Origin of the sequence: Streptomyces sp. NBC_01171, assembly GCF_045039805.1 — a bacterium.
GTDB lineage: Bacteria > Actinomycetota > Actinomycetes > Streptomycetales > Streptomycetaceae > Streptomyces.
The window spans coordinates 514946-740246 of sequence record NZ_CP108609.1 but is presented as its reverse complement, the minus strand read 5'-3'; the positions used below and the strand labels follow the sequence as shown (position 1 = coordinate 740246).

Below are 225301 nucleotides of genomic sequence, written 5' to 3'. Positions count from 1 at the left end.
CACGGCATCGACCCGGAGCGGCCGTACGTGCTGTTCGTCGGCCGCATCACCCGGCAGAAGGGCGTCCCCCAACTGCTGCGCGCCGTACGGGAGATCGACCCCCGAGCCCAGGTCGTGCTCTGCGCGGGCGCCCCCGACACCCCGGAGATCGACCGGGAGTTCCGGGACCGCTTCCAGGAACTCAGCGCCGTCCGGGCCGGGGTCTTCTGGATCCCGCAGATGCTGCCGCGCGCCGAGGTCGTCCAACTCCTCACCCACGCGGCCGTGTTCGTGTGCCCCTCGGTCTACGAGCCGCTCGGCATCGTCAACCTGGAGGCCATGGCCTGTGGCACCCCGGTCGTCGCCTCCCGCGTGGGGGGCATCCCCGAGGTCGTCGACGACGGCCGCACCGGACTGCTCGTCGACACCGACGGCGACTTCGAGGGGAACCTCGCCCGCGCGCTCGACTCCGTGCTCGCCGACCCGGTGGCCGCGCGGCGGATGGGGGAGGCCGGACGGGCCCGCGCCGTGGGGGAGTTCGGCTGGGACGCGGTGGCCCGGCGCACGGCGGGACTGTACGAGGAGATCCGCAAGCAGGCTTAGCCGGGCCCCTGCCAGGGCATCAGTGGGTTCAACCAAGGGGAGGGGAGGCGCCATGCGCCGAGGAGGTCCTTCGGTTCTCGGGATCGTGCTGGCCGGCGGTGAGGGCAAGCGGCTGATGCCGCTCACCACGGACCGGGCCAAACCCGCGGTCACCTTCGGCGGCACCTACCGGCTGGTCGACTTCGTGCTGTCCAACCTGGTCAACGCCGACGTGCTGCGCATCTGCGTGCTCACCCAGTACAAGTCGCACTCGCTGGACCGGCACATCACCACCACCTGGCGGATGTCCAGCCTGCTCGGCAACTACGTCACCCCCGTCCCCGCCCAGCAGCGCCTCGGCCCGCGCTGGTACCTCGGCAGCGCCGACGCCATCCTCCAGTCGCTCAACCTGGTCCACGACGAACAGCCCGAGTACGTCGCGGTGTTCGGCGCCGACCACGTCTACCGCATGGACCCCCGGCAGATGCTTCGCCAGCACATCGAGGGCGGCGCGGGCGTCACCGTCGCCGGTATCCGGGTGCCCCGCGCGGAGTCCTCGTCGTTCGGCGTGATCACGCCGGGCTCGGACGGCCGCATGGTGCAGCGCTTCCTGGAGAAGCCCACCGACCCGCCCGGCCTGCCGGACGACCCGAACAGCGTCTTCGCCTCCATGGGCAACTACGTCTTCACCACCAAGGTCCTCATCGAGGCCCTCCAGCGGGACGCCGAGGACGAGCAGTCCGCCCACGACATGGGCGGCTCGATCCTCCCCCAGCTCACCGGCCGCGGCGAGGCCCAGCTCTACGACTTCCACGACAACCACGTCCCCGGCGAGACCACCCGCGACCAGGGCTACTGGCGGGACGTCGGCACCCTCGACGCCTACTACGAGTCGCACATGGACCTGATCGCCGAGCGGCCCGCGTTCAACCTGTACAACACCCAGTGGCCGATCTACACCCACTCGGGCCAGCTCTCCCCGGCCCGGTTCAGCGCGGGAGGCATCGCCAGCGATTCCATCGTCAGCGCCGGCTGCCTCATCCGCGGCCAGGTCAGCCGCTCGGTGCTCTCGCCCGGCGTGCGCGTCGACCCCGGCGCCGTCGTCCAGGGCTCGGTGCTGCACGACAACGTGCGCGTCGGCCGGGGCGCGGTGGTGCGGGGTGCGGTGCTGGACAAGAACGTGGAGGTCCCGCCCGGCGCGACCATCGGGGTCAACCCGGACCGCGACGCCGAGCTGTACACCGTGTCCCAGGGCGGGGTGATCGCCCTGGGCAAGGGCCAACTCGTCACCTGACCCACCGCCGGAAACCGGCAGACCCCGCGACGCGCCGCCCTCGAACCGTCCCGGATGCCCGAGTTCACGCCGTTCGCCCCGCACGATGCAGGCAACGACGTCGAACCAGCGGAGGTCATCCGACATGAGAGGGACCCGGCGCACCCGGCTGTGCCTGGCCGGGGTGATGGCAGCGTCCGCGCTGGCCGCCACCCCCGCCCGCGCCGCCGAACCGTCCGACGGCCACCTCACCGATCTGGTCAACCCGTTCATCGGGACCCAGAACGAGGGCAACACCTTCCCCGGCGCCGCCGTGCCGTTCGGCATGGTGCAGCTCTCCCCGGACACCGGGCACAGAACGGGCTACGACCACACCCAGGACCACATCCGCGGCTTCTCCCTGCTCCATGTCTCCGGCGTCGGCTGCCCCATCGGCGGCGACCTCCCCGTCCTGCCCACCACCGGCGAGGTCACCGCCACCGACAACGCCCGCTACGCCGCCGCCTTCTCCCACGACGACGAGGAGGCGAGCCCCGGCTACTACCGCGTCGGCCTCGGCACCGGCATCCGCGCCGAACTCACCGCCACCGCCCGCACCGGCGTCCAGCGCTACACCTTCCCGGCCACGAAGCAGGCCAACGTCCTGCTCAACGCCGCCCAGTCGCTGCACAAACCGGGCGGCGCCGAGGTCGAGGTCCTCGACGACCGCACCGTACGCACGAAGATCTCCGGCCACGGCTTCTGCCGGGACACCGGCCCGTACACCGTGTACACCGTCACCCGGTTCAGCCGCCCCTTCACCGCGTACGGCGCCTGGGACTCCGGCGCGGTCACCGCCGGGGCGCGGACCGGGACGGGCGGGGCGTACGTCCGGTTCGACACCACCGAGGACCGTACGGTCGAGGCGACCACGGCGCTGTCGTACGTCGACGCGCGCGGTGCCGCCGCCAACCTGCGTGCCGAGGGCGGGACTTCGTTCGACACCGTACGTCGGCGGGCCCGCGAGGAGTGGGAGAAGCGGCTCTCGACCGTCCGGGCGCGTGGCGGGGACCCGGCGCTGCGCCGGACCTTCTACTCCTCGCTGTACCGCTCGTTCCTCGCGCCCAACATCGGCAGCGACGCCGACGGCCGCTACCTGGGCTGGGATCAGAAGCCGCACCGCGCGCGGGGCTTCACCTACTACCAGAACTGGTCCCTGTGGGACACCTACCGCACCCAGGCCCAGCTCCTCGCCCTGCTCGCCCCGCACGAGGCCCGCGACATGGCGCGCTCGGTGGTCCGGATCGACGAGGACGGCGGCTGGCTGCCCAAGTGGGGATACGGACCCGCCGAGACCAACATCATGACCGGCGACCCGGTGACCCCCTTCCTCACCACCGCCTTCCACCTCGGCCTGCTGAAGGGATTCGAGGACCGGGCCTACCAAGCCCTGAAGAAGAACGCCGACGGCGTGCCGCCCGCCACGTATCCGGGCGTCGGCCGGGAGGCCAACGCCGAGTACCTGGCCCACGGCTTCGCGCCCTACGTCAAGGGCCGCCCGTACGCCAAGGCCGGTGACTCCGACTACCACTTCGGCGCCTCCGTCACCCTGGAGTACGCCCTCTCCGACGCCATGCTCGCCCAGATGGCCCGCGCCCTCGGCCACCCGGACGACGCCGCCCGCTACGCCGCCCGGTCCCGGAACTACCGCAACCTCTTCGACCCCACGACCGGCTTCTTCCGCGCCCGCGACGCCTCCGGCGCCTTCACCGGACCGGCCGACCCGGCCAAGAGTGTGGGCTTCCACGAGGGCACGTCCTGGCAGTACCAGTGGCTGGTGCCGCAGGACCTGCCCCGTCTGATCGGCCTGATCGGCGGCAAGGAGGCGGCAGAACGGCGCCTGGACGCCTTCTTCGCCTACGACCGGCTCCTCGCCGACCCCGAGACGACGGCCCGCCAGGTGTGGGTGCACGGCAACGCGTACGACTACTACGGCGCCGACAAGTACAACCCGCAGAACGAGCCCGACCTGATCGCGCCCTACACCTACCTCTCCACCGGCCAGCCCTGGAAGACCACCGACGTGGTGCACGCGGCGCTGACCCTGTTCACCGACACCCCGGCCGGCATGACCGGCAACGACGACCTCGGCACCATGTCCGCCTGGAACGTGCTGTCGTCCATCGGTGTCTTCCCGGTCCAGCCCGGCTACGCCACCTGGGGCCTGTCCACCCCCGTCTTCGACCGCATCGACCTCACCCTGGACCGCCGCTACTGGCCCACCGGCGCCCTCACCGTCACCGCCCCCGGCACCTCGGCGGCCGACCGCTACATCCAGGGCGTCCGCACCGACCGCACCGCGCACGACCGCACCTACCTGACCACCCGCGCCCTGCGCTCGCTGCGGACGCTCGCGTTCACGGTCGGCCCGCGCCCGTCCGAGTGGGGTACGGCACCCGAGGCGGCGCCCCCGGCACTGAAGTGACCTCCGGGTCTGCCGAGTCCCGCCCTTTTCGGAGGGCGGGACTTTATCCGTTGTTAACTGTACGTAACCTGATCGCACTTGACCGTAATCAGGGTTCGGGGATTGACTCGGGGAAAAGCCCACCCGTCGACGACGCGAGGCACGCCCTTGACTTCCGATCTGCTCGCCCCTCTCGACCTCGCCTTCTGGAACATGGAGTCCGCCCGGCACCCCATGCACCTCGGCGCGCTCGGCGTCTTCGCCACCCAGTCACCCACCGCCGGAGCGCACGCCGCCGACCTGCTCGCCTCCCGCGCCGCCGCCGTCCCCGGCCTGCGCATGCGCATCCGCGACGTCTGGCAGCCCCTCGCCTTCGGCGGCGCCACCCGCGAGCCCGTCCCGGACTTCGACCCCCTGGACCACGTACGGCTGCACGCCCCCACCGACGACTTCCACGGCATGGCGGGACGGCTCATGCAGCGCCCGCTGCGACGCGGGCGGCCGCCGTGGGAGGCGCACGTACTGCCCGGCGCGGACGGCGTGTCCTTCGCCGTGCTGTTCAAGTTCCACCACGCCCTCGCCGACGGCCTGCGCGCCCTGAAGCTGGCCGCCTCCCTGCTCGACCCCGTCGACCTGCCCGACCCTGCCCCGCGCCCCGCCGAGCAGCGGCCCGGCCTGCTCTCCGAGGTGCGCGCGCTGCCCGGCCGCGTCCCCGACCTGCTCAAGGGCGCCGTCTCCGACCTGGGCCGGGCCCTGGACATCGGCGCCTCGCTGGCCCGCTCCACCCTCGGCATGAGCCCCGCCCCGGCCCTGACCTCCGCCCCCAGCGGCACCCGCCGCACCGCCGGGGCCGTGCTCGACATCGACGACGTGCACCGGGTCCGCAAGAGCGCCGGGGGCACGGTCAACGACGTACTGATCGCGGTCGTCGCCGGCGCCCTGCGCCGCTGGCTGGACCAGCGCGGCGACGGCAGCGAGGGCGTCGCCCCGCGCGCCCTCATCCCGGTCTCCCGGCGCCGCCCGCGCACCGCCCAGCCGCAGGGCAACCGGCTCTCCGGGTACCTGATGCGGCTTCCGGTCGCCGACCCCGACCCGCTGGCCCGGCTGGAGACGGTGCGCACCGCCATGGTCCGGAACAAGGACGCGGGCGCGGACCGGGGCGCCGGTGCCGTCGCCCTGCTCGCGGACCACGTCCCGGCGCTCGGGCACCGGCTCGGCGGGCCGCTGGTCGGACAGGCGGCGCGGCTCTGGTTCGACATCCTCGTCACCAGCGTCCCGCTGCCCGGCATCGGCCTGAAGCTCGGCGGTCACGAGCTGGCCGAGGTCTTCCCGCTCGCCCCGCTCGCCCCCGGCCAGTCCCTCGCGGTGGCGATCTCCACCTACCGGGGACGCGTCCACTACGGGCTGGTGGCCGACGCCCGCGCGGTGCCCGACCTCGACGTCCTGGCCCGCGCGCTCACCGCCGAGATGGAGACCCTGCTCACAGCCTGCGAGGTCTGACCTCGGCCGTTCCCGGCCCCGGGCCGCCCGCCGCCGGCGCGGGTTTGGTCCAGGGGCCGGGCGCTCCGTAAAATTCCCCGGCCGACAGCGGGTGCGCCCATGCCCCCGCGCGGGTGATCAGGGAAGCGGCAGCGCGATGACGGTGACAGAGGACGGCGCGGCGTCCACGGACGCGGTGTCCACGGACGAGATGGGCGAGCTGGTCTGGGGGCCGGGGATCGACCCGGAGCGCCTGGCCGTCTGCCTGAGCGTGCTGGAGGAGCTGGACCGGATCGACGTCGACCACCCCGACGCCATCCAGGTCCGCCGGGCCACCTCGCACATCTACCGCACGGTCAAGCAGCGCCGCCGCCAGGAGCGCCGGGCCGCCAAGACCGCGCACGACCGTACGGTCACCGAGGCCACCGCCACCGGCTCCGCCGAGCGCATCGACGACGAGACCGAGGGCATCCTGCCCACCTCCAAGATCGAGGCCGGCCGGATCGCGGGCATACTCCAGCGCCCCCGCTCCTGCTACATCTGCAAGCAGCGGTACACCGAGGTCGACTACTTCTACCACCAGCTCTGCCAGGGCTGCGCCACCGAGAACCGCGCCCGCCGCGAGGCCCGCGCCGACCTCACCGGCAAGCGTGCCCTGCTCACCGGCGGCCGCGCCAAGATCGGCATGTACATCGCGCTCATGCTGCTGCGCGACGGCGCCCACACCACGATCACCACCCGGTTCCCCAAGGACGCCATCCGCCGCTTCAAGGCGATGGAGGACTCCGCGGACTGGCTGCACCGCCTGGAGGTCGTCGGCATCGACCTGCGCGACCCGGCCCAGGCCGTCGCCCTCGCGGACCGGGTCGCCGAGGCCGGCCCGCTGGACATCCTGATCAACAACGCGACGCAGACCGTACGCCGGCTCCCCTCCGCCTACGCCGCGCTGGTCGACGGCGAGAGCGCCCCGCTGCCCGCCGGCGAGCTGCCCGCCCACCAGGTCATCGGCGCCTTCAACTCCGGCGCGGTCGACGGTCTGGCCGCCCTGCCCGTCGGCACCAGTGGACTGGAGGCCCAGAAGGTCGCCGACCTGGCCCTGGTCGCCGGCAACGCCAGCGTCGCCCGGCACCTGGACGGCACCGCGATCGACGCGGGCGGCCTGCTGCCCGACGTGGTCGACACCAACACCTGGGTGCAGTCCATCGAGCAGATCTCCCCGGTGGAGCTGCTGGAGACCCAGCTCTGCAACTACACGGCGCCGTTCATCCTGATCAGCAAGCTCCGCCCGGCCATGGCCGCCGCCGCGAAGCAGGCCGCCAAGGGGCGCGCGTACGTCGTGAACGTCTCCGCCATGGAGGGCGTGTTCGCCCGTGGCTACAAGGGCGCCGGCCACCCCAACACCAACGCGGCCAAGGCCGCGATGAACATGGTGACCCGGACCAGCGGCCAGGAGATGTTCGACACCGACCGCATTCTGATGACCTCGGTCGACACCGGCTGGATCACCGACGAGCGCCCGCACTACGACAAGCTCCGCCTGGCCGAGGCGGGCTTCCACGCCCCGCTGGACCTGGTCGACGGCGCCGCCCGCGTGTACGACCCGATCGTGCGCGGCGAGCACGGTGAGGACCTGTACGGCGTCTTCATGAAGGACTACGCGCCCGGCAAGTGGTGACGTAACCCGCCCTCCCGTACCTGACGGCGCGGCACCGGACCTCTCGGTCCGGTGCCGCGCCGTCGTATGACGGGGCATCGGCCGGGCACACGGACAACTAGGCCGAGTGGGTGAACCGACGGCCCCCGCAGGGGATGCGCTTTGCGGTAAACGGCCCCATATTAAGGGGGATTGAGGGGCTGCGGGCGGGCGGAAGTTACGTCTTGTTTGCATTCCCTATCGAGCGCGGGTCCGCTCATTTGGTTAATCTGGAGGTCCGGGACGCCCCCCAGGGTGATCCGACACATAAGGAGTGCGCGGTGACACCGGAGAAGACGACCAGCGAACAGGGCCCCGACGAACGCACGGAGCGACCCCGCCGCAGGCCCGGAGAACTCGGCAGCCTGGACGTGTGGGCCCGCTCCGCCCCGATCCGCCTGGCGGGCTACGAGGACGACCTCGCCGAGCCCCACATCCTGCCCAGCGTGGACTGATCCCCTTCCGCACCCCGCGATCGTCGGGCGCATGGGCGTGACAGACTCACGCCCATGCTCATCAGAGAAGCCGGGGCCGGTGACTGGCCCCGGATCTGGCCCGTCTGGCACCACATCGTCGCCGCAGGTGACACCTACACCTGGGACCCCGGCACCCCCGAGGAAGCCGCCCGCGCCCTCTGGATGAGCCCCGCCAAACGGGTGTACGTGGCCGAGGACGCCGACGGCACCCTGCTCGGCTCGGCCTACCTCACCCCGAACTACGGCGGACCCGCCGCGCACGTGGCCAACGCCGGCTTCATGGTCGACCCCGACCGGGCCGGACGGGGTGTCGGCCGGGCGCTCGCCGAGCACCTCCTCGCCGAGGCGAAGGCCCAGGGGTACCGCGCGATGGTCTTCAACGCCGTCGTCGAGACCAACCCCGCCGTCCGCCTCTGGACCTCCCTGGGCTTCACCATCCTCGGCACGGTCCCGGACGCCTTCGACCATCCCCGCGACGGGCGGGTCGGGCTGCACATCATGCACAAGGCGCTTTAGCTCAGCGGCGCCGTACGCGCCCAGGGGCGCAGTCGTTCCAGGTCCTCCGCCACCGCCAGCAGGTCCGCCTCCGTGCCCGGGCGGCCCACCAGTTGCACCGCGGCCGGGGCGCCGGTCGGCAGTGCGCCGAAGGGGACCGACATCGCGGGCCAGCCGGTGAGGTTCCAGACCGGGGTGAAGGGTGAACTGGCCGTGTTAACCGCTACGTTGGCGAGCCAGCTCCGCTCGTGCCAGGGCGCGGCGGCGGGGGAGCGGCGGGCCAGGGCCGGGGTGAGCAGCACGTCGTACTCGGTGAGGAACGGCAGCAGGCGGGCGCGGAGCCGGTCGCGGGCGTCGCCGGTGCGCACCGAGCGGACGAAGCGCCGGCCGATGGCCGCGTGCGTGCGGGTGCGCGGGGCCAGCCGGGCCGGGTCCAGCTCGGCCGAGTCCACCGCCGTACCGGCCGTCCAGTGCCGCAGCGCGGTCAGGCCGAGGTCGAGGGGGTAGGGCGGCTCGGCGCGCCGTACCGTGTGTCCGGCGCCGTTGAGCAGGCCCGCCGCCTCCCGGACCGCCGTGCGGAACGGCTCGCTCACGCTCACCCCGGCCAGCGGGCTGCGTACGGCCGCCGCGATGCGCCGGGGCGTGCGCTCCCCGGGCGCCGGGAAGGCGGTCTCCGCGAGGACCGCGAGCATCAGCCGCAGGTCCTCCACGGTGGTGGCCAGTGGACCGTTTTCCGACATGCCGAACCAGTCGCCGTGGCCGATGCCTGCCGGGACCACGCCGTGGCCCGGCTTCAGCGTCACCAGACCGCAGGCGGCCGCCGGGATGCGCAGCGACCCCATGCCGTCGTTGCCGAGCGCCAGCGGGACCAGGCCCGCCGCGACCGCCGCCGCGCTGCCCCCGGACGAACCGCCCGCCGTACGGGTGAGGTCCCACGGGCTGCGGGCCGTGCCGTGGACGCCCTCGGTGGTGCCGAACACGCACAGCTCGGGGACGTTCGTCAGACCGACCACCACCGCGCCCGCCGCGCGCAGCCGGGCCACGGTCACATGGTCGTCGGCGGCCGGGGTGTCCGGGGTCGCGGCCGAGCCGTTGCGGGTGGACTCGCCGCGTACGCCGAGGTTGTCCTTCACCGCCACCGGCACACCGGCCAGGGGGAGTTCGGCCAGGTCCGGGCGGGCGCCGACCTCGTCCGCCTCCGCCAGGGCCGCCTCAGCGCGCACGGTGCGGAACGCGCCGACCCGCCCGTCCAGCTCCGCGATCCGCGCGAGATGCTCCGCCACCACCTCCCGTGGGGTGACCCGCTTCTCGCGGACGGCGGCGGCGATCTCGGCGGCCGTACGGCCGACCCACGTACTCACGTGCACTCCTCGGGGACTTAAGGGCGCGCGGAGGGCGCGCACGGCAGCACTGTGCCCGCTCCCGCGCCCCACGTCGAGAGGGGTGCCGGGGCGGATCAGCGGGTCGTGCCGAGCCGGGTCGGGCGCAGGAAGTCCCGTACGTAGGTCCGCTCCCAGCAGGCGCCCGTCTCGCGCAGCTCGCGCCAGGTGGTGAAGCGGTAGCGGAAGAGACGGGCCCGGATGAAGCGGGGCGGGGCGCCGGGCGGGAAGGGGGAGCGGCGCAGCAGGCGCAGGGTGTCGCGGTCGTCCTCCAGCAGCTTCTCCACCAGCTTGCCGAACCAGTCCCCGGCGTAGGCGGGCGACAGCGCGGCGAACCACATCAGCCAGTCCAGCCGCAGATGGTAGGGGGCGAACTGGCGCGGCCAGCGGCGGGGGTCGCCGGGCTTGCCGTGGAACTCGTACGCGCGCCAGTGTCCGTCCTCGCTCGGGCGCTCGTCGTCGGTGCCCTCGATCACCACCTCGTAGCGGACCCGGCTGACGCTGCCGAACGCGCCGTAGGTGTTGACCAGGCGCAGCGGGTCGAAGGAGCGGTTCATCACCTGGCGCCGGGAGACCATGTTCAGCACCGGGCGGGAGCTGAGGGCGAGCAGGACCACGCCGACGGCCAGCACCAGCACCTCGTACCAGAGCGGCGCGGCGGGCACGGCGGGCGCGTCGGTGGGGAGCCGGAGCGCGGACAGGGCGAGCACGATGGTGATCCAGTTCAGCCAGGAGAAGTTCCCGGAGAGTACGAGCCACAACTGAGTCACGATCATCAGGGCGGCCGCTGCCGAGGCGATCGGCTGCGGGGTGAACAGCAGCACCGGGACGACGAGTTGGGTGACGTGGTTGGCGGCCACCTCCACCCGGTGCAGCGGCTTGGGCAGATGGTGGAAGAACCAGCTCAGCGGGCCCGGCATCGGCTGGGTCTCGTGGTGGTAGTCCAGACAGGTCAGCTTCCGCCAGCAGGTGTCCCCACGCAGCTTGATCAGGCCCGCGCCGAACTCCACCCGGAACAGCACCCAGCGCAGCAGGAACAGCACCACCACGGGCGGAGCCACCTCGTCGTTGCCGAGGAACGCCGCGAGGAAGCCGACCTCCAGCAGCAGGGTCTCCCAGCCGAACGCGTACCAGGTCTGCCCCACGTTCACGATCGACAGGTACAGCGCCCACGGCACCAGCCACAGCGGAATCCCGGCCCACAGCGGCAGCAGCGAGTCCGCCCCCGCCAGCAGTGCCGCCGACACCGCGCAGCCCGCCCAGGCGCAGCCGGCGAAGAACCGGTCCGAGTAGTACGCGTGGAACAGGCTCGGCGACTCCCTGAAGGGCACCCGCGCGAGGTAGCGCGGCACCGGCAGCAGCCCGCGCTCGCCCAGCAGCGGCCGGAACTGGCGTACCGCCGCCAGGAACGCCACCAGATAGAGCGCGGCCAGCCCGCGCTGGAACACCAGTCGGCTCAGCCAGTAGTCGGGGGCGGTGAACCACTCCATCGCGCTCGCGCTCCTGCCTCCACGGCGGCCGCCCGGCCGGGGCCGTTCCCCACCCGACGCATCCGCCCGACCTTCCGTGTACCGCGCCGCCCGGCCCGCATAACCCGTACGGGCCGGGCGGGCACACCCTGCCACGCCCCACTCGAAGATTCGGACATTTGCTGGCAAGGTGGGCCCATGGCTGATCGGGGTGCGAGTGCCCTGTCACTCCCGGAGAACCGGCCCGCCGCCCCGGACACGATCCTGGCGCTCAACCACATGGGCAGCTTCGACTGGGACCTGGACGCGGGCCTGTTCCACATGGACGCCCGCGCCCACGAGATCTTCGACCTGAGCCCCGACGAATACGACGGCCGGGCGACCTCCCTGGCCGTCCGGGTCCCCCCGCCGGACGCGGCCAAGCTGGACGCGGCGGTCGCCCGCGCCATCAAGGACGGCAGCGAGACCTACGGCGCCTACTTCCGCGTCCGCCGCCGCGACGGCACCGTCCGCTGGGCGCACAGCCAGGGCGCCATCCAGCGCGACGGCTCCGGCCGCCCGCGCCGGGTCGTCGGCCTCGTCCGTGACGCCACCCAGGAACTCGCCGCCAGCCCCGCCCGCGCTCCGCGCACCGCGCAGGAGGAGGCGTTCCGCCAGCAGACCAGCGTCGTGGAGGCCGTCTCCGCCGCGCTCGCCCACGCCCGCAGCGTCCAGGACGTCATCGACGCCCTGAAGGACACCCACGGCATCCGCCACCTCGGCGCGGCCAGCGTCGTCATCGGACTGGTGGAGGCCGGCCGCATCCGGCTGGTCGCGGAGGGCCCCACCGAGAGCTTCGTGCCCGGCACCCGCGTCACCCGGATCGACGAGCCCTACCCGATGAGCGAGGTCGTGCGCACCCTCGTCCCCCGCTTCATCGAGTCGCCCGAGGAGTTCGCCGAGGAGTACCCGATCCTCTGGCCGCACATCACCGAGCTGCACATCACCTCCGCCGCCTACCTCCCGCTGATCGCCCAGGGCCGCCCCCTCGGCGCCATGGGCCTGCTCTACAGCGACCGGCGCGGCTTCTCCGCCGAGGAACGCGCCGTCCTGGTCGCCCTCGGCAGCAGCATCGCCCAGAGCCTCCAGCGCGCCATGCTCTACGAGCAGGAGAAAGACCTCGCCCAGGGCCTCCAGCAGGCGATGCTGCCCCGCACCATCCCCAGCGTCCGGGGCGCCGACGTGGCCGTGCGCTACCGCGCCGCCGCCCTCGGCCGGGACATCGGCGGCGACTGGTACGACCTGATCCCGCTGCCCGGCGGCCGGGTCGGCGCCGTCATCGGGGACGTCCAGGGCCACGACACCCACGCCGCCGCCGTCATGGGCCAGCTCCGCATCGTGCTGCGCGCCTACGCCGCCGAGGGGCACACCCCGGCCACCGTGATGGCCCGCGCCTCCGTCTTCCTCGACGAACTGGACACCGACCGCTTCGCCACCTGCCTCTACGCCCAGGCGGACCTCTCCACCGGCGTCGTTCAGATCGTCCGCGCCGGCCACCTCGACCCCCTGCTCCGGGACGCTGACGGCACCACCCGGCGCATCGACGTCGAGGGCGGGCTGCCACTCGGCCTCTCCGCCGAGTTCGGCCGTCTGGAGTACCCCGTCGCCACCCTGGAGCTGGACCCCGGCCACACCCTGCTGCTGTGCACCGACGGCCTGGTCGAGCAGCCCGGCGCCGACCTGGACGACGGCATGCGGGACCTCGCGGAACTCTTCGCCGCCGGCCCGGACGACGTACGCGAACTCGCCGGGCGCCTGATCGCCATGGCCGAGGAACGTGGCGGCGAGGACGACGTGGCGCTGCTCCTGCTGCGCCGCCGGGAGCCGGAGGAACCCCGAGCGCGCGGCCGGCTCCGCCAGCACGTCGCCCCCGGCGACCCCGACGCCCTCGCCCGCGCCCGGCATCTCATCGGTGCCGAGGTGCGCGCCTGGGGCGCCGGGGAGAGGGCCGACGAGATCGAACTCGTCGCCGACGAGCTGATCACCAACGCGCTGATGCACACCGAGGGCTCCGCGATCGTCACCCTGCGCCTGCTGACGGGCGGCGAGCGGCGGCTGCGCGTCGAGGTGGAGGACTCCTCCAGCGCGCTGCCCCGCCGCCGCGAACCGCAGGACGACGGCGTCTCGGGGCGCGGACTGCTCCTGGTCGACATGCTGGCCGACGCCTGGGGCGTGGAGGCGCGCGGCGGCGGCAAGGCCGTGTGGTGCGAGTTCCGGATCAACCCGGACGGCTGACCGCCGACTGTCACCGCCGGCCGCCGGTGGCACTCTGGACACATGCCGGAACTGCCCGAGGTAGAAGCGCTGAAGGACTTCCTCACCGAGCACCTGGCCGGGCGCCGGGTGACCCGCGTGCAGCCGCTCGCCATCAGCGTGCTGAAGACCTACGACCCGCCGGTCACCGCCCTGGAGGGCACCCGGATCACGGCCGTGCGCCGGTACGGGAAGTTCCTGGACCTCGAGAGCGACGGCGGCCTGCACCTCGTCACCCACCTGGCCCGCGCGGGCTGGCTGCACTGGCGGGACACCGTGCCGGACACCCCGCCGCGCCCCGGCAAGGGCCCGCTGGCGCTGCGGGTGACGCTGGAGGGCGGCGAGGGCTTCGACCTGACCGAGGCCGGTACGCAGAAGCGGCTCGCGGTGTACGTGGTGAGCGACCCGGCCGAGGTGCCGGGGATCGCCCGACTGGGCCCCGATCCGCTCGCCGACGACTTCGACGAGGAGCGCTTCGCGGGACTGCTCAAGGCCGAGCGGCGCCAGCTCAAGGGCGCGCTGCGGGACCAGTCGCTGATCGCGGGGGTCGGTAACGCCTACAGCGACGAGATCCTGCACGCGGCGAAGATGTCCCCGTTCAAGCTGGCCGCCTCCCTCACCCCCGAGGAGACCACCCGCCTCTACACCGCGCTGCGTACCACCCTCACCGAGGCGGTCGATCGGTCGCGGGGGATCGCGGCGGGGCGGCTGAAGGCGGAGAAGAGGAGCGGCCTGCGCGTCCACGGCCGTACCGGCGAGCCCTGCCCGGTGTGCGGGGACACCATCCGCGAGGTCTCCTTCAGCGACTCCTCGCTCCAGTACTGCCCCACCTGCCAGACCGGCGGCAAACCGCTCGCCGACCGCAGGCTGTCCCGCCTGCTGAAGTGAGCCGCGCCGGTCAGTGCGCGGGGAGGGTCACCAGCCGCTCGCCCTGGTCCGTGCGTACCTCGTAGTGGTCGATGTCGTCCGGTTCGAGCGAGGAGCCGGCCGTGGTCTCGGTGGTGCCCTCGTCGTGCGCGCCGACACTCCAGCCGCCGGCCACCTGCTCCGAGCCGTCCCGGCCGACCACGATCAGCCGGCAGGAGTGCGGACCGGCGCTGTCCCGCACCTCCAGACGCAGCCCGCTGCCCCAGCGCTCGCCCTCGGTGGTGACCCGCGCCCACACGCCGGTGCCCGGATCGGTCGCCGCCGTGACCCGGGACGCGGGCTGCCCGTGCCCGGCGAAGGCCATCACCGCGGGCCCGGCCACCGCGAGCACCACCGAGGCGGCGAGCCCGTAGAGGACTCTTCGCCGCCGGGCGCGGTGGCGTACGGTGATCTCGCCGAGCAGCCGGTCCAGCATCCGGGGGCCGGGCTGGGCCAGCGCGGGCACGAAGGCGGGCGTGGCCTCCCGGTACAGCATCAACTGCCGTGCCGTAGGGCCGAATTCGGTCGCGTCGGTCGCGCACCGGGGGCACTCGGCGAGGTGGTCCTCGAAGCGGAAGGTCTCCGCCTCGTCCAGCACGCCGAGCGCGTACGCGCCGACGGCGCGATGCCTTTCCAGGGACCTCATGCCGAATCCTCGTGCCTATGGGTGCGGGTGGGGTTACGCGGTGCACCCATTGGTACGCACCGGCCGCCGGAATCACTCAAGCCGCACGCAGAATCCCGATGGGGATTCGGAGCGGCCGGGGCCCCGGATTGGTCCGAGTTCCAAGTGGCCGGAAAACGTGCCGGGTTCGGTGTCGGAGACCGGCTCAGAACAGATGGATGGCCAGGTGCCCCAGCGGCAGGCCGAGCCGCCAGGCCGGGGTCCACACCTTCGGCCCGTCGTCCTCGCCCCAGGGCGCGCCGCCGCCCGGCACCGCGTCCAGGTCGGGCGCGAGCAGCTCGGTCTCCTCCAGCCAGCGCCAGGCGTCCCCCGCGAGCGCCAGGTCCGGGTCGGGAGTGCCGGACGCGGCCGCCTGTGCCGTCAGTTCGGCCATCCGGCCGCCGATCCACTCCCGCCACGGCTGGTCGTACGCCGTCAGCGACAGCCAGGTCTCCAACTGCGAGATGACCCGGACCCCGGAGAGTTCCCCCTCGGTGTCGGACAGGAAGACGGTGAGTGCCAGCGCGTCCCGGCCCGCCCGGAACTCGAAGGACGTCGGCGGCATCAGATCGCCGGTGCGCAGCAGTTCGTCGGCGATGTACTCGGCGTACAACCAGGCCATCGGGACGGTGAGTTCACCGCCGCCGGCGCCGCTCGTGCTCTCGTGACCTCTGTGGAGCATCCCTGCCTGCCTTCCTCCGGTGCGTGCGCGTCGCCCGAACCCGGCCCCCCGCCCGGAACACGGATGAGGACAGCTCATGGCCCCGACGGGGGTCACGGCAAGGCGCTTTACCGAGGCTTGACCAGGCGTCCCGTTTCACCGCAGGTCAGTCGCGTATCCCGGAAGAACCTGGCGCAGGGCACGCAGTGCGTAGTACGCGCGGGACTTCACGGTACCGGGTGGAATGCCCAGGATCTCCGCGGCCTCCGCCACGCTGGCCCCGCGGAAATACACGAGTACCAGCACGTCACGGTGGTGCGGAGTGAGTGTCTTCACAGCCTCGCGCACATCGAGGGCGGCGGCGGCCCGCTCGGCGTGGTCGGCGGTGACGCGCGCGTTCTCCGGCACCTCGTCCACCACCTCGGGCGGCCGGGCCCGCCGCGCCCGCCGGGCGTCTATGGCCAGGCGCCGGGCGACGGTCAGCAGCCAGGGGCGGGCCGAGGCGAAGTTCTCGGCGCGCAGCGCCTCGGGGTGCTGCCAGGCCCGTACGAGGGTCTCCTGCACCAGATCCTCGGCGCGCTGCCGGTCCCCGTCGCTCAGCCGCAGCAGCAGCGCGAAGAGGGGCCGCCCGTGCTCCCGCGTCAGCGCGGCGAGTTCATGCTCGGCGGTCGTCGTCCCTGGGGCAGTGGTCCCGGCCGTCATGGCCGTATGGCAGCGCAGCCCGCCCCCCGGCGACACCCCGTGCGCACGCCGGTGCGACGGGCGGTCGCCAGGGCTCGGTGAACGGTCGGACGAACGGTCACCGAGAGGGCCGGGCAGCACCGGATGGGCTAGGGGCTGTTTGCGCGGCGGGCCAGCTTCATACCCATATGCCCGTCAGAGCTTGTCTGTCCATACGACAAGTCCCCTCCGACAACCCTGGGGTGAGTTGATGATCGGACGCAGGCACCAGGTGGCCCTCGCGCTGACCGCCGTGCTCGCGGCGGTGGCCGCCTGCCAGCATCAGGACCGGGCCGGGTCCGGCTCCGGACAGCCCGCGCCGGGCGCCGGGAAGGGCTTCACGCTCGTCGCCGCCGGTGGCGTCCAGCCGTACGCGTCCGCCGCCGAGCGGGCGGGCTTCGACGCCTCCGGCGCCGGGCACGACTTCCGCCCCATGCTCGCGGGGGCCCGCCCGGCCGTCTCCGGCGCCGACCTGGCGCTGTGTCACCTGGAGCCGGTCCAGGGCGCCGACGGCGACCCGGCCGTCACCGCCCTGCCCCCGCTGGCCCAGGGCCTCGCGACCACCGGCTACGACAGTTGCTCCACCGCCTCGCCGCAGGCCGACGGCGCGGGGGTCACCCGCACCCTGAACGCCCTCGACCAGGCCGGCGTACGGCACGCCGGGACCTCCCGCACCGACACCGAGGCCCGCACCGTCACCCTGCTGCGCGCGGGCACCGCCAAGGTCGCCCACCTGTCGTACGCCTACGACACCACCGGGCAGTCCGGGGCGGTGGACCCGGCCGACGCGGCCCGGATCGCCGCCGCCGCGCGGGCCGCCCGGAAGGCGGGCGCCGACGTGGTCGTGCTCTCCGTCAACTGGGGCTCCGCCTGGCAGGACGCCCCCGACACCGGCCAGGTCACCCTCGCCAAGCAGCTCACGGCCGCCAAGACCGCCGGGCGCCCCGACATCGACCTCGTCCTCGGCACCCACGCCCATGTGCCCCAGCCGTACGAGAAGGTCAACGGCACCTGGGTGGTCTACGGCATGGGCGACCAGATCGCGGACGGGGGCGCGGGCTCGGGGGAGTGGCGCGGCAACGAGTCCACCCTCGCCCGCTTCACCTTCGCCCCGCCCGCCAAACCCGGCGCCCGCTGGGAGGTGCGCCGCGCCGAGTTCCTGCCCCAGGTGTACGACCTCGACGCCGGCCGCGCCATCGACGTGAACCGCGCCATCGCCGCGGGCGCCGACCTCGCCGCCACCCGCGACCGGGTACGGAACACCGTACTGAGCCGTGGCGCGGCGAAGGCCGGCCTCACCATGGGGCAGTGATCACTCGGCGGGCGTCCGCCGGGCCAGTACCGAGTGCCGGTAGGAGTAACCGAAGTAGATGACACAGCCGATCACGAACCAGACGGCGAACCGCACCCAGGTCTGCCACTCCAGGAAGGTGACCAGCCAGAGCGAGAACAGCGCGCCGAGCGCCGGCACGAACGGCATCAGCGGGGTACGGAAGCCGCGCGGCAGGTCCGGCTGCCGGTAGCGCAGCACGATCACCGCGACGCACACCACCACGAACGCCAGCAGGATGCCGATGTTGGTCAGCTCGGCCGCCTGGCCGATCGGCACGAACCCGGCGATGGCGGCCGCCCCGACGCCCACGATCCAGGTCACCCGGGTCGGCACGTGCCGGGTGGGGTGCGTCTTGGCGAACCAGCGCGGAAGCAGCCCGTCGCGGGCCATCGAGAACCAGACACGGGTGACGCCCAGCATGAAGGTGAACATCACGGTGAGGATGCCGATGATCGCGCCCACCGCGATCACGTCGGCCAGCCCGCCCAGACCCACCGACTTGAAGGCCGAGGAGAACCCGCTCTCCGGGTCGATGTCCTTGTAGTTCTGCATGCCGGTCAGCACCAGGCAGGCCGCCACGTACAGCACCATGGAGATGATCAGTGAGTAGATGATCGCCTTCGGCATGTGCCGCTGGGCGTCCTTGGACTCCTCGGCCGCCGTCGACATCGCGTCGTAGCCGAACACCGCGAAGAACACGGTGGCCGCGCCGGTGAAGGCGCCGCTGATGCCGAAGGGGAAGAAAGGGTGGTAGTTCGCGGTGTTGATGTGGAAGAAGCCCACCGCGATCACCAGCAGTACCACCAGGACCTTCAGCACCACCACGAACGTCTCGAACCGGGCCGCGCTGCGCATGCCCAGGTTCAGCAGCCAGGCGATCAGCAGACACAGGATCGCCGCGAACAGGTCGACCCGGTGCCCCGTGCCGGTGCCGGGCGCGCCCAGCATCCACGCGGGAAGGTTCGCGCCCGCCTCCTCCACCAGGAAGCTGAAGTAGCCGGAGATGCCGATGGCGACCACCGCCACGATCGCGGTGTACTCCAGCAGCAGGTCCCAGCCGATGAACCAGCCCACGAACTCGCCCAGCACCGCGTACCCGTAGGTGTACGCCGACCCCGCCTTCGGGATCATGCCCGCGAACTCGGCGTACGACAGCGCCGCGCAGGCGCTGGCGAAACCGGCGATCAGGAACGACACCAGCACCGCGGGCCCGGCCGTGCCATTGGCGACCGTGCCGGCGAGCGTGAAGATGCCCGCGCCGATGATGCCGCCCACCCCGATCGCGGTGAGCTGCCACAGGCCGAGCGAACGGTCGAGACCGCCCTCGGCCGCCTCGGACTCCTCGATGTGTTCAATGGGTTTGCGACGGAGAATCCCCTCACCCGAACGGATCTTGGCCACACGCCTCACCTCTTCCCCGACGGCAAACGGCTGACGGCGGATCATGATGGCTCAGGGTCAGCCCGTTCGGAAGGCGCCACGCACGAGGCTCAGGTCGCGGCCCAGCCCGGGACCCAGGTGCCGGAGGCGCGCGGGGCCTCGGACCCGCCCGTCAGATGTGCGCGCAGGGCGGCCAGGGCCGGGTGGGCGTTGGCCCGGTCCCAGATCAGGGAGTGCGGATAGACCGGTGTCGGCCCGCTGACCGGAATCCGCCGCAGATCGTGCCCGGCGGGCCACGCGAGCCGGGGATGCTCGCCCATGAAGGTCGCCAGCTCCGGTGACTTCGCGATCCGGTCCAGCATCGCGGCGCTGCCGAAGTTGGGGCCGGCCGAGTCGATGGTGAGCCCGAACTCCGCCGCCAGCGAGGCGTAGTACGCGGCCCACTCGACGCCCTCCACGATGCTAGGCATCCAGATCCGGTGCCCGGCCAGTTCGGCGGGGGTCACCGAGTCCGCGTCGGCGAGGGCGTGCCCCGGCCCGGTGAGCAGATGCAGCGGCTCGTCCAGCACGTGGGCGCTCGCCAGGCTCTCGGGCAGCCGCCGCCCCGGCATGCCGACCGCGCGGAAGGTCGCGTCGACCCGGCCCGCCTGCACGGCGGCGACGGCGGTGTCCGCGTCGAACAGCGTGACCACGTCCAGCTCCACCCCCGGATGCGCCTCGTGGAAGCCGCGCAGCAGGACGGCCGGGGCGACCCGGGGGCCGATCACGTCCACCCGGAGCGCCCTGCGGCCGGGCCGGACCGAGGCGGCCGCCCGCTCCTCGGCCAGCAGCAGCGCCCGCGCGTGCGGCAGGAACGCCCGCCCGTCCAGCGTCGGCTCGGCGCCCCGCGCGGTCCGGGTGAACAGCCGCACCCCGAGGTCTCGCTCCAGCGCCGCGATCCGCTTGGAGACGGCCTGCTGGGTGACGGCGAGCACGGCGGCCGCCTCCTGGAACTGCCCCGCGTCCGCCACGGCGACGAAGGTGCGTACGGCCTTGAGATCCATGGCCGACAGGGTAGCCGCACAACCGTTGGTTGTGCCGAGGGAGGGTTTGGTTGTTTGCTCCCGTCGTCACCCGGCCGATTTCATGACTTAGGTCAACGGGAGGTTGTGCATGAGGCTGGGATCGCGGTTCGGGTGGCTGTGGGCGGCGTACGCCGTGAGCGCGGCCGGTACCTGGCTGGCGTTCGACGCCTTCGCGCTGATCGCGCTCCTCGTGCTGCACGCGGGCCCCGCCCAGGTGGCTCTGCTGGCGTCCGCCGGACCGGCGGTGGGCGCGGTGCTCGCGGTGCCGCTCGGGCCCTGGATGGAGTTCCGCCGCAAGCGCCCCGTCATGATCATGGCGGACCTGGTCCGGTGCGCCGCCCTGCTCGCCGTCCCCGCCGCCCATTTCCTCGGAGTGCTCGGCTTCGGCCAACTGCTGCTCGTCTCCATGGTCGTGGCGGCCGCCGACCTCACCTTCACCGCGGCCTCCGGCGCCCACCTCAAGAGCCTCGTACCGCGTGCCGGGCTGCTCACCGCCACCAGCAGGTTCGAGTCCACCACCTGGACCGCCACCGTGCTCGGACCCCCGCTCGGCGGCGCCGCCCTCGGCCTGTTCGGGCCGGTGGTGACGGTCGCCGCCAACGCCCTCAGCTTCCTGCTGTCCGCGCTCGGCATCCGCGCCATCAAGGGCACTGAGACCGCCCCGGCACGGCCGCCCCGCGACCCCGCACGCCCACCCGCCTCCGACCTCCTCGACGGCTGGCGGCATTTGCTCACCAGCCCCGAGCTGCGCCCGCTGTTCCTCAACACCGTCCTGGTGAACGGCCTGATCATGGCCCAGGCCCCGCCGCTGGCCGTCCTGATGCTCGGCCCGCTCGGCTTCGCGCCCTGGCAGTACGGCCTCGCCTTCGCCGTGCCCTGCCTCGGCGGACTGCTCGGCTCCCGGCTCGCCCGCCCGCTCGCCGCCCGGTACGGCAGGCGCCGCGTGCTGCTCACCTCGGGCGTACTGCGGGCCTGGTGGCCGGTGGGGCTGGCCCTCGTCCGGCCCGGCGTGCCCGGCCTGGTGCTCGTCATGGCGGTCGAGCTGGGTCTGATCACCTGCGCGGGCGTGTTCAACCCGGTGCTCGCCGCCGAGCGGCTGGAGCGCACCCCGGACGACCGGGTGGCCCGTACGCTCTCCGCCTGGTCGGTCTCCACCAAGACCGGTACGGCCGCGCTGACCGCGCTGTGGGGGCTGCTGGCCTCGCTCACCGGCCCGCGCACCGCCATCGCCGCGGCCGGGGTGCTGCTCCTGGCGACCGCGCCGATGCTGCGCTCCTTGGCTACGGGACGACCGTCACCGGCCAGCGCCCAGCCTTCACCAGCCGGACCGCCACCGACCCGATGATCCGGTGCCCGGCCTGCTCCGAGGCGCCCACCACCACCGCGTCCGCCTTCAGCTCGTCGGCCGCCTGCACCAGGCCGTTGAACGGATCGCCGCGGAAGGTGTGGAACTCCCAGCGCACCTCGAATATCCCCTTCACCCGCTCCGCCGCCTCTCTGATCTGCGCGATCAGGTCCTCGGCGATCTCGTCGGTGGCCTGCGCCACCGGCACCCCGAGCGCAGCCCCGGCCGCCAGCACCGGCTGCACGTACACCACCGCCAGCAGCGCCCTCTGCCTTCGGGCCAGACCGCCCGCGTAGGCGGCCGCCCGGAGCGAGGAGTCGGAGCCGTCCACGCCGACGACGATGACCTTGGGACCGTCCGTACCCCGCTCGAACCGGTGCCGCTCGTGCTCTGCCTGCTGTTCCGTCACGGCGGTGAGGCTATCGGAAGCCGCCGTTCCGTCCAGTGGACGGGCGGGAGTGCCGTCCGGATCGCGTCGCCACTCGGCCAACCGGGTGGATCGGACCCGCCGCACCGGTGTCGGTGCGGTGCGGCGCGGGGCCGGCGGGCGACTGATGGTTCATGGAGAAGGATCAGTTGTTCACACGGCGCCGGATGCTCCTCGGCTCCGCCGCCGTCCTCAGCGCCGCGGGCGTCGGGGGAGCCCTCATGTCGGGCGGCGGCGACCGGGCCGCCCGCACCACCGCCGGCCTCGCCGGGCCCCAGGCCCGCCAGGCCCTCAAGCCCTCCGCGTTCCGCCTCCAGCCCCTCATCGGCTCCGGCACCCCGCACACCGCCCCCGGCAAGCTGAAGGTGCGTCACCAGCCCATCCTGCGCCTCACCGGCAAGGGGCGGAACATGATGCTCACCTTCGACGACGGCCCCCACCCCGACTACACCCCGCACATCCTGGACACCCTCGCCAAGTACGACGTACGCGCGATGTTCTTCGTGTGCGGGGAGATGGCCGTCGACAACAAGGAACTCCTGGCCCGGATGGCCGAGGAGGGACATGTGGTCGGCAACCACACCTGGACCCACCCGCTGCTCACCGAGATGGCCCGGGGCGACATCCGCGACGAGATCGAGCGCACCAGCGACGTCATCGAGGACGCCTACGGGGAGCGCCCGCAGTGGTTCCGCGCCCCCTACGGTGCCTGGAACCGGGCCACCTTCCAGCTCGGCGCCGAGATGGGCATGGAGCCGATGGCCTGGACCGTCGACACCACCGACTGGATGACCCCCGGCACCGGCACCGTCGTCAAGCGGGTGGAGCGCGGAGCCGCCCCCGGCGTCGTCATCCTCTCCCACGACGCCGGGGGCGACCGGACGCAGAGCGTCCGCGCGATCCGCGAGTACCTGCCCTATCTGCTCGACCACGGCTACCACCTCACCGTCCCGCCCCGCCGCATGACCTGAGACGCGGTACGCCCCCTGGTCGCGGTGGCTCAGGCCCCCGTGACCAGGCGGGCGAAGACGACCACGTTGCCGTCGTAGCCGTTCTGCTTGGAGAAGCCGCCGCCACAGGTGATCACCCGCAGCTCCGGGGTGCCCTTGGAGCCGTAGACGCGGTCGCCGGGGAACTTGCTCTTCTCGAAGACCTCCACCCCGTACACCTCGAACACCGCGGTCCGGCCGTCCTGCCGGGCCACCTCGATCCGGTCGCCCTTCTTCAGCGCACCGAGCCCGTAGAAGACGGCCGGCCCCTGGGTGTTGTCGACATGGCCGACGATCACCGAGGTGCCCTTCTCGCCGGGGGAGACCGCGCCGGTGAACCAGCCCGCCAGGTTGGGGTCCTCGGGCGGGGGCGCGCCGACCCAGCCCTCCGCGTCGAGGCCCACCGGGGTCACCGGGGCGTCGACCTGGATCGCCGGGATACGGACCCGGTCCGCGGGCGAGAACGACAGGCCGACGGGGGCCGACACGGGCGCGGTGGCGCTCGGCGAGGACCGTACGTCGGAGGCCGGGGCGGCGGCCGCGGCGGGCTGCGGCGGGCCCACGTCGAACTCGCCGGACCCGTTCCGGATCAGCGCCACACCGGTCAGCAGCACGAGCGCCAGCACGCCCCAGGGGGCGCGTCTCCTGCGCCGCTCCTCCCGTTCGCTCCACTCCGCCAGATCGGACGCAGACATTCGCCATCCCCTCTCGACGCGGCTGTCACCACGTCCGTCGCGCATGGGAAAACGCTAAGTCCCGCGCGGGCGGGCGGCGACGGGGCTGCGGGCGAACGGGTGGCCGCCCGGCATTCCGGTGCGCCATCCGAGTTGCAGAGCGGAGAATATTTCTGACGGGCCGTGACCTGCGGCGATAACCAATTGTGTGGTTGTCGGACGGAAGGGGTCCTCACCAGGATGGAGCATTCTCGACATGCGGGCGTGTTCCTTGCGCCTGAGGGTTTTGTCGGGAGGTGCTTTCTCGCCGATCGCCCGGGGACCGGCCCCGGCGTGCCTCTCGCGGAGGAACACATGCGTAACCAGCGTGCCCTGGCGGCCACGTGCGCCGCGATCGCCGTTCTCGGTCTCGCCGCCCCCGTCGCCGTCGCGGACGGCATGGGCAACGGGAACGGCACCAGCACCGTCACGGGCGTCATCCCGAACACCGGCGTCTTCAACGGGAACGGCAACTTCAACGGCAACTTCAACAACGGCAACGGGAACTTCGGGAACGGGAACGGCAACGGCAACTTCAACGGAAACGGCAACTTCAACAACAACGGGAACTTCGGGAACGGGAACGGCAACCGGGGCAACGGCAATTTCGGGAACGGGAACGGTCACGGCAACGAGAACTTCGGGAACGGCAACGGCCGGGGCAACGACAACTTCGGGAACGGCAACGGTCACGGCAACGAGAACTTCGGGAACGGCAACGGCCGGGGCAACGACAACTTCGGGAACGGCAACGGTCACGGCAACGAAAACTTCGGGAACGGCAACGGCCGGGGCAACGACAACTTCGGGAACGGCAACGGCAACGGGAACTTCAACGGCAACGGCAACTTTGGAAACGGCAACGGCGGTCACGGCGGCGGCAACAACGACGGCAACCTCCGCAACATCGTCGCCACCCCCAGCGTGCTCCCCGCCGGCGGCCGGCTGACCATCACCGTCGAGGGCTGCCGCGGCGGCACCGTCTCCTCGCGCGCCTTCCGCTCCGTCCGGCTGAACTCGAACGGCAACAACAACTCCCGCGTCGTCGTCACCATCGACCGCAACGCCCGCCCCGGCCGCTACGACATCACCGTCGACTGCGGCGGCCGTACCCTGACCCGTCCGAACGCCTTCACCGTGATCGGCGGTGTCAACGGCGGCCTCGGCGGCAGCATCACCAGCGGCGCGAGCCCCGCGGACGTGGCCATCGGCGGCGGACTCGTCGCCTCCGCCGCGCTCGGCGGCGGTGCCGTCTGGCTGCGCCGGCGCAACGAGAAGCGCGCCTGAGCCCCGCCCGCGTCCTCGCCGGCGCGGGACACGCCTCCACGGGCCCTCGCCCCACCCCTCGCCGGGCGGGACGAGGGCCTCGGGCATGCTCTAGGCGTGCGGGAACAGGGTGAGGAACGGCTCCGCCGTCACCGCGATGCCCCGGCTGAAGGGGGCGTCGAAGTCCCAGATCAGGAACAGCATGAACGCGATGGTGGCCGAGAACAGCCCGGCGAGGACCAGTTCCCGCGCGGTGCGCCGGATCTGGAGGGCGAACACCATGCCCACCGTGATCACCGCGCCGGCCAGCAGCCCCCACCACACCACGGGCGGCATGGTCGCGCCGGTGGAGTCGGCGCGCGCGTTGCGCGCCTGGTCGGCCGCGGCCACCTGGTCCACCAGCGGCTGGTACGCCTGCGCCTCGAAGTCGTTGCGCGGCTGGTAGTCCGTCACGTCCTGCCGCACCCGGTCCAGCAGCCGCGCCCCCTGCGCGGTGACCTCTCCCTTGTCCGTCATCGACTTCCACTCGGTGTCCACGACGTACGAGACATACGCGTCGACGTCCGCGCGGACCTGGTCACGCACGTCCGCCGGGTACACCCGGACGCGCTCGAAGACCTCGTGGAGTGCCTGCGCCTCGGCCTGGACGGTGTCCCCGGCCGCGCTGCGCGCCTCCCAGACGCCCGCGATGGCCAGGCCCAGCACGATGGCGTACACCACCCCGATCCACATGGTCATGTACTCGATGACGTCGGGCGTCTCGCTGGGGTCCTCGTCCTCCGGGGCCCGCCGGTGCCGGACCAGGGTGATGAGCACGACCACGGCACAGGCGCCCAGCATGGCCAGGACGAGAACGAGCCAATCCGACAACGGATACCTCCAGGGGTGGGTGCGGCCGCGTCACCGCGGGCGCAGCGCCGCGACGGCGACGATCGCGGGGATGGTGACGAGCAGGACGTAGCGGACCGGCGAGGTGTGGGAGCGGGCGATGTGCCGGGTGGGACGGGCGTGGTACGCCGGGAAGCTCACCGGGGTCACGGTCGGCCGGGGGGCGGGCTTCGGCGGTTTCGGTGCCGGCCGGGGTGGCGCGGGTGCGGGTGCCGGGGCGGGCGGGAGCGGTGGTGTCGGGGCCGGGCGCGGTGCCGGTGGGGGCGGCGTCGGCCGGACGGGGGGCTTGGGGGCGGGCGGCGTCGGTCGCGGCTGCGGCTTCGGTGGCTGTGGCTTCGGCGGCGGGGGAGGAGCGGGGGTCGGTGTGGGAGTCGGCGTCGGTGTCGGGGTGGGCGTAGGCGGCGGCGGGGGTGTCGGGGTGGGCGTAGGGGTTGGGGCAGGGGTCGGCGTGGGCGTCGGCGGGCACGGCGGCGGGGGTGGCGGATGACAGGGCGGGGGGCCCGGGTGGTGGCTTCCTGCCACCGCCACGGCCACCGTTCCGTCCGGGCCCGTGGAGGCGTAGGCGCAGGCGTCGGCCGACGCCGTGCCGACCGGGCAGCCGACCATGCTCCATACCACCGCGAGCAGCGCCAACGCCCTGGTGGCGACCGCGCATCGGGTTGCTTGGGGACCTTGCACGAGCGAGATCATGCGGGCCGCGCGCCGCCCCCGTGACCATTCGTACGGCGATTGGTCCGAAGGAGGGACAACGCGCCCCACCTGGTTTGACGCGCCGAGCAACCTGGCTGTGGCGATGGGTACACCCGTACGCACCGCCACCCCCTCGGCGCACCGCGTCGAATCCGCCGAAAGTTTTTCGCCGCCCCGTTGAACGCTCCGCCCCCCGCGCCCCGTACCCATGGCCGTGCGGTGCCTCAGTGGCGTCGCAACAAACTGGTGAAAATGGGGAGTTGAGGATGAAGACCTCCTGGCGGACCGCCGCACTGGTGGCCACGGCCGCTTCGGTGCTGGCGCTGACGACGGCGTGCGGTCAGGACAACGTCACGCCTCCGGCGGCGGCGGCCCAGAACGTGGGAGCGTCGGCCAGCGCCGCCGGTATCGGCACCGGACTCGGCTCGGGCAACGGCTACGGCGCCGACGGTGCCCAGAGCAGCGCCTCCCCGACCCCCGCCGCCCCCGCGGGCAAGCTGACGGTGGCCACCAACCCGCAGCTCGGCAACGTGCTCACCGACGGGTCCGGCCTCACCCTGTACCGCTTCGACAAGGACACGGCCGAGCCGCCGAAGACCAATTGCGACGGCGACTGCGCCACCACCTGGCCCCCGGTCCCCGCCGACGACGCCAACGCCGGTGCCGGTATCGACAAGGCCATGCTCGGCGAGGTCACCCGCGCCGACGGCACCAAGCAGCTCACCATCGGGGGCTGGCCCGCGTACCGCTACGCCAAGGACCTCAACTCCGGCGACGTCAACGGCCAGGGTGTGGGCGGCAAGTGGTTCGCGCTCGCCCCCAACGGCAAGAAGGCGTCGCTGGCCTCGCTGCCCGGCCTCTCCGTCCGCAAGGACCCCAAGCTCGGTGACATCGTCGTCGACAAGAACGGCCGCACGGTCTACCGCTTCCTCAAGGACAAGGCGTGGCCCAAGTCCGTCTCCAACTGCACCGGGGCGTGCCTGGAGAAGTGGCCGGCGGTCGCGCCGGTGAGCGCCGACGACACCCAGGGCGTGAAGAAGAAGGGCCTGATGCCCTTCACCCGCCCCGACGGCGTGAAGCAGATGTCGGTCAACTGCTGGCCCATCTACACCTTCACCGGCGACAAGGCGCCCGGTGACACCAACGGCCAGGGTGTGGGCGGCACTTGGTACGCCGTCTCACCCGAGGGCAAGCCGATCGGCGCGCCCGCCCAGTAGCGGTCACCGCCCGGCGCAGGGCCCGTACCGTCCGTGTCACGCGGAGGGGACGGGCCCTCCCGTATGCCTCCGGGCGGTCACCCAGCGGGGTCGGACGGGTACTTCCCGCAGGCGGTGACCGGGAACGGATGGTCAATTTCCGTTTCGGGTCGCCCCTTTGGCGGGCGATCAGTAGCCTCAGCTCGAACACCGGCTCGCCCGTCCCTGTCGCCTACGCCTTGGAGTGATACATGGAGCGCCCCGCCTGGGCCCCCCGGAGCATCGACATCTCGGTGCCGAGCGTCTCGCGCATGTACGACTACTACCTGGGCGGATCGCACAACTTCGAGGTCGACCGGGAAGCGGCCCGCAAGGCGATGGAGTTCCTCCCCGGCCTGCCCAAGATCATGCAGGCCAACCGGGCGTTCCTGCGCCGGGCCGTGCGCTTCGCCGCCGAGCAGGGCATCGACCAGTACCTCGACGTCGGCTCGGGCATCCCCACCTTCGGCAACGTCCACGAGATAGCCCAGGCCGCCCGGCCCGGCGCCCGGGTCGTCTACGTCGACCACGATCCCGTCGCCGTCGCGCACAGCCAGGCGGTGCTCGCGGGCAACGAGGACGCCGGTGTCGTCGCCGCCGATCTGCGCAAGCCGCGGGAGATCCTCACCAGCCCCGAGGTGGCCCGCCTGATCGACCTCGACCGGCCGGCGGCCCTGCTGCTCGTGGCCGTCCTGCACTTCCTGGAGGACGCCGACGAACCCCACCGCGCGGTGGCCGAACTGCGCGCCGCGCTCGCGCCGGGCAGCCTGCTGATCCTCACCCACGCCTCCTTCGAGGGCATCCCGCTGCCCGAGGAGCGCGCCGAGGGCGCGGTGGACGTGTACCGGGACATCCGCAATCCGCTGGTGATGCGGTCGCGGGACGAGATCGCCCGCTTCTTCGACGGCTTCGAGCTGCTCGACCCCGGACTGGTCCATCTCCCGGACTGGCGCCCGGAGTCCGCACCGGAGGACGAGGACGACTTCGCGTTCGCCGGGTTCGCCGGCGTGGGGCGTACGGCGTGAGCGCGGAGCCGGACGGCCCGGAGGGCAGAGTGCGGCGGCTGACGACGATCTGGAGCCGGGCCGTCTACCCCGTCACCTCCACGTCGCTCACCCGCGCCGAGTTCGAGGAGCGGCTGCTCCCCCTCGCCCACCGCCTCAGCCGGGCGCTCAGGGCCAGAAGCTTCGACGCCGGGGAGGCGAGGGCAGTCGGTGCCGCGCTTGTCGAGGCGCACGGCACCGACCCCGAGGTGCTCGCCCGCACCCTGGACTGCGTCGACGCCTACCTCGTCCTGTACTGCGGTGACGACAGCCCGCAGGACCAACTCCGCATGCGTTCCTCGCGGTTGCAGCACGCCATGGCCGCCGGGTACGCCCAGGCGCTGCGCGAGCGCACCCGCGCCGAGCAGGAGTCCATCGCACAGGCCGCGCTCCGCGCCCAGGGCGTGGTCGCCGAGGCCCTGCACGCCAGCGAGGCCCGCTTCCGCGCGGTGTTCGAGGGCGCGGCGATCGGCATCGGCATCGCGGATCTCGACGGCAACGTCCTCCAGGTCAACGGCGCCCTCCAGCGCATGTTCGGCATCTCCGAGGCCACGATGCGCGGCCGGAAGGTCCGGGACTGGACCCACCCCGAGGACGCGCCCCAGACCTGGCGGCTGTACGAGGAACTCGTCCGCGGCGAACGCGACCACTACCACGTGGAGAAGGCGTTCAACCGGACCGACGGCACCGCCCTGTGGACCAACCTCACGGTCTCCTTGCTCCGCGACGCCGACGGCACCCCGCAGTACCAACTGGCGCTGATGGAGGACACCACCGAGCGTCGGCTGCTCCACCTCCGGCTGCGCTACGAGGCCACGCACGACGCCCTCACCGGGCTGCCCAACCGGACCCTGTTCTTCGAGCGGCTGGAGAAGGCGCTCGCGGCGGGTGAGGGGCAGCGCTTCGGCCTGTGCTACCTCGACCTCGACGGCTTCAAGGCGATCAACGACAGCCTCGGCCACGCGGCCGGCGACCGGCTGCTGGTGGAGGTCGCTGACCGGCTCCAGTCCTGCACCACCGCGGCCGGTGAGATGGTCGCGCGGCTGGGCGGCGACGAGTTCGTGGCCCTCACCACCGGCCGCGACACCGAGCGCGGGGTGGAGGAGCTGGCGGAACGCATCACCAACGCCCTGCTCACCCCGATCGGCATCGACGGCCGCGACCTCCTGGTGCGCGGCAGCCTCGGCATCGTGGAGGGCCCGGCGGGCGAGCGTACGGCGGCGGAGGTGCTGCGCAGCGCCGACATCACGATGTACCGGGCCAAGTCGGCGGGCGGCAACCGGGCCGAGCTGGCCGACCCGGAGGCGGACGCCCGCGCGATCACCCGTCACGGGCTCACCACCGCGCTGCCGAGCGCGCTGGAACGCGGCGAGTTCTTCATCGAGTACCAGCCGCTGGTCCACCTCGGCGACGGCACCGTGAGCGGCGCGGAGGCCCTGGTCCGCTGGCTGCACCCGCAGCACGGGGTGCTCGGCCCGGACCGCTTCATCCCGCTCGCCGAGCACACCGGGCTGATCGTCCCGCTGGGCCGGTGGGTCCTTGAGGAATCGATCCGGCAGGCCCGTGCCTGGCGGGAGAAACAGGACGGGAACACGGCGAGCCCGCTGCGGATCAACGTCAACCTCTCCCCCTGCCAGCTCACCCACCCCGGCCTGGTGCAGGACACCGTCGACATCCTGGAGCGGGCCGGGGTCACCCCGGACGCGCTGTGCCTGGAGGTCACCGAGTCCGCGCTGATCGGCGCCGACGACGGCCTGCTGAAGCCGCTGCGTCGGCTGGCCGAGATGGGCGTCGACATAGCCCTGGACGACTTCGGCACCGGCTACTCCAACCTCGCCAACCTCCGCCGCCTCCCGGTCAGCGTCCTCAAACTGGACCGCTCCTTCACCCAGGGCATGCAGCGGTACCCGGCCGACCCGGTCGACCTCAAGATCGTGGAGGGCATCGTCTCCCTCGCCCACAGCCTCGATCTCGCGGTCACCGTCGAGGGCGTGGAAACCAGCGCCCAGGCGGAACAACTCCGCCTCCTCGGCTGCGACACGGCCCAGGGCTGGTACTACGCCCGCCCGGGCCCACCGGAACAGCTCCACTCGCTGGCTCTGGCGGACGCGACGGGCTGAGCGGTCGTGGAGCCGGAAGGGCCACCCGGCTCCACGACCGGCCGGAACGTCAGCTCGGGGTGTGGATCGAGAAGACCACGCGCTTGCCCGCAGTGCTGTTCGCCCGCTCGTTGAGGCCCCACAGCCTCCCCGCCAGTGGGGACCACGACAGGTTCTGGGTCAGCGGCGGCGCCTCCGTAAGCACATGCGGCGCCTCGCCGGGCTTCGCCCGGTGGACGCAGTACGGGACGTCGGCATTGGTGCCGCCCGCGTAATCGGGGCACTCGCCGCTGAAGTAGTAGTAGGTGCCGTCCGTCGCGGCGCCCTGCACCTTCCAGACCGGCACCCGGTAGGCGGCGGTGGCCGTCACGGTGCCCGTGCTGTTGTCGGCCGTGTCCGTCTCCAGCAGCCCGTTGGAGGAGAGCGGCCAGCGGACGACCGGGCGGCCGCCGGTGGCGTTGAACTCGGAGGTGACCAGGCCGTCCGCACCGGTGCGGTCCAGGCTCAGCGAGGTCAGGCAGGGGTTGGTGTCCGTGCACGCGTCGCCCGGCCGGCCGTTGTCGTACATGCCGATCATGGGCAGCGCGTAGTTGAAGTACCGCGCGGAGGACGCGCCGTCCTGGATGCCGACCGACGCCGAGGTGTTGCCGCTCATCTTCCACAGGTGCCGCAGGTCGTAGACCTGGATCTGGTGGCCGGTCGCCAGGAACAGCTTGTTGCCGTACCAGGAGATGCCGTCCGCGTGTCCGCCGGGGGCGGGGGACGCCGGGGAGGTGGGGTTGCCGACCGCCCGGAAGTTCGCCGAACCGCCGCTGCCGTACGGGTCGACCAGCATGATGTGGTTGTACGTGGTGGGGGCGCCGGGGCTGTTGTCCACCACTGTGATGCGGGCGAAGGTGTTGTCCGAGAAGTGCCAGGAGGCGATGTAGACGTAGTGGCCGCGCCAGGTGCCGGCCGGCGAGGCGTCGTGGGAACCGGTGAGGCCCTGGGGCGTCCAGTCGGCGGAGGTGTCGTCGCCGTTGTCCCAGCAGAAGCCGTCGGGGGAGTAGGACGAGTTCAGGTTGGTCGGGTGGCACAGGCCCCGGCTGCCCGTATGTCCGCTGCCGGTCAGTAGCGGGCCCAGCGCGTCCTGGTCCGGGTCGTAGTAGCTGGTGACGGCGCCGCCCGCCTCGATGGCGTCGATGGCGGTCCAGCGGCTCTGGAAGTCACCCGCCGTCAGCTTCATAACCGACGCGTTCATGGGGGCCAACGGTGTGGCGGCGGCGGCCGGTTGGGGGTTGGTGAGGAGCAGGGCCAGGGCCCCGCACACGGAGGCGCAGGCCAGGGAGGTTCTGCCGGACCATATCCGGCGCAGCCTTCTCAGAAGCAACATCGGCCGAGTTTAACGGCGTTGGTCACCGCTCCAGCAGCATCCGCTGGAGCTCCCGAGCCCCCCGAGGCGGTGCCACATCGCTGCGGTGGGCCAGGGCGATGGTCCGGGACAGGCCGGGCCGGGCCAGCGGGGTGACCCGGAGGCCCCGGCCCGCGCGGGTCGCCACCATGCGGGGTACGACGGCGACACCGAGACCGGCGCGTACGAAGCCGAGGACCGCGTCCATTTCGCCGCCCTCTACGGCGAACTCGGGCTCGAACCCGGCGGAGCGGCAGGCGTTCACGGTCAGTTCGCGGAGGTCGTAGCCGTAGCGGAACATCACCAGGCGCTCGTTCTCCAGGTCGGCGATCTCCACGGAGCGCCGGCCGCCGCCGGGGGCGGGGGCCTCGGGGGAGGACACCACCACCAAGTCCTCCCGCAGCAGCTCCACCGTTGTCAGCGCGGGCGCCGGCGCGGGCAGGGGGAGGACGACCAGTGCCAGGTCGAGGGCGCCGCGGGCCAGCTCGCGGACCAGGTCCCGCGAGCCGCTCTCCTGGACCAGGAGCTGGATGCCCGGATAGCGGTCGTGGAAGGCGCGCAGCACGTCCGGCAGCAGGCCCGTACAGAGACTCGGGGTGGCGCCGAGGCGGACCCGGCCGCGCCGGAGCTGGACCAGTTCCTGCACCTCGTGCCGGGCGGTGTCCGCGTCCGCGAGGATGCGGCGGGCCAGCGGGAGCAGCGCCTCGCCCGCGTCGGTCAGCGCGATGTTGCCCCGCGCCCGGACGAACAGATCCGCGCCCAGCTCCCGCTCAAGCGCCCGGATCTGCTGGGAGAGCGAGGGCTGCGCGACATGGACCCGCTCGGCGGCACGGGTGAAGTGCCGGGTCTCGGCCACGGCCACGAAGTACTGGAGCTGCTGGAACTGCACTCCTCCAGCATAGCGAGAGGCTATGGAAACCAGCCGAACCATGTCTTGGACCGATCGGCCCGCCGGTCGTAACGTCCTGTCCATGGCTCTGGCAACGCGGACGGACCGACGGCCGTCGATGGCGCGCACGGTCTGGGACAGCTCCGTCGGCAAGAAGACCGTGATGGCCGTCAGCGGCATCGTGATGCTGCTGTACCTGGTCGCGCACATGATCGGGAACCTGAAGATCTACTTCGGGGCCGGCGAGTTCAACAGCTACGCCCACTGGCTGCGCACGGTCGGCGAGCCGTTCATGCACTACGAGTGGACGCTCTGGCTCATCCGGGTCGTCCTGGTCGTGGCCGTGGTCGCCCACGCCACCGCCGCCTACCAGCTCAGTCGCCGTGACATCAAGGCCCGGCCCAGCAAGTACGTGCACAAGAAGGCGCGCACCAGCTACGCCACCCGGACCATGCGCTGGGGCGGGATCATCCTCGGCCTCTTCATCGTCTGGCACCTCCTGGACCTGACCACCGGCACCGCACACCCCGGCGGCTTCCAGGAGGGCCACCCGTACCAGAACGTGGTGGACACGTTCTCCACCTGGTACGGCAACGTCGTCTACATCGTGGCGATGCTCGCCCTCGGCCTGCACATCCGGCACGGCTTCTGGAGCGCCGCCCAGACCCTCGGCGCCGGCGGCCGGACCCGCGACCGGGTCCTGAAGGCCGCCGCCAACGTCCTCGCGCTGCTGCTCACGGCCGGTTTCATCGCCGTACCCGTGGGCGTCATGACCGGAGTGGTGAGCTGACCATGACCTACACCGACTACACGACCGGCGACCCGGTCGCCGACACCAAGGCCCCTTCCGGCCCGGTCCACGAGCGCTGGGACACCCGCCGCTTCGAGGCCAAGCTGGTCAACCCGGCCAACCGGCGCAAGCACACCGTCATCGTCGTCGGCACCGGTCTCGCGGGCGGCTCCGCGGGCGCCACGCTCGCCGAACAGGGCTACCACGTCGTCCAGTTCTGCTACCAGGACTCACCGCGCCGCGCCCACTCCATCGCGGCGCAGGGCGGCATCAACGCGGCGAAGAACTACCGCAACGACGGCGACTCCGTGCACCGGCTGTTCTACGACACCGTCAAGGGCGGCGACTTCCGCGCCCGCGAGTCCAACGTGCACCGCCTCGCGCAGATCTCCGTCGAGATCATCGACCAGTGCGTGGCCCAGGGCGTGCCCTTCGCCCGTGAGTACGGCGGTCTGCTGGACACCCGCTCCTTCGGCGGCGTCCAGGTGTCCCGCACCTTCTACGCCCGTGGCCAGACCGGTCAGCAGTTGCTCCTCGGCGCCTACCAGGCGCTGTCCCGGCAGATCGCGGCGGGGACCGTGGAGATGCACCCGCGTACCGAGATGCTCGACCTGATCGTGGTCGACGGCCGGGCGCGCGGCATCGTCGCCCGCGATCTGATCACCGGGAAGATCGACACCTACTTCGCGGACGCCGTGGTCCTGGCGAGCGGCGGCTACGGCAACGTCTTCTACCTGTCGACCAACGCCATGAACTCCAACGCGACCGCCATCTGGCGGGCGCACCGGCGCGGCGCGCTGTTCGCCAACCCCTGCTTCACCCAGATCCACCCCACCTGCATCCCGCGCACCGGCGACCACCAGTCCAAGCTGACGCTGATGAGCGAGTCGCTGCGCAACGACGGCCGTATCTGGGTGCCCAAGGCGAAGGGCGACACCCGTCCGCCGAAGGAGATCCCCGAGGACGAGCGGGACTACTACCTGGAGCGGATCTACCCCTCCTTCGGCAACCTGGTCCCGCGCGACATCGCCTCCCGCGCCGCCAAGAACGTCTGCGACGAAGGACGCGGTGTCGGTCCCGGCGGCCAGGGCGTCTACCTGGACTTCGCCGACGCCGTCGCCCGCATGGGCCGCAAGGCGGTCGAGGCGAAGTACGGCAACCTCTTCGACATGTACCAGCGGATCACCGACGAGGACCCGTACGAGGTGCCGATGCGGATCTACCCCGCCGTGCACTACACGATGGGCGGTCTCTGGGTCGACTACGACCTCCAGACCACCGTCCCCGGTCTCTTCGCCATCGGTGAGGCCAACTTCTCCGACCACGGCGCCAACCGGCTCGGCGCGTCCGCGCTGATGCAGGGCCTGGCCGACGGCTACTTCGTACTGCCGGCCACTCTCAACGACTACCTGGCCCGCCACCCGCACCAGGAGCCGCTGACCGACGAACGCCCCGAGGTGCAGGAGGTGCTGGCCGAGACCGAGGACCGGGTCAACCTGCTCCTCGCCGTCGACGGCGACCGCACCCCCGACTCCTTCCACCGTGAACTCGGCGAGCTGATGTGGGAGTTCTGCGGCATGGCCCGCAACGCCGAGGGCCTGCGCAAGGCGCTCGCCGAAATCCCCCGCATCCGCGAGGAGTTCTGGCGCCGGATCAAGGTGCCCGGCACCGGCGAGGAGTTCAACCAGTCGCTGGAGAAGGCGAACCGCATCGTCGACTACCTCGAACTGGCCGAGCTGATGTGTCTCGACGCCCTGCACCGCGCCGAGTCCTGCGGCGGCCACTTCCGCGAGGAGTCCCAGACGCCGGACGGCGAAGCGGCCCGTCGCGACGACGAGTTCGGCTACGCGGCCGCCTGGGAGTTCACCGCCACCGGCGAGGCCCCCGTCCTGCACAAGGAAGACCTGGTCTTCGAGTACGTCCACCCCACCCAGCGGAGCTACGCATGAGGCTCACCCTGCGCGTCTGGCGCCAGCGGAACGCCGACACCGACGGCGCCATGTCCACCTACGAGGTGGACAGCATCTCGCCCGACATGTCCTTCCTGGAGATGCTGGACGTCCTGAACGAACGGCTCATCCTGGAGGGCGAGGACCCCGTCGCCTTCGACCACGACTGCCGCGAGGGCATCTGCGGCGCGTGCAGCCTCGTCATCAACGGCGACGCCCACGGCCCCGAGCGCACCACCACCTGCCAGTTGCACATGCGGTCCTTCAAGGACGGCGACACCATCGACATCGAGCCCTGGCGGGCCGCCGCCTTCCCGGTCATCAAGGACCTGGTGGTGGACCGGTCCGCCTTCGACCGGATCATCCAGGCCGGCGGCTATGTCACCGCCCCCACGGGCGCCGCCCCGGAGGCCCACGCGACACCGGTGCCGAAGCCCGACGCCGACTTCGCCTTCGAGCACGCGGAGTGCATCGGTTGCGGGGCCTGCGTGGCCGCCTGCCCCAACGGTGCCGCGATGCTCTTCACCTCGGCCAAGGTCAACCACCTGAACGTCCTCCCGCAGGGCGCGCCCGAGCGGGAGACCCGGGTGCTGGACATGGTGGCCCAGATGGACGCGGAGGGCTTCGGCGGCTGCACCCTGGCCGGTGAATGCGCCACCGCCTGCCCCAAGGGCATCCCGCTCTTCTCCATCACCGGCATGAACAAGGAGTGGCTGCGCGCGACCCGCAAGGCGGGCAAGCGCTAGGGACACAGCAGACGTTCGCCGAAGGGGGCGGACGGGCGGGGCCGGGAGTGGTGCTCATCCCCGGCCCCGTCTGGTGTATCCGCCGGGGGGTCAGATGCGGCGGACCGTGTGCAGGGACGTGGCGTAGGTGCCGGTGCCGTCCAGGAGGGAGGCGCCGCCCAGGTCGGACATGGTGGGACCGTCGACCGTCTTCCGGCTGGACAGGAACCGGCGCTTGCCGTCGGCGTCCAGGCCGAGGTAGATCCCGACATGGTCCACGGTGACCGTCGGGTGGTCGTCGCCGGAGTCGGCGTTGAACAGCACCAGGTCACCGGGCTGGAGCAGCGCGGCGGCGGGCGGCGCGGTGCCGTCCGTCCGGTCGACGACGACACCCGGCGCGTAGTCGACGATGTCACGCGACTTGCGCGGTATCCGCGCCCCCGAGGTGTCCGCGCCGGCCGCCAGCGGTACGCCCATGTGGTAGCCGTACACCATCCGCGTGTAGCCGGAGCAGTCGAGGTTGCCGACCTGCTTGCTGGACGGGCCGGTGTAGGCGCCGTCGGGGAAGGTCCAGCCCACGTTCATGTACTCGTGGAAGTCGGCGCCCTCGTAGCGGTAGCCCTGCGGGTCCAGATAGCCGTAACCGGCCTCGCCCAGCACCTGCTTGCCCCGCGCGGGGCCGTCCCCGGCGGTGACCGCCGGGGCGCCGCCGAGGAACATCGCGGCGTACGCGAGCACGTCCGGCGCGGTCGACCCGGCCCAGTCGCGCACCGTGCGCTCCAGGTCGGCCGTCCAGGTGCCGTCGAAGGGCTCCGGCAGCACGCGCACCCAGTCGCCGTGGGTGACGGTCGGCGGGATGTCCCAGTTCGCCGCGTCGACCTCGAAGCGGCTCACCTGGAGTCTGACCGGCAGGTTCGTGCAGCCCTGGTTGGCGAGCGCCCGCAGGCCCACCCGGCCCGCGCCGAAGGCCGCGTCCGTGACGTCCACCGCCCAGCCGGACGGCTCGGCCGTGCTCGTACGCCATGCCTTGACCCTGATCCGGCTGCCCTCCCGGCGCACCCGGATCGTCCAGTCGGTGCCCGCCGGGACGCCGGTGGCGAGGGTGGCGGCCGTGGCGAGCTGGGTGACCGTGTCGGCGACCTCCTTCTCGACGCGCAGCTCCACCGCGCCGCTGGTCAGGAAGGAGAGCCGGGCCCGGTAGTTGTTGTGGGTGTCCTGGTAGCCGAAGGAGAGCGCGTAGGAGCACGCCTGGCCGGTGGGCACCTTGTCGAAGCGGGCGGTGGCGCGCACGTCCACGTCGGTGATCCGGTCGTCCCGCAACGTCGCGTGGCGGCTGGCGTAGTCCGTGGTCAGCGCGATGACACCGGTGCCGGGCACTACCGAGTAGTCGGTGTCGGCCGGGCCGAGCGTGGACCAGCTTCCGCCGCCCGGCGAGGTCCCCCAGTACGAGCGGTCGGCGGCCGGGAGCGAGGTGTCCGGCAGGGTGCGCCCGAAGTCGTCCACGAAGGGCCGCTTGTTCTCGGCGAAGGTTCTTCGCGGGCCCGGCACCAGCACGGTCCGCGCGCCCCGGGTGAGCAGGGCGACCCGTCTGCCGCCGCTGGTTATCTCGGTCCGGGCCGGGGTGCCCGGCAGCACGGTGGCGGTGAGCGGCGCGGCGAGGGTCACCTGGGAGAAGTAGGAGGCGTCCAGCGGCGGCAGGGTCACCGAGGAGCGTGCCGAGGTCAGTCCGGCCGGGGCGGGCAGCGGGTCCACGGGGGCCGGGAGGGCGTCGGCCCGCGCGGGGGTGGTGGTCAGGGCACCCAGCGGCAGGGAGGCGGCGGTGACGGCGAAGGCGGCCAGCAGGCCGCGGCGTGAAGTGTGGATCATGCGACGCATGATCCCGCATCCGGGCGCGCACGCGACCGCGTCCGGCTCGGATCTGCTCCGAACCGGACGCGGACGTACGCCTGGTGGGAGTTCCGCCCGGCATCGCGCCGTGCGGGCCGCCCGCGCGGGTCCTAGGAATGCGGCGGGTTGTCGCGGTGCTGCTGGGAGCCGAACTGGTCCCTCAGCTTGTCCTGAGCGGTGTCGACCTGGGACTGGTGCTTGTTGCCGGTCCGCTGGTCGAGGTAGTCGCCACCCCTGTCGATGCCCTTGTCGGTCATGTCTTCGTGACCCTTGAGCATTCCCTTGATCTTGTCCATAAAGGACATGGCAGCCCTCCTGGTCGCTTGAGGCTTCCCCTCCCAGGGTCACCGGCCCGGCCCGGCTTCGCATCTTGAGCGCCGGGCGGGAGTCACGCCCGTCCTACAGTGGGCCTGTGGCACACAGCATCGAACGCCCGGTGACCGTCTTCGACCTCGACAACACCCTTGCGGAGACCGCGCACCGGCAGCACTTCCTGGAGCAGCGCCCGCGGGACTGGGACGGCTTCTTCGCCGCCGCGCCCCTCGACCCGCCGCTCGTCGAAGGCGTGGCGATGGCCCGGACCGCCGCCCGCACCTGCGACATCGTGTACCTCACCGGCCGCCCCGAGCGGTGCCGCCGGGACACCCTCGACTGGCTCGCCCTCCACCAACTCCCCGAGGGCGAGCTGCACATGCGGCCCAGCCAGGACCGCAGGCCCGCCCGGACCACCAAGCTGGAGATCCTGCGCAGGCTCGCGCGCCGTCGTGAGGTGCTGGTCGTGGTGGACGACGACGAGCTGGTCTGCGACGCGGCCGAGCGGGCCGGCTTCGCCGTCGTACGGGCCCGCTGGGCCGCGTCCTCGGCCGCGCTGGAGGAGGCCCAGGAGCAGGAGGGCCGGACCTGAGCCGGCGGTGCCGGTCAGACGTCTTCCAGGCGGAAGCCCACCTTCAGGCACACCTGGTACTTCTCGATCCGCCCGTTCTCGATCTGCCCCCGGACCTGGGTGACCTCGAACCAGTCCAGGTTGCGCAGGGTCTGGTCGGCGCGGCCGATGGCGTTGCGAATGGCCTGGTCGACACCGTCGTTGGAGGTGCCGACGATCTCGCTGACCCGGTAGGTGTGGTTCGACATGGGCGGGTGCTCCTCTTCGCCGTACGGCAGGGTGACGGCGCCCGGCTGCCCCGAGATGACCGGTTTGTCGCGCCGTAATCCACCGTGCCGCATCCCCGCCCGGCGCGCGAGACATCGGCCGCCGGGCGGGGAAGGCAGGATCATCCGCTGCTGTCCGCTCAGCGCGCCACGCTGAGCGACAGCGCGAAGCGGTCCTCGGAGTCGGTCCACCAGTGGGTCAACTCCAGGCCCGCCTTCTCCAGTTCGGCGCCGACACCCTCCCGGCGGAACTTCGCCGAGACCTCGGTGCGCAACTCCTCACCGGCCGCGAAGTCCACGACCATGCCGAGCGCCGGGATCTTCACCGTCTGCGCGGTACGCGAGCGCAGCCGCATCTCGATCCACTCCCGCTCCGGGTCCCAGCGGGCCACATGGTCGAACGCGTCCGGGTCGAAGTCGGCGCCCAGCTCGCGGTCGACCACGCTGAGCACGTTCTTGTTGAACGCGGCCGTCACCCCGGACGCGTCGTCGTACGCCCGGACCAGCACCGCCTCGTCCTTCACCAGGTCGGTGCCGAGCAGCAGCCCGTCGCCCGGCGCCAGCATGGCGCGCACGGTCGCCAGGAACTCGGACCGCTCGGCGGGCAGCAGGTTGCCCAGCGTGCCGCCGAGGAAGGCGACCAGCCGGGGACCGGGAGTCTTCGGCAGCGTCATCGGCGCGGTGAAGTCCGCGATCAGCGCGTGCACCGCGAGACCGGGCCGCTCCTCGGTGAGCGCCCGCCCTGCCTGCACCAGCGCGCTCTCGCTGACGTCGACGGGGACGTACGCCTCCAGCGAGGTCAGGGCGTCGATGAGATGGCGGGTCTTGGCGGAGGAGCCCGACCCCAGCTCGATCAGGGTGCGGGCGCCGCTGGCCGCGGCGATCTCACCGGAGCGGGTCTGGAGGATCTCCCGCTCGGCACGGGTCGGGTAGTACTCGGGCAGCTCCGTGATCCGCTCGAACAGTTCGCTGCCGCGCGCGTCGTAGAACCACTTGGGCGGCAGGGTCTTGGGATCGGCGGACAGGCCCTCGAGGACGTCGGCGCGCAACGCGGCGTCGGTCGCGTCCTCGGGGAGGGTGCGGGTCACGTGCAGGCTCACGTGCAGGGCTCCTTCGGGGGCATGGACACGAGGTCCTCGACGGGGTCGAGCCGCACCTCGGTACGGCTCGCGGTGACCACGGTGCGGTCGGGGACCTCCCGCCACAGCGGTTCGTCGTCGTACGGCTCGGAGGCGACGATCACGGCACGTCCCGGTTCCGCGCGGTACCAGAGGCTGTCGCCCCAGGTGGTCGCGGTGACGGTCTCGCCGTCGGTCAGCAGCAGGTTGAGACGGGAGGCGGGCGCGGCCTCGGCCAGTTGGCGGACCGTCGCGGCGAGGGCGTGTTCCGGCGCCTCGCCCGACCTGAGCCGGTGCAGGACCAGCGCCCAGACGAACGCCGAGTCGGTGCGCGCCTGGAGCGACAGCACATCGACCGGGGGCAGCAGGGAGACCAGCGGGGCGGCCGAGTCGGGCCAGCCGGCGACCGCCCCGTTGTGGCTGAACAGCCACCGCCCCGAGGCGAACGGCGCCGCCGCTGCCTCGGCGTCCGCCCCCGTCAGCGTGGCGTCGCGCACGGCGGCCAGTACCGCGCCCGAGCGGACCACGCGGGCCAGGTCCAGCAGCGACTGGTCCGCCCAGATCGGCCCGGAGCGCCGGTAGCGGGCCGGCACCGGGTCGCCGTCCGCGTACCAGCCGACCCCGAAGCCGTCGGCGTTCACCGTGCCGTTGCGCTGGCGCCGGGGCGCCCAGGACTGCCGGTACAGGCTGTGCGGCGGGTCCAGCAGCAGGTGCTTCAGCGGCTGCTCGGGGCCCAGATAGGCCAGGTGGCGGCACATCAGGCGGACTCCGAGCGGGCGGTGCGGAACCCGGCGAAGATCTGCCGCCTGATCGGATAGTCCCAGTTGCGGAACGTGCCCCGGCAGGCCACCGCGTCCACGGCGAACGAACCGCCGCGCATCACCTTGTACTCCGGGCCGAAGAACACCTCCGAGTACTCCCGGTACGGGAACGCGGCGAACCCCGGATACGGCTCGAGGTCGCTCGACGTCCACTCCCAGACGTCCCCGATCAACTGCCGTACCCCGAGCGGTGATGCACCGGCCGGGTAGCTGCCGACGGGGGCGGGGGAGAGGTGCCGTTGGCCCAGGTTGGCGTGCTCCGGGCCCGGGTCGGCGTCGCCCCACGGGTAGCGGGTGGAGCGGCCGGTGACCGGGTCGTGCCGGGCCGCCTTCTCCCACTCCGCCTCGGTGGGCAACCTGCGCCCGGCCCAGCGGGCGTACGCGTCCGCCTCGTACCAGCACACGTGCAGCACCGGTTCCTCGGGCGGCACCACCTCGGTGACCCCGAACCGGCGCCGCAGCCACTGGCCGCCCTCCCGGCGCCAGTACAGCGGCGCCTTGAGGGAGTTGCGGCGTACGTGCGCCCAGCCCTCCGGGGTCCACCAGCGCTCGGTGTCGTAGCCGCCGTCCGCGATGAACGCCTGGTAGGCCGCGTTCGTCACCGGCACCGTGTCGATCCAGTACGGCGCCACCTCCCGTACGTGCGCCGGGCGTTCGTTGTCCAGCGCCCAGGGCTCGGTGGAGGTGCCCATGGTGAACGGGCCGCCCGGCACCAGGACTTCCGCCGGGCCGGTGTAGGGCGGCACCGGTTCGTGGCCGGGCGCGGTCAGTGCGGCCGGCCCGGTGCGGAGCTGATGGGTGATCAGCATCGTCTCGTCGTGCTGCTGCTCGTGCTGGGCGATCATCCCGAAGGCGAACCCGGCCTCGGTGAGCCGGTTGCCGCCCTGGAAGTCGGCACCCTCCAGCAGGTCCAGCGCCCGCCCGCGCACCTCGGCCGCGTACTTCCGCGCCTCCTCGGGCGGGAGCAGTGGCAGCGAGGGGCGTTCGGAGCGCGGATGCTCGAAGGCGTCGTACAACACGTCGATGTCGGGCCGCATCGCCTCCCGGCCGCCGACGTTGCGCAGCAGCCACAGCTCCTCCTGGTTGCCGATGTGCGCGAGATCCCACACCAGGGGCGACATCAGCGGAGAGTGCTGGGCGGTGAGGTCCGGGTCCTCGACACAGCTCGTCAGCAGGGTGGTGCGGTCGCGGGCGGTGACCAGCGAGGCGAGCAGCCGTTCGCGCAGCGTCTCGGTGCCGGCCGCCGTCGTCCCGCTCTCCTGGGCGGTCATGAGCGGATGTCCTTCCTCGCGTGGGCGCGCGGGTCCGTGGCGCCGGCGCCGGCCAGCAGGTCGTCGGCCGGGCAGCGGCCCCGCAGGACGTAACGGTCCAGATACCCCGCCACCGCGTCCGACACCTCGGACGTGGCACCGAGCCGGGGCAGCGCCGCCAGCGCCGCCGTGAAGCAGGCGGTGGCGGCCTCCCGCAGCCCCGGATCGGCGAGGCCGAGCCGGGCCGCGTCCGACCACAGCGGGTTGTGCGGGGCGGGCCGGTCCAGCGCGCGCTCGGTCAGCGGCTTCACCGCCCGGTGCGCGGCCTCCGCCGCCTCCGGGTCGTCGAAGAGGGCCGCCGTCACCGCGAGCGGCACGATCCAGCCGTCGTCACCGGGCTGCGCGTCGATCATCCGCAGCTCCAGATGACCGCGCGGCCGCACCGGCGGGAACAGCGTGGTCAGGTGGTAGTCGAGATCCGCCCGGCTGGGCGGGCGGGGGGTCCGCGACCGGGTCCACTCGCGGAAGGTCAGCTCCTCCGGCACGTCCCAGGGGCCCTCGTCGCGGCGGACGCACATCACCGGGGAGTCCAGCACGTGCCGGGCCCAGTCGGCCCGTGGTTCGCCGTCGGTCGGGGGAGCCCCGGCCCGGCCGGGGCCGATCTCCATCCAGTGGAGCTGCCGGGTGGAGCGCCAGCCGGTGGGCCGGCGTGATGTCAGCGGGGAGTTGGCGAACGCGGCCACCAGGACCGCGCCGAGCTGGTGGGCCAGCCACCAGCGCCGTTCGTAGCCCAGCGGGCCCGGCTCCTCGTACCCGGCGTCCACGCAGACCTGCACGGAGGCCGAGGAGCACATCATGTGGCGGCCGGCCCGGCCGGTGTGGTCCAGGCACGCCTCCATGGCGTCGTAGCGGGGTTCGTGGAGGAAGCGGCGGGGCTCCTGCCAGGGATCGTGGCCCACACCGAGGAGGGCCAGACCGTGCCCGGCGAGGACCTTGCGGACCGCGGTCAGGTCGGCGGAGACGGAGGTGACGCACTCCGTCAGGGAGGCGGCGGGCAGCGAGCTGAGCTCCAACTGGCCGCCGGGCTCGACCGTGAGCGGTGAGTCCAGGGGGACGGTGCGCACGGCCGCGTGGGCCGCTTCGAGCCGTTCGGGCGGTACGGGGAGCCAGGGCCGCTCCGGGTCACGGACCAGCCACTCCACCTCCACCCCGAGGGTGCGGGGCGGGCCGGTCTTGAAGCAGATGCCCCGGATCAGGGCGTCCACCTCGGCCTCGGTGACCGCCGCGCGGTGCCGGGTGCAGTCGTGTTTCGTGCAGTGGTGCTCCGTACAGTCACCACTCGGTGCGTCAGACATGTCGGGTTTCTCCTGGGATTCCAGCGTGCCGACGGAGCCCGGCCAGGGGTGTACCGGGCAGAGACGCGTTCCACCCAAGACCCTCGCACCGAATCACACAAGAGCGCCCGATGGGACGTCCGGGATCGTTCATCTCCGTCTCCTCGCGCGTTTCCTCCCGTACCGGGTGACCGGTTCCGGGCGCCTTCGCGGCACCCCACCAGCATTACCCCCGGGGCGCGTGGGGGCGCGGTGGGGAGAGCGCCGGTCGGTGGCGGTTCGGGCAGCTCAGGAGGGGTCGGGCGGTCGGGGCGGGTCTGCTCCGACCGGGTGAGTGTGCAGAAGGCCCGCCCCGGCGGGGGCGGGCCTTCTGCGGCGGTCAGGTCCAGCCGTAGCGCTCGTACAGCCGCTGCCGGACCAGGTTGAAGCGCATCCGGTCCAGCGCGCACGCCTCCCGGCGCATGCCGTCGTCGTGCAGCCGCAGCACCCGCTCCACGGAGACCCAGGAGTCGCGGCCGGTGCGGTCCCAGGGGCCCTGGCCTATCGCCACCCACTCCCGCTCGCCGTCGTGCTCCTTGCTGGACAACTGGACGGCGAGGAAGGTGCCGGTGGCCTCCCGGGCGACGACCAGCACCGGGCGGTCCTTGCCCCGGCCGTCGTTCTCCTCGAACGGCACCCAGGTCCAGACGATCTCGCCCGGATCGGGGTCGCCGTCACGCTCGGGCGTGTACTCGGTGCGCACCGGGCCGACGCGGCGCGGGTCCGCCTGGGTGGTGGCGTGGGGGCCGAAGCGGCCGGGAACGTTCTCATCGCTGTACGTGCTCACGCCGTGCACCCTAATGGCCGGCCAACGGCCCTCCGGACCTCGGGGTTTGCTCCGCTCGGTCGGTGAGCAGCCGCTCCAGCCAGCCCAGTTGGGCGGCGCGAGCGGCCTTCGAGACGGCCGCCTCGGGCGCGAAGGCGTCGAAGCCGTGGAAGCCGCCCGGCCAGACGTGGAGTTCGGCCACCCCGCCGCTCCGCCAGATCCGGGAGGCGTACTCCACCACCTCGTCCCGGAACGTCTCCGCCGACCCCACGTCGAGGAAGGCGGGGGGCAGCCCGGACAGATCCGTGGCGCGGGCCGGGGCTGCGTACGGGGAGACGTCCGGGCCGCCCCGGCGCTCGCTCAGCAGGGCGTTCCAGCCGGTCTCGTTGGCGGTGCGGTCCCAGACGCCGACGCCCGCCATCTGGTGGCTGGAGGGAGTGTCGTTGCGGTCGTCCAGCATCGGGTACCTGAGCAACTGGCCGAGCACGGGCGGCCCTTGGCGGTCCCGCAGCATCAGGGCCACGGCGGCCGCCAGACCGCCGCCCGCGCTGGCGCCCGCGAGGACGATGCGCTCCGGGTCGCCGCCCAGCTCCTTCGCGTGCTCCGCCGTCCACAGCAGTCCGGCGTACACGTCCTCCACCGGCGCCGGATGCGGATGCTCGGGGGCGAGCCGGTACTCCACGGAGACGACCACCGCGCCGCCCAGGTCCAGCGCGAGGGACAGGGCCGCGTCCACGCCCGCGCGGTTGGTGCCGAGGATCATGCCGCCGCCGTGCACGTAGTAGATCACCGGCAGCCGGGCACCGGGCGCGGCGTCGGCGGGGCGGCAGATGTACAGGGAGACGTCCGGCGCGCCCGGCGGGCCCGGCACCTCGCGGTCCTCGACCTCGAAGGCGCCGTCCATGGTGAGGTCCAGCGAGCCGAACACCTCCATGGCCGCGTCCTCCCGGGCCGCCTCGATCCCGTCCGGGGTCAGGCCCGGCTCCATCACGTCCTTGAGCGGTTCCAGAGCGGCGGCGAGTTCCGGGTCGAACGGAGGCGGATCCATGGTCATGATCGTGCCCCTTCCCTCGCTCGCGGGCGATTCACTCCTTCAGGATCGGTCCGCGGGCGTTCCGGCGCAGGTTCCCGGCGCGTCCTTGTGCCCCGCTTGACTTCGAGAGCACTCCAATTCGTAGCGTTCCGGGCATGAGCACTCCTGCACAGCACAAGATCGGTTCGGGTTTCGGCGCGGACAGCACCGCCGACGAGGTCCTGCGGGGCATCGACCTCACGGGCAAGCTGGCGATCGTGACCGGCGGCTACTCGGGGCTCGGCCTGGAGACCACCCGCGCGCTGGCCAAGGCCGGCGCCCATGCCGTCGTCCCGGCCCGGCGTCCCGAGGTGGCCCGACAGGAGCTGGCCGGGATCGAGAACGTGGAGGTGGACGAGCTGGACCTCGGCGACCTGGACAGCGTGCGCGACTTCGCCGAGCGGTTCCTGGCCTCCGGCCGCACCATCGACTTCCTCATCGACAACGCCGGGATCATGGCCTGCCCGGAAACCCGGGTCGGACCCGGCTGGGAGACGCAGTTCGCCACCAACCACCTCGGCCACTACGCCCTCGCCAACCGGCTCTGGCCGGCGCTCGCGGCCGGTGACGGCGCCCGTGTCGTCTCGGTGTCCTCGCGCGGCCACCACCTCTCCCCGATCCGCTGGGAAGACGTCCAGTGGACCGAGGGCTACGACAAGTGGCAGGCGTACGGGCAGGCCAAGACGGCCAACGCGCTGTTCGCCCTCCAGCTCGACACCCTGGGCCGGGACGCCGGTGTCCGGGCCTTCTCCCTCCACCCCGGCGGCATCATGACCCCGCTCCAGCGGCACCTGCCCAAGGAGGAGATGGTCGAGCGCGGCTGGATCGACGAGCAGGGCAACCCGCTGAACCCGGCCGGCTTCAAGACCCCGGAGCAGGGCGCCGCCACCCAGGTCTGGGCCGCGACCTCCCCCCAGCTCGACGGCCTGGGCGGCCTGTACCTGGAGGACTGCGACATCGCGGAGCCCGCCCCCGAGGACGGCGCCTGGACCGGCGTCAAGGACTGGGCGACCGACCCGGAGCAGGCGGCCCGCCTGTGGACCCTGTCGGCTGAGCTGACGGGTGTGGACGCGTTCGCGAAGTAGGTTCCGCGCACGCGCCGAGGGCCGGAGTCCGGTGGACTCCGGCCCTCGGCGCTGCGAAGGTCAGGCGGCGATGACGTCGCCCACGGTGCCGTGGAGGCGGGTGACGACCTCGGTGAGCTGGCCGGCGACCTCGGCGTCGTCGGACGGGTGGGTCTCGGCGAAGCGGGTCAGGGAGCCGGGGATGGAGAGCTTGATGTCCTCGATCACCTTGCCGCCCGCGATGCCCACGGCCTTGCGGGTGTCGTCCTGCGCCCACACGCCACCGTACTGGCCGAAGGCGGTGCCGATGACGGCGACGGGCTTGCCACCGAAGGCGCCGGCGCCGTACGGGCGGGACAGCCAGTCGATGGCGTTCTTCAGCACGGCCGGCATCGTGCCGTTGTACTCGGGGGAGAAGACGAGGAACGCGTCGGCGGCCTGGGCGGCGGCACGCAGCTCGGCGGCGGCGGCCGGGACCTGGCCCTCGACGTCGGTGTCCTCGTTGTAGAACGGCACGTCGGCCAGACCCTCGTAGATCACGACCTCGGCGCCCTCGGGGGCGAGCTTGGCGGCCGCCTCGGCGAGCTGGCGGTTGTGCGAACCGGCGCGGAGGCTGCCGACGAGCGCGAGGATGCGAACGGACATGAGGTACTCCAAGGGGTGGTGAAACACGCTGGAAACGATCCGGACCGGGGTCCGTTTAATTTTCTACCACCCTAACCGGACCGGGGTCCAGTTTTGTTCCCCATGCTTTACGCTGTCTTCATGTCCAGCGCTCTGCCGCCCTGCCCGCAGCCTCAGGAGCCCGTCGACACACCCCGTTTGCTGGAGGTCGGCACGGGCCCCGAGGAGCCGTGCCTGCGCGCCGACGCCGCCCGCAACCGGGCCCGGCTGCTGGAGGCCGCCACCCGGCTGATCGCCGAGCACGGGGTGGCCGGGGTGACCATGGAGGCCGTCGCCACCGCGGCCAAGGTCGGCAAGGGCACCGTCTTCCGCCGCTTCGGCGACCGCACCGGACTCCTCACCGCCCTCCTGGACCACTCCTCCGCCCGGCTCCAGGCCGACTTCCTCGCCGGCCCGCCTCCGCTGGGCCCCGGCGCACCCCCGCGCGAGCGGCTGCACGCCTTCGGCGTCGCCGTGCTCCACCTCTGCGCCGACCAGCTCGACCTGCAACTGGCCGCGCTGCCCGAGCCCACCCGGCGCCACCTGCACCCCTCGACCCAGGCCATGCGCGCCCACCTGCTTGTCCTGCTGCGGCAGTTGCTGCCCGGCGAGGACTGCGAACTCCTCGCCCCGGTCCTGCTCGCCTACCTCGACCCGGCCCTCATCCACCACCTGACCCGCCAGCTCGGCATGCCGATGGCACGGCTGGAAGCGGGCTGGTGCGATCTGGTCGACCGGATCACCGGTGCCCCGCCCACGGCTCGTGTCCCCCGAACATCGCCGACAGCCGCTCCGGCGCGTCCGGCTGGAACAGCATCCCGCCCATGAGGGCCGAGTCCGCGGCCGAGTGCTCGGCGCGCGGGAACATCCGCTCCTCGTAGGCGGCGAGCGCGGCCTCGGTGTCGCCGGGGTGGGCGAGGAGCGCGCGGGCCAGGTCGGCGCCGTCGATCAGTGCCAGGTTGGCGCCCTCGCCGGCGAACGGGGACATCAGGTGGGCCGCGTCGCCGAGCAGGGTGACGCCCGGCGTGCGCGGCCAGCGGTGGCCGACCGGGAGGGCGTGGATGCGGCGGGGCACCAGCGGGCCGTCCGCGTCCGCCACCAGGGCGCGGAGGCTCTCCGCCCAGCCGTCGAACTCCTTGAGGACCGCCCGCGCGGCCGCCTCGGTGTCCGTGAAGTCGATGCCGTCCAGCCACTCCTCCGGGGACTCGACGGCCGCGTACACGTGCAGGCTGCCGTCCGGCTCCCGGTGGGCGAGGAAGCCCCGGCCGTCGCCGAGGGCGAACAGCATTCCGCCGCCGACCACTTCGGCGCTCACCGGGTGCCGGGTGTCGGCCGAGACGAGGTCGGCCTCGACGAAGGACATCCCGGTGTAGGCGGGGACCGCGTCCGACAGCAGCGGACGTATCCGCGACCAGGCGCCGTCCGCGCCGATGAGCAGATCCGTGGTGAAGGCGGTGCCGTCGGCGAGCGTCACCTCGTGCCGCCCGCCGTCCAGCGCACGTGCGCCGGTCACCTTGGCGCCCCAGCGGATGAGCCCCTCGGGCAGTGACTCCAGCAGCAGCGCGCGCAGTTCGCCCCGGTCGATCTCGGGGCGGCCGCCCGTGCCGTCGTCCGCCTGCGACCAGTGCGGCGCGGCGTACCGGTCGAGGACGCGGGTGGCCTGGCCGCCCGCGTGGACCCGTGCGAGGAAGGCCTCGTGCAGTCCGGCCGCGCGCAGCGCCTCCTGCCCGGTGTCGTCGTGGATGTCGAGCATCCCGCCCTGCGTGCGCGCGGCTGCCGAGGGGTCGAGGTCGAACACCGCCGCCTCGACGCCGTGCGCGTACAGCACCCGCGCGAGCGTGAGCCCGCCCAGTCCGGCGCCGATGACGGCTATCGGATGGTGGGGGAGCGGGGTGGTGGTTTCGGTCATGGCAGTCTCCTGGTGGCTCATTCGGGTACGGCGGTCCGCTCGATGCCGTTGATCAAGGTCTGGAAGGCCCACGAGAGCCGGTTCTCGGGCGTGCCCGAGAGCAGCAGGCCGGCGCTGCCCGCGATGTGCGGGTGGGTCCGGTCGGACACCTCGCGCAGGACGCCGATCAGGTTCCGCCAGTCGTCCGCCGGCTCCTCGCCGGCGTGCTCCGCGGCGGTCGCGGTGGCGTGCTGGAGCAGCAGGTCCACGCCCCAGGCCGCCCGCTCGCGCGGCACCCCGCCCTCGGCGAGCAGGCCGAGCAGGGTCTCGATCAGGTTCAGGTAGTGCGGCCCGCTCGGCCGCGCGGTCAGCGCGGAGCGCGCCAGCTCGGGGTGGGCCAGCAGCATCGCCGTACAGGACGTGAGCACCTGCTCCAGGCGCTCGCGCCAGGTGCCTTCGGCGGGGACGGGCGGGAGGGTGCCGAGCAGTTCGTCCAGGACGGCCGCGTGCAGCTCGTGGGTGTTACGGACGTAGACGTAGAGCGAGGCGGGGCCGGTGTCGAGTTCCTGCGCCAGCCGCCGCATGGTGACCTTGCGCAGCCCCTCGGCGCGCAGGACCGCCAGCGCGGCGGCCACGATGCCCTCCCGGGTGAGGGCGGGCTTGGCGGGACGCTCCCTGCGGGAGCCGGGGGGAGGTGGTGTCATGGCCCGACAGTAACGAACATGTTCGCTTCGAACAAGTTCGTGGCGAACATGTTCGTCATGGATCTCGTGCATCCCGCTTTCGTCCGGTCCTGTACGACCTCGCCCCGCCCGAAGCCGACCCCGCCGCCTCTGCCAGGATGCGCTCTGTCATGGTGCAGATACCGAACACGCCCACGAGCGCCGACGTCGCCCGCCTGGCGGGCGTCTCGCGCGCGACCGTGTCCTACGTCCTCAACGACACCGACGCCGTACGGATCAGCGAGCCCACCCGCCGCCGCGTCCACGCCGCCGCCCGCGAACTCGGGTACGTGCCGCACGCCGCCGCCCGCACCCTGCGCGCCGGACACAGCCGGATGGTTCTGATGCCCGCCCCGGCCGTCTCGATGGGCCCCCTCCACCACCGCTTCCTCGGTGAACTCCAGGCCGCCCTCGGCCGGCTCGACTACACCGTCGTCCAGCACGGCGCCCTCGGCCAGGGCGACGAAGCCGCCCGCGCCTGGGCCGAGTTACGCCCCGTCGCCGTCCTCGCCCCCGGTTCCGGGCTCGGGCCGCACGGTGTCGCGGTGCTCAAGCGGGCCGGGGCCCGCGCCGTGGTGACCCTCGGCCCCGCGCGCGTCGAGGGCGCGCACGCCCTGCTGATGGACCACACGGTCGTCGGCCACCGCGCCGGTGCCCACCTCTACGACCGGGGGCGCCGCCGCATCGGCGTGATCCTCCCCGAGGAACCCGGCCTGGAGTTCTTCTCCCACCCCCGCCTCACCGGCGTCCGCCGCGCCCTCACCGGCACCGACGCGACCGTGACCGGGCTGCCCCTCGCGTACACGGAACGGGCGGCCAGTGAACTGGCCGCCCGTCTGCCCGAGTTGAACCTCGATGCCGTCTTCGCCTACAACGACGAGTACGCGATGCTCCTGATGCGCGCCCTGAAGGACGCGAGTCTGCGCGTCCCGCAGGACATCGCCGTGGTCGGCGCCGACGACCTGATGCTCGGCCGCCTGCTACGGCCCCGGCTCAGCACCGTCCGCCTCGAACTGCCCTCCGGTCGCGAACTCGCCGAACTGGTCGACCACGCCGTACGCCACCCCGGCGCCGAACCCGCGGTCCGCACCGTGCTGGACGCCACGCTGATCCACCGGGCGTCGAGTTGACTCACTCGCCGCCGGGCTGCTGACCCTGGCCCTGGCTCTCCTGGGCCGCGATGTCCTTGCGGACCTCGTTCATGTCCAGCTTGCGGGCCTGGTCGATGACGTCCGTGAGCGCGGGCTCGGGCAGCGCGCCTGGCTGCGCGAAGATCGCCACCTGGTCGCGGACGATCATCAGCGTGGGAATCGACTGGATGCCGAACGCCTGCGCCAGCTCCGGCTGGGCCTCGGTGTCGACCTTGGCGAACACCAGGTCGGGGTTCGCCTCGGCCGCCTTCTCGTACACCGGTGCGAACTGCTTGCACGGTCCGCACCAGTCCGCCCAGAAATCGATGAGGACGAACTCGTTGTCCGCCACCGTCTGGTCGAAGTTCTCCTTGGTCAGCTCCACGGTGCCGCTCATGGTGTGATCCCTCTTCCTGGTGTGGAGGTAGTGCCACCGGCGGAAACATGCCCGCCAGGGTGCCTATTCCGGGCCGTAGTGCCCCGTCTTCCCCGCATCGGTCCCCTACAGCTTCCTCTCAAGGAAACCTTTCGGCATTCCCGCGCCCCGGACCCCGCGTGTGGCCCCCGGGAGGCCCACGCACCACACTGGCCGCATGACGGAAACGGAAACCATCGCGTACGACGTCGTGGTGCTCGGGGCCGGGCCCGTGGGGGAGAACGCCGCCGACCGCACCCACGCGGCCGGGCTCAGCACCGCGATCGTGGAGAGCGAGCTGGTGGGCGGCGAGTGCTCGTACTGGGCCTGCATGCCCAGCAAGGCGCTGCTCAGGCCGGTCATCGCCCAGGCCGACGCCCGCCGCCTCCCCGGCCTCGCCCCCGCCAACCAAGGCCCCCTCGACGCCACGGCGGTGCTCGCCCGCCGCGACGACTTCGCCTCGCACTGGAAGGACGACGGCCAGGCCGCGTGGCTGGACAGCGCCGGCGTCGCCCTCCACCGGGGCCACGGCCGCCTCGCCGGGCCCCGCACGGTCACGGTCACCGCCGAGGACGGCACGGTCACCACGCTCACCGCCCGGCAGGCGGTCGTCGTCGCCACCGGCACCCGTGCCCAGCTCCCCGACCTGCCCGGGCTCGACGAAGTGCGGCCCTGGACCAGCCGGGAGGCGACCAGCGCGCAGACGGTGCCGGGCCGGCTGATCGTGGTCGGCGGCGGCGTCGTCGCCACCGAGATGGCCACCGCCTGGCAGGCGCTCGGCTCGCGGGTCACGTTGCTGGTCCGGGGCAAGGGCCTGCTCAGCCGGATGGAGCCGTTCGCCGGGGAACTGGTCGCGCAGGCGCTCACCGAGGCGGGCGTGGACGTGCGCACCGGCACCTCCGTCGAGTCCGTCAGCCGCGAGAACGGCACCGTCGTGGCCGTCACCGGCGACGGCGAGCGCATCGAGGCCGACGAGATCCTCTTCGCCACCGGCCGCGCCCCGCAGACCGACGACATCGGCCTGGACACCGTCGGCTTCGAACCCGGCTCCTGGCTGGAGGTGGACGACACCCTCCAGGTCCCAGGCACCGACTGGCTCTACGCGGTCGGCGACGTCAACCACCGGGCGCTCCTCACTCACCAGGGCAAGTACCAGGCCAGGATCGCGGGCGCCGTCATCACAGGCCGCGCCTCCGGCACCCCGCTGGACGACGCCCCCTGGGGGCCCCACGCGGCGACCGCCGACCACTACGCCGTACCCCAGGTCGTCTTCACCGACCCCGAGGCCGCCGCCGTCGGGCTCTCCCTCGCTGAGGCGGAGCAGGCCGGGCACCGAGTCCGGGCGGTCGACGTCGACTTCGGCTCGGTCGCGGGGGCGAGCCTGTACGGCGACGGCTACAAGGGGCGGGCCCGCATGGTGGTCGACCTGGACGAGGAGATCCTGCGCGGGGTCACCTTCGTCGGGCCGGGGGTCGGGGAACTCGTCCAGTCGGCGACCGTCGCCGTCGCCGGGCAGGTACCGCTGGACCGGCTGTGGCACGTGGTGCCGGCGTTCCCGACGCTCAGCGAGGTGTGGCTGCGGCTGCTGGAGACTTACCGGGACAACTGAGCTTGCTTTCAGGGGAGTTCGAAGCCCAGTGCCTCGGCCGCGGCCTCCGGTGAGGGCTGCGCCCAGCGGGCCGCCACCGCCTCGTTGGTCGACAGCGAGCGGAGTTCGGCGCGGTCGAGGTACAGGGTGCCGTCGAGATGGTCCGTCTCGTGCTGCACGATCCGGGCGGGCCATCCGGCGACCACCTCGTCCAGTTCCCGCCCGTGCTCGTCCTGCCCGCGCAGCCGGACGCGCGCGGGCCGGGTCACCACGGCCTGCCAGCCGGGCACGCTCAGGCAGCCCTCGAAGAAGGACGCGCTCGCGGCGCCCTCCGCCTCGTAAACGGGGTTGACCAGCACCCGGAAGGGCTGGGGCACCCGGCCCCGGACCGTCGCGATCTCCTCCGGCACCGGTGCCGGGTCCTCGATCACGGCGATCCGCAGTCCCACCCCGACCTGCGGCGCGGCGAGCCCCACACCGGGGGCCGCGTGCATGGTGTCGCGCAGGGCCGCCACGAAGCGGGCCAGCAGCTCGGGCGGGAGCTGGCCGTCGTACGGCTCGGCCGGGTGGCGCAGCACCGGGTGTCCGGCCGCGACGATGGGCAACGGGCCGCCCGCCGCGAGGAGTTCGGCCACCCGCTCGGCCAGGGGGGCGTGATCACTGACAGGTGTCATCGCGCCAGGATGCCACGCCGTCCTGCACGGAAGAGGGGCGCGCCGCACCAACGGCCGGTGCGAAACCGGCCGTTCATACGGCGCGCCCCAACGGGATCATTCCCGCGGGAAATCACCCGCCAGAGCGGCGGCGATCCGCAGATGCGGCGCGGCCTCCTCGTGCCGGGACTGGCGTTCCAGCGTGCGGCCCAGCATCAGCCGGGCGTAGTGCTCCACCGGGTCCCGCTCCACGATGATCCGCAGTTCCGCCTCGGCGCGGTTGAGCTGGGCGGAGTGGTAGTAGGCGCGGGCCAGCAGCAGCCGGGGCGCGGTCTGCTCCGGGACCTCCTCGACCAGCCCGGTGAGCACACGGGCGGCGTTCGTGTACTCCTTGGCGTCGAAGAACATCCCCGCCCGCTCCCAGCGCTCGGCGGCGGTGCCGTGGTCGTAGTACGTGGTGTCCACCTGAGACCTCCTTCGGTGGGTACAGCGCCTCGGGGTTGTTGAATATTCCACCAAAGTTGGGGGTGTCGCCGGAGGCTCCCGCAGAGGCAAGATCGTCGGTGTCCCGCTTGTCCACCGGACCCGGAAGGAACGAACGAGATCATGCGCGTCATCGTGGCCCACGGCCCGCTGGAGGCGATCGGATGACCGGCGCCGATGCCCCCGTACTGGTGCACACCATCGGCCGGGCCGCGCACCTCACGCTGAACCGGCCGGGGGCCCTCAACGCCCTGAACCACACCATGGTCCGGCTCATGGACGAAGCGCTCACCGAGTGGGAGCGGGACCCGACCGTGAAGACGGTGGTCGTCACGGGGGCGGGGGAGCGGGGTCTGTGCGCCGGCGGTGACATCCGTGCCGTCCACGACGACGCCCGCGACGGCGACGGCACCGCTTCGGCGGAGTTCTGGCGCGACGAGTACCGGCTCAACGCCCGGATCGCCCGCTATCCCAAGGCGTACGTGGCCGTGATGGACGGGATCGTGATGGGTGGCGGGGTGGGCATCTCCGCGCACGGCAGCGTCCGGATCGTCACCGAGCGGTCCCGGATCGCCATGCCCGAGACCGGCATCGGCTTCGTGCCCGACGTGGGCGGCACCTACCTCCTGTCACGGGCTCCCGGCGAACTGGGCACCCACCTCGCGCTCACCGGCGCGCAGACCGGGGCGGGGGACGCGCTGCTGTGCGGGCTGGCCGACCATTACGTACCGTCCGCCGCGATCCCGGACCTCGTGGCCGACCTCGACGCACTCGACGTGGAGGAAGCGCTCGCCCGGCACGGCCGTCCGGCGCCGGAGGGCGAGCTGGCGGCCCAGCGGGAGTGGATCGACTCCTGCTACGCCGCCGACACGGTCGAGGAGATCATCGCCAGGCTGCGGGAACACGGCTCACCCGACGCGAAGGCGGCCGCCGACACCCTGCTGACCAGGTCACCCACCGCGCTGAAGATCACCCTGGCCGCCCTCCGCCGCGCCCGCCGGCTCGGGTCCCTGGAGGAGGTTCTCGACCAGGAGTACCGCGTCTCCTGCGCGGCCCTGTCCACCCCCGACCTGGTCGAGGGCGTCCGGGCCCAGATCATCGACAAGGACCGTTCACCGCGCTGGTCGCCCGCGACCCTGGCGGAGGTCTCCGAGGTGGAGCGGTTCTTCGCCCCGCTGGGCGAGCGGGAACTCGGACTGGGGGAGGCCCCTCACTCCGGGTGAGCCACCGCCTTCTTCTGGAGTTCCACCGCCGTCAGCAGGCCGAGGCCCGGCTCGGCCTTCCGCAGGGCCCGCAGGGCGGCCATCGAGGCGATGTCACCGGTGAAGCCGGTGTCGGCCAGCCGGGCGCGGACCCAGCGGGCGCACAGCTCGTCCTCGGAGGCGGCGGCGGTGGACTCCACGAGCGCGACGGCCCGCTCCAAGCCCGGCCGCTCCTCCGGCGGCGCGTCCGCCAGCGCTTGGCGCACCGCCGCCAGCATCGCGTCCGAGTCCTTGAGCGGCAGCACGAAGGCCCGGCCCCTGGTGAGTCCCGAGATTCCCGTCATACGGCCGATCGTGGCGGTCATGTGCCGGTGCTGCCAAGGGACTTGAGGAGAGTCTGAGACTAGGCCCCGGCCTCGGCGGCCAGGTGCTCGGTGTAGAAGGGCACGGCTTCGGCGACGGCCTGGTCCACGAACTTCGGGACGTCGTAGAAGTCCATGTGGGTGCCGCCCTCGACGATGCGGAGCTGCTTGGGGCCGCGGGCGCGGCCGTGGAGTTCGGTGGACATCCACAGGGAGCCGGCGTCGCTGCCCGCCACGATCAGGATCGGCTGGGTGAGGAGGTCCTCGACCATGTGGAAGGCGTCGAAGGTGAAGATGCGCGAGACGCTCTTGGTGAAGAGGAACTTGTTCTTGGCGTTGGGGTGCTGAGCGCGCGGGGTGAGGTAGTAGTCGTGCGCCTCGACCAGGTCGCGGGGGGTGTTCTCGTCCGGCTCGGCCGGGACGTAGGGCAGGTAGGCCGGGTCGGCGCCCTGTGCGGCCTCGGCGGTGCGCTGCTGGGCGAGGGCCTTCAGGGTGGGGACGGCGGCCGCGTCGGAGTCGGTGCCGTACCAGCCGCGGCGGAAGGAGGTGCCGATGTTGACGGCGCTGACGGTGGTGAGGGCCTTGATGCGGTAGTCGGTCATCGCGGCGTTGACGGCGTAGCCGCCGCCCGCGCAGACGCCGAGGGCGCCGATGCGCTCGGGGTCGACGTAGGGAAGGGACTGGAGGTGGTCGACGGCCGCGCGTACGTCCTCGACGCGGGCGTAGGGGTCCTCCAGGTGGTGCGGCTCGCCGCCGCTGTCGCCCTGGAAGGAGGCGTCGAAGGCGAGGGCGACGAAGCCCCGCTCGGCCAGCTTGCCCGCGTACAGGCCGGCGGTCTGTTCTTTGACGCCGCCGCCGGGGTGGACGGCGACGACGGCCGGGTAGCTGCCCTCGGGGTCGAAACCGGCGGGGAGGTAGAGGTTGCCCGCCATGGTGACGGGGCCGTTGGGGAAGGTGATGGCTTCCACGGATCACTCCAGATGTGTACTGCTCAGCCGGTCGGTCCGGCCGATGTCTCCACCCTGCGGGCTCGCGCGCGTGCGTGGCAGATGCTGCTTGTCGGGGGTACTGGCAGCCTCTCCATACCGGCCCGCGCCGGGCTTAGCCTCGAAGCATGGAGACCGCCAAGGAGATCAAGGACTTCCTGACCACCCGCCGTGCGAAGATCACCCCCGACCAGGTGGGCCTTCCCGTGGTGGGCCGCCGTCGGGTGCCCGGTCTGCGCCGTGAGGAGGTCGCCCTGCTGGCCGGAGTGAGCGCCGAGTACTACGTGCAGATCGAGCGCGGCCAGGTCGCCGGCGTCTCCGATGAGGTCCTGCGCGCCGTCGCCGGCGCGCTGCGGCTGGACGAGGTGGAGACCGCCCACCTCTTCGACCTCGCCCACGCGGCCGGGAAGGCGGGCCGCAAGCAGACCCGCACCCCCCGCCGCCAGGTCCCCGAACCCCTCCAGGCGCTCATCGACGCCATGGTCACCGCCCCCGCCATCGTGCAGAACGGCCACCTCGACATCGTCGCCGCCAACCCGCTCGGCCGCGCTCTGTACGGGGCCGTGTACGAGCACCAGCCCGAGCCGCCGAACCTGGCCCGGTTCATCTTCCTCGCCGATCGGGCCGAGGAGACCTTCCCCGCCTGGGAGAAGGCCGCCGACGACGCCGTGGCCCTGCTGCGGGTCGCCGCCGCCAAGGCGCCGTACGCGAAGGCCATCACCAGCCTGGTGGGTGAACTCGCCACCCGCAGCGCCGAGTTCCGCACCCGCTGGGCCGCGCACGACGTACGGGCCCATCGCAGCGGCACCAAGAAGTTCCGGCACCCGGCCGTCGGCGACCTCACCCTGCGCTTCGAAGCCCTCGACGCGGCCGGGGCCTCCGGGCTCTCCGTCATCGGCTACACCGCCGAACCCGGCTCACCCTCCCACGAGGCCCTGACGCTGCTGGCGAGCTGGGCCGCCACGGAGCGGGTCAGGGCCTCGGTGGACGAATAGCCCGCCGGGTCAGCTCGCGTGGACCGACTCCACGCGGAAGAGGCGGGGCTGGACGTGGGTGGCGATGGTGGCCGCCTTGTCCATGTGCACCCTCGCCTCGGGGTCGGCCAGCATCGCGCGGTAGTGCTCCTCGGTCTCCCACTGGGCGTAGTTGACGACGCTCTCGCCGTCCAGGGAGGCGTGGAAGTTGGCGCAGATGAAGCCCGGCTGGTGCTTCATCGTCTCCTCCGTGGCGCGGGAGAGGAGGTCGATCAGCTCGACCTGTCGGTCCGGGGTGACGGTGAACACGTTGATGAGCGTGGCCACCGGGCGCGTGGTGTCGAAGTGTGCGGTGAGGGTCATGCCGGAAGGCTCCCCGGTACGGCATGCCCGGGTCGCTCACACCCCACCGGATTCGCCCGTTCTCCGTACACTGGCCCGCATGGCATGCCGCATCAGTGAGCTGGTCATCGACGCCGCCGACCCCGAGCGGCTCGCCGCGTTCTGGAGCGACGTACTGGGCTACGTGGAACTCGGCCGTGAGGACGACGGCAGCATCGAGATCGGCCCGCCCGGCGCCGGCTTCGGCGGCCCGCAGCCCACCCTCGTCCTCAGCCCCACCACCGACCCCCGCCCCACCAAACTCCGCCTCCACATCGACGTCAGCCCCACCGACCGTGACCAGCCCGCCGAACTCGACCGCCTCCTCGCCCTCGGCGCCCGCCCGGCCGACATCGGCCAGACCGGCGAGGAGAACTGGCACGTCCTGCTCGACCCGGAGGACAACGAGTTCTGCCTGCTGCGCAGGCGGTTGAATCCGGCGTAGCCGCGGCCGGAGAGGGCTACTGCGTCTGCTCCACGCGGTCCTGTGTCGACTCCCGCTCCTGCGGAGTCCGCTGCTCACGGGACAGCCTGCTCGGCCACCACACGGCCGGGCCGATGTCGCGGACCAGGGCGGGGACCAGGAGGGAGCGGACGACGAGGGTGTCGAGGAGGACGCCGAAGGCGACGATGAAGGCGATCTGGACGAGGAACGCCAGCGGGATGACGATCAGCGCGGCGAAGGTCGCGGCGAGGACGACGCCGGCCGAGGTGATGACGCCGCCCGTGGCGATCAGGCCGCGCAGGATGCCCTCGCGGGTGCCGTGGCGGACGGTCTCCTCGCGGACGCGGGACATCAGGAAGATGTTGTAGTCCACCCCGAGCGCGACCAGGAACACGAACCCGTACAGCGGCACCGACGCGTCCGTGCCGGAGAAGCCGAAGCCGTGCCGGAAGACCAGGCCCGCGATGCCCAGCGTGGCCAGGTAGTTGAGCGCGACCGTCGCCACCAGCAGCACCGGCAGCAGCAGGGAGCGCAGCAGCGCGACGAGGATCACCAGGATGATCAGCAGGACGACGGGGACGATCAGGTTCCGGTCGTGCTCGGCGGTGCGCTCGGTGTCGTACTGCTGGGCGCTGTAACCCCCCACCAGCGAACCGGGGTCCAGCGTGTGCAGCCGGTCGCGCAGCCGCTCGACGGTCGCCTTGGCGGCGTCACTGTCGGGCGCGTCGGTCAGGGTCGCGTCGATGCGTACCCGCCCGTCCACCACCCGAGGGGCACCGCCCGGCTTGCCGCTGGCGCTCAGCGCGGCGGCCGAGGCGACGCCGGGCGTCTTCGCCGCCGCCGCGGTCACCTCCGCGCCCTTGGCCGCGTCCGCGATGACGACCGCGGGCTGCCCGGAGCCGCCGGGGAAGTGCCGGCCGAGCGTTTGCTGCGCGGAGACGGACGGGGCGTCGTTGACGAAGAGTTCGTCCAGCGGGACACCCTTCGACTTGAGCGCCGGGAAGAAGGCCGCGCCCACGACGAGCACGACACAGGTCGCCAGCCACACCTTCCGGGGACTGCTGTCGACCCGGTGCGCCACCCGGCGCCACAGCCCGTGGCCGCCCGTCGCCGCGTCGGCAGGACGGGGCTTGGCCGGCCAGAACGCGGCATGGCCCAGCAGGGCGAGCACCGCGGGCAGGAAGGTGAGCGTCGACAGCACCGCGCACCCGATGCCGATCGCGCCGACCGGGCCCAGCGCGCGATTGTTCGTCAGGTCGCTGAGCAGCAGCGCGAGCAGCCCCAGCGCGACGGTGGCCGCGCTGGCGGTGATCGCGCCGAACGCACCGCGCAGCGCGCCCCAGGCCGCCTCCGCCCGCTGGGCGCCCCGCGCCAGCTCCTCGCGGAAGCGGGCGGTGAGCAGCAGGGCGTAGTCGGTGGCCGCGCCGATCACCAGGATCGAGAGGATGCCCTGTACCTGCCCGTCCACCCGTACGACACCGTGGTCGGCGAGGACGTACACGATCGCGCAGGCGATGCCGAGGGCGAACACCGAGCTGAGGATGACGACGAACGGCAGCAGCACGCTGCGGTACACCAGCAGCAGGATCACCAGCACCGCCGCCAGCGCCACGCCCAGTAGGATGCCGTCGATACCGCCGAACGCGTGAGTGAGGTCGGCCTGGGTGGCGGCCGGACCGGCGACCTGCGCGCGCGTGCCGTCGACCCCCGCCGCCGTCCGCTCGACCCGGTCCACCACTTCGGTGACCCGCTTGCCCAGCTCGGGACTGAGCGGGACCACACCCTCCAGTGCGGCCCCGTCCTTCGAGGGGAGTGCGGGGGACGGCCGGCCCACCACACCGTCGGTGCCGGCGAGTGACGCCAACGCCCGCGTGGCCGCCTCGCGCTGGGCCGGGGTGATCCTGCCGCCGTCCTCGCCGGTCCAGACCACCACGGCCGGGAGCGTCTCCTGCCGCTCGAAGGTCTTCTGGAGGGCGACGGCCTTGGTGGACTCCGCGCTGCGCGGCAGGAACGCGGTCTGGTCGTTGGTCGACACCTCGCCCAGCTTGCCCGCGTAGGAGCCGAAGGCGCCGCCGAGGCCGAGCCAGACGAGCACGAGGACGAGGGGGACCAGCCAGCGGACCGGTCGGCGTACGGAGGTCATGCGCTCCCCAGGGAGGAGTGGGCGGATGCCGGGCAAGGTAGCTCAACTATAAAGTATCTCAATGATCGAGGTACTTGGAGATCATATCCTTGGTGACATGCAGCCCGAACGCCCGGAGGAGCGTCCTCCCAGCGACCTCCAGGGATACGCCGTCCTCCTGCGCACCCTGAACAGCGAGATAAACCGCATCGCCCACGCCTTCGCCCAGGCGCACGGCCTCCACGCCACGGACGTCCACGCGCTCGCCGCGATCATGGACGCCTCGGCCCTGGACGGCGAGCCCATGACTCCTTCCCGGCTGCGCGAGCGCCTGAACCTCACCTCGGGCGCCGTATCGGCGTGTCTGGACCGCCTGGAACGGGCCGGCCACATCAACCGCGCCCGCGACAGCGCCGACCGCAGGGTGGTCCACCTGCACTACAACCCCGGCGCCCGCACCCTCGCCCGCCAGTACTTCAGCCCCCTCGCCCGCGGCACCGAGGCGGCCCGCCGCCGCTTCACCCCGGAACAGCTCGAGACCGTCGCCGAGTTCCTCCAGGCCCTGAACCACGAACTCGCCGCCGAGCGCCGAGATCCGCCTCGGGCGCGTTCCGCGAGGTGAAGTAGGGTGACCGCGCGGAAGGGGTGGGAGTGGTGCGGGAGCGGGTCACCATGGCGGACGTCGCGCGTGCGGCCGGAGTCTCCTCCGCCACGGTGTCGTACGTGCTGTCCGGCAAGCGCGCCGTCGCCCCCGAGACCCGTACGGCCGTCGAGGCGGCCATCGCCGAGCTGGGCTTCGTCGTCAACACGGCCGCCCGCAGCCTGCGTACGGGGCGTTCCAGCCTGGTCGCGCTGATCGTGCCGGACATCGCCAACCCGTTCTTCGCCCAGCTCGCGGCCACCCTCCAGGAGGAGCTGCGCGGGCTCGGCCTGCATGTCGTCGTCTGCGACACCCGGGCCCGCCGCGAGGAGGAGCGGGCGTTGCTCGCGGAGGCGGTGCAGCAGCGCTTCGCCGGGGTGGTGATCACGCCGTTCCGGCTGCTGCCGAAGGACCTCGGCGTGCTGACCGAGGCGGGCATGCCGGCCGTGGTCAGCGCGGACGTGCCCTTCGGTGCCGTGGACCAGGTGGCCCCCGACGCACGGGCCGCGACCCGGCAGGCACTGGAGCTGGTGACAGCCGCCCGGCGCCGCCGCATCGCGATGATCGCGGGCCCCCGCGACGCCACCGGCGGCGACCCCCGGCTGGAACTGCTCCGGGCGCTGGCCCGCCAGTACGGCACCGCCCTGCCCGGCGACCTCGTGGTGCGCGGCGAGCACACCCGCGAGGCCGGGGCCGAGGGCTTCGCCGAGCTGATGGATCGCCGTTACCGCCCCGACGCGGTGTTCTGCGCCAACGACGTGATCGCGGTCGGCGCCCTGGACAAGGCCCGTGAACTGGGCATCGACATCCCCGGCGAGGTCGCGCTCGTCGGCCACGACGACGCCGCCTTCGCCTCCCTGGTCCGGCCCCGCCTCACCACGATCCGCTACCCGGCCGAGGAGGTCGGCCGCGCCGCCGCCCGGCTGCTCCGCGAGCGGCTGGACGGCCGCACCGCCCACCGCACGGTGCGGGTGAAGGCGGAGTTCGTGGCCCGCGCTTCGGTCTGAGTCATCGCGCATCAGCGGTTGTCGTGTGGGGTGTTGCGTAATCGATTCCGCCTGTCGGTTCCAACTGGCTTGCTGCGCACAGTAATGGCAGGTCAGCGCGTGTTTCTACAGCAGATTCCATGTCCACGGGGCGATCTCGACGCCGGTCAATTCCCGCAAGGCTGTTGACTTTTGGGGATTCCTGTCGTGAAGGTTGCGCCCACCAAGTCCCCGGAGCGCGACCCTCGGCGCAAGGAGCCCCCTCATGGTGATGCCCGTTCGCACGTCCACCGCAAGACGATGCCTGGCCGGTGCGGCGGTCCTGGCGCTCACGGCGGTGGCCGGCTGCGGAGGCGGGGGCGGTGAGGACGACGGTTCGGCCGGCTCCTCCTGCAAGCCCGCCTCCGGCAAGGTCACCCTCCAGTACTGGTCCTGGGTGCCCGGCATGGACCAGGCGGTGCGCGTCTGGAACGCCGAACACCCCGACGTACAGGTGAAGCTGCGCACGACCCCGGCAGGGAACGCGGGCACCTACCAGAACCTGTCCAACGCGCTGAAGGCGCACAAGGCCCCCGACCTCGGCCAGATCGAGTACGACTCGCTGGCCAGCTTCCGCCTCAAGGGCGGCCTGAAGAACATCCAGTCCTGCCCTCAAGTCGCCCAGGCACAGCCCAGGTTCGTCGACTGGACCTGGTCTCAGGTCGACTTCGGCGCCCACGGCAGGGACGGCGTCTGGGCGATACCCCAGGACACCGGCCCCATGGCGCTGTACTACCGCAAGGACATCTTCGACAAGCTCCACCTGAAGGCCCCCACCACCTGGGCGGAGTACGAGTCCGACGCCCGCGTCATCCAGAAGGCGGGCAAGTTCATCACCCACTTCTCGCAGACCGACCCGAACTGGTTCACCGGCCTGCTGTGGCAGAACAAGGCCACCCTGTTCGAGCGCGAGGGCGACGCCTGGAAGGTCACCGTCGACCGGCCGGAAAGCCGCCAAGTGGCCGACTACTGGCAGAAGCTCATCGACGACAAGCTCGTCGCCACCGACCTTCAGGGCTTCTCGCCCGCGCTGTACAAGGCGTGGAACTCCGGCGAGGTGGTCACCTGGATCAGCGCCGCGTGGGGCTACAGCACCATCCGCGACAACGCCGCCTCCACGAAGGGCAAGTGGGCGGTGGCCCCCATGCCGCAGTGGAAGGAGGGTGACCAGCGGGCCGGCAACTGGGGCGGCTCCACCACCGCCGTCCTCTCCGGCAGCAAGCACCCCGCCGAAGCCGCCGAGTTCGCGCTCTGGCTGAACACCGACCCCGAGGCGCTGGAGATCCTCAACCGGTCCGGCGGCCTCTACCCCGCGGCCAAGGCCGGACTGACCCTGCCCGCGTTGCAGAAGCCCGTCGGCTTCTACGGCGACCAGAAGATCTTCGACGTCTTCAAGCAGGCGTCCGCCGAGGTGGACACGGACTTCACCTGGGGTCCCACGATGACCGACACCTACCGCTTCCTCAGCGACGGCACCTCGGACGTCACCGCGGGCAAGGGCACCCTCGGTGACGTACTGAAGCGGACCGCGGCCGACAGCGCCGACTCCCTGCGCAAGCAGTCCCTCGATGTCACGCGCTGACCGGCCGGCGCGCCGGACCCTCGCCCCGTACGGCTTCCTCGCCCCCTTCTTCGTGCCCTTCGTCCTGTTCACCCTGCTGCCGGTCGGGTACGCCTTCTGGCAGAGCCTGCACAAAACCGCGCGCACCGGCGGCACCTTCGGCCGCACCCACTCGGTGTTCTCCGGCTTCGAGCAGTACGCCGACGTCGTCCGGCAGCCGTACTTCGCCGACAGCGTCCTCAGGGTCGGTCTCTTCGCCCTCGTGCAGATCCCGGTGATGCTGCTGTTCGCCCTGGTGCTCGCCCTCCTGCTGGACTCGGCCGTGGCCCGCCTGAAGCGGTTCTTCCGGCTGGTGTACTTCGTCCCGTACGGCATTCCGGGCGTCGTCGCCGCGCTGATGTGGGCCTACCTGTACGACCCGAGGCTGTCCTCGATCACCGCCCTGCTGGACTCGGCGGGCATCCGGGCCGACCTGCTGGGGCCCCGCCTGGTGCTCTGGTCCATCGGCAACGTCGTCACCTGGACCTACACCGGCTACAACATGCTCATCCTGTACTCCGCGCTCCAGGCGCTCCCCGCCGACATCGAGGAGGCGGCCCGTGTCGACGGGGCGAACGGCTGGACCACCGCGCTGCGCATCAAGGTCCCGCTGATCCGCCCGGCGCTCGTCCTCACCGGGGTGTTCTCCATCATCGGCACCCTGCAACTCTTCACCGAGCCCCAGGTGTTCCGGTCCATCTCCACCAGCGTGACCAGCACCTACACCCCCAACCTCGCCGCCTACTCCCTCACCGCCGGGGACGACTACGGCGGAGCCGCCGCGCTCTCCGTACTGCTCGCCACGGTCACGTTCGCGCTGTCCTTCGCGTTCCTGCGCCTCACCACCAGGAGGCGGGGATGAGCCTGCTGACCCGTACCGACGGCGCCCACGCGACCCGCAGCGGTCGCGCCTCCACGGCGGCGGTCGTCGCCTTCATGACCCTGGCCGCCTGCTACATGCTGCTCCCGGTGTACTGGCTGCTGGTCTCCGCGACCAAGAGCCAGGGCGACCTCGTCGACACCCCCGGACTGCGGCCCGCGCACTGGCACTTCGGCGCCAACCTGGCCGCGCTCTTCCATCAGCAGGACGGCGTCTTCGCGCGCTGGCTGCTCAACAGCCTGCTGTACGCGGGCGCGGGAGCCGCCGTCGCCACCGCGCTGTCGGCGGCCGCCGGGTACGCCCTGGCCAAATACCGTTTTGCCGGGCGCGAGTTGCTGTTCTCGGTGATCCTCGGCGGGGTCCTCGTACCGGCGACCGCCCTCGCGCTGCCGCTGTTCCTGATGTTCGCCGAGGTGGACGCCACCAACACGTTCTGGTCGGTGTTCCTGCCGAGCGTCGTCAGCCCCTTCGGCGTCTATCTGTCCCGCGTCTTCGCCGCCGCGTCCGTGCCGGACGAGGTGATCGAGGCCGCGCGGATGGACGGCGCGGGGGAGCTGCGCATCTTCACCGGCATCGGGTTGCGCATGATGTCGCCCGCGCTGGTGACCGTGTTCCTGTTCCAGTTCGTCGTCATCTGGAACAACTTCCTGCTGCCCCTGGTCATGCTCCAGGACGACGACCTCTATCCCGTCACCCTCGGTCTGTACACCTGGCAGACGCAGACCAGCCGCCTGCCCGTCCTGCAGACCCTCACCATCGTGGGAGCCCTGGTCTCCGTCGTGCCCATCGTCCTCACCTTCCTCCTCCTCCAGCGCTACTGGCGTGCCGGACTCTCCGCCGGGGCGGTGAAGTCATGACCCACCCCCTCACCGCGCTCAACCACCGCCTGGGCGGCATCGGTCACGGCGGCGACTACAACCCCGAACAGTGGCCCCGCGAGGTCTGGCGCGAGGACGTCCGCCTCATGCGGGAGGCGGGCGTGAACCTCGTGACCGTGGGCGTCTTCTCCTGGTCCCGCATCGAGCCGCGCCCCGGCGTGTACGACTGGGAGCTGCTGGACGAGGTGCTGGACCTGCTGCACGCCCACGGCATCGCCGTCGATCTGGCCACCCCGACCGCAGCGCCCCCGCCCTGGTTCGCCAGGCTGCACCCCGACGCCCTGCCGGTCACCGCCTCCGGCACCCGGCTCGTCCACGGCAGCCGGCAGGTCTTCTGCCCCAGCAGCCCGGCCTACGCCGAGGCCGCCGACGCCCTGGTCACCGCGCTGGCCACGCGGTACGCCGGTCATCCCGCCGTCGCGCTGTGGCACGTCCACAACGAGTGGGGCAACCACAACGCCCTCTGCTACTGCGACACCAGCGCGGCCGCCTTCCGCACCTGGCTCGAGGAGCGTTACGCCACCCTGGACGCCCTCAACTCGGCTTGGGGCACTGACTTCTGGAGCCAGCGCTACGGCGCCTGGGACGAGATCGACCCGCCCCGCGACACCACCGCCTTCCGCAATCCGGGCCAGGAACTCGACTTCCGCCGCTTCTCCTCCGACGCCCTCCTCGCCCGGCACCGCGCGGAGACGGCCCTGCTCAAGCGGCTCGCCCCCGCCATCCCTGTGACCACCAACCTCATGGGGACCCTGGAGAAGAAGGTCGACGGGTACGCCTTCGCCCCCGAGTGCGACCTCGTCTCCGTGGACCACTACCTCACCGCCGCCGACCCCGAGGGCCACATCGACCTCGCCCTCAACGCCGACCTCGCCCGGGGCATGGCCGGAGGCGCCCCCTGGCTGCTCATGGAGCACTCGGCCTCCGCCGTCAACTGGCAGCCGGTCAACGTGGCGAAGCGGCCCGGCGAACTGCGCCGCAACAGCCTCACCCACCTGGCCAGGGGCGCCGACGGCATCATGTTCTTCCAGTGGCGGCAGTCCACTGCCGGCGCCGAGAAGTGGCACTCCGCGATGCTCCCGCACGGCGGCACCGACACCCGGATCTGGCACGAGGTCCGCGCCCTCGGCGCCGAGCTGTCCGCGCTAGCGGAGGTGGCCGGGACCCGTGTGCGGGGGGAGGTGGCGTTGCTCTTCGACTGGCCCACCTGGTGGGCCCTGGAACTGGAGGCCCGCCCCTCCGGCCGCCTGCGCTACCTGGACGCCGTCCGCGACTGGTACACGGCCCTGTGGTCGCTCAACCTCACGTGCGACGTGCTCCCACCGGGCGCCGACCTGACGCCGTACCGCGCCGTCGTCGCCCCGAACCTGTATCTGCTCTCCGACCAGGACGCCGCCAACCTGGAGGGATACGTCCGCCGGGGCGGCCATCTGGCGGTCGGTTGCTTCAGCGGGGTGGTCGACACCCAGGACCGGGTACGGGCCGGCGGGTACCCGGGTGCCCTGCGCGACGTACTCGGGCTGCGCGTCGACGAGTACCTCCCGCTCCGGCCGGACGAGACCGCCCGGCTGGACGACGGCACCCTCGCGCACGACTGGGCCGAACGCGTCGAGCCACGCGGCTGCTCCGCCGTGCTCCGCTTCACGGACGAACCCGGAGGCGGACCGGCCGCCGGGGGCCTGGCCGTCACCCGCCACGAACACGGCCGGGGCAGCGCGCGGTACGTCGCCACGCGACCCTCGGCCCGCACCCTGCGCGAGCTGATGCGGACCCTGGCCGGGGAGGCGGGCGTTCGTCCCGTCGCCGCCGAGGGAGTCGAGGCGGTGCGCCGCACCGGCCCGCAGGGCAGCTATCTGTTCGTGATCAACCACACCGCCGACGACGTGACGGTCCCGGTGCGCGGCACTGGCCTGCTGGACGCCGAGGTCACCGACTCCGGCGCCCTGGTCCCCGCCGGGGGAGTGGTCGTCGTCCGCGAACACGACTGACGGAGTGCTGTCCATGACACTGCCCGTGGAGTACGACGAGCCCAGTGGCACCGTCGTCCTGCGTACCGAGGCCACCTGCTACGTCCTGCGGGTGGACCGCTCGCGGGGTGCCGTGCTGCACGTCCACTGGGGTGCGCATCTGCCCCTGGAGGACGCGGCCGGGCTGCCCGTGCGGAGCGAACCCGACAACAGCTTCGCCGGGCCCTTCGACGGGGTGGAGGAGTATCCCGTCGAGGGCGGCGCCCGGTTCGGGGTGCCCGCGCTGGAGGTCCGGTTCGCCGAGGGGCAGAGTCCCGTCGAGCCCGAGGTCACCGGGGTGCGGATCGTCAGGGCGGGGCATGTGATGGTCGCGTTGCGGGACCGGGTGCGGCCGCTGGCGTGGGAGACCCACTACCGGGTGCCGCCCGGCGGTGATGTCATCGAACGCTGGACGGAGTTCGAGCACACCGGTGCCACCGGCTCGCTGCTCCTCGTACGCCATGCCGCCGCCCACTGGCCGCTGCCCCGGCGGCAGCGCTGGCGGATGTCGGCCGTGCACGGCGGCTGGTCTGACGAGCACCGGCTCGTCCGTACCGAGGCGGCGGTGGGTGAGACCACGCTGACCAGCAGACGCGGCCACACCGGCCACCAGGCCAACCCGTGGGTGGCGCTGGACACCGGCGCCGCCGAGGAGGAGCACGGGGAGGTGTGGGCCACCGCCCTTGCCACCAGCGGCAGTTGGCGTCTCACCGTGCAGCGGACGGCGGCCGGGGAGGTGGGCGTGGTCCTGGGGGAGGGCCACGAAGGGGTCGAGATCGCCCTGGCCCCCGGCCGCCGGCACGTCACGCCGGTCAGCGTGGCCGTGCACTCCACGGGCGGCTTCGGCGCCGTCAGCCGTGCCTTCCACACCTACGTCCGGCGCCATGTCCTGCCTCGTCCCGAGGAGTTGCGGCCCGTCCTCTACAACTCCTGGGAGGCGACCGGGTTCGAGACGTGCGAGGAGGGCCAACTGAGCCTGGCCCGGCGGGCGGCCGACCTCGGGGTGGAGCTGTTCGTGGTGGACGACGGCTGGTTCGGCACTCGCGACGACGACCGGTCCGGCCTCGGCGACTGGACCCCGCACCCGCGGCGCTTCCGGCGCGGACTGCGCCCCCTCGCCGACGAGGTGCACCGGCTGGGCATGGCGTTCGGGCTCTGGGTGGAGCCCGAAATGACCAACGCCGACAGCGACTTGTACTGCCGGCACCCCGAGTACGTACTGCATCTGCCCGACCGCACCGCCACCGCACTGCGCCACCAGCTCGTACTGGACTTCTCCCGCCAGGAGGTGACCGAGTGGGCGTACGGCTGGCTGCGCCGGGTCGTCGCCGAGAACACCGTCGACTTCCTCAAGTGGGACTTCAACCGGTCCTTCACCGAGGCGGGCGCGCGGGGCGGCGGGCCGGACGCGCGGCGGGTGCACATCGAGCACGCGCGCGGCGTGCACCGGGTGCTCGACCGGCTGCGCGCCGCGTTCCCGCGGCTGCGGATCGAGTCGTGCGCGGGCGGCGGCGGCCGGACCGACCTCGGCATGCTCGCCCGTACCGACCAGGTGTGGGCCTCCGACAACACCGACGCCGTCGGGCGGCTCGCCATCCAGCACGGCTTCAGCCAGGTCTACCCGGCCCGCGTCATGTCCGCCTGGGTCACCGACAGCCCCAACCCGCTGACCGGCCGCCGGGTACCGCTGGCCTTCCGCTTCCACTCGGCGATGGCGGGCGTCCTGGGCGTCGGCGGCGACCTGGACCGGTGGACACCCGCCGAACTCGCCGAGGCCACCCGGCTGATCGAGGTCTACAAGGACATCCGCCCGCTGGTGCAGCACGGCCACCAGTACCGGCTGCTCGCACCGGGAGACGGTGCCCTGACCGCCGTCCAGTACGTCGGTCCCGACACCGACCGGACGGCCGTGCTGGTGTGGCGGCCCAGCGCCTCCTTCGGCCCGGCGCACCCACCGCTCCGGCTGCGGGGCCTGGACCCCGGCGCCCGTTACCGGGACGAGGACACCGCCGCGGAATGGTCGGGGGCGACCCTCACGGGCTTCGGCCTGCCCCTCCCCGCCCTGCCGGGCGGCGACTGCGCGAGCGCGCTGGTGCGTCTGCGCAGGGTCGCGTAGCCCGGTCAGCGGCCGGGGGGCGGTCCCATGGGGCCGGGCGCGTGCGACCCGGCGCCGGGCAGACCTGTGCCTGGGGGCATCACCCGTGCCAGGTCGCGGTGTATGCGGTCGGCTTCGCCCCGCACCTCGGCGGGGACGTCACCACGCTCGGCGACGAGACGGCTGAAGATGGGGGTGTCGGTGAACATGACGGAGTCTGCTCTTTCCAGTGGGTCGCCGGGTGGTGGGGGGAGCGACGGGACGGGTGACGGTCACCTGCCGTGGCCGGACCGTCAGCGGGCCGAAAGACGGCGGTCCCGAGGAACGCCCGGCCAGGAACGGGCACACGACACCTTAAGGGGCGGTACCGACAACGCGCGTCCGGGGACCCGGTCCAACTGGTCAGCTTAGATGATCATGTCTTCCGTTTTCGAGGGTAGACGCCGCCGACAAGTCCGAAAGTCGTCGAATACGGAGTAGTCGTGCCGACACCGCACCTTTCCCCACAGCCCGGCGCGTCCGGAGCCGTGCATCTGGCCGCGTCCTGGCCGAACTGGCTGGAGGCGCACACCACGGCACTGGTCGAGGTCCCCCTGCGCATCGCCCTCATCGTCGTCGTCCTGGCGGTGATCCGCTGGGTCGCCAAGCGCGCCATCACCCGCGTCGTCCAGCACATCCTGCAACCCTCCGGCGACGACCACGAGTCCCGCCCGCCGCGCCGCGCCGGACGCGGGGCCGCCGTCCTGCTGCGCGACCGCGCCCGCTCCTCCCAGCGCCGCGAACAGCGCGCCCGCACCATCGGCTCGGTGCTCAGCAGCGGCGTCACCATCGTCCTGGCCCTGCTGGGTACGGCCATGATCCTCGACCAGGTCGGCATCGCCCTCGGGCCGCTGCTGGCCAGTGCCGGAGTCGTCGGCCTCGCCATCGGTTTCGGCGCGCAGAGCCTGGTCGCCGACTACCTCTCCGGCCTGCTCATCATGGTCGAGGACCAGTACGGCGTCGGTGACACCGTCGACCTCGGCGAGGCCGTCGGCGAGGTCGAGCACATCGGCCTGCGCCTGACCCACGTCCGTGACCTCAACGGCGGCCTGTGGCACATCCGCAACGGTGAGGTCCTCCGCGTCCGCAACGACAGCCAGGACTGGGCCCGCGCCGTCCTGGACGTCGCCGTCGCCTACGACGCCAACCTCGACACCGTCTACCAGGTGCTGGAGGACGCCGGCCGCAGCCTGCGCCAGGACCCGGCCTTCTCCGCCGTACTGCTGGAGGACCCCAGCGTGTGGGGTGTGCAGTCGCTGGACGCGGACGGTGTCGTCGTCCGCCTCGCGGTGAAGACCATCCCGCTCCAGCAGTGGGGCGTCACCCGCGAGCTGCGCCGCCGCGTCAAGGACGCGCTGGACGCGGCCGGGATCGACATCCCGTTCCCGCAGCGCACCATCTGGCTGCGCAACGAGGACCCCGAGACGCAGCTCGCCGCCCGTTGAATCTCCGCGCACGACGAGGGGCCCGGCCTTCGGAAGGCCGGGCCCCTCGTCATGTCACGCGGTCTGCATGTCACGCGGTCTGCGCGTGTGGTCCGCCTACCAGCGGTACCAGCGGCCGCGACGGCCACCGCTGCCCGCGGGGCGCACGAAGAAGCCGACCAGCCACACGATCAGGACGATCACCGCTATCCACCACAGCGCCTTCAGGGCGAAGCCCGCGCCGAAGAGGATGAGAGCCAGCAGAAGAACCAGAAGCAAAGGAACCATTGTCATAACCTCCTGACCGCCGATTGCCCCTGACTAGCGAATACACGCACACAAATACCAAGTTATTCACACGTCTTGGAGGGCATGTGGACCTGTTGCGGCGCAGGTCGGCGCGGCGGCGGTGCTCCGTTCGGTGCCGCGCGGACGCGGAGGAGGCTGACAGGGCCGGTGAAGAGGGATTCTCCGCGTGCGCGGGGGTATCCGCCCTGCATGAACATCGCTGCTGAATTCCTCGCCGCATCCAGCAAGGGCGCGCTCTGGCTCCTGGTCGTGGGCGTGATCGTCGCCGTGATCCTGCTGGGCGGGTTCCTGCTGGGCAGCCGCCGGGCGCGCTCGCGCCGCATGTCCACGCAGCCGCCCGGCGCCGACGCCCGCCGTGGCCCGCAGGACCAGTCGGGCGTCGGCTGGCAGACCCCGGAGGACAACCCGGAGAACCACTCCCACCGCCGCCCCTGACGGCTCACCCCGCGTGCTGCCGCTCCAGCTCCCGCTTGAGGTTGGTCAGGGTCTTGCGGATGTTGCGGGTCTGGAAGTCGGGGAAGGTGCTGCCCGAGGTGACGATCCGGTCGAAGACGCCGGCCACGAAGTCGGGCCAGGTGCGGCGGTCGTCGGTCCAGATCTCGGTGACGCGGGTGCCCGCGCCCTCCGGCTCGAATCGGTACTCCCAGGTGGCGATCGGGCCGCGCAGGCGCGGGCGGCCCACGCCGATCGCGTGGACCCGGAAGGCGAAGCGACGGCCCGGCTCGGCCGCCGTGACCGTGCACCGGGTCACCCAGCGGAAGCGTCCGCGCTTGTTCCGCCCGACGAAACTGGTGCCCACCTCGGCCGGGCCCGCCGCCGAGCCGGGGGCGGTGCCCAGGTTCTCCGGGCTCCAGCGGCCCATGTCACCGGGGTCGCTCACCGCCCGGTAGGCGGCGTCCGGCGCGACGTCGATGACGATGCTGTCGCTCACACTCAACACACGGGCCACTGAGCTGCCTCCTACCGCGGACATGTAGCTACTGCCGGGTAGGAATCATGGCACGGCCGTCCGCTCCGGTCAGTCCCCGAGGGTTGCCAGGGCGGCGGCGACCCGGTCACACACCTCCGGCGGGGTCGAGGCGTGCGGGGAGAACCTCAGCGAGTCCGCGCGCACCGTCGGCGTGACGCCCTCGGCGTGCAGCGCCTTCGCGACGAGCGCCGGGTCGCGGTCCGGCACCGTGAAGGAGAGGATGCCCGCGCGCCGGGCCGGGTCGGTGGGGGAGAGGACCCGGCCGCCGTGCCCCCGGACGATCTCGGTGAGTTCGCCGACCCGCTCGGTGATGGCACCCTCGATCGAGCCCACGGTGTGCCGCTCGACGAGGTCCAGCGCGGCCGCGAACGCGGCTGCCGTCACCGGGCTCAGATTGGTGACGGACCAGCGGCCCGCATCCGGGGCGGGCGGGTGTTCCGCGCCGTCGAAGAGGCCGACCTCCGCCACGCCCGTCCAGCCGGTCAGGACCGGTTCCAGTGTCTCCAGCGCGCGGTCCGAGAGGGTGGCGAAACCCGTCGCCCACCCGGCGCGCAACCACTTCTGGCCGCCGGCCACCACCACGTCCGCCGCGCCCCACGGCAGCTCGGCCGCGCCGAACGCCTGGATGGCGTCCACGACCAGGAGCCGGTCCGGCCCGATCGCCTCGCGCAGTCCGGCCAGATCCGCCCGGAACCCGGTGCGGAAGTCCACCGCGCTCACCGAGAGCGCCACGACGTCCTCGGTCAGCGCGGCCCGCACCAGCTCGGGGGTCACCCCGCCGCCGGGTGCGGGGTCGAGCCAGCGGGGCGTGACCCGGCCGAGGCCGGCGGTGCGGCGCCACGGGTAGTGGTTGGCGGGGAAGTCGGTGCGGGGTACGAGGACCGTGCCCTCCCGGATGCCGAGGGCGGCGTGGAAGAGGCCGGTGGACGCGTTCGGCAGCAGCACGGTGTGCCGGGCGTCGGTCCCCGCCAGGCGGGCGGCGGTGTCCCGCGCGGTCCCCTCCGCCCCCATCAGACCGTCCACCGTGGTGTGGTCGGCACGGGCGGACTCCGTCAGGGCCCGCGCGGTGGCGTCCACCGCGTCCCGCGACGGCGGCCCGAACCGCGCGAAGTCGAGATACCCGGCGGGTGTGTCGAAGTGAGCTGCGTAGGAAGTGAGCACGGGCTCATCCTCCCGGCACGGGACGGGCCGGGCACCCCCGCCCTGGGGATGCCCGGCCCGTCCGTCCGCTCAGTGCCCGGCGGATTCCTCGGGCCGCGCCTGGCGCGGCAGGAGGAAGGCGAGCAGGAACGTCAGGACGAGCATCCCGTCCACGATCCACAGCACGGTCTTCATGACGGAGCCGAAGCCGCCCTTGAAGGCCGACGTGGCAGTGGACTGCAGCGCGGCCGGTATTCGGACACCGGCCTGCGGCGAGGTGATGACCGAACGGGTGTCGTTCTCCAGCGTGGTGCAGGAGGCCGGGGTCGCGGCCGGGTCCTTGGCGACCGCACGGTCCGAGGCGCAGGTCCGCAGGTCCGCCACGACGCGGTCCTGGGCGGCGGGCGCGACATGCGCGGCGGTCAACTGCCTGCGCAGGCCGTCGGATTGGTGGTCGACGGCGGTGGCGATGCCGCCGCCCAGCAGGCCGAAGAAGACGGTGCCGAGGATGGCCACGCCGAAGGCGCCGCCGAGCTGCTGGACCGCCGTCATGGTGCCGGACGCCGAACCCGTCTCGTGCTGCTCGACGCTGGCCAGCACGATGTCGAAGAAGGGTGCCATCAGCAGGCCCATCCCGATGCCCGTGACCAGCAGCGAGGGCAGGAGCTGCCAGGGGCCGACACCGCTGCCCGCGAGGTCCAGGGTCAGCCACACCGCGAACACACCGGCCGCCATGACCAGCGCGCCGCCCTGGAGCACCGCACGGCCGAACCGGGTCACCGCCTGGGCGAGCCCGAAACCGACGATCATGCCGCCCGACCAGGGCACCATCACCAGGCCCGCCTTGAGCGGCGAGTAGCCGAGACCGATCTGGGTGTACAGGTTGAAGACCAGCATGAAGCCCTGCATGGCCGAGAAGAAGACCAGGCCGAGGATCATGCCGCCGCTGAAGCCGCGCTTGCGGAACAGGCTGATGACCACCAGCGGGTCCAGGCCCGCCCGGCTGTGCCGTGCCTCGTACACCGCGAAGGCGGCGAAGACGACGACCGAGGCGGCCATCATCACGAAGGTCCACGCCGGCCAGTCGTACTCACGGCCCTGTACCAGCGGGAAGATGAGCAGCAGCGCGGCCAGGGAGACCAGGAGCATGCCGGGGATGTCGAGGCGCGGCTTGCTCTCGGAGCGGGTCTTGGGCAGGTAGCGCACGGCACCCAGCAGGGCGGCTGCACCCAGCGGCAGGTTGATGAGGAAGATCATGCGCCAGCCGGTACCGAAGTAGTCCGCGTCCACGAGCCAGCCCGCGAGGATCGGCCCGGAGACCGCGGACAGGCCCATGACCGGGCCGAACATGCCGAACGCCTTCTGCGACTCCTTCGGCGGGAACATCTCCTTGATCATGCCGAGGCCCTGCGGCAGCATCACCGCGCCGAACAGCCCCTGTATGACACGGGCGCCGATCAGCATCGCGGGGGACACCGAGACCGCGCAGAGCAACGAGCCCACGGTGAAGCCGGCGGCGCCGACCAGGAACATGTTGCGGCGGCCGTGGATGTCGCCGAGGCGGCCGCCGGTGACCAGGCCGACGGCCATCGAGAGCGTGTACGCGGCGGCGAGCCACTGGAGGGTGGAGGCGCCGCCGCCGAGGTCGGCGCGCATGGACGGGCCGGCGATGTTCGTGACCACGGCGTCCAGGAGGTCCATCACCTCGGCCGCGAGGATCACGAAGAGCGCAGCCCAGCGCCACCGATACGGCGCTGGTGAGTCAGTGGGCGTCTCGGCGGACGCGACACCGGTGGTGGACATCGATAACTCCTCGCGGAAGGGGCCGGAGCCGGAGAACACTGTTCACCGTAGCAGAACAGTGCTCACCCGGAGAACGCTGTTCATCAAGATATAGCGCAAGCATGTTGTGAGGACAAGATATATCGCGTTGGCCGTGCCGGAGTGCCCTGTGGGCAAGTGCTCCGGGAGCGAGCGCCCCGCGAACACGCCCCGCTCACCAGTCGTGAACACTGTTCTCCGGCGCCCTAGACTGTTCCCATGAGCGACGCGGCCGCCGGCAACTCCGCACCCCCTCCGCCGTCCCCCTGGGAACGCGAGCGTCCCGCCCGCCCGCAGACGGCACCCCAGCGCACCCCGCTGTCGCGCGAGCGGATCGTCGAGGCCGCCTTCGCCGTGCTGGACCGCCAGGGGCTCGACGGGCTCTCGATGCGCCGGGTGGCGGCCGAACTGGGCGTCACCGTCTCCGCGCTCTACGCCTACGTCAGCTCCAAGGACGACCTGCTGGAGCTGATGTACACCCGCCTGTTCGACGGGTTCCAGATGCCCGCGCCCGACCCCGAGCGGTGGCGCGAGCAGGTCCGGGACTACGCGCGCGCCGGACGAAAGCGCCTGCTCTCCCACCGGGACGTCGCCCGGATCTCCATGGCCCACGTCCCCTTCACGGCCGAACTGCTGCCACACGTCGAGGGGTTGCTCGCCATATTCCGCACGGCCGGACTGCCGGACCGGATCGCGGCGGAGGCCGGGGACCTCATCTCCACCTACATCGACGGCTTCGTGCTGGAGGAGGGCATGTGGCAGGACCGGGCCGCCGCCCGGCCCGACGACGGCGACTCCTCACTGGCCCGCCCCGACTGGCGCGAGATGGCCGGCGAGATGCAGAACTACTTCGCGTCCCTGCCCCCGGCGGACTTCCCTCACCTGCGCGCACTCGCCGACGTGATGGTGACCGACTCCTCCGACGAGCGGTTCGACATCGGCCTGGAGATCATCCTGCGCGGTCTGGCGAGTTATCTGCCGGACAAGGCGCCGGACGCCTGAATCAGCGTCCGCCCGCTGCCCGGGCCTTCGACGTGTCGCCGAACGGCAGCGCCCCACCGCTGAGGTGCGCCCGGATGCCGTCCCGCTCCACCGTGATCCGCTCGATACGGATGTCACCCGGCGTCTTCGGCAGCGCGAACGACAGATTGAGCTGATCCGCGAGCTGGGGCTCGGTGACACCCCGTACCGCCCCCATCAGCTTGGGGTCGACGCCGAGCTTCGCCGGCAGGTCGGGCTGGTCGGCGACCACGTCGAACAGGTTGACCTTCATCAGCTTGCCCACGAACCCCGGCGTGCCGGTGAGCCGCTCCAGGGCCGGCTCGCTGCGCATCGCGTCGCGGATCTGCGACCGGTCGATCCCGGCACGCTCCGCGATCACCGGGACGGCCAGCATGGCGCGCACCTTGTCCCGCTGCTCGGCGACGGCGCGCGCCGCCTTCGGGGTGAGCTGGAGCCCTCCGTTCCGGCCGGGCCGGAAGACGGCCACGTCCCCGATGTCGAGCCGCATACGGCTGATGTCGGTCGACACCCCGCGGTCGCCGGACCGCCCGATGCGCGCCTCCGCATGCAGGCCGAGACGCTGGCCGCCGATCGGCACCTGCCCGTCCGCCTTGATCGCGCCGGGGCCCAGCTTGCTGAACTCCACTTGCGAGGCGCCCAGTTCACGGTCGAGATCCTCGAAGGAGAGCAGTACGTCACCGTCGACGGAGTGGACGGTGCCGCCCTTGAGGTGGGAGGGGAGTTCGCCGTCGAGCCGCACGTCGTGTGCCGTGGCGTGGACCCGGGCCAGGGACACCCGGTCGGCGGCGAGGTCGGGGACGGTGACGTGCGCGGTGTCGATCCGCTTGTCCAGCACCTGGGTGAGGAAAGGGAAGCCGTCGATCTCCACCTGCGGCGCGGCCTCCAGATGCAGCGACTTCTGCAACTGGTCCTCGGTCTTCCGCTCCGCGAAGAGCACCGCGAACCGGTCTCCCAGCACCAGGAAGGCCAGCGCGACGGCGACCGCGATCCCGGCCTTCACCAGGCGCCGCAGGTTCTTGAACCGCCGGGCGCGCTTCCGCCCGCGCCCGCGGCGACCGGCGGGCTGCCCGGCACCTTCCAGGTGGGGATCGACTTCCCCGTAGGGGTCGGCCCAGCCCCCTGACGCGCCGTCGGATACGGCGTGTTCCTGGTCGTTCGTCGAGCGGTGGGACGCCATGCGAGTGGAGGAGGCCATCACGCCACCCAAACACGTCACCGCAGGTCGGACGCAAGTTCAGCCCCTCGGGCGCGACGGTTCTCACACGGTGGTGACGGGGACACGTGGCGCGAGTGAAGAAGCGTGGCCGATCATGTGGCGACCGTGTGCGCGGGTCCGGTGCGAGGAATCGGGCCGTCCGCCGGGCACGATGCCGGTGAGCTGAGGGACCATGGAGGCAGAGCAGTGTTCCGCCTCCGGCTGCGAAGGAGGTCACCATGGCAGCCGACCCGCCCTTCGAGCCGCCCATCGGGCCTGTCCTGACGGTCTCGGCCGCCGACGTCCGGCTGCCCGAGCTGATCCTGGCCGGGGACATCGGCGCCGAAGCCCTGCGCGATCTGGAGGAGGTCCTCGGCGCGCCGCCGCTCCACACGGCCACCGCCTGGACCGTCGACATGAGCCAGGTGACCCGCATCGACCTGGCCTGCGCCTACGCTCTCCTGCGCGGAGCGACCCTGCGCCCGGAACCCGCCGCCCTCACCATCCGCGGCCCACGCCGGGCCGTCCAGCGCATCCTCCGCAACGCGGGGCTCGACGTGGTGGCCGTGATCGAGGAGTAGGGCGCCCTACGCCGGTCCCTCCGCGACCTCCGCCGGCTTCCCGTCGGTGATCCGTACCAGCTACGGGAACGTCGCCCGGAACACCGTGGGCGGCGTCCCGGCGCCCGCCCAGAGGTGCTCGTACTCGGCCACCGGTCGCGTCGATCAGGGTGCGTACCGGCTGCGGATGGCCCGCCGGGGCCACGCCGCCCACATCCTGGCCGGTGGCCGTGAGGACGAACACCGGGTCCGCGCGCCGGATTCTCGTGCGGGCCACGCCCACCCGGCCGGTGACACGGCGGGTGTCCACGCGGTGGGCGCCGCTGGTGAGGACGAGCAGCGCGTCGCCGTCGACGGAGAAGAGCAGGCTGCTGGCGATCGCGGCCACCGGACAGCCGAGCTGGGCCGCCGCAGTGGCCGCGGTGGGGGCCGGGGCCGTGAGCTCGACTTCTCATCGGCGTCGCCGGGGGTCGGCCGCTCCTCGGCGAGGATCGGCCAGACCACGCTGTCCTGCCGTGCGCCCCGGTGGGGGTAGCGGCGGCGCAGCGTGCCCTCGTGGGTCATGCCGAGGCGGCGCGCGGCGGCGATGCTGCGGGTGTCGCCCGCCGCGACCCACCACTCCACGCGGCACATCCCGCGCTCGCTGAACGCCTACGCCCGGCTGCGTTCCTCGCTTCGCCCGCACCTGGAAGCCGCGCGCGAGCGGGGCGAACTCCCCGCGCACGCCGGCCCGGAACAACTCGCGGCCGCCGCCGTCGCGTTCACCCACGGCCTTGTCGTGCAGGCTCTTTTCGATCCCGGGCGGTTCCCTGAGGATGCTCAAGTCGCCATGCCGTACGGCTTCTTGGCGTCCCTCGCCGCGTCCTGAACCGGTCCCTTCCAGTAGCACCGTCGTTCGATTCGATCGCTCACGCATATGTGCGAGACCCACGGGCAACCGAAGCGGAAGGCGTAGAGGACAGGTGAAGGACCTCCTCGTAGACCCCCGTTCGGAGGAGGGGATCGTGGACAGAACAGACAGCAAGAGCGAGAAGAGCGGTCAGGATTCGGACGAGCGCATGGACCTGCCGACCGTGATGCGGCAGGCGAGCGCACAGCTCTCCGGGCTGCTCCAGCGTGAAGTGGGCGCGGTCTCCGCCGTGAAGGCCACCGACGACGGCTGGGTGGCGGACGTCGAGGTCGTGGAGGTGGAGAAGGTGCCGGACACCATGAGTGTCATGGCGTCCTACCGCGTCGAACTCGACAAGCAGGGACGGCTCATGGCCTACGAGCGCGTACGCCGTTACGCCCGGGGTCAGATCGACCGCCGGTGAATCAGTGGGCAGCCGCAGCGAATCGAGCCGCGCGGCGCCCTGAACGGATCAACGGAAAGAAGCCAGCATGACACTCGTACAGCAGTCCAGCACCCAGTCCGGCGGAAGCGGCGGCGGTGGCGGAAATCTCTACGACGTCCTCGAACTCATCCTGGACCGAGGGCTCGTGATCGACGCGTTCGTGCGCGTCTCCCTCGTCGGCATCGAGATACTCAAGATCGACGTCCGGGTGGTCGTCGCCAGTGTCGACACCTACCTGCGCTTCGCCGAGGCGTGCAACCGGCTGGACCTTGAGTCGGGGCGCAAGGCGCCGGCCCAGCTCACCGACATCGTCGGCGACACCGTGGAGAGCGGGGCCAAGGGGAAGTCGAAAGGAGCACTGACCGGAGCCGTCGAGGCGTTCACCGAGTCGCTCGGGAGCAAGCGCGACGACTCCGAAGAGGAAGAGCCGCAGCCGCGTAAGCGCGCGCCGCGCAAGTCCACGTCCAGCCGGCAGTCCAGCCAGAACCGCGGGGAGTAATCCGTGCCCACCTACGTCTACGGCATCACCGGAGCCGACCACCCGCTGCACCTGGAGGAGGTCTTCGGCGTCGGCGAGTCCCCGGCACCGCTGCGCACCGTCCGCACCGGCGACCTCACGGCCGTCGTCAGCGACGCGCCGGAGGGCCTGCGGGCCAAGCGCCGCGATGTGCAGGCCCACCAGCGCGTGCTGGAGGTCCTGATGGGCGACGGCGCGACCCTCCCCATGCGCTTCGGCCTGCTCGCCCCCGACGACGAGCAGGTGGCGAGCGCGCTGGACGCCGAGGGCGACCGCTACCGCGCCCGCCTCCAGGAGCTGGACGGTCACGTCGAGTACCACCTGAAGGTCGCCCGCGACGAGGACGACCTGCTGCGCGAGATCGTGGCCGAGTCCGAACAGGTCCGTGAGCTGCGCGAGCGCACGCGGGACCAGTCCGGCGCGCACGACGAGCGGGTCGCGCTCGGCGAGCTGATCTCCCACGAGGTGTCCGCCCGCAGCAGTGCGGAGGCCGAGGACCTCGCCCAGCGGCTCTCGCCCGCGGCCACCCGCCTCTCGGCGGGCGAGCCCAGCTCGACGCACTTCCTGAACGTGTCCTTCCTCGTCCCCGAGGACGGGGTGGAGAGCTTCGTCCAGGCCGTGGAGCGCGAGTCGGACCAGCGCGGCGACGCGTACACCTTCACCCTCACCGGGCCGCTGCCGCCGTACAGCTTCGTCTGAACGGCGCCTCGCCCGGCCGACGACGGAAGGGAGCACCGGAATGGGACTCATCACCGGCATCGTGACCTTTCCCCTCGCCCCCGTGCGCGGATCGCTCTGGGTCATCGACCAGGTGCTCACCGCGGCGGAGGAGGAGTACTACGACCCGGAACCCGTCCGGCGCGAACTGGCCGAACTCGAACGGGCGTTGACCAGCGGCCAGATCTCCGACGAGGAGTACGACCGCCGCGAGGACGAACTGCTGGACAGGCTGGACGAGATCGACGCCCACCGGCGAGGGAACGGAGGAAGCCGCTGACCGGACCGCGCAATCGACGACCCGCAGAGACTGAGGTGCTCAACGAATGACGAAGAACGCCAAGATAGCCGCCGCCCTGGTGGGCGGATACGTACTGGGGCGGACCAAGAAGGCCAAGATGGCCATCGGGCTGGGCATGTTCCTGGCCGGCAAGAAGCTCGACCTCGACCCGAGGCGCATCGGCACGCTGCTCGCCGAGTCGCCCGCCCTCGCCGGTCTCAACGCCCAGGTCCGCAAGGAGCTGGTGGAGACCACGAAGGCCGCGGCCACCGAGGCGCTGACCAAGCGCGCCACCGGCCTCGCCGACTCGCTCGCCGACTCCATCTCCCAGCGCACCAAGGCGCTGGACGGCCCGCAGAACGACGAGGCCGAGGACGAGGAAGGTGAAGAGGAGGAGAAGCCCGCCAAGCAGCAGCGCTCCTCCGCCTCCGAGGGCACTCGCCGCAAGACCGCGACCGCCCGCAAGCGCACCAGCGCCGCGAAGTCGGCCGCCTCCTCCTCCCGCTCGGGCGCCTCCCGGGCCGGCGGGGCCGCCAAGAAGCGGGCCTCCTCCGCCACGCGCAAGAGCGGCGGTAACGGCAATGGCTGATTCCGCGCTGAGCAAGGCCAAGGACGAGGTCGTCCACAACGAGTCGACCGACCGCCTGAAGGAAGCGCTGGGCAACTATCTGCGCGCCCGCGCCGAGCACACCGTCAGCCAGCTCGGTCACAAGCTCGGCGAGAGCGTCACCAAGCTCGGCCAGCCGGGCGAGGGCGGCCCGCTCAAGAGCCTCTCCAAGGGCGGGCAGGCGCTGGCCGACGGCAAGTCACCGGCGCAGGCGGCCATGTCGGCCGGCGTCTCCCACCTGAAGGACACCGTGAAGGACAAGGTCAAGGGTCTGTTCGGCAAGGGGCGCAAGTCCGGCGGCGGCAAGTCCAAGAGCGTGACCATCGTCGAGGACATCGAAGTCGGCGTGCCGGTGCGCGAGGCGTACGACCAGTGGACCCAGTTCCAGGAGTTCTCCACCTTCGCCAAGGGCGTGGTGAGCGTCGAGAAGGCGGACGACACCTCCAGCAACTGGAAGGTGAAGGTCGCCAAGTCCACCCGCAGTTGGAAGGCGAACGTCACCGAGCAGGTGCCGGACGAGCGGATCACCTGGACGACCGAGGGCGCCAAGGGCACCGTCAAGGGGGTCGTCACCTTCCACGCGATCACCGACAACCTCACCAAGGTGCTGCTGGTCCTCGAGTACTTCCCCAAGGGGCTGTTCGAGAAGACGGGCAACATCTGGCGCGCCCAGGGCCGCCGGGCCCGGCTCGACCTCAAGCTCTACCGCAAGTTCATCATGATGCGCGGCGAGGCGACCGACGGCTGGCGCGGCGAGATCCGCGACGGCGAGGTGGTCGTCAGCCACGACGACGCCATCGAACAGGAAGAGGCGGAACAGGGCGAGGAGCAGCAGGACGAGCCGCGCGCCGAGGAAGAGGGCGACGAGGGCGAGCCCACCGACGCGGCCGACGCCGACGCCGACGCCGACGAGGACGACCTCGAGGACTCCGAGGACGACGAGTTCACCGACGAGGCCGGCGAGGACGGCGAGCCCGCCGAGGACGGCGAGGACGAGTACCTCGACGAGGCCGAGGAGGACGTCGAGCCCGAGGACGCCGAGGAGTACGAGGCGGAGGCCGACGCGCCGGAGGACGAGGAGTCCTACGACGAGCCCGAGGAAGAGCCCGAGGCTGACGAAGAGACGGCCCCCCGGTCCTCGCGGCGCCGGCGCACCGCCGACGCCAGGGCCTGATCCGGGAACCAGCCGAAAGACAGGGTTGAGAACGTGTCCGATTCACTCGCCGGTCGAATGCCGGCCCCTCCGCGCACCGCGCCGTCCTACGCAGGGCAGGGAAGCAGCGCCAATCTGGCCGACATTCTGGAGAGGGTCCTCGACAAGGGAATTGTGATCGCGGGGGACATCCAGATCAATCTGCTCGACATAGAGTTGCTGACCATCAAACTCCGCCTGCTCGTCGCATCCGTCGACAAGGCGAAGGAAATGGGCATCGACTGGTGGGAGCACGATCCCTCGCTCTCCTCCCGCGCGCAGCCGTCCGCCACCGCCCCCGCCGCGTCCGACCCGGCGCTGAGCGAGGAGAACGAGCGGCTGCGGGCCGAGATCGCCCGACTGCGCGCCGCCGCCGAGCTGCCCGCCGGCCACACGGCCGACGGGGACGCCCGGCCGGAGTCCGCGGAACGGGAGACCGGCCGTGAGTGAAACGGAGATGGAGTACGTGTACGCCGTCGGCCTCGGGGACCTGGCCCTCGACGGGACGGCCCCGGTCACCGGGGTCGACGGCGGCACCGTACGCACGGTCGGTGGCGGCCGGGGGCTCACCGCGCTGGTGTCCGCCGTCCCCGCCGACCGGTTCGCCGAGGAGCACCTCGCACCCCAACTGGAGGACCTGGAACGGCTGGAGGCGATCGCACGGGCCCACCACGCCGTGGTGGACACCGCCTTCGCCACCGCCACGGTCCTCCCGATGCGTCTGGCCACGGTCTACCGCGACCAGGCGCGCGTGGCCGCCATGCTCGACGAGCAGCACCCCTACTTCGAGGAGCTGCTGCGCGCCCTGGACGGCCATGTCGAACTCGGGCTGAAGGTGTACGCCGAGCCCCGGGCCGCCGCGCCCGCCGAGGAGCCCGAGCCGGCGGGCACGAGCCCCGGCCGCGCCTATCTGCAACGCCGCCGCGCCGAGCGCCGTCGCGCCCAGGACACCTACGGCGCCGCCCGCGACACCGCGGAGCAGGCGGCCCAGGTGGCCTCGGCGCTGGCCTCAGCCCGTGCCGTCCACCGCCCCCAGCAGGGCGAATGGTCGGCCGGGCGGGGCGAGAACGTGGCCAACGAGGCGTATCTGGTGCCCCGGCGGGACGTGGAGCGGTTCCGTACCGAGCTGGGCGCGCTCGCCTCGGACATCCCCGGTGTCACCATCGAGGTGACCGGGCCCTGGGCGCCGTACTCCTTCGCGGGCGGGATCACGAGTTGAGCATGCGGCCCGCGAACGGACAGGGCGCCGAGCCGGTCGCCCAGCCGCCCGTCGCCCTGATCGACCTGCTGGACCGGCTGCTGAACGGCGGGGCGGTGCTCACCGGCGACATCGTGCTGAGCATCGCCGATGTCGACCTGGTGCACATCAACCTGCGCGCGGTCATCCGCTCGATCACCGGGGACGCGCCGGGGCCCGCCATCATGCCGCCGCGTGCCCGCACCGATGAGCACCTATGAGCACCGAGGAGTGCTGAGGGAGTCCTGATGACGCCGGAAACACCCGCGAACGCGCTGGCCGCCCATATGCGGACGGACCCCGACACGGTGGAACGGGATCTGATGAAGCTGGTGCTCACCATTGTCGAATTGCTGCGCCAGCTCATGGAGCGCACCGCCATTCACCGGGTGGACCAGGGAGATCTCGACGACGACCAGGAAGAACGCATCGGTATGACGCTGATGATTCTCCAGGATCGTATGGAAGAACTGTGTGAGCGATACAACCTGACAATGGACGAACTGAATCTGGATCTCGGGCCGTTGGGATCGTTGCTGCCTCGAGACCTGTGAATGCGAAAACCTTGTTTTGCCGCCGGGGGAAAGGACAGTAGGGCACTATGACTGACGACAAAAAGAACACCCGGAGCACCACCGCGGCGAGCGCCAAGAAGGCCGCCTCCTCCCGCACCGCCACGGCGCGGGCGACGGCCGACAACGCCAAGGAGCAGGCGCAGGAGGCCAAGAAGTCGACGGTCTCCACCGCCCAGTCGGTCGGTGACACCACCCAGCGTGTGAGCCGCGCGGCCGTCGCCGGTCTGCAGACCGGCCAGCAGGCCGTCGCGGCCAACACCGCCAAGGCCGTCGAGGCCGCGGGCACCGCGTGGACGGTCATCAAGCACCGTAAGGCGGTCGCCGCCGCGGCCGCGGCCGGTGTGGCGGGGGTCGCCGGAGCGGCCTTCGCGATAGGCCGCTCGACGGCCAAGCCCCAGATGGGCCCGCTGACCCGGCTGGCGCGAGGCCGGATCTGAGCACACGCGCTCCGCGAGAGCAGCGACACCCACGGCGACCTCCCCCGCGTCCCCAAGACGCGCGGGAGGTGCTCGTGTGTCCGGGGTGCTTTCTGTGACGAACCGCACCTCGTGGGCGAAGGCGCAGGCAGATACGGGTGCGGTGGCCGACCGTGTGCGAACGTCACAGGCGGCGGGCCGGGGGCGGGGTGCGGGTCTGCCACGATGGTCGGGCCGCAGGCCGGGCAGGTTCCCCTGGTGACCCCCGCCACGGCAGCCGACAGTTCCGGCGGAACGACCGCGCAGGCCGACGAGGGCCCGCGGCTCCGCCGCCTCCGCCGAGACCCGCGCGCGTCACCGCGACCGGGCCTGTCCCATCGGGTACGCCACTATGTCCTCCTCCTCCGCCGGTGCCCCCCGCCCGCGCGCGCTCACCGACGACTCCTCGCCCTGGCGTTCCCTGAAGTACCGCAGCATGCGGTGGTGGTCCGTCGCCCATCTCGTCTCCAACACCGGCACCTGGATGCAGCTCACGGTGCAGAACCTGCTGGTGCTCCAGATAACCGGCTCGGCCGCGGCGACCGGTCTGTCCATGTCCGTACAGGCGGCCCCCGGCCTGCTGATGGGCCTGGCGGGCGGCACGTTCGTCGACCGGTGGCCGCGCAAGCTGACCGCCGCCGTCAGCCAGGCGCTCCTAGGCGTCGTCGCCTTCGTCACGGCCTTCCTCGTCGTCACGCACCGGCTCGATCTCCCCGCGCTGATGGCGCTGGCCGCGGTGACCGGTCTCGTCGCCACCGTCGACGGACCGGCCTGTGCGCTGCTCGGCAACGACCTCGTCCGCGCCGAGGACGTGCCTTCCGCCATCGGCGTGGGCTCCCTCGTGCACAGCGCCGGACGGCTCGCGGGCGCGGCGCTGGCCGGAGTGACCGTCGGCCTGCTCGGGACGGCCGCCGCCTACGCGGCCAACGCGCTGTCCTTCCTGTTCGTCGCGGCCGTGATCCCCTTCCTGCGACCCCTGCGCCAGACGGAGCCCGCCGCCCCGGACCGTGCGTCCAAGAACGCGCCGGACATGAGCGCCCGGCAAGGGCTGCTGTTCTTCGCGCGCCGCCCGCGCCTGGTCGCCCTCGCGGGCATCACCGGGATCAGCGCGGTGTTCGGCCGCAACTACGCCCTCACCCTGGCGGTCCTGGTCACCGGGCCGCTCGCCGGCGGGGCCGGGTCGTTCGGCACGGTCTCCACGGTGCTCGCCGCCGGAGGCATCGTCGGCGCGGTGCTGGGCGCCCGGCTGCGCAAGCCGTCGGTCCGGCTGGTCGGCCTGCTCGCGGCGGCCGGGGGTCTGCTGCAGGTGGTGGCCGGACTCGCGCCGTCCCTCGCGGTGCTGCTGGTGCTCGTGCTGCCCATGGCCGTCGTCGAGTCGGTCTCGGACACCGCCGGGACGACCGTCCTCCAGACCGACCCGCCGCCCCACCTGCGGGGCCGTGTGCTCGGAGTCTGGAACACCGTGTCCACCCTCTGGGGGCTGGCGGGTCCGCCCGTGCTGGGCCTCCTGATGCAGCACGCCGGGGCACGGGGTGCGCTGGTCGCGGGCGGGCTGCTCATCGCCGCCACGGTCGGCGCGGGCCACCTGCTGCGCGGCCGGTGGAGCACCGCGCCGGTGCCGTCGGCCAAGGACCGGGCCGCGGTCCTCGTCACCGCCGCCTGAGGGTCATGCCTCGCCGGTGCGGCGCACGCACTCGGTGACCACCGCGCGGAGGCTGTCCGTGCGGGCCAGGATCGCGCGCTGGGCCATCGCGCCGTTGCCGTGCTTCAGCAGGCCCGCGAGGGTGTCCTGGACGCCCTTGGTGTCGCCGTGGTCGTCCAGGGCGTCGCGTACGTGGTCGAACAATGCGCGCACCACCGTCTCCGCCGGGGCGGGGCGCATGGTCAGGGGGTGCAGCAGGCGCTCCTCCAGGCCGAAGCGGGCGGCCTGCCAGGCGGCGAGCCGGACCAGGGAGGTGCCGAGCCGGGCCGGGGGTTCGCCCGCCTGCCACGCGCGGGCGGCCGTCTCCACGAGGGCGCGGCACAGCAGGGCCAGCAGGACCGTGGTGTCCGGGTCCAGACAGACGTCGGCGACCCGGATCTCGACCGTGGGGTACTGGGCGGAGAGCCGGGCGTCGAAGTAGATCATCCCGGCGTCCCGCAGCACCCCGGTGCCGACCATGTCCCGTACCTGCTCGTGGTACCGGTCGGCTGAGCCGAAGACGTCCGTCGGCCCGGCCGAGGGCCACCGGCCCCACATCTGGCTGCGGTAGCTGTTGTAGGAGCTGTCCTGACCCTGCCAGAAGGGGGAGTTGGCGCTCAGGGCGAGCAGGACGGGCAGCCAGGGGCGGATGCGGTCCAGTACGGCCACGCCCTCCTCGTCGGAGTCCACCGAGACGTGCACATGACACCCGCAGGTGAGCTGGTCCGACAGGGTCAGCCCGAAGCGGTCGGCCATCCAGTGGTACCGCGGGTCGGGGGTCAGGGTCGGGCTGACCGGCAGGGGAGAGGTGGCGAGGGCGGCGACCGCCGCTCCCGTACGCCCGGCAAGCCGTCCCGCCTCGGCGCGGCACCGGCGGATCTCGGCCGCGAGTTCGTCGGCCCGGGTCTGCGGGGCGGTGGCGAACTCCACCTGCTGGCGCTGCAGCTCCGACTCGAAGACCTGCTCCTCGTCCGCCCCGGCTGCCTTGCCGGCCTGCGCCAGCACCGCCGCGGCGACGGCCCGCGGCTCGCCGCTCTCCGCATCCACCAGGAGGAGCTCCTCCTCCACTCCCACACTGCGCACCCGGGCCGTCCTCCCTCTCCGGTCCGGGGACCGGCTTCTTCACTGTGTCCCATAAGTCAGTCGTCGCCCGAGCCTGGTTCGGCCATCCTGCGATGGGCCTCGGCCTTGAGCTTGTCGGGGACCACCTTGGCGGCCATTCCCTGCGCCTTCGTCCTGGCGGATCCCGCGATTACTTTGTCCTTGCCCTCGAAAAGGGCGTCCAGTCCCTCACGCGCGACTTCGGCGGGGTCGTCCTTCTCCTGTCGGCCGACCTGCGTGTCGTCCATGTCGGCGCGGTGGAAGAACTCGGTCTCGGTAGGCCCCGGCATCAGCGCGGTCAGGGTGACACCGGTGTCCTTCAGCTCGCTCTGCAACGCCTGGGTGAAGGACTGCACGAACGACTTCGACGCGTTGTACACCGCCTGGAAGGTGCCGGGCATCGTGGAGGCGATGGACGAGGTGACGAGGATGCGGCCCCGGCCGCGGGCCACCATCTCGCGCACCACCCGCTTGCCGAGGTGCACGGTCGAGCGCACATTGAGGTCGACGATCTCCAGCTCGTCCTCCAGGTCGGTCTCGGCGAAGGGGCCGCCCTGGCCCACGCCCGCGTTGAGCACCGCGACATCGAGGGGACGGCCCGTCGCGGTGACCGCCGTCCACAGCTCCTCCGCCTGGTCGTAGTGGCGCAGGTCGGCCCGGACCGGCTCCACCGACGCCCCGGTCTCCGCCCGGATGTCCTGGGTCGCCTGCCGCAGCCGGGTGTCGTTCTCGGCGTTGACGATCAGGTCATAGCCGCGCTCGCCCAACTGCTTGGCCAGCTCGAAGCCGATTCCGCTGGACGCGCCCGTGACCAGGGCGAGAGGCTTCAGATCGTTCATGGCCGGGTCTCTTCCTGTAAGAGGTCTGTTGTAAAGGGTCGGTGCGGGCGCGCCCCGCGTACCTCCCGCAGTTCCCATATCGGCCGGTCCTGAACGGCCCGAGGGCACGACGACCCCATTCGAGCGCGTTTCCGTGGTCCCGTCGGGGGGACTCGCTGTCCATGCGGTCCAGGCGCCGCTGCCGGAGGGGCTGGTCCCCGACGAGTTGGAGGACGCCGCGTGGGTGGCCCTGACGCCGCTCCTCATGGTCGCCGGCCGGGGTCTCGGTGGAGGCGCTGGAGCAGACGGTCACCAGGGCGGCCGGGCTGTCCGCGGAACCCCTGGCGCTGTTCTCCGAGAGCGTCAGCCACGCATGGGTGGGCGCGACCCGGCCCCTGCGATCCCCGGCCCCACCGAACCCCCGACAAGGAGACCGGACATGAGCGAGCAGACCCCGTCCCAGGCAGAGGGCGAGCGGGAACCGGACCCGGAGACCGAAGGCGGTCCCCGCCGCGCCGTCCACCCCGACGTGCCGCGCACCACGCCCTCGCAGGCCGAGGGTGAACGGCTGCCGGAGGACGACGAGTAGCCCCTCGGCTACCGGAGCGCGTGTACCGCCGCCGCGAACACCGGCGGCATCCGGGACGCCACCGGCACGATGAGCCGGGCGGTCCCCGGACGGCTGCTCGCGGCCAGCAACGCCCTGGTCAGCAGGCGGTGGCGGCGCGTGACCAGCGTCCACTCCCGCTCGTACCGCTCCGGCCGCCCCGCCGCGACACACCGGACGGCGGCCTCGGCCGTCGCCAGGGCGAGCGCGATGCCCTCGCCGGTGAGCGCGTCCACATAGCCCGCCGCGTCCCCGACGAGCAGCACCCGGCCCGCGACCCTGCGCCGCACCCGCTGGAGCAGCGGCCCGGCACCGCGTACCTCGGTCGCCGGAGCCCCGCTCAGCGCCGCGGTGAGTGCCGGGAAACCTGCCAGATGCTCGTCGTAACCGCGCCGGACCCGGCTCAGCACCGCGACCCCCACCAGGCCGTCGGCGACCGGGGTCACGTACGCCTCGCCGTGGCCGGACCAGTGGACCTCCACGAAGTCCGTCCACGGGGCGACGCGGTAGTGGCGGCGCAGTCCGTACCGGCCCCGCGTGCCGCCGGGCAGCTCCAGGCCGAGGCGGCGGCGGACGGGGGAGTGCAGGCCGTCGGCGGCGATCAGCCAGCGTGCCGTGATCCCGGCGGCGGTGACGCTGTCCCGCGTCTGGCGCACCTCGCCGACCTTGCCGGGCTCGATCCGTACGCCGAGGCCGAGGGCGCGCTCGTGCAGCGCGTGGTGGAGGGTGGTACGGCGGACGCCCAGCCCCGGCCGGTCGCGGAAGGGGGCTTCGGCGCGGCGGGCGCCGTCCACGTAGCGGATGCCGCGCAGCTCCCGGCCCGCCGGCTCCACGCCGAGTGCCCTGAGCGAGGCGACCCCGCCGGGCATGACGCCCTCGCCGCACGCCTTGTCCACGGGCGCGGTGCGGGGCTCGACCACCACGGCGGTCAGCCCGGCCAGCCTCGCCTGCACGGCAGCCGCGAGACCGGCCGGGCCGCCCCCGGCCACCAGGACGTCGATCACGCCGGAACCGGAGCGTCGGCGGCGGCCAGCGCCTGGTTCTCGCACCGGATGCGCACGGTGAGCACGGCGGCGTTCAGCACCGTGAAGGCGACGGCGGTCACCCAGGCGGTGTGCACCAGCGGCAGCGCCACCCCCTCGGCCACCACGGCCACGTAGTTCGGGTGCCGCAGCCATCGGTACGGCCCCCGCGCCACCAGCGGCAGACCCGGTACGACGATCACCCGGGTGTTCCAGCGCGGCCCGAGTGTCCCGATGCACCACCACCGCAACGCCTGCGCGCCCACCAACAGGGCCAGCATCGGCCAGCCCAGCGCGGGCACGAACGGCCGCCCACCGAGCCACACCTCGAGCGGGCAGCCGACCAGCAGACCCACGTGCAGGGCGACCATCGCCGGATAGTGTCCGTCGCCCGCGACGATCGCCCGACGGGCCCTGCTCCACCGCTCGTTGCGGCGGGCCACGACGAGTTCGGCGACCCGCTCACCCGCGACGGCGGCCACCAGCAGCGCGTACCAGATCATGTGTCCTCCTGTCGGGCTCACCAGCTCAGCAGCACCAACTCGCAGGCCAGCCCCGGCCCCACGGCCAGCAGCAGGCCCGGAGTGCCGGGTGGTGGACGGCGTTCGGCGAGGGTGTCGCGCAGGACGTGGAGCACGGAGGACGAGGAGAGGTTGCCCACCTCGGCCAAGTGGCGCCAACTCAAAGCGAGTTCCTCGGCGGGCAGGTCGAGCGCCTCGGTGACGGCGTCCAGGATGCGGGGGCCGCCGGGGTGGCACACCCAGGCCGTCACGTCCTGCGGCTTCAGACCGTGGACGCCGAGGAACTCCCGTACGTCGTGGGCCAGACGGTGCCGAAGCACCTGCGGGATGCCCGGATCGAGGACGACCTTGAAGCCCGAGTCCCCGATGTCCCAGCCCAGGGCGCCGCCCGCGTCCGGGTACAGACGGCTGCGGGCGTCCACGATCACCGGGCCGGTGAACGGGTCCGCGCGGTCGGCCCCGCAGGCCACCACGGCGGTCGCGCCGTCGCCGAAGAGGCCGGTGGCGACCAGGTTGGCCGTCGAGGCGTCGCCGCGCTGGAAGGTGAGCGAGCACAGCTCGACCGACAGCAGCACCCCCACCTGGTCGGGCCGCCCCAGCAGGAAGTCGTGCACGCGAGCCAGTCCCGCCGCGCCCCCGGCACAGCCCAGCCCGAACAACGGCACCCTCCGCACGTCCGGACGCAGCCCCAGGCGGCCCGCCACCCGCGCGTCGACCGACGGGACGGCGACCCCGGTGACCGAGGTGAAGACCAGCAGGTCCACGTCGGCCGCCGACAGCCCGGCCGTGCGCAGCGCGTCCCGGATCACCCTGGTGCCCAGGTCGGTGGCGGTGGCGATGAAGAGGTCGTTGGCGGCGCCGAAGCCGTCCAGCGTCTCGTACCGGTCGAGCGGCAGTGTCATGTGGCGGGCGCGGACCCCGGCGTTGCGGTGCAGCCGGTCCAGCACCTGGCGGTCGGCTCCCTCGGGCAGACAGGCACGGGCCACCATGTCGGTGATCTCGGCCTGGGCGAAGCGGTACGGCGCGAGGGCACCGTGCACGGCGGCGATCCGTGTCATGAGGCTCCCGTACGTCGACCGATCAGGGTGGACTCAGCAGCCCTTCCCGGGACGGCCCGCCCGGCACCAGAGATCGCCCGTCCGGCCGTTCCGGATCGTGACGCGCCGGGCGGGCCCCTACGATCGCCGGGTGGTGACCCCCGAGCAGTCGACGATCCCGGCCCGCAAGGTCTCCGCCCTGGCCGGGTCCTGCCATCCCGGCCCGCTGGTGGTGGTCACCGCCCTGACGGCGGCGCTGGCGGTGACGGCCGGTCAGGAACCGGGCCGCTGCCTGCTCACCACCGGCGCCGTGCTGACCGGGCAGCTCTCCATCGGCTGGTGCAACGACGCCTTCGACGCCCGCCGGGACATCGCCACGGGCCGCCGGGGCAAGCCCGTCGCGGACGGTCTGGTCGAGGCCCGGGAGGTGTGGACGGCCGCGTGTGCCGCGCTGGCCCTGTGCGTGCCGCTCTCCTTCGCCTGCGGGTGGGCGGCGGGCGCCGCGCATCTGGCCGCCGTCGCGGCCGCGTGGGCGTACGACCTGCGGCTCAAGGCCACCCGCTGGTCCTGGGCGCCGTACGCGGTTGCCTTCGCCGCGCTGCCGGCGTTCGTCACGCTGGGTCTGCCGGGGCGGCCGTGGCCCGCCTGGTGGGTGCTGGCCGCCGGGGCGCTGCTGGGCGTCGGCGCCCACCTCGGCAATGTGCTCCCGGACATCCGGGGCGACCTGGCGACCGGTGTACGGGGCTGGCCGCAGCGGCTGGGCCCCGATCGGGTACGGCTGCTGCTGCCGGTGCCCCTGGTCACCGCGTCCGCCCTGCTGGCGCTCGGCCCCGCCGGGCCGCCCGGCGCCCGGCAGGTGGCCGCGCTGGCCGGGGCCGGGCTGATCGCGGTGGCCGGGACGGTGCTGGGCCGCCGCCGCGAGCGGGCCGCGTTCGTCGCGGCGGTCGCCGTGGCGGTGCTGGACGTGGCGCTGCTGCTGGGCGGCGGCGGCCTCGGAACCGGGGCATCCTGAGAGCGGGGAAGCCGCATCCGAGCGGCACCTCAGGACCGAAGTACCCCATGTGTCGCCCGGTGCCAGGGGCGGCATCGCCGCAGGAGGTGAACCATGCCCGACTCCTTGCCGCCGCCCGGCGAGACCCCGCCTGTCGAGGGATCGACCGCCGAGGCCCATCCCGAGCGGCCGGACGGCGGTCCCTTCGAGCACCCCCGGATCTGGCTGGCCCTCATCCTCGTCGGCTGCGCGCTCGTCGCCGCGTACTTCCTCGTCAGGATGATCGACCTGTGAGAGCCGCTCACTTCAGGCCGCTGAGCATGATCCCCCGGACGTAGTGCCGCTGGAGGAGCAGGAAGAGCACCAGGACCGGCAGGATGCTCAGGACCAGGCCCGCCATCACGATCGGCATCGTGCGCGTCGGGTCGACATAGTCCTGGAGCATCTGGATGCCGACCGGCAGCGTCATCACGTCCGGGTTGGCGGTCGACACCAGCAGCGCCCAGATGTACTCGTTCCACGCGTCCACGAACGTCAGCAGTCCCAGCGTCACCATGACCGGCTTGGTCTGCGGCACCACGATCCGCCACCACACCGCGAACTCTCCGGCACCGTCGATCCGCGCGGCCTCCAGCACCTCGTCCGGAATCGAGACCATGAACTGGCGCATCAGGAAGATCCCGAAGCCGTTGACCAGGAACGGCATCGCCAGCGCCACGATGCTCACGGTCAGCCCCGCACCGCCGCGGCCCAGCAGGTCGTTGCCGCCCGCCAGCGGCCAGTGCACCAGGATCAGGAAGTGCGGGATGAAGAAGAGGAACGGCGGGAACATCATCGTCGACAGCACCAGCCGGAAGATGAAGTCCCGCCCGGGGAAGCGGAGTTTGGCGAGCGCGTAACCCGCGAGCGACGACGTCAGCAGTACCGACACGTTGATCAGGGTCGTGGCGACGACGCTGTTGCGGAACAGCACCGGCAGATCGAGCTGGTCGACCGCCGCCCGGTAGTTGGACAGGTCGAACGCCTCGGGCAGGAACCGGTACGGCAGCGTGCCCGACTCACCCGGCCCCTTGAACGAGGTCATCACCATGTCGAGGAACGGCACCACGGTGAGCACGGCGCCCGTCACGACCAGCAGGTACGACAGCCACGGGAAACGGCGGCGGATCACGCGTCCTCCCCCTTGCGCCGGAAGACCCACAACTGCGCCAGGGTGACAAGAAGGATCACCACGAACAGCACGAAGGCGGCGGCACTCGCGGTGCCCCAGTCGCCGTAGGAGAACGCCTGGCGGTACATCTCCAGCGCGGCCACATTGGTCGCGTCACCGGGACCGCCCTTGGTCATCACGATGATCAGCGCGAACGACTGGAGCCCGGTGATGAACTGGGTGACGCACACGAACAGCAACGCCGGCCGGAGCAGCGGCAGCGTGATACGCAGGAAGACGGTCACCGGACCGGCGCCGTCCAGCGCGGCCGCCTCGTAGTACGACTCCGGGATGGACTTCAGTCCGGCGGTCAGGATGAGGATCGCCGTGCCGACCGACGCCCACGCCTGGACGACCACCACCGCGGGCAGCGCCGTGTCCGGGTCCTGGAGGAACGCCACCGAATCGAGCCCGACGGCGTTCAGGGCGCCGTTGACCAGGCCGCCCGGCTCGTACATGTACTTCCACACATTGCCGACGGCGACCACGGTCGTCACGATCGGCAGCAGGTACAGGGTGCGCCAGAGCCCCTGGAAGCGCAGGTTGTCGATGCAGGTGGCGACCAGCACCGAGCCCGCCAGCGCCAGGGCCACCGTGCCCAGCGCGAACAGCAGCGTGTTGGTGAGGATCGGGGTCAGGAACGTCGAGCCGTCGGCGAAGAGGCTCGTGAAGTTGTCCAGGCCGACCGGCTGGATGTCGCCGAGGTCGAACCCGGCCCAGCGGGACATCGACAGCAGCAGGGCGAAGCCGAGCGGCAGGATCAGGAAGACGGCGAAGAACAGCAGCACCGGCGCCAGGAACAGATAGGCGACGACCGCCTGATGACGCCGGGCCCGGGCGCGGGGCTCCACGGCCGTCCGGGCCGGGTCGGCGGAGCGCGGGCGCGGTGGCCGCGCGGTCGTCTCCGGGGTCAGGGCGTTCACCATGAGCGCGACACCTCCTGGTCGACCTGGCGGCGGATGGTGCGCAGCGACTCCTCCACCGACTGCTGGCCGGTCCACAGCGCCTCGACGTTCTTGCGCAGCAGCGACTTCGCCTGCTGCGCGCCCGGCACGTTCGGCTCCGGCACCGCGTACCCCAACGCGTCGAGAAACGGACGCAGGTTGGGATCGCCGCCCTTGCCGAGCAGCGTCCGCATGTCGTCGGCGCGACCCGTCAGCGAGCCCACCGACACCTGGAGGGCGCTCATCCGGGTCACCCTCGCCCCTTTGCCCACACTCACCCGGTCGGTGTTGAGCCAGCGCAGGAACTCCCATGCCTCGCGCGGGTGTCGACTGGAGGCGTTGACGCCCAGCATGAAGCCGGTGGCGAGCGTGGCTCGCTCGTCGCCCAGCTCCGGGACGGGCACCGGAGCCACGGCCACCTCGCGATAGGCGTCGCCCATCTGGGACTTCAGGCTGCCGGTCCACCATCCGGCGCTGATCACCATGGCCACCTGCCCGGACTGGAACGCCTTGTAGACATTGACACCGGGCTCGCTCGCCCCTCTGCTGACGAGACGGTGCTCCAGATCCAGCACGGCCCGCCCGGCCGGCGAGTCGATGGCGGTGCGCCTGCCGTCCTCGGACACGAAGGTGCCCCCGGCCGCGTTGAGGAGGGCGAGGGTCTGGCCGACGGTGGTGGAGTCGTCGTAGGTGGAGAGACCGAAGCCCTGGACCAGGGTGTTGCCGTACCGGTCGCGCCGGGTGGTGCGGTACGCGGTGTCCTCCAACTCCCGCCAGGTGCGCGGGGGGTGAGTGATGCCGGCTTCGCGGAGCAGGCGCTTGTTGTAGTAAAGGGCGTATGTCTGCGCCTCGGTGGGATAGCCGTAGACCTTGCCGCCGACCGACGCCGAGCCGACCGCCGCCGGGCCGTAGCCGCGGGTGATCTCCGCCGCGTCCTCGCGCGGGGCGGGGCGCAGGACACCGGCGCGGACGAGCTGGCCGTTCCACAGGCAGTACGGCTGGAGGATGTCGGCGCCCTGGCCGGCCGCCTGCCGGACCATGAACGTGGTCAGCAGGTCGTTGAACTCCACCGCCTTGGTGCGCACCTTCACGCGGTCGTGCGTGGCGTTCCACTCGTCCACCGGCCCCTGGAGAGCCGCCTTCAGCTCACCGCTCGCGTAGTGGGAGAGGAGGGTGAGGACGATCGGGTCGCCGGGCCGCCCGGTGCCCTGGTGCGGCGCGGCGCAGCCCGCGGCGAGCAGGGTCGCGGGGAGCGCCAGCGCGAAGCGGCGGCGGCTCAGCCCGCGCCGTGCGCCGGTCACCGCGCCGCCTCCCGGCGCAGCACACGGAACACCCGCGTCGTGCCGAACCCGGCCCGGCGGTACAGACGGGCCGCCGAGGACTGGTGATCGGTCCACAGGAACCACGCCGACCCAGCGCCCAGCGCCCGCATCCGCTCCAGGACCAGGTGCAGCAGTACGTTGCCGAGCCCGGTCCCGCGCATTTCGTCCAGCACCCCGAACGGGCCGAACCGCTCGACGACCGACTCGTACGCGCCGTGCATCGCCCAGCCCACCAGACGGCCCGAGGGGTCCCGTGCGACCACGATCCGGTCCAGCGGGGCGCCGTTCAGCAGGCACTCCCGGATCGCGCGCGCCCAGTCCGGGACGAAGTGGACGGCGGCGAGGGCGAGGAGTCCGGGCAGCTCGTCGTCGGCCGGGGTGCCGAACCGGTAGCCGAGCGCGGTCAGTTCGGCGATCCGGCGTCCGACCTCCGCCGGGAAGGCGTAGTCGGTCAGAGAGCGGTCCATCGCCACCGCCTCGTCCACGGTGCGGAAGCCCAGGGACGTAAGCAGCCCGGCCGCCTCCGGGTACGTCTCGGCGTCAAGACCGGGGAGGAAGTAGTTCGGGGTGTACGGGGCGAAGTCGACGCGGGTGCGGCCGTGGGCGAGCAGCCAGTCCAGGGCGTCGGTCAGCAGCTCGCGGCCCACACCGCGCCCGCGGGCGGCCGGGTCGACGAAGAAGAAGGGGAGCCAGCCCTGCTCCGGTTCCAGGTCGGTGCCGGACATCGGGATCAGTCGGCGTACCGCGTAGGCCGCGCCGACGAGGCGCCCGTCCTCCACGGCGACCCGGAGCCCGGCCGGGTCGAAGTTGGCGTCGAGCAGCACCAGCGAGCGGAAGCGGCCCGCGGTGACCGGGTCGGCGGGCGCGCTCCGGCACCACGCCGCCACCAGCGGCGGACCATCACCCGCCCGGAACCCGCGGATCACGGTCCGGGCTCTCGTCGTGGGATCGGTCATCGACGTCCTTCCATGCGCGGTCGCGGCCTTCAGGGATAGAGCAGTACGTCCTCACCGGCCCACCGGCCGGGCGGTACGGGCGGCTCGCACAGTGGCAGCGGGTCCTCGCCCGCGTCGACCGTCCGCCGCAGTCGGTCGGAGCCCCACAGGCGGTCGATGAAGTCGCCGGACCAGGCGAAGTCGTCCGGGTACAGCCGCCGCAGCGTGCCGAGCATGGCGACGGCGGTGCGCACGGGGGCGAACGCCTCGCGGTCCGTGACGTGGAGCTGGACCCCGCGCAGGGGGCGTCCGGCATGCTTGTCGAAGGTCGGCACGTAGCGCACCTCCCTGAAGTGCACCCCGGGTAGGTCGAGTTCGGCGAGCGTGGGCGCGAAGCGGGCGTCGATGTACGGTGCGCCGACGATCTCGAAGGGCTGGGTGGTGCCCCGGCCCTCGGAGACGTTGGTCCCCTCGAACAGGCAGGTGCCGGGGTAGACGACGGCAGTGGCGTACGTCGGCATGTTGGGGGAGGGCGCGATCCAGGGGAGACCGGTGGCCTCCGCGTCCATCTCCCGCCGCCACCCGGCCGCCTTGATCACCGTCAAGTCGACCTGCCGGCCGGCGACCTCGGCCACGGCCGACCTGTTGAGACACCAGGCGAGTTCCCCGCAGGTGAGCCCGTGCCGGATCGGCACCGGCGCCCGTCCGACGAAGCTCGCGAACGCCGGGTCGAGCAGCGGGCCCTCGCTTACGAGGCCGCCGAGGGGGTTGGGCCGGTCGGCCACCACGAACCGCACGCCCGTGCGCGCGGCCGAGACCATCAGGTCGAACATCGTCCATACATAGGTGTAGAAGCGCGCCCCGACGTCCTGGAGGTCGTACACCAGCGCGTCCACGCCACTGTTGATCAGCAGCTTGTCCAGCCGATCAACGTCGCACCGGTACGTGTCGTAGATCGGCAGGCCGGTGGCCGGATCGACCTCGTCCGCCTCGCTGCCACCCGCCTGGGCGGTGCCGTACAGCCCGTGCTCGGGGCCGAACAGCGCGGCCAGGTTCACACCCGCCTCCATCAACGCGGGCGCCGTCGGGCGCAGGTCGGGGAGCACGCAGGTGTGGTTGGTCACCAGCCCGAGCCGGCCGGGCCCGGCGAGTCCCGGCACCGCGCACAGCCGGGCGATCCCGGTCGTCATCTTGAAGCGGTCGTCCGCACTACTCATTCTTCGCCCCTTATCGGAAATTCTCTTGAATGTCCTGGAATTGGGCAATGCTGCGGACACTACCTCTCGGCGGGGGCGGGTCCCGGGCGGCGACGTTCGGCCGCCGGAGTGGAAACCCGTTCGATCCGCCACTCGCCGCCTGGCCGGGCTCTGTTCGACTGATCGGCCCATGTCCTGATCATTTGGTTGGCTGAAAAAGGCTCCCTTCCCTGGGGGTTGACGCGTCGCTGAGGGTTTGCGGGCGTTACCTCGGGGGCGGTGCATCCGGCGCGCATGGGACTTTTCCGGACCCGGTACCAGGCAGGAAGCCGGTTCTGTCCGCTATCACGGCCCGTCGTCCGGATGGTTGCTTCGCGACGACTTCAGGTCCATGGGGCCAGGAGGGGCCAATCGGAACTTGGCCCACCGCGGTGTGACTAGCATGTGGGCGTAACCGGCTGGAAGATCGCCTTCCTCCGAGGCGGCCGCTTCCGGACGCGCGATCGAGGCGTTCGGTCGCCGATTCTTCTGCTCGCAGACCGAGGGACCGCGGAATGTCAGTTCCTGCACCGTCCGTTCAACACCGCTCGACGGCCGTTCAGCGCAGCTCGTGGGCGGTGCCCGCGGCCGTGGTGGCGGTGACCGCCGTCGCGGCCGCCGTCGTGGTCGGGGCGGCGCCGTCCGGCACCCGCAGATGGACCCTGCTCGTGGCGGGGGCGGGCTGGGCGTGCGTCGCCGTGGCGGTGCTCGTCGGACACCTCCTCGTCCGCCGGGCCAGGCTCGCCGCCGCCGGCCAGGCCGCAGAGAACGACCGGCTCCGGGCGCAGGCGCAGCAAACGGCCGCGCAGACCGGCCACTTGGTCAACGTGACGCTGCCCTCCCTGCACAACCTGGTGCTGACCGGCAGCGGCGCCGCCGACGCGCTCGCGGGCGTGTCGATGCCCAACGACCAGAACCTGCGCCGGCTCGCCCAGCTCTCCGCCGGCGCCCTGGAGGAGGCCGTGGGCCGCGCGGCCGCCGCCGACGAGGAGTCCCGGCAGACCCAGGACGCGCTCGACGAGGTGCTGGCCGAGGTGGACCGGCTCGGCCGGGAGACGCTGCCCGCCGCCGTCGCCCGGCTCGCCGAGGGCCGTTCGGCGGACACCGTCCTCGGTGAACTCGCCCTGCCCCGAGTGCCCTTGATGCACGACCTGAGCGAGCTGTTCGTACGCGAACTGGCACGCAGCGAGCGACGCGCGGGCGGTGCCCGGATCGCCTCCACCAAGGCGCTCAGCCGGGTCCAGGCCAAGGCCGTCAGCATGCTCGCCGACCTGCGGGAGATGCAGGACGAGCACGACGGCAAGATGCTCGGCGACCTGATGCGGCTGGACCACAAGACCTCCCAGCTCGTACTGATCGCCGACCGGCTGGCGCTGCTCATGGGCGGCAAGACCAGCCGCACCTGGAACAAGCCGATCCGGATGGAGAGCATCCTCCGGGGCGCCATCGGCCGTATCGCCGCCTACCAGCGGGTCCGGCTGCACTTCACCTCCCAGGCCGCCATCTCCGGATTCGCCGCCGAAGGCGTGATGCACCTCCTCGCGGAACTGATCGACAACGCGGCCAACTTCTCCCCGCCCACCGACGAGGTCCACGTCTACGTCGAGGAGCACCGGGCCGGGATCGTCGTCACCGTCGAGGACAGCGGACTGACCATGTCCGAGGCGGCGATGCGGCACGCCGAGGGCGCGGTGGCCGGCAGCATGGCCGACCTCGCCTCCCTCCAGGGCACCCGGCTGGGCCTCGCCGTGGTCGGACTGCTCGCGCTCAAGTACCGCATCAACGTCAGCTACCGCCCCTCCTCGCGCGGCGGCACCGGCGTCGTCGTCCTGCTGCCCCGGCACCTCATCGCGCAGCAGCGCGATCCGTGGCCCGCGCAGCGGGAGGCGGCCCAGGCGGCCACCGTCCGGCCGGTCCCGGCGCCCGAAGCTCCCGCCCCCGCCCCGGCCCCCGTCATCGAGGCCCCTGTGGTCGAGGCGCCCGTACGCCCCGAGCCGCCCGTGATCGTGCCGGAAGCGCCCGAGCAGACCCGGCACGAGCCGCCCGCCGCCACCCCCAACGGGCTCCCCGTCCGCAAACCCGGCCGCACCATGAGCGACGCCGAGCGGGCCCAGCGCCCCGCCGGCGAGCCCACCCCGCCCCGCAAGCGGCCCGTGCACGACGTCGGCTCCCGCTTCGGCGCCTTCCACCGCTCGCGCAAGCCCTCGGGCGACACCCTGGGCGGCCGCCCCGACCCCGAGCCGCCCACCGCCGGGTAACCCCCGCCCCCACCCCAAGCCCCGCCGGGCCCGCGCCCGGCAGCCACGCCCCCCTCGTGCCCATGAGATTGGAGGAACGGGCCGGTGGCCGATCAGCCGGACACCACCGTCCCATCACCCATCATGCAGACCACCGACAACAGCCTCGTCTGGCTGCTGCAGAACCTGCTGGAGCAGACGCCCGGTGCCCGGCACGCCCTGGTCCTGTCGCGCGACGGCCTCAAGCTGTGCTGGACCCCCGACCTCGCCGCGGATCAGGCCGACCAGCTCGCCGCGATCTGCTCCGGCCTCCAGGCCCTGTCCCACGGCGCCTCCGTCGAGTTCGGGGACGGCTCCGGCGGAGTGCTCCACGCCATGACCGCCTTCCACGGCGGCCTGCTGTGCATCGTCGGCGCCGGTGAGGGCGCGCACCTCGCGGTCGTCGCCACAGAGGACGCCGACCCCGGCCGCCTCGGCGAGGAGATGACCGGGCTGGTCGACAAGATCGGCGAGCATCTGCGGGCCGCGCCCCGGCAGCCGTTCCAGGGGAGTACCCCGTCGTGACCCGCAAGCCGGTGGACACCGGTGCCCCCGACCGGCTGTACACGGTCACGAACGGGCGCAGCAGCGTCGACGACACCCTGGACCTGGTCACACTCATCGTCGCGGAGTGCCAGCCGACCACGGGCATGCAGTCGGAGCACACCCGCATCCTGACCCTGTGCCGGCACCCCACCTCGGTGGTGGAGATCTCCGCCGAGCTGGAACTGCCGATCACGGTCGTCCGCATCCTGCTGGCCGACCTGCTCGACACCGGCCGGATCACCGCACGCCACCCACCCGTGAACCCCTCGCTCCCCGATCCCGCCCTTCTCAAGGAAGTGCTCCATGGGCTCCGCAATCTCTGAGCTGCCCGCCCACCGCACGCCACTGGCCGACGCGGCGGAAACCGGTCTGAAGATCGTCGTCGTGGGCGGCTTCGGCGTCGGCAAGACCACGCTGGTCCGCTCCGTGAGCGAGATCCGGCCGCTGAACACCGAGGAGGTGATGACGGAGGCCGGCGTCGGCATCGACGAGACCAACGGCGTCGCCGCGAAGTCGACCACCACCGTCGCCTTCGACTTCGGCCGGATCAGCCTCAACGACACCATGGTGCTGTACCTGTTCGGCGCGCCGGGCCAGAAGCGCTTCTGGTTCCTGTGGGACCGGCTCTTCTCCGGCACCCTCGGCGCCGTCGTCCTCGTGGACACCCGCCGGATGGACGACTCCTGGTACGCGATAGACCGGCTGGAACACCACGGCACGCCCTTCGTGGTGGCCGTCAACCGGTTCGACGACGACGCGAGCCACCACTCCCTGGACGAGATCCGGCAGGCCCTCGCGCTGCCCGATCACGTGCCGATGCTCGACTGCGACGCGCGGGTCCGGCAGTCGGGCAAGGACGTGCTGATCACTCTCGTGGACCATGTGTACACGCTGGCCACGGCCCAGGAGGCGACCCCGTGACCGACCCCGGCCCCTTCTCCGCGCACCCGGTACCGCCGCCCGGCTGCCCCGCCCACGCCGACGCGGTGCGCCTGGCGGGCCTGGAGTACCAGCAGACGCCGTCGCAGATGTACCGGGCGCTGCGCCGCGAGCACGGCGCGGTCGCGCCCGTCCTGCTGGACGGCGACATCCCGGCCTGGCTGGTGCTCGGCTACCACGAGGTCGCCCAGGTCACCAGCCACGACGAGCTGTTCGCCCGGGACTCGCGGCGCTGGAACCAGTGGGACAACATCCCCCCGGACTGGCCGCTGATGCCCTTCGTCGGCTACCAGCCCTCGGTGCTGTTCACCGAGGGGGAGGAGCACCGGCGCCGGGCCGGGGTGATCACCGAGGCGCTGTCCGGGGTGGACCAGTTCGAGCTGGCCCGCGACTGTGAGCTGATCGCCGACGAGCTGATCGCCCGGTTCGCCGGCAGCGGCCAGGCCGAGCTGATGACGTCGTACGCGCACGCGCTGCCTATGCGGGCCGTGGTGCAGATGTGCGGTATGCCGATCTCCGGCGCCGACACCCAGCAGCTCGTCGACGACCTGCGGATCTCCCTGGACGCGGCCGAGGGCGACGACCCGGTGGCGGCCTACGGGCGTGTGGGCGAGCGGCTGGTGCGGCTGGTCCAGGACAAGCGGGCCGCCCCCGGCAAGGACGTCACCTCGCGGATGGTGCTGCACCCGGCGGGGCTCAGCGACGAGGAGATCGTCCAGGACCTGATCTCGGTCATCGCCGCCGCGCAGCAGCCCACCGCCAACTGGATCTGCAACGCGCTGCGGCTGCTGCTCACCGACGAGCGGTTCGAACTCAGCGTGTCCGGCGGCCGGGTCAGCGTGGGCGAGGCGCTGAACGAGGTGCTCTGGCTCGACACGCCCACCCAGAACTTCATCGGCCGCTGGGCGGCACGGGACACCCAGCTCGGCGGCCGTCAGATCCGGGCCGGCGACTGCCTGGTCCTCGGACTGGCCGCCGCCAACACCGACCCGGGACTCTGGCCCGAGGGACATGTCGGCGCGGAGAACGCCGCGCACCTGTCGTTCAGCAACGGCGAGCACCGGTGCCCGTACCCGGCTCCGCTGCTCGCGGACGTCATGGCGCGCACCGCCGTGGAGACGCTGCTGGAGCGGCTGCCCGACCTGGTGCTCGCGGTGGACCCGCACACGCTGACCTGGCGCTCGTCCATCTGGATGCGGGGGCTGACCACCCTGCCGGTCCGGTTCACCCCGGTCGACGGATAGCCGCCGTCCCGCTGGGCCCCCGGGGGAAGGGCCCAGCGGCACGGCGCGGGTCAGGCGGAGGTGGGGCTGAACCGCACCGGCAGGGCCTGGGGGCCGCGGGTGAACACGCCCTGCTCGACCGGGTCGAAGCCGTCGGCGAAGCGAAGGTCAGGCATGGCGTCCAGCAGTTGGGCGACGCCGATCTCGACCTCGGCCTTGGCGAGCAGCGCGCCCACGCAGAAGTGCCGGCCCAGCGCGAACGCCAGGTGGTCGGCGGCCGCGGAGAAGGCGTTGGTGGCGGTGAGGTCCTCGCGGAAGATGTCGAAGCGGTCGGGCTCGCCGTAGCGGTTCTCGTCCCGGTTGGCCGAGCCGATCAGGCAGGTGACGGTGACCCCGGCCGGGATGGTGCCGCCGCTGAGCTTCACCTCGGTCGCGGACTGTCGCATGATCATGTGCACCGGTGGGGTGAAGCGCAGGGTCTCCGCGAACGCCCGCGGGATCAGACCGTGGTCGGCCCGGACGGCGGCGAGCTGGTCGGGGTGGCTCAGCAGGTTGGCGAAGATGCTGGCGATCGCCTTGTCCGTGGTCTCACCGCCGGCGGCGAGCAGCAGGCTGCAGAACGCTTTGATGTCCTCGTCGCTCATCCGCACCCCGTCGACCTCGGCGGCGCACAGCACCGACAGCAGGTCGTCGCCGAGGTTCTCGCGGCGCTCGCGGATGATCGGCAGCATGTACTCCGCGAACTCCACGCGGGTGCGCTCGCCGGCCGCGGCCACCTCCTGGTCGCCGGACAGGTTGCCGAGGAAGGCGATGACGGCGGTGTACCAGCGGTGGAAGCGGGCGTGGTCGGCCTTGTCCAGGCCCAGCATGTCCGCGATCACATTGACCGGGAACCGGGTCGCGTAGTCGGTGACCAGGTCGGCGGAGCCGGAGTGCCGGAAGGCGTCGATCAGTTCGCGCGAGTTGCGCTCGATGACGGGCAGGAACTTCTCCTGGAGGTCCCGGCCGCGGAAGGCGGGGGCGACCAGGGCCCGGCGTACGGCGTGCTCACGGCCGCTGAGCTGGAGGATCGTCTTGCCGTGGACCGGCTCGATCTGCCAGTCGTAGTTGTCGGTGGTGAACTCGCCGTCCTTGTCCTTGAAGACGCGTTCGACGTCTTCGTAGCGCGAGATGATGTAACTCTGCGTGGCCTCGTGCCAGATGAGGGGCGCGCTCTCCCGCATCAGCCGGTAGGCCGGGTAGGGGTCCGCCGCGAACTCGGGCGAGAGGATGTCGGGTATCTGTGCCGCAGTGGTCATGATGCTCCGTCGGGACCGGGAATGACGTGTTCCGTAAGGTTATTGATCATTCGTCAGCCATGACAGCCCCCAATGGCTTCGAGTGGGGCACAGTGCTCGCCTTGGGCGGATACCGGCCGTCCCGCAAGCGGGGTGTGCGGTCGGTTCTTCGGCCCTGGTGTCCTGATCTGGTCGGTCCGGTGGGGTGCCGGGGGCGAAAACGGGGCGCACGGTCGGCGCACGGGTGCGTGGTGCGGAGTCATGCGCGCTCAAGTGAGGGCGTGGCGGCACATGCGCCGGACCGGCCGGATCGGTACAGGTCATATGCGGGTGAACCGCCGTACTCCGGGCACCCATTGGCCAGATGCTGGATGTTGAATGCCGTCAGGCATATGCCAAAGGCAGCACAGGCGATTATTGCGCGCTCTATTACTCATCGGTAGTCGATCGAACGAGTACCTCCGATCGTGGACTTTCCCTTAGTGTGATGAGTGTGAATGCACAGGGTCCGGGCAGTCTGGTTCCGACCGGCCGCACGGGAACTGTCATCTCGGGGGATGGAGCGATCCGCTCCTTCGTTCGGTCTGACGCACTGTTCGGATCGGGCAAGCAGTCCGAGGGCCGCGGAAACGGAATGCGTGGCGGCTCGGGAAAAAACAAGCTGATGTACGTACTGCCAAGGGGGGCGTCGTGGTCAATCCTTTCGACGATGAATCGGGCAAGTTCCTGGTGCTCGTGAACGAAGAGGGCCAGCACTCGCTCTGGCCGGCGACGCTCGCCGTGCCGGGGGGCTGGCGGGTCGAGGGTCCGGAGGGGTCGCGCCAGGAGTGCCTGGACGCGATCGAGGCCCAGTGGACCGACATGCGGCCCGCCAGCCTGGTGCGGGCGATGGCGGCCGACGGATAGGTCGACCCGCAGCCCCGGCCTGGCCGGGGTGTCATGCCTGGTCGTACGGTATTTCGCCGCCATGTGACCCCCTGGGCGCCGCTCTCGCCCCGGGAGGTCCTCGCGTCGGCGCGCCGGACGGCCGTCAACGCCGGCGAGACGCTCGCGCTGGTTCCCGTTCCCGCTCGCGGAGGTCCTGGCGGCCCACCCGGCCGCAGGGTCGACGCGCGTGGATGCGGCGGGCACTCGTGCGCCGGTAAGCGGAAGTGCGGATGGGCGCGACCGTGTTCGACGTCTCGGAGCCGCACTTTCTTCTTTTCACCGTCACAGGAACGTCATGGGGCGAAGCGCTGTGCGCGTGTTCTTTTACCCCGGCTTTCCTTACCGTCCCCGGAACCTCTCCCCAAAGGTTGATCCCGCATGCGTGAAAACCGCTCGGCCGCGTTCGCAGTGACGCCCGAAGAACCGTTCGAACTGACCGCCGCCCAGCAGGGTGTGTGGTATGGGCAACTGGTCGATCCGGACAGTCCCAAATACAACATCGGGGAATGCCTGGAGATCCGCGGCGGCCTCGACGAGGGTTTATTCGCCGCCGCGGTGGACCACGCGATGTACCTCCACGACAGCTTTCACCTGGAGTTCGTCACTGACGGTGAAACGATTCGCCAGCGGGTGGTGCGCCCCGGACCGGACGCCCCGAGCCGGCTCCATCGGGCCGACCTGAGCGGCGCGGACGACCCGGCCGCCGAGGCCGAGCGGTACATGGCCGACGACATGGCCACCGTCGACCAACTGAACGCCCCTCGACACCACTTCGCGTTGCTGCGGCTCAGCCCCACGCTGCACTACTGGTACATCCGCTACCACCACATCGCCGTCGACGGCCTCAGCGGCGCCCTCTTCGCCCGCACCGTCGCCGACCTCTACACCCGCGCGGCACGGGGCGAGAGCACGGACGAGATCACCGCCGCGCCCCTGCGCGACCTGGTGGACGAGGAGGCCGCCTACCGTGCCTCCGGGCGCACCGAGGCCGACCGCGCCTACTGGACCGGCCGGTTCACCACCCCGGCCGGGGACGGCCTCGACGCCGAGACCCGCGCCGCCGCCCCGCTCGTCCGCCGCCGCACCGACGCCCCCGCCCCGCCCGCCGCCTCCGCCGCGCCGGTGGAGCTGCACTCCGGCGCCACCCTCCCCGTCACCGTGCTGGACGAGCTGCGCCGCCTGGCCGGGGACAGCCGCACCACCTGGACCGCCGTCCTCGTCAGCGCGGTCGCCGCCTACGTCGCCCGGGTCACCGGGACGCAGGACGTCCGGGTCGGCCTCGCCTCCCACGGCCGGCACGCGGGGCTGCGCCACATCATGGGCATGACCTCCAACATCCTGCCGCTGCGGCTGGCGGTCACCCCGGACATGACGGTCGGCGCCCTCGTCCGTGCCGTCGCCGCAGAGATGCGCGGCGCCATGCGCCACCGCCGCTTCTCCCGCGAACAGCTCGCCCGCGAGCTGAACATGGCCGAAGACGGGGCCCGTCTCACCGATGTCGTCGTCAACATCATGGGCTTCGAGTACGGCCTCGACTTCGGCGGCAGCACCGCCACCTCCCGGCTGCTGTCCATCGGCCCGGTGGACGACGTGTCCCTCTTCGTCTCCGAACGCTCCGAGGGACAGGGGCCGTTGATCGGTTTCGACACCAACCCGGAGCTGTACCACCCGGACGACGTCCGGCTGCACCAGCACGCCGTCGTCTCCTTCCTGACGGCCCTGGCCGGGGCGGACGCCGATACCCCGCTCGCCGACATCCAGTTGCTCGACGACACCGCCGCCGCCGACGTACTCGCGCAGGGGCGCGGGACCGAACTGCCCGCCGGGGACACCGCTCTCCCGCAGGCGTTCGCCGCGCAGGTCCGCCGTACCCCGGACGCCCCGGCCGTCGTCGCCGGTGCGCACACGCTCACCTACCGCGAGCTGGCGGAGGCGGCGGCCGAGCTGTCCGGCGCGCTGAGCGGCTGGGGCGTCGGTGCGGAGGACGGCGTCGGGGTGCTGGCGGACCGCTCGGCGGCCGTGGTGACGGCCACGCTGGGCGCGGTCGGCGCCGGTGCCGCGTACGTACCGATGGACGCCGCGTGGCCCGCCGACCGGCTGGACCGCGTCGCCGGGACCGCCCGGGTCCGCGCCCTGGTCGTGGACGCGGCCAACGCCGGCACGGACTGGGTCAGGGAGCGGGCCACCACCCTCCCCGTCCTCGTCGTGGACGAGCGCGGCGGCCTCCTGCGCGGCGCCCCGGAGCGGCCGGGCACACCGCGCGCGGTGAAACGGGGTGACCGCCTCGCCTATGTGATGTTCACCTCCGGCTCCACCGGCCTCCCCAAGGGCGTCGGCGTCACGCACGGCGACGTGCTCGCGCTGGCCGCCGACTCCGCCTGGCGGGACGGCGTCTCGGACGCGGTGCTGATGCACTCCGCGTACGTCTTCGACGCCTCCACCTTCGAGATCTGGGCGCCGCTGCTCAACGGCGGCCGGGTGGTCGTCGCACCGCCCGGCGGCCTGGAGTCGCGCGTCCTTGCGGAGATGACGGAGCGGTACGGGGTCACCTCGCTGTTCCTGACGACCTCGCTGTTCAACCTCGTCGCCGAGACCGACCCGGCCGCCTTCGCCGGGCTCCGCCTGGTCGCCACCGGTGGCGAGGCCGCCGCGCCCGGCCTGACCCAGCGGGTCGCCGAGGCCGCCCCCGGCACCCGGGTGCTGAACGTGTACGGCCCCACCGAGACCACCACCTTCGCCACCCGCCACCAGGTCACCGCCGGCACGACCGGCGTGCCCCCGATCGGCCGCCCCCTGGACGGCATGAACGCCTACGTCCTCGACGACCGCCTGCGCCCGGTGCCGCCCGGCGTGGTGGGCGAGCTGTACGTCAGCGGCCGGGGCGTCGCCCGTGGCTACCTGGGCCGCGCCCAGCTCACCGCCACCCGCTTCGTGGCCGACCCGTACGACGCGGACGGCGCCCGGATGTACCGCACCGGCGACCTCGCCCGCTGGACCGCCGACGGCGACATCGAGTACGCCGGGCGCGTCGACGGCCAGGTCAAGCTGCGCGGGTTCCGCATCGAGCCCGCCGAGATCGAGAACACCCTGCTCACCGACCCCGCCGTACGCTCCGCCCGCGTCCTGGTCCGCGAGGACGTGCCCGGCGACCCGCGCCTCGTCGGCTACGTCGTCCCGGAACCCGGCACCGCACCGGACGCCGCCACCCTCGCCCGGACGGTGGGCCGGGCACTGCCCGCCTACATGGTGCCGTCGGCGTTCGTCCTGCTCGACGCGCTGCCCCTGAACGCCAACGGCAAGCTCGACCACCGCGCCCTGCCCGCACCCCGCGCCTCCACGGCCGCCGGGCGTGCCCCGCGCACCGCCCACGAGGAGGTGCTGGCGGGCCTGTTCGCCGATGTGCTCGGCCTGGACGCGGTCAGCGTGGACGACGACTTCTTCGCCCTCGGCGGCCACTCCCTGCTCGCCACCCGCCTCGCCGGCCGGGTACGCACCGCGCTCGGCGCCGAGCTCGACCTGCGCGCCCTCTTCGAGCACCCCACCGTCGCCTCCCTCGCCGCCGTGCTCGACACCTCCGGCGAGGCCCGCCCCGCCCTCGTCCCGCAGGACCGGCCCGACACCGTGCCGCTGTCCTTCGCGCAGCAGCGGCTCTGGTTCCTCAACCGGGCCGAGGACTCCGGCGACACCTACAACGTGCCGCTCGTCCTCGACCTCGAAGGCCCGCTGGACACCGACGCCCTGCGCGGTGCCCTCGCCGATGTGGTGGCCCGGCACGAGAGCCTGCGCACCGTGTTCGCGGAGGAGGACGGGGTGGCCCGCCAGGTCGTCCTGGACGCCGCGCACGCCGCCGAGTCGGTCCCGCTCGCCGTGGAGGAGCCCCCGGCCGGGGCGGACGCCGAGGCGTGGGCCGAGGAGGCGGTGGCCCGGCTGGCCGGTGCCCCCTTCGACCTGGCCGGGGGCGTCGCCTTCCGCGCCGGGCTGCTGCGGCTCGGTGCCGACCGGCACATCCTGGTCCTGGTCCCGCACCACGTCGTCGCCGACGGCTGGTCCCTCGCCCCGCTCAGCCGCGACGTCGGCGCCGCCTACCGGGCCCGGCTGGCGGGGGAGGACACCCCCGACTGGCCCGCGCTGCGGGTGCAGTACGCCGACTACGCCCTGTGGCAGCGGGAGCTGCTCGGGGAGGACGGCGACCCGGACAGCCTCGCCGGGCGGCAGCTCGCCTTCTGGCGGGAGGCGCTGCACGGCGCCCCCGACCTGCTCGAACTCCCCCTGGACCGGCCGCGCCCGGCCGTCCCGAGCCACCGGGGCGGGGCGGTGCCCTTCGAGCTGCCCGCCGACGCGCACACCGCGCTGACCGGGCTGGCCCGCGCGGCCGGCTGCACCCCGTTCATGGTGCTCCAGGCCGCCCTCGCCGTGACCCTGCACGCCCACGGCGCGGGCGAGGACATCCCGCTCGGCACCGCCGTCGCCGGACGGGCGGACGAGGCGCTGGACGACCTGGTCGGCTTCTTCGTCAACACGCTCGTGCTGCGCACCGACCTCTCCGGCGACCCGACCTTCCGGGAACTCCTGGGCCGGGTCAAGGAGTTCGACCTCGCGGCGTTCAGCCACGGGGACATCCCGTTCGAGCGGCTCGTGGAGGCGGTCAACCCCGAGCGCTCCGGCGATCACCACCCGCTCTTCCAGACCATGCTCGTCCTCCAGAGCCAGGAGCGGGCCGGGATCGACCTGCCCGGCATCACCAGCCGCGACCGCTCCCGGCACACCGGGATCAGCAAGTTCGACCTGACCTTCTCGCTCACCGAGAACGCGGCCTCCGCCGACCGGACCGAGCCCGCCCGGGGCATCGGCGGCTACCTCGAGTACGCCACCGACCTCTTCGACGAGCCCACCGCCCGCGACCTGTGCGACCGGTTCGCCCGCGTCCTCACCGAGGCCGTCCAGGACCCCGACCGGCGCCTCGGCGACCTCGACCCGCTCGGCTCCGGCGAACGCGACCGCCTCCTCGCCCAGGGCCACGGCACCCGGCGCCCGCTCCCCACGGCCACCGCACCGGAAGCGGTCCGCCAGTGGGCCGCCCGCACCCCGGACGCCACCGCCGTACGGGACGCGGACACCAGCCTCACCTACGCCGAACTCGACGCCCGCGCCGACGCGTTGGCCCGCGTACTGCGCCAGCGCGGAGCCGGACGCGAGACGCTGGTCGCGCTCGCCCTGCCGCCGTCCGTCACCTCCGTCGTCGCCATGCTGGCCGTCCTGCGCGCCGGTGCCGCCTACCTGCCCGTGGACCCGCGCTACCCGGCCACCCGCATCCGGCACATGGTCACCGACGCCCGCCCGGTGCTGCTGCTCACCACGCACGACGTCCACGAAGGGCTGCCGCCCACCGACGTACCGTGGCTCGACCCGGACCAACTGGACCCCGGTGCAGCCGAGTCGGAGCACCGCATCCACCCCGCCGACCCGGCCTACGTCATCTACACCTCCGGCTCCACCGGCCGGCCCAAGGGCGTGACCGTGCCGCACGGCGCGCTCGCCAACCACATGGCCTGGATGGCGGGGCACCTGTCGCTGACGCCGGGGGACCGGGTCCTCGCCCGTACCTCCACCAGCTTCGACGCCTCCGTGTGGGAGCTGTGGCTGCCGCTGATGAACGGCGCCGAGGTGTGCGTGCTGCCCGACGGCGTCAACCAGGACCCGCGGGCGCTGGTCGACTGGATGGGCCGGTTCGGCGTCACCGTCGCCCAGTTCGTGCCCTCGCACCTCGCGCTCGTCCTCGCCGAGGCCGCCGACGCGGCACCGCTGCCCGCGCTGCGCGCCGTCCTGTGCGGCGGCGAACCGCTGCCCCGCGCCCTCGCGGAAGACATCGCCCGCACCTGGCGCGCCGAGGCGCACAACCTGTACGGCCCGACCGAGGCCACCATCGACGCCACCGCCCACCGCGTCCCCGAGGACGCCGAGGGCCACGCGGCCGACACCGTGCCGATCGGCCGGCCCGTCGACACCATGCGCGCCTACGTGCTCGACACCCGGCTGCGCCCCGTACCGACCGGTGTCACCGGCGAGCTGTACCTCGCGGGGCCCAACCTCGCGCGCGGCTACCTGGGCCGCCCCGGCCTGACCGCAGAGCGCTTCGTCGCCGATCCGTTCGACCCCGCGGGCGCCCGCATGTACCGCACCGGCGACCTGGTCCGGTGGAACCGGCACGGGCTGATCGAGTACGTGTCCCGCGCCGACGACCAGGTCAAACTGCGCGGCTTCCGCATCGAGCTGGGCGAGGTCGAGGCCGCGCTGCTCGCCCGCCCCGGCGTCACCTCGGCCTGCGCCGTCATCCGCGAGGACGCCCCCGGCCGGCGCCGGCTGGTGGCGTACGCCGTCACCGCCGACGGGGCACCGCGCGCCCTCACCCTGCGCGACGACCTCGCCGAGACGCTGCCGCACTACATGGTGCCCGGCGCCGTCGTCGTCCTCGACGAACTCCCGCTGCTGCCCAACGGCAAGGTGAACCGGCGCGCGCTGCCCGAACCGGAGCCGGAGCCGGAGGCCACGACCTCGGTGGCGCCGGGCCGGGGCACCCCGCAGGAGGAGCTCCTCGCCGGGATCTTCGCCGATGTGCTGCACCGCCCCGCCGTCGGCCCGCACGACAGTTTCTTCGACCTCGGCGGTCACTCCCTGCTCGCCATGCGCGTCGTCAGCCGCGTCCGCGCCGTCCTCGGAGCGGAGGTCGCGGTGCGCACCCTCTTCGAGCACCCGACCGTCGCCGGACTGGCCCGCGCCCTCGACACCCCCGGCCGGGCCCGCCCCGCCGTGCTGCCCGCCGCCCACCGCCCCGAGCCGCTGCCGCTGTCCTACGCCCAGCAGCGCCTGTGGTTCCTCAACCGGCTGGAGGGGCCCAGCTCCACCTACAACATCCCGCTCGTCCTCGAACTCGACGGCGCCCTCGACCCGGAAGCCCTCCGGGCCGCGCTCGGCGATGTCATCGAGCGGCACGAGGCGCTGCGCACGGTGTTCCCCGAGCGGGACGGCGTACCGCGCCAGACGATCCTGCCCGCCGAGGCGGCCACGCCGGAACTGCCCGTGGTGAGCACCGCACCGGCCGACATGGACGCCACCGTGCTGGCCGCCGTGCGCGAGACGTTCGACGTCACCGCCGACCTGCCGCTGCGCGCCCTGCTGCTGCGCTCGGCGCCCGAACACCACGTGCTGGTCCTCGTCGTCCACCACATCGCCGGTGACGGCTGGTCCCTCGCCCCGCTCGCCCGCCACCTCGGCACCGCCTACCGGGCCCGCCTCGAAGGCGCCGAACCGGGGCTGACCCTCGGCACCCCGCTCCAGTACGCCGACTACACCCTCTGGCAGCGCGCCCTCCTCGGCGAGGGCGGGGGCGAGAGCGAGGGCGAGGCCGACGACGGCGTGCTGCGCGGGCAGCTCGACCACTGGAACACCGCGCTCGCCGGGATGCCCGGCCTGATCGACCTCCCGCTGGACCGGCCCCGCCCGGCCTCCGTCGACCCCCGGGGCGGCGTCCACACCTTCGAGGTGCCCGCCGAGCTGCACACCCAGCTCAAGCGGCTGGCAAGGGAGTCGGGCAGCAGCCTCTTCATGGTGCTCCAGGCGGCCGTGGCCACCCTGCTGCACCGGCACGGCGCCGGCGACGACATCCCGCTCGGCTCGCCCGTCGCGGGCCGCACGGACGAGGCGCTGGAGGACCTGGTCGGGTTCTTCGTCAACACCCTCGTCCTGCGCACCGACCTCTCCGGCCGCCCGACCTTCCGCGAACTCCTCGTCCGAGTCCGGGAGTTCGACCTCGCCGCGTACGCCAACCAGGACGTGCCCTTCGAGCGGCTGGTGGAGCACCTCAACCCGGTCCGGGCCCGCGACCACCACCCGCTGTTCCAGACCATGGTGGTGCTCCAGAACCAGGACAGCGCCCGCCCCGACCTGCCCGGCCTCACCGTCGAGGACCGGCTCGTGCACAACGGGCTGAGCAAGTTCGACCTCACCTTCGCCTTCACCGAGGACCGGGACGGCGGCCTCGGCGCCGGCGTCGAGTACGCCACCGCCCTGTTCGACCGGAGCACGGTCGAGCACCTCACCGCCCGGCTGCTGCGCCTGCTGGAGGGGGTCGCCGCCGAGCCCGAACGCCCGGTCGCCGAGCACGACTTGATGGCACCGGACGAGCACACCCAGGTGGCCCGCTGGGGCACCGGCCGCGCCCTGCCCGCCACCGGCGAGCCCGCCGTCCTGCCGGCGCTGTTCGCGGCTCAGGCCGCACGTACCCCGGACGCGGTGGCCGTCACCGCCGACGACGCCTCCCTCACCTACGCCGAACTCGACGCCCTCTCCGCAGATCTCGCCGCCGCCCTCGCGGGCCTCGGCGTCGGGCCCGAGACCGGCGTCGGCGTGCTGCTCGGCCGGTCCCCGGCCGTCGTGACCGCCTCCCTCGGCACCGTCCGCGCCGCCGGGGCCTACGTCCCGCTGGACGCCCGCTGGCCCGAGGAACGGCTCGACCAGGTCGCCGGCGCCGCCGGGGTGAAGGTCCTCCTCGTCGACGAGGACGCCCACGGTTCACCCTGGGTGCGCGCGGCCGCCACCCGCACACCGGTCGTCGTGCTGGACCGGCTCGGCCGGGTCCTGCGGGGTGCGCCCGGGCGGCCCGGCCGCCCGGTGCCCGTACCGGGTCCCGCCGCGCTGGCCTACGTGATGTTCACCTCCGGCTCGACCGGCCTGCCCAAGGGCGTCGCTGTCAGCCACGCCGACGTGGTCGCGCTGGCCGCCGACTCCGCCTGGCGGGACGGCGCCGCCGACGCCGTGCTGATGCACTCGGCGTACGTCTTCGACGCCTCCACCTTCGAGATCTGGGCCCCGCTGCTGCACGGCGGCCGGATCGTCGTCGCGGCCGACGGCGTGCTGGACGCCCGCGCCCTCGACGACGCGGTGCACACCCACGGGGCCACGGCCGTCTTCATGACGACCGCCCTGTTCAACGTCATCGCCGAGACCGACCCCGGCGCCTTCACCGGCCTGCGGCTGGTGTGCGCCGGCGGTGAACTGGCCTCCCCGGACGCCATGCAGCGGGTCGCGGCCCTCGCGCCCGACACCCGTGTCCTGCACGTGTACGGGCCCACCGAGACCACCACCTTCGCCACCCGCTACCCGGTGCCCGCCGACCTGCCCGCCGGGCCGCCGCCCATCGGCCGCCCGCTGGACGGCATGCGCCTGTATGTCCTCGACGGCTCGCTGCGGGCCGTACCGCCGGGCGTGGTGGGGGAGTTGTACCTCGCCGGACACGGTGTGGCGCGCGGCTACACGGGCCGCCCCGGCCTGACGGCCACGCGTTTCGTCGCCGACCCGTTCGACGCGGCGGGCGGCCGGATGTACCGCACCGGCGACCTGGTCCGCTGGACCCCGGACGGGCAGATCGCCTACGTCGGCCGGTCCGACGGCCAGGTGAAGCTGCGCGGTTACCGGATCGAGCTGGGCGAGATCGAGAACACGCTCGCCTCCTGCCAGGGCGTCGCGGACGCCTTCGCCGTCGTCCGTGAGGACACACCGGGTGACCGGCGCCTCGTCGCCTACGTGGTCCCCGCGAGCGGCGCGAGCCCCGACCCCGCCGACCTCGCCCGCGCCGTCGGCCGGTCGCTGCCCGCGTACATGGTGCCCAGCGCCCTCGTCCTGCTGGACGCGCTCCCGCTCACCCCCAACGGCAAGGTGGACCGGCGCGCGCTGCCCGTCCCCGAGTACGCGCCGGTGAGCGGCCGCCCGGCCCGTACCGCCCGCGAGGAGATCCTCTGCGGACTCTTCGCCGACGTGCTCGGTCTGGACGCGGTGGGCCCCGACGACGACTTCTTCGCGCTCGGCGGGCACTCCCTGCTCGCCACCCGGCTCACCGCCCGCATCCGGGCCGCGCTCGGCGTGGAGGTCCCCGTCAAGACCCTGTTCGAGCACCCGGCACCGGCCGCGCTGGCCGCCGTGCTCGACGGCGCCGAGGCGGCGCGGCTCCCGCTGCGGCGGGCCGAGCACCGGGCGGAGCCGCTGCCGCTGTCCTTCGCGCAGCGCAGGCTCTGGTTCCTCAACCGGTTCGAGGGACCCAGCGACACCTACAACGTGCCGCTCGTGCTGCGGCTGGACGGCCCGTTGGACGCCGACGCGCTGGAGAGTGCGCTGACCGACGTGGTCGAGCGCCACGAGAGCCTGCGCACCGTCTTCCCCGACACCGACGGCGTGCCGCGCCAGCTCATCCTCGACGCCCGCACCGCCGACCTCGACCTCACGCCCCGCGACACCGATCCCGCCCGCCTGGACGAGGTGCTCGCCGCCGAGGTGGCCCACGCCTTCGACGTGAGCGCCGAGGCACCGGTGCGGGCCCGGCTGGTGCGGCTCGGCGCCGAGGCGCACGTCCTCGTCCTGGTCCTGCACCACATCGCGGGCGACGGCTGGTCCCTCGCCCCGCTCGCCCGCGACCTCGGCGAGGCGTACCGGGCGCGGCTCGCGCACGAGGAGCCGGGCTGGGCCGATCTCGCCGTCCAGTACGCCGACTACACGCTGTGGCAGCACGCGCTGCTCGGCGACGAGGAGGACCCGGACAGCCGGGCCGCCAGGCAACTGGCCTTCTGGCGCGAGGCGTTGGCCGGAGCGCCCGAGCTGCTGGAGCTGCCCGGCGACCGGCCGCGCCCGGCGGTCACCGAGCACCGGGGCGACGCGTTCGCCTTCCCCGTGGACGCCGCCACCCACCAGGCCCTCGCCGCGCTCGCCCGGACCCGCGGGTGCAGCCTCTTCATGGTGCTCCAGGCCGCCCTCTCGGTGCTGCTGTCCCGGCACGGCGCCGGCGAGGACATCCCGCTCGGCACCGCGGTCGCCGGCCGCACCGACGAGGCCCTGGACGACCTGGTCGGCTTCTTCGTCAACACCCTGGTGCTGCGCACCGACCTCACCGGCGACCCCACCTTCGACGAAGTGCTCGATCGCGTGCGGGAGTTCGACCTCGCCGCCTACGACCATCAGGACGTGCCCTTCGAGCGGCTGGTGGACGCCCTCAGCCCGGACCGGGCGCAGAACCACCACCCGCTGTTCCAGACCATGCTGGTGCTCCAGAACACGGCCGGCGCCGACATCGAGCTGCCCGGCCTCACCGTCTCCGAGCAGCCGGTGCGCACCGGCATCAGCAAGTTCGACCTGACCTTCACCTTCACCGAGACCGAGGACAGCGCCGGGCGTCCCACGGGGCTCGACGGGGTGCTGGAGTTCTCCACCGAGCTGTTCGACCACGCCACCGCGTACACCCTCGCCGACCGGCTGACCCGCCTCCTCGCCTCCCTCGCGGCCGACCCCGGCCGGCGGGTCCACGAGACCGAGGTGCTGGGCGCGTCCGAGCGGCAGCGGCTGGAGCTGGCGGCACTCGGGCCCGTCCGCCCCGTACCCGCGCGGACGGCACCGGAGGCGTTCCGCGCGCAGTGCGCCCGGACCCCGGACGCCGTCGCGGTACGCGGGGCCGACCGCACGCTCACCTTCACCGAACTCGACCAGCTCTCCAACGACCTCGCGCACCACCTGCGCGGCCGGGGCATCGGCCGGGGCGACCTGATCGCCCTCGCCCTGGAGGGCACCGCCGACCAGGTGGTGGCGATGCTCGCCGTGACCAAGGCCGGGGCCGCCTACCTGCCCATCGACCTGGACCACCCCGAGGCGCGCATCGCGTACACCCTGTCCGACGCCCGCCCGGTCCTCCTGCTCACCCACGCCCACCGCGTCGGGGAGCGCCAACTGGCGCTGCCCAGCCTCGCGCTGGACGACCCGGCCGCCTGGGCCACCGGGCACACCGCGCCGCCCGCCACCGTGCCCGACCCGCGCGACGCCGCGTACGTCATCTACACCTCGGGCTCCACCGGGCGGCCCAAGGGTGTCGTCGTCACCCACGCCTCGCTCACCAACCACATGGCGTGGATGGCCGGCCACCTCGCCCTCACCGACGACGACCGGGTCCTCGCCCGGACCTCGCCCAGCTTCGACGCCTCGGTGTGGGAGACCTGGCTGCCCCTGCTGCACGGCGGCTCCACCTGCCCGGTACCGGCCGCCCTCAACCACGACCCCGCCGGACTGCTCGGCCGGGCGCGTGAACTGGGCGTCACTATCGCCCAGTTCGTGCCCTCGCACCTCTCGCTGGTCCTCACCGAGACGGCCGGCGAGGCAGCGCCGACCACCCTGCGGGCCGTCCTGTGCGGCGGCGAACCCCTGCCGCGCGCCCTGGCCCGGCGGGTCCGGGACGCCTGGCGGGCCGAGCCGCACAACCTGTACGGGCCCACCGAGACCACCATCGACGCCACCGCTCACCACCACACCGACGACGACACCGGCACCGCCGAGGGGAGCGTGCCGCTCGGGCGCCCCGTCGACAACACCCGCGCCCACGTCCTCGACGCCCGCCTCCAGCCCGTGCCGCCGGGCGTCACCGGCGAGCTGTACATCGCGGGCGACGGGCTGGCGCGCGGCTACCTGGGCCGGGCGGGGCTCACCGCCACCCGGTTCGTCGCCGACCCGTACGGGCCCGCCGGAAGCCGGATGTACCGCACCGGCGACCTCGTCCGGCGCGACGCGGACGGCCTGCTCACCTACGTCTCCCGCGCCGACGACCAGGTCAAGCTGAACGGCTTCCGCATCGAACTCGGCGAGATCGAGACCGCGCTCGCCGCGCTGCCCGGCATCACCGCCGCCTGCGCCGTCGTACGCGAGGACCAGCCCGGCGAACGCCGCCTGGTGGCCTACGTCGTGCCCGGCGGGGGAGCGGCCGACGTGACCGACGACGCGCTGCGCCGGGGGCTGGCCGACACGCTGCCGCCGTACATGACGCCCGCCGTCTTCGTGCACCTGGACGCGCTGCCGCTGATGACCAACGGCAAGACCGACCGGCGCGCCCTGCCCGCACCGGCGCGCACCACCGGCACCCGGCCGGGCGGGGAGCCGCGTACCGAGCGGGAACGCGTGCTGTGCGAGGTGTTCGGCTCCGTGCTGCGGGCGGCCACCGTCCGCACCGACGACGACTTCTTCGCGCTCGGCGGCGACAGCATCCTGTCCATCCAGCTCGTCAGCCGGGTCCGGCAGGCCGGGCTCGCCGTCACCCCGCGCGACGTCTTCGTCCACCGCACGCCGGAGGCCATCGCGGCCGTCGCCACCGTGCTGACGGTGGACTCGGCCGAACCCGCCGAGGCCGGCACCGGCGAGATGCCGCCCACGCCCATCGCGGCCTGGTTCCTGGAGCGGCCCGGCGCCACGGACGGCTACAACCAGTCCGCCGTCCTGCGCACCCCGGCCGACGCCGACGCGGAATCCCTCGTCGAGACCCTCCAACTCCTGATCGACCACCACGACATGCTCCGCATGCGGGTCACCCGCTCCACCGAGGAGGAGCCCTTCCTGTACGCGCAGCCGCCCGGCTCCGTGCAGGCGCGCAAGCGCCTCACCCGGCTCGACATCACCGGTTACGACGCGGCCGCCGCGACCGCCGCGCTCGCCGAGGCGGGCGAACAGGCCCGCGCCCGGCTGCGGCCCGCCGACGGCCATGTCATCGAGGCCGTGTGGGGCGACGCGGGCCCGCGCACCCCCGGCCGGCTGCTGATCGTCGTCCACCACCTGGCCGTCGACGCGGTCTCCTGGCGGGTGCTGGGCGCCGACCTCGCCGCCGCCTGGCGGACGGTCACCGGCACGTCGTCGCCCCTGCCGCCCGTCGCCACGCCCTACCGGAGCTGGGCCCGCCTCCTCGCCGCCCAGGCCCGCACACCCGAGCGGGAGCGCGAACTCCCGCTGTGGGAAGGCGTACTGAACACCCCGGACCCGCGCATCGCGCACCGGCCGCTCGACGCGCAGCGGGACACCGCCGAGCACACCCGGACCATCACCACCCGGCTGGACGCCCGCTGGACCGGCCCGCTGCTCACCACCGCGCCCGCCGCCTTCCACGCCGGGGTGGACGACGTGCTGCTCACCGCGCTCGCCCTCGCGATCCGCGCCTGGCGGGAGGACCGTGGTACCGGCCGCACGGACGACACCGCCGTCCTGATCGACCTGGAGGGGCATGGCCGGGAGCAGCTCGCCGACCACATCGACCTGTCCCGCACCGTCGGCTGGTTCACCAGCCTCTACCCGGTCCGCCTCGACCCCGGCCCCGGCCGGGTCGTCGACCCCGCGCGCTTCGACGCCACCCTGATCGACCGCGCCGTGAAGCAGGTCAAGGAACAGCTCCGGGCGATACCCGACCACGGCGTGGGCTACGGGATGCTGCGGCACCTCAACCCCGCCACCCGTGACCGGCTCACCGCCCCGGCTCCGCAGATCGGCTTCAACTACCTCGGCCGGTACGCCGGTTCGGCCGAGAGCGCGGGCGACTGGGAGGTCCTGCTCGACGGCGGCCAGCCGCGCAGCCAGGACCCGGACATGCCCGTCCACCACGTCGTCGACATCAACGCGCACACCGAGGACCGCCCCGACGGACCCGTCCTGGTCACCCGATGGGCCTGGCCCGGCGACCTCCTGAAGGAGGAGGACGTGGCGGACCTGGCCGACGCCTTCGCCCGCGCCCTGCGCGCCGTCGCCGAACACGCCGAACAGCCCGACGCGGGCGGTTACACGCCCTCCGACCTTCCCCTGGTCTCCCTCGACCAGGCCCAGATCGACCGACTTCAGAACAAGTGGGGTGGACGCAAGTGACCGGGTTCCAGTTGGAGGACGTACTGCCCTTGACGCCGTTGCAGGCGGGCATGCTCTTCCACTCGCTCTACGACTCCCAGGCCGTGGACGTCTACACCACCCAGTTCGTGTTCGATCTCGAAGGCACCGTCAGCGTCTTCGGGCTGCGCGCCGCCATCGGCACCCTGCTGCGCCGCCACGCCAACCTCCGGGCCGGCTTCCTCCACGAGGACCTGGACCAGCCCGTCCAGGCGGTCGCCGCCGAAGTGCCCGTGCCGCTGGAGGAGCTGGACCTCACCACGGCCGACGGGCCCGAGGCGCTGGACGCGTTCCTCGCCGAGGACCGCACCCGGCGGTTCGACCTCACCACCCCGCCCCTGATGCGATTCACCCTCGTCCACACCGGGCCCGGCCGGCACCGGCTGGTGATGACCAGCCACCACCTCCTCTTCGACGGCTGGTCCGTCCCGCTGCTGGTCCGCGAGCTGTTCGAGCTGTACGCCCGCCAGGGCGACGACCTCACGCTGCCCCGCGTCACCCCGTACCGCACCTACCTCGCCTGGCTGGCCGCGCAGGACCGGGCCGCCACGCTGAACACCTGGCGGGACGCGCTGGCGGGGCTGGAGACGCCGACCCTGCTCGCCGGGCGGGGCGCGCCGGAGGGACCCGACTCCGCCGAGCTGCCCGACACCCTGGTGCTGGAGCTGGACCGCGCCACCACACACCGGCTGCGCGAGACGGCCCGCGCCTCCCGGCTCACCCTCAACACCCTGGTCCAGGGCGCCTGGGGCCTGGTGCTGGCCCACCTCACCGGACGCTCCGACGTGGTGTTCGGCACCACCGTCTCCGGGCGGCCGCCGGAGATCCCCGGCATCGAGACGATGATCGGCCTGTTCATCAACACCGTCCCGGTCCGGCTGCGCCCCGAGCCCGGCGAGAGCCTGGCCGCGCTGCTCACCCGGCTCCAGGAGGAGCAGGCACGGCTGCTGGGCCACCAGTACGTCGGGCTGACCGAGATATGCGAGACCGCCGGGCTCGACCGGCTCTTCGACACCCTCGCCGTCTTCGAGAACTACCCGCTCGACGCCGAGGCCCTGCGCACCGCCCAGCAGGGCATGGCCGGCCTCACCGTCGCCGGGATCGAGGGCACCGACGCCGCCCACTACCCGCTCACCCTCACCATCGCCCCCGGCGAGGACAGCCTCCGCATCACCTTCGGCTACCGCTCCGCCCTGCTGGACCGCACCTTGATCGAGCAGACCGTGGCCCGCGTGCGCCGCCTGCTCACACGGATGGCCGAGGGTCTCGACGTACGGGCCGACAGCCTCCCCCTGCTGCTGGAGGGGGAGCGGGAACGGCTGCTGGCGACGGGACGCGGCGCGGAACTCCGTTGGGACGTGCGGAACTTGAGCGTCCCCGACGCGGTGGCCCGGCAGGCCGAGCGTCACCCCGGCACGGTCGCCGTCACCGGCGCCGGGGAGGAGTTGACCTACGGTCTGCTCCAGGAGCTGTCCTCCGGGCTGGCCCGGGCGCTGACCGGCTCCGGGGTCGGCACCGAGGACGGGGTCGGCATCCTGCTCGGCCGCTCCTCGGCCCAGGTCACCGCCGCCCTGGCCGTCCTGCGCGCGGGCGCCGCCTACGTCCCGCTCGACCCACGCTGGCCCGCCGAACGCCTCGACCGCGTCACCGAGTCAGCCCCGTTGCGCGCCCTCGTCGTGGACGAGACCACGCGGGACAACCCCTGGGTGCGGGGGCTCGACATCCCCGTCCTCACCGTGGACCCCGCCGGACGCGTCCTCAGCGGCGGCCCCTTCGCCCCCGGCGCGCTGCCCGCCGTGTCCGGCGGCGACCGGCTCGCCTACGTCATGTTCACCTCCGGCTCCACCGGCCTGCCCAAGGCCGTCGGCGTCACCCACGTCGACATCACCGCCCTCGCCGCCGACCGCACCTGGGCCGACGGGGTGGCGGACGCCGTGCTGATGCACTCCGCGTACGTCTTCGACGCGGCCACCTTCGAGATCTGGGCGCCCCTGCTGAGCGGCGGCCGGGTCGTCGTGGCCCCCGAGGGCACGCTCCAGCCCGAAACGCTCCGGGACCTCGTCGCCCGGCACGGGGTGACGGCGGCCTTCCTGACCACCGCACTGTTCAACGTCATCGCCGAGACCGACCCCGGCGCCCTCGGCCTGCTCCGGCTCGCCGCCGCCGGCGGCGAGGCCGCCACGCCCGGCGTGTTCCAGCAGTTGGCCGCGGCCCACCCCGGCACCACGGTCCTCAACGCCTACGGACCCACCGAGACCACGACGTTCGCCACCCTCCACCGCGTCCCGGCCGACGCCCCGCCCGGCATGCCCCCGATCGGCCGCCCGCTGGACGGCATGCGGGCCTACGTCCTGGACGCGGCCCTGCGCCCGGCGCCGCCCGGCGCCGAGGGGGAGCTGTACATCGCGGGCCCCGGTGTCGCGCGCGGATACCTCGGGCGGCCCGGCCTCACCGCCACCCGGTTCGTCGCCGACCCCTTCGAGGGGGACGGCACACGGATGTACCGCACGGGCGACGTGGTGCGCCGGGACACCGAGGGCCTGATCCACTACGTCAGCCGCGCCGACCAGCAGGTCAAGCTGCGCGGCCACCGCATCGAGCCCGCCGAGATCGAGGCGGTCCTGCGCACCGACCCGTCCGTGCGCGCCGCCTGCGTCCTGGTCCGCGAGGACCTCCCCGGCGACCGTACCCTCGCCGCGTACGTCGTCCCGGCCCCCGGTCACACCCCCGACCCCGGCCGGCTGGCCGCGCACATCGGGCGCCACCTGCCCGCCTACATGGTGCCGTCCGCCATCCAGCCGCTCGACGCCCTCCCGCTGACCGTCAACGGCAAGCTGGACCGGGCCGCACTGCCGGCCCCCGCCACCACCGGGCCGGGGGCCGCGGGACGGGCGCCGCGCGGGGCGCACGAGGAGATCGTCGCCCAACTGTTCGCAGACGTGCTCGGCGTGGCCCAAGTCGGCGTCGACGACGACTTCTTCGCCCTGGGCGGCCACTCCCTGCTCGCCACCCGGCTGGTGGGCCGCGTCCGTACCGCGCTGGGCACCGAGACCGAGATCCGTACCCTCTTCGAGCACCCGACGGTCGCCTCCTTCGCCGCCGTCCTCGCCGACGGCGACCGCCCGGCCCGCCCCGCCCTGGTCCCGCAGCCGCGCCCCGAAGTGCTGCCGCTGTCCTACGCCCAGCGGCGCCTGTGGTTCCTGCACCGGCTCGACGGCCCCTCCGCCACCTACAACATCCCCTTCGCCGTACGCCTCGACGGCCCGCTGGACCAGGAGGCCCTGCGCGCCGCGCTCGACGACGTGGTGGCCCGGCACTCCGCGCTGCGCACCCTCTTCCCGGCCGGCGGGGAGGGGCCGCACCAGCGCATCACCGAACCCGGCGAGGCCGGCGTGCCGTTCACCGTCCGGGACGCCGACGAGGGCCGGCTCGACGCGGCCGTGGCGGACATCGCCGCCGAGGCCATCGACATCGAGACGGAACTCCCGCTCCGGGCAACGCTGCTGCGGCTCTCCGGCGACTCCCACGTGCTGGTGCTCGTCGTCCACCACATCGCCGCCGACGGCTCCTCCCTCGCGCCCCTCACCCGCGACCTGGGCACCGCCTACCGGGCCCGCGTCGGCGGGCAGGCCCCGGCGTGGACCGCGCCGCCGGTCGACCATGTGGACCACGCCCTCTGGCAGCGGACCCTCCTCGGCGACGAGGACGACCCCGACAGCGTGCTGTCCGGCCAACTGCACCACTGGAAGCGGGCGTTGGACGGACTGCCCGAGCTGATCGACCTGCCGTGGGACCGCCCGCGCCCCGCAGTGCCCCAGCACGTCGGCGCCACGCACGACTTCACCCTGGACGCCGACACCGCCCGCCGGATCACGGACCTGGCCCGCACCAGTGGATGCAGCGTGTTCATGGTGCTCCAGGCCGCCCTCTCCCTGCTGCTCTCCCGGCACGGCGGGGGGAAGGACATCCCGCTCGGCACGGCCGTCGCCGGGCGCACCGACGAGGCCGCCACCGATCTGGTCGGCTTCTTCGTCAACACCCTGGTCCTGCGCACCGACCTGTCGGGCGACCCCACCTTCCGTGAACTCCTGGACCGCGTGAAGGAGTTCGACCTCTCCGCCTACACCCACCAGGACCTCCCCTTCGAGCGCCTGGTCGAACTCCTCAACCCCGCCCGCTCGCAGAGCCACCACCCGCTGTTCCAGACCATGCTCGTCCTCCAGAACCACAGTCCCGCAGCCCCGGTCGAGCTGCCCGGCCTCACCGTGAGCCCGGTCCCGGTCGAGCTGGACGTGGCCAAGTTCGACCTGTCCTTCACCTTCACCGAGACCCACGACGACCAGGGCGCACCGGGCGCCATGCGGGCCGCCGTGGACTACGCGACGGAACTCTTCGACGCCGGCACCGTGCAGGCCCTCGGCGAGCGCCTCGCCGGGCTGCTCACCGCGGTCACCGACGACCCCGACCGCCCGCTGCACGCCTACGACGTGCTCACCGACGCCGACCGCGCCCGCGTCACCGCCTGGGGCACCGGCCCCGAGGCCGACCGGCCCGAGAGCGTCCCCGCCCTCTTCCGGCGCTGGGTACGCAGCACCCCGGACGCGCCGGCGGTCCGCGACGCCACCACCACGCTCACCTACCGTGAACTCGACACCCTCGCGGACTCCGTCGCCGCCGACCTCACCGCGCGCGGCATCGGCCCCGAGGACCGGGTCGCCGTCGCCCTGCCCCGCGACCGCGAGTTGCTGGTCACCCTGCTCGGCGTGCTCAAGGCCGGGGCCGCCTACGTACCGCTCGACCCCGACTATCCGGCCCGCCGCCTCACCCACATGGTCGAGGACTCCCGCCCGCGCCTGCTGCTGACCACCCCCGAGGTGTGCGAGCGGCTGCCCGAACTGCCGGTGCCGTACGTCCACGTCGGCGACCTCACGCACGGCACGACGGCCGCCCCCGCCTCCGGCGACCCGGACCCGGCGCACCCGGCGTACGTCATCTACACCTCCGGCTCGACCGGCCTGCCCAAGGGGGTCGTCGTCACCCACCGGGGTGTCGGCGCGCTGGCCCGGACGCACGCCGAGCGGCTGCGGGTCGGCCCCGGCCACCGGGTGCTGCACCTGGCGTCCGTCAGCTTCGACGCGGCGTTCTGGGAGATGTGCATGGGCCTGTTCACCGGGGCCTGCCTGGAGATCGACGAGCGCGACGCCCTGCTGCCCGGACCGGCCCTCGCCGGCACCGTCCGGGAACGCGGTGTCACCCACCTCACCCTGCCGCCCGCCGCGCTCGCCGTGATGCCGCCCGGCTCGCTGCCCGAAGGCACCACCATCGCCCTCGCCGGCGAGGCGTGCCCGCCGCACCTGGTGCACACCTGGGCGCGCGACCGGCACCTGGTCAACGCGTACGGGCCCACCGAGACCACCGTCTGCGCCACCATGAGCGCCTTCCAGCACGCCGACGGTCCCCTCGCCCCCGACCGCACCGTGCCCATCGGCGTCCCCGTCGACGGCACCCGCGTCCACGTCCTGGACGACCGACTGGCCCCCGTACCGCCCGGCGTGGTCGGCGAGCTGTACGTCTCCGGCGCGAGCCTCGCCCGCGGCTACCACGAGCGGGCCGCCCTGACCGCGACCCGGTTCGTGGCCGACCCCTTCGACCGCGCGGGCGGCAGGATGTACCGCACCGGCGACCTGGCCCGCTGGACCGCCGACGGCGAACTCGTCTACGTCTCCCGCGTCGACGACCAGGTCAAACTGCGCGGCTTCCGCATCGAGTTGGGCGAGATCGAGGTGGCCCTGACCGCGCTGCCCGGTATCGGCTCCGCCTGCGCGATGGTCCGCGAGGACCGTCCCGGCGACCGGCGCCTGGTCGCCTACACGGTCGCCGAGGAAGGGCAGCGGGTCCCCGACGGCACCGAACTGCGCGCCCGCCTCGCCGAGACCCTGCCCGACCACATGGTCCCTGCCGCCTACGTCACGCTCGACACCCTGCCGCTCACCCCCAACGGCAAGACCGACCGCCACGCCCTCCCCGCGCCCGAGCGCACCGCGCCCGGCGAAGGCACCGCTCCGCGCACCGCCCTGGAACGCGAGCTGTGCGCGGCCTTCGCGGAGACCCTCGGGCTGCCCCAAGTGGGCGTCCAGGACGACTTCTTCGCCCTCGGCGGCCACTCCCTGCTCGCGGTCACCCTCGCCCAGCGCATCGAGGAACGCTGCGGCCGGCGCCTGTCCTTGCGGGACCTCTTCGCCGCGCCGACCGTGGAGGGCGTCGCCCGCCTGCTGGAGCGCACCCCGGGGGAGCAGGGGTACGGCGGCGGACCCGACCTGGCCGCCGAGGTCCGCCTCGCACCGGACATCACCGCCACCACGCGCCGGAGCGCCCGCCCCAGCGCCCGCCCGCTGCTCACCGGCGCCTCCGGGTTCCTGGGCGCGTTCCTCCTGCGGGACCTCATCGAGAGCACCGACGGCCCCGTCGACTGCCTGGTCCGCGCCGAGGACCCGCGCAAGGCCGCCGAGCGGCTGCGCGTCAACCTGGAGCACTACGGCCTCTGGCAGCCCCGCTACGAGTCCCTGATCAACGCGGTGCCGGGCGACCTCGCCGCCCCCGGCCTCGGCCTGACCCCGGAGGACCGCACCGCGCTGGTCCGCCGCCTCGGACCGGTCCTGCACAACGGCGCCCGAGTCAACTTCGCCGCCGGGTACGGGGATCTGCATGCCCCCAACGTCGCGGGCACCGAGGAGCTGCTGCGGCTGCTCGCCGACTCGGCGTCACCGGGCATGCACTACGTCTCGACCACCAGCGTGTTCGCCCCGGCGACCGGACCCGACCCGGTCATCATCTCCGAGGGCACCCCGACCGGCCCGCCGGCCGCCCTGCCCGACGGCTACGCCCGCAGCAAGTGGGTCGCGGAGGGTCTGGTCGGACTCGCCCGCGAGCGCGGTCTGCCGGTCACCGTGCACCGGCCCGGCCGGATCAGCGGCGACACCGCCACCGGCGCCTGCCAGGACCGGGACCTGCTCTGGCAGCTCATCAAGGGCTGCCTCCAGGCCGGCGCGGTGCCGGACCTGCCGTACGGCTCCACCGACTGGGTGCCGGTGGACCACGTCAGCCGGGCGGTCGTGGCACTCGCCGCGTCGGTGCAGACGGGCGGCGAGGTGTACCACTTCACCAACCCGGACGCCCCGGACCTGGGCCGCGTCTTCGCGGCGGCCGCCCGGCTCGGCCACGAACTGAGCACCGTCCCCGTCGAGGAGTGGCAGGCCCGTGTCGGGGCCGATCCGGACAACGCGGCCCAGCTCTTCCTCGGCGACGAGCCGCAGACCCGGCACGAGGCGATGGACCGGCGGCGCTTCGACTCCCAGCAGACGGCCAAGGCGGTGGGCGCCCTGGGGGTTCACCAGCCCCCGCTGACCGACGAGGTGCTCGCCCGCTACCTCACCTGGTTCCAGCGCACGGGCTTCCTGCCCGCGCCGGGGAAGGGAGAGGCCACTCGCTAGCGGGCGGACCGCTCGGCGGCGCGCTTGATGCCGTGCAGGGCCTCCTCCAGGCCGCGGGTGACGTGCTCGCCCTCGACGTTGTCGGTGTGCAGCTCGACGGTCAGCCGCGAGCTGCCCGCCTCGTCACCCGCGGCCACGTGCAGCCGGCCGTGGTAGTCGTCCGGTCCGGGCGCGCCCCACTCCAGGCTCTTGCCGTCCTCCAGCACATGGACCCACGCCTCGCTGGTGACGTCCTGCTCGGGCTCGCCCGGCGGGTCGATGTGCGCGGTGACGGTGACGCGGTCGCCGCCCTCCGGCTCGACCGAGGTCAGCCGGGGAAGGTAGGACGGGAGGTTCTCCACGTCCGAGAGGTAGGCGAAGAGGCGGTCGGTGGGGACGGCCACGGTGATCGAGTTGTCGTAGTTACCCATGGTCCCGCTGTGCCCCCGCGTGGGGGCCGGTAACGGTGCGGTGGGGCGATTGGTCCGGAAGGGTGAACCGATTTGGACGGGTGGCGCAGTACCCGTTTCAGTCCGTTTTCAGTCCGTCGGCTCCGCCTCCGCCCTCCGGCGCGGCGGTGAGACTTGCCGAACCCCTCGTCACCCGGGGCCTCACCACGAGCCGCGCGGGCAGCTACCCGAGGCCGCTGCCGAAGCGGCGGATGGGGGGCGCCCACAGCCGATCTGAGCAGGGGTTTCGTGAGCGCGTGGGATTAATCGTCCGCCTCCGGGAAACGCGGACCGGGACCGCTTGCCCGCGAGCGCCAGGAGGCGACCATGAGCGACGAGACCCCGATGGCTGACGACGCGTACCAGCCCACCGGCGGCAATGAGGAGCAGGAGGACGCCGCGCCGCTGGATCTTCAGGACGCGGTCGGCGAGCGGGACTACGACGAGATCCTCGACGAGGGTTACTCCCCGCCCGAGCGGCCACTGGGCGTGAACCAGCACGGCACAACGGCCGCCGAGCAGCAGGAGGGGGAGACCCTGGACGAGCGGCTGGAGCGGGAGGTGCCGGACGTGACCGCGCCGGCCGGTGACGGGGTCGGTGACCTGCCCGGCGGGGACGGCGAACCGGTCGACTCCGAGGTGGGCGACGCCCGTGCGGGCCGCCTGGTCGCCCCGGACGAGGGCGCTCACACCGACACGGTGAGTGAAGAGGTCGCCGAGGACGTCGGCATCGACGGGGGTGCGGCGGGCGCGGAGGAGGCGGCCGTCCATGTGATCCCGGACGAGAGCTGATCGCCAGGTTCTTACCGAGTGGTGACGCCGGGGCGGTGCACCGGGGAACTGGGCGGCCGTGGGCCTAGCTTGGGGCCATGCGTGTATTGGTCACCGGCGGTGCCGGGTTCATCGGGTCGCATGTCGTCGACGCGCTCCGGGCGTCCGGGCACGAGCCCGTGGTCTTCGACCTCCGCGACGATCCCGCCGCGGACGTCCGCGACCGCGCGGCCGTGGCCCGCGCCCTCGCCGGCGTGGACGCCGTCTGCCACCAGGCGGCCATGGTCGGCCTCGGCGACGGTGTCACCGACGCGGCCGAGTACGTCTCCCGCAACGACCTCGGCACCGCCGTCCTGCTGGCCGCGATGGCGGAGGCGGGCGTGCGTCGGCTGGTGCTGGCCGGGTCGATGGTGGTGTACGGCGAGGGCCGCTACGAGTGCCCGGCCCACGGCGTCGTACGACCGGGCCCGCGCGCCGAGGCAGACCTGAAGGCCGGCCGTTTCGAGCCGCCCTGCCCCGCCTGCGGCACCGCGCTCGTCCCCGGCCTGGTGGGCGAGGACGCCCCGGCCGACCCGCGCAACGTCTACGCCGCCACCAAGCTGGCCCAGGAGCACCTGGCCGCCGCCTGGGCCCGCGCCACCGACGGCACGGCGCTCTCCCTGCGCTACCACAACGTGTACGGCCCCCGGATGCCCCGCGACACCCCGTACGCAGGAGTCGCCGCGTTCTTCCGTTCGGCGCTGCGACGGGGCGAGGCGCCAAGGGTGTTCGAGGACGGAGGCCAGCGGCGCGACTTCGTGCACGTACGGGACGTGGCGACGGCGAACCTGGCCGCGCTCCTGGCGCCGGACCGGTCCGGCACGCTCACCGCGTACAACACCGGCAGCGGCGAGCCCCGTACGGTGGGCGAACTGGCCCATGCGCTCTCCGCCGCGCACGGTGGCCCGGAGCCGGTGGTCACCGGCGAGTACCGCCTCGGCGACGTACGGCACATCACCGCCGACTCCGCCCGGCTGCGCACCGAGCTGGAGTGGCGGCCGAAGGTCACCTTCGCCGAGGGGATGGCGGAGTTCGCGGGGACCGGCTGAGTCAGGAGGCCGGGGCGGGCAGGGTCACCTCGAACCGGCAGCCGCCGGGGATGTTCCGTACGCTCGCCCGCCCCTGGTGCGCCTCCACGATCCCCCGCACGATCGCCAGCCCGAGCCCCGCGCCCGCCGGGGGCGTCCGCGCGTCCGTGCCGCGCCAGCCGGTGTCGAAGACGCGGGGCAGGTCCTCCTCGGGGATGCCGCCGCAGCCGTCCGTCACCGACAGCACCACGCCCTCCGGCGCCCGCCGGGCCGCGACGGCCACCGTGCCGTCGGCCGGAGTGCGGCGGATGGCGTTGACCAGCAGGTTGGCGATGACCCGGCTCATCTCCTTGCCGTCCACCTCGACCGGCACCGGCCGTACCCCGTCGCCCACCAGCCGTACGCCGTGCTCGCGGGCGAGTGGGCCGACCCCGGCGAGGGCGTCGCCGACCAGGTCGTACAGCGAGATCCGGGAAGGGCTGAGCGGGAGCGTCCCGGCGTGGATGCGGGAGAGTTCGAAGAGGTCGCCGACCATGCCGTCGAGGCGTTCCACCTCGGTGCGGATCTGCCGGAGATAGCGGGCCGGATCGGCGGCCACCCCGTCCTCCAGCGCCTCCGACATGGCGCGCAGACCGGCGAGCGGGGTGCGCAGATCGTGCGAGATCCAGGCGACGAGCTCACGCCGGGACGCCTCCAGGGCGCGTTCGCGCTCACGGGAGGCGGCCAGCCGGGCGCTGGTCGCGGCCAACTCCCGGCTCAGTGCGTCCAGTTCGGCGGTGGCCGGGGCGGTTGGTGCGGAGAATGCGCCGGCGTCCCCGAAGTGCCGTGCCGCGTACGCCAGTTCCCGGCTGCGGGCGACCACCCGGCGGCCCAGGAGGAGCGCACTCGCCAACGAGACGACCGCCGCCATGGCGACGACCGTGGTGACCACCCGCAGGTCGTGCGGGGACAGGAACATCGCCCACGCCACCGCCATGGTGCCCGCCAGCATGGCGAACACGCCGACACCCGCGACCACGGTGAGCGACGTGGTCAGCGAACGGCGCCGCACCAGTCGCAGCACGGCGGCGCCGAGCAGGCCGGACGCGGCGGCGCCGAGGAAGGCGTAGAGGGCGATGAGGAGGTTGTCACGCACGTCGATCCTCCTCCGGCCCTGCGGTCACGTCCGGTTCGAAGCGGTAGCCGACGCCCCAGACGGTACGGATCAGCCGCGGCCGGGCCGGATCGTCCTCGATCTTGCCGCGCAGCCTGCGGACGTGCACGGTCACCGTGGACAGGTCGCCGAAGTCCCAGCCCCACACCTCCCGCATCAGCTCCTCACGGCCGAAGGCGCGGCCCGGATGCCGCAGGAGGAACGCCAGTAGATCGAACTCCCGCAGGGTCAAGGAGAGTTCGACGCCGTTCCGGGTGGCCCGACGGGCAGCCGCGTCGACGGTCAGGCCCGCCGCCGCCAGCGGGCCGGGAGCGGCCGGCGGCTGGCCGGCGGGGCGGGTACGGCGCAGTACCGACTCCACGCGCAGCACCAGCTCGCGCGGGCTGAACGGCTTCGTCACGTAGTCGTCCGCGCCGACCTCCAGACCGAGCACGCGGTCGTCCTCGTCACCGCGTGCGGTGAGCATGATGACCGGCACCGGGCCGCGCTCGCGCAGCCGCGCGCACACCTCCAGCCCGTCCATGCCGGGCAGCATCAGGTCGAGCACCACCAGGTCGGGCCACTGTCCGGCGGCGGACGCGAGGGCGGACGGCCCGTCGGCGGCGCGGTCCACCGCGTGGCCGGCGCGGGACAGGTACCCGGCGACGACCTCCGCGACGGTCGGGTCGTCGTCCACGACCAGGACGCGGCCGGCGGTGTCGGGAGGCGGGGCTGTGTACGGCTGCTGCATGCCCTCCAGCCTGGCACCACGTCCGGGCCGGGGGCGCCGCGCGGCCCGGACGTCCGCGTTTCGTAAGGAGCGCATGTCCGGTTCGTGCCGATTCGGATTCGTAGGGTGAAGGAGTGACCACCTCACCCTTCTCCGCCGCTCCCGCCGTGGACGTCGTGCTGCCCTGCCTGGACGAGGCCGAGGCGCTGCCCTGGGTGCTGGCCCGCATCCCGGCGGGCTGGCGCGCCATCGTCGTGGACAACGGCTCCACCGACGGCTCCGCCGAGGTGGCGAGAGCCCACGGCGCGACCGTCGTACGCGAGGAGCGGCGCGGCTTCGGCGCCGCCTGCCACGCCGGACTCCTCGCCGCCGGCGCGGACGTCGTCTGCTTCTGCGACTGCGACGCCTCCCTCGACCCGAGTCTGCTGCTGCCCTTCGTCGAGGAGGTGCGCGCGGGCGGGGCCGACCTGGTGCTCGGGCGGCGCCGCCCACAGGGGCGCGGGAGCTGGCCCGCGCACGCCCGCGCGGGCAACCTCGCGCTCTCCCTGCTCCTGCGCCGCCGTACCGGGCTCGCCCTGCGGGACCTCGGCCCGCTGCGCGCCGCCCGCCGCGAACCGCTGCTCACCCTCGGGCTCACCGACCGGCGCAGCGGTTACCCGCTGGAGATGGTGGTCCGCGCGGCCGACGCGGGCTGGCGGGTCACCGAGCACGACGTGCCGTACCTGCCGCGCTCCGGCGCCTCCAAGGTCACCGGCACCTGGCGCGGCACCTGGCAGGCGGTACGCGACATGAGCCGGGTCCTGCGTGACACGCCCCCGGCCGAGCGGGAGCGGATGGCGCCGGGGGGTACCCGGTGACGGCAGGGCCTCCCACCGGCGCCCCCGGCGGGCGAGCCGCGTCCGTCGACGTCCCGGTACCGGGAGAACGCCCATGACCACTCTCCTCGTCATCGCGAAGGAACCCCGGCCGGGCAGGGTCAAGACCCGGCTCACCCCGCCGTTCACGCCCGCGCAGGCCGCCGCGCTGGCCGAGGCGTCGCTCACGGACACGCTGCGCGCGGTGGCCGCCGCCCCGGCCCGGCGCCGGGTACTGGTGCTTGAGGGGCGCCCCGGGCCCTGGCTCCCGGACGGATTCGAGGTCGTACCGCAGTGCGCGGGCGGCCTCGACGAACGGCTCGCGGACGCTTTCGCCCGCTGTACGGGCCCCACCCTGCTGGTCGGCATGGACACCCCGCAGATCACCCCGGACCTGCTGACCCTGGATTTCACCGACTGCGACGCCCGCTTCGGCCAGGCCGAGGACGGCGGCTTCTGGGCCCTCGGCCTGGCACGCCCCGAGCCCGCCCTGCTGCGGGGGGTCCCGATGTCCGTTCCCGAGACGGGGAGCGTGCAGCGCGAGCGGCTGGCCGCCGCCGGCCTGCGGGTACGCGAGCTGCCCCGGCTGCGGGACGTCGACACCGCCGCCGACGCCCACGCCGTGGCCGCCCTCGCCCCGGACACCGCCTTCGCCGCAAGACTGGCGGCCCTCACCCACCCCGGAGCGTCATGAGCACCGTGACCGCACCCCCCGCCTGGGCCGCCTCCGATCCGTACGCCACCGCGCTGCGCACCGGCCGGGGGCCGCTGTTCCTGCGGCGCGGCGACGGCTGGCTGCTGCCGCTGGATGTGGAGCGCTGGTGCGCGGCGGCCGATGCCGTGGACCGGGCGGTGCTGGACCGCTGCGAGGGGGCCGTGCTCGACGTGGGCTGCGGACCCGGCCGGCTGGTGGCGGAACTCGCCGCGCGCGGTCGCAGCGCCCTCGGCGTCGACGTGAGCGAGGCCGCGGTGGCCCGCACCCACACCCTTGGCGGGCGGGCGCTGCACCGCTCGGTGTTCGACCCGCTGCCCGGCGAGGGCGGCTGGGGCACGGTGCTGCTCATGGACGGCAATGTGGGCATCGGCGGCGATGTGGCCGCCCTGCTGCACCGGATGCGTGAACTCCTGTGCTCCGATGGCCTCTTGATCGTCGAGACGGTGCCCGGTGACGTGGACGAGCGGGCCCGCGTGCGCGTGGTGGACGTGACGCACGGCGGGGGAGCGGTGGGCGAACCGTTTCCCTGGGCCCGCATCGGCACCCCCGCGCTGCTGGAACTCGCGCGGCGCGGGGGCTGGCCGGAGACCGTTCAGTGGACCGCGGGCGAGCGATGTTTCGTGGCTCTGCGCAGCCGCAGGACGAGCAGCAGGGCGGAACCGCCGAAGAGCACGGCCGTGATGAGCAGCCAGCGGAGCAGGAACACGTCCGGATCGAGCCCGGTGGCCGACCGGTAAGGCCCGGCCGACAGCCCGAAGATCAGCGGGCACCACACCAGCAGCGCCAGACCGGACAGCACGGCGGGCACGCGTACGTACAGCGTCCATCGCGCGGCGTTCCCGGCCCGCAGTGCTCGGTCGAGCGCGGAGTACAGCGGCACCAGCACCAGGTCGTGCAGCAGCGCCGCCCCCACGAACCAGAGGGCCACCCCGAGCCAGTCGTCCTTCAGCAGACGTACACCCGCGTAGGTGGCGAGCGCGAACGAGCAGACCAGCAGCAGAAGTTGCAGCGGACTTCCGAGCAGAACACGGAACTTCGGCGGGCGCATCACAGATCTCCGAAGGTCAGCCGGCCCACCCACTTGGTGTTGTGGACGCCGGGAGCGGCGGGCACGATGATCCGCGCCGGATAGCCGTGGTCGAGGGACAGGTCCTCGCCGTTGACGTACAGGGCGAGCAGGGAGCGCGGGTCGGACACCTGGTTGGCGCGCAGCGCCGCACGCCGGAAGGCACCGTGCCGCTGGAGGGACTCCACGAGTACGTCGGGCGGATCGCCCTCGTACCCGGCGAGCACGGCGAGGTCGCGCAGCCGCACTCCGCGCCACCACTGGTCCGCCGTGGACCAGCCCTCCACGCACGCGATCGGCAGCGACGAGCTGTGCTGCGGCAGGCGGAGCAGATCCGCGCGGCCGAGCCGTACCGTGCCTGCCGGACCGGTGACGACCAGGCGCCAGGCGTCCGGCTGCGTGTCGGCGTCGGTGATCCCGGCGTAGCGGGCCGTCTTGTTGATCTGGAAACCGTTCGGACCGCCACCGGGATCGGACCCGCCGTGCGGTGCGAGCAGCGCGGTACGGCGCAGCGGGCCGCCGAGGCTCTGCCCCACCGTCGTCACGAACAGCAGCAGTGAACCACCGCCGACCAGCCACAGCGCACCACGCCGGGACACCGTGGACGGTGCGGGTTCCGGTGAGGCCAGCCCGGCCTCGTCGCCGCGCTCCCCACGCCGCCACGCCCGTACGGTCCGCACCGCCAGCGGTGTCCGCAGGGCCGCGTGGACGACGAACGCGGCGATGAACACCCAGGCGCCGTAGAAGTGCAGGGGGTAGAAGGAGCCGGGGAAGACGTAGTCCAACTGGATGTTGAGCAGCCCGGTGACGAACTGGAACAGGGCACCCCCGACCAGGAGCAGCAGCGAGACCCGCTCCAGCGCGTGCGCCACCGAACGCGCCGGCGGCAGCGTGAACAGCTTCGGCACCACCGACCACAGCTTGGCCAGCAGCACCGGGACCAGCACGACGCCCAGCGTGACGTGGACGCCCTGGCTCAGCCGGTACAGCCAGGACGGCCCGGCCGGCCAGTCGAAGAGGTAGAAGCCGAGCACCCCCTTGTCCGGGGTCGTGTCGTTCACCGGCGAGAGGTCCGGGTTGTAGGCGGCGTACGAGACGAGGCCGGTCACGAACAGCACGCTGATGCCGCCGAGCAGCACCAGCCCGAGCACAGCCGTGAACCAGGTGCCACGCAAGGGACTGCGCCAGAAGCGGGGAGAGGTGGGAAGCCGGGGATCGTCGCGCATGCCCCGACCGTAGGCCCGGGAAGACCCCGGAACGGGTACGCGACCCATGACGAAACGCTGACGTCCGGCCCGGAAGGCGGACCGGAGCCGCCCCTACGGCCTAGCGTGCCGGTGTGATCCACCGCCAGCCCCACACCTCACGCCGCGACCTCTACGCAGCCGCAGCAGCCGTACTGCTGGTGACCGCCGCCGTCCTGGTCGGCCGTCACATCCAGGACGCCCACCACACCCTGTTCGTGCACTGGCCCCCGCTCTTCGCCGACTGGGACCCGCACCTCGGCCCCGGCACCCCGGCCGCGCTGATCCTCGCGGCCGCCGGAGTGGCGTACGGTCCCATGCTCGCCGCCCGGCTCCCGTGGCGCGCCCTGCCCTGGGTGACCTGGGCCGCGTCGGGCGCCTGGATCGTCTCCCTCGCCCTGGTCGACGGCTGGCACGACGGCATCGCCACCCGGCTCACCACGGCGAACGAGTACCTCCAGGTCATCGGCCGTTTCCACGACATCCCGGCCACCCTGCGCGGCTTCAACGACCACATCCTCGCCGGTGTGCCGGGCAATTGGCCCGCCCATGTCGCCGGCCATCCGCCCGCCGCCACCGTGACCTTCGTCCTGCTGGACCGGATCGGGCTGGGCGGTGGCGGCTGGGCCGGGATGTGGTGCGTGGTGCTGGGCGCCTCCGCCTCCGTCGCGGTCCTGGTCGCCGTGCGAGCGCTGGCGGACGAACGCCTCGCCCGGCGCGCGGCACCCTTCCTGGTCCTCGCCCCGGCAGCGGTCTGGATGGGCTCCTCGGCCGACGCCTACTTCGCCGCGGTGGCCGCCTGGGCACTGGCCTGCCTCGCGCTCGCCCTCACCCGGCGCTCCCTTCCGTGGGCGGGCGCTTCCGGCCTGCTCGCCGGCCTGACCGGCTACCTCTCCTACGGCCTCACCCTGATCGCCCTGATCGGCCTCGCGGTGGTCGTCCTCGCCCGCGCGGACCTGCGGGCCCGCCCCCTGCTCGCGGTGCCCTTCCTCGCCGGACTGGCGGTCGTCCCCGTGGTGTTCGGCCTGCTCGGCTTCAACTGGTGGACCGCCTACCACCTGCTGGTGACCCGCTACTACCAGGGCGTCGGCGGCACGCGCCCCTACAGCTACTGGATCTGGGCCAATCTCGCCTGCGCCGCGATCATCACCGGCCCGGCGACGGCAGCGGCCCTCCCGCGCACCGCCGGTTCCCTCGCCCACCGCGACGACCGCCCCGCGGCCCGTCTCGCGCTGATCGTCTGCGCGGCCCTGGCCGCCCTGCTGATCGCGGACCTGTCCGGTATGAGCAAGGCGGAGACGGAACGCATCTGGCTCCCCTTCGCGGTGTGGCTACTGGCCGCGTGCGCTCTGCTCCCACGCCCTCGGGTGTGGCTGACCGCCCAGGTGGTCCTGGCGCTGCTGCTCAACCACCTTCTGCTGACGGGATGGTGAGGCGCCCGGTGGCCCATGGCCGCCGTGCGAGGTCGAGCTGGTACCAGTTCCCCGACTTGCCCCCGAGGTCGGCCGGGCCGGCGGGGCCGGCGAGCACGAACCCCGCCTTGAGCAGCACGCGTTGAGAGGCGGTGTTCTCGTGGGCGGTGGCCGCGCGGAGGGTGTGCAGGGCGTGCCTGGCCGCCGCCAGTGCGCACAACTGCCGTACGGCCGCCGTCGCCACGCCCCGCCCGGTGGCATGCTCCGCGACCCGGTAGCCGAGTTCGGCGGTGCCGTCGGCGAGGTCGTAGAGGTTGAAGCGGCCCAGGACCGTTCCGGTCTCGGTGACGAGCAGGTAGAAGGCGCAGACGCCGGTGGCCTGTTCGGCGAGAAGGGCGTCGTAGCGGTCGGTGAAGCGGGCGAAGTACTCGTCGCCCCGGTCGGAGACGGCGGCGGCGAAGTAGTCCCGGTTCGTCAGCTCGAACGCCAGCACGGCCGGGGCGAGTTCGGCGCTCAGCGGCTTCAGCGAGGGCGCCGCCCCGCCCTGCTCAACGGCGGACATCCACCGACGCCAGGAAGTCGCCGATCAACGCCGCCAGCGCGGCGGGCTGTTCGAGCGTGCTGCTGTGTCCCGACCCCGGCACCACCTCAAGCCGGGCTCCCTCGACGGCGGCCGCGATGCGCTCCGCCTCGGCGGGGGGAGTGGCCAGGTCGTCGGCGCCGACGGCGACCAGGGTGGGTACGGAGATCCGGTTCAACTCGGCGTGCACGGGCGTCCGTTCGATGACCCCGAGCACGGCCTTGCGTATCCCGGCCCGCTCGCAGCGACGCAGGCGGCGTACCCATTCGTCGATGACCGGCTTGCTCGCCGGGGAGGCGAGGAAGCCGGGGCCGAACATCGCGGCCTTCACCTTCCCCAGCACCGGCCCGACCCCGGTGAACCGGTAGACGCGGGCCAACAGCCGGTACTCGGCGGCCTTGTCCGACGGCTCACCGTCCGCGCTCGTGTCCAACAGCGTCAGCGAGCGCAGGAGTTCGCCGTGCCGGGCCGCGATGCGCTGGCCGACGAAGCCGCCCATGGAGAGGCCGACCCAGTGCACGGGCCCGAGGCCCAGGTGCCCGATCAGGGCGACGGCGTCGGCTGTCAGGGTGTCCATGTCATACCCGGACGGCGTCGCGGGGGTGTCGCCCTGACCACGCCAGTCCACGGTCACACAGCGGTAGTGCTCCCGGAGCACCTCGATCTGCGGATGGAACATCCAGCCGCTGAACAGCAGCCCGTGACCGAGGACGACGGCCGGTGCGTCCGGCCTGCCCGGAGGCGCGCCGGTGTCGGTGTACGCGATCGCTGCGCCATTGACCTCGGCAGTGGGCACGTGCGGCTCCTTAGCTCCAACAGGCGCTCCGGCAAGCACCGACGGTGGGAGCCGAGCATAGGGACATACCGAGCCAATGGCACAGCGGCTTGCGCGAGTTGGATCTACTTCATCGCCTCGGCGAACGCGGGCACGACCTTGTCCAGGGCGTAGTTCACCGAGAGCACCGAATCGGTGGGGAACGCCTTGCCGAGCGGGCTCCATGAGGCCTGCCGCTGTTCCTTGCCCGCTGGTGCCTCGTCGCCCCGGCTCATGCGCGAGGCGACGAGGCACCAGCGGGTCGGGAAACGTGCGCCCGAAGGACGCGGTGTCCTGTGGACAGCGGGGCCGGCCCCCGGGCGGTGCCAGGAAGGCGCGGCCCGGGTAAGCGCGGGCCCGGCCGGGCATCCATTGCCCTGACGGGTGGCCGGTGGTGCGGGCGGGTCGGGTGGTCCGGCCGGGTGCCGGGCACGAGGGAGTGACGACGGGCGAGGGCGCTGCCATGGAGCTGGATCGCGAGGAGCGGGTGGACGGGGGCCGTAGGCCGTCGGTGCGGGCGCTGGTCGCCGGGTCGGTGGGCAACTTCATCGAGTGGTACGAGTTCGGGGTCTACGGCTACTTCGCCACGGTGATCGCGGAGCGCTTCTTCACGCCGGCCGGCGGCGGCACGGTCGAGGGCCTGGTGAAGACGTATGCCTCCTTCGCGCTGGCGTTCTTCTTCCGCCCGGTCGGCGCGGCCCTGTTCGGGCGGCTCGGGGACCGCATCGGGCGGCGGCCGGTGCTGATCCTGGTGATCTCGCTGATGACGGTGACGACCGCACTGATCGGCGCGCTGCCGACCTACGCCACGGTCGGCGTCCTGGCACCCTGGCTGCTCACCCTGCTCCGGGTGCTCCAAGGGCTGTCCGCAGGAGGGGAGTTCGGGGGCGCGGTCGCCGTGATGACCGAGTTCGCGCCGCCGGGCAGGCGGGGGCTGTACGGGGCGTGGCAGTCGTTCACCGTGGCGCTCGGGCTGCTGGGCGGGGCGGGGGTCGCGGCGATGCTGGCGAGTTTGCTGAGCGAGGCGCAACTGAGCGCGTGGGGATGGCGGTTGCCGTTCCTGTTGGCACTGCCGATGGGGCTGGGGGCGCTGTGGCTGCGGTTGCGGCTGGACGAGACGCCGACCTTCCGGGAGCAGGAGACTGCCGAGTCGCTGCCCGCGCGGGACGTGGCCTGGGCCATCGCGCTGGGCGCCGGGCGGGTGATGGGCTGGGCGGCGGCCGGGTACGCCTTCCTGGTCGTGCTGCCCTCGTACCTCCAGACGGCCCTGCACGCCACCTTCCGCGAGGCGCTCACCGCGACCGTACTGGCCAACCTCGGCTTCGCCGCCACGATCATCCCGGCGGGCCTGCTGAGCGACCGGATCGGGCGACGGCCCGTGATGTCGACGGGGGCGGGCCTGGTCGTGGTGCTGGCGGTTCCTCTACTCAACATCCTGCAGAGTGACGGTACTTCGACCCTGCTCAAGGGGCTGGCCGTGCTGCTCGCCGGTGCGATCGTGGGGCTGATGGCCGGCCCGGGCCCCGCCCTGCTGGCCGAGATGTTCCCGACGCGGGTGCGCTGCACGGGGCTCGGACTCGCCTACGCCCTGTCCAATGCGGTGTTCTCGGGCTGCGCCGGGCTCATCATCACGGAGGCCGTGAAGCGGACCGGGAACGTGGACGTACCCGCGTACTACGCGGCGGCGGCCTGCGCGGTGAGCATGCTCGCCCTCTTCAAGAACACCGCTTTCAACGGCACTTCGGGAAAGGCGGGCTGGACGGATGCTGGTGATCGGCCTGATGTCGGGAACGTCGTACGACGGCATTGACGCGGCGGCGGCCGAGCTGCGCCTCGCGGGGGACACGCTCCACCTGAAGCCGCTCGGGATGGTGAGCGAGCCGTACGATCCCGGCCTGCGGGAGCTGCTCGCCGGTGCGCTGCCCCCGGCGGCGGTCCCGCTGGCGGACGTGTGCCGCCTGGACACCCGGATCGGGCAGGCGTTCGCGGCGGCGGCCGCTCGGGCCGACGCCGAACTGTGCGGTCGATCAGCGGAGTTGATCGCCTCGCACGGACAGACCGTGTACCACTGGGTGGACGGCGACCGCGTGCACGGCACCTTGCAGCTCGGGCAGCCCGCCTGGATCGCCGAGGCGACCGGGCTGCCCGTGGTCGCAGACTTCCGGCCCCGTGACGTGGCGGCGGGCGGCCAGGGCGCGCCGCTGGTCAGCCTCGTGGACCTGCTGTGGCTGCGGGGCAGGCCGGGGACGCCGGTCGCGCTGAACATCGGGGGCATCGCCAACCTCACCGCGCCGGACGGGACGGCCTTCGACACCGGTCCGGGGTGCGCGCTGGTGGACGCGGCGGCGCGGGAGTTCAGCGGGGGCCGGCTGGCGTACGACGCCGACGGCGCGCTGGCCGCCCGGGGCCGGGTGCACGGCCCGCTGCTGGAGCGGCTGTCGGCCGACCCGTACTACACGCGTCCCGCGCCCAAGACGACGGGCAAGGAGCTGTTCCACCCCGGCTACCTGCGGGCGACGGCCGGTCCTGAGTCGCTGGCCGGTGTATCCGCCGAGGACGTTCTCGCCACCCTCACCGAACTGACGGCCCGCACGATCGCGGACGCCGTACGGTCGGTCTCCACCACCGAGGTCGTCGCCTCCGGCGGCGGCACCCGGAACCCCGCGCTGATGCGTGCCCTCGGCACCGCACTCCCCGGCATCCCGGTGCGTGTCTCCGACGACCTGGGCCTCCCCTCGGCCGCCAAGGAGGCGTACGCCTTCGCCGTCCTGGGTTTCCTCACCCTGCACGGCCTCGCCGGGACGGACCCCGCGAGTACGGGCGCCCGCCATCCGAGCATCCTCGGCTCGCTCACCCCCGGCCGCGACGGACTCAGGTTGCCCGCGCGGCCGGAAGAGGCGCCCGTACGGCTGGAGTTGGAGTGACCTCGACGCCCGTCAGAACGCCCGGTGGTACGGCTGCGGGACGTACGGCTCGGCGCCGAGTTCGCGGGCGGCGTGGAGCGCGAAGTACGGGTCGCGGAGCAGCTCACGGCCGAGCATGACGGCGTCGGCCTGGCCGTCGGCGACGATCTTCTCGGCCTGACGCGCCTCCGTGATGAGCCCCACCGCGGCGACCGGCAGCCCGGTCTCACGGCGTACCCGCTCGGCGAAGGGCACCTGGTAACCGGGGCCGGTCTCGATGCGGGCGCGGGGCGCGATGCCGCCGGAGGACACGTCGATCAGGTCGACGCCGCGGCGGCCGAGGTCGGCCGCGAGCCGGACCGTGTCGTCCGCGGTCCAGCCCGTACGGTCGTCGCTCTCGTCCTCGGTGAGCCAGTCGGTGGCCGAGACCCGGAAGAACAGGGGGAGTTCGTCGGGCCACACCTCGCGGACCGCCTCCGCGACCCGCAGCGCGAACCGGACACGTCCCTCGTAGGAGCCGCCGTAGGCGTCGGTGCGGTGGTTGGCGTACGGGGAGAGGAACTGGTGGACGAGGTAGCCGTGGGCGCCGTGGATCTCGGCGACTTCGAAGCCCGCGGCGAGCGCTCGCCGGGCGGTGGCGGCGAACTCCTCGACGATCGCGTCGATCTCGGTAATGGTCAGCTCCGCGGGGGCGGTGTACCCGTCGTCGAAGGGGAGCGCGCTGGCGGAGACGGGCCGCCAGCCGTAGCCGTCACCGGGGGTGATCGGGGCGCCCCGGTCCACCCAGGTCCGCTCGGTGGACGCCTTGCGGCCGGCGTGCGCGATCTGGATTCCGGGGACGGTCCCCTGGGACTTGAGGAAGCGGGTGATACGCGCGAACGCGGCCTGCTGGGTGTCGTTCCACAGTCCCAGGTCGTACGGGCTGATCCGGCCCTCCGGGCTGACGGCGGTGGCCTCGGTGAGGATCAGGCCGGTGCCGCCCGCCGCGCGCGCCGCGAGGTGCTGGAAGTGCCAGTCGTTCGGCGCGCCGGTGTCCGGGCCCTCGGGTGCGGCCGAGTACTGGCACATCGGCGCCATCCACAGGCGGTTCCGCACGGTCAGCGAACGGAGGGTCAGCGGTTCGAACAGGACGCTCACGCGGGGCTCCCAGGGGTCGTGGGTCGGCATGGCGGCCCACCGTGCCGGAGGCGGGCCGACACGGGTAACACCGTGCGGGGGCCATGGATTCCCCGGTGCCCTTTCCGCTCAGAACGCGTACCGCACCCGCAGCCAGGGCGTGTGCGCCGCGACCAGCTCGGTCAGCCGCTGTACGCCCTCGCGTTTGACGTCGTTGCGGTAACGCACGTTGAGCGCGCCGTTCTCCGAGCGCTTGGCCTGCTGGATGTCCGGGCGCCACAGCACGCCCTCGGCGCGCGGGTGCCAGCGCAGATTCACGTCGTGGAGCTGACGGTTGTGCGTCAGCATGATGACTTCGGCCGCCGCCTGCGCCTTCACCCGCGCCGGCAGCACGTCGTCGAGGTGGCGCAGCAAATCCGCCCAGTCGTCCTCCCAGCCGGGGCGCAGTACGACGGGGGAGAGGTTGAAGTGCACCTCGTAGCCCGCGTCCAGGAAGTCCCCGGCGGCGGCGATCCGCTCGGCCACCGGGCTGGTCCGCACGTCCAGCAGCCGGGAGTCGCCCGGCGGCATCACCGAGAAGCGGATACGGGTCGAGCCGCGCGGGTCCAGGGCGAGCAGGTCCCGGTTGACGTACTTGGTGGCGAAGGAGGCCATCGCGGTGGGCCACCGCCGGAAGGCGGCGATGAGGTCGGCGGTGTTGTCACTGATCAGCGCGTCCACCGAGCAGTCACCGTTCTCCCCCGTGTCGTACACCCAGCGCTCCTCGTCGCACTGCGTGGGCTCCTGCTTCGGGCCGAGGGAGGTGATGTGCCGGTCCAGGGCGTCGACGACATCCCCGATGTTGGTGAAGACGGTGATCGGGTTGGCGTATCCCTTGCGGCGCGGGACGTAGCAGTACGCGCAGGACATGGCGCAGCCGTTGGAGGCGCCGGGCGCGATCCAGTCCGCCGAGCGTCCGTTGGGCCGTACGGTCAGTGACTTGCGCACGCCGAGGACGAGCGTCTGCCGCTTGACCCGCACCCAGCGGTCCGCTTTGCCCTCGTTGCCGTGCAGGTGGGGGATGTTCCAGTGCGAGCCGACCTCCAGTACGCGCGCGCCGGGGAAGCGGGCGATGACCTGCCGGCCGCGCGGGGAGAGGGCGGCGGCGGGCTCGGCGTAGATCTCCCGCACGTCGAGCAGCCGGGACACCGGCTCGGGGGTGTCGCCCGGCGCCGGGTCCTCGGTGGGGTCCTCGGCGCCCAGCAGCTCGGTCAGCCCGAAGAGGGCGTCGGGGTCGCCGGAGGCGGGGGAGGAGGTCGGGGACACGGCGGCTCCAGCGGTACGGGGGTGCGGGGGCGAGGAGTGACGGCCAGGTCCCCTCCCAGCATCTCACTCCGGTGGCGCTGTCCCGTCTGCCCGCGCGGGCGGGCGTCAGCGGTCGGTGGTGGCGCCCAGGGAGTCGTCGCGTCGGGTGGTCGTAAGGAGCGCGGCGATGATGCCGTCCCTGGTCCTGGCCGCAAGACGGTTGCTGGTGACGAGGGTCAGGGGGATGGAGGGGAGGGGCGGAAGGGAGTCGAGCCTCGTCAGGCCGGGCTCGCGCCTCCGGGCTTGCGGGAGGGCCGTGATACCCCCGGTGGCTTTGACGGCGGAAAGGAGACTGACCAGGTCGGCGCACTCCCGGACCAGCGACCCGCCTGCCGCCGCTTCGGACGTCAGGATGTGGTCCCGGACGGTGCAAGGGGCGGTGAAGGTGACCAGCGCGCCCGTGTCCGGAGCGCGGTCCGACGGGCCGACCCAGGTGAGGGGCAGGTCGGTGATGTGCCGGGTGCCGTGACCGAGGTCCCCGATGCCCAGCGCCACGTCCGCCGAGTGGTCGTGCACGAACTCGCGCACGCGGGCGCTGCGGTGGAACCGGAAACGGACGGGCCGGTCCGGGTGGTCGCGGGAGAGGACGCGCGCGACCGCGCGCAGCAGCGCCTCGGTCGCGTGCTCGGTGGACACGACCAGCAACTCCCCGCTCGCGGCACCCAGCAGCCGGTGCAGCGCGTCGTCGTGCTCACCGAGCAGCCGGTACGCCTCCCGCAGTACGTCCTCGCCCCGGGAAGTGAAGGCGATGTTCCGGCCCTGCCGTGTCACGACGGGGAAACCCAGCTCCGCCTCCAGGCGGCGCAGATGACCGCTGACCCCCGCCTGTGACAGATGCAGGGCCTCGGCGGCCCTGCGGACCCCGCCGAAGGAAGCCACGCTGACCAGGCTGCGCAGGCAGGTGATGTCGAGGGTCGCCATGTCTCATTGTCACCGGTGAACGACGTACGGAAGGAGGATCGTTCACGAATCACGATCGGTCACGCACACCGGCCGGTGCCGGTGCTGAGGTCGGAGCATGTTCCAGCGACTTCTCCCGGCCCTGACCGTCCTGCTGTACGCCCTCGGCTATCCCCTGGGCGCGCTCACCCTCGGCCATGTCACGCCGTTCCTCCTGATCCTGCTGCGCTTCCTGATCGGTGCCGTGCTGATGTGGACCGTCGTGATCGCGCGGCGGACTCCGCTGCCGCGCGGACGTCTGCTCGTCTGGACGGTCGCCGGCGGGCTGCTGGTGCAGGGAGTGCAGTTCCTCGGTCTCTACTGGGGCATGGCCCATGGGCTGGGGCCGGGCGTCGCGGCCCTGGTGATCGCCATGAACCCCGTCACCACCTCGGTCCTGGCCCGGCTGGTGCTGCGTCGGCGCGAGAACTCCTGGGGACTCGTCGCGCTCGCCCTCGGTACGGTGGGCGTGGTCGCGGCCTGTCTCCCACGGCTGCTGGCCGACCCGTCCGTCGGACCAGGACTGATCACCGTCCTGATCGCGCTCGGCGGTCTGTCCGGCGGCTCCCTCATCCAGGAGCGGAAGCTGCGAGCGGTCGACCCCTTCGTGTTCACCGCGATCGGCGTCACAGGTTCCGTCCTTCCGGCCGCCGCGCTCGCCCTCAGCACCCCGCAGCACGTCACCGACCCCGTGCCCGCCGTCGCCCTGCTCCTGCTGCTCGTACTCGCCAGCGCGGTGGGGATGGTCTGCTACGCGGCCTGCGTGCGGATCAAGGGAGCGCGGGGGGCGGCGATCCTGTTCGCCCTCATCCCCGCGGTCTCCGTGATCGCGGCCTGGGGCCTGCAGGGTGCGCCCCTCGACCTGACCACGGCCGTCGCCCTCACCTGCGGCGCACTCGCCTGTGCCGCTCAGAGCCGGTCGACGCAGCCCACCCCCGGCACGCCGGGCCGGAGCGGGCGGGGCAGCACCGGCCGAGCGGCCACCGTGCCGGAGTGAGCTCGCTGAAACGCGAGGCCGCTCACCGCGCCCCGGCCCCGTCCGCTTCCTCGGTCGAGTTGCTGGGACCCGTCGATGCGAGAAGGTGAGGAGGAAGGTCCGGGAAGGGAGCCTGGGGTGGCGAGCGATCCCATCGATGATGCCGCGGTGCTGAACGCGCTGTTCGGCAACTCTCCACAAGGGCTGTTCGTCTTCGACTCCGAGGGGAAGGTCACGCGCTACAACCCGTCCGGGCGAGGGGTGCGGAAGCTGGCCGCCGAGGACATCGTCGGGCATGACGTCGAGGAGTTCGCGCCCGGTCTGGAGACGGCCAAGCTGAGATCCTTGATGGACGAGGCGCTGGTCAGTGGGGTGCCGCTGCGGGGGATGCTGATCCGGGGAAAGTCGCCGTCGGACCCGGACCGGACGCTCGCGGTGGAGGTGTCCCTCTTCCCGTTGCCCGACTCGGGCGACGGGGCTCCCGGGCTGGTGGGTGTGGTCGAGGACGTGACCGAGAGGCAGGCCGCGGCGGACCGGCTCGCCGTCCTCAGCAGGGTGCACTCGACCGTCGGTTCCACGCTGGACGTGCGGACCACGGCCGATGAGCTGGTGCGGGCGCTGGTCCCGGCCTTCGCCGACGGGGCGAGCGTCGACCTGCTGGACGACGGCCCCGTTTCCGGCCCCCTGACGTCGGGGGTTCCGCTGCGCCGGCTCTCCTTCGCCCCCGCCCACATCGTGACCGCAAGGAAGGAGGGAGACAGCCGCCCCTTCCCCTTCCCCACGCCGTACACGCAGGCACTCAACGACACCGAGGCCCGTATCGTCCCGGTGACGCCGGACGCGCCGTGGCTGGCCGCCGATCCGCAGATGTTCGAGCCGTTGCTCAGCGCGAACGTGCACTCCATGATCGTCGTACCGCTCAGGGTGCGGGACTCCGTGCTCGGCCTGCTCACCCTGTACCGGCACCGCACCGACCCCTTCGAGGAGGCCGACCTCGACGTGGCCCGGCAGGCGGCCGCCACCACCACCGCGCACCTGGACAACGCGCACAGCTACCGTCGCGAGCACACCGTGGCCTCCACCCTGCAGCGCAAGCTCCAGCCCAGCACCACTCCGCGCCTCTCGGCGGTGGAGACCGCCCACATGTACCTGCCCGAGAGCGCGGGCGGCGACTGGTACGACGTCATCCCCCTCTCCGGGACGCGCGTCGCCCTGGTCGTCGGTGATGTCGCCGGACACGGCATCGAAGCGGCGGCCACGATGGGCCAGCTCCGTATCGCCCTGCGCACCCTCGCCCTCCAGGACCTGGAGACCGACGAGCTGCTGACCCACCTGGACGAGGTCGCCTCTCAGCTCGCCGGACCCTCGGACGCCTACGTGGCGACCTGCGCGGTCACCGTCTACAACCCCGTCTCCCGGCGCTGCGCGATGGTGCGGGCGGGACATCCGGCGCCGGTGATCATCGACCCCGCCGGCTCGCCCGTCCACGTGGACGTGCCCCTCGGGCCGCCGCTGGGTTCCGGGGGCGGACGGGTCTTCACCCCGGCCGTGATCGACCTGCCCGCCGGGACCCTGCTCGCCCACTACACCAACGGCCTCCTGGGCGCCCACGCCCACGACCCGGCCGCCGCCCGGCGCAGGCTCGCACAGACCCTCGCCTCGCCCGCGCGGCCCCTGCGGGAACTCAGCGACGACGCCGTGTACCGCATGGCACCCTCCCGCGACGACGACGCCGTGCTGCTGCTCGCCCGCACCCACACCCTGGCCAAGGAGAACGTCGCGGACTGGACGCTGCCCGCCGAGCCGTCCGTGGTGAGCACGGCACGACGGCTCGTCGACCAGCAGCTCGCCGTCTGGCACCTCGACGGGGCGGCGTACACCACCGGGCTCATCGTCAGCGAACTCGTCACCAACGCCATCCGCTACGGCGCCGGGCCGGTCCAACTGCGCCTCATCCACGACAGCGGCCGGCTCCTGACCGAGGTCACCGACGCCAACAGCACCAGCCCCCACCTGCGCCACGCCCGCGAGAGCGACGAAGGCGGGCGCGGCCTCTACATCGTCATGCGCCTCAGCACCCGTTGGGGCGTCCGGCACAGCCACCAGGACAAGACGATCTGGTCCGAGCAGCGGCTCGGCGGGGAACCGGACGCGGAGGCCGGCTTCGAGGCGTTCGACATGGCGGAGGTGGAGGAACTCTCCTGAACGGCATCCGCGCTCAGCCCGACCGGCACGTCACGCCGTCCGGCGTACGTACGCCGTCCAGGTCACGCCCGCGCACACCACGTACGCGGCGATGAACGCGGTGTACGCCCCGTCGCCGTTCCCGACCGCGAGGAACGACTCGCGGAAGGCGATGTTGACCAGCACCCCGCCGAAGGCGCCGACCGCGCCCGCGAAGCCGATCAGCGCCGAGGCGCGGGCCTCGCCGTCGGGGGTGGTGCCGCACAGGGTCGGGATCATCTTGTAGGTCGAGCCGTTGCCCAGGCCGCTGAGGACGAACAGGGCGGTGAACGCCGTCACGAACAGGGGGAGGGAGTGGGCCCGGGAGGCGGCCAGGGCCAGCAGGGCGCCGCCCGCCATCGCCGCGAAGGCCGCCAGGCTCACCCGTGCCCCGCCGAACCGGTCGGCGAGGCGCCCGCCCACCGGGCGCACGAGGGAACCGAGCAGCGGACCGAGGAAGGTCAGGTAGGCGGCGCTGACCGGCGTGGCGAACTCGTCCGCGAACTGCACCTGGAGTACCTGCCCGAAGGCGAACGAGAAGCCGATGAAGGAGCCGAACGTGCCCACGTACAACAGCGAGATCAGCCAGGTGTGCCGCCACCTGAGCAGCACGCCCAGCCGACCCGGCGGCCGGGGCACGCGCAGGTCGTCCATCCGCAGGTAGGCGCACACGGCGGCGGCGACGACGAGCGGTACGTACAGCAGCACCAGCAGGCGCGGATGCCCGGCACCGACCGTGGCGAGGACCGCGAGTCCCGCCAACTGCACCGCCGGGACACCGAGGTTGCCCCCGCCCGCGTTGACGCCGAGGGCCCAGCCCTTGAGGGCCTGCGGGTAGTACGCGTTGATGTTCGCCATCGAGGAGGCGAAGTTGCCGCCGCCGACCCCGGCGAGGCAGGCGGCGAGCAGCAGGGTGCCGTACGAGGTGCCGGGCTCCAGGACGACGGCGGTCGCCACGGTGGGGACGAGCAGGAGGAGCGCGCTGACCACGGTCCAGGTGCGGCCGCCGAAGACGGCGACGGCGCGGGCGTACGGCACCCGCAGCAACGCGCCGAGCGCGGTGGGCAGGGCGGTCAGGAGGAACTTGCCGGCCGGGTCGACGCCGTACTCGGGGCCGAGGAACAGCACGAGGACGGACCACAGGCTCCAGACCGAGAAGCCGACGTGCTCGGCGACCACGGACCACAGCAGGTTGCGGCGGGCGATTCGGGCGCCGCCCGCCTCCCAGAAGGCGGGGTCCTCGGGGCGCCAGTCGGTCAGTTCGCGGCGGCGGCCGGGGAGTAGCCGGCGCAGGGGCCGGGCGGCTTCGCGGACGCCGGACGAGCTGGTGGGATGGGTCACGGGCATGCGGGGCCGCCTTCCGGGGGAGTGGTGCGCACCGGCCACACGGGCAGCCGGGCGGGCGTGCCGTCGGGGGCGGTGGGCTCGTCGAGACAGGTGCCGGTGCGCAGGTCGAAGACCTGCTTGTACATGGGAGACGCGACGACACGCGTGGTACCCCGGCTGCCGAGCAGGCCGCGGGAGATGACCTGGGCGCCGCTGAACGGATCGCGGTTGCCGACGGCGTGCAGACGGCCCTCCCGGTCGCGGAAGAGGGCGACCTGTTCCTCGCCGAGGAGGACGGCCACGCCCCGGCCGGGGACGAGGTCGGCGTACCGCAGAACGGGGACCCAGCGCGCGCCGTGCCGGACCTCGACCAGGATGTCCGTCATCGGCCGGCCTCCTGGGCGGAGACGAGGACGAGCTCCCGCAGCGGACGCCCGACCTCGCCGGGCCGGGCGGGGCGCATCTGGTCGCGTTCGGGGACGAAGGTGACCGTGGGGTCGGGCACGTCCGGGGCGTTGGCGAAGGAGGTGAAGCGGCGCAGCCGGTCGGGGTCGTCCAGGACGGCGGCCCACTCGTCCGCGTAGCCGGCGACATGGCGGGCCATCTGGGCGTCGAGGTCGGCCGCGATGCCCAGCGAGTCGTCCAGCACGACGGCCCGCAGATGGTCCAAGCCGCCTTCGAGCCGTTCCAGCCAGGGCGCGGTGCGTTCCAGGCGGTCGGCGGTGCGGATGTAGAACATCAGGAACCGGTCGATGGTGCGGACGAGGGTCGCCTTGTCCAGGTCGGTGGCGAGCAGGTCGGCGTGGCGCGGGGTGGTGCCGCCGTTGCCGCCGACGTAGAGGTTCCAGCCGGTGGAGGTGGCGATGATCCCGAAGTCCTTGGACTGGGCCTCCGCGCACTCGCGGGCGCAGCCCGAGACGGCGGACTTCAGCTTGTGCGGGGCGCGCAGTCCCCGGTAGCGCAGCTCCAGTTCGATGGCGAGCGACGTGGAGTCCTGCACGCCGTACCGGCACCAGGTCTGCCCGACACAGGACTTCACGGTGCGCAGCGACTTGCCGTAGGCGTGCCCCGACTCGAAGCCGGCGTCGACCAGGCGGCGCCAGACGGAGGGGAGTTGGTCGACGCGGGCACCGAAGAGGTCGATGCGCTGACCTCCGGTGATCTTGGTGTACAGGCCGAAGTCGCGGGCCACCTCACCGATGACGATGAGTTTCTCCGGCGTGATCTCGCCGCCGGGGACGCGCGGGACGACCGAATAGGAGCCGTTGCGCTGGAGGTTGGCGAGGTGGTGGTCGTTGGTGTCCTGGAGGGCGGCCTGTTCGCCGTCCAGGACATGGCCGTTGCCCAGGCTCGCCAGGATCGAGGCGACGACGGGCTTGCAGACGTCACAGCCGTCGCCGGTGCCGTGGCTGTCGATGAGCGTGGTGAAGTCGGTGAGGCCCCGGACGCGGACGATCTCGTACAGCTCGGCGCGGGTGTGCGCGAAGTGCTCGCAGAGACCGCGGGAGACCTCCGTGCCGGACGCGGCGAGTTCGTCCCGGACGACAGTGGTGAGGGTCTTCAGGCAACTGCCGCAACCGGTACCGGCCTTGGTGCATTTCTTGACCTCGGCGACATCGGTGAGCCCCTGCTCCCGTACGGCGGCGCGGACGGCACCCCCGGTGACGTTGTGGCAGGAGCAGAGCACCGCGTCGTCGGGCAACCGCATGGTGACGGCGCTGCCTTGGGCGGCGGGGAGTACCAACTGCTCCGGCGGTACGGTCAGCGGCTTCCCGGCGAGCGCGAGGGGGCGCAGTACGCCGTACGCCTCCGTGTCGCCCACCAGGACACCGCCGAGGAGGGAGCCGTCGGCGCCGATGACGAGCTTCTTGTAGACGCCGGAGCGGCTGTCGGCGAAGGTGACGTCGAGCGCGCCCTCGGCGGTGCCGTGCGGGTCGCCGAAGCTGGCCACGTCCACGCCGAGCAGCTTGAGCTTGGTGGAGAGGTCGGCGCCCGTGAACTCGGCTTCCACCCGGCACAGTTGGCGGGCGGCTGTCTCGGCCATCGCGTAGCCGGGAGCGACCAGGCCGTACACCCGGCCGTCCACCGCCTGGGCGCATTCTCCGATCGCCCACACATGCGGGTCGGCGGTGCGGCAGGTGGCGTCGACGGTGATGCCACCGCGCTCACCCACCGACAGACCGCAGTCGCGGGCCAGTTGATCGCGGGCACGGACTCCGGCCGAGAACACCACCAGATCGGTGGGGAGTTCCGTGCCGTCCGACAGCCGCGCCGCGCGGACACGTCCGTCGGGGCCCGCGTCGACGGCCGAGGTGCCCGCGCCGGTGTGCACCCGCACGCCCAACTCCTCGATCTTGCGGCGCAGTACCGCTCCACCCCCCTCGTCCACCTGGAGGGCCATCAGCCGCGGGGCGAACTCCACCACGTGCGTGTCCAGTCCGAGGGCGCGCAGAGCACCGGCCGCCTCCAGACCGAGCAGTCCGCCGCCGACGACGATCCCGGTACGGGCCTGCGCCGCGTCCTCGCGGATGGCGCGTACGTCGTCGAGCGTGCGGTACACATGGCAGCCGGGGGTGTCGTGGCCGGGCACCGGCGGCACGAACGGGTACGAGCCGGTGGCCAGCACGAGCGCGTCGTAGCGCAGGACGCGGCCGGAGGCGCTGGTGACGGTGCGGGAAGCGCGGTCGACGGCGGTCGCGGGGTCACCGAGGTGGAGGGTGATGCCGTGCCGCGCCATGAACTCGTCCGGCACCAGGCTCAGTTCCTCGGCGGTGGTACCGGAGAACCAGCTCGTCAGGTGGACGCGGTCGTAGGCGGGCCGAGGCTCCTCGGCGAGGACGGTGACATGCCAGGTGTCGGCGCCGGGCTGCTCGTGCAGCGCCTCCAGGAAGCGCTGGCCGACCATGCCGTGGCCGACGAGCACCAGCTCCTTCGGAGGCCGGGTGGTGGGGGCGGTCATGGGCGGGACTCCTCGGTCGCTCGGACGGACAGCGGGGCGGTGAGCAGGGACAACGGGTCGGGCCCGACGGGCCGGCCGGTGAGATAGGCGCGGGTGAGGGTGCCCGCGGTGGCGAGGTCGCCGACGAGGATCGCGCCGACGATCCGGTTGCCGCGCAGCACGAGCTTCTTGTAGGACCCCCGGGTGGCGTCCCCGATGCGCAGCACGTCGGCGCCCTCCTCGGCGGCGTTGCCGCACGCACCGAACGCGGCGTACTCGACGGGGCCCGCGGTGAGCCGGGTCATCGGCCGGGAGCCGGTGTAACGCGCCCCGGGGTCGGCGCCGGAGAGGCGGGCGGCGAGCACGTCGGCCTGCTCCCAGGCGGTCGTGGCCAGGGCGTACGGCGCGGCGCGGTGCTCGGCGCAGTCCCCGATGGCGTAGGTGTGCGGGGCGCAGGCCAGAGTGTCGTCGACGACGATGCCGCGCCGTACGGGCAGTCCGGCGGCGCGGGCGAGGGCGGTACGGGGGCGGACTCCGCAGGTGATGACCACGAGGTCGGCGCTCGTGCGGCGGACACCGCCGTCCAGGGTCGAGGCGAGGCGGACCGTGACCCCGAGGCGGCCCAGCGCGGTGCGCAGGGCGGCGCCGGCCTCGCTGTCGAGGTGGCGGTCGACCAGGTGGGGGCCCTCGTGAACGATGTTCACGGGCAGACCTCGGGCGGCGAGGGCGCGGGCGGCGCCGACGCCCAGTACGCCGCCGCCGATCACCACGGCGCGGGTGGCGGTGTCCGCGTGACGGGAGATACGGGCGCAGTCGGCGAGGGAGCGCAGCGTGTGCGCACCCTCCGTGTGGCCGGGCAGTACCGGCTCGGCGCCCGTGGCCAGGACCAGTTCGTCGTACGTCTCGCGGCTCCCGTCGGCGAGTGTGAGGGCCCGGCCCCGGACGTCGACGGCCACCACCTCGGTCCCCGTGCGCACCTTCGCGTCCCCGGTCGGCAGAGCCAGACCGTCAGCGCAGTACCGCCCGGTGAGGACGTCGGTCAAGAGGGCGCGGTTGTAGGGCGGTTCGGGTTCGGCCCCGTAGAGGGCCGTCTCCGTGGGCCCGGCGTGAGCCTCGAGTTGCTGGGCCAGGCGCGCGGCGGCCATCCCGGCGCCGACCACGGCGATACGTCGGGACTTCACGCGCCGACCGCCACGGGTGCGGCGGGCTCGCAGACCCGGGGGAGTACCGCCTTCTCGACCCGCACCGCGCACACCTTGAACTCCGGCATTCGGGACACCGGGTCGAGCGCCGGGTTGGTGAGCAGGTTCGCGCGTCCCCCGCCGGGCCAGTGGAACGGCATGAACACCGTGTCCGGCCGGATGGCCGCGGTGAGGCGGGCCGGGGCGGTGACGGTGCCCCGGCGGCTGGTGACGGTTACCAGATCCTGCTCCTGAGCGTCGAGTTCGGCGGCGAGATCGGGGTGCAGTTCGACGTACGGGCCGGGCGCGGCGGCGGCCAGTTCCGGCACGCGGCGGGTCTGGGCGCCGCTCTGGTAGTGGGTCACGGTGCGCCCGGTGGTCAGGTACAGCGGATACGCGTCGTCGGGCTCCTCGGCGGCTGGCCGGTGCGAGGGCGCGGTGAAGCGGGCGCGTCCGTCGGGATGGGCGAAACGGTCGAGGAAGAGGCGAGGGGTGCCGGGGTGGCCGGGGGCCGGGCAGGGCCAGAAGACGCCGTCCTCGGCCGCGATGCGGTCGTAGGAGATGCCGGAGTAGTCTGCGGGCGCCCCGGCGGTGGCCCGGCGTAGTTCGGCGAAGATGTCCTCGGGGGCGTCGGGGAACCCCGTTGTGTGCCCCAGGCGTCGGGCCAGGCCGTGCAGTACGGCGAGGTCGCTGCGGACGCCGGGCGGCGGGGTGACGGCGGCGCGGCGGAGCAGGACGCGGCCCTCCAGGTTGGTGAGGGTGCCGGTCTCCTCGGCCCACTGGGTCACCGGCAGGACGACGTCGGCCAGCAGTGCCGTCTCGGACAGCACCACGTCGCACACCGCGAGATGGTCCAGCGCGGCCAGCCGTCGAGTGATGCGGGCGGCGTCCGGGGCGGAGACGACCGGGTTGGACCCCATGACCAGCAGCGTCCGGACTCCGCCGGGCCGGCCGAGGGAGTCCAGCAGCTCGTACGCCGACGACCCGGAGTGCGGCAGGTCGCCGGGGTCCACACCCCAGACGGCGGCGATGTGCGCCCGTGCCTCGGGGTCCTCCAGCGAGCGGTAGCCGGGAAGTTGGTCCGCCTTCTGCCCGTGTTCGCGGCCGCCCTGGCCGTTGCCCTGCCCGGTGAGGCACCCGTACCCGCTCAGCGGCCGTCCGGCCCGGCCGGTGGCCAGGCACAGGTCGATCCAGGCGCCGACGGTCGCGGTGCCCTTGCTCTGCTGCTCGGGCCCGCGCGCGGTGAGCACCATGGCGTGCGGAGTGCGGGTGAACAGGGCCACGGCCTGTCGGAGGTGGGGTACGGGGACGCCGGTCAGCGCCTCCACCCGCTCCGGCCAGTGGGCCACGGCGGCGGCGCGGGCGTCGGCCCAGCCGGTCGTACGGGCTGCGATGAACTCCTCGTCCGAGTGCCCCTCGGCGATGGCGATATGGAGCAGGCCGAGCGCCAGGGCCAGGTCGGTGCCCGGCAGGGGCTGGAGATGGAGGTCGGCCAGTTCGGCGGTACGCGTCCGGCGCGGGTCGACGACCACCAGAGTGCCGCCGTTCTCCCGAAGTTCGCGCAGGTAGCGCACCGCGGGCGGCATCGTCTCGGCCGGGTTGGCGCCGACCAGGATCACACAGCCGGTTCGGGCCACGTCGGCCAGTGGGAAGGGCAGCCCCCGGTCCAGGCCGAAGGCTGCGCGGGAGGCGGCGGCAGCGGAGGACATGCAGAAGCGGCCGTTGTAGTCGATCGAGCGGGTGCGCAGCGCGACACGGGCGAACTTGCCGAGCAGGTAAGCCTTTTCGTTGGTCAGTCCGCCACCGCCGAACACCCCCACCGCGTCCGGCCCTTGCGCCTCCGCGGTGGCCCTCATCGCCCCGGCGACCCGGTCCAGCGCCTCCTCCCACGACGCCTCGCGCAGGCCGTCCGCGTCCCGCACCAGGGGCGCGGTCAGTCGTACGCCGGGCGCCAGCAGCGCGGCCGAGGTCTGCCCCTTCCCGCACAACGCACCCCGGTTCACCGGGAACTCGTCGCGCCCGGTGACCTCGGGCACCCCTCCGGCGGAGCTCGGGCGCAGGCGCATGCCGCACTGGAGGGAGCAGTAGGGGCAGTGGGTGTCGGTCATGGCAACGAGGCTGGACCGCCGCCGTTTCCGGCACAGCTCGGTCGCGTTGCCCCTGCGGTACGAGACGCGCACAGGCCCGGCGGAGCGGTGTGCGGGAGAGGACATCTTCCGTAACACGTATGCCCGTTGCGGTAACCGGGACGTGACCGGCGGGCAACGGCCGCGACATCGCGCCCCCGCAGCCTCGGGGCATGAAGGCCGGTACCAGGGAGACGGCCGCCGAACTCACCGGATTCACGGTGGGCGTCACGGCGGCACGCAGGCGTGAGGAGCTGACGGCGCTGCTGCGCCGGCGCGGGGCGCGGGTGATGGAGGCGCCCGCGCTGCGCATCGTGCCGCTGGAGGACGACGCGGCACTGCGGGCGGCCACCGAGCGGTGCCTTGCGGCCCCGCTGGACTACGTGGTCGCGACCACCGGCGTCGGCTGGCGCGGCTGGATGAGCGCCGCCGAGGGCTGGGGGTACGGCGCCGCCCTCACCGCGGCCTGCCGCGAGGCCGAGGTGCTCTCGCGGGGCCCGAAGGCCACAGGCGCGGTACGGGCCTGCGGCACGACCGAGACGTACTCGCCCGCCTCGGAGGCGGTGGACGAGCTGCGCACCTGGCTGCTCGCGCGGGACCTGCGGGGGCGGCGGGTCGCGGTGCAGGAGCACGGGGCGCCGTTGCCGGGGCTGGCCTCGGCGCTGCGGGAGCGGGGCGCGGAGGTGGTGGAGGTCCCGGTGTACCGCTGGGCGCCGCCCCAGGACCCCGAGCCGGTGCGACGGCTGGCCGAGGCCACGGCGCGCGGCGAGGTGCACGCGCTGCTGTTCACCTCCGCGCCGGCCATCACCTCCTTCCTGGAGCACGCGGAGGCGGCGGGCCGGTACGAGACGGTCCTGGAGCGGCTGCGTACGGACGTGCTGGCCCTGTGCGTCGGCCCGGTGTGCGCCCGCCCGCTGCTGGAGGTGGGCGCCGGGCCGGTGTGGCCCGAGCGAGGGAGACTGGGAGCGATGGTCCACCTCCTCACCGCCACGCTTCCCGACCGCGACCGCCACCTGGTCCCGGCCGGCGACCGGACGCTGGTCCTCCAGGGCAACGCCCTGCTCCTCGGCGAGGACGCCCCGGCGGAAGCGGTATGGCTGACGCCCGGCTCGGCACGGGTGCTCCGGGCCCTCGCCGAACGCCCCGGCTGGGTGGTCGGCCGCCCTGAACTGCTGCGCCGGGTATGGCCGGGCCAGGGCGCGGACGAGCACGCGGTCGAGGCCGCGGTGACGCGGCTACGGGCGGCCCTGGGCCCCTACGCGAGCCTGATCCGCACGGTCCCCAAGCGCGGCTACCGCCTGGCGACGGAGCCCGACGGAGGCACCCGATGAACGCCACGCTGCTGGCCGTCGCCCATGGCACCCGCGACCCGGAGGGCGTTCGCACGGTACTCGCCCTGCTGAACGAGGTCCGCCGCCTGCGCCCCGGCCTTCGGGTCGAGCCGGCCTGGCTCGGCCTGGTGGAACCCTCCGTGCCCCAGGCGCTGGCGTCGCTCCCCGGCCCGGTGGTCGCCGTCCCGTTGCTCCTGGCCAGCGGCTACCACGTGCGCGCCGACATCCCGGCCCTCCTCGCCGAAGCGGACCCCGGCACGGTACGGGTCACCCCGGCCCTCGGCCCGTCCCCCCTGCTGGCCGACGCCCTGGCGTCCCGCCTCGCCGAAGCGGGCCGCCCGCCGAACGCCTCCCCCGTCGTCCTCGCCGCCACCGGCTCCTCCGACCCCCGCGCCGGAGCGGACACGGCCGAGTCGGCCCGCCTCCTGTCCGCCCGGTTGAACGCCCCGGTGACGATCGCCTTCGCCTCCGGCCAAGGCCCGACCCCCGCCGAAGCGATCTCCGCCTGGCACACAGCCGGCCACCCCGACGTAGCCCTGGCCACCCACCTCCTGGCCCCGGGCCACTTCGCCCACGCCCTGACCCGAACCGCCGCCCGCTGGACGTCGGCCCCTCTCGGCACGCATCCGTCGGTGGCGGAACTGGTCCTGCGGCGGTACGACGCATGCACTCCGGCCACGATGGCGATCAGGGCGTAGGCCGGTCGCTCGCGGCCCTGGTGGGTGAGATCTCCGGCTTCGTGGACATCCCGCCCAACTGAGCCGGGCAGGCCGCTCCGACGCTCGTGGCGGCCGGTTGCGCTCCACGGCAGGCCCCCCAAACATGGACAAAGGGGGATCGCACGTGTGGGTGATCTCCGACTCGGGGTAGCCGTCACCACCAGCGGCCGGACCGGCCGCGCGGCGAGGCACTCGCGTCCCCAGTTCAAGGAGTGGCCATGTCCGAAATCCCGCCGCCCGTCACCCCGTACCTCGAACCCGCCGCCAAGGAGCTGTCCGAGGCGACCGATCCCCACCCCCGGATCTACGAGGTCCCGCCGGAACAGGGCCGGGCCATCCTCGCCGACCTCCAGAGCGACACCAGCGTGCCCCGCCCCGAGGTCGACGAGGAGTGGGTCGACGTGGACGCGGGCGAGTGGGGCACCGTCCGTACCCGCATCATCCGCCCCAAGGGCGTGACGGGCCCGCTGCCGGTGCTGTTCTACATCCACGGCGCCGGCTGGGTCTTCGGCGACGACAAGACCCACGACCGCCTCTTCCGCGAACTCACCGTGGGCGCGGGCGCGGCGGGTGTCTTCCCGGTCTACGACCGCGCGCCGGAGGCGAAGTACCCGACCCAGATCGAGCAGAACTACGCCGTGGGCCAGTGGGTCGTCAAGCACGGCGCGGAGCACGGCCTGGACGCCTCGGACATCGCCGTCACCGGCGAGTCGGTCGGCGGCTGCATGTCGGCGGTGTTCGCGCTGATGAACAAGGACCGCGGCGGCATCGACCTCAAGGCCCAGTGCCTGCTGTACCCGGTGGCCGACGCCGGCTTCGACACGCCGTCCTACGAGCAGTTCGCCGAAGGCTACTACCTCACCCGCGACGCCATGAAGTGGTTCTGGGACGCCTACACCTCCGACCCGTCCCAGCGCTCGGAGAAGTACGCCGCCCCGCTCCAGGCGTCGCTGGAGGAGCTGAAGGGCCTGCCGCCCACGCTGGTCATCACCGACGAGGCGGACGTGCTGCGCGACGAGGGCGAGGAGTACGCCAACAAGCTCCGCGAGGCGGGCAACGACGTCACCTCGGTCCGGGTCGCGGGCATGGTCCACGACTTCCTGCTCCTGGACAGCCTGCGTGACACCAGGGCGGCCAACATCGCCCGCAAGATCGCCATCGACTTCCTCGGATCGGCGCTGCACGAGGACGACTGAGGCGGCCGGCGCGGCTATGTGTTGACGGTGCTTACCTTGGTGGCAACGGCAACGGCAACGGCAACGGGCCTGGACCGCCACTCCGTTGGGGGCACCGGCGACCCGAGGAGGCGTACATGACCGCGACCCCGCAGGACCCACCCGTCACCTGCCACTTCATCGGGAACGCCACGCTCCTGATCCGCTACGGCGACGTCACCCTGCTGACCGACCCCAACTTCCTCCACCGGGGCCAGCACGCCTACCTCGGGCACGGGCTCACCAGCCGCCGTCTGCTGGAGCCCACCCTCGGCGTCGCCGACCTGCCCGCCGACATCGACGCGATCGTGCTGTCGCATCTGCACGGAGACCATTGGGACCGGGTCGCGCGGCGCGGCCTCGACTCGGCTCTCCCCGTCCTCACCACGCCCCAGGCCGCCCGGAGACTCCGCCGCCTGCACGGCTTCCCGCACGCCACCGCGCTGGAGACCTGGCGGAGTCGTACGGTGACCGGCCGCGACACCCAGGTGACCGTCACCTCGCTGCCCGGGCAGCACGCTGGCGGCCTGCTCCGGCCCCTGCTGCCGCCGGTCATGGGCAGCCTGCTCGAGTTCGGCCCCGTCGGCGGCCCGCCCGTGCTCCGCCTCTACCTCTCCGGCGACACGTTGCCCTTCCCGCCCCTCGTCGCGGCCATCGCCCGCCGCTGCCCCGACCTCGACCTCGCCGTCCTCCACCTCGGCGGCACCCGGCTCCCCGGCGGCTTCCTCGTCACCATGACCGGAGCCCAGGGCGCCGGCCTCACCGAACGGCTGGACCCCGAGTGGGTGCTGCCGGTGCACTACGAGGAGTACACCGTCATGAAGTCGCCGCTGAGCGACTTCCTCGACGCCGTACGGCAGCGCGGGCTCGGCGAACGGCTCGTACCGTGCGCACGTGGCGAGCGCGTCGCCCTGCGCCCCGGCGGGCGGCCCGTGGTCGAGGCGGCGCACGTGCGGTGAGCGCAGCCGACCGGGCGGAAGCCGGGCGGAGCGTGTGTCGCCCGCGCTCGCGGGGGGAAACCGTGTGCGGACGGACCGTAGCGACGCCCACCGGACGGAGCACAGCCGATGGCCACCACAGCGGGCACCGCCCGGCCGCCCGACACGGCACCCGTGAGCCTCCGGCTGCCCGGGTTGCTGCTCGGCGTCGGCCTCGGCGGATTCGTGGACGGCATCCTGCTGCACCAGCTCCTCCAGTGGCACCACATGCTGACCAGCACCGACCACGACCGCATCGGCGTCAAGTACTACGACCCGCACACGGTGTCCGGGCTGGAGATGAACACCGTGTGGGACGGCGTCTTCCACGCTCTGTGCTGGATCGCCGTCCTGCTGGGCCTCGCCGTCCTGTACTCCCGCGTCATCCACGACCGGCGCACCGTGTGGACCTCACGGGTGCTGTGGGGGTGGGTGCTGTCCGGCTGGGGCGTCTTCAACCTGGTGGAGGGAATCCTCGACCACCAGATCCTCGGCATCCACCACGTGCACGGCGGGCCCTACCAGGCATGGTGGGACGCCGGTTTCCTCGTCCTCGGCGCGCTGTTCGTGGCCGTCGGCCACCTGATCCGGCGCGGGGGCCGCTTCCACGACCCCGCGACCCCGCGCCGCGCATGACGGAACACCACCACGAGTCGGGCCTGCCGCAGGCGGTGGCGGTCGTACTGGTCCTGCTGGCCCTCGCCGCGCTCCACCGTCTCGCCGTACGGCGGGCCGTACGGCGCAACCCCGCCCAGGGCTGGCCGACTTGGCGCACCGCATCCTTTGCCGCCGGGCTGGCGCTCATCGCCGTCGCCCTGGTACCCACGGCGCACGCCGGCTTCCCGGCGCACATGGCGCAGCACATGCTCATCGGCATGTACGCCCCGCTGGCGCTCGTGCTCGCCGCCCCCGTCACCCTGGCCCTGCGCGCGGTGCCATCCGCCGGCGCCCGCCGGATCACGGCCGTCCTGCACAGCCCGCCCGTCCGCTTCGCGGTCCATCCGGTCTGCGCGCTCCTGCTGAGCACGGGCAGCCTGGCGGTGCTGTACTTCACCCCGCTGTACGACACCGCCGTGAGCCACCCCGCCGGGCACTGGCTCATGGCGGCACACTTCCTGCTGTCCGGATGCCTGTTCGCGCACGCGATCGCGGGCCCCGACCCCGCCCCCGGCCGACCCGGCGTACCCGCTCGGCTCACCTGCCTGGGCGTCGCCATCGCCGTACACGCACTCATCGCCCAGGCCCTGTACGGCGGCTTCTTCACCGACGTCCACGCGCCTATCGACCAGGTCCGGCGCGGCGCGGAGATCATGTACTACGGCGGAGACATCGCCGAACTCCTGCTGGCCGCCGCCCTCGTGACGACCTGGCGACCGGAACGGCGCAGCGGCAGACGGGAACGTTCCCACACCGCCGCATCCCTGTGATCCGTCGCCCAACACCCCCCGGATTGGTGTGAGATGCGTCTTCATCCGATCTGAGTAAGTCACCAATCCGGCCCCCTTCCCGGCCCCGGATTCCCCGCGTGAGTGAGGAACAGAGCGACCCGAGGACATCACCGGGGCCAGTGCGGACGGCGCTGGGCGCGCTGAGCGGCGGGCTCGCCGGGTTCGCCGCGCTGGCGGTGGCCGAGCTGGTGGCGGCGGGGGTACGGCCCCAGGCCAGTCCGGTCGTCGTGGTCGGCGGAGCCTCCATCGACCAGACCCCGGCGGCGGTCAAGGACTGGGCGATCCGCGACTTCGGCACCGACGACAAGCTGGTGCTCCAGTTCGGCATCCTCGTCGTCCTCGCACTCCTCGCCCTCTGCCTGGGCGCGCTGGCGGTACGCCGCCGGCTCGTGGGAGCGGCCGGTGTCCTCCTGTTCGGCGTCATCGGCGCGACGGCCGCCCTCACCCGCCCCGACTCCCGCGGCCTCACGGACGCGCTGCCGTCCCTGACCGGGGCCACCGTCGGGGCGCTCCTCCTGTACCTCCTGGCCGGACGCCTCATCACCCCCGTACCGGTCCCTGACGGAGAGTCCGCCGAGCCCGGCACCTGGGACCGGCGTGGCTTCGTCATCGCGGCCACCTCCACGGCCGCCGCGTCCGCCGTCGTGGGCGGGGTCGGCCGGACGCTGAGCGGCAACCGGGCGGGGGACGCCGTCGCCTCCCGCGAGCAGGTCGTCCTGCCCCGCCCCGGCTCGCCCGCGCAGCCGACACCGAGGCGGGCGGCTCTGAGGGTCGACGGTGCCAGCCCCTACGTCACGCCCAACAAGAGCTTCTACCGCGTCGACACCGCCCTGGTGGTGCCCAAGGTGGACGCCACCGCGTGGCGACTCCGCGTCCACGGCAAGGGCGTGACCCGGCCGGCCACCTTCACCTTCGACGACCTGTTGCGCCGACGGCTGATCGAGCGCGACATCACCCTGACCTGCGTGTCGAACGAGGTCGGCGGCCCGTACGTGGGCAACGCCCGCTGGACAGGCCCACGTCTGGCCGACCTGCTCGCCGAATGCGGGGTCAAGGCCCCCTCGCACGGCGGCCCGGCCGACCAGTTGGTCGCCCGCTCGGCGGACGGCATGACCATCGGCACACCCGTCGAGGACATCATGGACGGCCGCGACGCCATGCTCGCCGTGGGCATGAACGGCGAACCGCTGCCCTTCGAGCACGGCTTCCCGGTGCGCATGCTCGTGCCCGGCCTTTACGGTTACGTCTCCGCCTGCAAGTGGATTCAGGACATCGAACTCACCACGTTCGACTCCTACGACCCGTACTGGGTGAAGCGTGGCTGGGCGCGGAAGGCGCCGATCAAGACCCAGTCCCGGATCGACACGCCCAAGCCGTTCGCCCGGCCGAAGTCCGGCACCGTGATGGTGGCCGGTGTCGCCTGGGCCCAGCACCGGGGCATCGACAAGGTCGAGATCCGGGTGGACGACGGTCCCTGGCAGGAGGCCCACCTCGCCGCCGAGGACACCCGTGACACCTGGCGCCAGTGGTCCTTCCCCTGGCAGGCGACCAAGGGGTCCCACACCCTCACCGTGCGCGCCACCGACAGCACCGGAAGCGTGCAGACGGAGAAGCGCACGCGGACCATCCCCGACGGTGCGAGTGGCTGGCACTCCGTCGTCGTGACCGCGGAGTGAGCCCTGACCGGCTCCCCGCCCCGTGACCAACTCCCAGCGTCCCGCGGTCCGTTGCTGCCTTCCGACAACAGGGGCCCAAGAGCTGACCCGGACGGACCTGCTCCCGCCCAGGCAGCCGACGGCCTGGGCGGGGCTGCCCGTTCGGCAGGCTCTCCCCGGTGTCGTACTGCTCGGCGCGACGGCGTGCCTCAGAGCTGAACCACCGCCAGTGGAGCGGCTGTCGGCTGCTTCGACCCTCCCGCCGGCTCCACCGTGATCCCGACGGCCGTCGCCCGGCCGAGGGGGCCCAGCAGTACCCGGCCCTGGCGGCCCCCCGTGCCGGAGAGCAGGCCCCCGGTGCGGAAGGTGCCGTTGTCGGCGTACCAGAGTTGGTAGACCTTCCCCTCGCCGAGAGCGGGCAGCCCGGTGGCGACGAAGGCCGCTTTCTGCTTCTGCCGGGACATGACCACGCTCGCCCGGCCACCGTTGCTCAGCTCGGCGGTGCGCACGGTGGCGTCCGGGGCGGTGACCACGTCGGCGAGCGAGGCGGTGCGCCGTTCCTGCTCCTGGGCCGTGCGCCGGGCGTCCCGTGCCTCCTCGTGCTGCCACCAGGCGATCGATCCGCCCGCGACGGCCGCCGCGAGACAGGCGGCGAGCGCCCAGGGGAGCAGCCGTTGGGCACGGCTCGGCCGGGCGGGCGGTGTCTCCTGTCGGATGTGCCGGATGTCGGCCAGCACGCGGGCGCGGGCCGCGTCGTCCGGGGGCAGCGAGACGGCCTCGGCGAGTCCGACCACCGCCTCCATGAGCTGCGCGGCCTCCTCCCGGCAGGCCGCGCAGGCCGCGAGGTGGTTCTCGAAGGCCGCGCGTTCGTCCGGGGGCAGGGCGTCGAGCACGTACGCGCCGACCGCGTCGTGATCGCCGGGAGCCGTGCTCATTCGCCGGCCTCCAGACACTCCCGCAGCCGGTGCAGCCCGGTGCGCATCCGCGTCTTCACCGTGCCGGGCGGCTTGCTCAGGGCGCGGGCGACCTCCTCGTACGTCAGGCCCTCGTAGTAGGCCAGCACCAGCGGCACCCGCAGGTTCCGGCACAGCGCGGCCAGGCAGCGGTACAGCCTGCGCTGCTCGTCGCGGTCCTGCACCAGCTCGGCCACCACGTCGAAAGGGCGCTCGCTGTTGCCCTGCGCCACCCTGCGGTCCCGGTCGGACGCGGCCTGTGCCGAGCGGACCCGGTCGACCGCGCGGTGGTGCGCCAGGGCGAACACCCACGACTTCGCCGAAGCGTGCTCGGGGCGGAAACGGGCCGCCGTACGCCACACCTCCAGCATGACCTCCTGCGCGACCTCCTCCGCCTGCGAGGCGTCACGCACCACGCGCAGGGCCAGACCGCGCACGGAGCCGGACAGGCTGTCGTACAGCAGGGTGAACGCCTCCTCGCTGCCGCGCGCGGTCGCCGTCAGCCAGCCGTCGAGACGGCGGTCGTCGGCGGACCTGTCCCTGGGCATCCGTGTCGTTCCTCCCCTCACGCTCGCACTCCTTCATGCCCAGGCTGAGTGTCCGGTGCCGGTTCCGCGCCCGCTGGACGCCCGCCTGCCGGGGAAGTCCGCCCGTTCGAGTGCTATCCGTCCGGGGGGTGGAGGACGGCCCAGACGGTGTGCCCGTCACGGGTCGGCTCGTCGCCCCAGCGGCTGGCCAGGGCGTCGACCAGGAACAGGCCGCGGCCCGACTCCTCCAGCGTGAAGGACGGATGCCGCCACCGGGCCCGGACCCGAGTGGTGTCGAAGCTCTCCCCCGCGTCGGCCACCTCGATGCGCAGCGCCGCCCCGCCGGGGGACCGCCGTCGCAGCGCGCACACCACCCGGACGGGCGGCCTGCCGTGCCGCAGGGCGTTGGACAGCAGTTCGCTGACCACCACCGCGGCGGTGTCCGCGAACTCCGCCGCCTGCCAGCGGGCCAGGTGGTCGCGCAGATCGTCGCGCACCGCGTCAGCGGGTCCGGCGGAGTCGTAGCTGAGACGGCAGGAATCGCGCTCCATGACGAACACCTTCAGTGGCCTTTCAGGTAATTCGTCGCGGAAGGTGCCTCGGATGGGCGTCCGACGAAGCGTGATGGCCATCGGCAGAAACTCCCGAAACGGGGCAAACCGCCGCACCCGCGGTTCCGAATCACAGACATGGATGCTTCGAGACCTGAGGGGAGGTGTACTCAATGCGCGCACTCAGTGTGAAGCGGGCCGCCGTACTCGCGGCGGCCGGAGCGATGCTGGCCGGCGGCGCCGCCCTCGGGACGGCGGGCACCGCGTCGGCGTCCGTACCCACGTCGGCGCCGGCCTCCCACAGCCAGCACCACGGCGACCGGGGGTCGGGCCACCACGGCTACGACAACCGCCACCACGACCGGTACGGCCACAACGGCTACGGCCACGACCGCCACGGCCATGACGGCTATGGCAACTCGCACCACAGTTGGCACAACCACTGGCACGACGGCTGGTGGGGCAACGGCTACTGGCATTCGGGTTACTGGTACTGACCCGGTACGCGGTGAGGCCGGCCCATGAGCGGGGGCCGACCTCACCGTTCCGGCGTCAGACCGGGGCCATCTCCGGCCGGGACCGCTGTTCACCCACGTTGCCCAGGCACGCTTCGCCGGGCGGCTTGGTCGGCCACCACAGCCAGGGCCCCATGTCGACCGCGAAGGCCGGGACGAGGAACGGGCGGACGAGCAGGGTGTCGAGCAGCACGCCCACCGCGACGATGACGCCGATCTGCGCGAGATAGCGCAGCGGCATGACCGTCAGCGTGGCGAAGGTGACGGCGAGCACGACTCCCGCCGAGCTGATGGCGTTCCCCGTCGCGCGCAGCCCCCTGAGCGTGCCGGTGCGCTGTCCCGCGAGCAGGGACTCACGGCGGACTCGGTGCATCAGGAAGATGTTGTAGTCCACCCCGAGCGCGATCAGGAAGACGAACGAGAACAGGACCAGGGACGGCTCAGTCGCGGTCGAACCGAAGGTGCCGTCGAAGATCACCGCCGAGATGCCCAGTGCGGCAAGGAAGTTGGCCACGGCCACCACGACGAGCACGACCGGCAGCGCCAGGCTCCGCAACAGCCCGAGCAGGAGCAGCAACACGATCACCAGGACGGCCGGCAGCACGCGGGTACGGTCCCGCTCGGCCGCCCGCTGCATGTCGTACACCTGCGCCGGATAGCCCCCGACCTGGGCCCCGCCGCCCGTGGCCGCGCGGAGACGGGCGATCGTATCGTGGGCGCGCTCGCTGTCCGGGGCGCTGTCGAGGGTGGCTGCGATCGTCGTACGGGGTCGGGCCGTGATGACCTCGGTCCGGGCGACCCCCGGCGTCGCGTCCACCCGCTGCCGCATCCGTGCCGCGCCCTCGGGGTCGACCACCACGATGGCCGGGCTGCCGGTCCCCGCCGGGAAATGCGCCGCCAAGGCCGACTGGGCACGTACCGACGGCGCCAGTGCCGGGAGCGCCTCGCCCAGCGGAAGGCCACCGGGAGCCAGCAGTACGGCCAGCGCGGCGCATCCCGCGAGCAGCGCGCAGCCCACCGTCCACACCGGACGCGCGTGCCGCTCGACCACCGCCGTGATCAGGGACCAGCCGCGCCCGCCGGACCGCCCGGAGTGCGGACCCCGGGGCCAGAACATCGCGCGCGGGCCGAGGAGTACGGCCGCCGGGACGAAGGTCAGCGCGGCCGGCACACAGCAGGCCATCGCCACGGCTCCGGCGAGCGCCAGGGAGTGGTTGGCGGGGAGGGCGCTGAGGAGCAGGGCGACCATGGCGCAGGCCACCGTCGCCGCGCTCGCCGCGATGGGCGCCCAACTCGCCCGCCACGCCGTCCGCATGGCGGCCGGGGCCGACATCTCCGGGGCGTGCTCGTGGTACCGCGCGAGCAGGAGCAGGCCGTAGTCCGTGGTCGCGCCGATGACCAGTACGGAGAGGATGCCCTGCACCTGCCCGTCGACCGTCACCACGCCCCAGCTCCACAGCGCGTACAGCACCGCGCTGCACAGGGTCAGCGCGACGACCCCGGACGCGGCCACCACGAGGGGCAGCAGGACGCTCCGGTGGACGAGGAACAGGATGGCGGCGACGGCCGCCAGTGCGATGATCAGCAGCTTGCCGTCGATGCCCTCGAACGAGGTCTCCAGGTCGGCTTGCCCCGCCGCAGGCCCCGCCAGGCGGGCCTTACCGTCGGGCAGCGACTCGGCGATCTTCCGGACGCGCTCCAGAGAGGGGCCGAGCCGGGCGTCGTCCTCGTCGGCGAGGGTGACGACGCAGACGAGGGACCGGCCGTCGGCCGAGGAGGTCACGGGGCCGGGGGACCCGACCGAGCGGGGCAGCTTGCCCAGAACCCGCCGTGCGGTCCCCGCGTTCAGCCGCTTGGCCGAGGTGGCTTCCCACACGATCACGACCGGCGGGCCCCCGGCCGGCCCGCCGGCTTCCTCCGCCACCCGGCTCGACTCCGCCGACGCGGGCAACGTCATCGCCGGCCGCTGCCCCGCGTCGGACGCCAGCCGGCCGGGGAAGGCGGCCGTGCACACCGCCACCACCAACCACGCGGCCACGACGAACACCGGAAACCGTGCCACCACGAACTGCCGGCGGAACAAACGCACTACCTCACCTCACGCGTGGGGACGGTTCCGACGCCCGCGCTTCGCCACGGCACCGTCCGAATCCATGGATGCTCGACTCGTTCGCGGGTGATCCGGTGCCGCCACCCCGTAGGGATCGGTGAAAGGGCCCCGATTACCTCCATTGGCGCAGCCCACGCGCCCGTCGCGGTAAGCACTTGATGGCTACGGCGCGAAAGGGCCACGATGAGCGTCCTTGGCCCCCGACGGAGGACGGCGAGCATGACGAGCAGTGCGCTCCTGGTGATGGACGTCCAGCGGGACGTGGTGGCCCTCGCCGACGACGGCTCCGGCTATCTGCCACGGCTGCGTGGGGCGATCGACGGTGCGCGTGCCTCCGGCATCCCCGTGATCTACGTCGTGATGGGGCTGCGGCCCGGCGATCCCGAGGTCAGCCCGCGTAACAAGGTGATGGCCAACGTCCTGCGCACCGGGCTGTTCACGGAGGGCGCTCCCGGCACCGAGATCCATCCCGACATCGCGCCCCGGCCGGGCGATGTCGTGGTCACCAAGCGGCGGGGGAGCGCGTTCTCGGGCAGCGACCTCGATCTGGTGCTCAGGGCTCGGGGCATCGACAGCCTCGTGCTCACCGGCATCGCCACCAGCGCCGTGGTGCTGTCCACCCTGTGGCACGCGGTCGACCTGGACCTCGGCGTGACCGTCCTGGCGGACGGCTGTCTCGACACCGATCCCGAAGTGCATCGGATGCTCGTCGAGCGGCTGTTCCCGCAGTGGGCGGACGTCGTCGCCATCGAAGACTGGCTCCACGCCGTCGCGGCACCGCGCCCCTTGTCCTGAGCAGGCGGGTCTGGTTTTGTACCGCGCTACGAGTGCGTGATCATCCAGATCCGAGGAGAGCGGGCGGCGTGGAGACGAGCAGCGGGGATTCCCTGCCGGAGGGACTCGGCCGGGCGATACGGGAGACGGCCCGGGCCATCGCCGCTCTGCTGGACGGCGCGACGGACCCGGCCGCTCCCGTACCGGGGCTGGAGTGGACCGTCGGGGAGACGGCCGCCCATCTGGCCCTGGCCAACGGTCTGATGGCCGACCTCGCGGCCGGTCAGGACCGCCCCTACGGCGACGGCACACCGCAGAGCCTCGCGGCGGCCAACGCACGCAGCCTCACCGAGTTCCCGGAGCGCGGGGCGGAACCGCTGGCCGCGGTGATCGTGGAGCAGGCGGAGGCGTTCCTGGCCGCTGTGAAGGGAACCGACCCGGCCCGGACGCTCGTGACCCCGCTGGGTCCCATGACCAAGGACGTGCTCGCCTCGTACCTCCTGACCCACATGCTGGGGCACGGCTGGGACCTCGCGCGCGGGGTGGGCCGTCCGCACATGATCGACCGGACGCGGGTGGGGTTGTGCCTGCCGTTCCTGAAGACGGCGATGCCGCGTGTGGCGGTCGCCCCGGCCGGGATGACGGCCCGTTACACCCTGCGGGTCCGGGGCGGCGAGACTTTCGGGGTCACCTTCACCGAGGGGGCCGTCGAGGTCCTCCCCGGCCCGCCGGAGCGCTCCGAGTGCACGATCCTCACCGAGCCGGTCACCTTCCTCCTCATCGCGCTGGGCCGTGTGGGCCCCTGGCAGGCCATGGCGCGCGCCGGCGTGCTCGCGTGGGGCCGCAAGCCCTGGCTCGCGCCCCGCTTCCCCACGCTGTTCAAAGCGCCCTGATTCAGGGGGGAATCGACGGGTAGGCGTAGCCGGGAACGACGTACGCACCAAGCGCAGGAGGCTTCCCATGAGCAAGTTCGGGGATCTGGCGAACAAGGCCAAGGACCTGGCCAAGGGCCACCCTGACCAGGCCGACAAGGGCGTCGAGAGTGTCGAGCGGCTGATCGACGAGCGTACGGGCAACAAGTACGACACCCAGACCGACAAGGCCGCCGACGCGGTCCGCCGTTCCTACGGCAGCGAGGGCACGAGGGGCCCGGAGGGCACCCCGGAACGCTGACGGTCTGCGGAGCGGCACGGGAGCATGGAGGGCGGGAGACGCGGCGCGTCTCCCGCTCTTTTCCTGTCCGAGGCTGAGTGGCCGTCATAGGACCGCGGTTGCGTACGTGCTGATACGGGTGTGCCCCCTCGCCCCCGCCTCCTCGACCGGTGAGAATCGGCTGCATGGCCACCGACCCGCCCGAGAAGACGCCCGACGGGCACTTCGTCCTCATCAACGGGCGGCGCTGGCGGGCGACGGACCCCGGTGTGCCCGAGGCTGTCGCCGCTCGGTTGCGGCGGCATCTCATGGCGGGGCGGCGGGGTGTGCGCGACGCCGAAGACGCTGAGGCCGAGCGGGTCGCGCGGGCGCGGGTGCGGGGGGCCAAGGTGGCGTTGGGGGAGCGCGGGACTCCCTGGTGGGAGGAGTCGGGGGAGGAGAGGCGGCGGCGGTGGGAGGAGGGGCTGGCTCGGCTCGATGCCGACTATCCGGAGTGATGGGACTCCGCGTGGGCGAAGAATTCCGCCACGCCCTCGGGGTTCTTCGTGTAGACGTCGATCTCCTGTACCAGGCCGTCCTCGACACGGTGGATCTCGACCAGGGTCAGCAGGTACTCCTCGCCGGACGAGCGGGCTTTGAGCGTGCCGGTGAGACGGCCGACGATTCCGGCCGGGCCCTCGAAGACGTCCGTGCCGGTGATGGTGAGGTCCGCGTGGGCCGTCATGCCGCCCAAGACGGCCTCCGCGAACGCCTCCCGGCCCCGGTGCACCCCGCCGTAGGGGAGCCGGTTCGGTTCGTCGATGATCACGTCGGGGGCCAGCCTGGCGAGGACGCCCTTGACGTCGCCCTCGCCGAGCGCGGCGTACAGCGCCCGTACGACCTCCGCCGGGCTCTCGGTCTGGTCGCTCATCTCGTCACACCCTCCGGTCGGGAACACGTACATCGACTCCTGCCCGTCGAACCGGGGCCCTCCACAGAGTTTCGACAATGTTGGTTCCTACGGTGCAGCCGACCCGTTCCCGGTTGCCGGGAACCCGCTCCGGCCCGGAGGTCCCACCATGATGAAGCGACATCGGCTGCTCGGCATGGGAGCCGCGGCCCTCCTGCTCGCCGCCTGCAGCGCACCGGCAAGCACCGAGGCGCACGGCGGGACGACCACCGAGGCGAAGAAGCCCAACATCGTCTTCGTGCTCACCGACGACCTCGCGACCGACCTCGTCCCGTACATGCCGCACGTGAAGGAGTTACAGCGCGACGGCACCTCGTTCACCGACTACTTCGTGACCGACTCCCTCTGCTGCCCCTCCCGTTCCTCGATCCTGACCGGCAAGTTCCCCCACAACACCGGGGTGTTCACCAACAACGGCGACGACGGCGGCTACGGCGCGTACAACCGCAACGGCAACGAGCGGGACTGCTACGGCCCGGCCCTCCAGAAGGCCGGCTACCGCACCGGCTTCATGGGCAAGTACCTCAACGGCTACCTCCCCGCCGACAAGCACGGCACCGGCAAGCCGTACGTACCGCCGGGCTGGGACGAGTGGGACGTGGCCGGCAACGGCTACCCCGAGTTCCACTACAGCCTGAACGAGAACGGCAAGGTCGTCCCGTACGGTCACGACCCCGAGGACTACCTCACCGACGTGGTGTCGAAGAAGGCGACCTCCTTCATCGACTCCGCCGCGGCGGCCGAGAAGCCGTTCGTGCTCGAGCTGGCGACCTTCGCCCCACACGGCCCCGCCACCCCCGCGCCCCGCGACGCCGAGGACTTCCCCGGCCTCAAGGCACCCCGCACCCCCGCATACGACAAGCCCTCCGAGCCGGCACCCAGGTGGCAGAGCGGCCTCAAGCCCCTCTCCGAGGACGAACAGCGGTCGATCGACCAGAAGTTCGCCAAGCGGGCCCGCTCGGTGCAGGCCGTGGACGACATGATCGGGCGCGTACGGGACGAGCTGAAGGCGAAGGGGCTCGCCGGCAACACGTACTTCGTGTTCAGCTCCGACAACGGCTTCCACATGGGTGAGCACCGGCTGCGCCCCGGCAAGCAGACGGCGTACGACACCGACATCCGGGTGCCGCTCGTGGTGGCGGGCCCGGGCGTGGCCGCCGGCAAGGAGATCACCCAGCCGGCCGCGAACGTCGACCTCAGCCCCACCTTCCAGGACCTCGCCGGGGTGAAGCCGGGCGGGACGGCCGACGGCAGCAGCCTCGCTCCGCTGCTGCACGGCGAGGAGGTGACCGACTGGCGCCAGGCGGTACTGATCGAACACCACCGTCCCGCCTCCAAGAAGGACGACCCCGACGCGGCGGCCGACGACAGCGGCAACCCGCCCTCGTACGAGGCCATCCGGACCCAGGACGCGCTGTGGGTCGAATACGCGGACGGCGAGCGCGAGTACTACGACACCAAGAGCGACCCGGACGAGCTGCACAACCGCGCCTCGTCACTGTCCAAGGCCCAACAGGACGATCTGCACAAGACATTGACGATGCTTCAGAACTGCGAGGGCAGCGAGGCGTGCGCGAAGGCCGCGCAGTGAAAGAGTGACTGGCGCACCCCTTCACGGGCATCAGGTCTGTGTTCCGGAAGACCTCACTCATCCGAAGGGGAGCACATCGTGCTGGCCATCATCTCGGCGGTCCTGTTCTTCATCGCCTTCCTGATCAACGCGGCGGACATCTCCACCAACGACACCTTCAGCTCGACCAACGTCATGCTGATCGGTCTCGCCCTGCTGGCGCTGCACGTCGCGGGCATCGGCGCCGGCTGGAGCACCCGCGGCCGCAGACGCTGAAGCCACCGCGCCGAGCAGCCGAGGAACAGAGCGGCTGCTCGGCGCGGCCAGGCCGAACTCATGTGCGTTCCTTACCCGGCGACTGCATGCAAGCCGCGGCAGCGGTTATCGGGGAGTACATGGTGCGTTTCGGAGCCGTGGGTCTCCTTCTGATCGGTGCAGCGGCCGCGGTGTCCGCCGCCGTCCTCGTGTCCCCCTGGTGGTGGTTCGCCGCGGGCGTCCTCGCGGCCCTGGGCCTGCTGGGCAGCTACGACCTGCTCCAGCGCGGCCACACGGTGCTGCGGAACTATCCCGTCATCGGCCATGCCCGCTACCTGCTCGAAGCGATCCGCCCGGAGCTCCAGCAGTACTTCGTCGAGCGCAACTTCGACGGCCGCCCCTACGACCGCGACACCCGCAGCATCGTGTACGAGCGGGCCAAGGGCGTCGACGCCGAGGAGCCCTTCGGCAGCGAACGCGACATGTACCAGCGGGGCTACGAGTTCCTCGTGCCGTCGATGGCCCCTGTCGACACCCCGGACACACCGCCCAGGGTGAGGATCGGCGGCCCCGACTGCGCCCAGCCGTACGACATGGCGCTGCTCAACGTCTCCGCGATGAGCTTCGGCTCCCTCTCAGCCAACGCGGTCCTTGCCCTCAACACCGGTGCGGCACGCGGCGGTTTCGCCCAGGACACCGGCGAGGGCGGCCTCTCCGAATACCACCTGCGCCCCGGCGGCGACCTCGTGTGGGAGATCGGTACGGGCTACTTCGGCTGCCGTACCGAGGACGGCGGCTTCGACGCCGAGAAGTTCGCCGAGAAGGCGGCCCACCCCTCGGTCAAATGCGTCTCGCTCAAGCTGTCCCAGGGCGCCAAGCCCGGCATGGGCGGCGTCCTGCCCGGCGGCAAGGTCAACGCCGAGATAGCCGAGGTGCGCGGGGTCCCGCAGGGGGAGACGGTGGTCTCGCCGCCGTACCATCGGGAGTTCCACACACCCCGCGAGCTGGTCGGCTTCCTGGCCAGGATGCGTGAGCTGGCGGGCGGCAAGCCGGTCGGGTTCAAGCTCTGCCCGGGCTCGCGCACCCAGTTCCTCGCCGTCTGCAAGGCGATGCTGGCCGAGGGCATCACCCCCGACTTCATCGTGGTCGACGGCGCCGAGGGCGGTACGGGCGCCGCGCCGCTGGAGTTCGCCGATCACCTCGGGATGCCGCTCACCGAGGGGCTGATCACCGTCCACAACGCCCTGACCGGCGCCGGGCTGCGGGACCGCATCCGGGTCGGCGCCAGCGGCAAGGTCGCCACCGGCTCGGACCTGGTCAAGCGGCTGCTCATGGGCGCCGACTACACCAACGCGGCCCGCAGCATGATGTTCGCCGTCGGCTGCATCCAGGCCCAGCGCTGCCACACCAATCGCTGCCCCACCGGCGTCACCACCCAGGACCCGCGCCGCGCCCGGGCCCTGAACGTCCCCGACAAGTCCGACCGGGTCCGCCGCTACCAGGAGGCTACCGTCCGCAGCGCCCAGCAGATCATGGCCGCGATGGGCGTCACCGACCCCAAAGACCTGCGCCCCGAGATGCTGCGCCGCCGCGACACCCCGACCGGCGACTTCCGCTCCTACGCCGCGCTCTACGACTGGCTGGCCCCCGGCGAGCTGACCTGCCAGCCCCCGGCCTCCTGGGCGGCCGACTGGAAAGCCGCCGACCCGGACCGTTTCGCCGGCTGAACCGCAGGCACCCGTACCGGTACGGCGGCACTTCCCCTGCCGTACGACACCAGCGGGCCGCAAGGGCCCGCGGAGAGGACGCACCCCATGGCCCGCACCGTCGCCCGTCTCGTCGTCGACACGCTGGAGGAACTCGGCGTACGCCAGGTGTTCGGCGTCGTCGGCGACGCGCTCAACCCGTTCACCGACGCCATCCGCGCCTCCGAGGCCGTGTCCTGGGTGGGCTGCCGCCACGAGGAGGCGGCGGCCTTCGCGGCCGGTGCCCAGTCCCAGCTCACCGACACGCTCGGGGTCTGCATGGGCACGGTCGGTCCCGGCTCGGTCCACCTGCTGAACGGCCTCTACGACGCCGCGAAGAGCGGTACGCCGGTCCTGGCCATCGCGGGGCAGGTCCCGCAGGCGGAGATCGGCACCGACTACTTCCAGGAGGTCGACAACGACCTGCTCTTCAAGGACGTCGCCGTCTTCCGCGCCACCGTCACCTCGCCCGCGCAGCTTCCCGCGCTGCTGGAGGTCGCCGTGCGCACCGCCGTGGGCCGCCGCGGTGTCGCCGTGCTCACCGTGCCCGGTGACATCGGCGACCTGGAGCTGCCCGACGACCGGCCCGTCCGGCTCTCGCTGACGGGCTCCGCCAACCGGCCGGACGACCCCGCGCTGGACGAGGCCGCCTCCGTGATCGACGACGGCGGCAAGGTCACCCTGCTCGTCGGGCGGGGAGCGCGCGGCTGCCGCGAGGAGGTCCTCGCCCTGGCCGAGCGGCTGGCCGCGCCGATGGTGATCACCCTCAAGGCCAAGGAGGGCTTCGAGGGCGACAACCCCTACCAGGTCGGCCAGACCGGCCTCATCGGTAACCCGGCCGCCGCCCATGCGATGGACCACGCCGACACCCTGGTGCTGCTCGGCACCGACTTCCCGTACCGCGACTGGTACCCGGAGGGGAAGAAGGTGATCCAGATCGACCGGGTCGCCGAGCACATCGGGCGCCGGGTGCCGGTGGACGTCGGACTCGCCGCGGACGTCGGTCCGACCGTGCGCGGACTGCTGGAGCGCGTGCAGCAGCGCACGGACCGGGATCATCTCGACTCGGCGCGCGAGAAGTTCACCAAGTGGCAGGACGGGCAGCGAGACCTCGCCTCGCCCGGCCACGACCGGGGACTGCTCGGCAAGGTCCGCTCCAAGTTCGACAACCGCTCCCACCTCGTACGGCCCGAGGCGTTGGCCGCGGCCGTGGACGCCCTCGCGGACGAGGACGCCATCTTCACCTCGGACACCGGCATGGCCACGGTGTGGCTCTCGCGGTTCGTGGAGATGCGCGGCGACCGCCGGCTGCTCGGCTCCTACAACCTCGGCTCGATGGCCAATGCCATGCCGCAGGCGATCGGCGCGCAGATGCTCGACAAGGACCGGCAGGTCGTCGCCTTCTGCGGTGACGGCGGCCTGTCCATGCTGCTGGGCGACCTGATGACCATCCGCACCGAGCAGTTGCCGGTCAAGCTCGTCGTCTTCGACAACCAGCGCCTCGGCATGGTCAAGCTGGAGCAGGAACAGGCCGGGCTGCCGGAGTTCGGCACGGTCCTCGACAACCCGGACTTCGCGGCCGTCGCCCAAGCCCTCGGCATCACCGGCATCCGGGTCACCCGGCCCGAGGAGCTGGCCGACGCGGTGAAGCGCGCGTTCGCCGAGCCGGGACCCGTGTTGCTGGACGTGCTCACCAACCCCGACGAGATCGCCGTGCCCGGCAAGACGACCGTCCAGCAGGGCTGGGGGTTCGCCATCGCCAAGGTCCGGGAGAACCTGTCGAGTTCGAGCCGGTAGCCACGTCCCCTGCGGCGGCGCCCGGTGAGTGCACCGGGCGCCGCCGTTGCACGGTCAGGCCGAGAGGTGCCGGGCGAAGAAGCGGGTCGCGCTGTCGGCCTCGACCAGGTGCCAGGCGACGTGCTCACCCGCGTGGGCGTGCAGCGACTTCTCCGTCGAGGCGAAGGCGTCGAACAGGGCGAGGCTCGCCTCACGCGGGATACGCGCGCTGTCCCAGTGCATGGCGAACTCGACCGGCACGGTGATCCGCTTCGCCGCCTCGAACAGGGCGTCCGGCCAGGTCATGCCGAAGACCGCGGCCGTGATCCTGGGCTCGGCCGCCACCAGCGGCATCCCGATCGCCATGCCCAGGCCGATGCCGACATAGCCCACCGGCCCGCCGGTGCCGATCTCCGGAAGTTCCTGAAGAGCGTCGAGCGTCGCCCGGTACTCGGGCACGGCCTGCTCGGCCAGACGGACGTTGTACGGGACGACGACCGGCGCTTCCGGTGCGCCCGCCGCCTGCGCCCGGCGCAGCGCGGCGACATCTTCCTCATCCCGCGCGGAACGCGGCCGGTCGCCGTGGCCGGGCGCGTCGATGACGGCGGCGTGGAAGCCGCACTGGGTCACGAGGAGGCGGGCGCGGCCCACCATCGCGCGGTGCCTCTTGGCAGCGCCGCCGCCATGGCCCATCAGGACCAGGGGCGCGGGACCGGCCGCGCCGGAGGCGGGGGACCAGAGGACGCCGGGGACGTCGCCCACGGTGAAGTCGCGTTCGAGGACGCCGTCGGAGGACGACTCGGCGGTGAATCGCAGAGAGTTCATGGTGGTGCCTTTCGGGAGTGCCTGGGTGTGGAGGCGCTCCCGGCGACACCTATGTCAGTCGCCGGCCGTGACGGGAAAGGGGGAGCACCCACGTCGATACAGCGTTCATGGGTCTCACCTCCTCGGGCGGTGTCACGGTCGACCGCAAGCTACCCGGCCGATCATGACCGCGTCCAGTTCTTTTCGCAGCGAGGGGCGGGCTCGCGTGAGCCCGCCCCTCGGTCGAGCCGTGCTCAGACCTCGCCGCGCCACTCGCCGGTCGCGGTGCCGCCGCGCTCCTCGATGAAGGACTTGAAGCGCTTCAGGTCGCCGGTGGCCTGGCGCTTGACGAAGCCCAGCTTGTCCCCGACCTTCTCGGCCAGCCCCTCCGGGTCGTAGTCGAGCTGGAGCATGACCTTGGTGGTGCCGTCGTCCAGGCGGTGGAACGTGACCACCCCGGCCTGGCGGGCTTCCCCGCCGATGCTGGCCCAGGCGACCCGCTCGTCGGGGATCTGCTCGACGATCTCCGCGTCGAACTCCCGCTCGACCCCGGCGATCTTCGTCTTCCAGTGGAGGAGGGACTCGGTGCGCTGCTCGATGCGCTCGACGCCGTCCATGAACTGGGGGAAGTCCTCGAACTGGGTCCACTGGTTGTAGGCGTCCCGTACGGGGACGTTGACCTCGATGGACTCTTCCACGTGCGACATGCCGTTTTCTCCTTGGCTTTAGCCGGTACCGGCCTGGCCGGTGTTGCTGTCGTTCCGGTGCGTGCGCCTTCGCTGCTAGCGGCCGAAGGAGATGACGGACCGCTCGTACTGGTTCAGGGCCTGGCCGAGGCCGAACCAGGTCGCGGGCCAGGTGGCCACGAATATGCCCCACCGGTCGGCGCGGTCCACGCCCTGGGACTCCACCTTGCGCGAGGTGAACCAGGACGCGACGGACAGGCCGATGGCCGCGCAGGCGACGGTGTTGGCGTGCTCGCTGCGCAGACCCTTGTCGTACAGGAACTTGATGATCATGACTCTCCCTCACGGGCTCGACGACACCTGCACCACGTTCCGGGGCGGCCGTGACGGGCGCACGCGGTGTGGCGCAATGGAGTGACGCCGGGGGAGGGGGCGCGGCGGGCGCGGGTCGGCCCCGCGGGGGCAGGAGGTGCAGGGTTCCACTGCGGTCCCCCGTGGGGCCGACGTTCTCTTCGTACCCCACCAAGGGCGGCGATACGCCCGTTCCCGGACACAGTGAAGTGGCCCGGCCGATTCCGGCCGGGCCACTTCACTGCTCAAGGGGTGCTTTTACCAGCGGTACCAACGGCCCTTGCGGCCGCCACTGCCGGCGGGCCGGACGAAGAAGCCGACCAGCCACACGACGAGCACGATCACCGCGATCCACCACAGTGCCTTGAGCGCGAAGCCCGCACCGAAAAGAATCAGGGCCAGCAGAAGAACCAGAAGCAGGGGAACCATGTTTATCAACCTCCTGACCGCCGAATGCCCGCGTCCTCGCCGCATACACACATGAATTACATCTGGTTCACGGGGTTTACGGGCCGGATATGCGGTCATCCGCCCTCTCGTCAGGCAACAGCGGCACAGCGAAAGGTGAGCGGCATGAGCGCCAGCGAGAAGGCCAAGGCCACGACCGAGCAGGCGAGCGGCAAGGCCAAGGAGGCCGCGGGCCGCGGGGTGGGCAACGAGAGGCTGACCGCCGAGGGCCGCGCCGAGCAGGCCACGGGTGACGCCCGCCAGGCCAAGGAGAAGCTGAAGGACGCCGCCAAGGACTGATCCGCCGGCACGTTCCGAAGGAACGGCGTGCAGCGGAACCCGCACCGGTCAGGTGCGAGGTTCTGCCGCACGCCGTTCTTTCATGCCCGGCCTTTCTGAATCGTTGCTCATTCGTCACCAAGGGCTGTGTGAAATCGTGACACCCGCGCATTCGGCGCCCGAGGGAATTCCCTCCCGAGGAATTCCGTGCGTTTCCCGGGCGAGCGCCCCGTCCGGCGTCCCCGTGGCCACTGCGCCTGGCATGGGGACCCATGGAGAGGCCGGAGCGCGAGCCGGGTGAACGGCCGGCCCATCTCGAGCGCGGCCACATCGTCCCGGGTGCTCCACGGCAGGCTGCGGCCCCGCAGCATCGACCGGAAGACCGCGCCCGAGGAAAGGGCAACGACGGCAAAGCCACCGGCCGAAGGCCCGCTTCCGTCACCCGTGCCCGTCCCGCTGCGGGCTGGTCACATTTGTGCCACTCTCTCTCGCACGGCGCACCGGCTGGGCAGACTTCACAGCACTCCTTGTCCGAAAGGAGTACGAAGTCGACCCTGAGGAGCACGAGTTGGTGACCCGCCTGGGCAGCGCAGACAGCCGACGGCACTACGCGACCACCCCGCGTCTCATCGAGATGCTGGACGCGATCTTCCAGGCGTTCCGGCGCCGCAGCCCCATGGCGCTGCCGGAATTCGTCCTGTACGCGGACGGCGGATCACCGGAGGGCGACGAGGCCGTACGCGGCAGCCTCGCCGAGCTGCGCCAGGAACTGCGGTCACGGGGCGTGCCGTTCGCCGCCGTCCGGCAGTCCGCGCTCGTCGACGCCAGCGACGGCGGCAGCCCCATGGTGCGCGCCCTGCAGGTCGTCCAGGCGCTCGGCGGCAAGCCCGCCCGGTCCGGGAGCGAGCCGTACGTGGAGCCGCACGCCTGGCGCGGCGGCAGACGCCAGTACGGCCAGTACACCTTCCCGCGCAGCGAGCTGCTCCTCGCCATAGAGAACGTCGTGCGGGAGGCCGGCCCCGACACCGAGCCGGACGAGCTGCTGCACGGACTGAACCGCACCGGCTGGCGGCCCGGCGGCATCCAGTGGACGGCCCGGCTGCGCGACGCCGCCACCGACGCGTCCCGGACCGTCCCCGCCCTGCTCATCGCGGTCGTCGCGGTACTCATCACCGACAAGCCCTGGTACGTGACGCTGCTGTTCCTCGCGGTGGTGATGGCAGCGCTGCTGGCGCTGAGCGTCCTGCCGGGGCGGGCGCCGGTGTTCCTCGGGCTGCGCCGCGAGGTCCGCTGGTTCCTCAGTACCACCTACCTCAACCAGGGCCCGCGCGCCGACCACGGCGAGGGCCTCACCTGGCGTCTGCTGCGGCTGTGGCCGCCGGGCGCGGTGCGCCAGCGGGTCGCCGCCGTGGCGCGGGACATCCAGGACGGCGGCCTCCTCGACGAGCACCGCACCGGCAGCGGCGACGAGGACGCCCAGCGCCGCCACCTCCAGTTGCGGGTGCACGCCCTGCGCGAGGACCTGCGCGACGCGCACCGTGCCTGGTCGCTGGACCTGCGCGGACGCAAGCGCCCCACTCCGCCGGTGCTCGTCCTGCCGGACGCCACCCCCGACAACGGCCTGATCGAACTCCTGCGCGCCATCAGTGACATCCGCAGCATCCGCAGCGAACTCGACCCGCTGCTCGTCATCGCCGCCGTGCGGCACGAGGACATCGGCCTGCTGGAGCGCAGCTACGCGGCCGAGCCCGCCACGAGCCACCTCAACGGCTCGGGTGCCGACCTGCCCGCCTGGTACGCGAGCTGGAACCGCGCCCGCCGGGTCAGCCAGTCGCCGAGCCTGGAGGGCAGCACCCTGCCGTGGGTGCTGCGGGTGCCACTGCCGGAGGGGCTGCTGCTCCACCCGGACCTCGGCGTGGGCTCCCCGCGCCGCTCCCGGCTGTCCACCGGGCGCCCCCGCTGGACCTGGCTGTGGTCGCTGCCCGCGCTGGCCCTCGTCCTCGCCGCCACCGGGCTCGGGCTCGGCGTCCGCGACCACCGGCTGAGCAGCCGGTACTGCTCCAGCGACCTGCGTGGCGCCAACCAGGACACCCGCCGCGTCGAGTCGCCGAGCGGCAAGGGCGCCGAGTGCGTCGGCGTGGCGACCGGCGCGGTCACCTTCCCGGTCGCACGGCAGCTCCAGGAGCTGATCCGGGAGGAGAACGCGTCGATCGGCAACAGCGGTTACGTCACGCTGGTCTACGCGGGTCCACTCAGCGGACCCGACCCCGAGGGCAAGAACGACGACCAACTGGTCAAGGGGTTCGAGGAGTTGCGCGGCGCCTACATCGCCCAGCACGCCAACAACGCCTCCCAGCCGGTGAAGCTGCGCCTGCTGGTCGCCAACGGCGGCACGGACATGGCCAGTCAGGCCACGATGGCCGAGCGGATCGTGGAAGTGGCACGCCGTGACCGTACGATCGTCGGCGTGGTCGGCATCGGCCGCGACATGACCGACACCGACAAGGTGCTGGAGACCCTGCGCCAGGCCGAACTCCCCGTCGTCTCCGGCACCAACTCCGGTACCTGGCTGCTCGACAAGCCCAACTTCTTCAACCTGGCCGCCACGGACCAGTGGCAGGTACGGCAACTGAAACTGCTGGCCGAGCAGTTGCGCGCCCCCGGCACCCACGGGTACGGCACCGCCGGCCGTGCCGTCGTTCTCGGCCGCAGCCCCGTCACCCACGACCGTTACACCCGCGAGCAGATGGACCACGGCGCCCGGATGCTCACCGACGTGGGCTACCGGGTCGACCGGCTGGAACGGTACGAACTGAGCAACGGCCGCCCGGTCCTCGGCCGTCAGGTCGACCAGATCTGCCAGGAGGGCGAGGTGCCCCGTGTCGTCTACTTCGCGGGCCGCACCGAGGACGTCAACGCCCTGATGGACGGCATCACCTCCGAGCCCGGCTGCAACGGCAAGCAGATCGCGGTCCTCGCCGGGGACGACCTCTCCCAGGCCGGCTTCGACTCCGAGCGCAGCAGCGTCGCCGCCAACGTCACCCTCTACCACCTGGTCCTCACCGCCCCCGGCACCAAGAACCAGGGCACCATCTTCGTCAACAACCTGCGCAAACTGGGCCCCGAGCAGGAGAAGCTCCTCGGCCTGAGCGCGGCGACCCCGCAGACCGACAGCGCGCTCAGCGACGGCCAGACGATGCTCATGCACGATGCCACCGAGGTGCTCTACCGGGCCGCGACCGGTGACGGACAGCCGCGCGGGCGGGCCGAGGCATGGTCCGGCCTCCTGCGCACCAACATCGACAACCTCGCCACCGGCCGCATCGACTTCACCGCCGTCACGCACGACAACGCCCGCGACCAGGGCCTCGAACCCGGCACCCGTGACAACTACGCCATCTCCCTGGTCCGCGTCGCCAACACCGGCGGCGCCCACTACGACCGCACCGTCCTCTGCTCCCGCCGTGCGGGCGACAGACGCCCCTTGACGGAGAAGGAGTGCGACGTGGACCGCAGGGCGCCCTCGTCCCCCCAGCCGCGCCCCTAGGGCTTCGCAGGCGGCAGCGGCTGCCGCCAGTCACCCAGCGCGGTGAGGAGAAACTGACGGGCAAGCGACCGCACTTCGCCCCACACCGGCTCTACGGCCAGCTCATCGGCCCAGAGCCCGGTGTGGCGTGCGTCCCCGATTTCACCGAGCCGCCGCCCGATGGCCCGCGCAGCGCGGAGAGTTCGGGACTCGCCCACCCCGCGCTCCACAAGCCCCTCCCAGACCCGGCAGAGCAGCAGCACCTCTTCAACGACCGAACCCGTCTCCACCGCCTGCTCACCCAGCCACGCAAGCTGATCGTCGGGGTCGGCCGCGAGAAGGGTCATGAATCGCAGAGCCCAGGTGCGCATGTGCGCGTCGCCGAGGTCATTCATACGAGCAGGATCGCGTCCGGGTGACTTCTTCAGGGCCTCCGCCCGTGCTGGTGAGTGCCTCGCGCAGCCACGCCTCGGCCGCACCCGGCGTGGGCTCCGGTGGGGCGCCGGGCGGGGTCGCCAGCTCGGAGACCACGTCCCAGTAGTGGTCGAGGCGGGGCTCGTCGGCGAGGACCCCGGTCAGCCCCCGCCGGAACCCCGTGCTGTCACGGGCGCCCCCGGCTTCCGCCCAGGCCGCGACGAACCGGTCCAGGGCCTCACCCCCGGCCGGGGCACGCCCGGCCCGCAGCTCCGGGGCGGCGAGGTCGTACGCCTCCCGGAGCCCGGAGTAGAGGACGGCGGGACGGAAGCCGTCCTTGAACCGCTTCGGCGCGGGTGGGCGCTCCGCGAGGCCCGGCGGGCACGGCGCCGTGACGATCGCTCGCAGCCGCCCGAATGCCAGTACCTGCGCCGGAGTGGGGTCGTGGGGCGGCGCGGGTACCGCGGTGTCGACGATCCCGGCCAGCAGGGGTGCCGGCAGCCGGGCAGGGAAGAGCCACCGTCGCCAGAAGCGGGCGAGCACGTCGGTGTCGGGTGGGAGCCCCATGGCACCGATCAGGTCCAGCCGCCGGGCACGCTCTTCCGGCGCGCAGTCCGTGAGGAGGTGGAGCGCCGCTTCCCGCCAGCGCAGCATGGTGACTTGTGGCCGCAGTTCCCGCAGGCGTCCCGCGACCAGTTCTTCCAGCGCGTCGTCCCGCTCCAGCGCCCGTCCCACGTCCGGTACCGGCAGGTCGAGGGTGCGCAGGGAGCGGATCATCCGCAGTCGCCCCAGCGCTTCCGGGCCGTAGCGGCGGTGGCCTCCGGAGCTGCGTCCGGCCTCGGGCAGGAGCCCCTGGTCGGAGTAGAAGCGGACGGTCTTCACGGTGACGCCGGCCCGCGCGGCCAGTTCCCCGATGCTCCAGGACGCGTCGCCCGCCGTACTGCTGGTCACGCCTTGAACCTCCTCCAGGGGGAGTTCCTACGGTAGCGGCGCGCGCGGCCGGCGACAGGGCCGCGTCGGACCAGCGGGAGGAGACAGGGGATGACAGTGGACACAGGGGCCGAGGCGGCGTTCGTCCTGGTGCCGGAGGCGTACACGGGGGACTGGGTGTGGGAGCGGGTGGCGGCCGCGCTGCGGCGGGCGGGGGCGCGGGTGTTCTGCGCGACGCTCTCCGGGGGGCGTCCCTCGGGCTCGGCCGACTTGGAGACGCTCATCGAGGAGGTGATCCGCCAGGTCGACGCCGCGGGGGAGCGCGTGGTGCTCATCGGGCACGGCTACGGGCTGCTTCCGGCACTTGGTGCCGCCGACCGGCGCCGGGACCGGGTAATCCGGGTCGTCCACCTGGACGCGGCCGGGCTGCCCGAGGACGGTGACAGCGCCCTCGACGTACTTCCCGCCCTGCCGCGACCGGTGAGCGGCACGGCCGAGGTGCCGCCGCCGACGCGCGAGGAATGGCACCGGCTGGGCAGCACCGAAGGGCTCACCCCCGCCGTACTCGACCAGCTCGCCGCGCGGGCCCTGCCGCAGTCCGCCGCCACTTTCACCCAGCCGCTACGGCTCTCCGAGAGTGCCGCCCGTATCCCGAGGACCGGAGTCCTGTGCCCGGCCGACGGCGCGACCATCGACCGGCTGCGCTGGATGGCGTCCCTCGGTGACCCGCGTCTGAGCCTGCTCACCGAGCCGGGCAACACCTTCCTCGAACTGGCCACCGGCCACTGGCCGATGCTGTCCGAGCCGGAACTGCTGGCCAAGGCCCTGCGGCAGGCGGCGGCCGGTGAGGGGGAGAGCCTCGCGCTTCCTCCGGGCCACGTACCCCACCACCTGCGGCCGTTCGTCCTTCAGGTGCCGGACCGGCCACGGGAGCGTATGGAGCACGTCGACCTGTATCTGCCCGACGCCCAAGAGGGCCGCCCCGCAGTGGTGTTCGTACACGGTGGCCCGCTGCCCGCCGGTATCCGGCCGACCCCGCGAGACTGGCCGACCTTCACCGGGTACGCCGCGCTCGCCGCCCGACTGGGCGCTGTCGGAGTCACCTTGGACCACCGGCTGCACGCGCCGGGCGACCTCGCACGCGCCGCCGAGGACGTGTCCGCGGCCGTCGACCTCGTCCGCGCCCACCCCAAGGTCGACGCTGACCGGGTGGCCCTCTGGTTCTTCTCCGGCTGCGGACCGTTGGCGGCGCCGTGGCTGTCCGCGCCGCCGCCGTGGCTGCGGTGCCTCGCGGCCAACTACCCGTTGCTGGAACCGCTTCCGGGTCACGGCACGGACGGCGACCGGTTCCGTCCGGCAGCAGCGGTGCGCGGTGCGGGGGACCTGCCGGTCGTGCTCACGCGCGTAGGTCTTGAGGACCCGGTGCTCGATGCGACCGTGGAGCGTTTCCTGGACGCCGCCGGTGAGTGTGGCGCCGAGGTGGAGGTCATCGCAGCCCCGCACTGCCGGCACGGCTTCGAGACGCTGGACCACACCGCCGAGGCGCGTGCCGCCGTACGGGAGGCGCTGGGCCGGGTGCTCGGCCGCCTCGGAGTCTGATCCCGTCCTCCCCGCACCTCGCCGCTGGGCCATCGCCAGTGCCGGGGTGCGGGGCACCATCGCCGCGCCGGAGCCCGCGCGGGGGACCTGAAGCCGCGGAGCGGGTGGCCGGCGAAGCGAGTTCGAGCACCGGGTGTTGACAGTTCCGTTGGGCGGTCGCACGGTGGGAGCGCTCCCAAGGTAGGTGCACGGCCCACAGCCGAGCACCGTCAGCGCGATGCCGTACCCCCCACCCGCTCACCGTGACCTTCAGGAGACCCCCGATGTCCTCCCGTAGAGCCGCACACCCTTACACCCCCAGACGCGCAGCCGTACTGGCCGCCGCCGCGCTCCTCGGGACGCTCTCCCTGAGCGCCCTGCCGCAGACCGCCTCCGCCGCCGCCAAGCTGGACAACCCCTACGTGGGCGCCAAGCCCTATGTGAACCCCGACTGGTCGGCCAGGGCGGCCGCGGAGCCCGGTGGTTCGGCGGTGTCGGACCAGCCGACCTTCGTGTGGCTGGACCGGATCGCCGCGATCAAGGGCACCGCGGAGGCGCGCGGCCTCAAGGCCCACCTGGACGCGGCGAAGGCGCAGGGAGCCAACCTCGTCCAGCTCGTGATCTACGACCTGCCGGGCCGGGACTGCGCCGCCCTCGCCTCCAACGGTGAGCTGGGCGCCGACGAACTGGGCCGCTACCAGACCGACTACATAGACCCCATCGCGGCCGTCCTCGCCGACCCGGCGTACGCGAGCCTGCGCATCGTCAACCTCATCGAGCCCGACTCGCTGCCCAACCTCGTCACCAACGCGGGCGGCACGGCGGGCTCCACGCCCCAGTGCGCCACCATGAAGGCCAACGGCAACTACGAGAAGGGCGTCGGCTACGCCCTGCACAAGCTCGGCGCACTGCCCAACGCCTACAACTACGTCGACGCCGGGCACCACGGCTGGCTCGGCTGGGACTCCAACCTGGTCCCGTCCGCGCAGGAGTTCAAGAAGGCCGCGACGACCAGCGGCGCCACGGTCAACGACGTGACGGGCTTCATCGTCAACACGGCCAACTACTCGGCCACCCGCGAACCCAACGTCAAGATCACCGACACGGTCAACGGCACCACCGTGCGCCAGTCGAAGTGGATCGACTGGAACCAGTACGACGACGAGACGACGTTCGCGCAAGGGCTGCGCTCCGCGCTCGTCGCCCAGGGCTTCGACAGTGGCATCGGCATGCTGATCGACACCTCCCGCAACGGCTGGGGCGGCTCCGCCCGGCCGACCGGTCCCGGCCCCACGACCAGCGTGGACGCCTATGTCGACGGCGGCCGGATCGACCGGCGCATCCATGCCGGGAACTGGTGCAACCAGAGCGGCGCCGGGCTCGGCGAACGGCCGGCGACCGCCCCCGACACGGGCATCGACGCGTACGTGTGGGCGAAGCCGCCGGGTGAGTCCGACGGCGCCAGCCAGCCCCTCGACAACGACGAGGGCAAGGGCTTCGACCGGATGTGCGACCCCACGTACGCCGGGAACGGGCGCAACGGCAACAACCCGACCGGGGCACTGCCGAACTCGCCGCTGGCCGGGCACTGGTTCTCGGCGGAGTTCCGGCAGTTGCTCGCCAACGCCTATCCGCCGGTGGGCGGTTCAGGCGGGGGAGGCGGCGACACACAGGCGCCGACCACACCCACCGGCCTGGCCGTCTCGGCGACCACGGCCGACAGCGTCTCCCTCACCTGGCGCGCGGCGACCGACAACACGGGTGTGACCGGGTACGACGTCTACCGCGGCAGCGCCAAGGTGGGCAGCGTCACCGGCACCTCGTACACCGACACGGGCCTGTCCGCCGCCACCGGCTACACGTACGCCGTCAGGGCCAAGGACGCGGCCGGGAACGTCTCGGCGGCCTCCGCGGCCGTCTCCGCGACCACCAAGGCATCCGGTGGGGGAGGCGGCTCGACCGGGCTCAAGGCGCAGTACAAGAACAACGACTCCTCGGCCGCCGACAACCAGATCAGGCCCGGCGTCCAGCTCGTCAACTCCGGCTCCGGCGCCGTCGACCTGTCCAAGGTGACGGTCCGCTACTGGTTCACCGGCGAGTCCGCCTCGGCCGGCTACCAGACGTGGTGCGACTACGCCCAGCTCGGCTGCTCCGCCGTGAAGACGGCCGTCACGGCACTCACGGCGGCCCGCACCGGCGCCGATCGCACCCTCGACGTCACCTTCACCTCGGGCTCGCTGGCCGTGGGCGCGAGTACGGGTGATCTCCAACTGCGGCTCGCCAAGTCGGACTGGTCGAACTTCGACGAGACCGACGACTACAGCCGGGGCACCGGCACTTCGTACGCAGACGCCCCCAAGGTGACCGTCTACGTCAACGGCACGCTCGCCTGGGGCGTCGAGCCGTAGACAACCCCCCACGTACGTACGGAAGGACCCCCCATGCACGTGAACTCCCGTAAGTTACGGCCCCTCGCGGCCGCCCTCGTCCTGGCCGCGGGTTCGGTCACCGCCCTCACCGCCCTCACCGCCACCACGGGCTCCGCCCACGCGGACGCACAGGTCTGCGACCAGTTCGGCTCGGTCACCACGCCCGGCGGCTACGTCGTGCAGAACAACGCCTGGGGCACCTCCGCCCCGCAGTGCGTGAACCAGGTGGGCGACGGCTTCCAGCTCACCCGCGCCGACGGCTCCGTGCCCACCAACGGCGCCCCGAAGTCGTACCCCTCGATCTTCGCGGGCTGCCACTACACCAACTGCTCGCCGGGCACGAACCTCCCCAAGCGGATCAGCACCATCGGCAGCGTGCCCAGCCGCATCGCGTACCAGTACGTCGGCGGCGCGGTGTACGACGCCGCGTACGACATCTGGCTGGACCCGACGCCGAAGAGGGACGGCGTCAACAAGACCGAGATCATGATCTGGCTCAACCGGACGGGCCCCATCCAGCCGATCGGCTCCCAGATCGGCACGGTCTCCCTGGCCGGCCACACCTGGAACACGTGGCGGGGCAGCAACGGCCAGAACGACGTGATCTCCTACGTCGCTCCCTCGTCCCTGACCGGCCTGAACTTCAACGTCAAGGAATTCATCAACCACACCGTCTCCCAGGGCCTCGCCACGCCCGACTGGTACCTCACCAGCATCCAGGCGGGCTTCGAACCCTGGCAGAACGGCGCGGGGTTGGCGGTCACGAACTTCTCGGTGAGCGTCAACTGACCCAAGCGCGCCGGGGCGAGGGGGAGCGCCCCGGCGCGGCCGGGTTCCTCAGGCGGCCGGGAGCCACTCCGGGCGCTGGGAGCCGCGGGGTACGAGGATCTGGCGGTAGGCGCCGGGGGTGTCGGACATCCGCACCTGGTCGGTGATGCCCTGGTAGTGGCCGAGGGGGGTCTCGGCGGTGAAGAGGTCGGGGTCCGGGTAGGCGTGCTGCTCGCCGGTGCCCGCGATCTGCTGCGCGTACTCCTGGTCGAAGATCCCCATGGAGAGAATCCACAGGGCCACCCGGGACAGCGAGACATGGACGCGGTAGCTGCCGCCGTCCACGGCACGCCGCCGCAGCGCCTCCGCGATGCCGGCGGTCATGAACCAGGAGACCAAGTAGTCGTTGACCACGGTGATGGGCGGCAGGGCGGGCCTGTCGCCGTCGCCCTCCAGGTGGAGCAGGCCGGTGAGCGCGCCGGCGGTCTGGTCGAAGCCGAGGTAGTCCTTCCACGGCCCGGTCCGCCCGTTCAGCGAGACCGTCGCGTGGACCAGCCCGGGGCGGCGGGCGATGGCCTCCTCCTCGGACAGCCCGATGCGGTCCAGGAAGCCGGGGCGCCGGTTGGCGTAGAAGACGTCGGCCTCCGACTGGAGCCGGTGGATGAGGGCGAGGCCCTCCTCGGTGTACGGGCTCACCGTGGCGGAACGCACGCCGACACCGGTCGTGTTGTACGTGACGTCGTGCTCCAGCTCGGTCGGCCGCCACAGATTCAGCACGTCCGCGCCGTGCAGCGCCATGGCGCGTCCGGCACCGGCCCCGGCGATGATGTGGCCCATGCCGAGCGCGCGCACCCCGTCGAGCGGCGCGACCGGGTCGGCGGGCAGCGGCTCGGGGTCGCTGTCGCCGATGCGGGTGATCTCCACCAGCGGCAGCGTGGACAGCACCTGCTTGTACTGCTCCTCGTCGAGGATCTCCTGGGGCGTGCGCACCATCGGCATCACACACCCGGCCTCGGCACCGGCCCGCTCCAGCTCCCGGGCGTCCCACTTCGAGATCGCGGCCTCGACGTGCTCGGGCACGTCACCGACACCGAGCAGGCGCTGCGCGGCGACCTTGATGTTCGGATAGATGTTGAACGGCATCATCCAACGGCCGTCCGCGCTGCGGTAGAAGTTGTTGACGAAGGCCATGTTGATCAGCGACGGGGTGCCGCCCGGATAGCCGTTGAGAAGCTCCCACTTCCGCTCGTAGAACGGGCACAGCCGGTGCGGGCCCTTGCGCAGGTCCATGTGGATGTCCTGGCCGCGGCCGGTGCGGTCCTTCCACAGCGCGGCGACGGCGGCCGACTTCGCGACCAGCGCGATCCCGGAGGCCGCACCGAGGCGCAGGGTGCTGGGGACGACCGGGTCGGCGCCCTCGAAGGTGATGTCACCGCCGGTGGCGTCCGGCTTCAGACCGATGCCCGCGAGCACCTGCGCGGCCTCGGCGTGCACGTCGAATGCGTCGTCCGTGGCCGGGTCGGCGATGGCCTTCTTGATCTTCTGGGTGAGGTCCATGTTTCTTCGCCTCTTGTGTACGTTGTCGGTGGATCAGGCGTGCGCGCGGCCGGGTGTCTCGCCGAGGGCGCGCATCAGCGTGATCTGTGCGCGGTCGCGCTCGGCGGCCAGCTCCTCGACCGTGCCCCCGCCGAAGGCGTCGTCCGCCTGGCTGACGAGCGTGGTGACGGTGGCGGCGTCGAAGGTGGGGTTGCCCAGGGCCGGCCACATGCTGTCCTCCATGGCGCGGCCCAGGTGCTCGATGAAGTGGGGAAGCCCGCCGGGGCCCCCGCCCAGGTGGAAGGTGCGGAACGGCCCGGCGACCGCCCAGCGCAGCCCGATGGAGGAGGTGACGATCTCGTCCAGCTCCGCCTCGGTCACCACGCCCTCGGCGACGAGGTGCACGCACTCGCGGAAGAGCGCGGACTGGAGACGGTTGGCGACGAAGCCGGGGACCTCCTTGCGCAGCACCTGCGGCTTCTTGCCGAGAGCGGCGTAGAACGCCCTGGCCCGCTCGACCGTCGCCGCGGACGTCTTCTCGCCCGGCACGATCTCCACCAGCGGCACCAGGTGCGGCGGGTTGAAGGGGTGCCCCACGACGAGCCGCTCGGGCTGCCGCAGCGCGGCGGCGATGGCGCTCGCCGGGATGCCGGAGGTCGACGTGGCCAGCAGAGCGTGTGCGGGAGCCGCGTCCTCGATCGTCCGCCAGATCTCCTGCTTGAGCTCCAGCCGCTCGGGGCCGTTCTCCTGGACCACGTCGGCCTGCGCCACGGCCGTGGCGAGATCGGCCTCGAAGGAGAGCCCGTCGGTGAGGTTCTCCGTCGGCAGGCCCAGCTCGGCCAGGGCCGGGGTGATCTCGGCGAGGCCCGTACGGACGAGGTCCTCGATGTCCTCGCGGGGGTCGCTGATCACCACGTCGATGCCGCGGGCCAGGAAGAGACCGGCCCAGGAGACCCCGATCACGCCGCCGCCGATGATCGCGGCACGCTGGTAGGAGTTCGGGACGGGCTCGGTGGGAGAGGTCATGGTTCTGTGCTTCCTTGATGCTTCTCGCTCGGGTGCGCTCAGGCGGCGAGGTAGTCGAAGACCGGCTCGACGGGGGCGAGGGTCAGGTCGGTGACGATGTGGCTGGCCCGGACGATCTCCAGCACCGGCAGATCGGCGAGCGGCGCCATGACATGGGCGAACAACTGAAGCCGGGCCGGGGCGGTGAAGGCGCTCTTCACGGTGACGTCGGTGATCCGGGTGCGGACCAGCTCGCAGATGCGCGGGGTGCCGTCGTAGTGCGGGACCGTCTTGACCATGAAGGTGGGAGTGCTGATCTCCGCCTGGGCCTCCTCCAGGTCCAGCGCGTGGTGCTTGTACCCCATGGTGGCGGTCGCCACGCGCAGGGTGCCGTAGTCGAGCGTGCCCACCAGGGTGTCGGAGTCGACGTAGAGGGTGGGGGAGCCGCCCTTCTTCGGGTACGCGCTGTATTCGCGGCCGCTGGAGATCGCCGGCACGCTGTCCACGTACATGGCGAGGTTGAACTCGCCCTTCTCGCCCTCGTGCTCGACGGCGATGAGCTGGCCGGCCTCGGTGTAGTCGCCCAGTCCGGTGGTGTCGGGCATCCGCATCATCTCGAAGCGGACGACCGGGTCGGTCACCGTCAGCGGCTCGGGCACCAGCCGGCGCAGCGCCTCTGGGTCGGTGCGGTAGTAGATGTTGAGGTACTCGCGGTCGGTGAAGCGGTACCGGGTGGGGGCGTAGGCCGGGGAGTCCACCGGGGTGGTGAACAGCCGGGCGACATCCTGCTCGCGCATGGGGGCCTCCAGGGGAGAGGGCCGTGGGGGGAAGGGCGACACGCTTTTCCGGTGACGCTCACGTCCCAGTGGACACCTCGGCGCCCCTGTCCGTCCAATATATGCTGTGGTCATGAGCAATATGCTTGAGGATATTCAGCTCACCCGGAGACTGCTGGAACAGTTCCTCGTGGTGGCCGACGAACGGCACTTCGGGCACGCGGCCGAGCGCCTCGGCATGAGCCAGCCGCCACTCAGCCAGTCGATCCAGCGCCTTGAACGCGGCCTGGGAGTACGCCTCTTCGACCGCGGGCCCGGCGGAGTGACGCTGACGGCGGCGGGCGAGGTCTTCGCCGTGGACGCGCAGCGCCTCCTCGACTCCCAGTCCGCGGCCATCGAACGGGCCCGCCGCGTCGCCGCCGGGCTGGAGGGCGATGTCCGGGTGGGGTACGTGAGCATCCTCAGCCACCACTATCTGCCGGGGCTGCTCCGGGCGGCGGCGGAGGAACTCCCCGGCCTCCGTGTGCACCTGCACCAGGACTCGGCGGTCGCCCTGGCCGAGATGATCCGCAACGGCGCGCTCGACCTGGCTTTCCTGCGCGACCCCACTCCGCTGTCGGCCGACCTCGTCAGCCTCGACTTCGCGGTGGAGCGCATCGCGGCGGCGGTGCCGCGCCGCCATCCGCTGGCGGACGCCGGGGAGATCGGACTGGGCGACCTGCGCGACGAGGACTTCGTCCTCCCGGACCCCACCGCGCTGCCGACCCTTGCCCATCAGGTCCAACTCGCCTGCCGAGAGGCGGGGTTCACCCCGCGCAGCCGTGCCGTCTCGGACGACCTGACCGGCCTGTTCAGCTACGTCGCGTCCGGACTGTGCGTCAGCCTCCTGCCCGAGCGCCTGCGCGACTTCCACGTCTCCGAGGTGGCCTTCGTACCCCTCGCCGAGGGGTCGCCGTACCTGGAGACGACTCTGGTCGCCATCCGCCGCCCGGACGCGGACGCGGCGGTCATGCGGCTGCTGGAGCTGATCACGCGGCGCATGGCCGGGTGATCAGTTCAGGCGCCGAGCCCTCACGCCTGCCCGGGCGGCGTCCAGGGCTTCGGGAGGGGTGGCGGGGCCTGTAGAGCGCCGCGAAGGGACTCCCTGAGGGTCTTCGGCGGCGCTTCCTTCTCCTCGTGGGAATACATGAGGCGGGCCGTCGTCACGCGTATGCGGCACTCGCGGTGGCGCTGCCGCACGATCACCACCCATGCCCCGTCCTGGGCGAGCAGGGCATGGCGGGCCGGCTCGTCCCCCGGCCTGGCGTGCCGGGCGATGGTGCCAGGTACGTAGTGCAGAGCCGCGTCCTCGGCGACCGCGCGGGCCTGCGCCTCGTCGCCGTCGATGTGATGGGTGCCCGTCAACATCCAGCGGTGCAGCTTCAGTTGGTTGCCGTCGACGTACTCCGTCACCCGCGTGTCCTCTTCGATGAGGACGTACCACTCAGCAGTCATGCCTGGGACCCAGCCGTTTTCTTCCAAGGACGTTCCTGAGCAGCGCGTAGACGACGTTTCCCGCGCGGCCCGGCAATCCTGCCATGTGGATCACCAGCGTGGGTGGCCTGTGGATCGTCGAGAATCTGCGTCGTCCTGTAACAATCTTGCGCAGCTTCATAGACTTCATTTCGGTACGCTCCTAGCTTTCTTGCGTCCGCTCACCCCACGAGCCCTGAGGACGCACACCATGACCTCACCCCCCAACGGCAGACCCCTGCGCCGGACTCTGGCGGCGACCGTCTCCATGGCGCTGGCCGCGGCCGGCACGCTCGTCGCCGTGGCGCTCGCACCCGACGCACATGCGGCCGGAGTGCCCGCCCCCTCCCCGGTCGGCATATCCGGCCGCGGGGCGACCGTCCCGTTCAAGGAACAGGAGGCCGAGTACGCGGCCACCAACGGCACTCTCATCGGCCCGGACCGCCTCTACGGACACCTCCCCTCCGAGGCGTCCGGCCGGCAGGCGGTGACACTGGACGCGCCGGGCGAGTACGTCGAGTTCACCCTGACCGCTCCGGCCAACGCGATGTCGTTCCGCTACTCGTTGCCCGACAACGCGGCCGGCACCGGACGCGACGCGAGCCTCGACCTGAAGATCGACGGAAGCCAGCTCAAGTCCGTCCCGGTGACCTCCAAGTACGGCTGGTACTACGGCGGTTATCCGTTCAACAACAACCCCGGCGACACCAACCCCCACCACTTCTACGACGAGACCCGCACCCTGCTCGGCTCGACCCTGCCGGTGGGGACCAAGGTGCGCCTCCAGGTGTCGTCCACCAGCGCCTCACCGACGTTCACCGTCGACCTCGCCGACTTCGAGCAGGTGGGCGCGCCCATCGGCAGGCCGTCCGGCGCCCTGGACGTGGTGAGCGACTTCGGCGCCGACCCGACCGGCGCGGCCGACTCCACCGCCAAGATCCAGGCGGCGGTCGACGCGGGCAAGGCGCAGGGCAGGGCGGTCTACATACCCCAGGGCACTTTCCAGGTGCGGGACCACATAGTCGTCGACCAGGTGACCCTGGCCGGCGCGGGCCCCTGGTACAGCGTCCTCACCGGCCGCGACCCGGTGAACCGGGCGAAGGCCGTGGGCGTGTACGGCAAGTACGCGAGCCAGGGCGGCAGCAGGAACGTCACACTCAAGGACTTCGCCATCCTCGGGGACATCCGCGAGCGCGTCGACGACGACCAGGTCAACGCCATCGGGGGCGCGCTGTCCAACTCCACCGTCGACAACGTGTGGATGCAGCACACCAAATGCGGGGCCTGGATGGACGGCCCCATGGACAACTTCACCATCAAGAACAGCCGCATCCTGGACCAGACCGCGGACGGCGTGAACTTCCACATGGGTGTCACCAACTCCACGGTCACCAACACGTTCGTACGCAACACGGGTGACGACGGACTCGCCATGTGGGCGGAGAACATCCCGAACGTCAGGAACAAGTTCACCTACAACACGGTGATCCTGCCGATCCTCGCCAACAACATCGTCACGTACGGCGGCAAGGACATCACCATCTCCGACAACGTGATGGCCGACACCATCACCAACGGCGGCGGCCTGCACGTCGCCAACCGGTACCCCGGCGTCAACTCCGGTCAGGGTACGGCCGTCTCCGGTACCACGACAGCGGCCCGCAACACCCTGATCCGGGCCGGGAACAACGACTACAACTGGCAGTTCGGCGTGGGCGCGGTCTGGTTCAGCGGGCTCAACGAGGCCCTGGACGCCACGGTGAACATCACCGACACCGAGATCCTCGACAGCTCCTACGCCGCCATCATGAACATCGAGGGCGCGACGAAGGGGCTGCACTTCGAGAACGTCCGGATCGACGGCGCCGGCACCTACGCGCTCCAGATCCAGGCGCCCGGCAACGCCTCGTTCACCAACGTCACGGCCACGCACATCGCCCAGTCCAACCCCGTCCACAATTGCGTGGGCTCCGGCTTCGTCATCACCCGCGGCACGGGCAACAGCGGCTGGTACGCGGACCCGCCCGCCTGCATCGGCACCTGGCCGGACCCGAAGTGGACCAACGGGGGAGTGCCCGGCGGCGGCCCCACCACCCCGCCGACCGACCCGCCCACCGATCCTCCGACGGACCCGACCCTCAACCTGGCCAAGAACCGGCCGGTCACGGAGACGAGCCACACCGACGTCTACCCCGCGACCAAGGCCGTGGACGGCAACGCGGACACCTACTGGGAGAGCGCCAACAACGCCTTCCCGCAGTCCGTCACCGTCGACCTCGGTGCCGCCGAGCCGGTCAAACGCGTCGTTCTCAAGCTCCCCCCGGCAGCGGCGTGGGCCACCCGTACCCAGACGCTGAGCGTGCTGGGGAGCACGGACAACTCCACCTTCACCACGCTGAAGCCGTCGGCGGGGTACACCTTCAACCCGTCCAGCGGCAACACGGCGACCATCGCGCTCACCGGGACTGCGACCCGCTACCTCCGGGTGACCGTCACGGGCAACACCGGCTGGCCTGCGGCCCAGCTCTCCGAGTTGGAGGCGTACACGGGCTGACCCGACACCGGGCGGGCGGGGGCGTGCTCCCTCGCCCGCCTGCTCGTACGAATGCCGGTGGACCGCCGGGCCGGGGCGGTGGCATCGTCAGTGATCGTGACGAAGCAAGGTTTCCTGGCGCTGGCGCCGCAGTACACCACGACGTCCGAGCTGCTCTCGGCGTCGGCGCGGCGGCGGGGGATGTACGTGGAGGTACTCGGCGGCGCCCCCACAGGGAGGCGAGGCGCCCACTACTACGGCGGCCCCGCCTTCGCGGCCCGCGTCGCGGACGACCTCGAGGTCGCCCTCCTGGAACCGTCCGACGACTGGCTGGCCACCCTGCCGTACGAGTACACGGGACGACACATCGCCATATCCACTTTGAGCGAGGCACGCAGCCTGTCCCGACCGGCCTTCGTGAAGCCACCGAGAGAGAAGAGCTTCCCGGCCGCCGTCTACTCCACCGGCGATGACCTCCCGCCTGGTCCCGACGCGCCGGTGCTGATCAGCGACGTGGTGACCTGGGCGGCGGAGTTCCGCCTGTACGTCCTGGACGGCGGGGTCCGCACGGGCTCGCAGTACACCATGTTCGGCCGTCTCGACGCCGAGCCACTGGAGGGCCACCGACACGAAGCCGCTGTCCGTGAGTTCGCGGACGATCTCCTGGCCAGGTGCGGGGAGGGCCTGCCGAGCGCGGTGGTGGTGGACGTCGGCCTTCTGACGACACCCGAGTCCGGCGCCGAGTGGGCTGTGGTCGAGGCGAACATGGCCTGGTTCAGCAATTGCTACGCCGCCGACCCCGACCGAGCCCTGGACGTCGTCCTCCGCTCCGCCGGCCCCCGGACTGGGTTGTCCGAGCGGGACCACCGGTTCTGCCGAAACATCGAGGACGCCGCCCCGGCCGGCTGAAGCGCATGCGTCCAACACGGCTCCCACCTGCGAAGGGCTCCCCTATGCTCGCGAGACAGTTGGTGTAACCGTGCCTCATTCGCTCGCCTCGGGCGCGGGTCCGTGCAGTTGCTCGGCCAGGCCGACGATGACGCCCTCCGGGCCGCGGAGGTAGCAGAGCAGGTAGCTGTCCTCGAACCGGGCGATCTCGCCCACGAGTTCGGCGCCGTGCGGGCGCAGGCGGGCGACGGTGTCCTTGATGTCGTCGACGGCGAACATGACGCGGTGCGTACCCAGGATGTTGTGCGGCCGGTCGCGCGGCCCGCCGTCGATCACTTCGGGGCTGCGGTACTTCGCCAGCTCCAGCCGGCTGTGCCCGTCCGGGGTCCGGAGCATCGCGATGTCACAGTGGACGCCGTCGAGCCCGGTGCACTGGTCGGCGAAGCGGCCCTGCACCTCCCCCCGGCCCTCCAGCTCCATGCCGAGTTCCGTGAAGAACGCGACGGCGGCATCCATGTCCTCCACGACGATGCCGACATTGTCCATCCGCTGAATCGCCACGCTGTCTTCTCCCTCTGCCTGTGACGGACTGCCCATGCCCGAGCACTCCACCCGGAACGTATCCCCGGATGGAGCGCTCGGCACAGACGGCGCACCCGGTCGTCAGCCGGGGATCACCGTGTCAGCCAGCCTCGGCTTGCCCTCGCCCCACCGTTCCAGCACCGGCGCGGGGAAGTAGCGGCGCCCGCTCTCAGGTCCGGACCGTCAGGTACTGCCAGCCGCCCCAAGTGCTCACGTTGGTGGTGTCCTTGGAGCTGCGGACGTACTCCGAGCGCACCCGGAACTTCTGGTTGACCGCGTTCGAGAGACTCAGCTCGGATGCCACGGCGCTCTTGGAGCCGAGCGTGAAGCAGCCCGATGTGTTGAGGGCGTGCCAGGCACCGCTGTAGTACTGCTGGGCCTGGAACTTCACACACTGGCCGGACTTGTCGGGCGACACGGTCGTGGTCACCGTCGGTCGCGTCTTGCGGTGGTAGACGCGGTAGGCGGTGCCGCTGTACGTGGTGCTCGTGTAATAGCCGCTCAGGGACTGTGCGACCTTCACCTGGCCGCTCACGGCACGGGTGGCCGTGGCCGGGGCGTAGCGGTAGTCGCCCGCGTAGGACGCGGTGAACGTCGTGCTGTGGGTGAGCTTGTACGTGGCCCTCAGGTTGCCCTTGCTGTCCACGGTGCCCGTCTTGACCAGCGTCTTCTTGCCGCCGGCGGGCGTGGCGTAGAGCGAGACCGTACGGCCGTTGTAGGTGGTGCCCAGGTGGGCGGTGATGGTGGCCGTCGCGCCGTACGCGTAGGTCGCGGCGTCGGCGGCCACGGACAGGCTCGTCGTGGCGCGCGAGACCTGGACGGTCGCGGAAGCGGTGGCGGCCTGATGGCCCTTGTCGCCCGCGTAAGCGACCGTGTAGGTGTTGGCGCCGCCGGTGGACGGGGTGTCCTTGACCGTGATGGTGCCGTCGGCGGCCACGGGAGCCTTCCACGTCACGGGCGTCGTGGTGTGCGCCGCGTCCGCGCGGGTGACGGTGACCGTCTCGCCGCTGCCGTACGGGCCGTCGCCCAGCCGGGCGTTGAAGGTCAGCGCGGCGCCGCGTGTGGCGGTGGCGGGGGCCTTCAGGGTGAGGGCCGGGGCGTAGGGGGAGATGACGGTGCTGATGTCGTTCGCGCCCGGCTGGTGCGTGGCGTCACCCTCGAACGACAGGCTGTAGGTGAACCATCCGGCCGTTCCCGGGTCGTCGGTGACCGTGAACCCGCCGGTGGCCGGGTCGAGCGGGGCCGCGGGGAGCCGCGTCGACTCATGGGTGTCCTCGTTCGTCCGGGTCACCTGGACGGCGGTGCCCTGGGCGAAGGGGCCGCGGCTCAGGTCGGTCATGACCGTGCCGGTGAAGGCCACCTTGTGCGGTGCCGCCGAGCTGAACTCCGGGTACGGGATGGTCGTCCCGATCCTGGACACCCACACCTTCAGCGAGGTGGTCGCGGGCCGGTGCGTCGCGTCGCCCGCGTAGGACACCTCATAGCTGTAGCCGCCCTCGTCCTGGCGGGTGTCGGTGATGGCGAACGAGCCGTCCGCGCCCACCGTCGCGTCGGGCAGCCCGACGCCGTCGCGAGTGACCTTCAGCGTGGCGCCGGCCGGTACGAAGCCGTGGCCGCCCACCGTTCCGTTCAGCGTGAACCGCTGGGTCGGGATCGCGTACGGCGACGGGGAGTTGAGGGACAGCTCGGTGTCCGTGAGCTTTGCGTCGCCGAGGACGTCGAGGGCGTAGGACCCGTTGTCGCGGGTGACGGCGTAGAGCGTGCGGCCGTCGGTGCCCCAGGCGAGGCCGTCGGGCGCGACGGCGCCGGCCGGGAAGGTGAAGTGGTTCTCGGCGATCTGGTCGCCCGCGTAGACGTAGGCGCCCGCCCCCGAGCCCGCGGGGGCGCCCAGGGCGATCGTGCCGTCGGAGTCGACCGCGACGGCGTTTGGGGAGGAGTTCACGCCGCCGGTGTAGTACCCGTGGGGCGTGGCGGCGCCGAGGTCCGCCGTGCTGTACACGTACACGGATGCCGACTGCGGAACGAGCAGCTTCGTGCCGTCCGCGGTGACCTTGACGGGGCCCGTCGCGGCGCCGCCGAGGCCCATGTCGGCCTTGGGGGAGGGGGTCCCGGAGGAGACGTCGTAGGTGGCGACGAGGGTCGTGTAGGGCTGGGCGCCCTGGACCGCGAGCACCCCGCCACCCGTGCTGAGCAGGGGGGCGGCCGACCAGTGCGGCATGCCGGGCTGCGGGGTCGGTGCGGGGGCGGCGGGGTCCAGCGAGCCGACGGTGCCCTTGCCGTCGGCGTCCGTGTAGCTGTACCAGACCTTGCCGCCGGCCACGGCGACGGAGACCGGGGCGCTGTCGCTGCCGGTGTCGACGCGGCCGGTCTCGGTGAGCGTCGCCGTGTCGATGACGGCGATCGCGTCGCCGTCGGTCAGGGCCGCGTACAGCGTCCTGCCGTCGGCGGACAGCGCGAGACCGTCGGCGCCCTGCTCACCGTCGACGGTGGCGACGGGGTTGCCGGACAGGTCGGTCACCACGACGCCGGTCGTGCCGGCGCCCTGGCTGAAGAAGAGGTGCTGGTGCGTACCGTCGACCACCATGTGGGCGTAGTGCGACAGCGGCAACGCGTCGGCACCGTCGGCCCAGGCGAGGGGACCGGTGAGGCCGACGGTGGCGGTGGTCAGCCCCGCGACGACGGATATCGCCGCCGCGAGCGAGACCTGCTTGAGGCGCATGGTGCTCCTGGGAAGAGGGGGGGAAAGGCAGCCGGGCGGACGCCGGACGCACCTGAGACCACTGACCTGTCCTTTTGGTTGTACGCCGTCAGGCTTGGGGTGCTCGCCCCGGCCGGACGGCGGTCGGTTACGCTGCGCGTCCGTGCACGGAGGGGGAGCGATGTTCAGCAGGCGACTGGCGGTGGCCGGAGTGACGGCGTTGGTCATGGCGGGACTGGGCGGCTGCTCGGGCGCGGCCGCCGGCGACGCCGCCGGAGCGTCCACGGGCGGCGGCAGCCACGTCCGCACCGTGGACGGCGCCACCACCCCCTCACCGGACACCGTGTCCGGACTGCGCGACGGCGTACGGCACGTCTCCGCCGTGACCACCAAAGCCACCAGGCCGCACCTGGTACGACGCTGCACCGGCGCGACCCGCCGGGTCACCCACACGCGCCGCACCGGCTCGGGCAAGCGGCGCTCGGTGCGGACCTGGTACACCACCGAGCACTACCAGCGCTGCGGGAAGGTCCGTCAGGGGACCGAGACGTACCGACGGGTGACCCGGCCCGAGCACTGGTGCGTACGCCTGGACGACGTCGGCGGCAACCGCTCCCACGACGACGTCTGGTACCGGGTCACCCACACGACCTACACCGACGCCCTGGCCGCGGACGACCACGCACGCCTGGAGTTCAGCCCGCGGGGCACCGGCTGCTGACGAGCGTGGTTCGAGGCCGCCGCCCGGTGCCTCAGACGAAGGCGCTGATCCCCGTCGCCGCCCGGCCCACGATCAGGGAGTTCATGTCGCGGGTGCCCTCGTAGGAGTACAGGGCCTCGGCGTCGGCCCAGAAGCGGGCGACCTCGTGGTCCAGGAGGATGCCGTTGCCGCCGAGCAGTTCGCGCGCGTGGGCGACGACCTCGCGGGTGCGGGTGGTGCTGAACATCTTCGCCATGGACGCCTGCTGGTCGGTGAGCTGACCGGCGTCCTGGAGCTGAGCCGCCCGTACGTTCATGGTCTGGCAGGCGGTGATGTCGGCCAGCATGCGGGCGAGTTGGTCCTGCACCAGTTGGAAGGCGGCGATCGGCTTGCCGAACTGCTCGCGCTCCAGGGTGTAGGCGCGGGCGGCCTCGTACGCGCCCATGGCACAGCCCACCGCGTTCCATGAGACACCGAGCCGGGTGGCGCGCAGCACCTTCGCGGTGTCCTTGAAGGAGTTCGCCTCCTGGAGCCGGTCCGCCTCCGGCACCCGTACGTCGCGCAGTTCGATCTCGGCGTTCTGCACGGTGCGCAGCGAGACCTTGCCGTCGATGCGGTGCGGGGTGAAGCCCTCGGCGCCCTGCTGCACGACGAAGCCCTTGACCTCGCCGTCGGCCTCGTCCTTGGCCCAGACGATCACCAGGTCGGCGAAGGTGGCGTTGCCGATCCACTTCTTGCGCCCGTTCAGCACCCAGGTGTCGCCCTCGCGGCGGGCGGTGGTGGTCAGCCCGCGGGAGGTGCCGGAGCCCACGTCGGGCTCGGTCAGGGCGAACGCGGCCAGCCGCTCCCAGCGCAGCATCTCCGGTATCCACCGCTGCTTCTGTTCCTCGGAGCCGCACTCCATGATCGAGGCGATGCCGAGCCCGCTGTGCACGCCGTGGAACGTGGCGAACGAGGGGTCGACGCGGGAGAGTTCCATGCTCACGAGCCCGGCCAGCAGGGCGCCCCGGCCGGGCGCACCGTAACCCTTGAACTGGAGCCCCGCGATGCCGAGTTCGGGCAACTGGGGGATCAGCTCGTGCGGGAACTCACCGCGCTCCCAGTAGTCGTCCGCGATGGGGGCGACGTTCTTGCGCGCCCACTCCCGCACCGTCGCCAGCAGCTCCTGGTCCTCGGGACCGACCGTCTCGCGTACGTGGTAGAAGTCGGCCTCCACGGCCGCCGGGTCCGCCTCGTGGACCGTGACGGCGGGCCACTCGTGCCCATGGCCCTGCCCGGCGTGGTCGCGCTGCTGCTGTCCGGTCATGACGACCCCTCTTCTTCTCAAGTCGCGCACGGCATGGTTGGTGGATATGCGTGCTGCTCACCGGTGCCCGCGATGTCGTGCGCGTAGACCTTGTCGAAGATCCCGAGTGACGGAATCCACAGGGTGATCCGGGGCGGCGCGGTGGCCGCCGCCCTCCCCGTCAGTTGCGTCAGTCCCCGCAGTACGGCTGCCTCACCGAACATGGGGATGCCTGACCCGGGCTCCACTGTTGCCGAGCGCGGAGTGAGCGCCACGAGGGTCTACTCCTCGGCGGTGTCCTTGAGGACGTCGCAGGTGTTCTGGAACTCCTCCATCAGCCGCGTGGCCTCCACGACGAGGACGCCGTACGGGCGCGAGGCGTCCGAGAGGGGCAGCTCGTTGTCATGGGCGGCGCCGAGCACCTTCTGCAGCGCTTCCTGGGCGGTCGTCGCGAGCCGGCACATCTCCTGGGCCTGCTCGGCCAGGGTGTCGCTGTCGAGTTCGGCGATGACGTGCGCGATGTCGCGCAGACTGGCGGCGAAATCCGCGTACGCCTTGAAGGCGGGGGCGTAGGTGTACGTGTCCTCCGTCTCGCGCCAGCGGCCCAGGCTCCGGGTCAGTGAACCGAGCTGGTAGACCGCCCGCTCCAGCGCGTCGACACTCTGCCGGTAACGGTCGAAGCCGAGGTGGCCGCGGTGGGCGGGCAGGAGGCGGCGGGGGTTGAGGGGGAGGCTGTTCTCCGCCGTGTGCAGCCCCGCTCGGGCCTGCCCGACCGCGTGCTGCGCTCGCTCGCCGGCCCTGCGCCACTTGGCGGCCCGGTCCGCGTCCACGTCGCCGGTGGACAGGCCGTCGGCCATGTCGTCCAGCAGGGTCTCGAGCCGCCCGGCCAGCACCTGGAGCCCGTGCTCGGCGCTGCGGTACCGCAGCGGGGGCGCGATGCAGAGATTCACGAGTACGCCCAGCCCGCATCCGATGAGCACGAGCAGGATGATCTGCCCGAGCTGGTTCACCTTGTCGGCGGTGGTGGTCGCGGTGGCGTAGGTGGAGAAGGCGAAGAAGGCCGCGGTGGCGACCTGGGAGCGCTGCTCGCCCAGGGCCGGCCACTGGCCGATGCACAGGGCGATGACGGCGACCAGGACGAACGCCGACAGATCCGGACCGGCGAGGAATCCGATGGCCGCCTGGATCGCCACCCCGACGGTGACCGCGGCCGTGTAGCGCAGGGCCTGCCAGACCGACTTGTAGACCGTGGCGTTCATGATCAGCACGGCGGAGAAGGGCGCGAACGCCGGCGAGGCCGCGTTCAGCAGATCGTGCGCGATCCACCACGCCAGCGTCGCCGCCAGCGCGCTCTTCCCGACCAACAGCACCGTGTTGCGCTCGTGCCCCGGCGTACTCCACGCCCGCTTCACCCACGCGGTACAGCTCCGCAACCACTCCATGCGCATCGCCTCGAACTCGTGCCCATCACATCCGTACAGGTAGGGCGGGTACCCCCTGCGCTCCGGGTATGCGGATGGTGGCCGTCACACCGGGCGCGGGTAGCGTTCCCGCATGACGTCAGAGCCGTCCCGGTTCCCGCCGTATCCGATCCGTGGCGTACGGGTGCTGCACAGCCGGCAGAACTGCGCGCCGCAGTTCGCCGATATCGAGGTGGATTTCGAGCCCGCGGCGGAAGGTTTCGTCTTCGAGGTGGCTCGGGATCTCAGGGTGGACTACGAGCCCGCCGAGGCCCTGCCCCGCTTCTTCGCGGCTGCTGCGAGGGGGATCGAGGAGCAGTTGAGCTTGCCCGAGCACGGAGTCGTCATCGCCACTCGGGTCGTGCTGCGGCACGCCCGCGCCGACACGTTCGGCTCTCATGAACTGGCGTTCAAGATCGCGGGCTACCTCGCCGCCCGCAAGGCCATGGAGCGTACGGGGTGCTCGGCTGTCGAGTGACACAAGCCGTCGAAACCGCATCCTCAGGGGCGGCCGCCCAGCGGGCTCTGGGCGAGTGAGGCGAGCAGCCGGTCCGGGCCGTCGTACACCACGTCCGCGCCGGCCTTCTCCAGGTCTTCGCGGGGAATCCCGCCGCACAGCAGCGCCACGCAGGTGACCCCGGCCCGGCTGCCCGCCTGCATGTCCCACACGGTGTCGCCGACGAACACCGATCGCTCCGGTGCCGCGCCGGCCAGCTCCAGCGCCCTCTCGACCGGCTCGGGGGCGGGCTTGCCCTGCGAGACGTCGTCGGCGCTCGCCATGCCGCTGATCGCCTCGTCGGCGTCGAGCGCGGTCCGCAGCGCGGACAGCTCCTGACCGCCCGCCGAGGTGGCCAGTACGACCTTCCAGCCGTCCTCCGCCAGGCGCCGCAGCAGCCGCCCGGCCTCCGGGAGGGCCGTCAGGCGCCCGAAGTACTGCCCGTACAGCGTCTTGTGGGCGGCGCTGAGCGCCTCCGCCTCCTCACGGGCCCGGTCCGCGCCCAGCAGATGGGCCACGAGATCACTCGAACCGAGACCGATGGCCCGGTGGATCGCCTGCGACGGCACATCGTGCCCCGCCTGCCGCAGAGCCTCCCACCACGCCGCGACATGCAGGTAGTTGGTGTCCACGAGGGTCCCGTCGACGTCGAACACGGCGGCACGCGCCGCGCCTTGGTCATCGGTGGGGGGCATGGAACGCACCTCGTCTCCTCGCGCCTGCATTTCCTGCCGGGTACCCGTTTTCCCCCAGGTGAACGGCGGCGACCGCTCAGTTCTTCAGGAACTCGGCCAGGCCCGCGACCAGGCGTTCCACGTCCTCCGCGTGGTTGTAGGGAGACAGGCCCACGCGCAGACCGCCCGTATCGCCGAGGCCCAGGTGGCGGGAGGCTTCGAGGGCGTAGAAGGAGCCTGCCGGGGCGTGGACGCCGCGGGTGGCGAGGAAGTGGTAGGCCTCCAGGGCGGGCCGGTCCCGGAAGGTCAGCAGGAGCGTGGGTGTCCTGTGCGCCGCCCGTGAGTACGTCGTCACTCCGTCCAGGGCGTACAGGCCCTCCTCCGCGGCTTCGCGTAGCGCGTTCTCGTGGGCCTCGATCGCCGCGTAGGCCGACCGGAGCCGGTCTCGCCTGCTGCCCTGCCGGCTCGGGGCGAGGTCCGCGATGAAGTCCACGGCCGCGGTGGTCCCGGCCAGGGTCTCGTACGGCAGGGTGCCGAGCTCGAAGCGCTCGGGGACCGCGTCGCTGGACGGGGCGAGCTTGTCGGGGCGCAGGGTGGCGAGGAGCGCGGGGTCGGCCGCGAGCACGCCGTGGTGCGGGCCGAAGAACTTGTACGGGGAGCAGACCGCGAAGTCGGCGCCGAGGTGACCTGCGTCGACGTGGGCGTGCGCGGCGAGGTGGACGGCGTCGACGTGGAGCAGCGCGCCGGCCTCGTGCACGAGGGACGCTATGGCCCGGAGGTCGGGCCGGGTCCCGATGAGGTTGGACGCGCCGGTCACGGCGACCAGTCGCGTGCGCGGGGAGAGCACCGCGCCGACGGCCTCCGGCGGCAGCTCACCCGTCGCCGGGTCGAACTCCGCCCAGCGGACGACGGCGCCGACCCGTTCCGCGGCCTGAATCCACGGCCGGACGTTGGCGTCGTGGTCGAGCCGGGAGACGATCACCTCGTCACCCGCCGTCCACTGCGCGGCGAGGGTGCGGGCGAGATCGTAGGTGAGCTGGGTGGCGCTGCGGCCGAAGACGATGCCGGCCGGATCGGCGCCCAGCAGGTCGGCCATCGCGCACCGGAAGTCGCCTACGATCCGCTCGGCGTTGATCTCGCCGGGGGCGACCGCACCCCGGATCGACAGCGGGCTGCTGAGGGCGCCGGCGATGGCCTCGATGACGGGCGTCGGCGTCTGCGTGCCGCCGGGGCCGTCGAAGTGTGCGATACCGGCCGCGAGGGCGGGGAACTGAGCGCGCAGGGCGTTGACGTCGTAGGTCACGAAGGGTCCTCGTGTCGCGGTGTCGGGGCCGCCGGGCGGGTACCTCACCTGCGGCACGGGCGGCGGTCCGGTCGGATCGTCGCAGAAGGTGGCCGCCGCCGACAGACCGCCTGCGGCGGGTGCGGGATTCCACTGTCTGGTATCCCATCCGGACAGCACTATCGGCCTGCCCGCGATCCGGTCACCGGGCTGCGGTGCCCCTGTCCTGGTGGTCACGGGCCAGGAAATCCATCAGCCGGTCGTTCAGTTCCTTCGGCGCGGTGAACGGCAGGGAGTGGTGGGTGGCGCCGGGGAGTACTGCCACCTCGCCCCTCGACAGCGTCCGGCGGGCCCTCTCGGCGACCTTGCCGACGCGATGGGCACGGCTGTGCTCCGCGAGCAGGACCAGCACCGGCATGCGGAGGCCGGCGGTCGGCTGGCGGCCACCGGCGACGAGCTTGCGGCCGGGAAGGGTGGTGGCCAGCGCGTAGAGGCGCTGCCAGGTGTCGTCCAGGTGGTCGTCCCCCGTCTCCCAGGCCAGGAAGGCACGGGCGCGGCCCTCGCTCGGCCGGATCAGCGTGGGCAGCGCGCGCAGCAGGTAGCCGGGGCGGAACCCGGCGAAGACCTGGGTGGGGTCGATGAGGGCGAGGCGCTCGACGCGCTGCGGCGCGTGAAGCGCGTACCTGACGGCAAGCCAGGCGCCGTACGAGTGCCCGCACAGGTGGGTGTGGGGGAGTCCGAGCCCGTCCAGCAGCGCGTCCAGCCACGCCGTGAGGTCGTCGGCGCTCTTCAACGGTGTGCCCCGGCGTACGGTACGGCCGGCGTCGCCCAGCAGGTCGACCGCGTGGACCCGGTAACGCTCGCCGAGGGCCGGTGCGTTGGCGAACCATGTCAGGCCGGTGGCGGAGCCGCCGGGCAGCAGCACCAGCGGGGTGCCGTCCGCGGGGCCGTACACATGGACGCGGGTGGGCCCGTACGGCGTGGCCACGTCGCGTTCCTCGGTGGACTCGGGCCAGCGGGCGCGCAGCTCGTCGTAAGCAAGGTCGAACTCGGACGATGACACGGGTATCCCTCTCGATGAGCGATAATCTCGATGAGCGAGATATTACGCCGTGAGGAGTGTTTCTGTGGACGATCAGAGCCCGGCGATGCGGTTGGTTCACCTACTGCGCGCGGTCACCGTGGAGTTCGACCTGCTCGGGGCCGAGTTCGCCGCGCGCAACGGTCTGCACCCGACGGACGTGCGCGCGCTGATCCACCTGCTGGACGCGGCCCGGGCCGACACCCGCGCCACCCCCGGCTGGCTCGGCGAGCAACTCCGCCTGAACTCCGCCGGCACCACCGCCCTCGTGGACCGACTGGAACGGCTCGGCCTGGTCCGGCGCAGCAGAGACACGACCGACCGGCGACGCGTACTCCTGGAGGTGCAGGAGAAGGCCACGGAACTGGGGTGGACCTTCTTCGGGCCGGTGATCGGCGGGGTGGTGGCAGCGACGGACGGGTTCGAGGAGGGTGAACTGGAGACCGTACGTCGCTTTCTGACCGCAGTCCTGGAGTCCACCGAGCGGGCGGGGCTGTGACGGGAGGTCAGGAGGGCATCGGCGCGACGCTGGCCTGGGGACCGGCCGCAGGCCCGTTTATGGCGTCGCGCGTACGGCACTCGACAGGAGGAGCACCATCGCCGCGTTCGGCGAGGCGGTGAACATGACGCCGGGGGAGCTGGAGAAGCGGCCGGCGACCCCCGGAGCGCTGACTCGCGCGCCGCGGGCCGAGGTCGTCACGATCGGCCTCGGGGACGCGCCGACTCGCGGCATCTGGTGCTACGTCCCGGCCTCTGCCCTCGGCGGCTTGCGGGCCAGCAGGCAGGCGTGCGGTCGGGTCAGCCGTCCGCCGGGCTCCTGCTCCAGCCTCGCGATGACGACGACAGCGAGACCCAGAACAGAGCCTGCGCGAGACCCGCGTCCATGGCCCCCGGGACGCCCACCGTGACGGTGTTGTCGACGAGTTCCATCACGGTGATGGACACCGTGTCCGCGGCCAGAGCGACCTTGAGGGCCTGGGGGAGCGGAAGGCCGGCGCGCAGTACACCCCGCATGGTCAGGGCGTAGCCGAAGACGAAGGCCGGCGTGATGGAGAGGACGACCGTAGCGGCGTTGTGCAGACCGGCGGCCGTGCCTCCCATCACTCCGGCGCCCGGTGCGGCGTGCACGGAGCATGTCCACCCCACATGGTGGAGGGGGCTGGGCCGGCCTGCGGGCCCCGGCCCGCACCGTCGAGTTCCCGCCTGACGCATCCACGAGCACTACATGCCGCGATACGGGAAAAGAGGAATGAGATCAACGTCAGTTCGGCCGGCCCCGCGGTGTCGGCTCATGCCAAGGAGAAGCGCATGTCGCAGGTGGAAGAGTCCATCGAGGTAAGCGTCCCCGTGACGGACGCCTACAACCAGTGGACCCAGTTCGAGGACTTCCCCCAGTTCATGGACGGTGTCGAGCGCATCGAGCAGCGCACCGAGTCCCTCCTCCACTGGAAGACGAAGATCGCCGGCGTCGAGCGGGAGTTCGACGCGGAGATCACCGAGCAGATCCCCGACGAGCGGGTCGCGTGGACCACCGTCGGCGGGGAGGCCAAGCAGGCGGGAGTCGTCACGTTCCACCGCATCGACGACGGCACCACCAAGGTCATGCTCCAGCTCGACTACGACCCGGAGAGCCTGACCGAGAAGGTCGGGGACAAGCTCGGCTTCGTCAAGCGCCAGGCCACCGGCGACCTGAAGCGGTTCAAGTCCTTCATCGAGAATCGGGGCGGCGCCGCGACCGGCCAGTGGCGCGGCGAGGTCTGAGCCCACTCCGACGACGATGAGGTGAGGGGCGGGTCCGCACAACAGCCGGGCCCGCCCTTGGCCCGCCGAACCGCAACCGGCCACGCCACTGACCGGTACCGGCTGGACATGGCTGTACGCCGTACCAAGTCGTCGTCCACCCGGACCGGTTCCGGCCGCGGCCGGACGAGCGAGGAGTGCCCTGCATGCACGATGTGCTTCCCCCGTCCGCCGACGAGGAAGAGCCCTTGGACCACAACGGACCGGCCCGGTCCCCGGCGGCCGAAGCGTTCATCCGGTACGCCGACGCGCTGGCGGCCGGGACGGCGGACTGCCCGCTGCCCGGAGGCGGCAGTACCGCCGCCCGGTTCGACGCGCTGGCAGGGCTCGCGCGCGAGGACCTGAGCACGGCCCGGCTGGCGGAAGGGCATCTGGACGCGGTGGCGATCCTCGCCGAGCTGGACGGAGAGCCGGTGCGCTCCGGTGAGTACTGGGGTGTGTGGGCGGCCGAACCGCCCGGTTCCGGGCTCACCGCCACCCGTACCGCGGACGGCTGGGTGCTGGACGGGGTCAAGCAGTACTGCTCCGGAGCGCATATCTGCACCCACGCCCTGGTCACCGCGCTCGCCGACGACGGGCGCCGGCTTTTCGCGGTCCGCACCGGCGCCCCCGTTGACGCGGAGCGGCCGGCGCCCGCGCACGGTCCCGGCTGCCGGCCGGTGCCCGGAACGTGGCAGGCGGTCGGCATGGCCGGCAGCGACAGCCCGGACGTCCGCTTCACCGCGATCCCCGCCACCCCGGTGGGCGGGGTGGAGGCATACCTGCGCCGGCCCGGCTTCCACCACGGCGGTGTGGGCGTGGCAGCCTGCTGGTACGGCGGGGCCCAGGCGGTGGCCCAGGTCCTGTTCGAGCGGGCCGGGCGGCGCGCCGACCCCTTCACCGACGCGCACGCCGGTGCGGTCGACCTGCGGCTGCACACGGCCGGAGCGGCGCTGGCGCGCGCGGCCGAGGAGATCGACGCCGACCCCCTGGACAAGGCCGGTACGGCCGGGCTGCGCGCCCTGCGGGTGCGGACACTCCTTGCGGAGGTGTGCGCCGAGGTGCTGGACCGGGTGGGCCGGGCGACCGGCGCGGGGCCGCTGTGCCACGACGAGCGGCACGCGCGGGCCGTGGCCGACCTGACCGTCTACGTGCGCCAGCACCACGCCGAACGGGATCTGGCCGCCCTGGGCGCCTTGGTGTGCCGCGGTGCCGGAGCCGACCGTTGAGCGCCGCGGCCGAGGGCTACGCCGACCCGATCCAGGCTCCCGGTACCGACGAGGGGGAATGGCGCGCATGGGACGGCTGGGACCGGATGCCGGAATGCGTCCTGCCGACGGCGGGGCGGGTCGTGGTGGTGGCGGCTCACCCGGACGACGAGGTCCTGGGCGTGGGCGGAACCCTCGCCCGTCTGGCGGCGGCCGGGGTCGCGCTGACCGTGGTGTCCGTCACCGACGGAGAGGGATCGCACCCCGGCTCCACCCGTCTGGCCCCTGACCGGCTCGCCGAGCTGCGTGCCGGTGAACTGCGCGACGCGCTGGCGGAGTTGGGGGCACGACAGGCGGAGGTCGTGCGGCTGCGGCTGCCCGACACAGCAGTGGCCCGGCACGAGGAGCGCCTGGCGGGGGAGCTGGCCGCCCTGCTGCCGGACGCCGCGCTCTGCCTGGCGCCATGGACGGGGGACGTGCACGGCGATCACGAGGCGGCGGGCCGCGCCGCGCTGGCCGCCTCCCGTGCGACATCGGTGCCGTGCCGGCTGTACCCGGTGTGGCTGTGGCACTGGGCTCGCCCCGGAGACGCCAGGGTGCCCTGGCAGCGGGCCGCCCGGATCGTCCTGTCGCCCGACGTTCAGGCCCGCAAGCGTGCCGCGGTCGACCGGTTCGTCACTCAGATCCGGCCGCTCGGCGACGCTCCGCAGGACGCCGCGGTGCTGCCTCCGGACGAACTGGCCCACCATCTGCGCGGCTGGGAGGTGGTGTTCGGATGACCAGGCCCCGTACACCCGACGCGTACTTCGACGACATGTACCGCGCCGCCCAGGACCCGTGGCGGTTGGCCGAGCGGTGGTACGAACGGCGCAAGTACGACCTCACCGTCGCCGCCCTGCCGTTGGCCCGCTACCGTCGCGCGTTCGAGCCGGGCTGCTCCGTCGGTGAGCTGACCGTCCGCCTGGCGGAGCGCTGCGACGCCGTACTCGCCTGCGACCGGGTCGAGTCGGCGGTCGAGACCGCCCGTGGGCGCACCGCCGGTCTGCCGAACGTCTCGGTGCGTCGGATGCTGGTGCCCGGGGAGTGGCCGGACGGATCGTTCGACCTCGTCGTGCTGTCCGAGTTCCTCTACTACCTGGACGACAGCACCCTGGACGAGCTGCTGGAACGGACCGTCGGCTCGCTGGAGCCGGCCGGCACCCTGGTCACCGTCCACTGGGACCATCCGGTGGCGGAGCACCTGAGAACCGGCACCGGTGTCGCGCGCCGACTCGGCGCGCAGCCGGGACTCGCCCTGCTCGCCGACCACCGCGAGGAGGACTTCGTCCTCCAGGTCCACCAGCGCACCGGCCCGGACGGCCGCACACCCCCCGGGGTCGCCGCTCGCGAAGGGCTCGTATGAGCGCGACCACCGTCGCGGTCGTCATCCCCGCCCACGACGAGGAGCACCTGCTCCCGGCGGCTCTCGCGGCGCTCGCCCGCGCCGCCCGCCACCCCGATCTGGCCGCCGTCCGGGTGCTGACGGTGGTGGTGGCCGACGCCTGCCGCGACCGTACGGAGGCGGTGGCCCGTGCCGCCGGGGCACTGGTCGTCGGCACCGACTGCCGTAACCCCGGCCGGGCCCGCGCGGCCGGGGTCCGGCACGCGCTCGAGCGGAGCCTCACCAGACCCTCAGCGGTGTGGGTCGCCACGACCGACGCCGACAGCGTCGTCCCGTCCGGCTGGCTCGCCCACCAGCTCGCCCGCGCGCGGGAAGGCTGGCACGCCGTGGTGGGCACCGTGACCCTCCCTCTCTCCTCGCCGTTGGCGGCGCCGCACCTCGCGCTCTACGAGACGACGCGGCCGCCGGCGGGCACACCCTGGCTCCATCCGCATGTGCACGGCGCCAACCTGGGTTTCGGCGCCGACGCCTACCTCGACGCCGGAGGTTTCCCCCCGCTCACCACCGGAGAGGACAGAGCCTTGGTGCACGCGTTGGAACGACGCGGTCACCGGGTACTGCGCACCGCCGCCTGCCCGGTCCTGACCTCCCCGCGGCTGCGCCCCCGCGCCCACGGCGGCTTCGGCCACTACCTGTCGGCGATGGCCCGCTCCACGGACGTCTGACCTCCGGCGCACGGCCCAGTTCCGGTGGACCTTGCTGCGCCCCGGGCCGCCGGAGAGCCGGTCGGTGCCGGGGCCGCCTCACAGGAGCGGCCATGTACCGGAGCCCGCCGTCCTGGTGATGCCCCGTAGGGTGGCGGCATGTACACATGGGGGCGCGGGATCAGATTCACAGCGGTGTCGGCGACGGTGGTGCTGGCCCTCACCGGGTTCTCGTCGAGCCGTGGCCACGGGAGCGGCAGCCATCACGGCAGCGGGGGTGGCTGCAGCAACTCCAGTCAGGATCACGACAGTTCGTCGGTGTCGGGCATCGACGACCCGTACGACAGCGATCCGTACGGTGACGATGACGCGTACGACGGTTCGTCGAGCAGTGGCGCGTACGACCTCGGGGCGAGTACCGGTGGCAGCGACGGTGGTACGTACCGTTCGCGGCCCGGCAGCCGTTCCACCCCGACCTCCGGTGCCAGGGCCCACGCCTTGAAGGACGGCACCGCCGAGCTCATCGAGTGCGCGAGCACGGACGATCCGTACGCGACCGTCGAGGTCAGGAATCCGAACGGCCGCGAGAGCCGGTTCACCGTGAAGGTGAGCTTCCAGGACGACCACGGCTCGTACCTGGCCGACGCCTCCGACCAGGTGTCGGTGCCCGCCCTGGACAAAGCAACCGTCCGGGTGCCGGTGACCGACTCCGGGCGTGTGGACAAGATCGCTCACTGCGAGGTCGAGCGCCGGGCGACTGTCGACGAGTGAGGGGGGACAGTCGGGGGAGAAGACGCTTCGCGCGACGGAGCGGACCACGAGATTGGACTTGAGCCATGACCATCTGGGTGCCGCGAACGGACGGCGGCCGGCCGGAGGGCCGGTGCTGCGCGCACCTCGATCAGCCCGACCCACCCCACGCGGCGGGCGGCGGCTGCCGCGAGTGCACGGCAGCGAACAGGCGGTGGGTCCATCTGCTCATGTGCCTCACGTGCGGACACCTCGGATGCTGTGACAGCTCTCCCGGCGCCCACGCGGCCTCGCACCACGAGGAGAGCGGGCACCCTGTGGCCATGTCGGCCGAGCCGGGGGAGGAGTGGGCGTGGTGCTACGTCGACGAGGTCTACCTGCGGCCGCAGTGACGTGGCGCCGGCGCGTCAACGCCTTCGGTGAGGCAGGCATCCGACGGGCCCCGAGCGAAGACGTCGCCGTGGTCACAGCTCGCTCCAAGTCACCGGTCCCCAGGCGGAGATGCCGGAGCGGCTGGTCACGGAGTCCAGGGAAGAGCCGGTGCCGACAGGGATTACCTGGCATCGCGCAAAGCGGCGGGCAAGCAAGGGCGGACGGTGACGCGGCGGTCTCGTCCGCCTCGCACGTCGTCGGCTACGCGGCGGAGGTGAGTTCGGCGCGGCCGAACAGCAGGGCGTAGCCGCTGGGGAGCTGACCCAGGATGCGGGTGACGAGGTTGGGGCCCGCGTGGGCTGCGACGGCGGAGAAGACGGTTCCGGTGTCCCAGCGGGTGGTGGCCAGGGATGCGCCGGTGCGGGCGGCAAGGTCCTTGACGAAGGCCCAGCCGGTCAGGGGGCGGGTGTCGGGTATCTGCGCGGTCAGCACGCATGCGGCCTCCACCGGCAGACAGGCGGCGAGAGCGGCGCGTTCGTCGCCGGTCATCTGGCGTCCGAGCCCCGCGAGGACCAGGCGGACGGTTTCGTCGGCCTTCTCGCGGGTGGGGTAGGCACCTTCGTAGCGGACCTTCTCCAGCATCTGCTCATACGCCGTCCCGTACGGCTGCTGGTGCTCAAGCGGAACGCGCGCGTCGGACATCACTGCAGTGCATGCCTTTCATGGAGCCGGGATGGGTGGGGCGGTGCCGGGGCGCGGCACCGCCGGTCACAATCAGGTGGGCTGGGGGCGGCCGAAGAGGAGGTCGTAGCCGGCGGGGAGCTGGAGCATGATCTGTCCCAGCAGGTCGTCGCCGACGGAGTCGGCGACGGTGGACAGCACGGCGCTGACATCCCAGGCCGCGGTCTGTTCGGTGGCGCCGTCGATCCAGGCGGCGGTCGCCCGGACGAACCGCTCGGGGGACAGCGGTTCGGCGCTGTGCAGCGGATTGAGCAGGATCAGGGCGAATCCCTCCGGCAGGCGCGCCGCGAGCTGGGCGCGGACCTCGCCGACCACGTGCGCGCCGAGCAGCGCGAGTACCACGCGAGCCGCGCGCTCTGCTTCCGCCGCGGTGCCGTATTCGCCGCGATCCTTCACCTGGTCGAGGAACGCTTCGCGTCGCAGAGTCATCTCACCGCGCCCTTCTTCGGACTGCCCACGGAGGTGCGGAGGCGGAGCGAGGGGGAGATCGGATGCCCGTCCTCCGCACCCGTCCGGCCGGTGTCAGCCGGAGATCTCCTTGCGGCCGGAGCCGACGCCGACGGAAATCTTGCGAGGCTTGGCGCGCTCGGCGATCGGGATGCGCAGGGTGAGCACGCCCGCGTCGTAGTCGGCCTGGATGTGCTCGGTGTCGAGAGTGTCGGCGAGCACGAGCTGGCGGGAGAAGACGCCCAACGGCCGCTCGGACAGCTCCATCTGCACGTCGTCGGCCTTCGTCCCCGGCCGACGCTCGGCCTTGACGGTGAGCATGTTCCGCTCCACGTCGATGTCGATGGCATCCACGGTGACACCGGGAAGGTCGAAGGCCACCACGTACTCGTCGCCCTCGCGGTAGGCGTCCATCGGCATCACCGATGGCCTCGACCAGGTTCCCGGCCCCGTCAGCTGCTGAGTCAGCCGGTCCAGCTCACGGAAGGGGTCAGTGCGCATCAACACGTGAAAACACCTCCAGCAGGTCAGGCAGTTGCTGCCAATGCGCTCACGGGCACTGTTGTAGCATGTCATCCGATGGATGACAAACCTGATGTCATCAACATGATGACAATGCGAGGGAGGTGCCCGTGACCGCAGCCGACCAGCCGTCCACGACCAGCACGAAGCCCCACAGCCCCATGTCGTTGCTCGCCGCTTCAGCGGCCCTGCACGCCATAGACGACGCCCTGCGGGAGGCCCAGCGGGGCTCTCCGGGCATGTCCGACGGTGCCGGTTCCGGGCCTGAGCAGGCGTTGGCCTCCCTGTTGCTGCTTCGGCAGGTGCGCGAGCAGCTCGCGGGATGGGAGACCGGCCTGATCGAAACCGCCCGCGACGCGGGCGCGAGCTGGGCCGACCTCGCCCATCCACTCGGCGTGGCCAGTCGCCAGGCAGCCGAACGCCGCTATCTACGCGGTCGCCCCGGCCCCGCCGGGACCACCGGCGAGCAGCGCGTGACGGCCACCCGCCAGGCCCGGGCCGCCGGACGCACCACCGCCGCCTGGGCCCGCGCGAACGCCGCCGACCTGCGCCGCATCGCGGGCCAGATCACCGCCCTCACCGACCTGCCCGCCGCCGCCCGCCGCCCGCTCGACAAGCTCCACGCGGCCCTCGCCCACGACGATGCCGCCGACCTCATCGCCCCCCTGACCGCCACCCGCCCCTACCTGGCAGCCGCCCACCCCGACCTCGCCGCCCGGCTCGACACCCTCACGCCCCCCTGAACAGCGCAGGTACTCCGGCCACTTCACCGAGGACCCGGACGAGGGACAGCTCGCCGGGCCCTTCTTGGTGGATCGGGCCGGCCGCTGGAACACCCCGCGAACGGGCCGGCGGCCGCACTGCTGCACGGGGCGCCGCCACGGCGGACACCGCTGAGAGTCGCCAGGGCGCCTTACTGCCTGTGGCCGTTCCCGTGTCCGTTCGGATGGAGGACCACCTTGGTCCAGCCCGCGTCCCGGGCGTCGAAGTGCTCGTAGGCGGTGGGGGCCTCGTCCAGGCCCAGTTCGTGGCTGACGACGAAGCTCGGCTTCGCCTTCCCGCCGGCGATGAGATCCCGCAGCGCCCGGTTGTACCTCTTCACCGGCGCCTGGCCGGTTCCCATCTGCTGGCCCTTGAACCACATCATGCCGAAGTCGATCGGGACCTTGCCGTGCGCCTCCAACTCCCCCTGGGCCTGGGCGCCGCCGGGGTCCTCGGGCAGGAACACGCCCACCACGCCGATGTCGCCGGTGAACCTGACCGAGTCGATCAGTCCGTTGAGCGTGAGGCTGGCGTCCTCGTGCCCCTGCGGGTCGTGGGCCTGGTAGCCGACGCACTCACAGCCGTTGTCGGCGCCCAGCCCGAGGGTTGCCTCCTTGACGACCTCGGCCGGCGTCTGCTCGGCGGTGTTGATCGGGATGGCCCCGATCTCCTCCGCCTTGGCCAGCCGGTCGGGGTGGTGGTCGGCCACCCAGACGCGGCCGGCGCCCTTGAGGAGGGCGGAGTAGGCCGCCATCAGCCCGACGGGACCGGCTCCGAAGACGACGGTCTGGTCGCCCGGTTTGACGTGGGCCATCTCGGTGGCGTGGTAGCCGGTGGGGAAGATGTCGGCGAGCATCACGTAGTCGGTCTGCCGCTCGGCGGCGTCCTCGCCCAGGCGCAGCGCGTTGAAGTCGCCGTAGGGCACGCGCAGCAGTTCCGCCTGGCCGCCCTGGTAGGGGCCCATGTCGGCGAATCCGTAGGCGGCTCCGGCGAGGGCCGGTTCCGGCTGCATGGTCAGACAGTAGTTGGTGAGACCTCGCTCGCACTGCTTGCAGAAGCCGCAGGCGATGTTGAAGGGCAGGACCACGTACTCGCCGACCTGGACCTTGCGGACGGCCGGGCCGACTTCCACGACCTGGCCCATGTTCTCGTGTCCCAGGGTGCGGCCGGACTCGAACGAGGTGCGGCCCTCGTACATGTGCAGGTCCGAACCGCAGATGTTGGTGGTGGTGATTTTGACGATGATGTCGCAGGGGTGTTCGATCTTCGCGTCCGGTACGTCCTTCACCGCGACCGTTCGCGGTCCTTCATATACCGCTGCTTTCATGATGACTTCCCTTGGTGCCTCGGCATGGCCGCGGCACAACGGTGAGGAGGCAGAGCACGGAGCCGACTCCCGAAGGTCGTTGCCACGAGGGGTCCATGGCTCCGGCACGTCTCTGCGGGCCGTTCACCCGGATCGGGCGGAACGGTGGTGCCGCCGCCGGCCCGCCAGACGGAGCGTCCGCGCGCCGACGCTGCCGCGCTCGGCATGCGCGGTGGCGTGCCGTCCGAGTCCCCGTAGGCCCCGGCGTGAAACCGCCGCGCACCCATGGATCAACGGAATCTCCAGGCGTGACACCACCCATGAGACGACGACACATCTCCGACTCAAGTCACCGATTACTCACCCTCGTCGTCCTGCAGCACGCTGCGGCGTTCCTGTTCGCGTTTGGAGAAGGCAGCCGCCCGGATCGCCTCGTCGCTCTCCAGGCCCGATCCCAGCGCGCCGCCCACCGTGGCGACCGAAGCGACGAACCAGGACAACGTCCAGTAGTCCGTGGCGTGCAGCGGAGTCCGTGTCATGGAGGCGAACACCCGGTCGTTGAGGATGAACAGCGCCCACAACAAGTTGATGCCCATCAGACCCACGTAGCACACGATCACCCCGATACCCACGGTCACGATCGTCGAGGCGTTGTACAGGCCCGTCCTCTTCCTCTCCTCCGGCGAGGCGTCTGTCGACCGATGCCACAGGTGCGCGTCCACGATCAGCCAGCCGATCATGAGCGCGACGGACCCGACCATGGCGATCACGAGGCGCGGCACGCTCAGTGACTCGGCCAGGCTCCAGACCGTGGAGTTCACGGTGGCGACCGCTCCCGTGGCGAGTGCGGCCGCCAGGGCCTTCGACAAGCCCGGCACCAAGCGCCACGGCCGGTTGGCGCGGACCATACCGCCGAGCATCCTCAGGTAACCGCGCGGCCCGCTGACGACGTATCGAAGATCAACGGTCTCCTCTTCACCGACATGGTCCCGGTGAATAGGCGCAAGACGACCGACGAAGCGTCCCAGCGGCTGACTCGACGACAGTCCCTCGTCACCGGTGGCTCGCGGGCCCGCCAAGCTCAGCACGGCTTCTTCCACGGCCTGCCGTGCTCTCGTCTGCAACCGCAGGCCGCCCAGCGGAGGAAGGGACAGCAGCGCCAGGCCGTGCTCGTGATCCAGAGCCACGACGAGCTTGCGCCCGTGCGAGTGCAGCGGAAGGTCGGTGAGGGCCACGACGATGTCCCAGTTCTCCGTCCTCGCCCGATCCATGATCCGGCGCATCAGGGTGGGCGGGTCCTCGGTCCCCGCGGTGAAGGGCTCACTGACCACCTGCACGTCGAACCGTCGCCCGTGGCCCGACTTTTCGGCGAGCCGAGCGGGAAGTGCGCGGGCCATGCGCTGCGCGATCTCCGTCGGCGCGTCGGGGTCCGCCAGAAGAGCCACGACCGTAACGCCCTGAGACGACACCCGCATGACTCCTTCACGTCGGCCGCCCCCGCGATCACACGTGCCCCCAGGATGCCTCCGAGGCTGCGCCGACGCCGCGTGACACGCTGGTCTCCGCCCGTCAGCGCAAGCGACGCCGTCCCGCACCCCGCCACGACGACCGGTGACGGCTGTCGCGCGGTTCTCGGCGCGATCGGGTAATCAGGAACGGTGGACAAGGACGCGACCGACCCCTTCGTGCATGTCCGGGGCGCCGGTGAGAACAACCTGCGGAACGTCGATGTCGACGTTCCGCGGGACGCGATGGTCGCCTTCACCGGCGTCTCCGGTTCGGGCAAGTCCTCGCTCGCGTTCGGCACGCTCTACGCGGAGGCCCAGCGGCGCTACTTCGAGTCCGTGGCACCGTACGCCCGAAGGCTGCTGCAACAGGTCGGCGCCCCACACGTACAGGAAATCACCGGACTGCCTCCCGCCGTGGCCCTGCAGCAGCGACGCGGGTCGCCCAGCTCACGCTCGACGGTCGGCACCATCACCACCCTGTCCAATCTGCTGCGCATCCTGTACTCCCGCGCCGGCACCTACCCGCCCGGGGCCGTACGGCTGGAAGCCGAATCGTTCTCACCCAACACCGCGGCCGGCGCCTGCCCGCAGTGCCACGGACTGGGCGTCGTGCACGACGTCGCCGAGGACCTGCTCGTCCCGGACCCCTCGCTGAGCATCCGCGAGGGGGCGATCGCCGCCTGGCCGGGCGCCTGGCAGGGCGCCAACCTGCGCAGTGTCGTGAACGGCCTGGGGATCGACATCGACCGGCCGTGGCGCAGGCTCAGGAAGAAGGACCGGGACTGGCTGCTGTACACGGACGAGCAGCCCTCCGTGTACATCGAGCCGGAGGAGGACCGCGTCGACTACGGCTACCAGGGCAAGTTCTGGAGCGCCCGCAAGCACGTCATGCACGTCCTCGCCGACTCCAAGAGCGAGAAGACGCGTGAACGGGCGCTGCGGTTCGTCAGGAGTGTGCCCTGCCCCGAGTGCCACGGCAGCGGACTGCGGCCCGAGGCGCTCGCCGTGACCTTCGCCGGACGTTCCATCGCCGAGATCAACGCGATGCCGCTCACCGAGGTCGTGGCGCTGCTGCGGCCCGTCGCCAGGCGGTCCGAGGCCGACGCCACCACGTCGACCGCCCGATCCGGGGAGACGACCGAGGTCGCGGTCCGGATCTGCGGCGATCTGGTCGCGCGGATCGAGGTACTGCTCGATCTGGGCCTCGGATACCTCAGCCTCGGGCGCCGCTCGACGACCCTGTCGCCCGGCGAGGCGCAGCGCCTGCGGATCGCCACCCAACTGCGCTCGGGGCTGTTCGGCGTCGTCTACGTCCTCGACGAACCCTCCGCCGGCCTGCACCCGGCTGACGCGGAACCGCTGCTGGACGTGCTGGACCGCCTCAAGGCGGCGGGCAACTCGCTGTTCGTCGTGGAGCACGACATGGACGTCGTACGGCGGGCGGACTGGGTGGTCGACATCGGCCCCGGCGCGGGCGAGGGCGGCGGACGCGTGCTGTACAGCGGCCCGGTCGCCGGTCTCGAGCGGGTCGGGGAGTCGGCCACGAGCCAGTACCTGTTCGGGCGCGCCCAGCCGCTCGACCACCGCCCGCGCGCACCGCACGGCTGGCTGCACCTGAGCGGCGTCTCCCGCCACAATCTGCGCGACGTGTCCGTCGAGGTACCGCTCTGCGTACTGACGGCGGTGACGGGCGTGTCCGGTTCCGGAAAGTCGACGCTGGTGACGCAGGTGCTCGCCGAGGTCGTCCGCGGCCACCTCGGACTCGCACCCGAGGAGCCCGACGAGGCGCAGTTGGAGGTCGACGTGCAGGACGCGTCGGGGGTCGAGTCGTTCGACCGGCTGGTCCTGGTCGACCAGCGGCCCATCGGGCGGACTCCCCGGTCCAACCTGGCCACGTACACGGGGATGTTCGACGCGGTGCGCAAGCTGTACGCGGCGACGGACGAGGCCAGGGCGCGCGGCTACTCGGCCGGACGGTTCTCCTTCAACGTGCCCGAGGGCCGGTGCGAGACCTGCCAGGGCGAAGGCTTCGTCGCGGTGGAACTGCTGTTCCTGCCCGGCACCTACGCACCGTGCCCGACCTGCCATGGCGCCCGGTACAACGCCGAAACGCTGGAAGTCACCTACCGCGGCAAGAACATCGCGGAAGTGCTGGCGCTGTCCGTCGACGCCGCCGCCGAGTTCCTGTCCGCCGTCCCGGCCGCCTCCCGGAGTCTGGAGACGCTGCGCGAGGTGGGACTGGGGTACCTGCGGCTGGGCCAGCCCGCGACGGAACTCAGCGGTGGTGAGGCGCAACGCATCAAACTGGCCACCGAACTGCAGCGAGCCCGCCGCGGGCACGCGCTCTACCTGCTCGACGAGCCGACGGCGGGGCTGCACCCCTCGGACATCGCGCTGCTGCTGCGACAACTCCACCGGCTCGTCGACGCCGGCAACACGGTCGTCCTCGTCGAGCACGACCTGGACACGATCGCCACCGCCGACTGGGTCATCGACCTCGGGCCGGGCGGCGGCGACGCGGGTGGGCGGGTGGTCGCGGCGGGGCCGCCGGCCAAGGTGGCGAAGACCCGCCGTAGCGCCACCGCGCCCCATCTCGCGGCCCGGCTGGCGCGTCGCCACCCGGGGGACGGAGCGTAGACCCTGCCCGACCCGTGATCGAAAGACACGATCCGCCACGGAACGGCGGTGCGGCTCCGGAACCTGTGCCGTCGACCGTGCACCGCGCTGCTCCCACCGCCTGAGACCAGGCCGCCGGGTCAGCCGGGCACGGGGTGGTGCGCCCTGGCGAACTGCTCCACGACGGCGGCGCAGAAGGCGGGCAGGTCGGCCGGGCCACGGCTGGTGATCAACTGCCCGTCGACGACCACCTCCTGGTCGGTGACGACCTCCGCGCCGGCGTTGCGCAGATCGGTGCGGATGCTGGGCCAGGACGTCAGCCGGCGACCGCGCACGGCGTCGGCCTCCACCAGGGTCCACGGGCCGTGGCAGATCGACGCGACCGGTTTCCCGCTGGCCATGAAGTCCTTGACGAACCGCACCGCGTCGCGGTCCATGCGTAGCTGGTCAGGGTTCATGGTGCCGCCGGGCAGGAGCAAGGCGTCGTAGTCGCCGACGGAAGCGTCGGCGACCAGGCGGTCCACGGGGAAGGTTCCGGCCGCGTTGAGGTCGAACTGCCGGGCCTGGATCTCACCGGGGTGGAGCGAGAGGATCTCGGTCTTGGCCCCCGCACCCTGTAGCGCACCGCGCGGCAGGTCGAGTTCCACGCGCTCGACGCCGTCGGTGGCAAGAATTCCCACCCGCATCCCCTGCAGTTCCTGTGTCATGGTCGGCTCCCTTCACTTCCTGGCCCACCCCCCGTCCGGCATCTCAGTTCGGTCCGGCGGCGACATGCACCGGGGCGCGGCTCCTACAGCAGCCGGTCGAACACCGCGGTCACGCCCTCCCAGTGACTGGTCTGCGGGTTCTTGACATCCGGGTACATGATTTTGAACGTCTCGGCGAGTGCGACGCTGAGACCACCGATGATCTCGGGGTAGCGCTCTTCGGTCTCCTGGGTGGGGGTCCTGTCGAGCGGAGGGTGTGCGGCGAGCTGTTCCAGGATCGGCTTCAGCTCGACCTCCTCGTCGAGCCGCCGGAACCGGTGGATGCTCTCCTGGAGGCCCTTGGTGATCGGCAGATCCCACGGCTCGACGGTATCCCTGCCGTTGGCCTTGGCCGACGCCTGGCCGACGACGAGGAGGTCGTACAGCTTGGCGTCGACGAAGTCGCCGTACCGCTTCAGGTCGTTCTTGTCCACGTCGAGGCTCGCGGCGGCGCGGAAGAACCTCTGGAACTTCGGCACACCCATCACAGTCATGCTTCTCGCCTCCTCGCCGGAACGGACGGCGTCGTTCGTTCCCGCCCGCGCCGCCATCGGCTGTCACCCGGTCGAGATTCGCAGAGCCCCCTGCCGAGCGCCTCCGCACCCCAGGCCGAAAAAGGGAGCCCCCTCTTCCCCTGGCAGAGCAGCATGAAGTGCGCAGGCATCCCCGGCCAGCCGTACGGCCATCCGTCCGCAGGAGGTTGCACGGCGTTGCAACGCCTCGAATCGCTACGAGAGTGTCGCCGGCGGACATCGCCCGACAGTTCGGCTGCATCGCACGCGCTGTCGCTTTCGATGCCGAACGGGCCGAAGGGCCGGCCGGAACGCGGCGGCGGGACGGCCGACCGCGCCCGCAGGCACGGCGCCCTGACGCACATCGGGCAGACCGGCGCCGGCTCCCCTCGCCGGGGCGGAGGCGTTTGCACCTGTGCTCGGAGTTCTATCGAGCCCACCTCTTTTCCTCCCGCCGGGAGCAGGCAGGGTGTGGCCGACATCCGGAACATAGAAATGTGGGGTGTCACTCGGCCCTGCTGACGCGCATGCACAATGACGCGCCTCGGCCCGCCCCTCTCAGCCGCACGACGCACCCTTCGGTGGGTGTCTCAAGTCCCCGCCGGCGAGCTGCACAGCTTCAGAAGGAGGACGGCTCATGGACTACAACACCTTCCTTGACACCATCACCCGGCGCGCCCCTGTCCCTCCGGACAAGGCGGAGCCCCTCACCCGCGCCACTCTGGAAACCCTGGCCGAGCGGCTCACCAGGGGCGAGGCGGAGGACCTCGCGTCCGAACTGCCCAAGCCGCTGAAGGAACCGCTGGTCTCTCCCACTCCTGAGGCCGAGCCCTTCGGACTCGACGAGTTCGTCAACCGGGTGAGCAGACGAGCAGGGGTGAGCCCGGACGAGGCCCGCGAGGGCGTACGGGCCGAGCTGAGCACCCTGAGGGACGCGGTCAGTGATGGAGAGTTCCGCCACGTACTGGCCCAGCTGCCACGGGACTTCGAGGCTCTCGTCGGCGCCCCAGGCTAGGCGGAGCCATGACCGACAAGGTCGGCGCCGTCATCGAGGAGACGGAACCGGAGGCCGGGGTACCAGGGGCCGGCGACGTGCGGATCATCTCCGACCGGCAGCTCCGAGTGGAACGTCGGCGCCCCGTCGGCGAGGGGATGCGCGAGGACCTCCGGTTGCGCAACCTCAGTACGCGTCCGATGACGGTGCCGGTCACACTGCCCATGGATGGGGACCCGGCCACTGCGTGAAATCGCCGGAGGATCGCATGACACAACCGACAGTTCCCTCAGCCGGCGCACCCGTGGATGTCGAAGGCGGGGCGCAGCGGCCGTTCTCCGAGCACGCGGCCATGGCCAGGGCGTATCCCGGCGGCAGGATGACCGTGGGCGCCATCACGCCCCTGGAGGGCTTCGACGGGCCCGTACCGTCCCTGGCCGGGCACATCGAGCGGATCCAGCAGGCCGAGCGGGCCGGCTTCGCCTCGGTGTGGGTCCGTGACGTGCCGCTGCTGGACCCGAGCTTCGGGGACGCCGGGCAGGTCTTCGACCCATGGGTGTACCTGGGACAGCTCACCGCCCGCACCACCTCGATCACCCTGGGGACCGCCAGCATCGTCATGCCGCTGCGGCATCCATTGCACACCGCCAAGGCGGCCGCCTCGGTGGACCAACTGTCCGGCGGACGGCTCCTGCTCGGGGTGGCCACCGGTGACCGGCCCGTGGAGTTCCCGGCCTTCGGTCAGGACCTGGGCGGCCGGGCCGAGAGGTTCCGGCAGTCGCTGGAGTACTTCCGTGTCGTCCTCGAGCACCGTTTCCCGCACGTGGAGTCGCCGCTCGGCCAGATGCGCGGCACCGATCTGCTGCCCAAGCCGGTGTACGGGCGGATCCCCGTACTGATGACGGGCCACGGCAGGCAGGACGTCCGGTGGATCGCCGACAACACGGACGGCTGGCTGTACTACACCCCGCCGCTCCAGCAGCAGGCCGAGAACATCGAGCGGTGGCGGGAGCTGACCCGCAGCGACGGTGGTGGGTTCAAGCCGTACGCCCAGGCCACCTATCTGGACCTGACCGAGAACCCGCTGGCCCTGCCCCGGCGCATCCACCAGGGCTTCTCGGTGGGCCGGGTGTCGTTCCTCGCGATGATGCGGGCCTGGCAGGACATCGGCATCGACCAACTGATGATCAACTTCAAGCACAGCCGCCGCCCGGTCGCCGAAGTGATCGACGAACTGGCCGAGCACGTGCTGCCGCACTTCCCGCCCGGGCGCTCCGCGGCGCGCGACGAGCCCAGGCGGTCCGCGGGGCGGACCGGGCCCTGAGGGAGTCCGACCTCCGGCGCCCCCCGTGTGCCAGGGCCGGTTCACTCCAGGACGGCCCCGGACGGCCGCTCCTGGGCGTAGTCACACGTGCCCTCCGCCCGGAACTGCAGGGCCGCCCTGGTCACCTCCGCGCCGAGACCGCGCAATTGGTCCCCGACCGCCTGGTCGGTGAGGCGTCCGTCGCCATCGAAGACCCGGGAGGACCGCGGGACCGCGAACACCAG

Annotated in this window: 206 protein-coding genes and 2 pseudogenes (2 of these 208 cut by a window edge); 111 read left to right on the top strand and 97 right to left on the bottom strand. The window is 72.5% G+C overall.

Annotation, left to right across the window (positions count from 1 at the left end):
* The 7 genes from glgA to OG448_RS03360 all read left to right on the top strand — a co-directional run.
* Positions 1-582: the 3' portion of a glycogen synthase gene (gene glgA / locus OG448_RS03390; RefSeq protein WP_405551435.1), read on the top strand. It extends 570 nt beyond the left edge of the window; the window shows 582 of its 1152 coding nt (coding positions 571-1152); the start codon falls outside the window, past its left edge; the stop codon is at positions 580-582.
* A gap of 52 nt (positions 583-634) precedes the next feature.
* The gene (gene glgC, locus OG448_RS03385; RefSeq protein WP_391293908.1) at positions 635-1855 is read left to right on the top strand and encodes a glucose-1-phosphate adenylyltransferase; all 1221 of its coding nucleotides are present in this window, start codon (positions 635-637) and stop codon (positions 1853-1855) included.
* 124 nt (positions 1856-1979) lie between these two features.
* On the top strand, positions 1980-4298 hold the full coding sequence (locus tag OG448_RS03380) for a GH92 family glycosyl hydrolase (protein ID WP_405551434.1): 2319 nt from the start codon (positions 1980-1982) through the stop codon (positions 4296-4298).
* A gap of 147 nt (positions 4299-4445) precedes the next feature.
* Complete coding sequence (locus OG448_RS03375; RefSeq protein WP_405551433.1) at positions 4446-5777, top strand: wax ester/triacylglycerol synthase family O-acyltransferase; 1332 nt, start codon at positions 4446-4448, stop codon at positions 5775-5777.
* A gap of 136 nt (positions 5778-5913) precedes the next feature.
* Positions 5914-7431 carry an SDR family NAD(P)-dependent oxidoreductase gene (locus OG448_RS03370; protein ID WP_405551432.1) on the top strand — a complete coding sequence of 506 codons (1518 nt, stop codon included), beginning with the start codon at positions 5914-5916 and terminating at the stop codon, positions 7429-7431.
* 299 nt (positions 7432-7730) lie between these two features.
* Positions 7731-7904 (top strand): hypothetical protein, encoded by a 174-nt coding sequence (locus tag OG448_RS03365; protein WP_346009706.1) that lies wholly within the window; start codon positions 7731-7733, stop codon positions 7902-7904.
* Positions 7905-7958: 54 nt separating this feature from the next.
* Complete coding sequence (locus OG448_RS03360) at positions 7959-8441, top strand: GNAT family N-acetyltransferase (protein WP_405551431.1); 483 nt, start codon at positions 7959-7961, stop codon at positions 8439-8441.
* Here the strand turns inward: OG448_RS03360 and OG448_RS03355 are convergent.
* Complete coding sequence (locus tag OG448_RS03355) at positions 8438-9781, bottom strand: amidase (protein ID WP_405551430.1); 1344 nt, start codon at positions 9779-9781, stop codon at positions 8438-8440. The genes OG448_RS03360 and OG448_RS03355 overlap by 4 nt on opposite strands.
* Positions 9782-9876: 95 nt before the next feature.
* Complete coding sequence (locus OG448_RS03350) at positions 9877-11289, bottom strand: lipase maturation factor family protein (RefSeq protein ID WP_405551429.1); 1413 nt, start codon at positions 11287-11289, stop codon at positions 9877-9879.
* 177 nt (positions 11290-11466) lie between these two features.
* Between OG448_RS03350 and OG448_RS03345 the strand changes: the two genes are divergently transcribed.
* Together OG448_RS03345 and OG448_RS03340 are read left to right on the top strand one after the other, a co-directional pair.
* Positions 11467-13542 carry a SpoIIE family protein phosphatase gene (locus OG448_RS03345; RefSeq protein WP_405551428.1) on the top strand — a complete coding sequence of 692 codons (2076 nt, stop codon included), beginning with the start codon at positions 11467-11469 and terminating at the stop codon, positions 13540-13542.
* A 42-nt stretch (positions 13543-13584) separates the two neighbouring features.
* On the top strand, positions 13585-14448 hold the full coding sequence (locus OG448_RS03340) for an Fpg/Nei family DNA glycosylase (protein WP_405551427.1): 864 nt from the start codon (positions 13585-13587) through the stop codon (positions 14446-14448).
* A gap of 10 nt (positions 14449-14458) precedes the next feature.
* Here OG448_RS03340 and OG448_RS03335 read toward each other — a convergent pair whose 3' ends face one another.
* The 3 genes from OG448_RS03335 to OG448_RS03325 form a co-directional block, all read right to left on the bottom strand.
* A complete protein-coding gene (locus OG448_RS03335) occupies positions 14459-15112 on the bottom strand; it encodes a zf-HC2 domain-containing protein (protein WP_405551426.1) in 654 nt (217 codons plus the stop codon).
* 184 nt (positions 15113-15296) lie between these two features.
* Positions 15297-15812: a hypothetical protein gene (locus tag OG448_RS03330; protein ID WP_405551425.1), complete on the bottom strand. Its 516-nt coding sequence runs from the start codon at positions 15810-15812 to the stop codon at positions 15297-15299.
* A gap of 135 nt (positions 15813-15947) precedes the next feature.
* Positions 15948-16493 carry a sigma-70 family RNA polymerase sigma factor gene (locus tag OG448_RS03325; RefSeq protein ID WP_135793016.1) on the bottom strand — a complete coding sequence of 182 codons (546 nt, stop codon included), beginning with the start codon at positions 16491-16493 and terminating at the stop codon, positions 15948-15950.
* Positions 16494-16722: 229 nt separating this feature from the next.
* On the opposite strand from OG448_RS03325, the gene OG448_RS03320 reads away from it, so the two are divergent.
* Complete coding sequence (locus OG448_RS03320) at positions 16723-17823, top strand: CapA family protein (RefSeq protein ID WP_405551424.1); 1101 nt, start codon at positions 16723-16725, stop codon at positions 17821-17823.
* Here the strand turns inward: OG448_RS03320 and OG448_RS03315 are convergent, their stop codons facing one another.
* Together OG448_RS03315 and OG448_RS03310 are read right to left on the bottom strand one after the other, a co-directional pair.
* A complete protein-coding gene (locus OG448_RS03315; RefSeq protein ID WP_405551423.1) occupies positions 17824-19245 on the bottom strand; it encodes an APC family permease in 1422 nt (473 codons plus the stop codon).
* An 89-nt stretch (positions 19246-19334) separates the two neighbouring features.
* Positions 19335-20267, bottom strand: coding sequence for a LysR family transcriptional regulator (locus OG448_RS03310; protein WP_405551422.1), 933 nt, complete (start codon positions 20265-20267; stop codon positions 19335-19337).
* A gap of 109 nt (positions 20268-20376) precedes the next feature.
* Here OG448_RS03310 and OG448_RS03305 point away from each other — a divergent pair, with 109 nt between their 5' ends.
* Positions 20377-21633, top strand: a complete 1257-nt coding sequence (locus OG448_RS03305; RefSeq protein ID WP_405551421.1) for an MFS transporter — start codon at positions 20377-20379, stop codon at positions 21631-21633.
* Here the strand turns inward: OG448_RS03305 and OG448_RS03300 are convergent.
* Positions 21569-22042, bottom strand: a complete 474-nt coding sequence (locus OG448_RS03300; RefSeq protein WP_161200614.1) for a universal stress protein — start codon at positions 22040-22042, stop codon at positions 21569-21571. The genes OG448_RS03305 and OG448_RS03300 overlap by 65 nt on opposite strands.
* A gap of 152 nt (positions 22043-22194) precedes the next feature.
* Between OG448_RS03300 and OG448_RS03295 the strand changes: the two genes are divergently transcribed.
* On the top strand, positions 22195-23031 hold the full coding sequence (locus OG448_RS03295) for a polysaccharide deacetylase family protein (protein WP_405551420.1): 837 nt from the start codon (positions 22195-22197) through the stop codon (positions 23029-23031).
* 29 nt (positions 23032-23060) lie between these two features.
* On the opposite strand, the gene OG448_RS03290 is transcribed toward OG448_RS03295, so the two are convergent.
* The gene (locus OG448_RS03290) at positions 23061-23744 is read right to left on the bottom strand and encodes a class F sortase (RefSeq protein WP_405551419.1); all 684 of its coding nucleotides are present in this window, start codon (positions 23742-23744) and stop codon (positions 23061-23063) included.
* 333 nt (positions 23745-24077) lie between these two features.
* Here OG448_RS03290 and OG448_RS03285 point away from each other — a divergent pair, with 333 nt between their 5' ends.
* The gene (locus OG448_RS03285; protein ID WP_405551418.1) at positions 24078-25049 is read left to right on the top strand and encodes a hypothetical protein; all 972 of its coding nucleotides are present in this window, start codon (positions 24078-24080) and stop codon (positions 25047-25049) included.
* A 90-nt stretch (positions 25050-25139) separates the two neighbouring features.
* Here the strand turns inward: OG448_RS03285 and OG448_RS03280 are convergent, their stop codons facing one another.
* Both OG448_RS03280 and OG448_RS03275 read right to left on the bottom strand, forming a co-directional pair.
* Entirely contained in the window at positions 25140-25898 is a 759-nt protein-coding gene (locus OG448_RS03280) for a DUF4239 domain-containing protein (protein ID WP_405551417.1), read from the bottom strand.
* A 30-nt stretch (positions 25899-25928) separates the two neighbouring features.
* Positions 25929-26057 carry a hypothetical protein gene (locus tag OG448_RS03275; protein ID WP_405551416.1) on the bottom strand — a complete coding sequence of 43 codons (129 nt, stop codon included), beginning with the start codon at positions 26055-26057 and terminating at the stop codon, positions 25929-25931.
* An 815-nt stretch (positions 26058-26872) separates the two neighbouring features.
* On the opposite strand from OG448_RS03275, the gene OG448_RS03270 reads away from it, so the two are divergent.
* From OG448_RS03270 to OG448_RS03260, 3 genes are all read left to right on the top strand, one after another.
* Positions 26873-27823 (top strand): SCO0930 family lipoprotein, encoded by a 951-nt coding sequence (locus OG448_RS03270; RefSeq protein ID WP_405551415.1) that lies wholly within the window; start codon positions 26873-26875, stop codon positions 27821-27823.
* Between the two features lie 230 nt (positions 27824-28053).
* Positions 28054-28866 carry an SAM-dependent methyltransferase gene (locus OG448_RS03265; protein ID WP_405551414.1) on the top strand — a complete coding sequence of 271 codons (813 nt, stop codon included), beginning with the start codon at positions 28054-28056 and terminating at the stop codon, positions 28864-28866.
* Positions 28863-31004 (top strand): putative bifunctional diguanylate cyclase/phosphodiesterase, encoded by a 2142-nt coding sequence (locus tag OG448_RS03260; protein ID WP_405551413.1) that lies wholly within the window; start codon positions 28863-28865, stop codon positions 31002-31004. The genes OG448_RS03265 and OG448_RS03260 overlap by 4 nt, the downstream gene beginning before the upstream one ends.
* 49 nt (positions 31005-31053) lie before the next feature.
* Here the strand turns inward: OG448_RS03260 and OG448_RS03255 are convergent, their stop codons facing one another.
* A complete protein-coding gene (locus OG448_RS03255) occupies positions 31054-32223 on the bottom strand; it encodes a hypothetical protein (RefSeq protein WP_405551412.1) in 1170 nt (389 codons plus the stop codon).
* A gap of 154 nt (positions 32224-32377) precedes the next feature.
* Entirely contained in the window at positions 32378-33262 is an 885-nt protein-coding gene (locus OG448_RS03250) for a LysR substrate-binding domain-containing protein (RefSeq protein ID WP_391293957.1), read from the bottom strand.
* A 118-nt stretch (positions 33263-33380) separates the two neighbouring features.
* Between OG448_RS03250 and OG448_RS03245 the strand changes: the two genes are divergently transcribed.
* From OG448_RS03245 to OG448_RS03235, 3 genes are read left to right on the top strand one after another with little or no spacing between them, the layout of a single operon-like run.
* Positions 33381-34052 carry a succinate dehydrogenase gene (locus OG448_RS03245; protein ID WP_405558653.1) on the top strand — a complete coding sequence of 224 codons (672 nt, stop codon included), beginning with the start codon at positions 33381-33383 and terminating at the stop codon, positions 34050-34052.
* A 2-nt stretch (positions 34053-34054) separates the two neighbouring features.
* On the top strand, positions 34055-36001 hold the full coding sequence (locus tag OG448_RS03240) for a fumarate reductase/succinate dehydrogenase flavoprotein subunit (RefSeq protein WP_405551411.1): 1947 nt from the start codon (positions 34055-34057) through the stop codon (positions 35999-36001).
* Entirely contained in the window at positions 35998-36747 is a 750-nt protein-coding gene (locus OG448_RS03235; protein WP_405551410.1) for a succinate dehydrogenase/fumarate reductase iron-sulfur subunit, read from the top strand. Before OG448_RS03240 ends, OG448_RS03235 begins: the two co-directional genes overlap by 4 nt.
* A gap of 90 nt (positions 36748-36837) precedes the next feature.
* On the opposite strand, the gene OG448_RS03230 is transcribed toward OG448_RS03235, so the two are convergent.
* Positions 36838-38592, bottom strand: coding sequence for an NlpC/P60 family protein (locus OG448_RS03230; RefSeq protein ID WP_405551409.1), 1755 nt, complete (start codon positions 38590-38592; stop codon positions 36838-36840).
* A 131-nt stretch (positions 38593-38723) separates the two neighbouring features.
* Positions 38724-38918 carry an Rv0909 family putative TA system antitoxin gene (locus OG448_RS03225; RefSeq protein WP_391293965.1) on the bottom strand — a complete coding sequence of 65 codons (195 nt, stop codon included), beginning with the start codon at positions 38916-38918 and terminating at the stop codon, positions 38724-38726.
* 107 nt (positions 38919-39025) lie between these two features.
* Here OG448_RS03225 and OG448_RS03220 point away from each other — a divergent pair, with 107 nt between their 5' ends.
* A complete protein-coding gene (locus tag OG448_RS03220; protein ID WP_405551408.1) occupies positions 39026-39517 on the top strand; it encodes a hypothetical protein in 492 nt (163 codons plus the stop codon).
* A gap of 14 nt (positions 39518-39531) precedes the next feature.
* Here OG448_RS03220 and OG448_RS03215 read toward each other — a convergent pair whose 3' ends face one another.
* The 7 genes from OG448_RS03215 to OG448_RS03185 form a co-directional block, all read right to left on the bottom strand.
* The gene (locus tag OG448_RS03215; protein WP_030817079.1) at positions 39532-39744 is read right to left on the bottom strand and encodes a dodecin; all 213 of its coding nucleotides are present in this window, start codon (positions 39742-39744) and stop codon (positions 39532-39534) included.
* Positions 39745-39902: 158 nt separating this feature from the next.
* A complete protein-coding gene (egtD, locus tag OG448_RS03210; RefSeq protein WP_405551407.1) occupies positions 39903-40862 on the bottom strand; it encodes an L-histidine N(alpha)-methyltransferase in 960 nt (319 codons plus the stop codon).
* Positions 40859-41638 carry an ergothioneine biosynthesis protein EgtC gene (gene egtC / locus OG448_RS03205; protein WP_405551406.1) on the bottom strand — a complete coding sequence of 260 codons (780 nt, stop codon included), beginning with the start codon at positions 41636-41638 and terminating at the stop codon, positions 40859-40861. Before egtC ends, egtD begins: the two co-directional genes overlap by 4 nt.
* Positions 41638-42972 carry an ergothioneine biosynthesis protein EgtB gene (gene egtB, locus OG448_RS03200; protein ID WP_405551405.1) on the bottom strand — a complete coding sequence of 445 codons (1335 nt, stop codon included), beginning with the start codon at positions 42970-42972 and terminating at the stop codon, positions 41638-41640. The genes egtC and egtB overlap by 1 nt, the downstream gene beginning before the upstream one ends.
* Positions 42969-44306, bottom strand: a complete 1338-nt coding sequence (gene egtA / locus OG448_RS03195) for an ergothioneine biosynthesis glutamate--cysteine ligase EgtA (protein WP_405551404.1) — start codon at positions 44304-44306, stop codon at positions 42969-42971. The genes egtB and egtA overlap by 4 nt, the downstream gene beginning before the upstream one ends.
* A 358-nt stretch (positions 44307-44664) precedes the next feature.
* The gene (locus OG448_RS03190) at positions 44665-45111 is read right to left on the bottom strand and encodes a type II toxin-antitoxin system PemK/MazF family toxin (protein WP_405551403.1); all 447 of its coding nucleotides are present in this window, start codon (positions 45109-45111) and stop codon (positions 44665-44667) included.
* Positions 45112-45121: 10 nt separating this feature from the next.
* The gene (locus OG448_RS03185; protein WP_405551402.1) at positions 45122-46144 is read right to left on the bottom strand and encodes an alpha/beta hydrolase; all 1023 of its coding nucleotides are present in this window, start codon (positions 46142-46144) and stop codon (positions 45122-45124) included.
* Between the two features lie 134 nt (positions 46145-46278).
* Between OG448_RS03185 and OG448_RS03180 the strand changes: the two genes are divergently transcribed.
* The gene (locus tag OG448_RS03180) at positions 46279-47247 is read left to right on the top strand and encodes an SDR family NAD(P)-dependent oxidoreductase (protein WP_405551401.1); all 969 of its coding nucleotides are present in this window, start codon (positions 46279-46281) and stop codon (positions 47245-47247) included.
* A gap of 60 nt (positions 47248-47307) precedes the next feature.
* On the opposite strand, the gene OG448_RS03175 is transcribed toward OG448_RS03180, so the two are convergent.
* The gene (locus tag OG448_RS03175; protein WP_401443111.1) at positions 47308-47871 is read right to left on the bottom strand and encodes an NAD(P)H-dependent oxidoreductase; all 564 of its coding nucleotides are present in this window, start codon (positions 47869-47871) and stop codon (positions 47308-47310) included.
* 102 nt (positions 47872-47973) lie between these two features.
* Here OG448_RS03175 and OG448_RS03170 point away from each other — a divergent pair, with 102 nt between their 5' ends.
* Positions 47974-48717 carry a TetR/AcrR family transcriptional regulator gene (locus tag OG448_RS03170; protein WP_405551400.1) on the top strand — a complete coding sequence of 248 codons (744 nt, stop codon included), beginning with the start codon at positions 47974-47976 and terminating at the stop codon, positions 48715-48717.
* Here OG448_RS03170 and OG448_RS03165 read toward each other — a convergent pair.
* Both OG448_RS03165 and OG448_RS03160 read right to left on the bottom strand, forming a co-directional pair.
* Positions 48629-49798 (bottom strand): FAD-dependent oxidoreductase, encoded by a 1170-nt coding sequence (locus tag OG448_RS03165; RefSeq protein ID WP_405551399.1) that lies wholly within the window; start codon positions 49796-49798, stop codon positions 48629-48631. The two genes, OG448_RS03170 and OG448_RS03165, sit on opposite strands and share 89 nt — an antisense overlap.
* A 17-nt stretch (positions 49799-49815) precedes the next feature.
* Entirely contained in the window at positions 49816-50481 is a 666-nt protein-coding gene (locus OG448_RS03160; protein ID WP_405551398.1) for a TetR/AcrR family transcriptional regulator, read from the bottom strand.
* 137 nt (positions 50482-50618) lie between these two features.
* Here OG448_RS03160 and OG448_RS03155 point away from each other — a divergent pair, with 137 nt between their 5' ends.
* Entirely contained in the window at positions 50619-51629 is a 1011-nt protein-coding gene (locus OG448_RS03155) for a LacI family DNA-binding transcriptional regulator (RefSeq protein WP_405551397.1), read from the top strand.
* Between the two features lies 1 nt (position 51630).
* On the opposite strand, the gene trxA is transcribed toward OG448_RS03155, so the two are convergent.
* Positions 51631-52026, bottom strand: a complete 396-nt coding sequence (gene trxA, locus OG448_RS03150) for a thioredoxin (RefSeq protein ID WP_405551396.1) — start codon at positions 52024-52026, stop codon at positions 51631-51633.
* Positions 52027-52222: 196 nt separating this feature from the next.
* Between trxA and OG448_RS03145 the strand changes: the two genes are divergently transcribed.
* The gene (locus tag OG448_RS03145; protein WP_405551395.1) at positions 52223-53653 is read left to right on the top strand and encodes a dihydrolipoyl dehydrogenase family protein; all 1431 of its coding nucleotides are present in this window, start codon (positions 52223-52225) and stop codon (positions 53651-53653) included.
* Between the two features lie 8 nt (positions 53654-53661).
* Here OG448_RS03145 and OG448_RS03140 read toward each other — a convergent pair whose 3' ends face one another.
* Both OG448_RS03140 and OG448_RS03135 read right to left on the bottom strand, forming a co-directional pair.
* Positions 53662-54306 (bottom strand): peptide deformylase, encoded by a 645-nt coding sequence (locus OG448_RS03140; RefSeq protein WP_405551394.1) that lies wholly within the window; start codon positions 54304-54306, stop codon positions 53662-53664.
* A gap of 96 nt (positions 54307-54402) precedes the next feature.
* The gene (locus OG448_RS03135; protein ID WP_405551393.1) at positions 54403-54750 is read right to left on the bottom strand and encodes a tetratricopeptide repeat protein; all 348 of its coding nucleotides are present in this window, start codon (positions 54748-54750) and stop codon (positions 54403-54405) included.
* A gap of 182 nt (positions 54751-54932) precedes the next feature.
* On the opposite strand from OG448_RS03135, the gene OG448_RS03130 reads away from it, so the two are divergent.
* Positions 54933-55991, top strand: coding sequence for an enoyl-CoA hydratase/isomerase family protein (locus OG448_RS03130; RefSeq protein ID WP_405551392.1), 1059 nt, complete (start codon positions 54933-54935; stop codon positions 55989-55991).
* On the opposite strand, the gene OG448_RS03125 is transcribed toward OG448_RS03130, so the two are convergent.
* Positions 55979-56335 carry a hypothetical protein gene (locus OG448_RS03125; protein WP_405551391.1) on the bottom strand — a complete coding sequence of 119 codons (357 nt, stop codon included), beginning with the start codon at positions 56333-56335 and terminating at the stop codon, positions 55979-55981. The genes OG448_RS03130 and OG448_RS03125 overlap by 13 nt on opposite strands.
* Before the next feature lie 38 nt (positions 56336-56373).
* Positions 56374-57300: an alpha/beta hydrolase gene (locus tag OG448_RS03120; RefSeq protein ID WP_405551390.1), complete on the bottom strand. Its 927-nt coding sequence runs from the start codon at positions 57298-57300 to the stop codon at positions 56374-56376.
* A 146-nt stretch (positions 57301-57446) separates the two neighbouring features.
* Between OG448_RS03120 and OG448_RS03115 the strand changes: the two genes are divergently transcribed.
* Positions 57447-58313, top strand: a complete 867-nt coding sequence (locus tag OG448_RS03115) for a helix-turn-helix domain-containing protein (RefSeq protein WP_405551389.1) — start codon at positions 57447-57449, stop codon at positions 58311-58313.
* 9 nt (positions 58314-58322) lie between these two features.
* Here OG448_RS03115 and OG448_RS03110 read toward each other — a convergent pair whose 3' ends face one another.
* Positions 58323-58655 (bottom strand): antibiotic biosynthesis monooxygenase family protein, encoded by a 333-nt coding sequence (locus OG448_RS03110; protein WP_405551388.1) that lies wholly within the window; start codon positions 58653-58655, stop codon positions 58323-58325.
* A 79-nt stretch (positions 58656-58734) separates the two neighbouring features.
* On the opposite strand from OG448_RS03110, the gene OG448_RS03105 reads away from it, so the two are divergent.
* Positions 58735-59118 carry a VOC family protein gene (locus OG448_RS03105; RefSeq protein WP_405551386.1) on the top strand — a complete coding sequence of 128 codons (384 nt, stop codon included), beginning with the start codon at positions 58735-58737 and terminating at the stop codon, positions 59116-59118.
* 16 nt (positions 59119-59134) lie between these two features.
* Here the strand turns inward: OG448_RS03105 and OG448_RS03100 are convergent, their stop codons facing one another.
* On the bottom strand, positions 59135-61261 hold the full coding sequence (locus OG448_RS03100; RefSeq protein ID WP_405551385.1) for an MMPL family transporter: 2127 nt from the start codon (positions 61259-61261) through the stop codon (positions 59135-59137).
* A 97-nt stretch (positions 61262-61358) separates the two neighbouring features.
* On the opposite strand from OG448_RS03100, the gene OG448_RS03095 reads away from it, so the two are divergent.
* The 7 genes from OG448_RS03095 to OG448_RS03065 all read left to right on the top strand — a co-directional run bounded on the left by OG448_RS03095 (position 61359) and on the right by OG448_RS03065 (position 70385).
* Complete coding sequence (locus tag OG448_RS03095; protein ID WP_405551383.1) at positions 61359-61862, top strand: MarR family winged helix-turn-helix transcriptional regulator; 504 nt, start codon at positions 61359-61361, stop codon at positions 61860-61862.
* Between the two features lie 50 nt (positions 61863-61912).
* Complete coding sequence (locus OG448_RS03090; protein WP_405551381.1) at positions 61913-62887, top strand: LacI family DNA-binding transcriptional regulator; 975 nt, start codon at positions 61913-61915, stop codon at positions 62885-62887.
* Between the two features lie 244 nt (positions 62888-63131).
* The gene (locus tag OG448_RS03085; RefSeq protein WP_405551379.1) at positions 63132-64487 is read left to right on the top strand and encodes an ABC transporter substrate-binding protein; all 1356 of its coding nucleotides are present in this window, start codon (positions 63132-63134) and stop codon (positions 64485-64487) included.
* Complete coding sequence (locus tag OG448_RS03080) at positions 64474-65367, top strand: carbohydrate ABC transporter permease (RefSeq protein ID WP_405551377.1); 894 nt, start codon at positions 64474-64476, stop codon at positions 65365-65367. Before OG448_RS03085 ends, OG448_RS03080 begins: the two co-directional genes overlap by 14 nt.
* Positions 65364-66242, top strand: a complete 879-nt coding sequence (locus OG448_RS03075) for a carbohydrate ABC transporter permease (RefSeq protein WP_405551376.1) — start codon at positions 65364-65366, stop codon at positions 66240-66242. Before OG448_RS03080 ends, OG448_RS03075 begins: the two co-directional genes overlap by 4 nt.
* Complete coding sequence (locus tag OG448_RS03070; RefSeq protein ID WP_405551375.1) at positions 66239-68251, top strand: beta-galactosidase; 2013 nt, start codon at positions 66239-66241, stop codon at positions 68249-68251. Before OG448_RS03075 ends, OG448_RS03070 begins: the two co-directional genes overlap by 4 nt.
* Before the next feature lie 13 nt (positions 68252-68264).
* Positions 68265-70385 (top strand): alpha-galactosidase, encoded by a 2121-nt coding sequence (locus OG448_RS03065; protein ID WP_405551374.1) that lies wholly within the window; start codon positions 68265-68267, stop codon positions 70383-70385.
* A gap of 5 nt (positions 70386-70390) precedes the next feature.
* Here the strand turns inward: OG448_RS03065 and OG448_RS03060 are convergent, their stop codons facing one another.
* Positions 70391-70573 (bottom strand): hypothetical protein, encoded by a 183-nt coding sequence (locus OG448_RS03060; RefSeq protein WP_078858371.1) that lies wholly within the window; start codon positions 70571-70573, stop codon positions 70391-70393.
* 273 nt (positions 70574-70846) lie between these two features.
* Between OG448_RS03060 and OG448_RS03055 the strand changes: the two genes are divergently transcribed.
* A complete protein-coding gene (locus OG448_RS03055; RefSeq protein ID WP_405551372.1) occupies positions 70847-71848 on the top strand; it encodes a mechanosensitive ion channel family protein in 1002 nt (333 codons plus the stop codon).
* Positions 71849-71944: 96 nt separating this feature from the next.
* On the opposite strand, the gene OG448_RS03050 is transcribed toward OG448_RS03055, so the two are convergent.
* On the bottom strand, positions 71945-72115 hold the full coding sequence (locus OG448_RS03050; RefSeq protein WP_405551371.1) for a hydrophobic protein: 171 nt from the start codon (positions 72113-72115) through the stop codon (positions 71945-71947).
* Positions 72116-72325: 210 nt separating this feature from the next.
* Here OG448_RS03050 and OG448_RS03045 point away from each other — a divergent pair, with 210 nt between their 5' ends.
* A complete protein-coding gene (locus tag OG448_RS03045; RefSeq protein ID WP_405551370.1) occupies positions 72326-72571 on the top strand; it encodes a DUF6479 family protein in 246 nt (81 codons plus the stop codon).
* A gap of 4 nt (positions 72572-72575) precedes the next feature.
* On the opposite strand, the gene OG448_RS03040 is transcribed toward OG448_RS03045, so the two are convergent.
* The 3 genes from OG448_RS03040 to OG448_RS03030 all read right to left on the bottom strand — a co-directional run bounded on the left by OG448_RS03040 (position 72576) and on the right by OG448_RS03030 (position 76049).
* Positions 72576-73085 carry an SRPBCC family protein gene (locus OG448_RS03040; RefSeq protein WP_405551369.1) on the bottom strand — a complete coding sequence of 170 codons (510 nt, stop codon included), beginning with the start codon at positions 73083-73085 and terminating at the stop codon, positions 72576-72578.
* Positions 73086-73154: 69 nt separating this feature from the next.
* On the bottom strand, positions 73155-74267 hold the full coding sequence (locus OG448_RS03035) for an aminotransferase class V-fold PLP-dependent enzyme (RefSeq protein ID WP_405551367.1): 1113 nt from the start codon (positions 74265-74267) through the stop codon (positions 73155-73157).
* Positions 74268-74336: 69 nt separating this feature from the next.
* A complete protein-coding gene (locus OG448_RS03030; protein ID WP_405551366.1) occupies positions 74337-76049 on the bottom strand; it encodes an MFS transporter in 1713 nt (570 codons plus the stop codon).
* 237 nt (positions 76050-76286) lie between these two features.
* Here OG448_RS03030 and OG448_RS03025 point away from each other — a divergent pair, with 237 nt between their 5' ends.
* Positions 76287-77069: a TetR/AcrR family transcriptional regulator gene (locus OG448_RS03025; protein WP_405551365.1), complete on the top strand. Its 783-nt coding sequence runs from the start codon at positions 76287-76289 to the stop codon at positions 77067-77069.
* A 1-nt stretch (position 77070) separates the two neighbouring features.
* Here the strand turns inward: OG448_RS03025 and OG448_RS03020 are convergent, their stop codons facing one another.
* Positions 77071-78285: a DUF2993 domain-containing protein gene (locus OG448_RS03020; RefSeq protein ID WP_405551364.1), complete on the bottom strand. Its 1215-nt coding sequence runs from the start codon at positions 78283-78285 to the stop codon at positions 77071-77073.
* Positions 78286-78524: 239 nt separating this feature from the next.
* On the opposite strand from OG448_RS03020, the gene OG448_RS03015 reads away from it, so the two are divergent.
* Positions 78525-78866 (top strand): STAS domain-containing protein, encoded by a 342-nt coding sequence (locus OG448_RS03015; RefSeq protein ID WP_391294045.1) that lies wholly within the window; start codon positions 78525-78527, stop codon positions 78864-78866.
* On the opposite strand, the gene OG448_RS03010 is transcribed toward OG448_RS03015, so the two are convergent.
* Positions 78784-79233 (bottom strand): YbaK/EbsC family protein, encoded by a 450-nt coding sequence (locus tag OG448_RS03010; RefSeq protein WP_405551360.1) that lies wholly within the window; start codon positions 79231-79233, stop codon positions 78784-78786. The two genes, OG448_RS03015 and OG448_RS03010, sit on opposite strands and share 83 nt — an antisense overlap.
* Before the next feature lie 174 nt (positions 79234-79407).
* Here OG448_RS03010 and OG448_RS03005 point away from each other — a divergent pair, with 174 nt between their 5' ends.
* From OG448_RS03005 to OG448_RS02945, 13 genes are all read left to right on the top strand, one after another.
* Positions 79408-79713: a TetR family transcriptional regulator C-terminal domain-containing protein gene (locus tag OG448_RS03005; RefSeq protein ID WP_405551358.1), complete on the top strand. Its 306-nt coding sequence runs from the start codon at positions 79408-79410 to the stop codon at positions 79711-79713.
* Between the two features lie 136 nt (positions 79714-79849).
* Positions 79850-80158, top strand: coding sequence for a gas vesicle protein (locus OG448_RS03000; RefSeq protein WP_399565548.1), 309 nt, complete (start codon positions 79850-79852; stop codon positions 80156-80158).
* Positions 80159-80225: 67 nt separating this feature from the next.
* Complete coding sequence (locus OG448_RS02995) at positions 80226-80678, top strand: gas vesicle structural protein GvpA (RefSeq protein WP_399565549.1); 453 nt, start codon at positions 80226-80228, stop codon at positions 80676-80678.
* Between the two features lie 3 nt (positions 80679-80681).
* Positions 80682-81395, top strand: a complete 714-nt coding sequence (locus tag OG448_RS02990) for a GvpL/GvpF family gas vesicle protein (protein ID WP_405551356.1) — start codon at positions 80682-80684, stop codon at positions 81393-81395.
* Between the two features lie 40 nt (positions 81396-81435).
* A complete protein-coding gene (locus OG448_RS02985) occupies positions 81436-81693 on the top strand; it encodes a gas vesicle protein GvpG (protein ID WP_086695745.1) in 258 nt (85 codons plus the stop codon).
* 46 nt (positions 81694-81739) lie between these two features.
* Positions 81740-82282 (top strand): hypothetical protein, encoded by a 543-nt coding sequence (locus OG448_RS02980; protein ID WP_405551353.1) that lies wholly within the window; start codon positions 81740-81742, stop codon positions 82280-82282.
* On the top strand, positions 82275-83474 hold the full coding sequence (locus OG448_RS02975) for an SRPBCC family protein (protein WP_405551352.1): 1200 nt from the start codon (positions 82275-82277) through the stop codon (positions 83472-83474). The genes OG448_RS02980 and OG448_RS02975 overlap by 8 nt, the downstream gene beginning before the upstream one ends.
* Before the next feature lie 57 nt (positions 83475-83531).
* Positions 83532-83942 (top strand): gas vesicle protein, encoded by a 411-nt coding sequence (locus tag OG448_RS02970; protein WP_405551350.1) that lies wholly within the window; start codon positions 83532-83534, stop codon positions 83940-83942.
* The gene (locus OG448_RS02965) at positions 83935-84711 is read left to right on the top strand and encodes a GvpL/GvpF family gas vesicle protein (protein WP_405551348.1); all 777 of its coding nucleotides are present in this window, start codon (positions 83935-83937) and stop codon (positions 84709-84711) included. The genes OG448_RS02970 and OG448_RS02965 overlap by 8 nt, the downstream gene beginning before the upstream one ends.
* Positions 84712-84713: 2 nt before the next feature.
* Complete coding sequence (locus OG448_RS02960) at positions 84714-84950, top strand: gas vesicle protein (RefSeq protein WP_405551347.1); 237 nt, start codon at positions 84714-84716, stop codon at positions 84948-84950.
* Positions 84951-84977: 27 nt separating this feature from the next.
* Entirely contained in the window at positions 84978-85283 is a 306-nt protein-coding gene (locus OG448_RS02955; RefSeq protein ID WP_391294071.1) for a gas vesicle protein GvpK, read from the top strand.
* A 47-nt stretch (positions 85284-85330) separates the two neighbouring features.
* The gene (locus OG448_RS02950; protein WP_405551344.1) at positions 85331-85741 is read left to right on the top strand and encodes a hypothetical protein; all 411 of its coding nucleotides are present in this window, start codon (positions 85331-85333) and stop codon (positions 85739-85741) included.
* 370 nt (positions 85742-86111) lie between these two features.
* The gene (locus tag OG448_RS02945) at positions 86112-87422 is read left to right on the top strand and encodes an MFS transporter (RefSeq protein WP_405551343.1); all 1311 of its coding nucleotides are present in this window, start codon (positions 86112-86114) and stop codon (positions 87420-87422) included.
* A 3-nt stretch (positions 87423-87425) separates the two neighbouring features.
* Here OG448_RS02945 and OG448_RS02940 read toward each other — a convergent pair whose 3' ends face one another.
* Both OG448_RS02940 and OG448_RS02935 read right to left on the bottom strand, forming a co-directional pair.
* Positions 87426-88523: a glutamate--cysteine ligase gene (locus OG448_RS02940; protein WP_405551340.1), complete on the bottom strand. Its 1098-nt coding sequence runs from the start codon at positions 88521-88523 to the stop codon at positions 87426-87428.
* A 56-nt stretch (positions 88524-88579) separates the two neighbouring features.
* A complete protein-coding gene (locus OG448_RS02935; RefSeq protein ID WP_405551339.1) occupies positions 88580-89380 on the bottom strand; it encodes an SDR family NAD(P)-dependent oxidoreductase in 801 nt (266 codons plus the stop codon).
* Positions 89381-89798: 418 nt separating this feature from the next.
* Here OG448_RS02935 and OG448_RS02930 point away from each other — a divergent pair, with 418 nt between their 5' ends.
* Positions 89799-89948 (top strand): hypothetical protein, encoded by a 150-nt coding sequence (locus OG448_RS02930; RefSeq protein WP_391294080.1) that lies wholly within the window; start codon positions 89799-89801, stop codon positions 89946-89948.
* Between the two features lie 8 nt (positions 89949-89956).
* Here the strand turns inward: OG448_RS02930 and OG448_RS02925 are convergent, their stop codons facing one another.
* From OG448_RS02925 to OG448_RS02915, 3 genes are read right to left on the bottom strand one after another with little or no spacing between them, the layout of a single operon-like run.
* Positions 89957-90970, bottom strand: a complete 1014-nt coding sequence (locus tag OG448_RS02925; RefSeq protein ID WP_405551336.1) for an NAD(P)/FAD-dependent oxidoreductase — start codon at positions 90968-90970, stop codon at positions 89957-89959.
* Entirely contained in the window at positions 90967-91491 is a 525-nt protein-coding gene (locus tag OG448_RS02920; protein WP_405551335.1) for an isoprenylcysteine carboxyl methyltransferase family protein, read from the bottom strand. The genes OG448_RS02925 and OG448_RS02920 overlap by 4 nt, the downstream gene beginning before the upstream one ends.
* Before the next feature lie 17 nt (positions 91492-91508).
* Entirely contained in the window at positions 91509-92567 is a 1059-nt protein-coding gene (locus tag OG448_RS02915; RefSeq protein WP_405551332.1) for a type III polyketide synthase, read from the bottom strand.
* 130 nt (positions 92568-92697) lie between these two features.
* On the opposite strand from OG448_RS02915, the gene OG448_RS02910 reads away from it, so the two are divergent.
* Together OG448_RS02910 and OG448_RS02905 are read left to right on the top strand one after the other, a co-directional pair.
* Complete coding sequence (locus OG448_RS02910) at positions 92698-93558, top strand: UbiA family prenyltransferase (protein ID WP_405551331.1); 861 nt, start codon at positions 92698-92700, stop codon at positions 93556-93558.
* A gap of 93 nt (positions 93559-93651) precedes the next feature.
* Positions 93652-93831, top strand: coding sequence for a DUF6480 family protein (locus tag OG448_RS02905; protein ID WP_391294090.1), 180 nt, complete (start codon positions 93652-93654; stop codon positions 93829-93831).
* A 7-nt stretch (positions 93832-93838) separates the two neighbouring features.
* Here OG448_RS02905 and OG448_RS02900 read toward each other — a convergent pair whose 3' ends face one another.
* The 5 genes from OG448_RS02900 to OG448_RS02880 are packed head-to-tail and all read right to left on the bottom strand — an operon-like array spanning position 93839 to position 99165.
* Positions 93839-94708: a carbohydrate ABC transporter permease gene (locus tag OG448_RS02900; protein ID WP_405551329.1), complete on the bottom strand. Its 870-nt coding sequence runs from the start codon at positions 94706-94708 to the stop codon at positions 93839-93841.
* A complete protein-coding gene (locus tag OG448_RS02895; RefSeq protein WP_405551328.1) occupies positions 94705-95673 on the bottom strand; it encodes a carbohydrate ABC transporter permease in 969 nt (322 codons plus the stop codon). The genes OG448_RS02900 and OG448_RS02895 overlap by 4 nt, the downstream gene beginning before the upstream one ends.
* A complete protein-coding gene (locus OG448_RS02890) occupies positions 95667-96992 on the bottom strand; it encodes an ABC transporter substrate-binding protein (RefSeq protein ID WP_405551327.1) in 1326 nt (441 codons plus the stop codon). Before OG448_RS02890 ends, OG448_RS02895 begins: the two co-directional genes overlap by 7 nt.
* The gene (locus OG448_RS02885) at positions 96989-97969 is read right to left on the bottom strand and encodes a GNAT family N-acetyltransferase (RefSeq protein ID WP_405551326.1); all 981 of its coding nucleotides are present in this window, start codon (positions 97967-97969) and stop codon (positions 96989-96991) included. Before OG448_RS02885 ends, OG448_RS02890 begins: the two co-directional genes overlap by 4 nt.
* Positions 97970-97998: 29 nt before the next feature.
* Positions 97999-99165 carry an exo-beta-N-acetylmuramidase NamZ domain-containing protein gene (locus tag OG448_RS02880; protein WP_405551323.1) on the bottom strand — a complete coding sequence of 389 codons (1167 nt, stop codon included), beginning with the start codon at positions 99163-99165 and terminating at the stop codon, positions 97999-98001.
* Positions 99166-99698: 533 nt separating this feature from the next.
* Here OG448_RS02880 and OG448_RS02875 point away from each other — a divergent pair.
* From OG448_RS02875 to OG448_RS02855, 5 genes are all read left to right on the top strand, one after another.
* The gene (locus OG448_RS02875; protein ID WP_405551322.1) at positions 99699-101441 is read left to right on the top strand and encodes an ATP-binding protein; all 1743 of its coding nucleotides are present in this window, start codon (positions 99699-99701) and stop codon (positions 101439-101441) included.
* Between the two features lie 123 nt (positions 101442-101564).
* Positions 101565-101984 carry a roadblock/LC7 domain-containing protein gene (locus tag OG448_RS02870; protein ID WP_405551321.1) on the top strand — a complete coding sequence of 140 codons (420 nt, stop codon included), beginning with the start codon at positions 101565-101567 and terminating at the stop codon, positions 101982-101984.
* A complete protein-coding gene (locus OG448_RS02865; protein ID WP_405551319.1) occupies positions 101981-102328 on the top strand; it encodes a DUF742 domain-containing protein in 348 nt (115 codons plus the stop codon). Before OG448_RS02870 ends, OG448_RS02865 begins: the two co-directional genes overlap by 4 nt.
* Complete coding sequence (locus OG448_RS02860; protein ID WP_405551318.1) at positions 102309-102926, top strand: GTP-binding protein; 618 nt, start codon at positions 102309-102311, stop codon at positions 102924-102926. The genes OG448_RS02865 and OG448_RS02860 overlap by 20 nt, the downstream gene beginning before the upstream one ends.
* Positions 102923-104188: a cytochrome P450 gene (locus OG448_RS02855; protein ID WP_405551316.1), complete on the top strand. Its 1266-nt coding sequence runs from the start codon at positions 102923-102925 to the stop codon at positions 104186-104188. The genes OG448_RS02860 and OG448_RS02855 overlap by 4 nt, the downstream gene beginning before the upstream one ends.
* Before the next feature lie 50 nt (positions 104189-104238).
* Here OG448_RS02855 and OG448_RS02850 read toward each other — a convergent pair whose 3' ends face one another.
* Positions 104239-105465 carry a cytochrome P450 gene (locus OG448_RS02850; protein ID WP_405551314.1) on the bottom strand — a complete coding sequence of 409 codons (1227 nt, stop codon included), beginning with the start codon at positions 105463-105465 and terminating at the stop codon, positions 104239-104241.
* Positions 105466-106134: 669 nt separating this feature from the next.
* Between OG448_RS02850 and OG448_RS02845 the strand changes: the two genes are divergently transcribed.
* From OG448_RS02845 to OG448_RS02835, 3 genes are all read left to right on the top strand, one after another.
* Positions 106135-106350, top strand: coding sequence for an MbtH family protein (locus OG448_RS02845; protein ID WP_405551312.1), 216 nt, complete (start codon positions 106135-106137; stop codon positions 106348-106350).
* Between the two features lie 399 nt (positions 106351-106749).
* Positions 106750-121071, top strand: a complete 14322-nt coding sequence (locus tag OG448_RS02840) for an amino acid adenylation domain-containing protein (protein ID WP_405551311.1) — start codon at positions 106750-106752, stop codon at positions 121069-121071.
* Positions 121068-128579, top strand: a complete 7512-nt coding sequence (locus OG448_RS02835) for an amino acid adenylation domain-containing protein (protein WP_405551309.1) — start codon at positions 121068-121070, stop codon at positions 128577-128579. The genes OG448_RS02840 and OG448_RS02835 overlap by 4 nt, the downstream gene beginning before the upstream one ends.
* Here OG448_RS02835 and OG448_RS02830 read toward each other — a convergent pair.
* Positions 128576-128989, bottom strand: a complete 414-nt coding sequence (locus tag OG448_RS02830) for an SRPBCC family protein (RefSeq protein WP_391294120.1) — start codon at positions 128987-128989, stop codon at positions 128576-128578. The genes OG448_RS02835 and OG448_RS02830 overlap by 4 nt on opposite strands.
* 345 nt (positions 128990-129334) lie before the next feature.
* Here OG448_RS02830 and OG448_RS02825 point away from each other — a divergent pair, with 345 nt between their 5' ends.
* On the top strand, positions 129335-129799 hold the full coding sequence (locus OG448_RS02825) for a DUF5709 domain-containing protein (protein ID WP_405551307.1): 465 nt from the start codon (positions 129335-129337) through the stop codon (positions 129797-129799).
* 77 nt (positions 129800-129876) lie between these two features.
* Entirely contained in the window at positions 129877-130866 is a 990-nt protein-coding gene (locus OG448_RS02820; protein WP_405551305.1) for an NAD-dependent epimerase/dehydratase family protein, read from the top strand.
* Position 130867: 1 nt separating this feature from the next.
* Here OG448_RS02820 and OG448_RS02815 read toward each other — a convergent pair whose 3' ends face one another.
* Together OG448_RS02815 and OG448_RS02810 are read right to left on the bottom strand one after the other, a co-directional pair.
* Positions 130868-131980, bottom strand: a complete 1113-nt coding sequence (locus tag OG448_RS02815) for a sensor histidine kinase (protein ID WP_405551303.1) — start codon at positions 131978-131980, stop codon at positions 130868-130870.
* Positions 131973-132728, bottom strand: coding sequence for a response regulator transcription factor (locus OG448_RS02810; protein WP_405558652.1), 756 nt, complete (start codon positions 132726-132728; stop codon positions 131973-131975). Before OG448_RS02810 ends, OG448_RS02815 begins: the two co-directional genes overlap by 8 nt.
* 113 nt (positions 132729-132841) lie before the next feature.
* Here OG448_RS02810 and OG448_RS02805 point away from each other — a divergent pair, with 113 nt between their 5' ends.
* From OG448_RS02805 to OG448_RS02795, 3 genes are all read left to right on the top strand, one after another.
* On the top strand, positions 132842-133564 hold the full coding sequence (locus OG448_RS02805; RefSeq protein ID WP_405551302.1) for a glycosyltransferase family 2 protein: 723 nt from the start codon (positions 132842-132844) through the stop codon (positions 133562-133564).
* A 73-nt stretch (positions 133565-133637) separates the two neighbouring features.
* On the top strand, positions 133638-134255 hold the full coding sequence (locus tag OG448_RS02800; protein ID WP_405551300.1) for a DUF2064 domain-containing protein: 618 nt from the start codon (positions 133638-133640) through the stop codon (positions 134253-134255).
* On the top strand, positions 134252-135013 hold the full coding sequence (locus OG448_RS02795) for a methyltransferase domain-containing protein (protein WP_391294139.1): 762 nt from the start codon (positions 134252-134254) through the stop codon (positions 135011-135013). The genes OG448_RS02800 and OG448_RS02795 overlap by 4 nt, the downstream gene beginning before the upstream one ends.
* Positions 135014-135323: 310 nt before the next feature.
* Here the strand turns inward: OG448_RS02795 and OG448_RS02790 are convergent, their stop codons facing one another.
* The gene (locus OG448_RS02790; protein ID WP_405551298.1) at positions 135324-136568 is read right to left on the bottom strand and encodes a molybdopterin-dependent oxidoreductase; all 1245 of its coding nucleotides are present in this window, start codon (positions 136566-136568) and stop codon (positions 135324-135326) included.
* 113 nt (positions 136569-136681) lie between these two features.
* On the opposite strand from OG448_RS02790, the gene OG448_RS02785 reads away from it, so the two are divergent.
* Positions 136682-138019 carry a hypothetical protein gene (locus tag OG448_RS02785; protein WP_405551297.1) on the top strand — a complete coding sequence of 446 codons (1338 nt, stop codon included), beginning with the start codon at positions 136682-136684 and terminating at the stop codon, positions 138017-138019.
* Here OG448_RS02785 and OG448_RS02780 read toward each other — a convergent pair.
* From OG448_RS02780 to OG448_RS02770, 3 genes are all read right to left on the bottom strand, one after another.
* On the bottom strand, positions 137991-138560 hold the full coding sequence (locus OG448_RS02780; protein WP_405551296.1) for a GNAT family N-acetyltransferase: 570 nt from the start codon (positions 138558-138560) through the stop codon (positions 137991-137993). The genes OG448_RS02785 and OG448_RS02780 overlap by 29 nt on opposite strands.
* Positions 138547-139374: an alpha/beta fold hydrolase gene (locus OG448_RS02775; protein ID WP_405551293.1), complete on the bottom strand. Its 828-nt coding sequence runs from the start codon at positions 139372-139374 to the stop codon at positions 138547-138549. The genes OG448_RS02780 and OG448_RS02775 overlap by 14 nt, the downstream gene beginning before the upstream one ends.
* Positions 139375-139478: 104 nt before the next feature.
* The gene (locus tag OG448_RS02770; RefSeq protein ID WP_405551291.1) at positions 139479-139628 is read right to left on the bottom strand and encodes a hypothetical protein; all 150 of its coding nucleotides are present in this window, start codon (positions 139626-139628) and stop codon (positions 139479-139481) included.
* A gap of 227 nt (positions 139629-139855) precedes the next feature.
* Here OG448_RS02770 and OG448_RS02765 point away from each other — a divergent pair, with 227 nt between their 5' ends.
* On the top strand, positions 139856-141202 hold the full coding sequence (locus OG448_RS02765) for an MFS transporter (protein WP_405551290.1): 1347 nt from the start codon (positions 139856-139858) through the stop codon (positions 141200-141202).
* A complete protein-coding gene (locus OG448_RS02760; RefSeq protein ID WP_405551288.1) occupies positions 141156-142316 on the top strand; it encodes an anhydro-N-acetylmuramic acid kinase in 1161 nt (386 codons plus the stop codon). The genes OG448_RS02765 and OG448_RS02760 overlap by 47 nt, the downstream gene beginning before the upstream one ends.
* Positions 142317-142328: 12 nt before the next feature.
* Here OG448_RS02760 and OG448_RS02755 read toward each other — a convergent pair whose 3' ends face one another.
* From OG448_RS02755 to OG448_RS02745, 3 genes are all read right to left on the bottom strand, one after another.
* Positions 142329-143432: an NADH:flavin oxidoreductase/NADH oxidase gene (locus OG448_RS02755; RefSeq protein WP_405558650.1), complete on the bottom strand. Its 1104-nt coding sequence runs from the start codon at positions 143430-143432 to the stop codon at positions 142329-142331.
* A 108-nt stretch (positions 143433-143540) separates the two neighbouring features.
* Complete coding sequence (locus OG448_RS02750) at positions 143541-144716, bottom strand: spore photoproduct lyase family protein (RefSeq protein WP_405551286.1); 1176 nt, start codon at positions 144714-144716, stop codon at positions 143541-143543.
* 105 nt (positions 144717-144821) lie between these two features.
* Positions 144822-145676, bottom strand: coding sequence for a LysR family transcriptional regulator (locus OG448_RS02745; protein ID WP_405551285.1), 855 nt, complete (start codon positions 145674-145676; stop codon positions 144822-144824).
* 97 nt (positions 145677-145773) lie between these two features.
* Between OG448_RS02745 and OG448_RS02740 the strand changes: the two genes are divergently transcribed.
* Both OG448_RS02740 and OG448_RS02735 read left to right on the top strand, forming a co-directional pair.
* The gene (locus OG448_RS02740) at positions 145774-146691 is read left to right on the top strand and encodes a DMT family transporter (protein WP_405551283.1); all 918 of its coding nucleotides are present in this window, start codon (positions 145774-145776) and stop codon (positions 146689-146691) included.
* Between the two features lie 117 nt (positions 146692-146808).
* Positions 146809-148875, top strand: a complete 2067-nt coding sequence (locus tag OG448_RS02735) for a SpoIIE family protein phosphatase (RefSeq protein ID WP_405551282.1) — start codon at positions 146809-146811, stop codon at positions 148873-148875.
* A gap of 30 nt (positions 148876-148905) precedes the next feature.
* Here OG448_RS02735 and OG448_RS02730 read toward each other — a convergent pair whose 3' ends face one another.
* From OG448_RS02730 to OG448_RS02710, 5 genes are read right to left on the bottom strand one after another with little or no spacing between them, the layout of a single operon-like run.
* Positions 148906-150240, bottom strand: coding sequence for an MFS transporter (locus OG448_RS02730; RefSeq protein WP_405551280.1), 1335 nt, complete (start codon positions 150238-150240; stop codon positions 148906-148908).
* Positions 150231-150605 (bottom strand): nitrite reductase (NAD(P)H) small subunit, encoded by a 375-nt coding sequence (locus OG448_RS02725; protein ID WP_405551278.1) that lies wholly within the window; start codon positions 150603-150605, stop codon positions 150231-150233. Before OG448_RS02725 ends, OG448_RS02730 begins: the two co-directional genes overlap by 10 nt.
* On the bottom strand, positions 150602-153178 hold the full coding sequence (gene nirB, locus OG448_RS02720; RefSeq protein WP_405551277.1) for a nitrite reductase large subunit NirB: 2577 nt from the start codon (positions 153176-153178) through the stop codon (positions 150602-150604). Before nirB ends, OG448_RS02725 begins: the two co-directional genes overlap by 4 nt.
* Positions 153175-154338: an NAD(P)/FAD-dependent oxidoreductase gene (locus tag OG448_RS02715; RefSeq protein WP_405551275.1), complete on the bottom strand. Its 1164-nt coding sequence runs from the start codon at positions 154336-154338 to the stop codon at positions 153175-153177. The genes nirB and OG448_RS02715 overlap by 4 nt, the downstream gene beginning before the upstream one ends.
* Entirely contained in the window at positions 154335-156446 is a 2112-nt protein-coding gene (locus tag OG448_RS02710) for a molybdopterin oxidoreductase family protein (protein ID WP_405551273.1), read from the bottom strand. The genes OG448_RS02715 and OG448_RS02710 overlap by 4 nt, the downstream gene beginning before the upstream one ends.
* 191 nt (positions 156447-156637) lie before the next feature.
* On the opposite strand from OG448_RS02710, the gene OG448_RS02705 reads away from it, so the two are divergent.
* From OG448_RS02705 to OG448_RS02675, 7 genes are all read left to right on the top strand, one after another.
* Positions 156638-157795 (top strand): uroporphyrinogen-III synthase, encoded by a 1158-nt coding sequence (locus OG448_RS02705; RefSeq protein ID WP_405551272.1) that lies wholly within the window; start codon positions 156638-156640, stop codon positions 157793-157795.
* The gene (locus OG448_RS02700) at positions 157792-158493 is read left to right on the top strand and encodes a sirohydrochlorin chelatase (RefSeq protein ID WP_405551270.1); all 702 of its coding nucleotides are present in this window, start codon (positions 157792-157794) and stop codon (positions 158491-158493) included. The genes OG448_RS02705 and OG448_RS02700 overlap by 4 nt, the downstream gene beginning before the upstream one ends.
* Before the next feature lie 239 nt (positions 158494-158732).
* Complete coding sequence (locus OG448_RS02695; protein ID WP_405551268.1) at positions 158733-159710, top strand: alpha/beta hydrolase; 978 nt, start codon at positions 158733-158735, stop codon at positions 159708-159710.
* A gap of 116 nt (positions 159711-159826) precedes the next feature.
* The gene (locus tag OG448_RS02690) at positions 159827-160687 is read left to right on the top strand and encodes an MBL fold metallo-hydrolase (protein WP_405551266.1); all 861 of its coding nucleotides are present in this window, start codon (positions 159827-159829) and stop codon (positions 160685-160687) included.
* Between the two features lie 108 nt (positions 160688-160795).
* Positions 160796-161341: a DUF2243 domain-containing protein gene (locus tag OG448_RS02685; protein WP_405551265.1), complete on the top strand. Its 546-nt coding sequence runs from the start codon at positions 160796-160798 to the stop codon at positions 161339-161341.
* Complete coding sequence (locus tag OG448_RS02680) at positions 161338-162132, top strand: cytochrome c oxidase assembly protein (protein ID WP_405551262.1); 795 nt, start codon at positions 161338-161340, stop codon at positions 162130-162132. Before OG448_RS02685 ends, OG448_RS02680 begins: the two co-directional genes overlap by 4 nt.
* Before the next feature lie 140 nt (positions 162133-162272).
* Positions 162273-163829 (top strand): molybdopterin-dependent oxidoreductase, encoded by a 1557-nt coding sequence (locus tag OG448_RS02675; protein ID WP_405551260.1) that lies wholly within the window; start codon positions 162273-162275, stop codon positions 163827-163829.
* A gap of 188 nt (positions 163830-164017) precedes the next feature.
* Here OG448_RS02675 and OG448_RS02670 read toward each other — a convergent pair whose 3' ends face one another.
* The 3 genes from OG448_RS02670 to OG448_RS02660 form a co-directional block, all read right to left on the bottom strand.
* Complete coding sequence (locus tag OG448_RS02670; RefSeq protein WP_405551258.1) at positions 164018-164743, bottom strand: anti-sigma factor domain-containing protein; 726 nt, start codon at positions 164741-164743, stop codon at positions 164018-164020.
* Positions 164740-165309 (bottom strand): sigma-70 family RNA polymerase sigma factor, encoded by a 570-nt coding sequence (locus tag OG448_RS02665; protein WP_405551256.1) that lies wholly within the window; start codon positions 165307-165309, stop codon positions 164740-164742. Before OG448_RS02665 ends, OG448_RS02670 begins: the two co-directional genes overlap by 4 nt.
* Positions 165310-165422: 113 nt before the next feature.
* Positions 165423-165839: an ATP-binding protein gene (locus OG448_RS02660; RefSeq protein WP_405551253.1), complete on the bottom strand. Its 417-nt coding sequence runs from the start codon at positions 165837-165839 to the stop codon at positions 165423-165425.
* A gap of 173 nt (positions 165840-166012) precedes the next feature.
* Between OG448_RS02660 and OG448_RS02655 the strand changes: the two genes are divergently transcribed.
* Positions 166013-166336, top strand: coding sequence for a hypothetical protein (locus OG448_RS02655; protein ID WP_405551252.1), 324 nt, complete (start codon positions 166013-166015; stop codon positions 166334-166336).
* A gap of 55 nt (positions 166337-166391) precedes the next feature.
* Here the strand turns inward: OG448_RS02655 and OG448_RS02650 are convergent, their stop codons facing one another.
* Positions 166392-168392, bottom strand: a complete 2001-nt coding sequence (locus OG448_RS02650) for an MMPL family transporter (protein ID WP_405551249.1) — start codon at positions 168390-168392, stop codon at positions 166392-166394.
* A 291-nt stretch (positions 168393-168683) separates the two neighbouring features.
* Here OG448_RS02650 and OG448_RS02645 point away from each other — a divergent pair, with 291 nt between their 5' ends.
* From OG448_RS02645 to OG448_RS02630, 4 genes are all read left to right on the top strand, one after another.
* Complete coding sequence (locus OG448_RS02645) at positions 168684-169259, top strand: cysteine hydrolase family protein (protein ID WP_405551248.1); 576 nt, start codon at positions 168684-168686, stop codon at positions 169257-169259.
* A gap of 68 nt (positions 169260-169327) precedes the next feature.
* Positions 169328-170131 (top strand): maleylpyruvate isomerase family mycothiol-dependent enzyme, encoded by an 804-nt coding sequence (locus tag OG448_RS02640; protein ID WP_405551246.1) that lies wholly within the window; start codon positions 169328-169330, stop codon positions 170129-170131.
* Between the two features lie 67 nt (positions 170132-170198).
* Positions 170199-170411 (top strand): antitoxin, encoded by a 213-nt coding sequence (locus OG448_RS02635; protein WP_405551244.1) that lies wholly within the window; start codon positions 170199-170201, stop codon positions 170409-170411.
* Between the two features lie 164 nt (positions 170412-170575).
* Positions 170576-170887, top strand: a complete 312-nt coding sequence (locus OG448_RS02630; protein WP_405551242.1) for a hypothetical protein — start codon at positions 170576-170578, stop codon at positions 170885-170887.
* Here OG448_RS02630 and OG448_RS02625 read toward each other — a convergent pair.
* Positions 170875-171300 carry a nuclear transport factor 2 family protein gene (locus OG448_RS02625; protein ID WP_405551240.1) on the bottom strand — a complete coding sequence of 142 codons (426 nt, stop codon included), beginning with the start codon at positions 171298-171300 and terminating at the stop codon, positions 170875-170877. The two genes, OG448_RS02630 and OG448_RS02625, sit on opposite strands and share 13 nt — an antisense overlap.
* Positions 171301-171448: 148 nt before the next feature.
* On the opposite strand from OG448_RS02625, the gene OG448_RS02620 reads away from it, so the two are divergent.
* The 4 genes from OG448_RS02620 (at position 171449) to OG448_RS02605 (ending at position 176706) form a co-directional block, all read left to right on the top strand.
* Positions 171449-172930 carry a sulfatase-like hydrolase/transferase gene (locus OG448_RS02620; RefSeq protein ID WP_405551239.1) on the top strand — a complete coding sequence of 494 codons (1482 nt, stop codon included), beginning with the start codon at positions 171449-171451 and terminating at the stop codon, positions 172928-172930.
* A gap of 78 nt (positions 172931-173008) precedes the next feature.
* On the top strand, positions 173009-173185 hold the full coding sequence (locus tag OG448_RS02615; RefSeq protein ID WP_086691612.1) for a hypothetical protein: 177 nt from the start codon (positions 173009-173011) through the stop codon (positions 173183-173185).
* Between the two features lie 119 nt (positions 173186-173304).
* Positions 173305-174891, top strand: a complete 1587-nt coding sequence (locus OG448_RS02610) for an FMN-binding glutamate synthase family protein (RefSeq protein ID WP_405551237.1) — start codon at positions 173305-173307, stop codon at positions 174889-174891.
* Between the two features lie 87 nt (positions 174892-174978).
* Positions 174979-176706: a thiamine pyrophosphate-dependent enzyme gene (locus tag OG448_RS02605; protein ID WP_405551235.1), complete on the top strand. Its 1728-nt coding sequence runs from the start codon at positions 174979-174981 to the stop codon at positions 176704-176706.
* Between the two features lie 54 nt (positions 176707-176760).
* On the opposite strand, the gene OG448_RS02600 is transcribed toward OG448_RS02605, so the two are convergent.
* From OG448_RS02600 to OG448_RS02585, 4 genes are all read right to left on the bottom strand, one after another.
* Positions 176761-177510: an alpha/beta hydrolase gene (locus OG448_RS02600; protein ID WP_405551234.1), complete on the bottom strand. Its 750-nt coding sequence runs from the start codon at positions 177508-177510 to the stop codon at positions 176761-176763.
* 233 nt (positions 177511-177743) lie between these two features.
* Complete coding sequence (locus OG448_RS02595; RefSeq protein WP_030805407.1) at positions 177744-178196, bottom strand: SRPBCC family protein; 453 nt, start codon at positions 178194-178196, stop codon at positions 177744-177746.
* 75 nt (positions 178197-178271) lie between these two features.
* Positions 178272-178508, bottom strand: a complete 237-nt coding sequence (locus tag OG448_RS02590) for a hypothetical protein (protein ID WP_405551232.1) — start codon at positions 178506-178508, stop codon at positions 178272-178274.
* A gap of 276 nt (positions 178509-178784) precedes the next feature.
* Entirely contained in the window at positions 178785-178955 is a 171-nt protein-coding gene (locus tag OG448_RS02585) for a DUF5670 family protein (RefSeq protein ID WP_384273308.1), read from the bottom strand.
* Between the two features lie 144 nt (positions 178956-179099).
* On the opposite strand from OG448_RS02585, the gene OG448_RS02580 reads away from it, so the two are divergent.
* Positions 179100-179273, top strand: coding sequence for a CsbD family protein (locus tag OG448_RS02580; RefSeq protein ID WP_405551231.1), 174 nt, complete (start codon positions 179100-179102; stop codon positions 179271-179273).
* 550 nt (positions 179274-179823) lie between these two features.
* Positions 179824-182799 carry an ABC transporter substrate-binding protein gene (locus tag OG448_RS02575; protein WP_405558649.1) on the top strand — a complete coding sequence of 992 codons (2976 nt, stop codon included), beginning with the start codon at positions 179824-179826 and terminating at the stop codon, positions 182797-182799.
* Here the strand turns inward: OG448_RS02575 and OG448_RS02570 are convergent.
* Both OG448_RS02570 and OG448_RS02565 read right to left on the bottom strand, forming a co-directional pair.
* Positions 182796-183173: a hypothetical protein gene (locus OG448_RS02570; RefSeq protein WP_405551229.1), complete on the bottom strand. Its 378-nt coding sequence runs from the start codon at positions 183171-183173 to the stop codon at positions 182796-182798. The genes OG448_RS02575 and OG448_RS02570 overlap by 4 nt on opposite strands.
* The gene (locus OG448_RS02565) at positions 183166-184143 is read right to left on the bottom strand and encodes a MerR family transcriptional regulator (RefSeq protein ID WP_405551227.1); all 978 of its coding nucleotides are present in this window, start codon (positions 184141-184143) and stop codon (positions 183166-183168) included. The genes OG448_RS02570 and OG448_RS02565 overlap by 8 nt, the downstream gene beginning before the upstream one ends.
* A gap of 90 nt (positions 184144-184233) precedes the next feature.
* Between OG448_RS02565 and OG448_RS02560 the strand changes: the two genes are divergently transcribed.
* The 3 genes and pseudogenes from OG448_RS02560 to OG448_RS02550 all read left to right on the top strand — a co-directional run.
* Positions 184234-185721, top strand: a complete 1488-nt coding sequence (locus tag OG448_RS02560) for a dienelactone hydrolase family protein (protein WP_405551225.1) — start codon at positions 184234-184236, stop codon at positions 185719-185721.
* A gap of 263 nt (positions 185722-185984) precedes the next feature.
* A complete protein-coding gene (locus tag OG448_RS02555) occupies positions 185985-188108 on the top strand; it encodes a glycoside hydrolase family 6 protein (protein WP_405551223.1) in 2124 nt (707 codons plus the stop codon).
* A gap of 33 nt (positions 188109-188141) precedes the next feature.
* A pseudogene (locus OG448_RS02550) lies at positions 188142-188915 on the top strand (GH12 family glycosyl hydrolase domain-containing protein); the annotation flags it as partial.
* Positions 188916-188966: 51 nt separating this feature from the next.
* Here OG448_RS02550 and OG448_RS02545 read toward each other — a convergent pair.
* Genes OG448_RS02545 through OG448_RS02535 form a run of 3 tightly spaced genes read right to left on the bottom strand, consistent with a single transcriptional unit; the run spans position 188967 to position 192235 of the window.
* Complete coding sequence (locus tag OG448_RS02545) at positions 188967-190454, bottom strand: CoA transferase (RefSeq protein WP_405551222.1); 1488 nt, start codon at positions 190452-190454, stop codon at positions 188967-188969.
* A 33-nt stretch (positions 190455-190487) separates the two neighbouring features.
* Entirely contained in the window at positions 190488-191459 is a 972-nt protein-coding gene (locus OG448_RS02540; RefSeq protein ID WP_405551221.1) for a 3-hydroxyacyl-CoA dehydrogenase family protein, read from the bottom strand.
* Positions 191460-191497: 38 nt separating this feature from the next.
* A complete protein-coding gene (locus OG448_RS02535) occupies positions 191498-192235 on the bottom strand; it encodes an acetoacetate decarboxylase (RefSeq protein ID WP_405551219.1) in 738 nt (245 codons plus the stop codon).
* A gap of 112 nt (positions 192236-192347) precedes the next feature.
* On the opposite strand from OG448_RS02535, the gene OG448_RS02530 reads away from it, so the two are divergent.
* On the top strand, positions 192348-193265 hold the full coding sequence (locus OG448_RS02530) for a LysR family transcriptional regulator (RefSeq protein WP_405551218.1): 918 nt from the start codon (positions 192348-192350) through the stop codon (positions 193263-193265).
* Between the two features lie 20 nt (positions 193266-193285).
* On the opposite strand, the gene OG448_RS02525 is transcribed toward OG448_RS02530, so the two are convergent.
* Positions 193286-193708, bottom strand: a complete 423-nt coding sequence (locus tag OG448_RS02525) for a hypothetical protein (protein WP_405551217.1) — start codon at positions 193706-193708, stop codon at positions 193286-193288.
* A gap of 229 nt (positions 193709-193937) precedes the next feature.
* Between OG448_RS02525 and OG448_RS02520 the strand changes: the two genes are divergently transcribed.
* Both OG448_RS02520 and OG448_RS02515 read left to right on the top strand, forming a co-directional pair.
* Complete coding sequence (locus OG448_RS02520) at positions 193938-196280, top strand: discoidin domain-containing protein (RefSeq protein WP_405551216.1); 2343 nt, start codon at positions 193938-193940, stop codon at positions 196278-196280.
* Positions 196281-196373: 93 nt separating this feature from the next.
* Positions 196374-197168, top strand: coding sequence for an ATP-grasp domain-containing protein (locus tag OG448_RS02515; RefSeq protein WP_405558647.1), 795 nt, complete (start codon positions 196374-196376; stop codon positions 197166-197168).
* A 75-nt stretch (positions 197169-197243) separates the two neighbouring features.
* Here OG448_RS02515 and OG448_RS02510 read toward each other — a convergent pair whose 3' ends face one another.
* Positions 197244-197708, bottom strand: coding sequence for a VOC family protein (locus tag OG448_RS02510; protein WP_405551215.1), 465 nt, complete (start codon positions 197706-197708; stop codon positions 197244-197246).
* 190 nt (positions 197709-197898) lie between these two features.
* Positions 197899-200448, bottom strand: coding sequence for a hypothetical protein (locus tag OG448_RS02505; protein WP_405551213.1), 2550 nt, complete (start codon positions 200446-200448; stop codon positions 197899-197901).
* Between the two features lie 160 nt (positions 200449-200608).
* Between OG448_RS02505 and OG448_RS02500 the strand changes: the two genes are divergently transcribed.
* A complete protein-coding gene (locus OG448_RS02500) occupies positions 200609-201148 on the top strand; it encodes a hypothetical protein (RefSeq protein WP_405551211.1) in 540 nt (179 codons plus the stop codon).
* A 31-nt stretch (positions 201149-201179) separates the two neighbouring features.
* On the opposite strand, the gene OG448_RS02495 is transcribed toward OG448_RS02500, so the two are convergent.
* The 3 genes from OG448_RS02495 to OG448_RS02485 are packed head-to-tail and all read right to left on the bottom strand — an operon-like array spanning position 201180 to position 203854.
* Positions 201180-202433, bottom strand: coding sequence for an acyl-CoA dehydrogenase family protein (locus OG448_RS02495; RefSeq protein WP_405551209.1), 1254 nt, complete (start codon positions 202431-202433; stop codon positions 201180-201182).
* Between the two features lie 17 nt (positions 202434-202450).
* Positions 202451-202636, bottom strand: a complete 186-nt coding sequence (locus OG448_RS02490; protein ID WP_405551207.1) for a hypothetical protein — start codon at positions 202634-202636, stop codon at positions 202451-202453.
* Between the two features lie 57 nt (positions 202637-202693).
* Positions 202694-203854 carry an FUSC family protein gene (locus OG448_RS02485; protein WP_405551206.1) on the bottom strand — a complete coding sequence of 387 codons (1161 nt, stop codon included), beginning with the start codon at positions 203852-203854 and terminating at the stop codon, positions 202694-202696.
* Between the two features lie 112 nt (positions 203855-203966).
* Here OG448_RS02485 and OG448_RS02480 point away from each other — a divergent pair, with 112 nt between their 5' ends.
* Positions 203967-204350, top strand: a complete 384-nt coding sequence (locus OG448_RS02480; RefSeq protein WP_405551205.1) for a hypothetical protein — start codon at positions 203967-203969, stop codon at positions 204348-204350.
* A 23-nt stretch (positions 204351-204373) separates the two neighbouring features.
* On the opposite strand, the gene OG448_RS02475 is transcribed toward OG448_RS02480, so the two are convergent.
* From OG448_RS02475 to OG448_RS02465, 3 genes are all read right to left on the bottom strand, one after another.
* Entirely contained in the window at positions 204374-205063 is a 690-nt protein-coding gene (locus tag OG448_RS02475) for an HAD family hydrolase (protein WP_405551204.1), read from the bottom strand.
* Positions 205064-205139: 76 nt separating this feature from the next.
* On the bottom strand, positions 205140-206345 hold the full coding sequence (locus OG448_RS02470) for a cysteine desulfurase-like protein (RefSeq protein ID WP_405551202.1): 1206 nt from the start codon (positions 206343-206345) through the stop codon (positions 205140-205142).
* 181 nt (positions 206346-206526) lie between these two features.
* Positions 206527-207387 (bottom strand): alpha/beta fold hydrolase, encoded by an 861-nt coding sequence (locus tag OG448_RS02465; protein ID WP_405551201.1) that lies wholly within the window; start codon positions 207385-207387, stop codon positions 206527-206529.
* An 85-nt stretch (positions 207388-207472) separates the two neighbouring features.
* On the opposite strand from OG448_RS02465, the gene OG448_RS02460 reads away from it, so the two are divergent.
* The gene (locus OG448_RS02460; RefSeq protein ID WP_405558645.1) at positions 207473-207904 is read left to right on the top strand and encodes a MarR family transcriptional regulator; all 432 of its coding nucleotides are present in this window, start codon (positions 207473-207475) and stop codon (positions 207902-207904) included.
* Positions 207905-208239: 335 nt separating this feature from the next.
* Here OG448_RS02460 and OG448_RS02455 read toward each other — a convergent pair.
* Positions 208240-208617 (bottom strand): annotated as a pseudogene (locus OG448_RS02455) (DUF4396 domain-containing protein); the annotation flags it as partial.
* Positions 208618-208713: 96 nt separating this feature from the next.
* On the opposite strand from OG448_RS02455, the gene OG448_RS02450 reads away from it, so the two are divergent.
* From OG448_RS02450 to OG448_RS02420, 7 genes are all read left to right on the top strand, one after another.
* Positions 208714-209166, top strand: a complete 453-nt coding sequence (locus OG448_RS02450) for an SRPBCC family protein (RefSeq protein WP_405551200.1) — start codon at positions 208714-208716, stop codon at positions 209164-209166.
* A 185-nt stretch (positions 209167-209351) separates the two neighbouring features.
* Positions 209352-210413, top strand: coding sequence for an acyl-CoA dehydrogenase (locus OG448_RS02445; RefSeq protein WP_405551198.1), 1062 nt, complete (start codon positions 209352-209354; stop codon positions 210411-210413).
* Positions 210410-211171, top strand: a complete 762-nt coding sequence (locus tag OG448_RS02440) for a PIG-L deacetylase family protein (protein ID WP_405551196.1) — start codon at positions 210410-210412, stop codon at positions 211169-211171. Before OG448_RS02445 ends, OG448_RS02440 begins: the two co-directional genes overlap by 4 nt.
* Positions 211168-211794, top strand: coding sequence for a class I SAM-dependent methyltransferase (locus OG448_RS02435; protein WP_405551194.1), 627 nt, complete (start codon positions 211168-211170; stop codon positions 211792-211794). Before OG448_RS02440 ends, OG448_RS02435 begins: the two co-directional genes overlap by 4 nt.
* Positions 211791-212498: a glycosyltransferase gene (locus OG448_RS02430; RefSeq protein ID WP_405551192.1), complete on the top strand. Its 708-nt coding sequence runs from the start codon at positions 211791-211793 to the stop codon at positions 212496-212498. The genes OG448_RS02435 and OG448_RS02430 overlap by 4 nt, the downstream gene beginning before the upstream one ends.
* Positions 212499-212795: 297 nt before the next feature.
* Entirely contained in the window at positions 212796-213248 is a 453-nt protein-coding gene (locus OG448_RS02425; RefSeq protein ID WP_405551191.1) for a hypothetical protein, read from the top strand.
* 65 nt (positions 213249-213313) lie between these two features.
* Entirely contained in the window at positions 213314-213619 is a 306-nt protein-coding gene (locus OG448_RS02420; RefSeq protein ID WP_405551189.1) for a UBP-type zinc finger domain-containing protein, read from the top strand.
* 241 nt (positions 213620-213860) lie between these two features.
* Here the strand turns inward: OG448_RS02420 and OG448_RS02415 are convergent, their stop codons facing one another.
* From OG448_RS02415 to OG448_RS02405, 3 genes are all read right to left on the bottom strand, one after another.
* Positions 213861-214304: a DUF2267 domain-containing protein gene (locus OG448_RS02415; protein ID WP_405551186.1), complete on the bottom strand. Its 444-nt coding sequence runs from the start codon at positions 214302-214304 to the stop codon at positions 213861-213863.
* 69 nt (positions 214305-214373) lie between these two features.
* Positions 214374-214769 (bottom strand): DUF2267 domain-containing protein, encoded by a 396-nt coding sequence (locus tag OG448_RS02410; protein ID WP_405551183.1) that lies wholly within the window; start codon positions 214767-214769, stop codon positions 214374-214376.
* A gap of 93 nt (positions 214770-214862) precedes the next feature.
* Complete coding sequence (locus OG448_RS02405) at positions 214863-215294, bottom strand: Hsp20/alpha crystallin family protein (RefSeq protein WP_405551181.1); 432 nt, start codon at positions 215292-215294, stop codon at positions 214863-214865.
* A 125-nt stretch (positions 215295-215419) separates the two neighbouring features.
* Between OG448_RS02405 and OG448_RS02400 the strand changes: the two genes are divergently transcribed.
* Entirely contained in the window at positions 215420-216052 is a 633-nt protein-coding gene (locus OG448_RS02400; RefSeq protein WP_405551179.1) for a type III effector protein, read from the top strand.
* 170 nt (positions 216053-216222) lie between these two features.
* Here the strand turns inward: OG448_RS02400 and OG448_RS02395 are convergent, their stop codons facing one another.
* Both OG448_RS02395 and OG448_RS02390 read right to left on the bottom strand, forming a co-directional pair.
* On the bottom strand, positions 216223-217398 hold the full coding sequence (locus OG448_RS02395) for a glutathione-independent formaldehyde dehydrogenase (protein WP_405551176.1): 1176 nt from the start codon (positions 217396-217398) through the stop codon (positions 216223-216225).
* Between the two features lie 335 nt (positions 217399-217733).
* Positions 217734-218822, bottom strand: coding sequence for a hypothetical protein (locus tag OG448_RS02390; RefSeq protein WP_405551175.1), 1089 nt, complete (start codon positions 218820-218822; stop codon positions 217734-217736).
* A gap of 213 nt (positions 218823-219035) precedes the next feature.
* Here OG448_RS02390 and uvrA point away from each other — a divergent pair, with 213 nt between their 5' ends.
* Entirely contained in the window at positions 219036-221522 is a 2487-nt protein-coding gene (gene uvrA, locus OG448_RS02385) for an excinuclease ABC subunit UvrA (RefSeq protein ID WP_405551174.1), read from the top strand.
* 119 nt (positions 221523-221641) lie between these two features.
* Here uvrA and OG448_RS02380 read toward each other — a convergent pair whose 3' ends face one another.
* Both OG448_RS02380 and OG448_RS02375 read right to left on the bottom strand, forming a co-directional pair.
* The gene (locus OG448_RS02380; RefSeq protein ID WP_405551173.1) at positions 221642-222208 is read right to left on the bottom strand and encodes a type 1 glutamine amidotransferase domain-containing protein; all 567 of its coding nucleotides are present in this window, start codon (positions 222206-222208) and stop codon (positions 221642-221644) included.
* An 83-nt stretch (positions 222209-222291) separates the two neighbouring features.
* Positions 222292-222741, bottom strand: a complete 450-nt coding sequence (locus OG448_RS02375) for a DUF1931 family protein (protein WP_405551171.1) — start codon at positions 222739-222741, stop codon at positions 222292-222294.
* 655 nt (positions 222742-223396) lie between these two features.
* On the opposite strand from OG448_RS02375, the gene OG448_RS02370 reads away from it, so the two are divergent.
* The 3 genes from OG448_RS02370 to OG448_RS02360 are packed head-to-tail and all read left to right on the top strand — an operon-like array spanning position 223397 to position 225077.
* Positions 223397-223774: a DUF2267 domain-containing protein gene (locus tag OG448_RS02370; protein ID WP_405551170.1), complete on the top strand. Its 378-nt coding sequence runs from the start codon at positions 223397-223399 to the stop codon at positions 223772-223774.
* An 8-nt stretch (positions 223775-223782) separates the two neighbouring features.
* Positions 223783-224004 (top strand): glycogen debranching N-terminal domain-containing protein, encoded by a 222-nt coding sequence (locus OG448_RS02365; protein WP_405551168.1) that lies wholly within the window; start codon positions 223783-223785, stop codon positions 224002-224004.
* Positions 224005-224057: 53 nt separating this feature from the next.
* The gene (locus OG448_RS02360) at positions 224058-225077 is read left to right on the top strand and encodes an LLM class oxidoreductase (protein ID WP_405551166.1); all 1020 of its coding nucleotides are present in this window, start codon (positions 224058-224060) and stop codon (positions 225075-225077) included.
* A 41-nt stretch (positions 225078-225118) separates the two neighbouring features.
* Here OG448_RS02360 and OG448_RS02355 read toward each other — a convergent pair whose 3' ends face one another.
* On the bottom strand, positions 225119-225301 hold the final stretch of the coding sequence (locus OG448_RS02355) for an NAD(P)H-dependent oxidoreductase (protein ID WP_391295806.1). It continues 429 nt past the right edge of the window; only the last 183 of its 612 coding nucleotides appear in the window; its start codon lies off the right edge, out of view — the gene reads right to left on this strand; its stop codon occupies positions 225119-225121.

Excerpts from the sequence above, each read along its gene's own strand:
- glgC (WP_391293908.1), top strand. The coding sequence starts at position 635 with ATGCGCCGAGGAGGTCCTTCGGTTCTCGGGATCGTGCTGGCCGGCGGT.
- OG448_RS03380 (WP_405551434.1), top strand. The coding sequence starts at position 1,980 with ATGAGAGGGACCCGGCGCACCCGGCTGTGCCTGGCCGGGGTGATGGCA.
- OG448_RS03370 (WP_405551432.1), top strand. The coding sequence starts at position 5,914 with ATGACGGTGACAGAGGACGGCGCGGCGTCCACGGACGCGGTGTCCACG.
- OG448_RS03360 (WP_405551431.1), top strand. The coding sequence starts at position 7,959 with ATGCTCATCAGAGAAGCCGGGGCCGGTGACTGGCCCCGGATCTGGCCC.
- OG448_RS03350 (WP_405551429.1), bottom strand. The coding sequence starts at position 11,289 with ATGGAGTGGTTCACCGCCCCCGACTACTGGCTGAGCCGACTGGTGTTC.
- OG448_RS03345 (WP_405551428.1), top strand. The coding sequence starts at position 11,467 with ATGGCTGATCGGGGTGCGAGTGCCCTGTCACTCCCGGAGAACCGGCCC.
- OG448_RS03340 (WP_405551427.1), top strand. The coding sequence starts at position 13,585 with ATGCCGGAACTGCCCGAGGTAGAAGCGCTGAAGGACTTCCTCACCGAG.
- OG448_RS03335 (WP_405551426.1), bottom strand. The coding sequence starts at position 15,112 with ATGAGGTCCCTGGAAAGGCATCGCGCCGTCGGCGCGTACGCGCTCGGC.
- OG448_RS03330 (WP_405551425.1), bottom strand. The coding sequence starts at position 15,812 with ATGCTCCACAGAGGTCACGAGAGCACGAGCGGCGCCGGCGGCGGTGAA.
- OG448_RS03325 (WP_135793016.1), bottom strand. The coding sequence starts at position 16,493 with ATGACGGCCGGGACCACTGCCCCAGGGACGACGACCGCCGAGCATGAA.
- OG448_RS03320 (WP_405551424.1), top strand. The coding sequence starts at position 16,723 with ATGATCGGACGCAGGCACCAGGTGGCCCTCGCGCTGACCGCCGTGCTC.
- OG448_RS03310 (WP_405551422.1), bottom strand. The coding sequence starts at position 20,267 with ATGGATCTCAAGGCCGTACGCACCTTCGTCGCCGTGGCGGACGCGGGG.
- OG448_RS03305 (WP_405551421.1), top strand. The coding sequence starts at position 20,377 with ATGAGGCTGGGATCGCGGTTCGGGTGGCTGTGGGCGGCGTACGCCGTG.
- OG448_RS03295 (WP_405551420.1), top strand. The coding sequence starts at position 22,195 with ATGGAGAAGGATCAGTTGTTCACACGGCGCCGGATGCTCCTCGGCTCC.
- OG448_RS03290 (WP_405551419.1), bottom strand. The coding sequence starts at position 23,744 with ATGTCTGCGTCCGATCTGGCGGAGTGGAGCGAACGGGAGGAGCGGCGC.
- OG448_RS03285 (WP_405551418.1), top strand. The coding sequence starts at position 24,078 with ATGCGTAACCAGCGTGCCCTGGCGGCCACGTGCGCCGCGATCGCCGTT.
- OG448_RS03270 (WP_405551415.1), top strand. The coding sequence starts at position 26,873 with ATGAAGACCTCCTGGCGGACCGCCGCACTGGTGGCCACGGCCGCTTCG.
- OG448_RS03265 (WP_405551414.1), top strand. The coding sequence starts at position 28,054 with ATGGAGCGCCCCGCCTGGGCCCCCCGGAGCATCGACATCTCGGTGCCG.
- OG448_RS03255 (WP_405551412.1), bottom strand. The coding sequence starts at position 32,223 with ATGAACGCGTCGGTTATGAAGCTGACGGCGGGTGACTTCCAGAGCCGC.
- OG448_RS03245 (WP_405558653.1), top strand. The coding sequence starts at position 33,381 with ATGGCGCGCACGGTCTGGGACAGCTCCGTCGGCAAGAAGACCGTGATG.
- OG448_RS03240 (WP_405551411.1), top strand. The coding sequence starts at position 34,055 with ATGACCTACACCGACTACACGACCGGCGACCCGGTCGCCGACACCAAG.
- OG448_RS03235 (WP_405551410.1), top strand. The coding sequence starts at position 35,998 with ATGAGGCTCACCCTGCGCGTCTGGCGCCAGCGGAACGCCGACACCGAC.
- OG448_RS03230 (WP_405551409.1), bottom strand. The coding sequence starts at position 38,592 with ATGATCCACACTTCACGCCGCGGCCTGCTGGCCGCCTTCGCCGTCACC.
- OG448_RS03225 (WP_391293965.1), bottom strand. The coding sequence starts at position 38,918 with ATGTCCTTTATGGACAAGATCAAGGGAATGCTCAAGGGTCACGAAGAC.
- OG448_RS03215 (WP_030817079.1), bottom strand. The coding sequence starts at position 39,744 with ATGTCGAACCACACCTACCGGGTCAGCGAGATCGTCGGCACCTCCAAC.
- egtC (WP_405551406.1), bottom strand. The coding sequence starts at position 41,638 with ATGTGCCGCCACCTGGCCTATCTGGGCCCCGAGCAGCCGCTGAAGCAC.
- egtB (WP_405551405.1), bottom strand. The coding sequence starts at position 42,972 with ATGACCGCCCAGGAGAGCGGGACGACGGCGGCCGGCACCGAGACGCTG.
- egtA (WP_405551404.1), bottom strand. The coding sequence starts at position 44,306 with ATGTCTGACGCACCGAGTGGTGACTGTACGGAGCACCACTGCACGAAA.
- OG448_RS03185 (WP_405551402.1), bottom strand. The coding sequence starts at position 46,144 with ATGACCATGGATCCGCCTCCGTTCGACCCGGAACTCGCCGCCGCTCTG.
- OG448_RS03180 (WP_405551401.1), top strand. The coding sequence starts at position 46,279 with ATGAGCACTCCTGCACAGCACAAGATCGGTTCGGGTTTCGGCGCGGAC.
- OG448_RS03175 (WP_401443111.1), bottom strand. The coding sequence starts at position 47,871 with ATGTCCGTTCGCATCCTCGCGCTCGTCGGCAGCCTCCGCGCCGGTTCG.
- OG448_RS03170 (WP_405551400.1), top strand. The coding sequence starts at position 47,974 with ATGCTTTACGCTGTCTTCATGTCCAGCGCTCTGCCGCCCTGCCCGCAG.
- OG448_RS03165 (WP_405551399.1), bottom strand. The coding sequence starts at position 49,798 with ATGACCGAAACCACCACCCCGCTCCCCCACCATCCGATAGCCGTCATC.
- OG448_RS03160 (WP_405551398.1), bottom strand. The coding sequence starts at position 50,481 with ATGACACCACCTCCCCCCGGCTCCCGCAGGGAGCGTCCCGCCAAGCCC.
- OG448_RS03155 (WP_405551397.1), top strand. The coding sequence starts at position 50,619 with ATGCGCTCTGTCATGGTGCAGATACCGAACACGCCCACGAGCGCCGAC.
- trxA (WP_405551396.1), bottom strand. The coding sequence starts at position 52,026 with ATGAGCGGCACCGTGGAGCTGACCAAGGAGAACTTCGACCAGACGGTG.
- OG448_RS03145 (WP_405551395.1), top strand. The coding sequence starts at position 52,223 with ATGACGGAAACGGAAACCATCGCGTACGACGTCGTGGTGCTCGGGGCC.
- OG448_RS03140 (WP_405551394.1), bottom strand. The coding sequence starts at position 54,306 with ATGACACCTGTCAGTGATCACGCCCCCCTGGCCGAGCGGGTGGCCGAA.
- OG448_RS03130 (WP_405551392.1), top strand. The coding sequence starts at position 54,933 with ATGACCGGCGCCGATGCCCCCGTACTGGTGCACACCATCGGCCGGGCC.
- OG448_RS03125 (WP_405551391.1), bottom strand. The coding sequence starts at position 56,335 with ATGACCGCCACGATCGGCCGTATGACGGGAATCTCGGGACTCACCAGG.
- OG448_RS03115 (WP_405551389.1), top strand. The coding sequence starts at position 57,447 with ATGGAGACCGCCAAGGAGATCAAGGACTTCCTGACCACCCGCCGTGCG.
- OG448_RS03110 (WP_405551388.1), bottom strand. The coding sequence starts at position 58,655 with ATGACCCTCACCGCACACTTCGACACCACGCGCCCGGTGGCCACGCTC.
- OG448_RS03105 (WP_405551386.1), top strand. The coding sequence starts at position 58,735 with ATGGCATGCCGCATCAGTGAGCTGGTCATCGACGCCGCCGACCCCGAG.
- OG448_RS03100 (WP_405551385.1), bottom strand. The coding sequence starts at position 61,261 with ATGACCTCCGTACGCCGACCGGTCCGCTGGCTGGTCCCCCTCGTCCTC.
- OG448_RS03095 (WP_405551383.1), top strand. The coding sequence starts at position 61,359 with ATGCAGCCCGAACGCCCGGAGGAGCGTCCTCCCAGCGACCTCCAGGGA.
- OG448_RS03090 (WP_405551381.1), top strand. The coding sequence starts at position 61,913 with ATGGCGGACGTCGCGCGTGCGGCCGGAGTCTCCTCCGCCACGGTGTCG.
- OG448_RS03085 (WP_405551379.1), top strand. The coding sequence starts at position 63,132 with ATGGTGATGCCCGTTCGCACGTCCACCGCAAGACGATGCCTGGCCGGT.
- OG448_RS03080 (WP_405551377.1), top strand. The coding sequence starts at position 64,474 with ATGTCACGCGCTGACCGGCCGGCGCGCCGGACCCTCGCCCCGTACGGC.
- OG448_RS03075 (WP_405551376.1), top strand. The coding sequence starts at position 65,364 with ATGAGCCTGCTGACCCGTACCGACGGCGCCCACGCGACCCGCAGCGGT.
- OG448_RS03070 (WP_405551375.1), top strand. The coding sequence starts at position 66,239 with ATGACCCACCCCCTCACCGCGCTCAACCACCGCCTGGGCGGCATCGGT.
- OG448_RS03065 (WP_405551374.1), top strand. The coding sequence starts at position 68,265 with ATGACACTGCCCGTGGAGTACGACGAGCCCAGTGGCACCGTCGTCCTG.
- OG448_RS03060 (WP_078858371.1), bottom strand. The coding sequence starts at position 70,573 with ATGTTCACCGACACCCCCATCTTCAGCCGTCTCGTCGCCGAGCGTGGT.
- OG448_RS03050 (WP_405551371.1), bottom strand. The coding sequence starts at position 72,115 with ATGGTTCCTTTGCTTCTGGTTCTTCTGCTGGCTCTCATCCTCTTCGGC.
- OG448_RS03045 (WP_405551370.1), top strand. The coding sequence starts at position 72,326 with ATGAACATCGCTGCTGAATTCCTCGCCGCATCCAGCAAGGGCGCGCTC.
- OG448_RS03030 (WP_405551366.1), bottom strand. The coding sequence starts at position 76,049 with ATGTCCACCACCGGTGTCGCGTCCGCCGAGACGCCCACTGACTCACCA.
- OG448_RS03025 (WP_405551365.1), top strand. The coding sequence starts at position 76,287 with ATGAGCGACGCGGCCGCCGGCAACTCCGCACCCCCTCCGCCGTCCCCC.
- OG448_RS03020 (WP_405551364.1), bottom strand. The coding sequence starts at position 78,285 with ATGGCCTCCTCCACTCGCATGGCGTCCCACCGCTCGACGAACGACCAG.
- OG448_RS03015 (WP_391294045.1), top strand. The coding sequence starts at position 78,525 with ATGGCAGCCGACCCGCCCTTCGAGCCGCCCATCGGGCCTGTCCTGACG.
- OG448_RS03005 (WP_405551358.1), top strand. The coding sequence starts at position 79,408 with ATGCCGAGGCGGCGCGCGGCGGCGATGCTGCGGGTGTCGCCCGCCGCG.
- OG448_RS02995 (WP_399565549.1), top strand. The coding sequence starts at position 80,226 with ATGACACTCGTACAGCAGTCCAGCACCCAGTCCGGCGGAAGCGGCGGC.
- OG448_RS02985 (WP_086695745.1), top strand. The coding sequence starts at position 81,436 with ATGGGACTCATCACCGGCATCGTGACCTTTCCCCTCGCCCCCGTGCGC.
- OG448_RS02980 (WP_405551353.1), top strand. The coding sequence starts at position 81,740 with ATGACGAAGAACGCCAAGATAGCCGCCGCCCTGGTGGGCGGATACGTA.
- OG448_RS02975 (WP_405551352.1), top strand. The coding sequence starts at position 82,275 with ATGGCTGATTCCGCGCTGAGCAAGGCCAAGGACGAGGTCGTCCACAAC.
- OG448_RS02970 (WP_405551350.1), top strand. The coding sequence starts at position 83,532 with ATGCCGGCCCCTCCGCGCACCGCGCCGTCCTACGCAGGGCAGGGAAGC.
- OG448_RS02960 (WP_405551347.1), top strand. The coding sequence starts at position 84,714 with ATGCGGCCCGCGAACGGACAGGGCGCCGAGCCGGTCGCCCAGCCGCCC.
- OG448_RS02955 (WP_391294071.1), top strand. The coding sequence starts at position 84,978 with ATGACGCCGGAAACACCCGCGAACGCGCTGGCCGCCCATATGCGGACG.
- OG448_RS02950 (WP_405551344.1), top strand. The coding sequence starts at position 85,331 with ATGACTGACGACAAAAAGAACACCCGGAGCACCACCGCGGCGAGCGCC.
- OG448_RS02945 (WP_405551343.1), top strand. The coding sequence starts at position 86,112 with ATGTCCTCCTCCTCCGCCGGTGCCCCCCGCCCGCGCGCGCTCACCGAC.
- OG448_RS02935 (WP_405551339.1), bottom strand. The coding sequence starts at position 89,380 with ATGAACGATCTGAAGCCTCTCGCCCTGGTCACGGGCGCGTCCAGCGGA.
- OG448_RS02930 (WP_391294080.1), top strand. The coding sequence starts at position 89,799 with ATGAGCGAGCAGACCCCGTCCCAGGCAGAGGGCGAGCGGGAACCGGAC.
- OG448_RS02920 (WP_405551335.1), bottom strand. The coding sequence starts at position 91,491 with ATGATCTGGTACGCGCTGCTGGTGGCCGCCGTCGCGGGTGAGCGGGTC.
- OG448_RS02915 (WP_405551332.1), bottom strand. The coding sequence starts at position 92,567 with ATGACACGGATCGCCGCCGTGCACGGTGCCCTCGCGCCGTACCGCTTC.
- OG448_RS02905 (WP_391294090.1), top strand. The coding sequence starts at position 93,652 with ATGCCCGACTCCTTGCCGCCGCCCGGCGAGACCCCGCCTGTCGAGGGA.
- OG448_RS02895 (WP_405551328.1), bottom strand. The coding sequence starts at position 95,673 with ATGGTGAACGCCCTGACCCCGGAGACGACCGCGCGGCCACCGCGCCCG.
- OG448_RS02885 (WP_405551326.1), bottom strand. The coding sequence starts at position 97,969 with ATGACCGATCCCACGACGAGAGCCCGGACCGTGATCCGCGGGTTCCGG.
- OG448_RS02880 (WP_405551323.1), bottom strand. The coding sequence starts at position 99,165 with ATGAGTAGTGCGGACGACCGCTTCAAGATGACGACCGGGATCGCCCGG.
- OG448_RS02875 (WP_405551322.1), top strand. The coding sequence starts at position 99,699 with ATGTCAGTTCCTGCACCGTCCGTTCAACACCGCTCGACGGCCGTTCAG.
- OG448_RS02870 (WP_405551321.1), top strand. The coding sequence starts at position 101,565 with ATGCAGACCACCGACAACAGCCTCGTCTGGCTGCTGCAGAACCTGCTG.
- OG448_RS02860 (WP_405551318.1), top strand. The coding sequence starts at position 102,309 with ATGGGCTCCGCAATCTCTGAGCTGCCCGCCCACCGCACGCCACTGGCC.
- OG448_RS02850 (WP_405551314.1), bottom strand. The coding sequence starts at position 105,465 with ATGACCACTGCGGCACAGATACCCGACATCCTCTCGCCCGAGTTCGCG.
- OG448_RS02840 (WP_405551311.1), top strand. The coding sequence starts at position 106,750 with ATGCGTGAAAACCGCTCGGCCGCGTTCGCAGTGACGCCCGAAGAACCG.
- OG448_RS02830 (WP_391294120.1), bottom strand. The coding sequence starts at position 128,989 with ATGGGTAACTACGACAACTCGATCACCGTGGCCGTCCCCACCGACCGC.
- OG448_RS02825 (WP_405551307.1), top strand. The coding sequence starts at position 129,335 with ATGAGCGACGAGACCCCGATGGCTGACGACGCGTACCAGCCCACCGGC.
- OG448_RS02820 (WP_405551305.1), top strand. The coding sequence starts at position 129,877 with ATGCGTGTATTGGTCACCGGCGGTGCCGGGTTCATCGGGTCGCATGTC.
- OG448_RS02810 (WP_405558652.1), bottom strand. The coding sequence starts at position 132,728 with ATGCAGCAGCCGTACACAGCCCCGCCTCCCGACACCGCCGGCCGCGTC.
- OG448_RS02800 (WP_405551300.1), top strand. The coding sequence starts at position 133,638 with ATGACCACTCTCCTCGTCATCGCGAAGGAACCCCGGCCGGGCAGGGTC.
- OG448_RS02795 (WP_391294139.1), top strand. The coding sequence starts at position 134,252 with ATGAGCACCGTGACCGCACCCCCCGCCTGGGCCGCCTCCGATCCGTAC.
- OG448_RS02790 (WP_405551298.1), bottom strand. The coding sequence starts at position 136,568 with ATGCGCGACGATCCCCGGCTTCCCACCTCTCCCCGCTTCTGGCGCAGT.
- OG448_RS02780 (WP_405551296.1), bottom strand. The coding sequence starts at position 138,560 with ATGTCCGCCGTTGAGCAGGGCGGGGCGGCGCCCTCGCTGAAGCCGCTG.
- OG448_RS02770 (WP_405551291.1), bottom strand. The coding sequence starts at position 139,628 with ATGAGCCGGGGCGACGAGGCACCAGCGGGCAAGGAACAGCGGCAGGCC.
- OG448_RS02765 (WP_405551290.1), top strand. The coding sequence starts at position 139,856 with ATGGAGCTGGATCGCGAGGAGCGGGTGGACGGGGGCCGTAGGCCGTCG.
- OG448_RS02760 (WP_405551288.1), top strand. The coding sequence starts at position 141,156 with ATGCTGGTGATCGGCCTGATGTCGGGAACGTCGTACGACGGCATTGAC.
- OG448_RS02745 (WP_405551285.1), bottom strand. The coding sequence starts at position 145,676 with ATGGCGACCCTCGACATCACCTGCCTGCGCAGCCTGGTCAGCGTGGCT.
- OG448_RS02740 (WP_405551283.1), top strand. The coding sequence starts at position 145,774 with ATGTTCCAGCGACTTCTCCCGGCCCTGACCGTCCTGCTGTACGCCCTC.
- OG448_RS02730 (WP_405551280.1), bottom strand. The coding sequence starts at position 150,240 with ATGCCCGTGACCCATCCCACCAGCTCGTCCGGCGTCCGCGAAGCCGCC.
- OG448_RS02725 (WP_405551278.1), bottom strand. The coding sequence starts at position 150,605 with ATGACGGACATCCTGGTCGAGGTCCGGCACGGCGCGCGCTGGGTCCCC.
- nirB (WP_405551277.1), bottom strand. The coding sequence starts at position 153,178 with ATGACCGCCCCCACCACCCGGCCTCCGAAGGAGCTGGTGCTCGTCGGC.
- OG448_RS02710 (WP_405551273.1), bottom strand. The coding sequence starts at position 156,446 with ATGACCGACACCCACTGCCCCTACTGCTCCCTCCAGTGCGGCATGCGC.
- OG448_RS02705 (WP_405551272.1), top strand. The coding sequence starts at position 156,638 with ATGAAGGCCGGTACCAGGGAGACGGCCGCCGAACTCACCGGATTCACG.
- OG448_RS02700 (WP_405551270.1), top strand. The coding sequence starts at position 157,792 with ATGAACGCCACGCTGCTGGCCGTCGCCCATGGCACCCGCGACCCGGAG.
- OG448_RS02695 (WP_405551268.1), top strand. The coding sequence starts at position 158,733 with ATGTCCGAAATCCCGCCGCCCGTCACCCCGTACCTCGAACCCGCCGCC.
- OG448_RS02690 (WP_405551266.1), top strand. The coding sequence starts at position 159,827 with ATGACCGCGACCCCGCAGGACCCACCCGTCACCTGCCACTTCATCGGG.
- OG448_RS02685 (WP_405551265.1), top strand. The coding sequence starts at position 160,796 with ATGGCCACCACAGCGGGCACCGCCCGGCCGCCCGACACGGCACCCGTG.
- OG448_RS02680 (WP_405551262.1), top strand. The coding sequence starts at position 161,338 with ATGACGGAACACCACCACGAGTCGGGCCTGCCGCAGGCGGTGGCGGTC.
- OG448_RS02670 (WP_405551258.1), bottom strand. The coding sequence starts at position 164,743 with ATGAGCACGGCTCCCGGCGATCACGACGCGGTCGGCGCGTACGTGCTC.
- OG448_RS02665 (WP_405551256.1), bottom strand. The coding sequence starts at position 165,309 with ATGCCCAGGGACAGGTCCGCCGACGACCGCCGTCTCGACGGCTGGCTG.
- OG448_RS02660 (WP_405551253.1), bottom strand. The coding sequence starts at position 165,839 with ATGGAGCGCGATTCCTGCCGTCTCAGCTACGACTCCGCCGGACCCGCT.
- OG448_RS02655 (WP_405551252.1), top strand. The coding sequence starts at position 166,013 with ATGCGCGCACTCAGTGTGAAGCGGGCCGCCGTACTCGCGGCGGCCGGA.
- OG448_RS02645 (WP_405551248.1), top strand. The coding sequence starts at position 168,684 with ATGACGAGCAGTGCGCTCCTGGTGATGGACGTCCAGCGGGACGTGGTG.
- OG448_RS02635 (WP_405551244.1), top strand. The coding sequence starts at position 170,199 with ATGAGCAAGTTCGGGGATCTGGCGAACAAGGCCAAGGACCTGGCCAAG.
- OG448_RS02630 (WP_405551242.1), top strand. The coding sequence starts at position 170,576 with ATGGCCACCGACCCGCCCGAGAAGACGCCCGACGGGCACTTCGTCCTC.
- OG448_RS02625 (WP_405551240.1), bottom strand. The coding sequence starts at position 171,300 with ATGAGCGACCAGACCGAGAGCCCGGCGGAGGTCGTACGGGCGCTGTAC.
- OG448_RS02620 (WP_405551239.1), top strand. The coding sequence starts at position 171,449 with ATGATGAAGCGACATCGGCTGCTCGGCATGGGAGCCGCGGCCCTCCTG.
- OG448_RS02610 (WP_405551237.1), top strand. The coding sequence starts at position 173,305 with ATGGTGCGTTTCGGAGCCGTGGGTCTCCTTCTGATCGGTGCAGCGGCC.
- OG448_RS02605 (WP_405551235.1), top strand. The coding sequence starts at position 174,979 with ATGGCCCGCACCGTCGCCCGTCTCGTCGTCGACACGCTGGAGGAACTC.
- OG448_RS02600 (WP_405551234.1), bottom strand. The coding sequence starts at position 177,510 with ATGAACTCTCTGCGATTCACCGCCGAGTCGTCCTCCGACGGCGTCCTC.
- OG448_RS02595 (WP_030805407.1), bottom strand. The coding sequence starts at position 178,196 with ATGTCGCACGTGGAAGAGTCCATCGAGGTCAACGTCCCCGTACGGGAC.
- OG448_RS02590 (WP_405551232.1), bottom strand. The coding sequence starts at position 178,508 with ATGATCATCAAGTTCCTGTACGACAAGGGTCTGCGCAGCGAGCACGCC.
- OG448_RS02585 (WP_384273308.1), bottom strand. The coding sequence starts at position 178,955 with ATGGTTCCCCTGCTTCTGGTTCTTCTGCTGGCCCTGATTCTTTTCGGT.
- OG448_RS02580 (WP_405551231.1), top strand. The coding sequence starts at position 179,100 with ATGAGCGCCAGCGAGAAGGCCAAGGCCACGACCGAGCAGGCGAGCGGC.
- OG448_RS02570 (WP_405551229.1), bottom strand. The coding sequence starts at position 183,173 with ATGAATGACCTCGGCGACGCGCACATGCGCACCTGGGCTCTGCGATTC.
- OG448_RS02560 (WP_405551225.1), top strand. The coding sequence starts at position 184,234 with ATGACAGTGGACACAGGGGCCGAGGCGGCGTTCGTCCTGGTGCCGGAG.
- OG448_RS02555 (WP_405551223.1), top strand. The coding sequence starts at position 185,985 with ATGTCCTCCCGTAGAGCCGCACACCCTTACACCCCCAGACGCGCAGCC.
- OG448_RS02545 (WP_405551222.1), bottom strand. The coding sequence starts at position 190,454 with ATGGACCTCACCCAGAAGATCAAGAAGGCCATCGCCGACCCGGCCACG.
- OG448_RS02540 (WP_405551221.1), bottom strand. The coding sequence starts at position 191,459 with ATGACCTCTCCCACCGAGCCCGTCCCGAACTCCTACCAGCGTGCCGCG.
- OG448_RS02535 (WP_405551219.1), bottom strand. The coding sequence starts at position 192,235 with ATGCGCGAGCAGGATGTCGCCCGGCTGTTCACCACCCCGGTGGACTCC.
- OG448_RS02530 (WP_405551218.1), top strand. The coding sequence starts at position 192,348 with ATGAGCAATATGCTTGAGGATATTCAGCTCACCCGGAGACTGCTGGAA.
- OG448_RS02525 (WP_405551217.1), bottom strand. The coding sequence starts at position 193,708 with ATGACTGCTGAGTGGTACGTCCTCATCGAAGAGGACACGCGGGTGACG.
- OG448_RS02520 (WP_405551216.1), top strand. The coding sequence starts at position 193,938 with ATGACCTCACCCCCCAACGGCAGACCCCTGCGCCGGACTCTGGCGGCG.
- OG448_RS02505 (WP_405551213.1), bottom strand. The coding sequence starts at position 200,448 with ATGCGCCTCAAGCAGGTCTCGCTCGCGGCGGCGATATCCGTCGTCGCG.
- OG448_RS02500 (WP_405551211.1), top strand. The coding sequence starts at position 200,609 with ATGTTCAGCAGGCGACTGGCGGTGGCCGGAGTGACGGCGTTGGTCATG.
- OG448_RS02495 (WP_405551209.1), bottom strand. The coding sequence starts at position 202,433 with ATGACCGGACAGCAGCAGCGCGACCACGCCGGGCAGGGCCATGGGCAC.
- OG448_RS02490 (WP_405551207.1), bottom strand. The coding sequence starts at position 202,636 with ATGTTCGGTGAGGCAGCCGTACTGCGGGGACTGACGCAACTGACGGGG.
- OG448_RS02485 (WP_405551206.1), bottom strand. The coding sequence starts at position 203,854 with ATGGAGTGGTTGCGGAGCTGTACCGCGTGGGTGAAGCGGGCGTGGAGT.
- OG448_RS02480 (WP_405551205.1), top strand. The coding sequence starts at position 203,967 with ATGACGTCAGAGCCGTCCCGGTTCCCGCCGTATCCGATCCGTGGCGTA.
- OG448_RS02475 (WP_405551204.1), bottom strand. The coding sequence starts at position 205,063 with ATGCCCCCCACCGATGACCAAGGCGCGGCGCGTGCCGCCGTGTTCGAC.
- OG448_RS02460 (WP_405558645.1), top strand. The coding sequence starts at position 207,473 with ATGCGGTTGGTTCACCTACTGCGCGCGGTCACCGTGGAGTTCGACCTG.
- OG448_RS02450 (WP_405551200.1), top strand. The coding sequence starts at position 208,714 with ATGTCGCAGGTGGAAGAGTCCATCGAGGTAAGCGTCCCCGTGACGGAC.
- OG448_RS02445 (WP_405551198.1), top strand. The coding sequence starts at position 209,352 with ATGCACGATGTGCTTCCCCCGTCCGCCGACGAGGAAGAGCCCTTGGAC.
- OG448_RS02435 (WP_405551194.1), top strand. The coding sequence starts at position 211,168 with ATGACCAGGCCCCGTACACCCGACGCGTACTTCGACGACATGTACCGC.
- OG448_RS02430 (WP_405551192.1), top strand. The coding sequence starts at position 211,791 with ATGAGCGCGACCACCGTCGCGGTCGTCATCCCCGCCCACGACGAGGAG.
- OG448_RS02420 (WP_405551189.1), top strand. The coding sequence starts at position 213,314 with ATGACCATCTGGGTGCCGCGAACGGACGGCGGCCGGCCGGAGGGCCGG.
- OG448_RS02410 (WP_405551183.1), bottom strand. The coding sequence starts at position 214,769 with ATGACTCTGCGACGCGAAGCGTTCCTCGACCAGGTGAAGGATCGCGGC.
- OG448_RS02395 (WP_405551176.1), bottom strand. The coding sequence starts at position 217,398 with ATGAAAGCAGCGGTATATGAAGGACCGCGAACGGTCGCGGTGAAGGAC.
- OG448_RS02380 (WP_405551173.1), bottom strand. The coding sequence starts at position 222,208 with ATGACACAGGAACTGCAGGGGATGCGGGTGGGAATTCTTGCCACCGAC.
- OG448_RS02375 (WP_405551171.1), bottom strand. The coding sequence starts at position 222,741 with ATGACTGTGATGGGTGTGCCGAAGTTCCAGAGGTTCTTCCGCGCCGCC.
- OG448_RS02370 (WP_405551170.1), top strand. The coding sequence starts at position 223,397 with ATGGACTACAACACCTTCCTTGACACCATCACCCGGCGCGCCCCTGTC.
- OG448_RS02365 (WP_405551168.1), top strand. The coding sequence starts at position 223,783 with ATGACCGACAAGGTCGGCGCCGTCATCGAGGAGACGGAACCGGAGGCC.